The sequence below is a fragment of the Cellulomonas sp. 73-92 genome, from assembly GCF_001898175.1.
Lineage (GTDB): Bacteria > Actinomycetota > Actinomycetes > Actinomycetales > Cellulomonadaceae > Cellulomonas.
The window spans coordinates 1-227,531 of record NZ_MKTH01000004.1 but is presented as its reverse complement, the minus strand read 5'-3'; the positions used below and the strand labels follow the sequence as shown (position 1 = coordinate 227,531).

Here is a 227,531-nt window from a genome sequence, read left to right as displayed (position 1 = left end):
CTGGGCTGCGCGTCGATGAGCGCGTAGTGGATGTTCGGGTTCGCCTGCGCGGAGGTGACCGTGTCCGCCGTCAGGTTGAAGCCGACGGCGAAGATGAGGTTGCAGTTCTCGCTCGCCATGGCCTGCAGGTTCGGCGCGTAGTCGGTGGCCGCGTTCGACTGGGCCGACTTGAACTGGGCGCCGAGGTCCTTGGTCGCCTGCTGGACGCCCTCGAACGACAACTGGTTGAAGCTCTTGTCGTCGAAGCCGCCGGCGTCGGAGACGATGCACGCCTTGAAGTTGAGCGGGGTGGCGCTCGGCGTCGCCCCGCCGGTGGCGGCGGTGCCACCGGTGGTGCTGCCGGCCGTCGGGGTCGTGGTCGGTGCGGCGCCGCATGCGGTCAGCGCCAGCGCGGCGATCGCGGCGATCGCCGCTGTGCGCAGAATGTTCTTCACGGACTCTCCTGGTAGTCGTGCCCGGGCCGGGAGCCGGGTCCGCCCCACGGCGGCGCGACGTTGAGCCGCCGTGGGGGCGGGGGCCGATCGGCCACATCAATCGGATCGAAACCCTAGTGAGCGGGGCGGGCCGTGGCGATGACAGGACCGTGTCCGGGCATGATCCGTTACCGCATTGGAACATCGGGCCGCATCCCGGGACCGGAGGATGGACAGGACGTTCACCCGGGACGGTGACGGTCAGTGCCGCCCGGCCAGCAGCGCGGCTCGGGCCAGCACGAGCGAACCGACCTCGATCGCGCGCTCGTCGATCCGCAGGTCGCCCTGGTGGATGTCGTAGGTGCGGCCGCCCGGCGCCCGCGTGCCGAGCCGCGCCATCGCCCCCGGCACGCGCGTCAGGTACCAGGCGAAGTCCTCGCCGCCGAGCGACTGCTCGGTCAGCTCGACCGCGTCGGCCCCCAGCACGTCCCGGGCCGCGGCCTCGAGGATGCCCGTGCTCGCGCCCTCGTTGACCACCGGCGGCACGCCGTGCTGGCAGCGCACCTCGAGCTCGACGCCGTAGGGCTCCACGACCTCGCGCACGGCCTGCTCGAAGACGTCGGCGGCGGTCTCCCAGGCTCGCACGTCCAGGCAGCGCAGGGTCCCGGTGACGACGCCGGACGAGGGGATGGCGTTCGTCGCGCTCCCGGCGCGCACCGACCCCCACGTGAGGTTGACGCCCGAACGCGGGTCCAGCCGGCGGCCGAGGACCGCCGGCACCTGCGTGATCACCTCGCCGAGCGCGAACACGACGTCGGCCGTCAGGTGCGGGCGGGACGTGTGGCCGCCCGGCCCGCGCAGCGTGACGTAGACGGAGTCCGACGCCGAGGTGATGGGTCCGATGCGGGTGCCGACGTGGCCGACGTCGACCTTCGGGTCGCAGTGCAGCGCGAAGATCCGGTTCACCCCGTCCAGCGCGCCGGCCCCCATGACGTCCAGGGACCCGCCGGGCTGCACCTCCTCGGCGGGCTGGAAGATCAGCCGCACGCCGCTGCGCAGCTCGCCGGCCCGGGCCAGGTCCGCCAGCGCCAGCCCGGCGCCGAGCACGGCCGCCGTGTGCACGTCGTGGCCGCACGCGTGCGCGACGCCGCGCACGGTGGACACGCAGGGCTCGCCGCAGGTGTCCGCCAGCGGCAGGGCGTCGATGTCGGCACGCAGCGCCACCAGCCGCGCCTGCGTCGAGGTTGGGCCGATGTCGCACATCAGCCCGGTCCCTGGGAAGAGCGTCGGCGTGAGCCCGGCCGCCGCCAGCCGGTCGGCCACGACGGTCGTCGTGCGCTCCTCGGTGCGGCTGAGCTCGGGGTGGGCGTGCAGGTCGCGCCGCAGCGCCACCATGTCGTCCCGGCGGGCGGCGACCAGGGCGTGGAGCCGGGCGACGGCCGGGTCGTCGGGCACCGGCACCAGGCTCGTCACGGCCGCGACACGGCCGGCCGTGCACGGCACGCGGGGCAGCGCGGGGCGCGGGCCCTCGTCGTGCCCGTTCGGGACGTCGCTGGGGGGTACCGGCTCGGCTGCCACGTCCCCATTCTGGCCATTCCCGCGCGACAAGCCCGCCTGCGCGGGGCTGCCGCGGACGCCGAGGGCACAGCGAGCCCCTACAGCAGGTCCTCCCGGCCGGCGGCGCGCCAGGAGTCCACGGCGGCCTTGACCGACTGCGCGTGCGCGCGGGTGGTGACGAGCACGGCGTCCGGGGTGTCGACGACGACCGCCCCGGCCAGGCCGACGACGCTCACCGTGCGACCAGAGGTGACGACCAGCGCGTCGTCCGCGCCGATCCGCAGCACCTCCTCGTCGTGCCCCAGCGTGCGGGTGCCCGACGAGGCCAGCAGCGTGGCCAGCGACGCGAAGTCGCCGATGTCGTCCCAGCCGAACCCGCCCGGCACCACGGCGACGCCGCCGGCGGCCGCGACCGGCTCGGCGATGGCGTGGTCGATCGCGATCTTCGTCAGGCCGGGCCAGGAGGCCGCGAGCTCGTCGTCACGCGCCGGAGTGTCCCAGGCGGCCGCGATGCGGCGGACGCCCGCCGCCAGCGGCGGGATCTGGTCCGCCAGGTGGTCGAGGAGCACCCCGGCCTGGGACAGGAACATCCCGGCGTTCCAGCGGTACTCCCCCGTCGCCAGGTACTGCGCGGCGGTGGCCGCGTCGGGCTTCTCCGTGAACCCGACCACGTGCCGCGCGCTCGGGGCGTCGGCGACGCCCAGCGAGGCGCCGGCGTGCACGTACCCGAAGGCGGTCGACGGCTCGGTCGCCTCGATGCCGATCGTCGCCACGTAGCCGGCGCGGGCGGCCGCGACACCCTCGCGCACCGCGCGGGCGAACTCGTCGTGCCCCGTGATGACGTGGTCCGCGGCGAACGAGCCGAGCACCGCGTCGCCGCCGTGCCGGTGCTCGAGCACCGCCGCGGCCAGGCCGATCGCCGCCATGGAGTCGCGGGGCGACGGCTCGGGGAGCACGTCGTCGGCGCCCACCTCGGGCAGCTGGGCGCGCACCGCCTCCGCGTGGGTCGCGCCGGTGACGACGAGCACCCCGCCCGGCCCGGTCAGCGGCAGCAGCCGGTCGATCGTGGCCTGCAGCAGGGTGCGGCCGGAGCCGGTGAGGTCGAGCAGGAACTTGGGACGGCCGGCGCGGGACAGCGGCCACAGCCGGGTGCCGGCGCCGCCCGCCGGGACCACCGCGTGGAAGCCCTCGATCGGCGCAACGGGGATCAGGGGTCCTGGCATGGCCGACAGGGTACCGGTGGCGGCTCGGTGTCCCGGCCCCCCCCGCGCGACGCGCGGAGGCGGTGGGATATCTCGACATCGAGTCACTACAGTGACGTCAGACGTCGACGTCCACCCTCTCCATCGCCAGGAGGCCCCGACCGTGGCAGCTGCAGCCCCTGCATCCACGAGGCCGGCCGGAACGCTCTACCGCGGGCGCGAAGGCATGTGGTCCTGGGTCGCGCACCGGGTCACCGGTGTCGCGGTCTTCTTCTTCCTGCTGGTGCACGTGCTGGACACCGCGCTGGTGCGCGTGTCGCCGCAGGCCTACAACGAGGTGATCGGGACCTACAAGAACCCGATCATGGGCCTCGGCGAGGCCGGCCTCGTCGCGGCGATCGTGTTCCACGCGCTCAACGGCATCCGGATCGTCCTCGTCGACTTCTGGTCGAAGGGCCCCAAGTACCAGCGGCTCATGCTGTGGGTGGTCGTCGGGCTGTGGGTGGTGCTCATGGCGGGCTTCCTGCCGGTCCAGCTCGTGCACACGTTCAGGAGCCACTGATGACGACGATCGCCGAGCCCCGCTCGCGGGCCACGCGGAAGACCTCGCGGACCAACGCCGAGATGATCGGCTGGATCTTCATGCGGGCGTCGGGCGTGCTGCTCGTCGTCCTCATCTTCGGGCACCTCATCACCAACCTCATCACCAACGGCGGCGTGCACGCGATCGACTTCGGCTTTGTCGCCGGCAAGTGGGCGGCACCCCTCTGGCGGGTCTGGGACCTGCTGATGCTGTGGCTGGCGATGATCCACGGCACCAACGGCGTGCGCACGATCGTCAACGACTACGCGGAGAAGACGAGCACCCGGCTGGTGCTCAAGTCGATCCTCGTGCTGGCGGCCGTCGTGGTCGTCGTGCTCGGCACCCTGGTGATCTTCACCTTCGACCCGTGCCCGCCCGGGGCGCCGGCGGACCTGCTGCCCTCCTTCTGCAAGGCCTGACGAGGACTGACGAACGATGCAGACACATCAGTACGACGTGGTGATCGTCGGCGCCGGCGGCGCCGGCATGCGCGCGGCGCTCGAGGCCTCGACCCGGGCGCGCACCGCGGTCATCACCAAGCTCTACCCCACGCGGTCCCACACGGGCGCGGCGCAGGGCGGCATGTGCGCAGCGCTGGCGAACGTGGAGGAGGACAACTGGGAGTGGCACACCTTCGACACGGTCAAGGGCGGCGACTACCTCGTCGACCAGGACGCCGCGGAGATCATGGCCAAGGAGGCCATCGACGCCGTCCTCGACCTGGAGAAGATGGGCCTGCCGTTCAACCGCACGCCCGAGGGCAAGATCGACCAGCGCCGGTTCGGCGGGCACACGCGCAACCACGGTGACGCCCCCGTGCGCCGGGCCTGCTACGCGGCGGACCGCACCGGCCACATGATCCTGCAGACGCTGTACCAGAACTGCGTCAAGCAGGACGTCGAGTTCTACAACGAGTTCTACGTGCTCGACCTGCTCGTCGACCACGACCTCGCGGCCACGCACGTGCCCGACGGCGAGGAGGTCCACGCCTCCGGCGTCGTCGCCTACGACCTGGCCACCGGCGAGATCCACGTGTTCCAGGCCAAGGCGGTCATCCTCGCCACCGGGGGCGCGGGCAAGATCTTCAAGACCACCTCCAACGCCCACACCCTCACCGGGGACGGCATCGCCCTGGCCTACCGGCGCGGCATCCCGCTGGAGGACATGGAGTTCTTCCAGTTCCACCCGACGGGGCTCGCCGGCCTGGGGATCCTGCTCTCCGAGGCGGCGCGCGGCGAGGGCGGCATCCTGCGCAACTCCGAGGGCGAGCGCTTCATGGAGCGCTACGCCCCGACGATCAAGGACCTCGCGCCGCGCGACATCGTCGCCCGCTCGATGGCCAACGAGGTGCGTGAGGGGCGCGGCGCCGGCCCGCACAAGGACTACGTGCTGCTCGACCTCACCCACCTCGAGCCGGCGGTCATCGACGCCAAGCTGCCGGACATCACCGAGTTCGCCCGCACCTACCTCGGCGTCGAGCCGTACACCGAGCCGGTGCCGGTGTACCCGACGGCGCACTACATGATGGGCGGGGTGCCGACCAACGTCGAGGGCGAGGTGCTGCGCAACGCCACCGACGTCATCCGCGGCCTGTACGCCGCCGGCGAGTGCGCGTGCGTGTCCGTGCACGGCTCCAACCGCCTGGGCACCAACTCGCTGCTCGACATCAACGTGTTCGGCAAGCGCTCGGGGCGGGCGGCCGCCGCGTACGCCGCGACGGCGGACTTCGTCGAGCTGCCCGACGACCCCGCCGGGCCGGTCGTGGCCGAGCTCGAGGCCATCCGCACCCGCCCCGACGGCGAGCGCGTGGCCGACATCCGCGCCGAGCTGCAGCAGACCATGGACACGAACGCCCAGGTGTTCCGCACGCAGGAGTCGCTCGAGCAGGCGCTGGAGGACATCAAGGCGCTGCAGAAGCGCTACCGGGCCGTCGCCGTCCAGGACAGGTCGCGCAGCTTCAACACCGACCTGCTCGAGGCCGTCGAGCTCGGCTTCCTGCTCGACGTCGCCGAGACCGTCGTCGTCGGCGCGATCAACCGCAAGGAGTCGCGCGGCGGGCACTTCCGCGAGGACTTCCCGAAGCGGGACGACGCCGGTTACATGCGGCACACGCTGGCGTACCGGCGGCCGCTGCCGACCGACGGGCACCGGCTGTGGAGCAACGACTCGGACGGTGACCACGAGGGCGAGTTCGCGCACACGACGGTGTTCGACGGCTACCGGCTCGTGCTGGGCTCCAAGCCCGTCACGGTCACCCGCTACCAGCCGATGGAGCGCAAGTACTGATGACCGCCACCGCGCAAGCCCCCAGCCAGATCGGCGAGGTGCCGACCTTCGAGGTCCGCCTCAAGGTGCGCCGCTACCTGCCGCCGGAGCCCGCGCAGCCGCTGCCCTACGGCGCGCCGGCCCCGCAGGCCGAGGCGTACTGGGAGGAGTTCACGGTCCGGGTGCACGGCACCGACCGGGTGCTCGACGCCCTCCACAAGGTCAAGTGGGAGCAGGACGGCTCGCTGACGTTCCGCCGCTCGTGCGCGCACGGCGTCTGCGGCTCGGACGCGATGCGGATCAACGGCCGCAACCGCCTGGCCTGCAAGACGCTCCTCAAGGACCTCGACCCGACCAAGCCGATCACCATCGAGCCCATCAAGGGCCTGTCGGTGCTCAAGGACCTGGTCGTCGACATGGAGCCGTTCTTCGCGAGCTACCGCGAGATCATGCCGTTCCTCGTCACGTCCGGGAACGAGCCGACGCGGGAGCGCCTGCAGTCGCCCGAGCAGCGCGCCCGGTACGACGACACCACCAAGTGCATCCTCTGCGCCTGCTGCACCTCGAGCTGCCCGGTGTTCTGGAACGACGGCCAGTACTTCGGCCCCGCGGCGATCGTCAACGCGCACCGGTTCATCTTCGACAGCCGGGACAGCGGCGCCGCGCAGCGGCTGGAGATCCTCAACGACAAGGAAGGCGTGTGGCGCTGCCGCACCACCTTCAACTGCACGGAGGCCTGCCCGCGCGGCATCGAGGTGACGAAGGCGATCGCCGAGGTCAAGCGCGCCATGATCACGCGCGCCTACTGACGCGTCACCCGGACCCGTCGGCCCGCCGGTGCTCCACGGCCGGTTCGTCGGCGGCCGCCAGTCGGCGCGCCTGCTCGGCCGACGGCGGCGGGGGCGCCGGGAACAGCGGAGGGTTCGCGGTCCAGGCGGCGGCCGTCAGCACGATGCGCGCCATGAGGTTGACCCACGCCAGCAGGACGACGATGAGGGCGAACGGCACCAGCGCCGTGCTGCTGCGCAGGCTGCCGGACACCGCGGACGTGCCGAGCAGCCGCAGCACGCCCAGGCCGACCCCCGCGATCGCGGCGCCGCCGACCAGGTCCCGCCACGGCGGCCTCTGCCCCGCCAGCACGCGCACGACGAGGACGAACGTCGCCGCGTCGACGACGAACGCGATGAGCACCCCCAGCACACGGGTGGCCGGTCCGGCGGCACCCGGGTGGCCGACCCATCCCGCGAGGCGGTCGGTGATCGTCGTCAGCCCCAGGGTGAGCACGGCCGAGACGAGGACGGACACCGCGATGCCGGCGAACCCCGCCAGCTCGTGCAGCTTCCCCACGACGGCGTTGGGCCGGTCCTCCGCCCCGAGCATCGCCCGCACCGCCGTCCGCAGCGCCGAGACCGCCGACACGGCGCTGAGCAGGAGCGTGACGATCGCGACGACCCCGGCGACCGAGAGGCTCGTCGACAGCCGGATCTGGCTCGGGTCGATGAGTCCGCTGCCGTCGCCGCGCGCGTCGACCAGGCCCGGCAGCGTCCTGTCGATCGTCTGGACGACCGTCGCCCGCAGCGCCTCGTGGCGGCCGAGCACCGCGGCGAACACCGTCCAGCCCAGCGTCAGCGCCGCGAAGATGGAGAACAGCGTCGCGTAGGCGATGCCGCCCGTCAGCAGGCCGCCACCGGCCGAGCCGAACCGTGCCAGCGCCCGGGCGGGCCGGGTGGCCCGCCACCAGGCCGCCACCGTGTCGAGGCGTTCCCTCAGCGCACGCACCCTGACGAGCCTACGGGCGGCCGGCCCTCCCGGTCAGCGGGAAGCTGCGCACCGGGCGCCACATGCCGTCCTCGTCGTTGACGTAGCGGTCGATGGCGGTCACGACGAACGTGCCGTCGAAGTCGGCCAGCTGCTTCTCCACGGCGTCCAGGACGTCGTCGTCGACGTCCTGGGCCACGGTGACGTGCGGGTGGTACGGGAACCGCAGCGGCCCGTCCAGCGGTCCCCGCCGGATCGCGAGGTCGAGCTGCTCGCAGTCGGCGATCCCGCGCGCGAGGGCGACGAACACCACCGGTGACACGGGCCGGAACGTCCCCGTCCCCCGCAGGTGCACGACGAACGGCCCATGGGTCGCCGCCACGGCCTCGAGGTGGGCGTCGACCTCCGGCAGCGCGTCGCGCGCGACGACCGCCGGCCCGACGAGCGTCACGTGCGGCGCGATCGTCGCTGCCTCGGGGTCACCGCTGGCCAGCCGGGCGGCCGCGAGCACGCCCGCGTGGGGCACCGGGACGGTGACCACGACGCCGACGAGCACCTCGTCGGGCCCGGGCGCGGGCAGCGTCATCAGATGCGCCGGCCCGGCAGCAGGCCGGTGCGCTCGTAGACGCGGTCCAGGGTGACGCCCGCGATCTCGCGGGCCCGCTTGGCGCCGGCCGCCAGGATGTCGTCGAGCGTCCCCGGGTCCGCCAGGAGGTGGTGCACCCGCTCCTGGAACGGCTCGAGCGCGCCGACGACGACGTCGGCCAGGTCCTTCTTGAGGTCGCCGTAGCCGTGCCCGGCGTACCGCGCCTCGAGCGCCTCGATCGTCGTGCCCTCCAGCGCGGAGTAGATCGACAGCAGGTTGGAGACGCCGGCCTTCGTCTCGGGGTCGAACCGGACCTCGCGCCCGGTGTCCGTGACGGCCGACTTGATGCGCTTCGCGATCACCTTCGGGTCGTCGAGCAGCTCGATGAGGCCGTTGGGGCTCTCGGCCGACTTGCTCATCTTCGACGTCGGGTCCTGCAGGTCGAAGATCTTGGCGGTGTCCTTGACGATGTACGGCTCGGGCACGACGAAGGTGTCCGCCCCCAGCTGGCCGTTGACCCGCTGCGCGAGGTTGCGGCTCAGCTCCAGGTGCTGGCGCTGGTCCTCGCCCACCGGCACGAAGGTGGTGTCGTACAGCAGGATGTCCGCGGCCATGAGCACCGGGTACGTGAAGAGCCCGACGTTCTGCCCCTCGGCGCCGTACCGCGTCGACTTGTCCTTGAACTGCGTCATCCGGTTCGCCTCGCCGAAGCCGGTGTGGCAGGACAGGACCCAGCTCAGCTCGGCGTGCTCCGGCACGTGCGACTGCACGAAGAGGATGGACCGCTCGGGGTCGACGCCCGCGGCCAGGTACTGCGCGGCCGTGCGCCGGGTCCGCTCGCGGAGCACGGCGCGGTCGGGGTGGGCCGTCAGCGCGTGCAGGTCGACGACGCAGTAGATCGCCTCGTGCCCCTCCTGCAGCGCGACCCAGTGGATGAGCGCGCCGAGGTAGTTGCCCAGGTGCAGCGAGTCGGACGTCGGCTGCATCCCCGAGAACACGCGGGGCAGCCCAGCGTCACCGGTCATCGATCTTCCCTCTCCTCAGGTCGCCTCGTCGTCGTACGGCGTCGGGGCATCGGGCGTCGGCGTCGCTGCCCGGCTCGGCGCGGCGGGCCGGCCCGGCGGCACGTCCCCCGTCGTCGGTGCGGTCGTGTCGTCGAGCAGCGCCTCACGGACGATGCGCCGGGGATCGTACCGACGAGGGTCGAGCGCTTCCCAATCCAGGCCGGTGTCACCGACCTCGTCGTCCACCCGCCGGCGCGCGTCCTGGAGGTAGCCGCGCAGGCCGCGGGCCCACTTGCCGAGCTGCTCGGCGTAGCCGGGCAGGCGTTCGGGGCCGACGACGAGCGCGACGACGAGGAGCAGGATGATCAGCTCTCCGCCGTTGACTCCGAACACCCGGTCAGGCTAGCCCAGACGTCGCGGGGGCTCGTGACGGGTCGGGGCGCAGGGTCAGGGCGTCTCGAGGGCCCGCGCGACGACCGACCAGCCACGCCCGATCCGGGCCGACACCCCGTCGTCGTAGGGCGCCGCGGGCAGCGCCGCGACCAGGTTCTCGACGTCGGTGCCCGAGGTCGGTGCGACCACCTCGACGACCGTGTCGTCGGCCTGCCACGCGACGTGCCACGGCTCGGACGACAGCACGTAGACCAGGTGGCCGCCGACCTGCTGCGTCGGCCGGCCGGCGAGGGCGGCGACGTCCAGGCGTCCGGGCCGCTCGCTGACGACCGCGGACGACCTGGGTCCCGCGAGGTCGACCTCGACGCCCGTGGACCTGCTCCGCGTCGCCGTGACGCTCCAGCCCTCGGGCAGCGCCGGCACGGTCCAGCGCTTGGCCGCGGTGCTGGTGCTCGATGCCGCCACCGCCGTGGTGGCCTCCCCCAGCACGTCGAGCGCGAGCCCGGGGTGCGCGGACGGCACGACCGCCGGCCGGGCGCCGAGCGAGAACAGGCTCGCCGCGACCAGGCCGAGCCCGGCGACCGAGCCGATGACGATGCGCTGGGCCAGGTGCCCGTCGCCGCGGACGGCGCCTCGCAGCACCCCGGAGGACCGTCCCGGCAGGACGCCCGACGAGCGGCCCGGCAGCGGGGTGGTCGGCACGAACGGGTCGTGGTGCGCGGTGAGCGGCGAGGCACCCGAGGGCGCCAGCGACAGCAGCCGCGCCGTCAGGTCGGGAGCCGGCTCGAGTGGCTCTGCCGCGGCCGCGGCGGCCAGGGCGGTCCGGGCCGCCCGGGCGGCCGCCAGCTCCCCGGCGCACTGCGGGCACACCGCGACGTGCGCCAGGGCGCGCTCCGTCTCGTCGGGCGGCAGCTGGCCGTCCGCGAGCGCGCTGAGCCACGAGCCGAGGTGGGTCATGGGTGGGCCTCGTCGCGCAGCCCGGCGTGGGCCGGCTCGGGGCGGCGGTGCTCGAGGGACTCCCGGAGGCGGGCGCGTGCCCGGTGGATGCGCGAGCGCACGGTGCCGAGCTTGATGCCCAGGGTGACCGCGATCTCCTCGTAGGACAGGCCCTCGATGTCGCACAGCACCACCGCGGCCCGGTACTCGGGCGGGAGGGCGTCCAGCGCACGCTGCACGTCGGAGTCGAGGTTGCCGTGCTCGTACGCGCGCTCGGGCGACGACAGCGCGTCGGACGAGGGCCACGCCGCCGCCTCGTCGCCGGTGGCGTCCATGCGGATCCGCTTGCGGCGGCGGGCCTGGTCGAGGAAGAGGTTGGTGGTGATGCGGTGCAGCCAGCCCTCGAACGTGCCGGGGACGTAGGAGTCCAGGGAGCGGAACACCCGGACGAACGTCTCCTGCGTGAGGTCCTCCGCGTCGTGCCGGTTGCCGGTCAGCCGGTAGGCGAGGCGGTACACGCGGGCGGAGTGCTCGCGCACGATCTCCTCCCACGTCGGCGCCTGCCACTCGGCCGGCTGCGCGGTCATCGGTTCTCCTGTCGTCGGACGTGTCCGCACCAGTGTCCCAGCAGTGCCTGAACGAGCGCTGAGCGGCCGCGGTTCCCGTCCCGGCGGTACCCGCACGGATACCCTGGGCCCAGGCTCGATCCCGGGAGGGTGTCATCAGCATCGACAAGGCCCAGTCCTGGGCCTACTGCGAGGACTTCGGCACCGAGGACGGCGTGCTCCTGGGGGCCCGCGAGCGTGCCGCGCAGCTCGGCTGCACCCCCGTCACCCCGGGGGTCGGCGCGGTGCTGGCGGTGCTCGCCGCGACGGTGTCGGCGCGCGCCGTCGTCGAGGTCGGCACCGGCGCCGGCGTCAGCGGCCTCTACCTGCTGCGGGGCATGGCCCCCGACGCGGTGCTGACCACCATCGACGTCGAGGTCGAGCACCAGCGCGCGGCGCGGGAGGCCTTCGCCGACGAGGGCGTGCGGCCCACCCGCACCCGCCTCATCGCCGGCCGCGCGCTCGACGTGCTCCCGCGGCTCACCGACGGCGGCTACGACCTCGTGCTGGTCGACGCGGACCCCGAGAACTACCCCGCCTACCTCGACCAGGCGGTCCGCCTGCTGCGTCCGGGGGGCGTGCTGGCGATCGACGACGCCCTGTGGCAGGACCGCGTCGCCGACCCGGCCAAGCGCGACGAGCTGACGACGACGATCCGCGAGGTCGGCCGCGCCGTGCGCGACGACGACCGCCTGCTCCCGGCGCTGCTGCCGACGGGCGACGGCCTGCTGGTGGCCGTCCGCCGCTGACCGGGTCAGCGGAGGTCGGCCAGGTACTGGAGCAGGAGGCGCGCGCCGAAGCCGGTGGCACCCTCGGTGACCTCGTGCTTGTCGGCGGCCGCGCGGGCGGGGCCGGCGATGTCGAGGTGGGCCCAGCGGCGCTGCCCGACGAAGTGGCGCAGGAAGAGCGCCGCGAACACCGACCCGGCGCCGACCTTCGGCTCGTTGGCGGTCTGGCGCACGTCGGCGACGTCCGAGTCCGTGGTGGACGCGTAGTCCTCGACGAGCGGCATGGGCCACACGCGCTCCCCCGAGGCGTCGCCGGCCGCGGCCAGGGCCGCGACGAGCTCGTCGTCCGTGCCGTAGAGCGCGCCGATGCCCGTGCCCAGCCCGATGCGGGCGGCGCCCGTGAGCGTGGCGACGTCGATGAGCACGTCGGGGTCGAGCCTCGCGTCGGCGTACGCCAGCCCGTCGGCGAGGACCAGGCGGCCCTCGGCGTCGGTGTTCATCACCTCGACGGTGGTGCCGCCGTAGGTGGTGACGACGTCGCCCGGGCGGTACGACGAGCCCCCGAAGTGGTTCTCGGCGAGCGGCAGCACCGCCGTGACCCGGTGGATCGAGCGCGACTGCGCGGCGCCGATGACCGTCGCCAGCGCGACGGCCGAGCCGGCCATGTCGGTCTTCATCGTGACCATCGACTCGCGCGGCTTGATCTGCAGACCGCCGGTGTCGTACGTGATGCCCTTGCCGACGACGACGACGTGCTTGCCGCCCGGGCCGGGCGGCGTGTAGCGGAGCACCACGAGCCGGGGCGGCGACGCCGACCCGGCGCCGACCGCCATCACGGCGCCGAAGCCCTGCGCCGCCAGCTCCCTGGGCCCCAGCACGTCGACCGACAGCCCGGCGTCCGCGCCCAGCCGACGCGCTCGCTCGGCCATCCACTCGGGGGTCTTGACGTTCGACGGCGTGTTCGCCAGGTCGCGCACCAGCCACGTCGCGGTGGCGTCGATCTTGGCGGCGACGACGGCGGCACCCACCCTCTGCCCGTCACGGCCGAGCAGCACGAGGTCGGCGGACGCCTTGGGCTCGTCGGACGCCGCCAGGGACGGCATCCGGTACGCCGCGAGCAGGTAGCCCTCGACGAATGCCCGCGTCAGCGTCGCCACGGTCGAGGCGTCGGCGCGTGCGTCGTCGCCCAGCGTCGTGGCCACCGCGTGCAGCCCTCGCACCGCCCGGGCGAGCGCGGCGCCGGCTCGGCGCAGCGCGGCGGTGCCGCCGTCGCCGGTGCCGACGAGCACGATGCGCAGCGGCAGGTCGCCCCACGGCAGCCGGACGGCCGAGCCGGCCGGACGGGGCAGGTGCACGACGTGCGCCTCGCCGGCCGCGCCGGCCATCCCGGCCCGCTCAGCGAGCTCGGCGAGGTCGATGCCGTAGCGGGCGGCGACCTGGGCGGTGCCGACGCCGGGGACCAGTCCGTCGTCACCTGGGAGGGCGGGGGACACGGGCACCGCGACCGCCTGCACGGATCCGTCGGTCAGCAGGGGTGTGTCCGCGAGCGGGGCCCCGGAGAGCGTGACGGTGGGGGGCGTGCGATGCCGCAGCTGGGGTGCGGCCATGCCGACTAGCCGACTGCGGAGGTGAGGGCCTCACCGAGCTCTGTGGCCTCGGTGGCAGAGAGCTCGACGACCAGGCGGCCACCGCCCTCGAGCGGAACCCGCATGACGATGCCCCGACCCTCCTTGGTCACCTCGAGCGGTCCGTCGCCGGTCCTCGGCTTCATGGCGGCCATGCGGGGCCTCTCCTTCGCTGTCGCACCGGTGCCCGGGTGGGCGTCCGGGGTTCCGAGCAACAGTCTAGGTCACAGCGCCGTCACGGGTCCCGGCGCTCGGTCCCACCACCGGCGCCTCGACCCTCACGGGGGCCAGTCGCCCTGCGGGTTGAACAACCAGATCTGGCGCACCCAGAGCACCTGGAGCCCGAGCATGAGGAGCACGACGAACGCCAGCCACGCCGCCCTCCCGCGCCGCGTCCGGCCCACCGCTCCGGCCGTCGCCGCGCCGAGCGGGAAGGCCAGGAGGAGGAACCGGGCGAGGCTGCTCCCCGGCTCGACGACGCCCGCGATGTACACGACGTAGGCGGCTCCCCACGCGTGCAGCTCGCGGCCGAGCCGGAAGGCCGAGGGCGCGAGGACGACGGCCAGCGTGAAGGCGACGGCCGGGACGACGACGAGCGGCCAGCTGGCGTGGAACCAGAACTGCGGCACGTAGGTCCACCCGATGAAGGGCTGCACCGAGTGCAGGCCGCGCCACGACTCCTGCGTGCGCAGGTAGGCGCTCGGGTCGCCGGTCACCCAGCCGCAGATCGCCGGCCACAGGAAGCCCGACGCGACCGCCACGGCCGTCAGCAGGGCCAGGGCGCCGACCGTCCGGGGGCGCAGCTCGTCGCGCCCGCGCCGCGCGTCCCACCAGCGCACGCCGGCGTGCACGACGACCACCGCCGCCATCGGCAACGCCACGGCCCGGCTGAGCCCCAGCAGAACGATGACGAGGCCCGCCCACGCGTACCGCCGCCGGACGACGGCCAGCAGCGCGCCTGCCACCAGCAGCAGCGCCAACGACTCTGTGTAGGCGGTCTGCAGCACGGGCGACGTCGGGAAGGCGCAGACGAGGGCGACCGTCGCCAGGGGCAGGCCGGGCCAGCGCCCGACAGCGCGCGGCGCGCCCTCGGCGATGCCGCGGTGGATGAGGAGCATCGCGCCGCCCGCCAGGACGGTCGACAGCAGCGGCGCCGCGACCTCCCAGGGCAGGCGCGTGACGGTCATGACGCCGCGCGCCAGCGCGGGGTACAGCGGGAAGAACGCCCACGCGTTCTGCTGCACGTTGCCGTGCGCGTCGAGCGGGATCGTCGACGGGTAGCCGTACAGCGCGATCTTCTTGTACCAGGACCCGTCGAACATCAGCGAGACCCACGGGAAGTACGACGGGTGCGCCTGCGTCCAGACGTTGGCCTTCTGGTAGCCCGCCACCCAGAGGAAGACGACCGCGGCGAAGAGGCGGCTGGCGGCGTAGACCCCGAGCGTCTGCCCCCACCACGGCCACGTCCGGGGGTCGAGGCGTCGGGCTGCCGTCAGCGGGTGCCCGTCGGTCGCCACCTCGCTCACGCCAGTCCCCTCACCGCGACGGCCGGTGCCCGCTCGCCGCGCACGCTCGCCACCATCTCGAGGACGCGCCGGGTCGCCGCGACGTCGTGCGCGCGGAACACGCGGGCGCCCAGCCACGCGGCGACGGCGGTCGCGGCGAGCGTCCCCTCGAGGCGCTCGTCGACGGGCAGCCCGAGGGTCTCGCCGACGAAGTCCTTGCGCGACAGCGCCATGAGCACCGGATGCCCGAGGGCGACGAGCGCCTCCGTGCGCCGCAGCAGGTGCAGCGAGTGCCACGTGTTCTTGCCGAAGTCGTGGGTCGGGTCCAGCAGCACGGACGCGGGGTCGATGCCGAGCCCGACCGCCCGCGCGGCACCGGCCGTCAGGGTGGCGACCACGTCGTCGAGCACGCCGTCCAGGCCCTCGCCGTACTGCACCCGGAACGGGTCGGTCCGCGGGGCCGCGCCCCCGGTGTGCGACACGACGACGCCGAGCCCGCGCTGCGCGGCGACCGCGACGAGCCGCTCGTCGTGCCCCGCCCAGGTGTCGTTGACGAGGTCCGCGCCCTCGTCGGCCGCCGCGGCCGCCACCTCGGCGCGCCAGGTGTCGACGCTGACCAGGAGGTCCGGGTGCGCGGCACGCACGTGCGCCACGAGCGGCACGATCCGCGCGACCTCGTCGGCCACGCTCACCTCGGGCCCGCGGCCGGCGCGCACGCCGCCGAGGTCGACGATCGCCGCGCCCTCGTCGGCCGCCCGCGCCACCGCCTCGCGCGCGCCGTCCTCGTCGTACCTCGCCGCCGCGTAGAAGGAGTCCGGGGTGCGGTTGACCACCGCCATGACCACCGGCCCGGCCAGCTCGCGGCCGCGCAGGCGCAGCGGAGGCGCGCCCGCGGGGACGCCCGTCAGCACGCCCCTACCACCCTGCGTCGCCCTCGGCCGCACGCTCGGACGCCGCCTCCTCCTGGGCGCGCAGCTCGGCGGCGCGCTCGACGACGATGCGCACGGCCTCGTCGGGGTCGTCGGTCAGGTGGAGCAGGTCGACGTCCGTCGGCGAGATGAGCCCGCGCTCGGCCACCGTCGCCCGGATCCAGTCGATGAGACCGCCCCAGAACTCCGTGCCGACGAGCACGATCGGGAAGCCCTTGACCTTCTGCGTCTGCACCAGCGTGAGCGACTCGAACAGCTCGTCGAGCGTGCCGAACCCGCCGGGCAGCACGACGAAGCCCTCGGCGTACTTGACGAACATCGTCTTGCGGGCGAAGAAGTAGCGGAAGTGGATCCCGAGGTCCACCCACTTGTTGAGGCCCTGCTCGTGCGGCAGCTCGATGCCGAGCCCCACCGACAGGCCGTGCGCCTCGACGGCGCCCCGGTTGGCCGCCTCCATGATCCCCGGGCCGCCCCCGGTGATGACCGCGTAGCCGGCGGCGACCAGGCCTGCGGAGATCTGCCGCGCCAGCGCGTACTCCGGGTCGCCCTTGCGGATCCGGGCGGAGCCGAACACGCTCACCGCGGGCCCGACCTCGGCCAGCGCGCCGAAACCCTCGACGAACTCGCTCGTGATGCGCATGACGCGCCACGGGTCGTCGTGCAGCCAGGTCACCTTGTCGACGCGCTGCAGCAGGCGCTCGTCGGACGTCGTGGCCGGGACCTGCGCCCCGCGCAGCACCACGGGACCGCGGCGGTAGCCGTTGCCCTTGCGTCGCTTGGCCGCGCCCGGGTCCGGGCTCTCCTCGGTCATGCGGGTCAGCCTAGGGCCGGAACCTGGGCCGGTGGTCAGGCCGTGAGCCAGGCGCGCAGCGCGGCGTGGACCTGCTCGATCTGCGCCACCGGGCACCGCTCGTCGGCCGTGTGCGCGAGCAGGGGGTCGCCGGGGCCGAAGTTCACCGCCGGGATCCCCAGGGCGGCGAACCGGGCGACGTCCGTCCAGCCCAGCTTGGCCACCGGCGCCCGGCCGGTGGCCCCCAGCACGGCGTCGACGAAGCCGCGGGCGGCCGGGTGGTCCAGGCCGGGGCGGGCGCCCGCGGCCGCGTCGACGACCCGCACGTCGAAGCCGTCGAGGACGTCGCGCACGTGCGCCGCCGCCTCGTCGACCGAGCGCGACGGGGCGAACCGATAGTTCACGGTGACGACGCAGCGGTCCGGGATGACGTTGCCCGCGGTGCCGCCCGTGATGAGCACCGCGTTGAGGCCCTCGCGGTAGTCGAGGCCGTCGACGGTGACGGTGACGGGCCGGTAGGCCTCCAGCCGGCGCAGCACCTCGCCCGCCCTGTGGATCGCGTTGACCCCCGTCCACGCGCGGGCCGAGTGCGCCGCCACGCCCGGGACGACGACCTCGGCGCGCAGCGTGCCGTTGCAGCCGCCCTCGACGCCGCCGTCGGTGGGCTCCCCCAGCACCGCGAAGTCCGCGGCGAGCCAGTCGGGGTGCGCGGTCGCGACGCGGCCGAGGCCGTTGAGCTCGGCGGCGACCTCCTCGTGGTCGTAGAACACCCAGGTGACGTCGGTCGTGGGCTCGTCGAGCGCCGCCGCGAGGGACAGCATCAGCGCCACGCCGGCCTTCATGTCGACCGTGCCGCGGCCCCACACGACGCCGTCCTCGACGCGGCTCGGCACGTTGCCTGCGATCGGCACGGTGTCGAGGTGCCCGGCGACCACCACGCGGCGCGGCCGGCCGAGATCGGTGCGCGCGACCACGGTGTCGCCGTCGCGGTCCACCCGCAGGTGCGCGTGGGCGCGCAGCGCGCGCTCGACGAGGTCCGCGAGCGCGGCCTCGTCGCCGGACTCGGAGGGGACGTCGACGACGGCGCGCGTCAGCGACAGCAGGTCGGCGGACAGGTCGAGGGCCACGCCGTGACCCTACCGACGCCGCCCCCTCAGCCGCCGTGCGCGACGATCCACGCCAGGAGGTAGGCGCGGGAGTCGCCGTTGTCGATCGCGGAGTCCGGCAGCGCCACCGCCTGCTGCCAGGCCGCGGCGGCCTCGTCGTGCCCGGCCAGCGCGCGGTACGCCAGGAGGTAGTCCCCGAACGGCACGCCGTAGCCACCGGACGCCGCCTCGTCCACCGCCGCAGTGATGCGGGCCGGGTCGACGCCGGCCGCGAGCCACCCGGAGGCCGGGTTCATCGGGATCAGCTCGATGCCGAGCATCGCGCTCGGGGCCGGGCTGAACCAGGTGGCGTAGTCCCGCTTGCCGCCCCACACGATCGAGGTCACGTGGTGCGCGAAGCCGGGGAAGGCGGACAGGTCCGGTGCCGTCCAGTAGGCGCGACCGGCGGCGGCCTCCGTCGAGGCCAGCCAGGTGGCCTCGGTGACGAGGGCCGGTTGGCCGCTGGCCTGCGCCCACAGGCCGAGGCCATTCCAGGCGTTCACCGCCTCGGAAACCGACTCCTGGTTGTTGCCGTCGGCGAAGGGAGCCGTCCCGGAGGCCCACGAGTGGCCGGCCCACGGGTCGAAGACCCGCAGTTGCGGCAGCTGTGGGGTTGCGCTCGCCGCGGCGATGTCCTGGCCCAGCAGGTCCATCACCGGTCGCAGCGGGCCGACGAGCGCGTGGTCCCGCGCCGCCAGCAGGCCGGCGGCCGCGAGGAAGTAGCCGTAGTGGAAGTGGTGGTCGTTGAGCTGGTCGGACCCGAACGACGGCGTCCGCCCGACGACGGAGCGCGCGGCCTCGTCGTAGACGAAGCACTGGGCGGCCCGGCTCGCGCACCCCTGCGGCTCGGTCCAGGTGCGCAGCGCCTGCTCGGTGCGGGCACGCAGCGGCGCGACCACGTCGGACGCACCGAGCTGCTCGCCGAGCACGACGAGCGTCGCCGCCCGGTACAGCGCCTTGCCACCGAAGTAGGTGTCCGCCGGGAAGTCGGGCGTCGCCGCCACGTCGGCGCGCAGCTGCGTGACGATGGCCGTCCGGCGGGCGTCGTCGACGTGCGCCAGGTCGAGGGACCCGGCGGGCGGCACGGTCTGTGCGAAGGCGTCGAGCTGGGAGCCGGCGCACAGCTGCAGGTCGCCGAGCACGCTGTGGTACGTCCCGAGGCCGCACCCGGTCCGTGCCGGCTGCCTGCCGGCGCGCTGGTGCGGGGCCAGCACGTACGCGCTCGGGGTGCCGTGCGCCGTGCGGTACACCAGCGTCGTGCGGGCGACGTCCTTGTCCACCCCGTAGCGGACGTCGACACCCGTCACCGGGTCCCCCGCCGCCGCGGCGAGCGCGTCGGCCGCCGCCGGCGCGGCGCCGTCCGGCAGCGGGTACCACGTGGCGGTCTGGCCGGGCGCGAGCCGCACCCGGTCGCCCGCCAGCGCGCCCGCGGGCGCCACCAGGCCCCACGTGGTGCCGTCGATCGTCGCGGTCGCCGCGGGCGTGCCGCCCTGGAACCCGGCACCACCGGTGACGGTCACGGCCAGCGTCGTCGCGCGGTCGGCGGTGAACGAGACGAAGGGCGAGCCCTCCGCCAGCGCGACGTGTCCCACCGTCCCGCCCGAGCCGTCGAGCAGGGCGACGGTCACGGCGACCGGGTCCGCCGCCGTCACCTCCGCGGACGCGGCGCCCGCGTCCACCGTGACGGCAGGGACGTGCGGCGCCGCGATCACGGCAGGCTGGGCGGTCGGGTGCGGCAGCCCGACGTCGAACCCGGTCGCGGTGAGCGCGAACGACTGGGGCATCGGGAACACGGGCTGCGGCGTGGCGCCGAAGACGAGCCCCGAGTACCACCGGTTCGACGGCGGCGCCAGGCCGGGCGCCAGGCGGGCGGGGTGGACGGTGGCGATCGAGGCGTGCTGCACGCCGGCGACGAGCGCCGCCTCGTCCACGGTGGCCGCCGGCGCGTCCGGCGGACCGGGGACGGGGGTGGCGGTGCCCGTCCCCGTCCCGGTCGGGCCGGCCGACGGCGCACCCGTGCAGCCGGCCAGGAGAAGGAGGCCGGCAGCGGCGCCGACCCACGCGGCGCGGGCCCTCACCGGCCGATCCTCCCGATCAGCGCGGGCACCCGGTCGAGCAGGGCCCGCACCCGGTCGCCCGTCCTGGTGACCCACCCGTCGTTCCGGAGCTCGAGCTCAGCGGTCACGGGTGCGCCGGCCGCCACCAGGCCGCCCTTGGCGTCGAGCTGCGGGCTGGTCACGGTCGCGACCGCCTCCGCCTTGCCGTCCACGGTGGTGACGTGGACCTCGTCGGCGGTCCCGTCGAGCGTCGATCCGTCGGGCAGCTGCACCTGCACCGCGGCCTTCTCCGGCACCCGCGCGTACTGCTGCGGCGTCAGGGTGAAGTGCGCCTCGACGTAGAGCGTGTCGACGCGCTGGAGCACCGCCAGCTGGTCCCCCGGCTGCACGGTGGAACCGGGCTCGGCCTTGACCGCCGTCACGGTGCCGTCCGCGGTCGCCTGGACCACGAGGTGTCCCTGCGCGTCGACCTGGGTCGCCGCGGGCAGCCGCGCGCCGGTCGACCTCGCGAGCGACAGCGTCGCCGAGTCGACGACGAAGAGCGGCTCGCCCTGGTGCACCTGGGTCCCCACGTCGACGCGACGGTCCAGCACGAGGCCGCCGTAGGGCGCCCCGATGGTGAGGTCCTGACCGAGGACCTGCGCGGAGCTGCTCACCACGCGCCCGCGGGTCTCGTTGAGGTGATACGTCGCGACGGCGACGATCCCGAGGACCAGCAGCACGCCGAGGAGCAGCCGAAGCCGAGCGGTCCACCTCATCGCGCACCTCCGATCATCGCGGGGACCCCGGGCAGCACGTCCACCCGCTCCGGCGCGGCCGGGCGACGAGCGGCGCGACGGCCCCGGCGCCCCTCCCGCAGGGCCGTGACGACGAACCCGCCGAGGATGAGGGTGTTGGTGGCGTTCCACGCCAGCGCGAGGCTGGGGTAGCCGTTGCCGGCGTCCTTCCAGACCCCGACCACGGTCGTCGCCGCCAGGAGGACGAACATCAGCACCTGCGGCTGCACGAAGGCGAACGGCGACCGGTACCCGGCGCGGGACCCGGTGACGTGCCAGGCCTGGTCGCGGCGGGTCAGCGCGTTGACGAGCGCCCGGACGTAGATCGGGAACGAGACCGTGGCCAGGAGCAGCACCTCCCACCGGAACGACCCGAGCGTGTAGAACGCCAGGAGGATCTGCAGCAGGTAGAAGCCGGCGTAGTACGCGACCCAGGTGAGCGGCTTCACCGACAGGTTCATCGGCGTCAGGTCGAAGAAGATCTGCAGCGGCGGCACCAGCAGCAGGAGGAGCGGTGCGATGCCGGTCAGGTAGTGCGTCGCGGTCACGGTGTACTGCAGCCGCTGGTCCACCGTGAGGCGACGCGCGCGCGACCAGGGCCAGTGGGTCGCCATGATCTCGAACCCGCCCGTCGCCCAGCGCAGCTGCTGCTTCGAGTAGGCCTCGATGGTCTCGGGGGTGTCCCCGACCGCGAGCGGGGTGGGGATGTAGACCGACCGCCAGCCGCGCTCGTGGAGCAGCAGCGACGTCCACACGTCCTCCGACTTGGAGTCCGAGTACAGGCCACCGAGCTGGTCGATCGCGCTGCGCCGGAAGACGACGTTCGTGCCGACGCAGAACGCGGCGTTGAACCGGTTCCGGCCCGGCTGGACGAACTGGTAGAAGACCGACTGCATGTAGGCGGCGCCACGCGAGACGACCGTGTCGAGGTTGCCGTAGACCTGCGGGGTCTGCACGAACGCCACGTCGGCCTCGGCGAAGAACGGCACCGTCTCGTGGAGGAAGTCCGGCATCGGCACGAAGTCCGCGTCGAAGATGGCGAAGAGCTCGCCGCGCGCGAGCGTCAACGCGTGGTTGATGTTCCCCGCCTTCGCCCCGCCGTGGGAGGCGCGGCGCACGTACCGGGCCCCGACGTCGGCCGCCAGGACGCGGACCGCGTCGCTGTCCCCGTCGTCGAGCACCCACACCGTGTGGGCGCCCCGCATCGCCATCGCCGCGGTGACGGTGCGGCGGATCAGCGCCGGGTCCTCGCCGCAGGTGGTGACGAACACGTCGACCGAGACCGGCCGGTCGTGCAGGTACATCGCCCACCGCCACGGCTCGTCGGACGAGCGCTCGCGGAGGATGTCCGCCCAGTCGTAGAGCCGGTCCTGCGCGTGGTGGAACGCGAACCGCCGCGGGTTGGCGCCGCCGGACAGGATCGTCCACATGGCCAGCAGGCAGTGCGCCACGAGCACCGTCTCCGCGGAGATCACCATGAGGTAGGGCAGCCAGTCTCCGCGGTTGGCGGGGGCGAGCAGGAACTTCGCGTACAGCACCACGCCCGCCGTGGCCCCCAGCACCAGCAGGGTCAACGAGGGACTGCGGGCCGCCTGGTTCTCCGCGCTGCGCGCGGGCGTTGCGTCGTCGTGGTGGTGCCGCCCTCGCGTAGGGGCGGTCGTCTCGGCGATAGCCATCCGGACCTCCGGCGTCGGCTGTTCTCGTCCGCACGTGTGGCTCGTGCCACGCCGTGCCAGGGCGGCCTCGTCGACGCCGGTCGTCGGGGCCTCGCACCGGACCCCAGGTCTTCGACCGTACGGAGCCCTTCGCCGACCTGTCCACCCGACCCGGGTCGGCCGCGGACGGCGGTGAACCGGGCGCGACGCGCTCACCTGCCGGGACGCATGACGACGCCGGGCGCGGCGCCGTCTCGCATGGCGGACTACAGGCGCAGGCTGACCGTGCTCGCCGTGATCGGCGCCGGCAGCTCGGAGGGGCCGCCGGCGAGGTACTCGTCCACGGCGTGGGCCGCGGCGCGGCCCTCCGCGATGGCCCACACGATGAGCGACTGGCCGCGGCCGGCGTCGCCGGCCACGAACACGCCGGGCACGTCCGTCGCGAAGCCCTCGTCGCGCGCGATCGTCCCGCGCGGCGTCACGTCGACGCCGAGCTGCTCGAGCAGCGGGCCGCGCTCCGGCCCGGTGAAGCCCATCGCCAGCAGCACCAGCTGCGCCGGGATCTCCCGCTCGGTGCCCGGCACCGGCTCGAACCGGCCGTCGACGGGCGCCACGTCGACGAGGCGCAGCGCCCGGACGGCACCGTCCTCGTCGCCGAGCATCTGCGCCGTGGAGACGGCGTAGACGCGCTCGCCGCCCTCCTCGTGGGCGCTGGAGACCCGGAAGACCATGGGGTAGGTCGGCCATGGCTGGGCCGCGGGCCGCTCCGCGGGCGGCCGCGGCAGGATCTCCAGCTGCGTGACCGAGCGGGCGCCCTGGCGCAGCGCGGTGCCGAGGCAGTCGGCCCCGGTGTCGCCGCCGCCGATGACCACGACGTCCTTGCCGGTGGCCACGGGCTGGTCGGCGACGACCTCGCCCCGCGCGGCGCGGTTGGCCGGCGGGAGGTACTCCATCGCCTGCAGCACGCCGGACAGCTCGCGGCCCGGCACCGGCAGGTCCCGCGGGGTCGTCGAGCCGACCGCGAGGAGCACCGCGTCGTAGCGGCGGGCGATCTCCGCGGCGGACACGTCGCGGCCGATCTCGACACCCAGGTGGAACCGCGTGCCCTCCTCCTTCATCAGCGCCAGGCGCCGGTCGAGGACGGACTTCTCGAGCTTGAACTCGGGGATGCCGTAGCGCAGCAGGCCGCCGGCGGCGTCCGCGCGCTCGTAGACCGCCACGGTGTGCCCGGCGCGAGTCAGCTGCTGCGCGGCGGCGAGGCCGGCCGGGCCGGAGCCGATGATCGCCACGGTGTGCCCGGTGTACCAGCGCGGCACCTGCGGGGTGACCAGGCCGCGGGCGAAGGCCTCCTCGACGATCGAGACCTCGACGTTCTTGATGGTGACGGGCGGCTGGTTGATGCCGAGCACGCAGCCCGTCTCGCACGGCGCGGGGCACAGCCGGCCGGTGAGCTCGGGGAAGTTGTTCGTCTGGAACAGCCGGTCGGCGGCGTCGGCCCACTGCCCGCGCCAGACGAGGTCGTTCCACTCCGGCACGAGATTGCCCAGCGGGCAGGAGAAGTGGCAGAAGGGGACGCCGCAGTTCATGCACCGGCTCGACTGCTCGTGGAGCAGCTCGAGCGCCTGCGGGTCACCGGGGTGCGGCGCGTGGACCTCGCACCAGTCGTGCACGCGCTCGTCCACGGGCCGGTCCGCCGGCAGCGCGCGATGGCGGACGGTGAGGAATCCACGAGGGTCGGCCACGGCGCACAGCCTAAGCAGTGGACGCCTTCGTCTCGGATGACGGAAGTCCTGGTGAGACAGGCCGACGCCGTACGCTGGCCGCCATGACGGAACGCACGGCCTGGGGCCACGGCCTGGCCACGGTGACCGACGCCGGGACGGTGCTCGACACCTGGTACCCGAGCCCGGCGCTCGGGCCGCGGCCGGAGCAGGACGCGATCCCGCACGCGCTGGCCGCGGCGGCGGGGCACGACGAGGCACGCGGGGTGCGTGTCGAGCCGGTCGTCACGGAGATCGACCTCGACGAGCCCGCGCACAGCACGCCGGACGGCTACCTGCGCCTGCACCTGCTGTCGCACCGCCTGGCGCGCCCCAACACGATCAACCTGGAGAACATCTTCGGGGTGCTGCCCATCGTCGTGTGGACCTCCGCCGGCCCCTGCTCCCCCGACGACTTCGAGACGACGCGGGCGCGGCTGCGCGCCCGCGGGCCGGTGACGGTGCTCGGGGTCGACCGCTTCCCGCGCATGGTCGACTACGTGGTGCCCCCGAAGGTCCGCATCGCGGACGCCGACCGCGTGCGGCTGGGCGCCTACCTGTCCCCCGGCACCACGGTGATGCACGCGGGCTTCGTCAACTACAACGCCGGCACGCTGGGCGTCGCGATGATCGAGGGCCGGGTGTCGCAGGGCGTCGTCATCGGCGAGGGCTCCGACGTCGGCGGCGGCGCCTCGATCATGGGGACGCTGTCCGGCGGCGGCACCGTGCGGGTCTCGCTCGGCGAGCGCACGCTGCTCGGCGCCAACTCCGGCCTCGGCATCCCGCTGGGCGACGACTGCGTCGTCGAGGCGGGCCTCTACCTGACGGCGGGCACCAAGGTGACGCTGCGCGGCGTCGGCGGCGAGGACGGCCGCATCGTCGCGGCGCGCGAGCTCGCCGGCAGCGACGGCCTGCTGTTCCGCCGCAACTCCGTGACGGGTGCCGTCGAGGCGTCGGCACGCTCCGGCATCGGCGTGCGGCTCAACTCGGCGCTGCACGCCACCTGATCTCGGAGGGTCCATGGCCGCGGCACGCCGCCGGCCGCCCCGGCGCCGCACGAGGCGCGCGTGGGCGGTGGCGATCGCTCTCGTCGTCACCCTCGTCGTCGGCGGCGGCGGCGCGGTCTGGGCCGTCGTCGCCTGGCTGGACCGGACCACGACGCCGCCGATCGTCGCCGCCTGCGCCGCGACCTCCGACGCCGGCTCGTGGCGGCTGACGCCGCAGCAGGCCGACAACGCGGCGCTCATCGCGGCGATCGCGGTCCGTCGCGGGCTGCCGGCGCGGGCCGCGACGATCGCCCTGGCCACCGCCATCCAGGAGTCGAAGCTCGACAACCTGGACCACGGCGACCTGGACTCCCTCGGCCTGTTCCAGCAGCGGCCGTCGCAGGGCTGGGGCACCGCGCAGCAGGTGACGGACCCGGTGTACGCGACGAACACGTTCTACGACCGGCTCGTCAAGGTGCCGGGCTACACCACCATCCCGGTGACGCAGGCAGCCCAGGCGGTGCAGCGCTCGGGCTACCCGGACGCGTACGCCGACCACGAGGACGCCGCCCGGGCCTTCGCCTCCGCGCTGACCGGTTGGTCGCCCGCCACGCTCACCTGCCGGCTGCCCGCGTCGACGGCCGCCGGGTCCTCGGACGCCGTCCTGGCGCGCGTCGTCCGCGACCTGGGCACCCTTCCCTCGTCGTCCACCGCGCCCGACGAGGCCACCCGGACCAAGGCGACGGTCACGCTGGACACGAGCTCACTGACCCCCGACGACCCCGCCAGGGGCGGCTGGGCCGTCGCGCAGTGGGCGGTCGCGCTGGCCGACACCCTGCACGTCGACCGGGTCCAGGTCGCGGACCGCGTGTGGACCCGGGCCGCCACGGCCTGGACGACGAACGACCCGGCCCCCGTCGCGGCGGGCCGGGTCGTCGTGACGCTGGCCGGTCAGCGCTCCTCGGCCGGGACGTAGTCCCGCTCGGTCGCGCCCGTGTAGATCTGGCGCGGGCGGCCGATCTTCGTCTGCGGGTCGGACATCATCTCGCGCCACTGGGCGATCCAGCCGGGCATGCGGCCGAGCGCGAACAGCGGCGTGAACATCGACTCGTCGAAGCCCATCGCCTTGTAGATGATGCCCGTGTAGAAGTCGACGTTCGGGTACAGCTTGCGCGAGATGAAGTAGTCGTCGTGCAGCGCGATGTCCTCGAGGCCCAGCGCGATGTCGAGCAGCGGGTCGTCGGTCCCGAGCGCGTGCAGCACGTCGGTGGTCAGGCGCTTGACGATCGCCGCACGCGGGTCGTAGTTCTTGTAGACGCGGTGGCCGAAGCCCATGAGGCGGACGCCGGACTCCTTGTTCTTCACGCGGCGCATGAAGTCGGTGGCGTCGCCGCCGTTGTCGCGGATCTCGGCGAGCATCTTGAGCACGGCCTCGTTGGCCCCGCCGTGCGCGGGCCCGGACAGCGCGTTGATGCCGGCGGCGACCGAGGCGTAGATGTTGGCGTGGCTCGAGCCGACGATCCGCACGGTCGACGTCGAGCAGTTCTGCTCGTGGTCGGCGTGGAGGATGAGCAGCTTGTCGAGCGCCTGCACGGCGACCGGGTTCGGCGCCCAGTTCTGGTACGGCACGGCGAACGCCATCCGCAGGAAGTCCTCGACGTAGCCGCGCGCGTAGTCCGGGTACAGCAGCGGCTCGCCCTTGAGCGAGCGCATGACGTAGGACGTGATGGTCCGCGTCTTGGCGAGGATGAGCACCGTGGCGAGCTCGACGGCCTCGGGGTCGAACGGGTCGAGCGACTCCGGGTAGAACGTGGCCAGGGCGTTGACCGCGGACGCCAGCACCGCCATGGGGTGCGCCCCGCGGGGGAACGTCCCCATGAAGGTGCGGAAGTCCTCGTGCACCAGCGTGTGACGGTTGACGCGCTCGCTGAACGCGTCCAGCGTCTTGGCGTCCGGCAGCTCGCCGTTGATGAGCAGGTACGCCACCTCGAGGAACGTCGAGCGCTCGGCGAGCTGGTCGATCGGGTAGCCGCGGTAGCGCAGGATGCCGGCGTCGCCGTCGATGTAGGTGATGGCCGACTCGCACGACGCCGTGTTCATGAAGCCCGGGTCGACGGTGACCATGCCGGTGTCGCGCAGCAGCGAGGAGACGACGATCCCGTCGTTGCCCTCGGTGGCGTGGACGATCGGGAGGTCCCGCGCCTGGCCGTCGACGACCAGCTGGACCGGCGTCCGGGCCGTGAGGATGTCCGTCATGAGGGGGTCCTTCCTGCGCCACCCGGGGGCGGGACCGCATCGTTGCGTCGCACTGGTGTGCGCCAGGCCAAAGGTTTGGCGCGACTTTACCTGCACGGGGGGTGGCGCCACCACTCCCTTGGTCAAGGATTTATCTTGACGTCGAGGCAGTTGCGCCGGCACCCATCATGCACCCGTCAGCCGAGTGCATGCTTCAGCGACCCGTTCGTCGGACGCCGTGAGCGCCACGCGCACGTGGCCCGTTCCCGCACTCCCGTAGAACGCCCCCGGCGCCACGAGAATGCCCAGCCCCGCCAGGTCCTCGACCGTCGCGCGCGAGTCCTGGCCGCCCTCGGGCCGGACCCAGAGGTAGAGGCCGGCCCGCGACCCGTCGACGGCGTAGCCCGCCTCCTCGAACGCCGCCGCCAGCATCCGGCGCCGGCGCGCGTAGCGGGCCCGCTGCGCCGCGACGTGCTCGTCGTCGGCCAGCGCCGCCACCATCGCCGCCTGCACCGGCGCGGGCACCATGAAGCCGGCGTGCTTGCGCACCTCGAGCAGCCGGCCGACGAGCGCCGGGTCGCCCGCGACGAACGCGGCACGGTACCCCGCGAGGTTCGACTGCTTCGACAGCGAGTAGGCGACGAGCAGCCCGGCTCCGTCGCCACCGGTCACCCGCGGGTCGAGGAGGCTGGGCACACCCTGCGACACCCACGGCTCGTCCCACGCCAGCTCGGCGTAGCACTCGTCGGAGGCGACCACCACGGGGCACCCGTGCCGCGCCCGGGCCGCCCGTGCCGCCTCGACGACGGCGCCCAGCTCGTCGACCGACAGCACCGAGCCGTCGGGGTTGCCCGGGGAGTTGAGCCAGACGAGCCGGACGGCACCGTCCTCGTCGGCCGCCAGGCGCGCAGCGGGGTCCGCGCACGGCTCCGGCTCCGCACCCGCCAGTCGCGCCCCCACGTCGTACGTCGGGTAGGCGACCTCCGGGTGCAGCACCACGTCGCCCGCGCCGAGGCCCAGCAACGACGGCAGCAGCGCGACGAGCTCCTTGGAGCCGAGCGTCGGCAGCACGCCCGCCGGGTCCAGGTCCGGCACGTGGCGGCGCCGGGCGAACCACCGGACCACCGCGTGCCGCAGCTCGGGCGTGCCGGCCGTCTGCGGGTAGCCCGGCGAGTCGGCGGCGGCGACGAGGGCGTCGCGGACGACCTGTGGGGTCGGGTCCACCGGGGTCCCGACCGACAGGTCGACGATCCCGCCGGGGTGCGCGCGGGCGCGCGCCGTCACGTCGGCGAGGGTGTCCCAGGGGAAGTCAGGCAGGTGCCCGGTGAGCAGGCCCATGCCGGCCTACTGGCCGTTGCGCAGCGGCAGGGCGTCGACGATCGGGTGGTCGTGGTCGATCTGGCCCATCTTGGCGGCACCGCCGGGCGAGCCGATGGCGTCGAAGAACTCGACGTTGGCCTGGTAGTAGCTCGCCCACTGCGGCGGGACGTCGTCCTCGTAGAAGATCGCCTCGACCGGGCAGACCGGCTCGCACGCGCCGCAGTCGACGCACTCGTCGGGGTGGATGTATAGCGAGCGCCGACCCTCGTAGATACAGTCGACAGGGCATTCCTCGATGCACGCCTTGTCCTTGACGTCCACACACGGCTCGGCGATCACGTACGTCACGGCTGGTCCTTCCCCTCGGTCGCCCTAGTATCCCCCCTGTGCCCGCGCCCTCTACCCCGTCGTGGCGGTCGTGGTCGCCCGGCATCCGGGTCGTCGTGCGGCGCGCGCTGGACGACGTGCCGGCGGACGCGCCGCCGCCGCACTACACCGACGTCGTCGGTGACGTGCTGGCGGTCGACGACACCGGCGTGCTGCTGCGGACGCGACGCCGCGGCGACGTCCACGTGCCCGCCGAGGCGATCCGGCTGACGAAGGTGGTGCCCCCCGCGCGGCCGCGCCGGCCCGCGCCCTGAGCTAGGGGCCCGCCGTCGGCGCCGGCGCGCAGATCACCTGGTTCTGCGGCTTGTACGTCGTCTTCCAGGTGGTCGTCGTCTGCAGCTCGGAGCCGAGGAACACCTTGCGCGTCACCGAGACCGTGAAGCCGGGGTTGCCCTTGCCCGCGGGAACGCACGTCGGCGACGGGTCGTAGAGGGTGGTCGGCTGCTGGACGTTCGAGCGGGCGCTCGTCGTCGACTGGACCGTCCAGTACTTCGTGCCCCAGATCCGCACGTGCAGGTGGTCGTCCGCGCCGACCCACGACTGGACGAGCGCGCCGTAGGGGGTGTTGTTCTTCCACTTCATGTCGATGACACCGGTGAAGAGCGTCGCCTCGCGGCCCTCCGGGTAGCGCGAGAACCACTCCGAGTGCGGCGTGTGCTCGACGATGAGGAAACCGGCGAGGTAGGCGGCGTTGAACGTCGTCGTCGACACCTGGGACAGGCCGCCGCCCATGGCGTTGACGTGCTGGCCGTCGACGATGGCCCCCGCCGCGACGAAGCCGTGCGCCGCGTCGAGCGGGCCGAGCGCGTCCGTGAGGCTGAACGTGTCCCCCGGCCGCACCAGCACGCCGGTGATGTTGGCGGCGCCCTGCTTGATGTTGATGTCGCGGATGTGGTCGGCCGTCAGGGGCGTGTCGAACTCGCCGACGATCTCCTTGATGCCCAGCGCGTCGAGGACCGCCGTCGACTGCGCCGGGTCGGTCGCGACGAGCTGGAGCGTGGCGGTCCGGTCGGTCGCCTTCGACGCCGCGGCCGCGACCGCCGTCGCCACCTGTGACGGGTCGAGCGTCGTGCCCGGCTGACCCGGCACGATGACCGGGGCGTCGTTCTGGAACTCGAAGTGCGCGTCCGCGGCCGGTGTCAGCAGCCCCGGCATCTGGGCAACGAGGGCGTCCGCCAGCGCCTTGCCGTTCATCTGCAGCACCAGCGCGCCGTTCTGCGGGACGAACGAGGCGTTCGCCGCCAGCACCGGAGCCGGCAGCGTGGCGCTCCGGTCGCCGACCGTCACCGACACCGGACCGCCCGAGACGTGCTGCGCGACGTCCGCGAGCGCGCGGTCGGTCGTGTCCTGCGAGATGGCCGGGGCGACCGTCGCGACCGGCAGCTGCAGTGGCCGCGCGGCGACCAGCCACGTCGCGGCGATCTGCTGCACCGCCGCCTGCTCGTCGATCTTCCAGCCGTCCTGCGCGGGCGTGGCGTGCGGGGAGCCGTCGACGAAGACGATCGCGCCGTCGACCGCGTCCGCGCCCAGGGTGCTCGACAGCCCCCCGACGGCCGCCGCCAGCGCGGCGTGGTCGACGGTGGTGACGGGCGTGACGTCGCCGAGGCCGACGATCTGGCGCCACAGCCACCGCGGGTCGGCCAGCCGGACCCCGGTGAGGCCGTCGACGGTGCGCTGCGGGTCGAACGTCAGCCCGGCCGCGGCGGGGTCGATCTGGGCCTGCACGTCGTGGGCGGTGACGGTCAGCGGCTTGCCGGTCGCGTCGGCGAGCTGGGTGGTCAGGCGGTGCACCGCGTCCGACGAGGTCAGGCCGCCGATCTGCACGCCGGCCACCGTCGCGCCGTGGGGCACCTTGTCCCGCAGGGCGTAGCTCATGCCGACGTAGGCCCCGGCCAGCACGACGAGGATGCCGGCGGCGACCGCCACGCGCAGCGGCCAGCGCCGACGGGTCTCCCGCTCGGGGAACTCGTCGAGGACCGAGGGCCCGCGACCGGGCGTCTGAAGGGTCGGCACCGGACCGGCGCTGATCCGGGCGCCCTCGGCGGCGGGCGTCGACGTCGCAGGGAACACGCTGACCCGGGCCGGCACGGCCGGCTCCGCGACGGGCGGCTCCGCGGCGGCCGGGACCGCTGCCGCTGGCATGACCACGGTGGCGTCCGGGTCGGCGGACGCGTCGGCCTCCGGCGCCGCCGGCTCGACCTCCGGCTCCACCACCGGCGGCACGACGACGGTGGCGTCGGGTTCGGCCGCCCCGTCTTCCAGGTCCACCACCGGCGGCACGAGGGCGGTCGCGTCGGGCTCGGGCGACTCGTCCTGCGACTCCGACACCCGTGGCGCGAGCGTCGCCTGGTCCGGCTCGGGCGGCTCGGGCCCGGCCACCGGCGGCATGACCACGGTGGCGTCGGACTCGTCGGGCTCGTCGGCCTCGACGGCCTGCGCCTCGTCCGCCGTCTCACCTTCGTGCTCGCCATCGACGGCCGCACCATCCGCGACGAGGGCGTCGACGGGCGGCGCGCTCGCCGGTGTCTCGTCGGCCGCCGTCTCGTCGGGACCGGCATCGTCGTCGGACACCGGCTCCAGGCCCGCGGTGACGTCCGAGTCGGCCGGTGCGTCCTCCAGGACATCCGCGTCCCCCGGTCGTTCGTCCGCCGGCGGCGCGGCGGGCCCACCCTCGTCGACCACCGCGTCGTCGGGCGCCGGCCCGGGCTCGGCCGACGACAGGGGCTCGGGCGAGGGCAGCGGCTCGGGCGAGGGCAGCGGCTCGGGCTGCGGCAGCGGCTCGGGGGTCGGCACGGGGATCGGCTCGGGGAGGGGCTCAGGCGCCGGCAGCGGCTCCGGCGCCGGCATGGGCTCGGGGATCGTCCCGTCGGGGCGGGGGATCTGGTGGAGGCGGGCGATGTCGTCCCAGGTGGGCCAGCGCGTCTCGTCCTCAGCTGGGGTGGTCCGGGGGGTGCCCTCGGCCGGCTTCTCGCGGTCGGCCTGACGCGCCATGCGGATTCTCCCCTTCGTACGCTGCGCCGGGATTCTACGACCCGACGCCGACGCGCTCGGGGACTGCCGGGCGCGCGTCAGCCGATCGGCGGCCGGCTCACGGCACCGGCCGCAGGTGGCCGCGCACGTGGACGAGCGCGCCCGCGGCGGAGCCCGAGGCGTCGGCGCCGACCACGTCGCCGACGACGATGAGGTGGTCCCCCGACGGATGGATCGCGGCGGTGCGGCAGTCGAACCAGGCGGCGGCGCCGTCGACGCGCATCGCACCCGTGGTGTCGGAGACGGTGTGCGGGACGCGATCGAGCTGCCCGATCGTCGGGCGGCCGGGCGACGCCAGCCAGTCCGCGACCGGACCCTGGTCGGCGGCCAGGACCGAGAGTGTCCACAGGTCGACGTCCGCGAGCGCGTCCGACAGCCGGGCGTCGGCGTGGACGCAGAAGAGCAGCTGGGCCGGCGCGAGCGACACCGAGGCCACCGAGCTGACGGTCGTGGCGTGCAGGGAGCCCCGCCACCGCACCGCCACGACGCACACCGCGCCCGGCAGGCGGGCCGCGACCGCGCGGTAGTGGCCCGGCTCGACCGTCATCGTCCGGGTTCGCCGGGCCCGGGGGCACCCGGGTCCCACGACGGACCCGTGGGCGCGACCGGCTCGGTGGGCGGCTCGCCCGCCGACCCGGCCGGCACCCCGGGCCGCTCGCCGCGGGGACGGTCCCGGAACAGGCGGGCGGGCAGCATCCCCGTGGCCAGCGCCAGGACGATCGAGCCGATCACCCACACCCAGCCGACGGCCGCGTGCGCCGGGACGAGCACGTCACCACCCGGTCCGGTCTGCGAGAGCGCCTGCACCGCGAAGAACACGCCGCCCGCGTAGGTCACCCACGTGGGCCAGCCGTCCCAGGCCCGGGACGTCACGGACCCGGCCACCACCAGCGCGAGGCAGAGCACCACGCCCCACGGCTCGTGCCAGCGGTGCTGCACCGTGCCCACCACGCCGACGACGAGGCCCAGCACGAGGGTCGCCATGGCCTTGCCGAGCACGGCTGCGGTCAGGGGTCGCATGCCGTCAGGGTAGCCGCCGCGTCGGGGCGGAATCTGGGAGCCGGGGACCGCGAACCTGCACGTAGCCCTCGGCGGGCAGCAGCGGCTGGAGCACGCCGTCCGACAGGGCGTAGCAGCCGAGGAGCGCCGGCTCCCCCGGCACCGCCCGCACCGCCTGCACCTGCGTCGCGTGCGCGCGCAGCGCGGCCAGGACCCGGTCGCGGACCGGTGCGGCGTCGACGAGCACCTCGACGGCGTCGTCGTCCACCGCCACCGCGGGGAACGGGGGCTCGGGCGGGGTCAGCTCGTCGTACGCCGCCCCGAGCGCGGCGCGCACCGCATCGCCCCGCAGCGCGCGGTACCCCGCCGCCAGCGCCGTGCGGCCGGTGCGCCGCCACCAGACCGCCGGCTCCCAGCCGTCCCCGGCGGCCAGCTCGACCGCGCGCATGGTCACCTCGTGCGCGCGGACGTGGTCGGGGTGGCCGTAGCCCCCCTCGGGGTCGTACGTGACGACGAGCCGGGGACGACGAGCCCGCAGCAGGCCCGCCAGTCGGCCGGCCGCCTCGTCGAGCGGCACCGCGACGAACGCGCCGGCCGGCACGTCCGCACCGGCTCCCGCCCTCGCGGTCCCCAGCCACACCATCCCGGAGTCCTCGTACGTCCCGCCGCCGCCGAGCTCGTCGAGGTAGGCGTGGTCGCTCACGCCGAGGGCCGCCAGCGCGCCCGCCAGTTCGCCGGCCCGGTGCACCGCGAGCGCGGGCCCGTCGCCCTCCAGGTGCGCGAGCGCCGGCGGGATCACCTCCCCGCGTTCGCCACGCGTGGCGGTGACGACCGTGACCGGGAGCCCGGCGGCCGCCCAGGTCGCCAGCAGGGCACCCGTCGCCAAGGTCTCGTCGTCCGGGTGGGCGTGGACGGCGAGCAGGCCGCCGGTCGGGCCGCCCGGTTCGTCGGACGCCGCACCCGGCGGCGCGGCGGTGCTCACGCCCGCGTGGCCGCCCGCGCCCGGGCCCGCAGGCGCGCCCGCTGCTCCTGGTTGAGCTCCACCTTGCGCAGGCGCACCACCTCGGGCGTCACCTCGCAGCACTCGTCGTCGCCGGCGAACTCGAGCGACTCCTCGAGCGTCAGCCGACGCGGCGGCGTCAGCGTCTGGAACACGTCCGCCGTCGACGAGCGCATGTTCGTCATCTGCTTCTCGCGCGTGATGTTGACGTCCATGTCCTCGTTGCGCGGGTTCTCGCCGACGATCATGCCCTCGTAGACCTCCTCCGTCGGGCCGACGAAGAAGGTCCCGCGGTCGGACAGGGCGTTGAGCGCGTACGCCGTGACGGCGCCCGCGCGGTCCGCGACGAGCGAGCCGGTGGCGCGCGCCTCGATCGGCCCCGCCCACGGCTCGTAGCCGTCGGCGATCGACGACGCGATGCCGGTGCCGCGGGTGTCCGTCAGGAACCGCGTGCGGAAGCCGATGAGCCCCCGCGCCGGCACCTGGAACTCCATGCGCACCCAGCCGGTGCCGTGGTTCGCCATCGTCAGCATCCGGCCCTTGCGGGCCGCGAGCAGCTGCGTCACCGCGCCGAGGTACTCCTCCGGCACGTCGATGGTCATGCGCTCCACCGGCTCGTGGACGGCCCCGTCCACCTGGCGCGTGACGACCTGCGGCTTGCCGACGGTCAGCTCGAAGCCCTCCCGGCGCATCTGCTCGACGAGGATCGCCAGCGCCAGCTCGCCGCGGCCCTGCACCTCCCAGGCGTCCGGCCGGTCGGTGGGCAGCACGCGCAACGACACGTTGCCCACCAGCTCCCGGTCCAGCCGATCCTTCACCTGCCGGGCGGTGACCTTGTGGCCCTTGCCGCCGCGACCCGCCAGGGGCGACGTATTGATGCCGATGGTGACGGAGATCGCGGGGTCGTCGACCGTGATGAGCGGCAGCGGCCGCGGGTCGTCCGGGTCGGTGAGGGTCTCGCCGATGGTGATGTCCTCGATGCCGGCGACCGCGACGATGTCGCCCGGCCCGGCCTCGTCGGTCGGGACGCGCTCGAGCGCCCGGGTCTCCAGCAGCTCGGTGATCTTCACGGTCTGCGTGGTGCCGCCGTGGCGCACCCAGGCGACGGTCTGCCCCTTGCGCAGCGTGCCGTTGAAGATGCGCAGCAGCGCGAGGCGCCCGAGGAACGGCGACGCGTCGAGGTTGGTGACGTGCGCCTGCAGCGGGGCGTCCTCGTCGTACGTGGGGGCCGGGATCTTCTCGAGGATCGTCGCGAACAGCGGCTCGAGGTCCGGGCCGTCGGGCTGGCCGCCGTCCGCCGGCTGCGTCAGCGACGAGCGGCCCGACTTCGCGCTGGCGTAGACCACCGGCACGTCGAGCACGGCGTCGAGGTCCAGGTCCGGGTTGTCCTCGTGCAGGTCCGCCGCCAGGCCGAGCAGCAGGTCGGTGGTCTCGTGGACCACCTCCGTGATGCGGGCGTCCGGCCGGTCCACCTTGTTGACCACGAGGATCACGGGCAGCTCGGCCGCCAGCGCCTTGCGCAGCACGAACCGGGTCTGCGGCAGCGGCCCCTCGGAGGCGTCGACCAGCAGCACCACGCCGTCGACCATGGACAGCCCACGCTCGACCTCGCCGCCGAAGTCGGCGTGCCCCGGGGTGTCGACGACGTTGATGGTGATGCCGTCGGGCTGGCCGTGCGCCGCCGCGGACGGGCCCGTGTACCGCACCGCCGTGTTCTTGGCGAGGATCGTGATGCCCTTCTCACGCTCCAGCTCGCCGGAGTCGAGCGCGCGCCGCTCGACGTGCTCGTGCTCGCCGAACGCCCCGGTCTGCCAGAGCATCGCGTCGACCAGGGTCGTCTTGCCATGGTCGACGTGCGCGACGATCGCGACGTTGCGCAGGTCCGGGCGCACGGCAGACATACGGGGCTCACTTTTCGACGGGGGAATCGCGCCACGGCGTCGGGCGCGCCCCGATTCTACCGGTCGGCCGCGCTACCCCGCCTGGACGGCCCAGGACCACCAGGACGTCAGGTCCGCCGATCCCCACGGCACCGCGGGGACCTCGCCCACGTCGGGCAGCCCCGATCCGGCCGTGCGCGCCACCGTCGCCGTGAGGCTGGGCTGGCGCCCGAGGGGCAGCACGACGTGCGCGGCGCGCACGAGCGCGGCGACCCGCGCCAGCCCGTCGCCCACCGCCGCCGGGTCCGCCGTACCCGACAGCTGGTCCAGCACCGCGTCGAGCGCGGGGTCGGCGTGGCCGGTGACGTTCGTCGCGCCGCCGGAGCGCCACGCGTCCACGACGCCCGCCACCGGCAGCTCCGCCTGCGCCACCGGCACCAGCGCGGCGTCCCACGAGCCGGGGTCGGCCCACAGCGCGGTGGCCGGGTCGGCCGGCTCGGCGACGCTCACGTCGAACCCCGCCGGCCGGACCGCCGCCGCCAGGGCCGTCAGCATCGCCGCGCGCACCGGGTCCCCGGTCGAGACGAGCAGCCGCACGGCGATCCGGGCCGCGGGAGGGGGCGCCGGGGCGGCGTCGGGGGTCCCGGCGCCGGGCGAGGCGGGGCCGGCGGCCGGCGTGGCGCCCGACGAGGGTGCCGGGCTCGCCGTGCGCCCGGCACCGACGGTGGCGAGCACCACGTCCGACGGCGCCGCGCCCCCGGCCGACGCCAGGGCCGCCACCGGCACCGCGGCGAGGAACGCGGCGCGCCGGCGTCCGGCGGTGGCCTCGTCCCCGGCGCCCGCCGCGGAGAACGGCCCCCGCGCCTCGTCGAGCTGGAGCTGGAGCACGGCGCCGCCGCCGGTGGCCACGCGGACGCCCGGCACGCCGGCCAGGGCCGCGGTGACGTCCGGCGTCACGACCGGGGCGACGACGTCGACGTCGCCGCCGCGCAGCGCGTCGACCGCCGCCAGCGGGTCGAGGTCCCAGCGCACGATGACGCGGTCCCGCGCGGCCGGGCGCCCGCCGGCGTAGTCCACGCTGCGCACGAGCGTGACGCCGCTCGCGGGGTCCACCGACTCGATCCGGTACGGCCCGGTGGTCACGGCGCGGGCAGGGTCGGCAGCCAGCGCGCCGGCGTCGAAGCCCGTCCGCCACACGCGGGAGATCGGCACGAGCGCGGCGTGGTCGTTCCCGACGATGGCCGTCGCGACCGCCTGCGCCCACGCGTCGTCGGCCCATCGCGGTCCGGCCGACGGCGTCGCCGCCGCCGTGGCCGCCGGCGTCGGCGCGCCCACCAGAGCGAGCCGTCCGACGACGTGGGCGGGCAGGTTGACGCCCAGGTCCACCTGCCAGTCGGCCACCGGGCGGTCGTACACGAGCGTGAGGCCGTGCGCGTCGAGCGTCGGGGTGGTGCCCACCGCGACGACCGCGGCCGACGTGGCGCCGAAGCTCACCGTGGCAGGGGCGGCGGTGGGTGTCGTGGTGCCGGCGGCGGGTGGCGCCGCCTCGTCGAACCGTCCCGACCGGGCTGCCCAGTCCAGCAGCAGGTCGGCCGGGCTCACCGGCACGCCGTCCGACCAGCGCGCGCCGGAGGCCAGCGTGTACCGCACGGTGAGCGGCGAGTCGGACAGCTTCTCGACGGTGCCGAACGCGGCGTCGGGCACGGGCGAGCCGGCGTCGTCGAGCCCGACGAACTCGTCCTGCGCCAGCCCTCGCACCAGCGTGCTGCCGCCGGTGCGCCCCTCCGGCACGCCCGCGTTCAGCGAGGTGAACGGCGAGTCGATCGCCACGACGACGGTCCCGGCCCGGTCGGGGGCGACGGTGTCGGAGGTGCACGCCGCCACGGGTGCGACAAGGGCCGCCGTCATGACGACGGCGGCCCTGGCCAGCAGACGCGCTCGGGTCACGACGCCGTGCGGGCGTGCTCCTCCAGCAGCAAGGCCCGCAGCTCGCGACGCTCCCGCTGCTTCTCCGGGTTGGGCAGGGGCACCGCGGCGATGAGCCGCTGGGTGTAGGCCTCCTGCGGGCTGCGCAGGATGGCGTCGCGGGTGCCCTGCTCGACGATGTGGCCGCGCTCCATGACGGCGATGCGGTGCGCCAGCAGGTCGACGACCGCCAGGTCGTGCGTGACGAACAGGCAGGCGAACTTCAGCTCGGCCTGCAGCTGCTGCAGCAGGTCGAGCACGTGCGCCTGCACGGACACGTCGAGGGCGGACGTCGGCTCGTCGGCCACCAGCAGCTCCGGCGACAGCGAGAGCGCGCGGGCGATGCCGACGCGCTGCTTCTGGCCGCCGGACAGCTCGTGCGGGAACCGGTTGCGGTAGTTGCGAGGGAGCTCCACCTGGTCGAGGAGGTCCTCGATCTTCCGCTGCAGCTCGGCGCCCTTGGCGACCCCCGCGAGGAACATCGGCTCGCCGATGGACTCGCCGATCGGCAGTCGCGGGTTGAGCGACGAGGCCGGGTCCTGGAACACCATGCCGACCTTGCGGCGCAGCTGGCCCATGGCGTGCCGGTCGTGCTTGGACATGTCGACGCCGGCGACCGTCAGCCTGCCGCCGGCGATCGGCAGCAGGCCGACCGCGGCACGCCCGATGGTCGTCTTGCCCGAGCCGGACTCGCCGACCAGGCCGACCACCTCGCCGGGCCGCACGACGAGGTGCGCGCCCTCGACGGCGCGGAACGCCGGCATCCGGCCCTGCTTCGGGTACTCGATCGCCACGTCGACGAGCTCGAGGATCGGGGTCTCCTGGGAGGCCGCCATCGCCTCCTCGCGCTCCTTGCGTGCGCTCAGCTCGATGAGGCGCGCGTTCTCCTGCTCGCGGCGCTTGAGCTCCTCGGCCGTGACGTCGACGACGAGATTCTCGGCGCCGGTCGCCTGGACCAGGGCCGCCGTGATGTCGATCTCCGGCCCGCCGAGGTGCGGCACCGCGGCCAGCAGCTCCTGCGTGTAGGGGTGGCGCGGGTTGCCGAAGATGTCGTCCGACGTGCCCGTCTCGACGACGACGCCGCGGCGCATGACGGCGATCCGGTCCGCGAGGTCGGCCACCACGCCCATGTCGTGCGTGATGAGGATGACCGCCGAGTTCAGGTGGTCGCGCAGGTTGCGCATGAGGTCGAGGATCTCGGCCTGCACGGTGACGTCGAGGGCCGTCGTCGGCTCGTCGGCGATGAGCAGCGCCGGGTCGCAGGCCAGCGACTGGGCGATCATCGCGCGCTGGCGCTGACCGCCGGACAGCTGGTGCGGGTACGAGCGGAACGCCTTCGCCGGGTCCGGCAGCTCGACCATCTCGAGCAGCTCGATCGCGCGCTCCTTGGCCTGCTGGGGCGACAGCGCGGAGTGCAGCCGGAGCGTCTCGACGATCTGGAACCCGATCGTGTAGACGGGGTTCAGCGCCGTCATCGGCTCCTGGAAGATCATCGCGATGTCGTTGCCGCGGATGTGGCGCAGCCGGGACGCCGAGGCGCCGCGCAGCTCCTCGCCCTTGAGCCGCACGGACCCCTTGATCCGCGCGTTCTTCGGCAGCAGGTCCAGGATCGCCATCGAGGTGACGGACTTGCCGGAGCCGGACTCGCCGACGATCGCGAGCACCTCGCCCGCGGCGACGTCGAAGCTGAGCCCGACGGCGGCCGGCACCCACTTCTTGTTGACGGCGAAGTCCACGCTCAGGTCGCGGACCTGCAGCACCGGGGCGCCGAGGGGCGTCGTGGTCATCGAACAACTCCTGGGATCATGACGACGTGCCGACGAGCGACAACGACTGGACGTACCGCCCCCGCAGCTGGCTGCCCGCCTTCCTGGGGACCGTCGTGGTGGCGGCCGGGCTGGCGTTCGCGCAGTGGGTGGACGGCGGCGCGAGAGCCCTGGTGCAGGCGGCCCCCTTCGCGCTGGCCGGCGCCCTGGCGGGCTGGCTGGTCTTCGGCAAGCCGCGCGTGCTGGTGGGTGACGAGGGCGTCGACGTGGTGAACCCGCTCGCCGGGTACCACGTGCCGTGGGCCGCGCTCATCCAGGTGCGCACCCGCTTCGCGTGCACCTTCGTGACGCCGCACCGCACGGTGCAGGCCTTCGCGGCACCCGGCCCCGGCCGCTACGCGGCCGCGATGGCCAGCGTCGTCGACCTGCGGGCGAGCGGCCACGACCCGCGGATCGGCGCCGACGTCGGCGACCTGCCGTCCGCGGCGAGCGGCCAGGTCGCGCGCGTCGTCCGCCTCCGCTGGCAGGCGCTCGCCGAGTCCGGAGCGCTCGCGCTCGGCGAGGCCGACGAGACCCCCGTGACGCGCCGCGTCGACGTGCGCGCGCTCGTCGCGCTCGTCGTGCTGGTAGCCCTGGGCGTCGCGCTGCAGCTCGCGCTCTGAGGCCGTCCGGCCGGTCACCGGCCGCCCTCGTCGAACTCGATGGTCGTCGTCTGGCCGCCCGCGGCGGCCGGTGCGGCGACGATCTCGCTGAGCGGCAAGCCCGGCAGCGCGCTGGCCTGCGTCGCCTCGAGCAGCGGGTCGAAGTCCGGCTCCTTGACGCGCTTGAGCACCAGCTTCTTCTGCCGCGGGTCGAACGCGTCGCGCAGGCCGTCGCCGATGAAGTTGATGCAGAGGCAGATGATGACGATGAACAGCCCGGGCCACCAGAACAGCCACGGCCGCGTCTGGAACGCCGCCTGGTTCTCGCTGATCAGCCGGCCGAGCGAGGTGTCCGGCGGACGCACGCCCATGCCGAGGTACGAGAGCGCCGTCTCGAGCAGGATCGCCGAGCTCATGAGCAGCGTCGTGTTGACGGTGATGACGCCGATGGCGTTCGGGAGGATGTGCTTGAAGATGATTCGCCGGTTCGAGGCGCCGGCCAGGCGCGCGGCGTCGACGAACTCCCGCTCGCGCAGCGTCAGGAAGTCGCCGCGCACCAGTCGCGCCATGCCCGTCCAGGCGGTGAGACCGAGCAGCCCGCCGAGCACGAAGACGTTGGCGGTGGAGTTGAACGCGACGACGGCGCCGAGCAGCAGGATCGGGATGATGATGACGACGTCGGTGAAGCGCATGAGGACCGACTCGACCCAGCCCCGGAAGAACCCCGACAGCGACCCGACGATGACGCCGACGAGCCCGGAGATGAGGCCGACCATCACCGTGACCATGAGCGAGATCTGCGCGCCGCGCATCGTCATGGCGAAGTAGTCGCGGCCGATCGCGTCCTGCCCGAACGGATGGTCGCCGAGCGACGGCGGGAACAGCTTGAGCGTCGGGTGACCCCCGTTGAGGAGCGGGGTCACGCCCTTCCAGTCGTACTTCCACCAGCCGTGGAAGCCGACGCCGACGGAGCTGATCGCTAGCGTGATGACGAACGCCAGCACGATGAGCGAGACGATGGCGCCGGTGTGGCCGAAGAACCGCTTGCGCACGAGAGCGCTCTGCGACAGCCCCTTGACGTCCTCGGGGACCTCCCGGCTGTCCAGCGTGTCGGTGAGACGTTCGGAGCTCATGCGGTCACCCTCACACGCGGGTCGAGCGCCGAGTACGCGAGGTCGGCGATCAGGTTGAACACGACGGCGCTGATGGCGACGACGATGAACGTCCCCATGACGGGGTTGGGATCCTGGCGCTGCAGGCCTTGGATGAACAGCTGGCCCATGCCCTTGATCGAGAACACGTTCTCCGTGATGACGGCGCCGCCGAGCAGCTGGCCGATGTCGAACGCGACGACGGTCGCGAGCGGGATCAGCGCGTTGCGGAACGCGTGCCGGGTGACGACGACCCGCTCCGAGAGGCCCTTGGCCCGCGCGGTGCGCACGTAGTCCTGGCCCATCACCTCGAGCATCGACGCCCGCGAGTACCGCGTGTAGGACGCGAGCGAGATGAGCAGCAGCGCCGTCGTCGGCAGCACGAGGTGGCTGAACTTGTCGAGGCCGGTGATCCAGAAGTCGCCATCGAGGTTGGGGATCGACGCGCCGATCGTGCCGATCGGGCGGCCGTTGGCGACGGACACGTACTGCGGCCAGCTCTTCATGAACCGGTCCAGCAGCACGAGCCCGGCGACGAGGAAGCTCGTCAGTGCCGCCGCCTTCATCGACTGGGAGCGGTCGTAGCCGCCCATCAGCCAGCCGACCAGCAGGCCGGCGGCCACGGCCGCCAGCCCGAGGAGGACGAGGAGCCAGAACGAGGCGTGGTCGAGCACCGGGCGCAGCGCGTACATCGCGACGACACCGAGCGCCACCGTGATGAGCGACGAGTAGAGGGCCTTGCGGTGCTGGAGGCCCGCCAGCAGCACCGTGACACCGACGGCGATCGCCACGCCGAACACGATGACCAGGGGTGCGCCGAGACCCGGGTACTGGAACCACTTGGAGGCCTCGAGGTAGACCACCACGGCGGCTGCCGCCGCGGCCGCGATGACGAACGTCAGCCCACGGCGCCGCCACGTGCCGCCGATGATCAGCGCCCACACGATCCCGCTGAGGAGGGCGATGACGAGGATCGCGGTCGTGCTGACCTTCGGGTCGCCGAGGAAGTCGTTGAACTTGATGGCGCCGAACTCCTTGAGGAGCACCGCGACCCAGAAGCTCGGCAGCGAGAAGAAGAGGAAGGTGAAGAACGTCACCGTGTAGTCGAAGCCGGAGTACTGCCGCAGCGCGGTGACGATGCCGATCGCGACGCCGATGACGATGGCCAGCAGGATGGCCGCTGTCACGAGCTGGAGCGTCGACGGGATCGCGGACCCGAGGGCCGCGGTCACCGGCTGGCCGGAGATCGTCTTGCCCAGGTCGCACTTGCCGGGGACGACGCACTTGACCGCACCGGAGAGCCAGACGAAGTAGCGCGCCGGCGCCGGGACGTTGAGGTGCAGCAGCGCGATGCGCGCCGCCATGAGCTGTTCCTTGTTCGGCTTGTTCGACGTGCGGTACTCGGCGAGCGGGTCTCCGGAGACGGAGACCAGCATGTACACGAGGAACGACGCCCCGAGCAGGATGAGCAGCGACACCCCGAGGCGTCGCAGCAGGTAGGAGGCCATCAACTTCTCGCTCTCGCGCGAACGGCACGCCGTTGTGCGGCGCGACCGCGCGGGTGGCCGCGGCGGACCGCGGCCGTATGGACGGGGGACTCGCCGGTGCCGGGGCAGACGGCGAACTGGGAGACGACTCTAGCGTCTCGGTGGCTGGACCCGAACCAGAAGGACGGACGGACGGCGCCGGGAGGGTGAACCCTCCCGGCGCCGTCCTGGGTCACACGCTAGGAACGGTCAGCGAACGATCACTTGCTGATCGTCCACTCCCACGTGTTCCACCACACACCGGACTGCGTGGAGTTGTACTTGTCCATGCCGCCGACCTTGTCGGAGACGGCGTCGACGCCCGGCGACTGGAACAGCGGCAGGCCGTACGCGTCGGGGAACAGCAGCGAGTCGATCTGCGACTGCAGGTCGGTCTGCTTCGCGGAGTCGAGCTCGACGGTCAGCTGGTCGCAGAGCTGGTCGACCTTCGGGTTCGAGTAGCCGTTGTAGTTGCCGCCACCGTTGGTCTTGTACAGCTGCGGCGTGCCCGAGACACCGACACCCGGCTGGATCCAGCCGAAGATCGACGCGTCGTAGGTGCCGTCACCGAGGATCCCGCCCCACTTGTCCTTCGGCTGGCCGTCGTCGACGACGTTGAAGCCGGCCTGGGCCGCGGACTGCGCGATCAGCGTGTAGCTGTTCAGGCGGTTCGGGTTGTCCTTGTTGTACATGATCTTGACGGTCGGCTTGGTGACGCCGGCCTCCTGGAGCAGCTTCTGCGCGCCGGGGATGTCGACGGCGCTGTAGTCGGCCGAGCCGTTCTTGGCGACGGTCGGGGCGTACGCCGCCTGAGCCGGGACGAAGATCTGCGAGTTGAGGACCTTCGCGTTGGGGTTCTGCGGCGTGACGATCGCGTCGAGGATCTGCTGGCGCGGGATCGTCTTGAGGAACGCCTGACGCACCTTGAGCGCCTTGGTGGCGTCGCCGCCGTAGGTCGCCGGGTCGAACGGACCCTTGTTGTTGAACGTCAGGTCGACGTGGTCGAACGCCAGCTGGTCGCCGGTGATGACCTTGATGCCGCTGAGCGCCTTGAGGGCGGTCAGGGTGTCGGCCGACGACTGCGGCGACACGACGTCGACCTCGCCGTTCTTCAGGGCCTGGACCGCGGCGGTCGGGTCGGAGATGGTGCGCATGACGATCTGGTCGACGTGCGGCTTGAGGTCACCGGTGTACTTGGTGTTCGGCACCAGCGTGACGGACTGGTTCTCCTGGATGTCCTGCACGATGAACGGGCCGGACGACAGGAACAGCGACGGGTCGCTGGGGAGCGTCGTCGTGTCGAAGCCGGTGTTCCAGAAGTCCGCGACCTTCTTGAGGTCGGGGTCGGCCGCGGTCGCCTTGGGGGCGCTGTCCGCGAGCTTCTTGAACAGGTCGTCGAGGGCCTTGGTGTCGGCCAGGCCGGCGTGCGCCGCCACGACGTGCGCGGGCTCGTCGGCGGTGAGGGCGATCTCCCAGTCGGCGGCCGGCTTGGAGTAGGTCAGCGTCATCGACATGTTGTCGGAGCTGATCTCCGGGAACGAGGTGAGGGCCAGCGTGCTGGTGTCACCCGCGTAGTCGAAGTACGTGACGTCGTCCTTGGTCGACGGCTTGCCGTCGGCGCCCGGCGAGTTGTAGTGACCCGAGTCCACGGCCCAGGCGAGCAGCAGGTCGGAAGCGTCCACCTGGACGCCGTCGGACCACGTCACGCCCTTGTTCACCGTGTACTTCACCTTGAGCGGGTCCTGGCTCAGGACCTCGTAGGTGCCGAACGACGGGTCCTTGACGACCTTCAGGGTCGGGCCCTCGACGTAGTTGAACCACGCGCGGGTGGGGTACTCGACGACCTTGTTGTTGATGTCGGTGTTGCCGGCACTCGTCAGGGGGTTGAACGTCGTGAACGCGTTGGTCTCCGCGACGCGGATCGTCCCGCCGGTGGCCGTGCCCGCGGTCGCCCCGCCGGTCCCGGTCGCCGTGGGCGTGGTGGTCCCCGGCGCGTTCGAGCACGCCGCGAGGACGACCGCGCCGACCGCCACGAAGGCGGCCGCTGCGCTGATTCGCCTGATCTTCAAGGTTCCTCCAGGGAAGGGAGGTGGCGGGACCGGCCGACTCGCCCGAGGGTGAGCGGCAGGCACTGATCCGCCACAGGTTGTGCAAACCGTAGTCGTGTCCAGATAGGACGAATCGGGCAGCCCGGACACGGCCATCGAATCGTTACTAAGTCGATACCGGTGAGTACGGATTCCTCCGGCGCGGAGGCCTTGTGATGTGATTCCCGTAACGCGCCGGAAACACGCTGCTCAGGGCGTGACGGGGCTGCGCCGGCGGCGCAGCCAGACGCCGCTGACCAGCGCGAGCGCCAGCGCGAGGCCGTGCTGGTCGCGGCGTGCCAGCAGCGCCCCGGCGAGGGCCGCGAGGACGACGAGGAGACCGGCCTCGCGCCACGACGGATTCCGCAGCCCGACGAGCACGGCCACCACGAGAAGGATCATCGTCGCCATCGAGCTGCCCGCGCCGGGCTGCCCGAACGTCAGGACGGTGAGCAGGTTCGCCGCGATCCCGCCGAGGAGCACGACGAGCAGGCCGGTCCACGCCGTGAGCACCTCGCCGGCGAGCCCGACCGTCACCGCGAGCGCGACGAGGTTCACCGCCGCGCCGATCCACCCGCCGTCCTGCAGCACGATCGCCGTGGCGAGCCGCCACCACTGACCGGACCGGACCGCCGCCGACTCGCGCATGCCCTGGTCGAGGAGCGCCGGCCGCAGCAGCTGCGCGACCCAGCCCGCCGCCACGAGCGCGACGAGGCCGGCACCCCAGGCGGTGACACGGGGTGGCCGGCCGTCGGGCCGCCGCCGCACGAGCAGCAGCCAGCCGACGACGTACACCGCCGCGTAGAGGATCGCGCTGGTCACGGCCCCACCCCCGGCCCGGATCGTGCCACGGCGGGGACTCCTCAGGCCGTGCCGACAGGCCCGTCCCAGGACCAGTGCGGCATCGCCAGGTCGGGCGGCACGTCGTCGGCCGACCGCGGGTACGCGGACATGAGCGCCGTCGCCCACGTGAACCACGCCGTGAGCGTCGCCCGCAGCCGTGGCTCGTCGGGCAGCCCCGCGTCGTCCATCGCGGTGACGAAGACGGCCACCGCCCGCCGGTCGAGGTCCTCGTGCACGCCCTCGCCGGAGTGCATGTGCACCACGCCGCGGTGCGAGCCGAGCGCGGTGCGCGGCCCTCCGGGCCCGGTCCACAGGGGCGGGCCGCCGAGCTGCTCCGCCCAGTACGCCGCCAGCCGCTCGGAGTGCCGGGGGTGGATCGGGGCATGGGTGAACGGGTGCGCCAGCTCCGGGTCGGCCAGGCATCGCTCGTGCCACGCGCGCGCCAGGCGCAGCAGGGCCGGCAGCCCGCCGACCGCCGCGTAGAGGCTCCCGGACGACCCGGTGGCGGCTGGAGGGCGTGGTGCGTCCGTCATGGCCGCCAGCGTCACGCGCGGCGACCGGCGGTGCCACCCGGCGACCCGGCGCGGTGCGCGCCCCGGCGGACGACCATCACGCGGAGGCGACCGGTGCGGCCCAGTCCTCCTCGCTCGTCGCGCTCAGCCGGTCGAGGAACGTGATGACGATCTCCCGCTCGGCGGGGCTGAGCCCGGCGGCGACCCGGAACCGGCGGGCGTGCTCGCGCCCCACCGTCTCCTCCGCGGCGCGACGGGTCTCGGGCGTGACGACGACGGCGATGGCGCGCCGGTCCGAGGGGTGCGGGGTCCGATGGATGTGGCCGCCCGCCTCGAGCCGGTCCAGCAGCTTCGTCGTCGAGGCGCTGGAGATGCCGAGGTGCTCGGCGATGTCTCGCGCGGTGACGTGCCGGCCCTGGTCGGTGCGCACGATGGCGAAGCGGAGCGCCTTCATGTCCGTCTCCCCGAGCCGCATGTAGCGCCGCGACGCCGCGCTCGCGCGCTGCTCCGCGGTGCGCCATCGGAACAGCGCGTCCATGACCCGCACCACCTGGGCGACCTCGTCGTCGGCCAGCCCCTCGGTCGTCACCAGCCGGCCCCCGCGGTCGACGACGCGTGGGTCGTGGAAGCCCTGCGTGATCTCTGGTGCCTCCCGGTCCGCGCTCATGGCTGAACCGTACCGCCTCTCGCGTTATTTGCCTTGGCTGGCTACTATCCCGGCTAACTACTTTCTCAGGAGGTGACCATGGACCGCGTCGTGCTCGTCTCGCCGACCGGCGACCCGGTCGGCACGGCGCCCAAGTCGACCGTGCACGGGCCGCGGACCCCGCTGCACCTGGCCTTCTCCTGCCACGTGTCGGACGACCACGGGCGCGTTCTCGTCACCCGCCGCGCCCTGGGGAAGGCCACGTGGCCGGGCGTCTGGACGAACGCCTTCTGCGGGCATCCCACCCCCGGCGAGCAGCTCGGGGACGCGGTGCGGCGGCACGCGCGCCGCGAGCTCGGGGTCGAGCTCACGGACCTCGACCTGGTGCTCCCGCACTTCCGCTACCGGGCCGTCGACCCGTCCGGCGTCGTGGAGCACGAGGTGTGCCCCGTGTTCCGGGCCCGCCTCGTCGGAGAGCTGCGGCCGGCGCCCGACGAGGTGCTCGAGCACGCCTGGGTCGAGGCGACGGACCTCGCGCAGGCGGTGCGGCTGGCGCCGTGGGCGTTCAGCCCCTGGCTCGTGCTGCAGCTCGCGGAGCTCGCCGCGCCGGCGAGCGCGGGGGCGGGGCCCCGGTGAGCGCCGAGATCGCCACCGCCGAGTGGCACGGCCGGCCGACACCCTTGCGCCGCGCGGGCGGCCCCGAGCCGCGGCGGGAGAGGGCCGCCGCCCTGGTGCTGCCGAACGCGGCGGCCGCCCTCGCGGAGGTCGAGCGCCGGCTGGACCGGTTCTTCGCCGAGCAGGCCGAACGCGCCGCGGCCCGCCCCGGCCCCTACCCGCTGCTGTGGCACGCGCTCCAGGAGGCGACCCGGGGCGGCAAGCGGCTGCGCCCGCGGCTGCTGCTGGCCGGCTACCTGCACCTGGGCGGGTCGCGGCTCGAGCCGGCGCTCGAGCTGGCCGTCGCGGTCGAGCTGCTGCACACCGCCCTGCTGGTCCACGACGACGTCATCGACGGGGACCTCGAGCGCCGCGGCGCGCCCAACGTCGTCGGGCGGCTCGTCGCGGTCGGTGCCGACGGCGGGCTGCCGGAGGCCGGGGCGCGGCGCTGGGGCGAGCAGGCTGCGGTGCTGGCGGGCGACCTCATGCTCACGTCCGCGCTGCGCATCGCCGCCGGCCTCGACGTAGCCGCGCCCCGCCGGGCCCAGCTGGTCGACCTCGTGGACGAGAGCGTGTTCCGCGCGGCGGCCGGCGAGCTGGCCGACGTCGCCTACGGCGCGGGCCTGGCCACGCCGACCGCCGCGCAGGTGCGCGAGGCGATGGCCGACAAGACGGCGCACTACTCGCTCGAGCTGCCGCTGCGCGCCGCGGCGATCCTCGCCGGCCGGCCCGAGCTGGGCGATCGGCTCGGCGCCGTCGGCCGTTCGCTCGGGCTCGTCTTCCAGATGCGGGACGACCTCCTCGGGGTGTTCGGCCGGCCGGAGGAGACGGGCAAGAGCGCCTCGAACGACCTCCGGGAGGGCAAGCAGACGCTGCTCGTCGTGGCGGCGCGCGGGACCGAGGCGTGGCGGGCCGTGGAGCACCTCTTCGGCCGGGCCGACCTCGACGAGGAGGGGGCGCACCGGCTGCGCGCCGCGCTCGAGCGGTGCGGGGCCCGGGCGGCCGCGGAACGCCAGCTGCACCGCGAGCGGCACACGGCGCTCGCCCTCGTCGACCGTGCCGGCCTGCCGGCCGGCCTGGCGCGCATGCTGGCCGACGAGGTCGACCGCGCCGCGGAGCGCCGGTCATGACGCGCGCGACCGGGCTCGCCCTCTACGGCGGGACGGCACGGGCGTCGGCGACACCCGTGATCCGCCGCTACTCGACGTCGTTCCGGCTGGCGACCGCCCTCTTCCCACGCCGGTGCCGGGCCGCCGTGGCGGCCATCTACGCCCTGGTGCGCATCGCCGACGAGGTCGTCGACGGGACCGCCGCGGAGGCCGGCCTCGACCGGGACGCGCAACGCCGGGTGCTCGACGAGCTCGAGGCCGAGACCGAGCGGGCGGTGGCCACGGGGTTCTCCGCGAACCTCGTCGTGCACGCCTTCGCCGCGGTGGCCCGCACGTGCGCCGTCGAGCCCGCGCTGACGCGCGCGTTCTTCGCCTCCATGCGACGCGACCTGGACGCCGTGGACTTCGACCTGCCGGAGTACCAGCGGTACGTGCACGGGTCGGCGGAGGTCGTCGGGCTGATGTGCCTGCGCGTGTTCCTCGCCGGGCGCCCCGTCTCCCCCGCCACCGCCACGGCGCTCGACGAGGGCGCGGCCCGCCTGGGTGCCGCGTTCCAGAAGGTCAACTTCCTGCGCGACCTCGGCGACGACCGCCGCCGGCTCGGCCGCGCCTACCTGCCCGGCTCGGCCGACGGGCTGACGGACGCCGGCAAGGCGGCCGTGGTGGCCGACGTCCGCGCCGACCTGCGCGCCGCCCGGGCCGCGGTGCCGCTGCTGCCGGCGGACTGCCGGCACGCGGTGCTGGTCGCCACGGCGATCTTCGGCGAGCTGCTGCGCCGCATCGACCGGCTGCCCGCCGACCGGCTGAGCCACGTGCGGGTCTCCGTGCCGACGCCGGTCAAGGTGGCGCTCGCCGTGCGCTGGACCCTCGCGCCGGCGGTGGCCGCGTGACGCGGGCCCTGGCGACGGTCGTCGTCGGCGGCGGCGTGGCGGGGCTGGCCTCGGCGGCCCTCCTGGCGGCCGACGGGCACCAGGTGACCCTCCTGGAGGCGCTGCCCCGGCTCGGTGGGCGTGCCGGCTCCTGGGAGCAGGGCGGCTTCCGGTTCGACACCGGGCCGTCGTGGTACCTCATGCCCGAGGTGTTCGACCACTTCTACCGCCTGCTCGGCACGTCCGCCGACGAGCAGCTGGTGCTGCGCACCCTCGACCCCGGGTACCGGGCGTACTTCGAGGGCGACCCGGAGCCGTTCGACCTGCCCGTCGGCGGGCCCGCCGCCCGTGCGGCGCTGACGGCGCTGGACCCCGGCTCGGCCGACGGCCTGCGCCGGTACCTCGACTCGGCGACCGACGCGTACCGGCTGGCGATCGAGCACTTCCTCTACAGCTCTTTCGACTCCCTGCCCCCGTTCCTCGACCGGCGGCTGCTGGCCCGGCTCCCCCGCCTCGTCGGGCTGCTGCGCCGCTCGCTGGACGACGAGATCCGGGCCCACACCGCCGACCACCGGCTGCGCCGGCTGCTCGGCTACCCCGCCGTCTTCCTCGGCGGCTCGCCCATGCGCGTCCCGGCGCTGTACCACCTCATGAGCCACCTCGACGTCGACGACGCGGTGCGCTACCCCGACGGCGGGTTCGCCCGCGTGGTCCGGACGATCGCCGACCTGGCGACCGGTGCCGGCGCGCGGCTGGTGACGGGCGCGCCGGTGCACCGCATCCTCGTGGACGGCGGCGTCGCGCGGGGCGTGCTCTACCGCGACGAGCGCGGCGTGGAGCAGCGGGTGGACGCCGAGCTCGTGGTCGCCGCGGGCGACCTGCACCACACGCAGTCGCTGCTCGACCCGCAGCACCGCGACCTCGACGAGCGGTGGTGGCGACGCCGTGACCCCGGCCCGGGCGCCGTGCTGGCGATGCTCGGGGTGCGTGGCCGCGTGCCGCAGCTCGCGCACCACACGCTGCTGCTGGCCGATGACTGGGACGGCGGGTTCGACGCGCTGCGCCGCGGCCGCGGGCTGCCCGCGTCGCCGTCGCTGTACATCGGCAGGCCGAGCGCCACCGACCCGACCGTCGCGCCGGCCGGCGACGAGAACCTCTTCGTCCTGGTCCCGGTGCCGGCCGAGCCCGGGCTCGGGCACGGCGGCATCGACGGTGCGGGCGACCCGGCGGTCGAGGCCTTCGTCGACCGCACGATCGACCGGATCGCCGCGTGGACCGGCGCGGGCGACCTGGCCGAGCGGGTCGTCGTACGGCGGACGGTGGGCCCCGGGGACTTCGCCGACGACCTGCGGTCGTGGCACGGCAGCGCGCTCGGGCCGGCCCACACGCTGCGGCAGAGCGCGGTCCTCCGCGCGCCGAACGCCTCGCGCCACGTGCGCGGCCTGCTGTACGCGGGCGGCAGCACCATCCCGGGCATCGGGGTGCCGATGTGCCTCATCAGCGCCGAGCTCGTCGCCAAGCGCGTGCGCGGCGACCGCAGCGCGTCGCCGCTGCCCGAGCGCGTGCGGAGCCGGGTGTGAGGGCGGCCTACCTGGCCTCGCTGCTCCTGTCCGGGGGCGGCCTGACGCTCGTCGACCGGCGCTGGCGGCTGGTGTTCTGGCACGACGCGCGGCGGGCGGGGCTCGTCGTGGGCACCGGCGTGGCGGTGCTGCTCGCCGCCGACCTCGTGGGGATCGCGCTCGGGCTGTTCTTCCGGGCGCCGACGCGCATCATGACCGGCCTGCTGCTGGCGCCGGAGCTGCCGGTCGAGGAGCCCGTGTTCCTCGCGTTCCTGTGCTACCTGACGATGGTGCTGGTCCGCGGGTCCGAACGCGTGCTGGCGCGCAGGGGGACGCCATGAGGTACCCCCTGCTCGCGCTCGTCCTCGTGGGGCTGGCCGCCGCGGTGCGGGTGCTCGCGGGCGCGGTGGCCCGACGACGGGGCCGGCGCATCCCCGTGGCCCCGACGCTCGTCGCCGCGATAGCCCTCCTCGTGCTGACGGCCGCGTTCGACAACGTCATGCTGGCCGTGGGCGTCGACGACTACGCGCGCGCCCACGCGTCCGGGCTGGCGATCGGGCGCGCGCCGATCGAGGACTTCTCCTACCCGCTGGCCACCGCCCTGCTGCTGCCGGGCGTGTGGGAGCTGAGCCGCCGGAGGCACCATGCCGAGCACGACGCCGAGCACGACGCCGAGCGGGCCGGTCGCGGAGCGCGACGTGCCGCCTAGCGCCGCCCCCGCCCCCGCGCTGCCCGCCCGCGCCCTCGTCGGCCGGCTGCTGGCCGCGTCCCGGCCGCTGAGCTGGGTCAACACCGCCTACCCGTTCGCCGCCGCCTACCTGCTCGCCGGCGGCCGGGCCGGCGTGGCGCTCGTCGTCGGCGCCGTCTTCTTCCTCGTGCCCTACAACCTCGCGATGTACGGCATCAACGACGTGTTCGACTACGCGTCGGACGCGGCGAACCCGCGCAAGGGCGGGGTGGAGGGCGCGCTGCTCGACCCGGGCCTGCACCGCCGCGTGCTGGTGGCCGCGGTCGCGGCGTGCGTCCCCTTCGTCGCCGCCCTGGTGGCGCTCGGCGGGCCGTGGTCGTGGGCGGTGCTCGGCGTGACGCTGTTCGCCGTCGCCGCGTACTCGGTGCCGGGGCTGCGGTTCAAGGAGCGTCCCGTGCTCGACTCGCTCACCTCGAGCACGCACTTCACCGGGCCCGCCGTCTACGGGCTGGTGCTCGCGGGCGGGGAGTGGGGCCGGTCCGCGGTGCTCGCGCTCGTCGCGTTCTTCGCCTGGGGTGTCGCCGCGCAGGCGTTCGGCGCGGTCCAGGACGTGGTGCCGGACCGGCAGGCCGGCATCGCCTCCGTCGCCACCGCGCTCGGCGCCGCGCGCACCGTGCGGCTGTCGCTGGCCCTGTGGGCCGCCGCGGGACTGCTGCTGCTCGCCGAGCCGTTCCCCGGGCTGCTCGCCGCCCCGCTCGTCGTGCCCTACCTCGTGCTGGCCTGGCCGTACCGGTCGGTGACCGACGAGGCCTCGGCCGCCGCGCACGGCGGGTGGCGGCACTTCCTCGTCGTCAACTACGCCGTCGGCTTCCTCGTCACACTGATCCTCATCATGATCGGACGCTCATGACCCGCCTCACCCCCGTGACCAGCGACCCCGCCCCTGCGCTGCGCCGCCGCGCGCCGCGCGTGCTGCGCGCCCTGCTCCCGGCGTTCCTCGTGCTCGTCTGGTTCGCCGTGGCCGGCGTCGGCGGGCCGTACTTCGGCCGGATCGGCGAGGTCTCGTCGAACGACCCGACCGCCTACCTGCCGACGAGCGCGCAGGCGACACAGGTGCAGGCGCGGCTGCCGGAGTTCCTGGGCAAGGACACCATCCCGGCCGTGGTGCTCGTCACGGCCGGCTCGCCGCTCACCGCGGCGGAGCGGGCCCAGCTCGACCAGGTCCCCGCGGCGCTGGCCGGGATCGCGGGGGTGTCCGGGCGGCCGAGCCCGCCGATCGTGTCGCAGGACGGCACCGCGGCCCAGGTGTTCGTGCCGGTCGCGGCGTCGGCGTCCGTGGGCGACGTGGTGGCCGCGATGCGCGCCGCGCTGCCCGGGCTCGTGCCCGCGGGCACCGACGTCTACGTCACCGGGCCGGCCGGCTTCACCGCGGACCTGGTGACGGCCTTCGGGGGGATCGACGGGATCCTCCTGCTCGTCGCCGTGCTGGCCGTGCTCGTGATCCTCGTGGTGGTGTACCGGTCGCCCCTGCTACCCCTGGCCGTGCTGCTCACCAGCACGTTCGCCCTGACCGCCGCGCTCTTGACGGTGTGGTGGCTGGCCAAGGCCGGCGTCTTCCCGCTCAGCGGCCAGACGCAGGGCATCCTCTTCATCCTCGTCATCGGCGCCGCGACCGACTACTCGCTGCTCTACGTCTCGCGCTACCGCGAGGCGCTGCGGTCGCACGAGCACCGCTGGGACGCGACGCGCGCCGCGCTGCGCGGATCGATCGAGCCCATCCTCGCCTCCGGCGGCACCGTCATCGCCGCGCTGCTCATGCTGCTGCTGAGCGAGCTGCAGTCCAACCGCGCGCTCGGACCCATCGCGGCCGTGGGCATCGTGTTCGCGATGCTCGGCGCGCTGACCCTCCTGCCGTCCCTGCTCCTCCTGCTGGGCCGGGCGGCGTTCTGGCCGCGACGGCCCCGCTTCGCGCCCGACGAGGCCGGCGCGGACCCGGTCCCGACGAGCGGGCTGTGGGCCCGGGTCCCGCGCTTCGTCGTGCGGCGGGCGCGGCCCGTCTGGCTGGTGGGCGTCGTGGTGCTGCTCGCCGCGAGCGCCGGGCTGCTCCAGCTGCGCGCCAGCGGGGTACCGGCCAGCGACCTGGTGCTGGGCCACTCGCAGGCACGGACCGGTCAGGAGCAGCTCGCCGAGCACTTCCCCGGCGGGTCCGGCAGCCCGGTGCAGGTCGTCGTCCCGGTGGACCGCCTGCGGGCCGCCGCCGGGACGCTGCTCGCCGCGCCGGGCGTGACGTCCGTCGCCGTCGTCAGCGCGCAGTCCCCCAGCGGCCAGGCGCCGGTCACGGCCGACGGCGTGCAGCCGGTGATCCCTGGCACCCCGGCGCCCGCGCCGACGGTGGCGAACGGCGACGTGCTGCTCCAGGCGACCCTGGCCGACGCCGCGGACTCGGCGGCCGCGGAGACGACCGTGCGGCAGCTGCGCGCCGACCTGGGCGCCGGCGCCCTCGTGGGCGGCGTCACCGCCACCGCGGTCGACTCCGACCACGCCTCGGTGCACGACCGGAACCTCATCATCCCGCTCGTGCTGGTGGTGATCCTCGTCATCCTGGTGCTGCTGCTGCGGGCGCTCGTCGCCCCGCTCGTGCTGGTGGGCACCGTGGTGCTGTCGTTCGGCGCGACGCTCGGCGTCTCGGCGCTCGTCTTCAACCACGTGCTGCACCTGCCGGGGGCCGACCCCGCGGTGCCGCTGTTCGGGTTCGTGTTCCTCGTGGCGCTGGGGATCGACTACAACATCTTCCTCATGACGCGCGTCCGGGAGGAGGCGCTGCGCACCGGCGCGCGCACCGGCATGTCCCGCGGGCTGGGCATCACGGGCGGGGTCATCACCTCGGCGGGCGTGGTCCTCGCCGCGACGTTCGCGGCGCTGGCGGTGATCCCCATCCTGTTCCTGCTCCAGCTGGCGTTCATCGTGGCGTTCGGCGTGCTGCTCGACACGGTGCTGGTGCGCTCGCTGCTGGTGCCGGCGCTGGGGCAGGAGCTGGGCCGGCGGATGTGGTGGCCCTCGCGGAGGATCGCGGACTGAGCCCAGGGGCGGGCCGCCGCCCGGACCGCGACGACTTTTACCGACACGGTGTTGCTATAGTTCCCAACATGGTGTCGACAAAATACGCGGGGTGCTGACATGTTCCTCGCTGTCCGAGAGCTCGTCTTCGCCCGCGGGCGGTTCGCCCTCATGGGCTCGGTCGTGGTGCTCATCGCGATGCTCATGGTGCTGCTCAGCGGCCTGTCCGTGGGCCTGGCCAACGACGGGGTGTCCGGCCTGCAGCGGCTCCCGGTGACCTCGCTGGCGTTCCAGCAGCACGTCGCCAAGGACTCCGCCTTCTCGCGCTCCGTGGTGCCCACGGACGCCGTCGCCACCTGGGCGCACCAGGACGGCGTCGCCGCGGCCGCCCCGTTCGGGAACACGCTCGTCAACGCCCGCACCAACCGCGGGCTCGAGATCGACCTGGCGCTGTTCGGCGTCGAGGCGGGCTCGTTCGTCGACCCCGAGGTCGCCAGCGGCACCCGGCTCACCGGCGGCCCCGGCGAGGTGGTCGTCAGCGCGACCGCGGCGAAGGACGGCATCCACCTCGGCGACGTCGTGACGGTCGAGCCGCTCGGCACCAGCCTGCGGGTGGTCGGCATCCTGCCCACCCAGCAGACGTTCGGTCACGTCGAGGTGGGCTACGTGCCGCTGCGGACGTGGCAGGAGATCCATGCCGGCGTCCACCCGGGCGACCGGGCCCCGCAGCACGTCTACCAGGAGGTGACCGCCGTCGCGGTGGCGGCCCGCCCGGGCGCCGGCCCCGACCTGCCGGCGGCCGACCGCGCCGCCGGCACGACCTCGCTGACCAAGGCGCAGTCGTACGGCGCCTCACCCGGGTACACGGCCGAGACCTCGACCCTGATGATGATCGAGGCCTTCCTCTACGTCATCTCGGCCCTGGTGGTCGGCGCCTTCTTCACCGTGCTGACGATCCAGCGCAAGCGGGAGATCGCCGTGATGCGGGCGATGGGCGCCGGCACGCGTTACCTGCTGCGCGACAGCCTGCTCCAGTCCGCGGTGCTCCTGACGACGGCCACGGCGCTCAGCATCGGGCTCGGCCTGGCCGCGGGGGCGGGGATCTCCACCACCGCCATGCCCTTCGCCCTGGAGGCCGGGCCCGTGGCCGGCGCCGCCCTGCTGACGGTGGTGCTCGGCATGGTCGGCGCCGCCGTGGCCGTCGTCCGGATCGCCCGCGTCGACCCCCTCAACGCCCTCGGAGGCAACCGATGACCGCCGCACTCGCCCTCACGGGCGTCACCCTGCTGCACGGCGACGGCGACGACACCGTCACGGCCCTCGACGACGTGACGCTGCACGTCGCGGCCGGGCAGATGGTCGCCATCGTCGGCCCGTCGGGCGCGGGCAAGTCCAGCCTGCTGGCCGTCGCGGGTGCCCTCGTCGCCCCCACCCGGGGAGAGGTGCTGGTGGCCGGCGTGGACCTGGCCACCGCCTCCCGCCGCGAGCGCGGCCGCATCCGGCGCGAGCACCTCGGCTTCGTCTTCCAGAGCGGCAACCTCATCCCCGCGCTCACGGCGCTCGACCAGGTCCGCCTCCCGTTGACCTTCGGCGGCGTGGCCCGGCCGCGCGACCCGCGTGCGCTGCTCGACGAGGTCGGGATGGCACACAAGGCCGGCCGCCGGCCGCACCAGCTCTCCGGCGGGGAGAGGCAGCGGGTCGGCATCGCCCGGGCGCTGGTCACCCGCCCGCAGGTGCTCCTCGTCGACGAGCCGACCGCCGCCCTGGACCGGCACCGTGGCCCTGCTGGCCCGGGAGACGCACGACCACGGCGTGGCGACCGTCATGGTCACCCACGACCACGAGGTGCTCCACCACTGCGACCTGGTCTACGAGATGTCCGACGGGCGGCTCTCTGCGGCGGCATGACGAGCGGGCCCCCCGGCGACGGGCACCCCCGCCACGGCGATGCCACGATGACCGCCATGGCTGACTACCAGGTCGTCGTGGCGGCCGGCACGCTGCGCAGCGCCGCGGCCGGCGCGGTGCCGTGGCCCCACCGCTGGACCGCCGAGGGCGTCACGGTCGAGGCGGACTTCACCGGCGCGCACCTGCTCCACCTGGCCGCCGCCGGGTGCGTGCTCAACGACGTCTTCCGCGAGGCGCAGCGCCTCGGCACTCCCGTGCACGGCGTCCGGGTCACCGCCTCCGGCGGCTTCGACAGCGAGACCTGGCGCTCGACCGGCGTGACCTACGCCGTCGACGTGGACTCGCCTGCCAACCCTGACGACGTGGCCGCCCTGCTGCGCGCCGTCGACGCGGTGGCCGAGATCCCGAAGGCGCTGCGCGCCGGGGCGAGCGTCGAGCGCGCCGGGTAGCGGCTACGCGCCGCGGCCGTAGACGACGACGTGGCGGCCGTGCACCTCGGTCTCCTGCTCGAGGCGCATGCCGAGCTTCTCCGCGACCCGGCGCGACGGCGTGTTGGCCGGGTTGATGATCGCGACGACGTGGGTCTCACCGACCGGTCCCAACGCCAGGTCGACGCAGGCCCGCGCGGCGTCGGTGGCGTACCCGCGCCCCTGCAGCGCCGGGACGGTGTGGTACCCGACCTCGAGGACCTTCCCTCCCCCGACGGGCTGCCACGTCAGCCCGCAGTCGCCGACGAACCGCCCGTCGTCGGTCTCGACGATCCACAGGCCGTAGCCGTGCTCGGCGTAGTTGCGCTGGTTCCACCTGATCCAGCCGAGCGCCTCGTCGCGCGTCTTCGGCCGCGGGTAGAAGGTCATGACGGCCGGGTCGCCGAGCAGGCCGGCCATGAGGTCGAGGTCGCCGTCGGTCATCTCCCGGAACCGGAGGCGGCTCGTCGGTGCGGGGATCATCCCCACGAGCCTAGGCCAGCGGCCGATGGCAGCGTGGCGCTGCGCCGCCGGCCTAGAGATCGTTGCCGGCGTAGGACTGGTTGAAGCTCTTGTTGGCCAACGGGAAGTCCGGGACGATCGTGTCCGCCAGGGCGACCGGCAGCGCCGGCCAAGTGAAGAACGACGGGTCGACGATCGCGGCCCTGGTGAGGCGCCCGGCGTCGTCGAGCTCCACCCGGTGGCACGCCGTGCCCCGCCATGCCTCCACCAGCGCCAGCCCCGCCGCCACCGGGGCGCCGGTCGGCTCGGGTGGGCCGCCGGCCGCCGGCGCCGGCCCCGACGCGGCACGGCCAGTGCCGAGGTGCCCGCCCAGGCGGGCCACCAGGTCGGCGACGAGGGCCGCGGCGACCTGCACCTCCTCGGCGCGCACGCGGAACCGCGCCATGACGTCGCCGTCGTCGGCGGTGCAGACGTGGAACGTGGCTCCCAGGTCGACGAACGGGTGGTCGCGGCGGGCGTCGACGTCCAGCCCGGAGGCGCGCGCGACGTAGCCGAGCGCACCCATCTCCGCCGCCGCCTCGCGGCGGAGCACCGCCGTCCCCGTGAAGCGGTCGACCAGCACCGACGTGCCGAGGGCGATCCGCACCAGGTCGGCCACCTCGGCAGCGACGCCACGGATCAGGTCGAGATCGGGCAGCGCGCGCAGCCGGGCACCACCGACGACGATGCCGCCGCGCAGCAGGCGGTGGCCCGTCACGTCGGCGTTGGACCGCAGCAGCCGCTCGCGCAGCCGCAGCGCGTGGGTCTGCAGGATCCCGAGGCCGACGTCGTTGGCCATCGCGCCGAGGTCGGCGACGTGGCAGTGCAGCCGCTCCAGCTCGAGCAGGAGCGCGCGGACGAGCCGGTCCTCCTCGCCGACCGGCAGCCCGAGCGCGTCCTCCACGGCCATCGCGAAGGTCAGCGCATGGCCCACCGGGGTGTCGCCGCTGATGCGCTCGGTCAGCGGCAGCGCCTGCGCCGGGGTCCGGCCCTGCAGGTGACGCTCCAGCCCGCGGTGCACGAACCAGAGCCGGGCCTTCATCCGGACGATGGTCTCCCCGACCACCGAGAACCTGAAGTGCCCCGGCTCGATCATCCCGGCGTGCACTGGACCCACCGGGATCTCGTAGACGCCCTGCCCCTCGACCGGCACGAAGGCGAACCCGCTCTCGTCGGGCCCGAACGCCGGGTCGGCCGCGGCGTCGCGGCGCATCGGGTACCAGCCGGTGGGCCAGTGCGCGTGACGCATCAGGCGGCGGGGACGCACGTGGTCGCGTGGCTCGATGCCGAACCCGTCGCGGATCGCCCGCTCGAACCGACCGGCCGGGAACGAGACGGTCGACAGCGACGGGACCCAGGCCTCGTCCCGCGGCACCGCGACGGTCAGCTCGGTGCGGCGGTCGGTGCCCGGGTGCGCGAACGCGTACACGACGCGGAAGCCGGTGGGGCCGTCGTCGTGCCCCCCCACCAGGGCGAGCCGGTTCCCGTCGCCGAGCAGGCCGCCGACCTCCTCACCCAGGCCGTCGCGGGTGACGGTGCGGGACGACGAGCCCGGCGGCGCGGGCAGCGGCCCTCCCGGGCTCGTCGGACGCGCCGCGCTCATGCCAGCCCCAGGGCGGCGGCCGCCCGGACGAGCACGTCGCCGACGGGGACGGCGACGAACCCGATCACGGCGGTGACCGACAGCGCGAGCACCAACGGCGTCATGGGACCGCGGTCGGACCCGTGGCCGGCGGCGGGCGTCGGACCCGACGCGGCGCGCTCCTCGTCGTGCGCCGGCCCGAGCACCATCGACGCGGTCGCCCGCACCAGGCCGGCCACCACGACGAGCAGCAGGGCCACCGTCAGGCCCATCGCCCAGCCCAGGCCGGCCCGCCAGCCTGCGAGGACGATCGCGACCTCCGAGAAGAACAGCGCGAACGGCGGGAACCCCAGCAGGGCCGTCATGCCGACCACCAGCGGCACGGCCAGGTCAGGCCGGCGGGCGAGCAGCCCGCGCACGTCCGCGATGGTCGTCGTCCCCTCGGCCGCCAGCACCCGGCCGGCCACCACGAACAGGCTCGCCTTGGCCAACCCGTGCCCGATGAGGTGCAGCAGCACCGCGGCCAGGGCGATCGGGCCGCCCACCGCGGCGCCGACGGCCAGCACCCCCATGTGCTCGATGCTCGAGTAGGCGAGCATCCGCTTGTGATCCCGCTGCCGCAGGATGAGCGCGGCGGCCACGGCCAGCGACCCGAGCCCGGCGGCGAGCAGCAGCCCGCGGACCAGCCCCGGGCCGAGCACCACGTCGGCGATCGCCCGGACACGCAAGATCGCGTAGAACGCCACGGCGAGCAGCACGCCGGACATGAGGCCGGAGACGGGCGCCGGCGCCTGGCTGTGGGCGTCCGGCAGCCAGGAGTGCATCGGCGCCAGGCCCGCCTTGGTGGCGAAGCCGAGCACGGCCAGGCCGACGGCCACTCGGACCAGCCCGTGGTCCAGCGGCAGCTCGCCGCTGACCAGCCGGGTCCAGGACAGCGTCGCACCGCCCGCACTCCGGCTCGCGGCGTACAGCAGCACCGTGCCGAGCAGCGCGATCGCGATGCCGACCGACCCGAGCACCACGTACTTCCAGGCCGCCTCCAGGGCGCGCGGCCCACCGCGGTGGCCGACGAGGAAGGCCGTCGCGATGGTCGTCGCCTCGACGGCCACCCACAGCACGCCGAGGTTGTCGGTGGTGACGGCGATCGCCATGGCGCCGAGGAACAGCGCCACGAGGGCTGCGTAGCGGCGCTCGGCGCGGCTCGCGGCCCGCGGCTCGTCGGCGGCCCGCGGCTCGTCGGCGGCCCGGCGCGGCGCCAGGCCCGCCCAGGTCGCGGTGAGCCCGACCGCGCCGACGATCGCCAGCATCAGGGCGGAGAGCGGGTCGGCGCGCAGCAGGTCGCCGCCCAGGGTGGGGACCGGCCCGCGGTGCGCCAGCAGGGCGGTCCCGGTCGCCAGCAGCACGGCGCTGACCAGCACGCCGGACAGGCGGGTGAGCAGCGCGGACGCACGTGTCGCCGCGCCGGCACCGACGAGCAGGGCGGCAAGCGGGGGGACCAGGAGCAGCGCCGTCATCAGTCCCTCAGCTCCGTCATCGAGTCGAGCGTGGTGGAGCCGACCTGCGCGTGGATGCGGCGCGAGAGCACGGCGAGGATCAGGACCACGAGCAGCACGTCCGACGAGACGCCGAGCTCCACCGCGAACGGCACGCCGGCCGCGGTGAGGAAGGCCACCGTGGCGATGCCGTTGTCCAGCACGAGGAAGCCGATGAGCTGGGACATCGCTCGACGCCGGCCGACGAGCAGCAGGAACCCGATGAGCACCATGCAGACCCCGACCGGGACGGCGAACGCCGCCGGGCCGGACACGGCGGCGCCCGAGCCGGCGGCCACCGCCTCCGAGATCGGCCTGCTGACCAGGTACGCCACGGTGGCGAGCAGCGCCACCACCACGAGGCTCGCGGTGGGGTTGAGCCGCGCGCCGTCCTCGCGGGCGGCGTCACCGGCCTCGACCCCGGCGCGCAGCCGCCGCCCGACCACCCACGGCAGCAACCACGCCCGCAGCGCCAGCACCAGCGCGGCGACCACCAGCAGCTCGGCCCGCGCCGAGGCGGGGCCCGACAGCCCGATCGTCACCGCCAGCACGGCGAGCGACACCCCCTGCACGGTGAGCAGCCGGACCTGCGCCGACAGCTCGCGGCGCCACACCATGAGCACCGACGTCACGAGCAGGGCGCCCGCGGCGAGGGCGATCAGCTGCGTGGCCGCCGATCCGGGCGTGGACATGAGGTGGGCCTCTCCGACGACGGTCATGCGACGAGGTAGGACGCGGTGACGGCGAGGAAGGCCAGGACGAACGAGCCCGCGAGCAGCTCCGGCACCCGGAACAGCCGCAGCTTGGCCATCGCGACCTCGACGGTGGCCAGCAGCACGGCGAGCAGCGCGAGCTTGCCGGCGAGCGCGAGCGCGCCGAGCAGCACCGGCCCCGGCGCGGCGGAACCCGCGACCCCCCAGGGCAGCAGCAGGTTGCCGACGAGCCCGAGCAGCACCGACAGCCGCAGCCACGACGCCAGGTCGACCCACGCGAGGTCGCGCCCGGAGGTCTCCAGCACCATCGCCTCGTGGATCATCGTCAGCTCGAGGTGGGTGGACGGGTTGTCGATCGGCAGCCGCCCGGTCTCGGCGAGCACCACGATGGCCAGCGCCACCACCGCGAGCACGCCGGCCGGCGACGCGATGCTCGCGGGGTGGTCCCGGCGGGCGGCGACGATGAGCGGCAGCGCCGAGCTGCCCACCGGGATGGACAGCGCGTAGACGGCCACCAGCACGGTCGGCTCGACCAGGGCGGCGATGGTCATGTGCCGGCTGGACCCCATGCCGCCGAACGCGGAGCCGCCGTCGAGGCCGAGCAGCGCGATCGCCACCGTGCCGACGAGCAGCACGGAGACGACGACGAACAGGTCGCCCGGCACCAGGGCGAGCGGCAGCGCCGCCACCAGCGGCACCAGCGCGGCCAGCAGCAGGCTCGAGGTCAGCAGCACCACCGGCGCGACGACCGTCATCGGGCTGGTCCCGGCGGCCCGCAGGGGGGTCTTGCCGATCAGCTTGCGCAGGTCGCGCGCCGGCTGCAGCACGCCCGGCCCGACGCGGCCCTCGAGCCGCGCCCGCGTCTGGCGCGTCACGCCGATCACCAGCGGCGCGAGCACCACCGCGACGGTGACCTGAACCAGCGCGACGAGCAGCGGCGCGGCGCTCATGCGACCACCACCAGGAGCACCACGACGAGCGCGGTGAAGGAGAACGCCAGGTAGCGGTTGACCGAGCCGTTCTGCACGCGGCGGGCGCGGTCGGCCAGGGCGTCGGCGGCGGCGACGAGCGGGCGGTACAAGCGCACCTCCACCACGTCGTCGTGGTGCTGGGCGAACCGGACGCGCTCGGCCAGGTACGCGGACTCGCCGACGTGCGTCACGACGACGTCGCGCCGCGGCTGGAGCGCATCGTCGAAGATGCGCATCACGGGCTCGGCGTACGACGTCGCGTTGTACTGCATGCGCGGGCTGGTGCGTACGCCACCGCAGCCCCAGCCGAGCACGTCGGTGGTCGCGGGCCGGCGCCGCGCCACCACCAGCACCAGCGCGAGGGCCGGCAGCGCCACCACCGCGCCGAGGCCGACGAGCGCCGCCGGGCTGAGCACGGCGCCCACGCCGGTCAGCTCCACGCCCCCGAGCCCGGCGACCCGGACACCGTCCACCCCGATGGCCGAGGCAGCGGCGGCGGCGACCGGACCGGGCAGCACGCCGAGCGCCAGCACGCCCACGGCCCCGAGCACCATCGCGGCCCGCATGCTCGGCGGAGCCTCGGTCGCCGCCAGCGCCGTGACCGAGCGGGCCCGGGCCAGGAAGGCGATGCCGAACGCCTTGACGAAGGTCACCAGCGCGAGCCCGGCGGTCAGCGCGATGAGGCCCAGGGTGAGCGGCACGACGACGGCCACGACGCGGTCGGCCGGCCGCACGCCGTGGATGAGGGCCTGCAGCAGCGTCCACTCGGCGACGAACCCACCGGTCACCGGCAGCGCCGCAGCCCCCAGTGAACCGACGCCGAAGGTCGCCGCGGTCCAGGGCATGGCGTGCGCCAGGCCGCCCATCCGGTCCAGGTCACGCTCGCCGGTGGCCCGCAGCACCGCGCCGGCGCCGAGGAACAGGGTCGACTTGAAGGCCGCGTGGCTGACGAGCAGCAGCAGGGCCGCCACCAGGGCGGCGCCCGCGGCGCCGGGCACGTGGTGCGTGCGCAGCAGCATCGTCAGGCCGATCGCGGCGACGACGAGGCCGAGGTTCTCGGACGTCGAGTACGCCAGCAGCCGCTTGAGGTCCGTCGCGACGCCGGCGTGGAGGATCCCGTGCACGGCGGAGCCCGCACCGAGCGCGGTCAGCAGCACGGACCACCAGGTGGGGCCGCCCGGCAGCAGCCGGATGCCGACCAGGAGGATCCCGTAGGCGCCGAGGGAGACCATCGCGGCGCTCATGAGGGCCGACGCGTGGCTGGGCGCTTCGGGGTGGGCCCGCGGCAGCCAGACGTGCAGCGGCGCGACCCCCGCCTTGGCGGCGAAGCCGACGACGAGGAGCACGAAGGCGGCGGTGGCGCCCGGGCGCGCCGCGTCGGTGCCGGCCAGCCCGGCGAAGCTCGTCGTGCCGCCGGTGGCGGACAGCGCGGCGAACCCGGCGAGGAGCAGCACGAAGCTGAGGTGGGTCATGACGGCGTACCAGACCGCCGCCTGGCGCGCGGCGGGCCGGTGGGCCTGCTCGGCGAGCACCAGCACGGTGGACGCGGCCGCCATCAGCTCCCACGCCAGCAGGAACGCCACCACGTCGCCCGCCGCCGGCACCAGCTGCATGCCGAGCAGGAAGAGCGCGAGCGCCGCCCACTGGGTGCGCGACGCGGAGGCACCGTGCACGTAGCCGATCGCGTACACCGACGCGAGGAAGCCGACGGACCCCACCAGCAGCATGAGCAGGCCGCCGAGCCGGTCCGGCGCCAGCACCAGCTCCGCACCGGGCAGCGCGGTCGCCATGCGCAGCGTGACGGTCGCGCCGGACAGCGCGAGCGCGCCGCTGACGGCGCCGGCGGCGGACAGCGCCGCGCAGGCGACGCCTGCCAGCAGGTTGCGAGCGCGCCCGCGTGCGGACACCGCCACGAGCACGGCGAGCGTCGCCAGGGCCCCTTGCGCGAGGAGCCCTCCTGCCAGGGCGGTCATCGGCCGGTGACCCGCCGCAGTGCCACCACGATGTCCGCCGGTGCCGGCGGGCAGCCGGCCACCGAGAGGTCGACCGGGACCAGGTCGCCCACCGCGCCCACCACGCCGTAGGCGCCGCGGAACATCCCGCAGTCCCGGGCGCAGTCGCCGACCGCCATCACCACACGCGGCTGCGGGGTGGCGGCGACCGTCAGCCGCAGCGGCTCCGCCATGTTCCGCGTGACGACGCCCGTCACCAGCACCACGTCCGCGTGCCGCGGCGAGGCGACCAGGCGCGCGCCGTACCGCTCCGCGTCGTACACCGGGCCGAAGGCGGCCGCGAGCTCGATCTCGCAGCCGTTGCACGAGCCGGCGTCGACGTGCCGCACCTGGGCGCTGCCGTGCAGCTCTCGCCGCACGGCGGCGACGGCCGGGGACCCCTCGCCGGACGACCCGTCAACCCCCTCGTCGGGCCCGACGCCCGCCGGCGACGCCGCCGGTCGCGGGGGCGCCGGCTCCGCGATCCGGCCGGTGCGGCCGATGAGGCGGGCGAGGTCGGCGAGGCTCATGCGTCGTGCGTCGGGAGCGCCGGCGCGGGTTCCTCGGTGGCGTCCTCGAGCTCGGCCCGCAGGGTCTGCTGCCCCTGGAGGATGTCGACGAGCAGCATCCGGGCGACCCGCAGCAGCTCGACGACCGCCGGGACGCTCGCGGCGTACCGCACCTCGCCGCTCTCGCGGTGCTGGCTGACGAGCCCGGCCCGGCGCAGCACGGCCAGCTGCTGGGAGAGGTTGGACTGCTCGATGTCGATGCTGGCCAGCAGCTCGTGCACGGGGCGGTCCCGCTCGGCGAGCAGCTCCAGGATCCGGATCCGGGCGGGGTGCCCGAGGGTGCGGAAGAGCTCCGCCTTGACCTTGTACAGGTCGCTCACGGGTCACACCTCCTCGAAGAGAGCAGCCACTTACCATAACAAGAATTCTTCAATTGCCCGACGCCGTGCCCACACCTGACGCCCGCCCGCTCGCTGGCCCGGGAGAGGCGACTGGGCTCACACGGTGAACCGGAGCTCCGCCACGTCGCCGTCGGCTCGCTCCGGAGACGTCGACCCTTGACTTTGCGACACAAAGCCCGATAACTTTGCATCACAAAGTTTGAGGAGCTGTCATGGACGAGACCGGCAGCGGCCGCTCGAACGAGGCCTTCGACGACCGGAACGAGCTGGACCCGGGCGACGCGGCACTGCTCGTCGAGCAGACCGCCAGGCAGGCACAACGTGCGTTCGACCTCGTGTCACCGGTGGCCGCGGCCGTCGGAGCAGGGGTCTTCCTGGTCGGCTACGGCGCGGTGTGGTGGTCCATCAGGGGCGAGGCCACCTACACCGGGTCACCGGGGTGGGCGATCGGCGTGCTCTACGGAGCGATCGGCGTTGCGGCGATCGTCGGCGGCACCGTCGCTCGCCGGGCGACCGCCGGTGTCCGCGGCAGGTCCGCCCGGCGGCAGGTGGCGCAGGCGGTCGCCGTGGGGGCCGCGGGCATCGGCGCCTGGATGGTCCAAGGGGCACTGCTCCACCTCGGGGTCCCCGCCGAGATCGTGTACGGCGTGTACGGGCCGACGGTCCCGCTCATCGCCCTGGCCGCCGCGGGGGCGGGCGTCGCTGCGACGCGGGAACGCTGGCCCGAGCTGTGGCTCTCGGTGGCGATCATTGCTGTCGCGTCGCTGAGCACCTTCTTCGGCCCACAGGGCGCGTGGGGCCTCACCGGGCTGGGGGCGGCCGTCGCCCTGCTGATCTACGCATCGGCCATGTGGCGCCGGCGGGCAGCCAAGCGATGACCGGCGTCCCCGAGGAGCCGCTCGATCCGCTGATCCACGCGCCGGCGCGGCTGCGGATCATGGTGACGCTCGCGGCACTGAACGACGGCGACACCCTGTCGTTCAGCCGCCTGCAGAAGCTGCTCGACCTGACGCCCGGCAACCTCATCTCCCACCTCCGCCGACTCGAGGACGCGCACTACGTCTCGACCGAGAAGAGTGGCGCCGGGATCGCGTCGCTCACCTCGGTGGCGTTGACGCCCCGCGGACGCGCGGCCCTCGACGGATACACGGCAGCGCTGCGCGAGCTGCTCAGGGCGCTGTAGCGAGCGGCGGTGGTGATCTCCTCAGGCTCGCCGTTGCCTAGACGTTGAAGCGGAACTCCACCACGTCGCCGTCGGCCATGACGTAGTCCTTGCCCTCGATGCGGGCCTTGCCCGCGGCGCGCACGGCGGCAACCGTGCCGGCCTCGACGAGGTCGGCGTACGAGATGACCTCGGCCTTGATGAAGCCCTTCTGGAAGTCGGTGTGGATCACGCCGGCCGCCTGCGGGGCCGTCCAGCCCTGGTGGATGGTCCAGGCGCGGGACTCCTTGGGGCCGGCCGTCAGGTAGGTCTGCAGGCCGAGGGTGTGGAAGCCGACGCGCGCCAGCTGGTCCAGGCCGGACTCCTCCTGGCCGGTCTCGGCGAGCATCTCGCGGGCCTCGTCGGGCGCCAGCTCGACGAGCTCGGCCTCGAACTTGGCGTCGAGGAAGATCGCGTCCGCCGGCGCCACCGCGGCGCGCAGCGACGACTGCAGGGCCGCGTCCGCCAGCCCGGCGTCGTCGGTGTTGAACACATAGATGAACGGCTTCGTCGTGAGCAGGAAGAAGGGCGCGAGCGCCTCGAGGTCCACGCCCGAGCCGTGGAGCACGCGGCCCTCCGAGAGGACCGCCTGCGCGTCGACGGCGGCGGCGAGCTGCGCGGCGTCCGCCTTCTTGGCGCGGACCTCCTTCTCCAGCCGCGGGACGACCTTCTCCAGCGTCTGCAGGTCCGCGAGCGCCAGCTCGGTGTGGATCGTCTCGATGTCGTCCAGCGGGTCCACCCGGCCGGTGACGTGCACCACGTCCGGGTCCGCGAACACCCTGGTCACCACGCAGATCGCGTCGGCCTCGCGGATGTTGGCGAGGAACTTGTTGCCCAGGCCCTCGCCCTCGGAGGCACCCTTGACGATGCCGGCGATGTCGACGAACGACACCGTGGCCGGCACGATCCGCTCCGAGTCGAACAGTCGCGCCAGCACGTCCAGGCGCGCGTCGGGCAGCGGGACGACACCGACGTTGGGCTCGATCGTCGCGAACGGGTAGTTCGCCGCCAGCACCTGGGCCCGGGTCAGCGCGTTGAAGAGGGTGGACTTGCCGACGTTGGGGAGCCCGACGATGCCGATGGTGAGAGCCACGGCGGACGAGTCTACGGGCGGGCGGTCCGGCGCCCGTCGACTACCGTCGACCCGGTGACCGCCTTCCTGGACCACGTGCTGAGCGCCGCGCCGTGGGTGGTGTTCGTCGTCGTCGGGCTCGTCGTGCTCGCGGAGGACGCGATCTTCGTCGGGTTCATCCTGCCCGGGGAGACCGCCGCGATCCTCGGTGGCGTCGCGGCGCACCGCCCGCACATCCCGCTGTGGGGCGTCATCGTGGTGGTGATCCTCGCGGCGATCGCCGGGGACAGCATCGGGTACGAGGTGGGCCGCCAGGTCGGCCCACGCATCCTGGCGTCCAAGCGGCTCGACGGCCGGCGCGAGCGGCTCGACAAGGCCCAGGACCTGCTCGCGCGGCGCGGCGGCTGGGCGGTGCTGCTGGGCCGGTGGGTGGCGTTCTTCCGTGCCGTCATGCCCGCGTTGGCCGGGTCCGTGAAGATGCCGTACCGGAAGTTCCTGCTGTTCAACGCCATCGGCGGGGCGGTGTGGGGCGCCGTGGTCGTCACGCTCGGCTACCTCGCGGGCGCGTCGTACCAGGCGGTGGAGAAGATCATCGGGCGCGACGGCGCGCTCGTCGTCGCTGCTGTCGTCGTCGTCGCGTTCGTCGTCTGGCAGGTCCGGCGGCACCTCGCGGACCGCGACCGCGCGCCCGCGCCCGACGAGGCCGACTAGGTCATCGCGAGGAGCCGGCGCAGCAGGTCGGGGCCGGTGCGGTCCAGCAGCCGGCCGCCCAGCCACGCCCCGAGCGCGAGCACCCCGCCACCCAGCACCGGGCCGACGACGAGGGCGGCCCACCCTGCGGCCGGGTGCCCCGCGACAGCCAGGGACGTCAGCACCGTCACCGGTGAGGAGAAGGCGGCGACCAGCGCCCAGCCGCCGATCTGCGTGAGGAAGGCCGGCAGCGTGGCGCCCTGACGGATCGAGAACGGGCTGTCGCCCGGCTGCCGCACGGGGTAGACGACGAGCGCGGAGGCGACCGACGCCACCCCCAGCGCGCAGCCGGCCATCCCCAGGCCGCAGCCGACGAGGGCGGGCAGCAGGGTGAGCCGGTGGGACAGCATCGCGCTGACCACCGACAGCGTGAGCACGACGACGACCGTGACCGACGCCGCCGCGAGCGCGCGGCCCCACCGGTCCGCCAGGCCGCGCAGCGGGGACGCGACGTGGAGCCAGAAGGCCGTCCCGTCGTAGGCGACGTCGGCCGCGATCGCCCACCCCATGAGGAAGCCGGACAGCGGCGCGGCCACGACGACGAGGCGCCCGCCCGGGTCGGCGAGGGCGAACACGATCGGCAGCACGGGGACGAGGACGACGGCCAGCGCGTAGCGCGGGTCGCGCACCCAGTAGGTGAGGCAGCGGGCGTAGACGGCACCCAACGGGGTGGCCGGCACCCGGCCGAAGAGGCCGAGGCCGCGGTCGCGGCGCTTCGTCGTCTCCCGCACCGGCTCGACGAGCGCGCGCCGCAGCGAGCGGTCCCAGGCCAGCGCGGCGGCCGCGACCGTCGCCAGGGCGACGAGCAGGCGTCCCGCCGCCTGGCCCCACCGGCCCTCGGCGACGTCGGGCGCCAGGCTCCAGGCGGCCCCGAGCGGGGTCCACGCGACGACGCGCAGCAGCGGCGTGACGTCGGCGTCCTTGAGGGAGTACCCGGCCGGGACCAGCCGCGTCAGGATCGGCCCGGCGAGCACGAGCGGGACCAGCACGAGCGCCACACCGGCCTCGCGCACCCGGCGCCGGACGACCACGCGCGCCAGCGCGCCGGCGAGCGCCCGCGAGCCCAGCAGGCACGTGAGGACCGCGAGCAGCGCGCCGAGCAGCGCCGCCGGGATCGCGCGCGGCTCGTGCCACCACAGCACCGTGGAGCCGAGGGCGCCGAGCAGCGTCAGCACCCCCGGGACGCCGAGGAGCCCCGCCAGCGTCAGCCCGACGAGCAGCTGCGGCCGCGGGATCGGGAACGGCGCGAAGCGCGCCGGATCCATCGTCGCGTCGAGGCCGAACGCCACCAGCGGCACCACCCACCACAGCAGGACGAGCCCCGCGCCGGCCAGGACGCCGGTCATCTCGCGCAGCTCGAACGCCTGGGTGGAGACGTAGCCGAGCGCCGCCAGGCACCCGACGAGCACGCCCAGCCCGTACAGGGAGCCGACGACGAACCCGACGACCACCCACGCGTTCCGCCGGAGCCCGTTGGCGGTGAGGATCAGCTTCAGGCGGACGAGGTGCGCAACCACGCGAGCCCCTCCCCGCCGGTGCGACCGCCGACCAGCTCGACGAACCGGTCCTCCAGCGTCGCGCCGGCGCGGACCTCGTCGAGCGTGCCCGCCGCGAGCACGTGCCCCGCCGCGATGACGGCGACGTGGTCGCACATCCGCTGCACCAGGTCCATCACGTGGCTCGAGACGATCACCGTGCCGCCGCCGCGGACGTAGTCGGCGAGGATGTCGCGGATGTTGGCCGCGGAGATGGGGTCGACGGCCTCGAACGGCTCGTCGAGCACCAGCAGGCGGGGGGCGTGCACCAGCGCGCACGCCAGCGAGACCTTCTTCGCCATGCCGGCGGAGTAGTCGACGACGAGCGTGTCGCGGTCGGCGACGAGGTCGACGGCCGCCAGCAGGTCGTCCGCCCGACGGGTCGCGGTGGGCCGGTCGAGGCCGTGGAGCAGGCCGGCGTACGTGACGAGCTGGGCGCCGGTCAGCCGGTCGAAGAGCTTGACCCCGTCGGGCAGGACGCCGAGCAGAGCCTTCCCGCGGACCGGGTCGGCCCAGAGGTCGACCCCGCCGACCCACACCTGGCCCGCGTCGGGGCGCAGCAGGCCGGTGGCCATGAGCAACGTCGTCGTCTTGCCCGCGCCGTTGGGCCCGACGAGGCCGTAGAACGAGCCGGCCGGGACGTCGAGGTCGATCCCCGCGACGGCGGTCTTGGCACCGAAGCGGCGCCAGAGGCCGCGCAGGACGAGGGCGGGGGCGACGTCGGGCACGGCGTCAGCATAGGGATCGAGACCTCCCCGGCCCGGGCGGGTCACCCGAGTGGCGGCCCGCACCTGGTCAGCGCGGCCTCGCGTCACTGGCTCTGTCGGTGGTGGGTGGGACGGTTCCGTCATGGATGCGGTGTCGGTGCTGGTGGCGCTCGTCGTCGGGGCGGTGCTGGGGGCCGCCCTGGCGTGGGTCGTCGCGTCGGGCCGCGCCGCGGAGCGGGTTCGGCGCGCCGAGCTGGCGGCGGCTCGGGCCGGCGAGTTCGCCGCGCAGGAGCGGTCGGTGCGGGCGATGGTCGAACCGCTGACGCGCACGCTCGAGCAGGTGCGCGCCGAGGTCGGCGCCGCCGAGCGGGCCCGCGCCGCCGGGCAGGCGGCGATGGCGGAGCAGGTGCTCCAGATGCGCGCTGCGTCGGAGTCGCTGCGGGGTGAGACGGCCCAGCTGGTGACGGCGCTGCGCGCGCCGCAGGTCCGGGGCCGGTGGGGCGAGACGCAGCTGCGCCGCGTGGTCGAGGCGGCGGGCATGCTGCCGCACGTCGACTTCGTCGAGCAGTCGCAGGTGAGCACGGACGACGGCGGGCTGCGGCCGGATCTCGTGGTGCGGCTCGCGGGCGGCAAGCACGTCGTGGTCGACTCGAAGGTCGCGTTCCTCGGGTTCCTCGAGGCCGCGCAGGCGCCCGACGAGGCGACCCGCACGGCCCGGCTCGCCGACCACGCGCGGCACGTGCGGCGGCACGTCGACCAGCTCGCGGCGAAGCGGTACTGGGACCAGTTCGCGCCGGCGCCGGAGTTCGTCGTCATGTTCGTGCCGGCGGACGCGTTCTGGCAGGCGGCGCTCGACGCGGACCCCGCGCTGGCGGAGTACGCGTTCGAGCGGCAGGTCGTCGTCGCCACCCCCTCCACCCTGCTGGCGCTGCTGCGCACGGTCGCGTACGCCTGGAAGCAGGACGCCCTCGCGACGAACGCGCAGAACGTGCTGTCGCTCGGGAAGGAGCTGCACGGGCGGCTGTCGACGATGGGCGGTCACCTGACGCGGCTCGGCCGGGCGCTCGAGGGAGCCGCCTCCGCCTACAACCAGGCCGTCGGCTCGCTCGAGACGCGGGTGCTGGTCAGCGCGCGCCGGTTCGCCGACCTGGGCGTCGTCGAGGGCGACCTCGCCGCGCCGGCCCCGGTGGACCCGCGGCTGTCGATGGTCAGCGCGCCGGAGCTCGTCGCCTCGGCGACCGAGCAGCTCGTCGCGCTGGACGACGGCCGGCCGGGGGCTGCCGTGTCGGGCTGAGACTGCGTCACGGTCGGCTCACCGCGTCCGGTGCCGGATCGGGGCGGCGCCGGGCTCACGATGTGCCGGGCCGCGCCGGGCCAAGCTGAGGCCGCGCTGGTGCGCCTTCGCGGGCCGTCCCGGCGACCTCAGAGCGAGTTGTCGACCGCGGCCCGGCGAGCGGCGCTGCGGGCGCGGCCTGGGTCCGCACCGCCCGTGCGCAGGTCGGCGCGCAGCTCGCGAGGCAGGGAGAACATGAGGTCCTCCGTGGCGGTGCGCACTTCCTCGACCTCGCCGAAGCCGAAGGTGGCGAGCCGGTCGAGGACGTCGCGCACGAGGATCTCGGGCACGGACGCGCCCGACGTCACGCCGACCGTCGTCGCGCCGTCGAGCCAGGCGGGGTCGATCTGGCCGGCGGCGTCGATGCGGTGCGCCGCGCCGGCACCGGACTCCCGGGCCACCTCGACGAGACGCACCGAGTTCGACGAGTTCGCCGAGCCGACCACCACGACGACGTCGCACTCGGGCGCCATCTTCTTCACCGCCACCTGGCGGTTCTGGGTGGCGTAGCAGATGTCGTCGGACGGCGGGTCGGCGAGGTTCGGGAAGCGTTCCCGCAGCCGACGCACGGTCTCCATCGCCTCGTCGACCGACAGGGTGGTCTGCGAGATCCACACCACGCGGTCGGGGTCGCGAACCTGCACGCCGTCGACGTCGTCGGGCGAGTTGACCACCTGGATGTGCTCCGGCGCCTCGCCCGCCGTGCCCTCGACCTCCTCGTGCCCGGCATGGCCGATGAGGAGGATGTCGTAGTCGTCGGCCGCGAACCGTACGGCCTCCTTGTGCACCTTCGTGACCAGCGGGCACGTGGCGTCGATCGTCAGGAGCGAGCGGGCCGCGGCGGCGGCCCGGACGGCCGGTGACACACCGTGCGCCGAGAACACGACGCGGGCACCCTCCGGCACCTCGTCGGTGTCGTGGACGAAGACCGCCCCGCGGGCGGCGAGCGTCTCGACGACGTACTTGTTGTGGACGATCTCCTTGCGCACGTAGACGGGCGCGCCGTACTGCTCGAGGGCCTTCTCCACGGCGACGACGGCCCGGTCGACGCCCGCGCAGTACCCGCGCGGCGCCGCGAGCAGCACGCGCTTGGTCCCGACGGCGGTCGATCCAGTCACCCCACCACCCTACGTTCCGCCCCGCCCGCGCAGCGCCGGTGCTCGTCCGCCCCCCGCGGAACCGGTGCTCGTTCGCCCCCGAGGAACCGGCGCTCGTCCGCCCCGCCGCGGGACCCGTGCTCATCCGGTGCCCCCGCCGGGTGCTCGTCTGGAGCCACCCACGGGACCGGTGCCCGTCCAGCCGCCCCCCGGCGGGGTCGGCGGCCGTCCAACGCCGCCGCGGGACCGATGCCGAGCGCCCCGTTCGTTGTCGAGACCGTCCCTTCCGACGTCCGGACGGGACGGTCTCGGTGCCGAGCTGGGCGCTCGCGTGGAGCAGGCGACCCGGGTGCACGCGTGGAGCGGGCGGTACGGGCGCCGCGTGTGGCCGGCATTGGCGGGGTGTGCGGTGCGGGCGGGGTGGGCGGCGGTTTGGCCGGCGTGGCCAGCGTCCGCGCGTGGGCGGGGTGGCCGGCGCGGGAGGGGTGGGCGGCGCGGGAGGGGTGGCCGGTGCGGGCGGGGCGGCCCGTGTGGGCGAGGCGGCCGGTGCGGGCGGGGCGGATGGCGTGGGCGGGGCGGATGGCATGGGCGCGTGGGCGGGGTGGGGCAGGCTGTGCGGCATGGAGCACGACGAGACCGCGGAATTCGCGGCACCGGCGCAGCGATCGCTGCCGCTGCCGGTCAAGGCCGCCGAGACGAGCGCCGACCGGCCGTGGCCCGTGCGACACCTGGTGCCGAAGATCGCGGACTACGTCGGCCGGATGTCACCGGTGTGGGTCGAGGGCCAGGTGCTCAACCTCAAGCGGTGGAACAACCTGTACTTCCTCACGCTGCGCGACGTCGACCTCGACATGTCCCTCCGGGTGACCCTGCCGGCGCGCGACGTCGCGCCGATCGTCGACCGGCTGACCGACGGCTCGCGGATCGTCGTGCACGCCCGGCCGCGGTTCCTCGAACGCACGGGCGACCTCTCCTTCGCGGGCGACGCGGTGCGGCTCGTCGGGCTCGGCGAGCTCCTCGCGCAGATCGAGCGCCTCAAGGGCGTCCTTGCCGCCGAGGGCCTGTTCGACGAGGCCCGCAAGGTGCCGCTGCCGTTCCTGCCGGCGGTCGTCGGGCTGGTGTGCGCGCAGCAGGGCGACGCCGAGCACGACGTCGTCTCCAACGCGCGCGCCCGGTGGCCCGCCGTCCGGTTCGAGATCCGGCGCGTCACGGTGCAGGGCGCCCGCGCCGTCCCCGAGGTCACGGCCGCGATCCGGGACCTCGACACCGACCCCGCGGTCGAGGTCATCGTCGTCGCCCGCGGCGGTGGCAGCTTCGAGGACCTGCTGCCGTTCAGCAACGAGGCGCTCGTGCGGGCAGCCGCCGCCTGCCGCACCCCGCTCGTCAGCGCGATCGGCCACCACCTCGACCAGCCCCTGCTCGACCTGGTCGCCGACTGGCGCGCGTCGACGCCGACGGATGCAGCGAAGCGCGTCGTGCCCGACGTGACGGCCGAGCGCGCCGCACTGCTGCAGGCCCGTCACCGGGCGCGCACCGCGCTGCGGCACCGGCTCGCGCGCGAGCAGGCCGGGCTCGACGCGACCCGGAGCCGCCCGGTGCTCGCTCGGCCGGAGACGATGCTGGCGCCGCACCAGGCCCGGCTGGACGGCCTCGTCGGACGCGGGCGCCGCACGACGAACGGCCTGCTGGGCGACGCCCGCACGCAGGTGGCGGCCCTGGCGGCGCAGGTGCGGGCGCTCTCCCCCGCGGCGACCCTCGACCGCGGCTACGCCGTGGTGCAGCAGGCGGACGGTGCGGTGGTGCGTGACCCGGCGGAGGTGGAGGTGGACCAGGTGCTGGGCGTCCGGGTGGCGCGGGGCCGCTTCTTCGTGCGTGCGGGCGGCACGGAGGGCGCAACCGCCTGAGCGGCGGTCGGCCTCGGGCGGGGAGCGGCGTGCGGCGGTCACTGCCGTGCGCGGCGCGCTCGACCGTCGGGGGTCCGGAGGTCCGTCGTCCGGTGTCCGCGCGGGCTGGTTGACTAAGGCCCGTGCCCCCCCGCAAGCCACCCGCCGAGGACCCGAACGCCGACGTCGCCGCGCTCGGCTACGAGCAGGCGCGCGACGAGCTCGTCGCCGTCGTCGCGCGGCTCGAGGCCGGCGCCGCCACGCTCGAGGAGTCGCTCGCGCTGTGGGAGCGCGGCGAGGCGCTCGCGGCGCGCTGCCAGCAGTGGCTGGACGGCGCGCGGGCACGGCTGACGGCGGCGTCACCGACGGCTGACCCCGACGACGAGACATCCGGGCGGCGCCCGGCGGACGCGCCGACGGCCGGCGCAGGCGATGACGAGGTGGACGAGTGAGCGACCCGCGGGCACTGGTGATCGGCGAGGCGCTCGTCGACGTCGTCGAGCACGCCGACGGGCGGCGCGAGGAGCACCCCGGCGGGAGCCCCGCGAACGTCGCCCTCGGCCTGGCACGGCTCGGCCGCGCGGTCGACCTGCTGACGTGGCTGGCGCCCGACGACTACGGCACGCGCGTCACGTCGCACCTCGAGGAGTCCGGCGTGCACGTCATCACGGGCGACCGGTTCCCGGTCGCGACGCCCGTCGCGATGGCGCGGCTCGACGAGCGGGGGCAGGCCAGCTACGAGTTCGACCTCACGTGGGACCTGCCGGCCGCCTGGCCGGGCGACGACGTCCCGCCGCTCGTCGTGCACACGGGCTCGATCGCCACGACGCTGACGCCCGGCGGCCCCGCGGTGCTGCGCGAGGTCACCGCGCGCCGGGCCACCTCGACCGTCACGTACGACCCGAACGCGCGCCCGGCGCTCATGGGGACGCCGGAGCAGGCGCTGCCGGTGGTCGACGCGTTCGTCGCCGTGGCGGACGTCGTCAAGGCCAGCGAGGACGACCTGGTGTGGCTGCACCCCGCCGAGGAGCCGGACGACGTCGCGGCGCGCTGGGCGCAGTCCGGTCCCGCGGTCGTCGTGGTGACGCACGGCGAGCACGGCGCGTTCGCCGCCACCGCGGGCGGGGCGCGGCTGCAGGTCCCGGCGGTGCCGGTGACGGTCGCCGACACGGTCGGCGCCGGCGACTCGTTCATGTCGGGGCTCATCGACGGGCTGTGGGCCGAGGGCCTGCTCGGGGCCGAGAACCGCGAGGCGCTGCGGGCGATCGACGAGGACACGCTGCGCCGCGTGCTCGACCGGTGCATCCGGATCGCCGCGATCACCGTCTCGCGCGCCGGCGCCAACCCGCCACGGCGCGCGGAGCTCGACGCCGTGCTCTCGCCCGAGGGCTGAGGCACCGCGGACTGTCCGCCCACTGGCGCGCGCGAGCGATCCGTGCCGCCGGAGGTCATGGTTGGGGACATGAACCGTCCCACCACCCCCGCCGAGGCATGGGCCGAGCTCGCCGCCGGCAACGAGCGCTTCGTCTCCGGCCGGATGCTCCACCCGTCCCAGGGCGTCGAGCACCGCACCGAGCTGAGCACCGGGCAGGCGCCGTTCGCCGTCGTGTTCGGCTGCTCCGACAGCCGCGTCGCCGCGGAGATCATCTTCGACCGGGGCCTCGGCGACGCGTTCGTCGTCCGCACCGCGGGGCACGTCATCGACACGACCGTCCTGGGATCCATCGAGTACGGCGTCGAGATCCTCGACGCGCCGCTCGTCGTCGTCCTCGGCCACGACCACTGCGGCGCGGTGACGGCGGCGACGCGGGCGCTCGTCGACGGCGAGACTCCGCACGGGTTCGTCCGCACCGTGGTGGACCGCGTCATCCCCAGCATCGTCGCGCTGACCGCCTCCGGCCGGCCGGTGGCGTCGCTCGACGTCGAGGAGCTCGCCCACGAGCACCTGCGCGCGACGGCCCACATGCTGACGGACTACTCCGCGACCCTCGCCCGCCGCGTCGCCGAAGGCACCTGCGCGGTCGTCGCGGTCGGTTACACGCTGGCCGAGGGCACGGTCAGCGTCGCGGAGGTCATCGGGGACATCTCGCCGGCCGGCTGAGGGCGCGACCCCGGGGGCGGCCGGGGGCGGCGCGGCGCTGAGGCAGGATGAGCCCATGGCCGACGTCACCGCAGACTTCCGCATCGAGCACGACACGATGGGCGAGGTGCGGGTCCCCGCCGCCGCCCTCTACCGCGCGCAGACGCAGCGCGCCGTCGAGAACTTCCCGATCTCGGGCACGCGGCTCGAGCGCGCGCACATCGCCGCGCTCGCCCGGATCAAGAAGGCCGCGGCGCGCGCCAACGCCGAGCTCGGGGTGCTGGCGGGCGACGTCGCCGAGGCGATCGCCGCCGCCGCGGAGCAGGTCGCGGCCGGGGCGCACGACGACGACTTCCCCATCGACGTGTACCAGACCGGCTCCGGCACGAGCTCCAACATGAACGCCAACGAGGTGATCGCCACCTTGGCGACCCGCTCGCTCGGGCGCGACGTCCACCCCAACGACCATGTCAACGCCTCCCAGTCGAGCAACGACGTGTTCCCCACGTCCGTGCACGTCGCGGCGACCGGCGCCGTGGTGAACGACCTGGTCCCGGCGCTGCGGCACCTGGCGGCGACCCTCGAGGCCAAGGCCGAGGAGTTCGCGGGCGTGGTGAAGTCGGGCCGCACGCACCTCATGGACGCGACGCCCGTGACGCTCGGTCAGGAGTTCGGCGGCTACGCCGCCGCGATCCGCTACGGGGTCGAGCGGCTCGAGGCTGCGCTCCCCAGGGTGGCCGAGGTCCCGCTGGGCGGCACCGCCGTCGGCACCGGCATCAACACGCCGGCGGGCTTCCCGCAGCGCGTCATCGCGCTGCTGCGCGAGGACACCGGCCTGCCGCTGACCGAGGCGCGCAACCACTTCGAGGCGCAGGGCGCCCGCGACGGGCTCGTCGAGCTGTCCGGCGCGCTGCGGACGATCGCGGTCAGCCTGACGAAGATCTGCAACGACCTGCGCTGGATGGGCTCCGGCCCCAACACCGGCCTCGGCGAGATCGCGATCCCCGACCTGCAGCCCGGCTCGTCGATCATGCCGGGCAAGGTCAACCCCGTGATCCCGGAGGCCACGCTCATGGTCGCGGCTCGGGTCGTGGGCAACGACGCCACCGTCGCCTGGGCAGGCGCCTCCGGCGCCTTCGAGCTCAACGTGCAGATCCCCGTCATCGCCCAGGCGGTGCTCGAGTCGGTGCGGCTGCTGTCGAACGCGTCCCGGCTGCTGGCGGACAAGGCCGTCGCCGGCATCACCGCCAACGTCGAGCGGGCGCGCGCCCTTGCCGAGTCGTCGCCGTCGATCGTCACGCCACTCAACCGCGTGATCGGCTACGAGGCCGCCGCCAAGGTGGCCAAGCACGCGGTCAAGCACGGGATGACGGTGCGCCAGGCCGTGGTCGACCTCGGCTTCGTCGAGCGCGGCGAGGTGACCGAACAACAGCTCGACGCCGCGCTCGACGTGCTGGCGATGACGCGCCCGCCCCAGGCCTGACCCGCTCCGGCGGCGCCGGGCGTCACCCCTCGAACGCCGCCCCCGCCGGCACCGCCGCCGCGTCCCCGGCAGGCGCCGGCGCCTCGTGGTGGATCCGCACCGACCTCATCGCCAGGCACGCCAGCAGGCCGAGGAAGAAGACGATCGCCGCCAGCATCACCGACTGCGACACGGCCGCGGCGAAGCCGTCGTGGACCGCGCCCAGCGCCAGCGCCCGCACCTGCGTCGCGACGTTGTCGGGGATGCCCGGGGGCAGCGGGAACGCGTTCGCGTTGCCGGCCCCGCCCGAGAAGTCCGCGGCCGACAGGTGCGAGAACCCGTCGAGGAACGGCTGGCGGAACTGCTGCGGCAGCTGAGCGGCCGCCGTCTGCGCCGACGACATGATCGTGTGACTCAGGCGCGACGTCAGCAGCGCGACCATGGCGGCCGAGCCGATGACGGACCCCACCTGCCGGTTCGTGTTGAAGATCCCCGCCCCGGCGCCGGCCGTGCGGTGGTCCAGCGCGGACGCCGCGAGGTTGCCCAGCGGCGAGAACACCGTCCCGGTGCCGAACCCGAACAGCGCCATCGGCGCCAGCAGCCGCCACGGCGAGGCCTCGGCGTTCACCCACGCCGACAGCCAGAACACCGACACGGTGAACATGAGGAAGCCGAACGCGACGATCCACTTCGGCGGCACCCGGTCCGACAGCCGACCGGCGACCGGCGCGATGAGCCCGGAGATGACCGAGCCCGGCAGGCTGATGAGCGCGGCCCGGATCGGGGACATCCCGAGGATCGCCTGGAGGAAGATCGTCAACGGGAAGAAGATGCCCACCATCGCGAACCCGAGCGCCCCGCCCGCGGCGTTGGACAGCAGGAACGTCCGGTTCCGGAACAGCTTCATCGGCAGCAGGGCGTCGTCGCCCCGGCGCAGCTGGAGCCAGCCGAAGGCGGCGAGCACGACGACGCCGACCGCGATGACGCCCCACACGGTGATCGGGCCTCGGATGGTCCCCCAGTCGTAGGTGGAGCCCTCCTGGATGCCGAAGACGAGCAGGAACATGCCGGCGATCGACAGCACCATGCCGAGCACGTCGAACGTACGGGAGTGGGTCTCGAGCCGCGGCAGCCAGCGCAGCGAGAAGACCAGCGCGGCGATGCCCACCGGCACGTTGACGTAGAAGATCCACTCCCAGCCCGCCGTCTCGACGAGGATGCCGCCGAGCAGCGGGCCGGCGATCGTCGCGACGCCCGCCACCGAGCCCCACAGCCCGAGCGCCGCGCCGCGCGACCGCGGGGGGAACACGCGCGTGATCATCGCCATCGTCTGCGGCGTCATCATCGCGCCGCCGACCCCCTGCACCGCACGCGCCGCGATCAGCCAGCCGATGGTCGGTGCCAAGCCGCAGGCGGCCGAGGCGAGCGTGAAGACGACGAGCCCGGCCATGAACACCGGCCGGGGGCCGAACCGGTCCCCGAGCCGCCCGGTGACGAGCAGCAGCACCGCGAACGTCAGCAGGTACGCGCTGTTCACCCAGCCGACCGCCGTGATCCCCGCGTCGAACGTCTTCTGCAGCGTCGGGACCGCGATGTTCACGATCGTCATGTCGATCATGATCATGAAGAAGCCCAGGCAGAGGCCCGGCAGGATGCTCCACGGGCTGCGTCCGTGGAGGTCGACGAGCGCGCGCGGCGCCGTGCTGGAGGTGGCGGACATTCGAGGACCTTCCTCAGGGGCTGGCTGGGGCTAGGAAGCAGGGTGCGGCACGGCACTGACACTGGCCGTGCCGGCGAGCACCTGGTCCGACTCCCACGTGTCGGGGTCGGCCTCCAGGCGGCCGATGACGTCGTCGAGCCACGCGACCTCGGCCGCGAGCATGGCGGCCTCGTGGTCGACGTCGAGGACGAAGCGGAGCGGCAGGTTCCGCTCCTCGCGGAGCTTGGTGAGCGTCGCCGCGCTCCACGCCCGAGCCGCGGCCAGCCGGTCCCGTCGGGCGGCGAGGGCCGCGAGCGCCTGGGCGCGCGGCAGGTGCGGCGCCTCCGCGAGCCCGACGGCGAACGGGGGGTACACGGGGTGGTCGTCGGCCAGCAGGCTGGTGAGGCGCGGCAGGAGCGCGGCGGTGCCGGCCGCGGTGGCCCGGTACGTGGTGCGCTCGGGACGCTTCCCCTCCCGCTCGGTCCCGGCCGCCTCGGCGAGGCCGTCGGCCACCAGTCGGTCCACGGCGTGGTAGATGGCGCCGACGTTGATGCGGACGAGCCGGGTCTCGCAGCGCTGCTCGAGCGTGCGGAAGATCTCGTACGGGTGCATGGGCTCCTCGTGCAGCAGCGCGAGGGCCATGACGGCCACGACGGGCAGCTCGGCCACGGTGCTCCGTTCGATATATTCCGTTCGGAATAGTTCGGTCGGGACGATACGCCTGCGTCGTCCTCCCGACAAGCCCGCGCCCGACGACCCCCGCGCCCGACGACCCGGCGGGACGGACCCACGGCGGCGCGGTGCCGCCGCGTCACCGACCTCGTCGTACAACCGCCGAGCGGCGGCGGGCCTTCCGCGACGCGCGCCGGAAGGGTTCCCCGTGGCGGCGCACCGCGGCACGACGAAGGGGCGGCCCACCCCTCGGCGGACCGCCCCTTCGACCGGCGGGCTACGCCTCGATGCCCTCCAGCAGCTCCGTGACCAGGGCGGCGACGGGCGAGCGCTCGGACCGGGTCAGCGTGACGTGGGCGAAGAGCGGGTGGCCCTTGAGCGCCTCGATGACCGCCGCGACGCCGTCGTGCCGCCCGACCCGCAGGTTGTCGCGCTGCGCGACGTCGTGCGTCAGCACCACCCGCGAGGACTGCCCGATCCGCGACAGGACCGTCAGCAGCACGTTGCGCTCGAGCGACTGCGCCTCGTCGACGATGACGAACGCGTCGTGCAGCGACCGGCCGCGGATGTGGGTCAGCGGGAGCACCTCGAGCATGCCCCGGTCGAGCACCTCGTCGACCACCTCGCGGCTGACGACCGACGACAGGGTGTCGAAGACCGCCTCCGCCCAGGGGTTCATCTTCTCGGCCTCGCTGCCCGGCAGGTAGCCGAGCTCCTGGCCGCCGACCGCGTACAGCGGCCGGAACACCATGACCTTGCGGTGCTGGCGCCGCTCGAGCACCGCTTCGAGGCCGGCGCACAGCGCCAGCGCCGACTTGCCGGTGCCGGCCCGGCCGCCGAGGGACACGATGCCGATCTCCTCGTCGAGCAGCAGGTCGATGGCGATCCGCTGCTCGGCCGAGCGCCCGTGCAACCCGAACACGTCGAGGTCGCCGCGCACCAGCCGCACCTGCTTGTCCGGGGTCACGCGTCCCAGCCCGGAGCCCCGCGGGCTGTGCAGCACGAGCCCGGTGTGGCACGGCAGGTCGCGCGCCGCGTCGCCCGGCTGCAGCCCGACGGTGAGGTCGAGGTCCGCGAGCGCGACGAGCTCACCCTCGTACAGGCGGGACATCTGCTGCTCGGTGACGTCGAGGGCGTCCATCCCGGTCCAGCCGGAGTCGATCGCCAGCTCGTGCCGGTACTCCTCGGCCCGCAGGCCGACCGCGGAGGCCTTGACCCGCATCGGCAGGTCCTTCGACACCACCGTGACGTCGCAGCCCTCGGCGGCGAGGTTGGCCGCGACCGCGAGGATCCGGCTGTCGTTGTCGCCGAGCCGGAACCCGGCGGGCAGCACCGTGGGGTCGACATGGTTGAGCTCGACCCGCAGCGTCCCGCCCTGCTCGTTGACGGGGATGGGCGCGTCGAGCCGGCCGTACGTGACACGCAGGTCGTCCAGCGCGCGCAGCGCGGCGCGGGCGAAGTAGCCGAGCTCGGCGTGGTGGCGCTTGGCCTCCAGCTCGGTGATGACGACGACGGGCAGCACCACGTCGTGCTCGGCGAACCGGGCGATCGCCTTGGGATCGGAGAGGAGGACCGAGGTGTCCAGCACGTGGGTCCGCTTGGTGTCCTCGACCTCGACGGCGGACGTCGTCTCGCTCTGTGTCCTCACCACGGCAGGCTCCCCTCCGGCGCCGTCAGCGTCGGTCCGGGCACCTCGCGCCGACCACCCTGACGGTGGTCCTGCGGCGCTCGGCTGCGGGATACGGTCGGCCGGCCCTCAGGGGCCGGGCGGCCCCTCCCCTGCGGAGCGGATGCTCCATGGGCTGGCCTCCCGGGGGCGGCGGGCGCCACCCCTCTACCGCCGGACGGTAGCTCCGGCCGCGCCCGGGGCCGCGCCGACACGCGCGGCGTCACGCGCTGTTCACCGTCCTTCACCCGGCGCCCGACGAAGGGCACGCGCGCCCGGCGCGGGGTGGGCGCCTACAGCCCGAAGCGCCGCTCGCGCGCCGCGAACGCCCGCATCGCGCGCAGGAAGTCCACCTTCCGGAAGTCCGGCCAGTAGGCCTCGCAGAAGTAGAACTCGGACTCCGCGCTCTGCCACAGCAGGAACCCGCCGAGGCGCTGCTCCCCCGAGGTCCGGATGACGAGGTCGAGGTCCGGCTGCCCCTTGGTGTACAGGTGCGCGGCGATGTGCTCGACGTCGAAGTCGTCGACGAGGCCCTCGAGCGACGCCCCCCGGTCGGCCTGCTCCCTCAGGTAGGACCGCACCGCGTCGGCGATCTCGTGCCGCCCGCCGTAGCCCACGGCGACGTTGACGTGCAGGCCCCTGACGTCGGCGGTCGCCGCCTCGGCGGCCTTGAGCACCTTCGTCGTGCTCTCGGGCAGCATGTCCAGCGACCCCATCGGCTGCAGCCGCCACCGCCGCGTCGCCGCCAGCTTCGCCACGGCCTCCTCGATGATCTCGAGGAGCGGCACCAGCTCCGAGGCGTCCCGCGACAGGTTGTCGGTGGACAGCATCCACAGGGTGACGACCTCGACGCCGACCTCCTCGCACCAGCCGAGGACCTCGGAGATCTTGTCGGCGCCGCGCTGGTGCCCGGTCGTGGGGTCCAGGCCGATGGACCGGGCCCAGCGGCGGTTCCCGTCGAGGATGACGCCGACGTGCCGCGGCATCCGCTCACGAGGCAGGCTCGCCAGCAGCCGGCGCTCGTAGAGTCCGTAGAGCGGATGGGGCATCGGTGCACTCTCTCCTGGGATGGGCCGCACCCCACGGTATCCCGCTCCCCCGCTCCGCTGCGGGGTCCTGGGTCCGCGGCACGACGAACCGACACATCACCCTCACGCGCCACCCGTCGACACAGAACCTACGCTCGCGTAACCTACGAATCCGTAGGTTACGGCTGGTGAGAGGGCGATCGATGAGCTCCGGGCACGTCAACGAGAGGCCCGTCGCCGGTCCCGGGGACGTCGGGCGCGAGCTGGCCTCGCGCACGACGAAGGCTGCCGCCGAGCTCGTCGGCCAGGTCAAGCCGAAGCTGCGCGGCTGGATCCACGCCGGCATCGCGCCGTTCGTGCTCGCGGCGGCGATCGTCCTGGTGGCGCTCTCGCCCACGGTGTCGGCCCGCTGGGCGAACACGGTCTTCGGCTTCTCCGCCGTGCTGCTGTTCGGCACGAGCGCCGTCTACCACCGGGGCCACTGGTCGCCGCGGGTCTCCGGCGTGCTGCGCCGGATGGACCACACCAACATCTTCCTCATCATCGCCGGCACCTACACGCCGCTCGCCGTGCTGCTCCTGCCGTACGGCACGGCCCGCACGCTGCTCCTTGTCGTCTGGACCGGTGCGCTCGTCGGGCTGCTGATGCGGATCTTCTGGCTGGGCGCGCCCCGTTGGCTGTACGTGCCGATCTACGTGGCGCTCGGTTGGGTGGCGGTGTGGTTCATGCCGCAGTTCTGGCGCAGCGGCGGGCCGGGCATCGTCTGGCTCGTCATGGCCGGCGGCGTCGCCTACACGGTCGGTGCCGTGGTCTACGGCTTCAAGCGGCCGAACCCGAGCCCGCGCTGGTTCGGGTTCCACGAGATCTTCCACTCGCTCACCGTCGTCGGGTTCACCACCCACTACGTCGCGGTCTCGCTCGCCACCTACGCGCTGCGCTGACCCGCAGGAACGGGCACCACGCGGTACCGCCGGTTCGCCAGCGACGGGTTCGCGGCCCGCACCGCGGTGATCCGCGCCGGGTCCAGGTCGGCCGTCGCCAGCCCGGGTTCGCCGTCCAGCTCGAGCACGACGACGCCGTCGGGCCCGACGACGAGCGAGCGACCCGTGACGCCCGCCCCCGCCATGCCCACGGCCACCACGGCCGCGGTGTCCTCGATCGCGCGCGCCACGGCGAGGGCGCGCCACTGCATCGCCTTGAGCGGGCCGTCCACCCAGGCGGCAGGCACGACGAGCACCTGCGCGCCCGCGTCGACGAGCCGGCGCGCGGACTCCGGGAACCGCAGGTCGTAGCACGTCAGGACGCCGAACGTCAGCCCGGCCACGGCCATGACCAGCGGCGGCGCGTCGGCCGCGCCCGCCTCCAGCACGTCCGACTCGCGGGCGCCGAACGCGTCGTACAGGTGCACCTTGCGGTAGGCGCCGACGAGCTGCCCGTCGCCGTCGACGGCGACGACCGCGTTGACGGCCTTGCCTGGATCGGCGGCCGGCAGGGATGTCCCGGCGATCACCGCGACGCCCGTGGCGGCGGCACGCTCCCGCAACGCCCTGACGAACGGCCCCTCCAGGGGCTCCGCGAGCCGGGCGCCGACGCCGTGGCGGTCGTAGGCGGCGGCGTACTCGGGCAGCACGAGGAGGTCCGCCGAGCGGCGGGCGGCGGCGTCGACCGCCGACACCGCGGCGGCGCGGTTGGCCTCCCGGTCGGTGCCGACCTCGAGCTGAGCGACGGCGACCCGCACCGCAGGTCGTCCCGGCGGCGCGGGAGGCGCGGGTGCGGTCGACGGCCCGTCGGTCACGCGCGACGCCCGGGCTCCGCAGAGCCGCCGTCGTCGGGCCCCTGGTCGGCACGCTCGTCGTCGGCGGCGTCGGGCGCACCCGCCTCGGCGGCGGCCGCCAGCCGGGCCCTGCGGTTGACCTTGCGCAGCTCGCGCGTCATCAGCAGCGCCAGCCCGATGACCACGAGCGCAAGCACGAACGTGAAGACGAACCCGATGAACCCCGGGGAGCCGAGGCTGGGGTCCGCCTGCGGCAGCGGGGACGGCGACGGGCTCGGCGTCGCGGCGAGGAGGAGGGCGCCCATCACGCCCGCCGCCCCCGGATCCCCGCGAACAGGTCGTCCTCGGGCGTCGTGGTGGGCACCCGCGAGGCCGCGAGCTCGAACTCCTCCCACGGCCACACCTGCCGCTCGAGCTCCCGCGGCACGGCGAAGAACCAGCCGTCGGGGTCGATCTGCGTCGCGTGCGCACGCAGCGCGGCATCACGCCGGTCGAAGTAGTCGTCGCACCGCACCCGGGTCGTCACGGCCCGCTCCGGCACCTCCCGCGCCTCGCGCGAGTCGATCCAGTCGCTGAACGGCGACTCGCCACCCGCCGCGAGGATCGCGTCGTGGGCCGCGCGCATGCGAGCCAGCGAGAAGCCGTGGTCGTAGTACAGCTTCAGCGGGTGCCAGGGGGCACCGGCGTCGGGGTACCGGTCGGGGTGGCCAGCCGCCTCCCACGCCTCCATCGACACCGTGTGGCACATGACGTGGTCCGGGTGGGGGTAGCCGCCCGACGGGTCGTACGTCGTCATGACGTGCGGGCGGAACTCCCGCACGAGCGCGACGAGCGGTGCCGCCGCCTCCTCCAGGGGCGTCAGCGCGAAGCAGCCCTCCGGCAAGGGGGGCAGCGGGTCGCCCTCGGGCAGGCCGGAGTCGACGAAGCCGAGCCAGTGCTGCCGGACGCCGAGCGCCGCCGCGGCGGCGGCCATCTCGACCCGCCGCACCGCACGCATCCCCTCGATGCCCCCGGCCGGCGTGGGCCCGTAGTGCGGGTTGAGCACGTCGCCCCGCTCACCGCCGGTGCACGTGACGACGAGCACCTCGACGCCCTCCGCCGCGTACCGGGCCGCCGTCGCCGCACCCTTGCTCGACTCGTCGTCCGGATGCGCGTGCACGGCCATCAGCCGCAAGGTGTCGTCGGTCACGCTGTTGGTCACGCAGTGCTCCCGTGGCTCGTCGTGGTTCGTCGGGCGCCCTCCCGACGAGGAACAATCATCCTGCACCGACGCTACGACGAGGCCTAGGAGGACCGTGAGCACGCCCCCGGCCGGCCGCTACGGACCCGCCCCGACCGGCCGCACCGTCGCCTGGCGGCGTGCCGGGCTCGCCGTGCTCGTCCTCGCGGCGCTGGGCGTGCTGGCCTGGGTGGGCATCCACACGCTGCGCGACCCCGTGCAGTGGCGCGACGTCGGCTACCACGTCAACGGTGCCACCTCGATCGACGTGACGTTCGACGTCACCAAGTCGCCGTCGGCGAGCGCCACCTGCCACGTGCACGCGCTGTCGCAGACGTTCGCGGAGGTCGGCGTCCTGGACGTCCCGGTGGGCCCCGGCACGACGAGCACGCAACGCCTGACGGTGACCCTCCCGACCTCGGAGCGCGCGGTGACCGGCACGGTCGTCAGCTGCCGCGTCGGCTGAGCCCCGAGACGGCGTCAGGTCAGCCGGCGAACGGCTTGGCCCCGGTGATCTCCACGGTGAACTCGCGGCCGTTCGGGGCCGTGTAGGCCACCGTGTCCCCGATCGAGTGGCCGTTGATCGCGGCGCCGAGCGGCGACGTCGGCGAGTACACCTCGAGGTCCGTGCCGGCGGCGATCTCGCGCGCGCCCAGCAGGAACGTCATCTCGTCGCCCGCCAGCAGCACGGTCACCCGCATGCCGGGCTCGACCACGCCGTCGTCCTTCGGCGTGCCGATGTGGACGTTGCGCAGCTTCTCCTTGAGCTCGCGGATGCGGGCCTCGTTCTTCGCCTGCTCGTCACGGGCGGCGTGGTAGCCCCCGTTCTCGGAGAGGTCACCCTCGGCCCGAGCGGCGGCGATGCGCTCGACGATGTGCCGACGTCCGTCGCCCTCGAGGTAGGCAAGCTCTGCCTGCAGGCGGTCGTACGCCTCCTGCGTCAGCCACGTGGCCTGAGTCGATTCGGTCACGTCCATCCCTTCCTCGGTCGGAGTCCGGCAGGGCGCGCGCAGTCGTCGCACGCCCCGCGAGACCGCGCCGCCGGTGCCCACGAGGGGTCATCGTCCGGCGGCGCAAACGGCCAGTCTACCAAGCCGGCCCGCCGAGCCGTCCGGAACTGCCTCACGAAGCGAGCGCGACCGTCCCGGTGACGGCCACCACGGTGTCACCGCCGACCCACACGGCGCCGTCCTCGCGCGTCACACGCACCATGCCCCGCCGCCCCAGCGCGGTCCCCTGCCGGATGACGAAGTCGGGCCCGACGACTCCCGTCGACGGCAGCCAGATCCCCAGACCGCCCGCGAGCGAGCCCGTCACCGGGTCCTCCGGGATGCCGAGGTCGGGCACGAAGGCACGCACCTCGACGTCCGCCGGGCCGCCCGCGGCGTGGGGCCCGACGACGCCGACGGGCTGGTCGGCCATGGCCGCGTAGTCGGGCTCGAGCGCCAGCACCTCGTCGGCCGATCCGAGCAGCGCCGCCACCCAGCCCGGTCCGTTGTCCACCCACTCGACCGCGCGCACGGCGTCGGGGTGCACCCGCAGGCTGCGCACGACGAGCGCGCGGGTGGCCTCGTCGGCCGGTCCGGACCGGCGCAGGGGTGGCGCGGCGAACGCCGCTCCCTCGTCGCGCACCCGCACCGGCACGAGGCCGACGCCGCACTCCTGGGCGACGACGCCGGGCGTGCGCCCGACGCCACCGGCCTCGACCCACGCCCGCGCGGAGCCGAGCGTGGGGTGGCCGGCGAACGGCAGCTCGCCGGCCGGCGTGAAGATGCGCAGCCGGTAGTCGGCGCCGGGGTCGGCGGGGCGCAGCAGGAAGGTCGTCTCCGAGAGGTTCGTCCAGCGGGCGAACGCCGCCATGGTCTCGTCGCTCAGCGCGTCGGCGTCGTGCACCACGGCGAGCGGGTTGCCGGCGGTGAGGGTGTCGGTGAAGACGTCGACCTCGGTGTAGCGCATGGAGCCTCCCTAGTCCGCGAGCCGGTAGCCCGCCTCGCGCAGCCGGCGCACCACGTCGGTGCAGTGCTCCGGCCCCTTCGTCTCCACCTCGACCTCGATGGCGACCTCGTCGAACGCCAGGTCCTTGGAGGTGCGCAGGTGGACCACGTCGAGGACGTTCGCGCCGAAGGCCGCGATGTCCCGCAGCACGCCGGCCAGCGCGCCCGGCGAGTCCTGGATGGTGATGCGCAGGTGGAGGAAGCGTCCCGCCGCCGCCAGCCCGTGCCGGATGAGCCGCATGAGCACGAGCGGGTCGACGTTGCCGCCCGACAGGACCACGACGACCGGGCCGCGGCCGGCGAGCTCCTCGGGCGCCGCCATGAGCGCGGCGACGCCGGCGGAGCCGGACGCCTCGACGACGAGCTTCGCCCGCTCGGCCAGCAGCAGCATCGCGCGGGAGAGGTCCTCCTCCGCGACCGTCAGCACGGGTATGCGGTGCGTCGAGATGATCTCGAACGGCACCTTGCCCGGGACGCCGACGGCAATGCCGTCGGCCATCGTCCGCAGCTCGCGCGCCTTGACCGGGTGGCCCACGGCCAGCGACTCGGGGTACGCGGCGGCGTGGGACGCCTGGACGCCGATCACCTGCACGTCCGGCCGGTCCTCGAGAGACGCGACGATGCCGGCCGCCAGGCCGCCGCCGCCCACCGGCACCAGCACCGTGCGCACGTCCGGCACCTGCTCGGCGATCTCCAGGCCGGCGGTCCCCTGGCCCGCCACGATGTCGACGTGGTCGAACGGGTGGACGAGCACCGCCCCGGACTCCTGCGCGTACGCCTGGGCGGCGACGAGCGAGTCGTCGAGCGTGGCGCCGGAGGGGATCACCCGGGCGCCGTACGCCTTGGTCGCGGAGACCTTGGGCAGCGCCGCGTCCTCCGGCATGAAGACGACCGCCTCGATGCCGAGCATCTGTGCCGCCAGGGCCACGCCCTGGGCGTGGTTGCCGGCGCTGGCCGCGACGACGCCGTGCGCCTTCTGCTCGTCGGACATCCGCGAGAGCCGCGTGTAGGCGCCGCGGATCTTGAAGGAGCCGGTCCGCTGCAGGTTCTCGCACTTGAGCCAGACGTCGGTCCCGACGAGCTCGGACAGGACGCGGCTGCGCAGCACCGGGGTGCGCGTCACGACGCCGTCGAGCAGGGCGGCGGCCGCCTTGACGTCCGACGGGCCGATCATCGGGTCGCCGCCGCGAGCGCGCGGTCGAGGTCGCGGACCAGGTCGTCGGGGTCCTCGAGGCCGACCGACAGGCGGACGAGGTCGTCGGGCACCTCGAGGGCCGTGCCGGCCACCGAGCCGTGCGTCATCCGCGCGGGGTGCTCGACGAGCGACTCGACGCCGCCGAGGGACTCCGCGAGCGTGAAGATCTCCGTGGCGCCGCACAGGGCCACCGCCGTCTCGGCGCTGCCGACGCGGAACGAGACCATGCCGCCGAAGCCGCGCATCTGGCGCGCCGCCAGCTCGTGGCCCGGGTTGTCCGGCAGGCCCGGGTAGTGCACCGCGGTCACCGCAGGGTGCCCGGCGAGGAACTCGGCGACCCGCTGCGCGTTGGCGCAGTGGCGCTGCATGCGCACGTCGAGCGTCTTGAGGCCGCGCAGCGCGAGCCAGGCGTCGAACGGTCCCGCCACGGCCCCCGACGCGTTCTGGTGGAACGCCACGGCGTCCCGCACGCTCGTCGTGCCGGTCGGGCCCTCGAGGCCGGCCGGCAGCTGCGCGCCGTCCGCGACCACGACCGCGCCGCCGACGAGGTCGCTGTGGCCCCCGACGTACTTCGTCGTCGAGTGCACGACGACGTCGGCGCCGAGTGCGAGCGGGTTCTGCAGCGCCGGGCTGGCGAACGTGTTGTCGACCACGAGCAGGGCGCCGGCCGCGCGGGCGTGCGCCGCGACGGCGGCGATGTCGACCACCGACAGCAGCGGGTTGGACGGTGTCTCGACCCAGACGACCTTCGTCTGCCCCGGGCGGATCGCGTCCACCAGCTGGTGGGGGTCGGTGAGGTCGACGGCGGTGTGCTCGACGCCCCAGGGCCCGAGCACGCGCGCGACCAGGCGGTACGTGCCGCCGTAGACGTCGTTGCCGATCACCATGTGGTCGCCCGGCCGGAGGGCGGCGCGCAGGAGGGTGTCCTCGGCGGCCAGCCCCGAGGCGAAGGCGAAGGCGGCCGCACCCCCCTCGACGGCGGCGAGCGCCGCCTCGAGCGCGGCGCGCGTCGGGTTGCCGGAGCGGGAGTACTCCCACCCGCCCCGCAGCCTGCCGACGCCGTCCTGCTTGTAGGTGGACACCTGGTAGATGGGCGGGACCACCGCGCCGGTCGCTGCGTCAGGCTCCTGGCCCGCGTGGATCGCACGCGTCGCGAAGCCGAGGGATTCGTCGTCGGTCACGTCCGCCGAGCCTACGGGCTCGGCCCGTGGACGCCGGAACATGCGTCCGGGGGGCGGGGTTGATCCACGACATGGGATTCCTGTTCGGTTCCGGCCTGAAGTCGACGATGGTCGCGCGCGAGGACGCGCTGCCCGGCCGCTCGTCGTACCCCTACGAGGTGCCGACGACGCACACCGTGCTCGGCACGCCCCTGGCGGGGCCGTGGCCTGAGGGGACGCGCGTGCTCTACCTGGCCTCCGGGTGCTTCTGGGGCGCCGAGAAGGCGGCCTGGCAGCTGCCCGGCGTCGTGACCACCGCGGTCGGGTACATGGGCGGGTTCACGCCGCACCCGACGTACGACGAGGTGTGCACCGCCCGCACCGGCCACGCCGAGACGGTGCTGGTGGCGTACGACCCCACGGTCCTGTCCGACACCGACCTGCTGCGGCACTTCTGGGAGGAGCACGACCCCACCCAGGGCTATCGCCAGGGCAACGACGTCGGCACGCAGTACCGCTCCGCGGTGTACACGACGACCGACGCGCAGCTGGAGGCCGCGCGCGCCACCCGGGAGGCCTACGCGCCGCGCCTGGCCGCCGCGGGGCTCGGCGCCATCACCACCGAGATCAGGCCGGTGGCCGACGCGGGCGAGTTCTACTACGCCGAGGGGTACCACCAGCAGTACCTCGACAAGAACCCGCACGGGTACTGCCCGATCAACTCGACCGGGGTCGCCTGCCCGGTGCCGGCGTAGTCGCTCCGGCGGCCACGGCTACGGCCGCGGCCGCGGCCGCCAGGGCACGCTCGCGGGCTTCGGGACGCTGGCCGGCTTCGGCACCGACGCCGGCTTCGGCACGCTCGCAGGCTTCGGCACCGACTGCGGCTTCGGCACGCTCACCGGCTTGGGAACGCTCGCCGGCTTGGGCGCGCTGGCCGGCTTCGGCACGGACGCAGGCTTGGGGACGCTCGCCGGTTTCGGCGCGCTCGGCGGCTTCGACGCCGCGCGGCCGAACCACCCCCCACCGCTGGTCACACGTGCAACGTAGCCCCTGGCAGAGGCACCGCGAGAAGCCCTATCCTTCGAACGTGCGTTCGAGGGATGTGGCCGGCGTGGAGCGGGTGCCGCTGCACGAGAGCGCGCTCGAGGCGCCCGTCGAGGCCCGTGACGGGTCCAAGCGGATCGAGCCGCCCGAACCGGTGGCCATCAAGGTCTGGATCGTCACCGCGCGCGGCAAGGCGTTCCTGTCCGAGCAGGCACGTGCGGTCGCCTGGACCACCGGGCAGCACCCACAGGTGCAGGTCGAGTACCTCGACCGCGGCGGACGGATCGGGTTCGCGTGGGTGTGGGCCAGCGCGGTTCGTCGGGCGTGACCCGCGCGCTCAGGCGCCGTCGCTGACGAGCTGGCGCACGGCCTCGGCGGCGGCGACGTCGTACTGCGCCCGACGAAACAGCAGCGGGCCCATCTCGCGATAGCTCCACCCCGGCCGGTGCGGCTGGCGGAACTCGGACCAGGTCACGTGGTCGCCCGCCACCGTCACACGCGCGTCCAGCGGCCAGCACCCGGGTTCGCCGCACTCGCACGACAGGAGCTCCGTGCCGGCGCCCCGCGCCCAGTGGTGGGCGCCTTCTCCCCCGTGGAGGTACGCGTCGAGGGTGGCCGCGTGCGCGGTGTCCGGGACGAGCCCGGCGTAGTGTCCCGCAGGCTCGTACCCATGGTCGTGCTCGAACCGGGCCACGAGGTCGCGTAGCAGGACCCCGTCCACGACGGGCTCGACCCTCGTCGGCCAGTCCGGGTCGACGATGACCCGGAACTCCACCGCGTGATAGACCGCCCCCACTGCGCCCACCCCCGTCCCGGCGTGACGAGTTCATGCTGCCATCCGGCCGGTCGGCCGCGCCTGGGTCCGTCGTCCTCGTCAGCCGCCAAGCTTGGCGATCGCCGCGGCGACGCGGCGGGCCCGCGTCTCGGGCGCCTTGGCGCCCAGCACCGCCTCGACGTGCTGGCGCTGGTGGCTGTAGGAGAGGGCGTCGAACGCCGCCCTGGCCACCGGCGCCGCGGCGAGCGCGGTCGCGAGGTCGTCGGGCACCTCGACGGTGCGCGGCGCCTGGTCGAGCTCGACGTCCAGCTCGATCGCGTCGCCCGCGGCGATCCCCGCCGCTGCCCGCACCTCCGCGCCGGCGCCGAGCCAGAACTCGCCGCCCATGCGCGCGATGCTCGTCCGCCACACGTGGCCGTTGACCGTGGCGACGACCTTGGGCCGGTTCCCGCCCCCGAGCGCGACGACAACGTCGTCGGGGATGCGGACGCCGGTGGTGGTGCCGCCGGTGGCGACGAGCTCGGTGCTCAGGTGCATGTCGCCATCCTGCGTCCCCGGCGCGCCCCTGACCAGGCAGGTGTCGGTGGTGCGGACGACGATGGGCGGGTGCTGCTCGCCGAGGTCGCCGCGACGTCCACCGCCGTCGCCGCCACGCGCGCGCGGCTGGCCAAGCGGGCACTGCTCGTCGCGACGCTGCGCCGCGCCGCCGGCGAGGGGCCCGACGAGGTCGGGCTCGTCGCGCGCTACCTCGCCGGCGAGCTGCGGCAGCGCCGCACCGGGCTGGGGTGGCGGGGCCTGGCCAGCACGCCGCCGCCCGCCGACGAGCCGTCGTTGACCGTCACGGGCGTGGACCGAGCGTTCGAGGCGATGGCGGCGCTGTCAGGGCCGGGCTCGGCGGGTGCGCGCGACGCGGCGGCCGCGGCGCTGTTCGGTGCTGCGACCGCCGAGGAGCAGCGGTTCCTGCGGGGGCTCGTCGTCGGCGAGCTGCGGCAGGGCGCGCTGGACGCTCTCCTGCTCGACGCGGTCGCCGAGGCCGCGGGCGTCGACCCGGGGCTGGTGCGGCGGGCGGCGATGCTGGCCGGCGACAGCGCGCCGGTCGCGGTCGCAGCGCTGTCGTCCGACGAACCCACGGTCGCACTGTCGGCCATCGGCCTCACCGTCGGGCGGCCCGTGCGGCCGATGCTCGCGCAGTCGGCACCGGACGTGGCTGCGGCGTTCACCGCGGTCGGCGCGGGCCCGGCCACTCTGGCCGTCGTCGACGTCAAGCTCGACGGCATCCGCATCCAGGTGCACCGTGACGGCGACGACGTGCGGGTGTTCACGCGTTCGCTCGACGACATCACCGCGCGGGTCCCGGAGATCGTCGGCATCGCACGGTCGATGCCCGACGAGCGGTTCGTGCTCGACGGCGAGGCGCTGGCGCTCGACGCGACCGGGCGGGCACGCCCGTTCCAGGAGACGAGCTCACGTGCCGCGACCCGCGGCGCGGGGCCGACGGGCCAGGGCCTCGCGACGAGCGACGCCGAGCTGGCCGGGTCCGCCGTGCTGACCCCCTTCTTCTTCGACGTGCTGCACGCCGACGGGCGCGACCTGCTCGACGAGCCGCTGCTCGACCGGCTGGCCGTCCTGGACCGCATCGCCGTCGGCCACACGGTCGACCGCCTGGTGACGGCCGACGTCGCCATCGCCCAGGAGCGGTTCGCCACCTGGGTGGCCGCCGGCCAGGAGGGCGTGATCGTCAAGTCCCCGGCCGCGCCCTATGCCGCCGGCCGGCGTGGCGCGGGCTGGGTCAAGGTGAAGCCGCGGCACACGCTCGACCTCGTGGTGCTCGCGGTGGAGCGTGGCTCCGGCCGGCGCGTCGGCACCCTGTCGAACATCCACCTCGGCGCGCGCGACCCGGCCGGTGGGTTCGTCATGCTCGGCAAGACGTTCAAGGGCATGACCGACGAGATGCTCGTGTGGCAGACGAAGCGGTTCACGGAGCTCGCCGAGTCGGACAACGGCTGGGTGGTGACGGTCCGGCCGGTGCAGGTCGTCGAGATCGCCTTCGACGGCGTTCAGCGCTCCTCGCGCTACCCCGGCGGCGTGGCGCTGCGGTTCGCACGGGTGCTGCGCTACCGCGACGACAAGGGGCCCGACGAGGCCGACACGATCGACGCCGTGCGGGCCCTGGCTCCAGCCACGAAGGCGCCGTGAGGAGTGCCGGGCGAGCGAAATCGTGATCAGACCGCACCGAAACCGCGCCAACGCCAACGGCGCGTGACGCGATACTCCGGCCATGGGGCGTCGCAGGTCAGCGGCCGCATGGTGCGCCGGCGCAGCTCTCGTCATCGGCGCACTCGCCGGCTGCACCGCCTCGGGCACGTCACCGCCCCCGACGCAGCCGCCACCGGACGCGAATGTCGACTTCGCGAGCGCGGCACAAGGCGCGACACCAGTCGCGGTGCTGGTAACGCTTGGCGCAAAGGTCGTCATCACGCCGCCTTCCGGCGCGCACCTTGCTGCCGAGTGCTGGCAGGCAACGATCGCAGACCCAGCCGTTCTGACGTTCCCGCCCGCGAACAGCTCCGGACCGACCGGCGGCATCCCCATGCTCGCCGCAACCCAGGGGGGCAGGACGACCGCGGTGCTCACGTACAGCTGCTCCTCCACTCCGCAGCGGATCACTCTCGACGTGACCGTCACCGGCTACTCCTGACGACAGCAAGGCCGTCGGTGATCCGCTGCCCGGAGACTTCCAAGCGCATGACCGACGAGTTGCTCGCCGTAGGACGCGGCGCTGGCGCTGCGGTTCGCCCGGGCAGCGCTGCGACGAGATGCGTTGACACCGGTGGCTAATGGCATTAGCTTTCTAGCCATGAGCACCGTCCAGTACATCCAGCGGCCCGAGGGTCGCGTCGCTTACACCGTCGACGGACCGGCCGACGGCCGGCTCGTCGTCCTCGTGCCCGGCATGGGCGACCTGCGCTCGACGTGGCGCGAGCTCGTCGGGCCCCTGCTCGGCGCCGGGTACCGCGTCGCCGTCACCGACCTGCGCGGCCACGGCGACTCCGACACCACCTTCCGCACCCACGGCGACATCGCCACGGCGGGAGACGTGCTGGCCCTGGTCGACGAGCTGGGCGGCGTCCCCGCCGTGCTCGTCGGCAACTCCATGGGTGCGGCCTCGGTCGCCTACGCCGCCGCCGAGCGCCCCGATGCCGTCGAGGCACTCGTCCTCACCGGTCCGCTGCTGCGCAACCCCTCGTCGGGCGGCTCGGCGGCACGGCTCCTCTACCCCCTGCTCTTCGCGCGCCCGTGGGGCGCGGCGGTCTGGACGCGCTACTACCGCGGCACCCTCAACCGCGGCCGCACGGCTCCGTGGCTCGACGAGCACGTCGCCGCGATCCGCACCTCGATGGGCGACCCCGCTCGCCTGGCGCAGTTCCGCGCGTTGACCATGCAGCTGACGCACGCGCCGGTGACCCCCCGCCTGCCGGAGATCCACGTGCCGATGCTGGCCTTCCTCGGGCGCCAGGACCCGGACTTCCACGACCCGGCCGCCGAGGCGGCGTGGCTCGAGCATGAGGTGGGCGCCCGCGTCGAGCTGCTCGACGACGTGGCCCACTACCCGCAGCACCAGGCGCCCGACATCGTCGTGCCCGCGGTGCTCGAGTTCCTCGCCGCGCTCCCGACAAGGGGTGCCTGAGGTGCCGCGGGCCGGGCTGACGCCGCAGGTGGTCGTCGACCTCGCCCTCGCTGTGGTCGACGAGGGCGGGACCTCGGGGTGGGCCAACCTCGGGCTCTCGGCCGTGGCCCAGCGGGCCGGGGTCGCGGTGCCCAGCCTCTACAAGCACGTCGACGGCCTGCCGGCGCTCCGTTCGGCCGTCGCGGCGCGATGCGTCGACGACCTTGCGGCCGTGATGACCGCGGCCGTGACCGGGCCCGCGGCGGACCCCACCCTGGACCCCGTCGCAGCCGCCGGAAAGGGCCCCAACGCCACGCTCACCGGGGCCGCGGCAGTCCGCGCTCTGGCCATCGCCATCCGCGCCTACGCCCTCGCCCACCCGGGCCGGTACCGCGCCGTCCAGGGTGCCGAGACCGCCGCCCTCGGCCCGGCCTCGTCGGGGCCCGTGGACCTCGTGGCGCGTGCGGTCAGGGAGCTCGGCCTGCCGCCGGACCGGTGGGTCGACCAGGTCAGGACCGTGCGCGCGGCGGTGCACGGCTTCGTCGAGCTCGAGCTCGGCGGCGGCTTCGGCCTGCCGGAGGACGTCGAGGCGAGCTTCCGCTACCTCGTCGAGACCGTGGTCACGGGGCTGCGCTGAGCCCCGCGGGTCAGCTGACGCCGAGGATGTCGACGACGAAGACGAGCGTGTCGCCGCCCCGGATCCCGGCCGCCGGCACGCCGCGGTCGCCGTAGCCGAGGTGCGACGGGATCGACAGCAGCACCCGGGAGCCCACCGGCTGCCCGACGAGCCCGTCGTCCCAGCCGGCGATGACCATGCCGACACCGATCGGGAAGCTGATGGACTCGCCGCGGTCGTACGACGAGTCGAAGATCGACCCGCCCCAGATCTGGCCGAGGTAGTTGACCTCGATGTCCTGGCCGGCCTCGACGAGGTCGCCGGTGCCGCGCTCCAGCACCTGCACGACGAGGTCGGCCGGAGCCGACTCGGCCGGGAAGGTCAGGGTCGGCTTGTCGCCGAACGCGCCGGTGGCGGTGGGAAGGGCGTCAGTCATGGCGCCCATCCTCACATGCCCCTGGGCCGCCGGACGAGCGCGTGCTCCCCTCGCCGAACGCCGTCCTCGTGCGCCGAGCGCCCATGAAACGTCCCCGGCGCTCGGCGAACAACACCGGCACTCGGCGGGACCGAACCTGGCCCCCCCTGCGTCAGGACGGGAGCGCGTTCAGCCACGCGATCTGGCGACTCAGCTGGAAGGCCTGGCCGCCCTCGTGCATGTTGTACGGGTACACCGCAATCTCGGTCGGCGGCCGCTCGTCGGCCAGCGTGCCGTAGTGGTTGTAGGCGGCGAACACCGTCGAGGGCGGGCAGGTGGTGTCACGCAGGCCGACCGAGAAGAGCGCCGGCGCCGTCGCGCGGCGGGCGAACGACAGGCCGTCGTGGTAGGCCAGCGTCCGGAACACCGCGGCCTCCTGGTCCCGGTGGTTCTTCAGGTACTGGACGATCTCCTGGTAGGGGTACTCGTCGGTGAGGTCCAGCGCCCGGCGGTAGTGCGTGAGGAAGGGCACGTCGGGCATGGCCGCGACCAGGTCCCCGGCGAGCCCCGCCGCGGCGAGCGTCACGCCGCCGCCCTGGCTGCCGCCGGTGACGGCCACCCGAGCCGGATCGACCCCCGGCAGCGCGCGCACCGCGTCGACGGCCCGCACCGCGTCCGTGATCAGTCGGCGGTAGTAGTACGACGAAGGGTCGAGAATGCCGCGCGTCATGTACCCCGGGTAGGCGGCATCGCTGCCGACCGGGTCGGGCGTCGCACCGATCGACCACGTCGACCCCTGGCCGCGCGTGTCCATGACCAGGTGCGCGTACCCGGCGGAGGCCCAGGCCAGGCGCTCGATCGGCAGCCCGCGCCCACCGCCGTAGCCGATGTACTCGACGACTGCCGGCAGCGCCCGGTCCGACGAGCCCGCGGGCCGCACCAGCCACGCCTTGATCGGTTGGCCGGCGAAACCGGCGAACGTCACGTCGAGAACGTCGACCAGCGACAGCCCGGTCTCCACCGGCGTCACCTGCGGCGGGAAGTCGAAGCCGCGGGCCTCGTCCAGCGTCGCCTCCCAGAAGGCGTCGAAGTCGGCGGGCTCGTCGACCTCCGGCAGGTAGCGCTCGAGCTCGGGCAGCGGCAGGTCGAAGATGGCCACCGGAAGGGGCTCCCTCGTCGTCGATAGGAAGGGGACGACGAAACCCTAGAGCCGACGCCACCGTCCGCCGCCACCCAGGCCGGCACCGCCTTCAGGCACGCCCGGTACGGTCGCCGAACCGGCGGTTCAGCCGCGGCTGCTCGTGCGAGCGCACGGCAGCACCGGCGACGGTCCAGGCGACGAGCGCGTATCGCGGCATCCCCGGCGAGCCCTCCATGGCGCCGGAGCCGGTCACGCCTCGAGCGTAGGCACCCGTCCGACGCCGACCTGCTGCCGCCGAGGCCCGCTCAGAAGGGTGGGTTGTCGGGGATGGCGCGGGGGTGGGTGTCGAGCTTCTGGGTGTGTCCGTTCTGGCCGGGGGTGACGCGGTAGGCGAGGCCGGCGGGGGTGTGCCACTCGAACACGCCGGGGGTCACTTGTCGCAGGGTGAAGCCGCCGTCGGTCTTCAGTCGGTGGCATCGGCTGGACAGCGGACCGAGATTGCCGGCCGACGTGGTGCCGGGCACGGGCGAACCGTTGGCGGGGGTGCCGTGGTACTCGGTGGTGTGGTCGAGGTCGCAGCGGTGCCCGGGCACACTGCAGCCGGGTCCGGCGCAGACCTGGTCGCGGGCCAGGACGTGCTCGGCCAGGGCGGCGGGTGGCCGGTAGCGGGTGCGTCCGACGTCCAGCACGGTGCCGGTCAGCGGGTCGGTGACGAGGCGTCGCCAGGTCCCGCCGAGTGCCAGGGCACGGGCCTGCTCGGCGGGGATCGGTCCGAGCCCGGCCAGCTCAGCCGGCTGCTCGTCCAACCCCATCAACGTGGACAACGCGACCGTGACATCGATGCGGACCTTGGGGATCCGGATGCCCGGGGCGGCCCGCCCCGGCGGACGAGCCTGGCCGGCGACCGGCGCGGCTTCCGGCGCCAGGTCCGACTCCCACCCCTGGTCATCCGGCGCCCGGTCGACCCCGTCGGTCTCCTGGTCTGCCTCGTCCGGCCCCCGGTCGAGCGGATCGGGCTGCTGGTCGGCGGCATCAGCGATCTGGCCGCTGCCTGCATCGGCGGTCACGACGACCTTCTCGCCAGCGCCCTCGCCCGCCATCGCCAACTTCACACCGGCGAGCACGGCGGTGCCGGTGGCTAGGTCGGTCAGGGTGTCGGCGCGTAGCTGGTCCAGGGTGCGCGGATCCCCGGCGGCCCGCGCGGCGCGGGCGGTGGCCTCCAGGGTGCCGTCGATCCGCGCCGCATCGGTGGCGGGTAGGACGGCCCACAGGCCCGCCATCCCGTCCGGCAGGCGACGGGGGTGGCACACGTGCCGGGCCGCCAACGCCTTCGGCAGGCGTATCGCCGCATCCACCGGGTCGGCGGCCAGCAGGGCCCGGTCGATGTCGGCGGCCAGCTGCGTCGGGGTGCGCGTCGGCGCGTCTGGGAGCACCTGCTCCAGCACGGGCCAGGACAGCTGGTAGGCCCGGTCAGCCAACCGGTCGCTCAGCACCCGTAGCTTGGCAAGATCGAGCAGCCCGTCGCGGACCGCGTCGGCCACCGGCAGCAGCTGCGCGCCCAGCGCCCGCCCATCGCGGACCAGCCGGTTAGCGGCCGGACGCGACCAGCCCAACCGCATCGCCAGCTCATCACCAGCCACACACGTGCGCGACGGCACCGGCGGATGCCACAGCGGGTTCATCGACGCCCGCCGCGACAGCTCCCCAGCGGCCAACGCACCCAGCAGGTGATCGAACGCGGCCTGCCGCGCAGCTGCCGCCACCGTCTCCACCAACAGCTCATCACCGGCCGACGCCAGATCCACCCGCTCCAACACGCCCGCCAGTCCCGACCCCGGGGTCATCGCCGCCAGACACGACGCCGACAACCACGGCACCTCACCCGGTGACCCCTCGAGCTGCGGGTCGACCACGATGCCGGGCTCGGCACCGGCCGGGTCCCACGTCGACAGCGCCGGCCCGACCAGCCCGGGCGGGGTGATCTCCGCGGCGCACTCGGCGCCGGCCCGGTGGGACTCCGACGGCCACGACGCGAACCTCAGCAGCGCCTGAACCTCGGGGCTGATCTCGATACCCGGTTCGGCACCCGCGTCGGCGGGATCCCACCAGGCATCACCCAACGGATCGCACAGCCAGCACCACTCGTCTGCCCGGGGCTCGTCGGGCAGCACGGCGCCGCCGACCAGCCCAGCCGCCCCCGGCTCGTCGGACAGCGAACCATCGGCATCGACCAGCACCACCGCCCGCGGATCGCCGGACAGCAGCAGAGCGTCCGCGTCGACCTGTACGCGCTGGTCGCCGGAAGGCAGCGCACCGCCCCCGCCGACCTCAGCGCCCAGGTCGTCGGACAGCGCGACAGTGCGCTCTCCGGCGAGACCAACGCGTGCGAACATGTGTTCGATGATACGCCGAGCTGACAATGTTTGTCCAGGTCACAGCGCACATTCGTCGTACCGGGAGCGAGGTGTCAGCGGCCCGAGAAGAACCCCGTGCTGGCCGCCCACACCGTGCCGACGGTCGCCAGCACGCCGACGACGACCGCGAAGACCGCTCGGCCACGGCCGTGACCACCACGCTGCGCCTTGACCAACGCCCAGATGCCGAGGCCGAGGGCGACGGGTCCCAGCGGCCACAGGAACAAGGCCACGATCGCGACGTAGCCGGCGACGATCGACTGCCACGACCGGCCGACGGGCAGGATCCAGTGCAGCGCGTCGGACGGACCGTGCTGGTCGGCCGCGGGCACCGCCGGCCCGTACCCCACCGCACCGCCGTACGAGGAGGGGTACGAGGGGTACGACGAGGGGTGCGACGACGCATAGGCCGAAGGCGCCGCCGAGGCGGACTGCGACGGCTGCGACCCCGGGTTGGGCGGCGACGGCACCACCGGCGGCGCCACCGGCTGCGTGTGCTGCGTCCACGCCTCCCCGTCGAACCACCGGGCCACGCCCGGCGTCACCCCATCGCTGTACCAGCCCGGTTGCGGTGCCACGGCCCCGCAACGGCACCTCGACCCGAGCTCTTGATGGCGAGGCAGCGATCGGCACGATCGTCGGGGCGGTCACGGCCTCAGCGGGCGAGGAACGCCAGCAGGTCCAGCCGTGTGAGCACCCCGACCGGCCGGCCGTCGCCCACGACGAGCAGCGCGTCCGCCTTCTCCAGCGCCAGCCGCGCAGATTCGACCGACTCCCCCACGCCGACCAGCGGCAGCGGCGGCGACATGTGCTTGTCGACGCGGTCGGACAGCGCCGCCGCCCCGGAGAACACGGCGTCGAGCAGCGCCCGCTCGGACACCGAGCCCGCGACCTCGCCGATCTTCACCGGCGGCTCCGCGCCCACGACCGGCATCTGCGACACCCCGTACTCGCGGAAGATCTCGATGGCGTCCCGCACGGTCTCGTTCGGATGGGTGTGGACCAGGTCCGGCAGCACACCGGTCTTCGTCGTGAGCAGGTCGGCGACGGTCGCCCCGGAGCTGGCCGAGAGGAACCCGTACGAGCGCATCCACGCGTCGTTGAAGATCTTCGACAGGTACCCGCGCCCGGAGTCCGGCAGGATCACGACGATCACGGCCTCGGCCGCCTCCGCCGGCGGCAGCCGGTGGGCGAGCCGGAGCGCGGCGACCACCGCCATGCCCGACGACCCGCCGACGAGCAGCCCCTCCTCCCGCGCCAGCCGCCGCGTCATCGCGAAGGAGTCGGCGTCCGTCACCGCGATGACCTCGTCGGGCACCGTGGGGTCGTAGGCCGCCGGCCAGAAGTCCTCGCCCACGCCCTCGACGAGGTACGGCCGGCCGTCCCCGCCCGAGTAGACCGACCCCGCGGGGTCGGCTCCGACGACGCGCACCCGGCCGGCGGACACCTCGTGCAGGTAGCGCCCGGTGCCGGTGATGCTGCCGCCGGTCCCGATGCCGGCGACCAGGTGGGTCACGCGTCCGGACGTGTCCGCCCAGATCTCCGGGCCCGTCGACTCGTAGTGCGACGCCGGCCCGTTCGGGTTGGAGTACTGGTCCGGCTTCCACGCGCCCGGGATCTCGCGCAGCAGCCGGTCGGAGACCGAGTAGTACGAGTCGGGATGCTCCGGCGGCACGGCGGTCGGGGTGACGACGACCTCCGCGCCGTACGCCCGCAGCACGTCGCGCTTGTCCGGGCTCACCTTGTCCGGGCAGACGAAGACGCAGCGGTACCCCTTGCGCTGCGCGACGAGCGCCAGGCCGACGCCGGTGTTCCCGCTCGTCGGCTCGACGATCGTGCCGCCGGGGCGCAGCGCACCGCTCGCCTCGGCCGCCTCGACCATCCGCAGCGCGATGCGGTCCTTGATCGACCCACCCGGGTTGAGGTACTCCACCTTGGCCAGGACGGTCGCGGTCAGCCCCGCGGTGACGGCGGACAGCCGCACCAGAGGCGTGCCGCCGACGAGGTCGCTGACGTGCTCGACGTACTTCACCGCGTCAGCCTGCCATCCACCCCCGGCCGACGCCGGAAGGCCACGACATCCGGGCGCCGGTGACGGCCGACGCGACTGTTCAGCGCCGGCCGGACAAGATCGCGAAGATCCGCAGCATCTCCAGGTAGAGCCACACCAGGGTCACGACGAGGCCGAACGCGGCCGTCCACGCGTAGCGCCGCGGCGCACCCGCCAGGACGCCGCGCTTGATGGCGTCGAAGTCGACGATGAGGTTCGCCGCCGCCAGGCCGACGGCGAACACGCCGACGAGCAGGCCCCAGCCGCCCGACCGCAGCGGCCCGAAGGCGTCGCCGCTCGGGATCACGTAGGACAGGACGACGTTGACGAGCTGGAACACCAGGTACCCGACCATCGCGACGATGAGCCAGCGGACGAACTTCGCCGTCACCCGCACGCGGCCGGAGCTGAACAGCCAGAGCGCGGCGCCGAACGTCGCGAACGTCGCGAGCACCGCCTGGAGTACGATCGGCTGGGCGGTACCGGTTCCCGTGCCCGTCACGGGCAATGCGGTGAAGGCGAGGCTGATGCCGCCGAGGAAGACGCCCTGCGCCACGGTGTAGAGCGAGATGAGCACCGGGCTCGGCTGCCGCTTGAACGCGTTGACCAGGCCGAGCACCAGCCCGACGACCATGCCGACCACCCAGGTGCCGGGCGGCAGGAACCCCTGCTCGGTCCCGTACCAGGTCGCGGCGGCGACCACCGCCAGCAGGGCGAGCAGGCCGCCGGTGCGGACGATGACGTCGTCGTACGTCAGCCGGCCGGTGTCGCGCGCGGTGGCCGACGGCGACGCGTACATCTGCTCGAGCGTGACCGGGTCGACACCCGGCTGCGCCACCACGGCCCGCTGCGCGGGTCGCCGGCGCGGGTCGCCGAAGACCGGGTCGTTCTCGAACACTGGGTTGGCCACGATGACCTCCTGGGACGTCTGAGCCTCAGACGGTAGCAACGCCGGCAGGGTCCTCCTGGTTCCCTCCACCTCCTGAAACCCCGGCGCGGGACGCGGCGCTCCGCTAGCGTGCGACTCGTCGCACAGCCGAGTCCCAGGGGGAGACACCGATGTGGCGGGTGCTGCCGTTCTTCGTCGAGATCGGGCTCCTCGTGTACTGCCTCATCGACTGCCTGCAGTCCGACGAGGGCCGGATCCGGAACCTGTCCAAGACCGGCTGGATCATCCTCATCGTCCTGCTGCCCCTCGCCGGCGGCGTGGCCTGGCTCGTCGCCGGCCGGCCGGTGACGACGGGCCCGCGCCGGGTGCCGTGGCCGTCGACGCAGACCGCCGGCTTCCCGGAGTACGAGCGACCCCGCCCGCTCGGGCCCGACGACGACCCGACGTTCCTCGCGTCGCGGCAGCGGTCCGACGAGCGGCACGAGCAGATGCTGCGCGACTGGGAGCAGCAGCTCCGGGAACGCGAGCGGCGCCTCCGTGAGCAGGAAGGCAATGCGTCCGACGAGCGGGGCGACGCCGACCGCTGACCCGCTTCGCCACGCCGCCGCGCGGTGAGCTACCGTCGGCTGCAGGCACGCTGCGAGGAGGCGCCCATGCGCTACCTGCCGGTCCTGCTGTGGATCGCCCTGCTGGTGTACTGCCTCGTCGACGTGGCCCAGACCGACGGCCCCCGCGTGCGCGCGCTGCCCAAGCCGTTGTGGCTGCTGCTCGTCGTCCTCGTCCCGTTCCTGGGTCCCCTCGCGTGGCTGCTCGCCGGGCGGCCCCTCGCCCAGGGCCGGGTCCGCACGTCGTCGCGCGGCCGCCGTACCGGGACCCGTGCCCCCGACGACGACCCCGAGTTCCTCGCCGCGCTCGCGCGCTCCAACCGCCAGCGGGAGCGGGAGCGCCGGCAACGCGAGAAGAAGGACCGGCCGCCCGACGAGCCGGGGCCCTCAGCCTGAGCCGAACCCGTACTGGCTCGGGTGCGCCAGCACGTCGGCCGCGGACGGCGCCGCGGGGATCGTCGCGCCGGAGCGGTCGCTCACCTTGCGGTCGCCCAGCGGCAGGCTCAGCGTGACGTCGACCTGGTGGAGCACCGCCATCGCGGTGCACGAGCCCGCGGGGACGGTCCGCCGCAGGGCAACCTCCACCATCGCCGGGCTCTGCCCGAGGACCTGCGCCGACAGCGGCTTGTCGCAGGCGCCGCCCCAGTCGTAGAGCGTGAGCGTGCCGCCGTCGGCGGAGATCGAGTAGGCAGCCGGCACCACCCAGCTCGTCCTCGGGGACCGGGCGTGCCAGAAGGCCCACGCCCCGAGCGCCAGCGCGAGCGCGACGACGAGCGCCACCGGGATCGCCACCCGGCGGGCGGTACGGGCCTCCATCACGGTCGTCCTCCGAGGTCGTCGTCGCTGCCCAGCGTAGGGATGCGGCGACCCAGGTGGGCGTGACCCGCTCTGGCGGGCGCTCTCAGGGTCCCCACAGGAACCGCCGCGACCCTGGGCCGCCGGCGCCACATCGACCAGCGGGAGGCACGGATGGGCGACGGACGCGGCGGGAGCCGGGCGCCCTTGGCGGCGAAGGTCCCGGAGATCACCGCCCTGTTCTGGCTCGCCAAGGTGCTCACCACGGGGATGGGCGAGGCGGCGTCGGACTACCTGGCTGCACTGTCGATCCCGCTCGCCGCAGTCGTCGGGCTGTCCGGGTTCGTGGTCGCGATGTGGGTCCAGCTGCGCACGCGGCGCTACCAGGCATGGGCGTACTGGTTCGCCGTGGCGATGGTGGCGGTGTTCGGGACGATGGCCGCGGACGCGCTCCACGTGGTGCTGCACATCCCGTACACGGTGACGACGGCCGGGTACGCGGTGGCGCTCGTGGCGGTCCTCGTCGTGTGGCACCGCACGGAGGGCACGCTGTCCATCCACAGCATCACCACCCGCCGCCGCGAGCTCTTCTACTGGACGACCGTCCTGGTGACGTTCGCGCTGGGTACCGCTGCCGGCGACTTCGCGGCGTTCACGCTCCACCTGGGGTACCTGCCGTCCGGGCTGCTGTTCGGGGCCGTGATGCTCGTGCCGCTCGTCGGCTGGTGGCGCCTGCGGCTCGACCCGGTCGTGGCGTTCTGGTTCGCCTATGTGATGACGCGGCCGCTCGGCGCCTCGTTCGCCGACTGGTTCGGCAAGCCGGCGACGAAGGGCGCCGGCCTGGGTCTCGGCGACGACGTGGTGGCGCTGGCGTCCGCGGCCGTGATCGTCGCGCTCGTCGCCTACCTCGCCCGGACCCGGCACGGCGTGCAGCGGCCCCTGGTGGCCGCGCCGGCGTTCCAGGACGCCGCCGAGTCCTGAACGCCCTTCCGGCCGACAGCGCCCGGCGCGCTGCCGTGCGGTGCCCCCGGCGGGGCTCGAACCCGCACTCGATCGGTTTTAAGCCGACTGCCTCTGCCGGTTGGGCTACGGGGGCGCGGCCATCCTTGCACCCGGCGCGAGACCGCCAGCGGGGTGCCCGCGCGCACCGGTTACCGTGGGGCATGACCGACGCGCCCGCGCTGTCCCGCCGCCATGTCCGGCACGAGCTCGTGCAGCGGCACCTAACCGTTGCGTCCGTACGGTCCGTGACGCCGCGCATCGTGCGCGTCACCCTCACCGGCGAGCTCGACGGGTTCGCCGCCGACGGGCCGACGGATCACCTCAAGGTCTTCTTCCCGGACCCGCGCACCGGCCGCATCGCCACGCCCGGCTTCCACGCCGGCGGGCTCGGCCTGTCGGCGCCCGGTGCGGTGATCTCGCGCGACTACACGCCCGCCGACCACCGGCCCGGCGAGCTGGACCTGGACCTCGTCGTGCACGGCGACGGCGGGCCCGCCTCCGCCTGGGCGAGCCGCGCCGCGGTCGGCGATCCACTCATCGTCGCAGGGCCGAAGACCTCGAAGCTCGTGCCGGACGGCCTCACGTCACTCGTGCTCGTCGTCGACGAGACCGCGTTCCCCACCGCCGCGCGGTGGCTGCGGCTCACGCCGCCCGACGTCCCGGTGACGCTGCTCCTCGACGCGCCCGAGGAGGCCGCCCGCTACTTCGACGGCCTGCCCGGCTCGCGGCGCGCGACGATCCGCGCCGGCGTCGACCTCGAGGCGGCCCTGCGCGCCCTGCCGATCGACCCCGGCACCTTCGTCTTCCTCGCGGGCGAGGCGACGACCCTCGTCCCCCTGCGTCGCTACCTGCGCCGCGAGCTCGGTCTCGGGCCGGAGCAGGTGGTCGCGAGCGGCTACTGGAAGCGGGGCGTCGCGGGCCTGGACCACCACGCGCCGGTCGACCCCGACGACCCGGACTGAACCGCCTCCCGGTCAGCGGTAGGCGCGGGCGCCGCCGCGCGGGGCGGTGCCGGAGGCCGCCCTTCGTTCGTCGGGCGCCGCAGCCGGCGACGTCTCGGCCCGTGCAGCGCCGCCCGACGGGCCGACGGCCGGCACCGCGGCGGCGAGGAACTCGGCGCGGGGGTCCTGCAGCGAGCCGAGCGCGATGACCTCGCGCCGCAGCAGCAGGGACCACGTCCAGCCGGCCATGATGCGGATCTTGCGGTTCCACGTCGGCATCGCGAACACGTGGTACGTGCGGTGCAGCACCCAGGCCAGGAACCCGCGCACCTTGAACCGGCCGAACATCTGCGCGACGCCCTTGTACATGCCGAGCGAGGCCACCGCGCCGATGTTCTTGTGCCGGTAGGGCGTCGGCTCGGCGGAGCGCAGCACCCGCGCGAGGTTCTCCCCCAGGTGCCTGCCCTGGCGCAGCGCGTGCTGCGCGTTGGGCGGGCACGTCTGGCCGGGGTTGGCCAGGTCCGGGACGGCCGCGCAGTCGCCGGCGGCGAACGCGTCGGCCACCACGGTCCCGTCCGCCGTCGTCACCTGCAGGTTGGCGTTCGCGATGACGCGGCCGCGATCGTCGAGCGGCAGGTCCGAGTCCTTGAGGACCGGGTTGGCCTTGACGCCCGCGGTCCAGACGATGGTCTCCGAGTCCATCTCGGTGCCGTCCGACAGGACCACGTGCCCACCCACGCACGAGGTGAGGAACGTGCCCAGGTGGATGTCGATCTGCCGCGTCCGGAGCTGGTCGAGCGTGTAGCCGCCGAGCTCCGCGCTCACCTCGGGCAGGATCCGGGTGTTGCCCTCGACCAGCACGAACCGCAGCTCGTCGGCCTCGATCGCGTGGTACTTCTTCACGGTGTAGCGCGCGATGTCCTCGACCTCCGCGATGGCCTCGACCCCAGCGAAGCCGCCGCCGACGAAGACGAACGTCAGCATCCGGCGGCGGACCTCCGGGTCCCACGTGGACGCCGCGGCCTCGATGCGGCCGAGCACGTGGTTGCGGACGGCGATAGCCTCCTCGACCGTCTTGAAGCCGATGCCCTGCTCGATGAGGCCCGGGATCGGCAGGGTGCGGGCCACCGAGCCGAGGCCCACGACGAGGAAGTCGTAGCTCACCCAGTACGGCTCCCCCTCCTCGGGCCGGATCTGGACGCGCCGCTGCGCGTGCTCGATGCGGACGACCTTGCCCTGGAGCACGTCGACGCCCTTGAGGCTGCGCCGGTGCGGCGCGACGACGTTGCGGGGGTCGATCGACCCGGCGGCCGTCTCCGGGAGGAAGGGCGCATAGGTCATGTACGGGCGGGGGTCGACGACGACGATCGCCGCCTCCCGCTTCCCCAGCCGCTTCCGGAGCCGGCGGGCCGTGTAGAGCCCGACGGTGCCGCCGCCGAGGATGAGCACCCGCGGGGACTTGCGTGGCGGCCTGGTGTCTGCGGACATGCCTCCACGGTAAGCCGGACCTAAGTCCTACGGCCCGGCGGATCTAGTGATGTTCTTCACATTTTGCCGAGACCGGCCGCCGCGCTCCACGCGATGCCGTCGAGGATGTCGTGCTCGCTGGTGAGCACGGTGCCGAGCGTGCGCCCGCTCGCGGCGACCGCATCCCGCACCCGCGCCACGACCTCGTGCCAGACGAGGGCGCCCGCCCCGATGACGTCGACCCGGCCGGGGTGCATGAAGCCGAGCGCCGCGCGCTCCGCGTGCGTGCGGTGCAGCAGGTCGTCGCACGCCGCGAGCACCGCGTCGACGGGCAGCTCGGCGGCGTCGATGCGGGCGCGGTCGTACCGGTCCAGGCCGAGCACGTGCGCCGTGATCGTCGTGACGGTGCCGGCCAGCCCGATGAGCGTCGCCGTCTCGCCGACGGGGACCACCCGGACGGCGGCGTCGAGGGCCGCGTCGATGTCGGCGCGGGCGGCGGCGACCTCGTCGGGCGTCGGCGGGTCGCTGCGGAGGTGGCGCTCGGTCAGCCGCACCGAGCCCACGTCCATCGAGAGCGCAGCGCGGGGCTTGTCGTCGCCGAGCACCAGCTCCGTGGACCCACCGCCGAGGTCGACGACGAGGAACGGACCCCGGCGCCTCGCCCCGAGCACGCCGACCGCCCCCCGGAACGCCAGCGCCGCCTCCTCGTCGCCGCTGACCACCTCCGGGTCGACACCGAGCGCCGCCCGCACGCCGGCGACGAAGGCGTCGCGGTTGCGGGCGTCGCGCGTGGCCGAGGTGGCGACGAACCGCACGGCGTCGACGCCGAGGTCGTCGCACCGCGCCGCGTACTCCCTGGTCTGCGCGAGCGTGCGCTCCAGCGCGTCCGGCGCGAGCTCACCCGTGCGGTCGACGCCCTGACCGAGCCGCACGATGACGGCGTCCCGTTCCACGTCGACGAGGGTGTCGCCCTCGACGTCGGCCACCAGGAGCCGGATGGTGTTCGTCCCGCAGTCGATGGCAGCCACGCGTGTCACCGCGACATCGTGCCATCCGGGTCCGCCCAGCCCGGAATCGTGCCGAGGCCCGGGACGAGGGGCCGTTCCGGCTCGTCAGCAGCGGCAGCGGTCGGGTCGCCAGGTGTCGGCGACGAGCGCCAGCGCCTCGTCCCCGATCGGGTTGACGCCGGGGCCGGCCGCCAGCGCGTGCGCCGCGAGCGCGTGCAGGCACTTGACGCGGTCCGGCATGCCGCCGGCCGAGACGCCCTCGATCTCCGGCACGTGGCCGAGCGCCTCCCGGTCGGCGATGTAGGCCTCGTGCGCGCGCCGGTGCGCCGCGCGCAGCTCGTCGTCGACGGCCAGCCGGGCGGTCATCTGCTTCATGATCCCGGTCGCCTCGAGCTGGCTGATCGCGACCGCGGCGGGCGGGCAGGTGAGGTAGTAGCAGGTCGGGAAGGGGGTGCCGTCGTCGAGCCGCGGCGCGGTGACGACGACCGTCGGCCGGCCGCAGGCGCAGCGCGCCGCGACACGGACCGCCCCGCGGGGCACGCGGCCGAGCTGCTCGGTGAGCACGTCGAGGTCGGCCCGGTCGATCGTCACCCCGCCATTGTCCCCGCCCGGCGCGTCCCGCCCCCACCCCCGCGGTGAGGCCGGCAGGCCCCAGCTTCCGGGTCTCACCTCTCACTCCCACCCCTCAGGGCTCACTTTCCTGAAGCCTCGGTCGTGATTCACGACGTGGACTTCAGGAAAATGAAGCTGGAGGGGTGGGCCGGGAGGGGCGGCGTCAGGGGGTCGGCGCTGAGATCGGCGGGGCGGTCGACGTGCCGGCGGTGGGCTCGTCGGACGCCTGGTCGGCGCCCTGCACCGACTGCCACACCTTCCCGTACCAGGGCACGGCGGGGGTGGGCGCCGCGGCGGGCGTCGCCACGGGGTCGGGCGCCTCGCCGGGGACCGTCTGCGGGTCGACGACCCGCCACGCCGTCTCGCCCGGCATGACGAAGCTCAGCCGCTCGCGGGCCTGGGCGGTGATGTACGCGGGGTCGTTCCAGCGGGCGAGCTCCGCGGTGAGGTTGTCGTTCGTCGTCTGTGACGACGCGACGTTCGCACGCAGCGCGTCGACGGCCGCCTTCTCCGCGAGGTAGGAGTGCAGCGTCGGGTAGACGAGCACGAACGCCAGCAGCGCGACGACCCCCATGACCATCGCGCGCGCGCTGATGAGCTTCGGCGTCGTCGCGCGGACACGCTCCACGCGCGGACCGGACCGGCCGGGGCCCGACGAGCCCCGCTGGGGACCCGGTGGCGGCGCGGGACGGGTGGCACGCGGCTGGGCGCCCGTGCGCGGGGCGGGCCCACCCCGTGGTGCTCCCGGACGCGGCACGCTCGGGCGCCGGCCGAGGCCGGACGACGACGAGCGCGATGTGGGCATGCCGTCGATTCTGCCCGTGGGCTCGCCGATCCCCCGGGACCCGTGCTTCCCCGCGCGTTGCCGCTCCCCCACGCCGAGCGCCCAGCTCGTGCTCGAGACCGGGCGGTCCGACGCTCGGAAGGCACGGTCTCGGCGAGGAGGTGGGCGCTCGGGACCTTGCGTGGTTGAAGTACCTTGCGACACTCGGTACCTTGTCACGCATGGAACCGGACGACGAGGGGTCCGTCCTCACGCAGCTGCGCCGCGGCACGCTGGAGTACTGCGTGCTCGCCTACCTCGCGCAGGGCCCCTCGTACGGGCAGGACATCGCCCGAGCCCTCGGGTCGGACCCGGTGCTGTTCGGCTCGGAGGGCACCCTCTACCCGCTGCTCACGCGGCTCCGCCGCCGCCGCTGGGTGGAGACCACCTGGCAGCCGTCGCCCGCCGGGCCGCCCCGGCGGTACCACGCGCTGACCGACGAGGGACGCGCGGCCCTGCGTGCCTTCGCACAGACCTGGGAGCCGTTCCGCGCCGGCGTGGACCGGCTGATGAAGGGAGCACAGTGACCGAGTCCCCGCTCGTCGCCGCCTACCTGGCCGACCTCGACCGGGCGCTGGCCGGTGCCGACCCCGCGGACCGCCTGGAGATCGTCGACGCCGTGCGCGAGCACATCGAGGCGTCGCTGGCCGAGCTGGGCGCCTCCCCGACGCAGGCCGAGGTCGCCGGCGTGCTGCACCGCCTCGGCACGGCCGATGAGGTGGCGGCGGCGTGGGCGGCCGGCGCCGACCGGCCGGGCACGCCGCAGGGCGCGTGGTCCGGCGGCCCGCAGCTGCGGCCCAGCGCGCACGGCCTCGTGCCGATCCCGCCCGACGAGGCGAGCGCACGGCCGCAACCGGTCTGGCTGACCGTGCTGCTGGTCGTCGTGGGGGTCGTGGGCGCCGTCCCGCTGACGCTGCTGGCGCTCCCGTTCGTCGGCGCGGCCCTCGGCGCCCTCGTCTTCCTGCTGCCCGTGCTCGTCGTCGCGGGGACGATCGCGTCCGGCCTGCAGTGGCGACGGTCGACGACCCATCGGGGGGCATGGCTGACGGCGTTCGTCGTCGGGCTCGTGCTCGTCGTCGGAACGGCCACCGCCTCGGCCGGACTGCTGGCAGTCCGCTCGGGCCGCTCGGTGGAGCAGACCACGCAGGTCAACGACGCGCCGACGCCGATGCAGTCCCCGCTGCCCTGAGGCGCGCCGCCCCGACAGCGCGACGCCCGGGTCCGGAGGCCGAAGCCCCCGAGCCCGGGCGTCGTGACGTCAGGCGGTCAGGCCTGCTTGAAGCGCGGGAACGACGACGCACCGGCGTAGACGGCGGCGTCGTCCAGCTCCTCCTCGATGCGGAGCAGCTGGTTGTACTTGTTGATGCGCTCGCCGCGGGCCGGGGCGCCGGTCTTGATCTGACCGGCGTTCGAGGCCACCGACAGGTCGGCGATCGTCGTGTCCTCGGTCTCGCCGGAGCGGTGCGAGGTCATGGTGCGGAAGCCGTTGCGGTGGGCCAGCTCGATCGCGTCGAGCGTCTCCGTGACGGTGCCGATCTGGTTGAGCTTGACGAGCAGCGCGTTCGCGGACCGGAGCTGGATGCCCTTGGCCAGGCGCGTCGGGTTGGTGACGAACAGGTCGTCGCCGACGATCTGGACCTTGTCCCCGATGCGCGAGACCAGGGCGCCCCACGAGTCCCACTCGTCCTCGGACAGCGGGTCCTCGATCGACACGAGCGGGTAGCTCGCGATGAGCTGCTCGTAGTACTCGATCATCTCGGCGCCCGAGAGCGCCTTGCCCTCGAACGCGTACTTGCCGTCGCTGAAGAACTCGGTCGACGCGACGTCCAGCGCGAGCGCGACGTCCTTGCCCGGCACGTAGCCGGCCTTCTCGATGGCGACGACGATGAGGTCGAGCGCGTCGCGGTTCGACGGCAGGTTCGGCGCGAAGCCGCCCTCGTCGCCGAGGCCGGTGCCCAGGCCGCGGCCCTTGAGGACGCTCTTGAGCGAGTGGTAGACCTCGGCGCCGGCGCGCAGGGCCTCCTTGTAGGTCGGCAGACCGATCGGCGCGACCATGAACTCCTGGATGTCGACGTTGGAGTCGGCGTGCGACCCACCGTTGAGGATGTTCATCATCGGGACCGGCAGCACGTGGGCGTTCGGGCCGCCCAGGTAGCGGAACAGCGGCAGGTCGGCCGAGTCGGCCGCGGCCTTGGCCACCGCGATCGAGACGCCCAGGATCGCGTTGGCGCCGAGCTTGCCCTTGTTCGGGGTGCCGTCCAGGTCGATGAGCGCCTGGTCGACGATCCGCTGCTCGGTCGCCTCGTAGCCGATGAGCTCCGGCGCGATCTCGTCGATCACCGCGGAGACGGCGCCCTCGACGCCCTTGCCCATGTAGCGGCCCTTGTCGCCGTCACGACGCTCGACGGCCTCGAACGCACCGGTGGACGCCCCCGACGGGACGCCCGCACGGGCGATGGTGCCGTCGTCGAGCGCCACCTCGACCTCGACGGTGGGGTTGCCGCGCGAGTCGAGGATCTCGCGGGCTCCGACGGCCTCGATGCTGGCCATGGATGCTCCTTCTTCAAGGACTGGTGGGCTTGCGACCCCACCCTAGTGGCGGCACCCGGACGGCGGCAGAGGACCAGACATGGGACCTCTGTCACCCCTCCGGCCGGGTGACCTCCTCGAGGAGCTCGAGCACGTGCCGGTACTCCTGGCCGGTGGCGCGGGTCATGCCGAGCTCGCACGTGCGGTTGCACGACGCGTGGGCGTCGCCGCCGATCGCGGCCACGGACGCCGCCTCGCGGGCCGTCGCGGACGCCGTCAGCTCGGGGTGGAGCATCCCGCGGTCGCCGGCGAACGCGCAGCAGCCCCAGTCGTCCGGCACGCGGACCTCGTCGGCCACCGCCGCCGCGACGGTCGACAGCGCCGGGTTGAGACCCATCCGGGTCGACGAGCACGTGGGGTGCAGGACGAGGGACGCGACCCGCCGCTGCCCGGACGGGAGCCGGGGCAGCACGCGGTCGGCGACGAACTGGACGGCGTCGATGACGGTCAGCGGCGAGCCGAGGTCCTCCTCCAGCGCGTGCACGATCCCCTCGGTGCACGACGCGGCGTCGCAGATCACCGGCAACGCGCCGTCGCGGGTGGCCGCGCGCAGCGCGTCGAGCGTGCGCCGCCGCATCACCGCCAGGCCGTCGGCCAGGCCCTTCGACGACCAGGGCGTGCCGCAGCACAGCGAGTCGACACCCTCGGGCACGAGCAGCGTGACGCCGGCCCGCGCGCACAGGGCCTCGACCGCGGCCTGCACGCCGGCGCCGCCACCGGCGGGGCCGAACATCGCGTTGACACAGGCGGGCAGGTACACGGCCTCGGGGACCGCGGACGGCGCAGGCCGGGCACGGCGGACCCCACCGCCGGGCAGCTCGGCCGAGTGCAGCGGCACGTTGTCCGCCCCGAGCGCGCGACGGGCGACGACGTTGGCACCCGTGACGAGCGGCTCAGGGACGGCCCGGGCGACGTCCAGCAGGGCCGCGGCGACCCGCGTCGTGCCCGCCCAGTGGCGTGCGGCCTGCCCCCACACCGCGTTCGCGGTGCGCGCGGCACCCTCGCGCCGCAGCCGCTTGACGAGCAGCCCGGTGTTGATGGACACCGGGCACGCCGTCTGGCACATCCCGTCCACGGCGCAGGTCTGCACCACGGAGTAGCCGTGGTCGGCCTCGAGCCGGGCCGCGAGCGCCTCGTCGCCGGCCGCGCGCGCCCTGGCGATCTCCCGGCGCGCGACGATCCGCTGCCGCGGCGTCAGCGTGAGGTCGCGGCTCGGGCACACCGGCTCGCAGTAGCCGCACTCGACGCAACGGTCGACCTCCTCCTCGACGCGTGGGCTCGTCTTGATGTGCCGCAGGTGCGCGTCCGGGTCGTCGTCCAGCACGACCCCGGGGTTGAGCACGCCCACCGGGTCGCACAACGACTTGACCTGCCGCATCACGTCGTACAGCTCGTCGCCGTACTGCCGGCGGACGAACGGCGCCATCACCCGGCCCGTCCCGTGCTCCGCCTTGAGGGAGCCGTCCTCGCCGAGGACGAGGTCGACGAGCCCCTCGGTGAAGGCCCGGTACCGCGCCAGCGACGCCGCCGAGGCGAACTCGTCCGTGATCATGAAGTGGACGTTGCCGTCCTTCGCGTGGCCGAAGATCACGGAGTCCTGGTAGCCGTGGTGCTGGCACAGCTGCGTGATCCGGGTGCAGGTGCGGGCCAGGGCCGCGACGGGGACGACGACGTCCTCGAGCAGCGCGGTGGTCCCCGACGGCCGCGCCCCGGCCACCGCCGTGTAGAGGCCCTTGCGCAGGTGCCACAGGTCGGCCCGCTCGGCGCCGTCGGTCGTGAAGCGGGCGGGAGCGGCCCCGGCGAGGGACCGCAGCACGCGGTCGCCCTCCGCGCGCAGGTGGTCCAGCGCGTCGTCGTCCGCCGCCTGGTACTCGACGAGCAGCGCGGCCTGCCGGTCGACGCGCAGGTCCATCACCTGCTGCGGGGTGCCCGCCAGGCCCTGGCCGACGCGCAGCGAGATCGCGTCGAGCAGCTCGAGCGTCGCCGCGCCCGTCCCGACGAGCGCCGGCAGCGCGTCGTTGGCGGCCTCGAGGTCGTCGAAGACGACGAACGCGGTCGCGGCCCGCGGCAGCACCGGGACGGTGCGCAGCACGGCCTCGGCGACGAAGCCGAGCGTGCCCTCGGAGCCGACGAGCAGGTGGGCGAGGATGTCCACCGGCCGGTCGAAGTCGAGGAACGAGTTCAGCCCGTACCCCATCGTGTTCTTCATCGAGAACTGGTGGCGCACCGTGCGCACCGACGCCGCGTCACCGCGCACCCGGTCCCGCAGCCCGGCGATGCCGGCGTAGAGCTCCGGCCGCGTCAGCCGCAGCCGCTCGTCGGCGTCGGGCGCGCCCGTGTCGACGACGGTGCCGTCGGCGAGCACCACCGTGAGCGACTCGAGCGTCCGGTAGGCGTTGGCGCTGGTGCCGCACGTCATGCCCGACGAGTTGTTGGCGATCACCCCGCCGAGCGTGCACGCCACCTCGCTCGCCGGGTCCGGGCCGAGCTTGCGCCCGTGCGGCGCGAGGCGGGCGTTGACCTGGCGCACCGTGACGCCCGGCTGCACGCGCACGCGCGCCCCGTCGTCGAGCACCTCGACGTCGCGGAACCCGCGGCGCACGTCGAGCAGGATGCCGGTCCCCGAGCCCTGCCCCGACAGGCTGGTCCCGCCGGCGCGCAGCGTCACCGGCGCGCCGTGCCGGGTGCCGACCCCGAAGACGCGCGCCACCTCGGCGGCGTCCCGGGCGATGACCGACGCCTGCGGCTGCAGCAGGAAGTGGGACGCGTCGTGCGCGTGGGTGAGCAGGTCGATCGGCCTCGTGCGGACCTGCGCGGCGTCGGCGACCGACGCGCGCAGGTCCTCGAGAAGCAGCTGCGAGGGGGTCACGGAACCATCCAGCCGAGGACAGGGGTGGACTGCAGCACGATGATCACCGCGACGAACGCGGCCAGGCCGAGGCTCCAGCCGATCACCTTGCGCAGCAGGACGTGCTCGCCGTCCTTCATGCCCGCCGCTGCGGCGGCCACGGCGAGGTTCTGCACGGAGAGCATCTTGCCCATGACGCCGGCCGCGGAGTTGGCGGCCGCCATGAGCACGGGCTGCAGGCCGGCGGACTTCGCCGCCGTCACCTGGAGCAGCCCGAACAGCGAGTTCGACGACGTGTCGGAGCCGGTGAGGGCGACGCCGATCCAGCCGATCGCCGGCGAGAGCACGACGAAGAACGCACCCGTCGCGGCGAGGGCCGACCCGAGCGTCGTCGTCTGGCCCGAGAGGTTCATGACGAACGAGAGGCCGAGCACCGAGGCCACGGTGATGATCGTCCACCGCAGCTGCGTCAGCGTGCGCCCGAGCACGAGAGCCCCCTGCTTCGGCGAGATCCGGTAGATCGCCATCGTCACCAGGCCGGACAGGAACAGCAGCGTGCCCGTCGCCTTGAGGTGGTCGAGGTGGAACACCTGGTTGGGGGCGGCCTTGCCGCCGGGGGCGAGCACGTGCAGCCCGGGCCAGCCGAACCCGACGGTCCCGTGGACGGCCAGCCAGCCCTTGACCGCCGGGAGCTGCGCGATGGTGAAGATCACGATGATCGCCAGGTAGGGCGCGGTGGCCTTGAGGACCTGCCCCGGGGAGCGGCGGGTGGCGGTCGGCAGGGCCTCGTCCTCGAGCACGAGCGTCGCCACCGGCGCGGCGCCCGGTCCCGCCGGCATCCCGCCGCGGGGCGTCGGGACCGCGGGCCGGGTCGCCAGGCCGCCCTCGTCGTGCCGCACGGCGGGCTGCCACACCCGCAGCATGAGGAGCACGGCGGCCACCGTAAGGACGGAGGCGACGACGTCGGTGACCTCGAAGGCCAGGAAGTTCGAGACGACGAACTGCGACAGGCCGAACACACCGCCGGCGACGAGCGCGACCGGCCAGGTCTCGCGCACGCCGCGCCGGCCGTCGACCAGGAAGACGAGCACGAGCGGGACGATGAGCGCGACGAACGGGGTCTGGCGGCCCGTCATCGAGGCGAGGTCGTGGACCGGCAGGCCGGTGACGCCGGCGAGCGCCGTGATGGGGGCGGCCATCGCGCCGAACGCGACGGGCGCGGTGTTCGCCACGAGGCTGACCACCGCTGCGCGAACCGGCTTCATCCCCGCGGCGATGAGCATGGCGGCGGAGATCGCCACCGGGGCGCCGAAGCCGGCGAGCGACTCCAGCAGGGCCCCGAAGCAGAACGCGATGAGGATCGCCAGCACGCGTGGGTCGTCGCTGATGGAGCGGATGATCCGGCCGAGGGCGTCGAACCAGCCGGTGGCGACGGTCAGGTTGTAGACCCACAACGCGCTGACGAGGATCCAGAGGATCGGGAAGAGGCCGTAGAAGACGCCCTCCCCGGTGGCGCTGAGCGCCTGGCCGACGGGCATCCCCCAGACGGCGATCGCGAGGACCACCGCGCTGCCGAGCGACACGAGGGCGGCGTAGGCCGCCTTGACCCGGAACACGCCGAGCATGACGAAGAGCGCGGCCAGCGGCAGGGCCGCCAGCAGGGCCGACAGCAGGAGCGAGTGGGCGAACGGTGCGAGGACTTGCTGGAACATCGGCTTCTCCCCATTGAGAAGTACCTGGTGGGACGGGACGGGTGGGACAAACGTCCTCCGGAATCGTCTTACAAGTGTTCTTGTCAGTCAAGTACACCGGTCAGGTTGTCGGCGATAATGGCCTGACATGCGTGAAGAAGGGGGCTCGCACCGATGGCCCGTGTGGAGGGCGTGACGTCGATCGTCGACGCGATCGCCATGGACCTGCGCCGACAGCTGTTCCGCGGCGAGCTCTCGACCGACGAGCCCCTGACGGAGGCGAGCGTCTCGGAGCAGTACGAGGTGGCGCGGCCGACGGCGAAGGCCGCCATCGAGAAGCTCGTGTCCGAGGGGCTGCTCGTCCGCGGCGTGCACCGCTCCGCCCGCGTGCCGGTGCTGGACGCGGCGGACGCGCGCGACATCTACGGCACCCGCGCCGACGTCGAGTCGATCGTGCTGCGCCGGCTCGCGGCGAGGCGGACCGTGCCCGACGAGGCCCGCCGGGCCAACGCCGAGATCGCCGCCCTCGGCGAGGCGTCCGCGCTCGACGTCGTCGACCCCGACATGCGGTTCCACACGAGCCTGGTCGACGCGATGGCCTCCCCGCGCCTCAGCCGCGCCTACTCGTCGCTGGCCAGCGAGGTGCGCCTCTGCATGGCCCAGGTCCAGGGCAACTCGCTGCTCTCGACCGCGCTGATCCACGCGGAGCACGAGCGCCTGCTGGCACTCGTCGAGGGCGGGGACGCCGACGGCGCCGTCTCGCTCCTGGAGCGCCACCTCGCGCGCGCCCGGGAGCGGCTCGTCGGCGTGCTGGGCGGCACGCCCGGCCCGGAGGCCGCCTGGAGCGACGACGTGTCACAGCTCGGCGGCGCCTGACCGCACCGACACGACGACGCCCGGGTGGCCGCTGGGACCACCCGGGCGTCGTTCGTCGTGCGGCTACAGCGCGGCGAGGATCTCCTCGACCTTCACCTTGGCGTCGCCGAACAGCATCGCGCTGTTCTCGCGGTAGAACAGCGGGTTCGGCACGCCGGCGTAGCCGGTGGCCATCGACCGCTTGAAGACGACCACCTGGTCGGCCTTCCACACCTCGAGGACGGGCATGCCCGCGATCGGCGAGCCCGGGTCCTCCATGGCGGCAGGGTTGACCGTGTCGTTGGCCCCGATGACGAGGACGACGTCGGTGCCGGCGAAGTCCTCGTTGATCTCGTCCATCTCCAGGACGATGTCGTACGGCACCTTCGCCTCGGCGAGCAGCACGTTCATGTGGCCCGGCAGGCGGCCGGCCACGGGGTGGACGGCGAACCGCACCTGGACGCCCTGCGCGCGCAGCCGGCTGGTGAGCTCGGCGACCGGGTACTGCGCCTTGGCGACGGCCATGCCGTAGCCGGGGGCGATGACGACGGAGCGCGCGGCCTTGAGCATCTCGGCCGTGTCCGCGACGGACACCTCGCGGTACTCCCCGCCGACCTCCTTGGCCACCTTGCCGCCCTCGTTGCCGAAGCCGCCCAGGATGACGGAGATGAACTTGCGGTTCATCGCCTTGCACATGAGGTAGGAGAGGATCGCACCGGAGGAGCCGACGAGCGAGCCGGTGACGATGAGCAGGTTGTTGCCGAGCATGAAGCCCGCCGCGGCCGCCGCCCACCCGGAGTACGAGTTGAGCATCGACACGACGACCGGCATGTCGCCGCCGCCGATGGCCGCCACCAGGTGCAGGCCGAGCAGCAGCGCGATGACCGTCATGATCGCCAGCGGCCAGATCGACTGGCTCGGGATGAACCACACCATGAGGCCGGCCGAGACGACGAGCGCGCCCGCGTTGAGCAGGTTGCGGCCCGGCAGCGTCAACGGGTTCGACTTGATGCGCGCCGACAGCTTGAGGTACGCGACGATCGAGCCCGTGAAGGTCACGGCGCCGATGAGCACACCGAGGTAGACCTCGACGAGGTGGGCGCCGCCGGCGTCCTTCTCGGTGAGGTACGAGTTGTAGCCGATGATGACGGCGGCCGCCCCGACGAAGCTGTGCAGCATCGCGATGAGCTCGGGCATCTGCGTCATCTCGACCGTGCGGGCCCGCCAGGTGCCGACCGCGGCGCCGAAGACGAGGACGAGGACGATGAGCAGCGCCGTGACCCACACGGGCCGCGCGGACTCGTCGAGCGCGAGCACGACCGTCGCGAGGATCGCGACGCCCATGCCGACCATCCCGAGGACGTTGCCGCGCCGGGCGGTCTCCTGCTTCGAGAGGCCCGCGAGCGACAGGATGAACAGCACGCCCGCGACGAGGTAGGCAGCCTGGGCCACCGTGGTGAGGGTGATGGTCACCGGGTCACGCATCCTTCCGGAACATGCCGAGCATCCGGTACGTGACCAGGAAGCCTCCGAAGACGTTGATCGACGCGATCGCGGCGGAGACCACCGCGAGGATCGTCACCAGCAGGTGGTCGTTGCCGATCTGGAGCAGGGAGCCGACGAGGATGATCCCGGAGATCGCGTTCGTCTGGCTCATGAGCGGCGTGTGCAGCGAGTGGCTGACGTTCGAGATGACGTAGTACCCGACGAACACGGCGAGCACGAACACCGTGAACGTCACGAGCGTCTCGATGTGGGTGAACGGCAGCAGCACGGCGAGGATGACGCCGGCGACCACCATCAGCTGGTTGTTGCGCCTCGCCTTCGCGGCCTTGGCCGCGGCCTCGTCGGCCGCCTTCTGCTCCGGGCTCCGGGTGTCCGACGACACCGCGGCGGCTGCCGCCGGTGCGGCCGACACCGAGATCGGCGGTGGTGGCCAGAGGACCTCGCCCGCCCGCGCGACAGTCATGCCGCGCTGCACGGGGTCGTCCAGGTCGAGGACGAGGTTCCCGTCCTTCGCCGGCGTCACCAGCTTGAGGAAGTTGACGACGTTCGTGCCGAACAGCTGCGAGCTCTGCTGCGGCAGCCGGCTGGTGAGGTCGGTGTAGCCGACGATCGTCACGCCGTTGTCGGTGACGACTGTCGAGCCCGGCACCGTCAGCTCGCAGTTGCCGCCGCCGGTGGCCGCCAGGTCGACGATCACCGAGCCCGGCTTCATGTTCGCGACCATCTCGGCGGTGATCGTCCGCACGGCCTTGCCGCGGACCAGCGCCGTCGTGATGACGATGTCGGCCTTGCTCGACTCCTCGGCGTAGAGGGCGAGCGTCGCCTTCTCCTGCGCCTCGGAGAGCGCGGCGGCGTAGCCCGTCGACGACTTCTCCTGCATCGCGTCGGCGGACGCCGTGACGAACTTGGCGCCCATCGACTCGACCTGCTCGCCCGCCTCGGGCCGCACGTCGAAGCCGCGCACCTGCGCGCCCAGCGAGGCGGCGGCGCCGATCGCGGCGAGCCCGGCGACGCCGGCGCCGATGACGAACACGGTGGCCGGCGGGGTCTTGCCGGCGGCGGTCACCTGCCCGGTGAACATGCCGCCGTACGCCTCCGCCGCCTCGATGACCGCCCGGTAGCCCGCGACGTTGGACATGCTCGAGAGGACGTCGAGCGCCTGGGCGCGGGAGATGCGCGGGACGGCGTCGAGCGCGAGGGCCGTGACGCCCTTGGCCGCGAGCGACGAGACCAGGTCGGCACGCGAGTGCGGCGCGAGCTGCGCGACGAGGTACGAGCCCTCGCGCAGGCGGGCGACGTCCTCGTCGGCCGGGGGGTTGACGGCGGTGACGACGTCCGCTCCCCAGGCCGCGGCGGCGTCACCGATGGTCGCGCCCTCGGCGACGAAGGCGGCGTCGCTGAAGCTGGCGCCGGCGCCGGCTCCGGACTCGACGACGACGTCGTACCCGAGCTTGCGCAGCTGTGCGACGGTCTTCGGTGTCGCGGCGACCAGCCGCTCCCCCGGACGCGTCTCCTTGGGAACACCGATGAGCATCAGCGACTCCTCGTCTGGGTGCGCCGCTCGACGCACCGGGCTGGTACGGCAGACGGACCGGAGCGGCGATGCCCCGGGCCGGGAGGCCACGGACCAGCGTCGTGGTCCGCAAGCCATGGGATGACGGACTTAGGGCCCAGTCTGTCGGACGTTCGGCCCAGGGGCGCAACGCCCCGCGGGCCGCCCGGCTTCCCGTCGTCCGGGACTTTAGTGAGAGATTTCACTTGCTCCGCTCAGCCCTCGAGGCTGCGCAGGACCTGCTCCAGCCGCGCCGTCGCGCGGCGCAGCTCGCCCTCGGCGTCCACGCCCTCGTCGTGCGCCTCGAGCGCGAGGGCGAGGAGGCGGTCGCCGAACCCCGCGCCACCGGTCGCCGCGGCCAGCGCCGCCGGCACGTCCAGGCCGGCCCGCCCGGCGCGGGCCGCGACCTTCTGCGCGCGGGCGAGCGCCGGCAGCGCCCCTGGGACCCCGTCGAGCGCGGAGTCGCGGTGCTTCTCAGCCTTCTTGATGGCGTCCCACTGGGCGTGCAGCCGCTCGGCCGGGGTGTCGGCGCCGGCGAACACGTGGGGGTGGCGGTGAACCAGCTTGGCGACCAGGTCGCGCGCGACGTCGTCCACGTCGAACGGGTCGGCCGCGTCCTCGGCGGCGATCCGCGCGTGGAACACGACCTGGAGCAGCACGTCGCCCAGCTCCTCGCGCAGCCCGGCGCGGTCGCCCTCGTCGACGGCCTCCGCGAGCTCGTGGACCTCCTCGAGGAGGTACGGGACCAGCGAGGCGTGCGTCTGCTCCGCGTCCCACGGGCAGCCGCCCGGCGAGCGCAGCCGGTCCATCACCGCGACGAGCGCGCGGAAGGGGTCGACGGGCTCGTCGGGCGTCGTCACACCGAGGTCACTTCTGCGCGACGACCCAGCTCGGGGCCGCCGCAGCGCCCAGCTGTCCCTGGTCCCACGTGCCGAAGCGCGGGTTGACCGTCACCGCGAGCTTGCCGAGGCGCGTGGTGTAGTCCTGCGCGAGCGTGGCGTCCGTCGTGTCAGCGGCGAGCTTGGCGTTGGCCGCCTGGTGCAGGCCGACCTCCAGGGTCGCGGGCGAGTAGCTGGCCGGCGGAGTCAGCTTGGCGCTCGTGAAGAACGCGTCGAGCGTCGACCTCGCGTCGGCGTCCGAGACCCCCTGGCCGTGGTCGGCCGCGAGCTGCACCAGCATCGGCTCCTCGATGAGGATGTTGAGCACCTGCGTCGCGCTGACGTCCCCGAGCGCCGGCTTGAGGTCGTCGACCACGCTGACGACGTCGGACGTGCGGATGGTGCGACCGTCGACGACCGCCGCGGCGCCCGGCCGGGAGGAGCAGCCGGCCAGCAGGCCGGCCAGCGTCAGCGTCACCGCGGCCGCCCCGACGATCCTGCGGCGAGCCGTCGCGTGCTGGGTCACTCTCGTCCTCCTTGCCGGTGGGGTTCGCGGCACATCGTAGGCCGCGTGCCTCAGTGGACGGCGACCCGGGCCGCCGCCGCGACGTCGCCCGCCAGCACCGCGTCCACCAGCTGGCGGGCCCATGCCAGCAGGGGCGCGCCGGACAGCGGGGTGCCGCCGACGCGGGCCGTCGTCGGGAACGGGACGAGGACCGTGCGGACCGCCGGCTTGAGCACCGCGCCCGGGTAGAGGCGCTTGAGGCGCAGCTGCGCCGACTCCGGCAGCTGCACCGGCGCGAAGCGCACGAACTTGCCCTGCGCGGTCACGTCGGTGAGGCCGACCGCGCGGGCACGCTGCCGGAAGGAGGCCACGTCGAACAGGGCGTCCACCGCGGGCGGCACCAGGCCGTAGCGGTCGACGAGCTCGGCGCGGACGCGCTCCAGCCCGGCCTCGTCGACCGCCGCCGCGATCTTGCGGTACGCCTCCAGGCGCAGCCGCTCGGTGGCGATGTACGTGATCGGGATGTGCGCGTCCACCGGCAGCTCGACCGTGACGTCCGGCGTCTCCTCGGTGGTCTCGCCGCGGAACTCCGCGACGGCCTCTCCCACCATCCGCACGTAGAGGTCGAAGCCGACGCCCTCGATGTGCCCCGACTGCTCGCCGCCGAGCAGGTTGCCGGCGCCGCGGATCTCCAGGTCCTTGAGCGCCACCTGCATGCCGGCACCCAGGTCGGTGTGCGCGGCGATGGTCGCGAGCCGGTCGTGGGCCGTCTCGGTCAGCGGGACCTCGGGCGGGTAGAGGAAGTACGAGTACGCGCGCTCGCGGCCCCGGCCGACGCGCCCGCGCAGCTGGTGCAGCTGCGACAGCCCCAGCAGGTCGGCCCGCTCGAGGATCAGCGTGTTGGCGTTGGAGATGTCGAGGCCGGTCTCGACGATCGTCGTGCAGACCAGCACGTCGAACCGCTTCTCCCAGAAGTCGACGATGACGCGCTCGAGCTGGTGCTCGTGCATCTTGCCGTGCGCCACGGCGATGCGGGCCTCCGGCACCAGCTCCTGGATTCGCTGCGCGGCCCGCTCGATCGACTCCACCCGGTTGTGGATGTAGAACACCTGACCCTCACGGAGCAGCTCGCGGCGCACCGCGGCGGTGATCTGCTGCTCGTCGTAGGCACCGACGAACGTCAGCACCGGGTGCCGCTCCTCCGGCGGCGTCGCCAGGGTCGACATCTCGCGGATGCCGGTCACCGCCATCTCGAGCGTGCGCGGGATCGGTGTGGCGGACATCGCGAGCACGTCGACGTTCGTGCGCAGCGCCTTGAGCGTCTCCTTGTGCTCGACGCCGAACCGCTGCTCCTCGTCGACGATGACGAGCCCTAGGTCCTTGAACCGCACCTCGCCCGTGATGAGGCGGTGCGTGCCGATCACCACGTCGACCGTGCCGTCGGCCAGCCCCTCGACCACCTTCTTCGCCTCGGCGTCGGTCTGGAACCGGGACAGCGCCTTCACCGTGACCGGGTAGGGCGCGTACCGCTCCGCGAACGTCTCGAGGTGCTGCTGCACCAGCAGCGTGGTGGGGACCAGCACGGCGACCTGCTTGCCGTCCTGCACCGCCTTGAACGCCGCGCGCACGGCGATCTCGGTCTTGCCGTAGCCGACGTCGCCGCAGATCAGCCGGTCCATGGGGATCGGCTCCTCCATGTCCGCCTTGACCTCGTCGATCGTCGCGAGCTGGTCGGGCGTCTCGACGTAGGCGAACGCGTCCTCCAGCTCACGCTGCCAGGGGGTGTCGGGACCGAACGCGTAGCCCGCCGTCGCCATCCGGGCGCTGTAGAGGCGGATGAGCTCGCCGGCGATCTCGCGGACCGCCTTGCGCGCCCGCCCCTTCGTCTTCGCCCAGTCGCCGCCGCCCATCCGGTTGAGGGTGGGCGCCTCGCCGCCGACGTACTTCGTCACCTGGTCGAGCTGGTCCGTGGGGACGTAGAGGCGGTCGCCCGGCTGGCCCCGCTTCGCCGACGCGTACTCGATGACGAGGTACTCGCGGGTGGCGGCCGTCGCGCCGGAGCCGACCGTGCGGCTGGCGAGCTCGACGAACCGGCCGACGCCGTGCTGCTCGTGGACCACGAAGTCGCCCGTGCGCAGCTGCAACGGGTCGACGACGTTGCGCCGCCGGCTCGGCATCCGGCGCATGTCACGCGTCGACGTGCCGGCGCGGCCCGTGAGGTCGGACTCGGAGAACACGGCCAGCCGCAGCTCGTCGGACGCGAACCCGGGGCCGGCCGGCGCCGGCACGACGAGGACGACACCCGCCTCCGGCTCGTCGTGGATCCCGGGCTCCAGCCGCGCGGGGACGTCGGCGGCGCGCAGCTGCTCCACCATGCGCTGGGCCGGGCCGTGGCCCTCGGTGGTGAGCACCATGCGCCAGCCGTCGCGCTGGTGGGCCTTGAGGTCGGCCACGGCCTGGGCGAGGTCGCCGTGGTAGTGGACCACCTCGCGGGCGCGCACGACGAGCGAGGCGGCGCCCGCGTCGACCGCGACCGGCTCGTCCTCGTCGTCGCCCCCGAACCCGAAGGGTGACAGGGTCCACCAGCCCAGCGACCGGACGGAGGCCAGCGCACGGACCTCGGCGAAGCTGGCGAAGCTCGCCGCCGACAGGTCCAGCGGCACCGCGCCGCCCGCCGCCGCGCCCGTCCAGGCGGCCTGGAGGAACTCGGCCGACGTCGCGACGAGGTCGTGCGCGCGCCGGCGCACCCGCTCGGGGTCGGCGACGACGAGCAGCGCCTCGTCGGCCACCAGGTCGAGCACCGGGACCATGCGCTCGACCAGCGCGGGGGCGAGCGACTCCATCCCCTCGACGGCGATCCCCTGGGCGAGCCGCTCCAGCATGTCGCGCGCGCCGGGGAGCCGGTCCGCCAGGTGCTTGGCGCGGTCCCGGACCGCGGGCGTCAGCAGGATCTCGCGGCAGGGCGGCGCCCAGACCCCGCGGTCGGCGACCTCGAGGCTGCGCTGGTCCGCGACGGAGAACCAGCGGACCTCCTCGACCTCGTCGCCCCACAGCTCCACGCGCAGCGGGTGGTCCTCCGTGGGCGGGAACACGTCGAGGATGCCGCCGCGGACGGCGAACTCGCCGCGCCGCTCCACCATGTCGGTCCGGGTGTACGCGGCGTCGACCAGCGCCTGCTCCACCTGCTCGAGGTCGACGCGGTCGCCGACGTGCAGGCTCACCGGCTCCAGCTCGCCGAGGCCGGCGACCACCGGCTGGAGCAGCGCCCGGACGGGGACGACGAGCACCCGGATCCACCCGGCGGGACCGGGCTCGTCGGCCGGGTGGGCCAGCCGCCGGAACACCGCCAGCCGCCGGGCGACGGTGTCGGCCCGCGGGCTGAGGCGCTCGTGCGGCAGGGTCTCCCAGGACGGCAGCACGGCGACGTCGTCGTCCGCCAGGTAGCAGCGCAGCGCCGCGGCCAGCTCGTCGGCGTCGCGGCCGGTGGCGGTGACGACGACGAGCGGGCGCGCGTCCTTCGTCGTCCGCCCGCCGCCGTCGCCCGCGCGGGCGCCCGCCATCGCGGCGAGCAGGGGCGCGCGGACCCCGGCGGGCGCGACGACGTCGAGCTCGCCGCGGGCGCGCACGTGCGCGAGGGCCCCGGCGATCGCCGGGTCGTCGACGAGGGTGGGCAGCAGGCCGGTGAGGTTCATGGGTCCTCGGGGGTGGAGCGGGCAGCACGAAGATCCCGGAATCCGTGGGACCCGGGGTGTGCCGCCAGTCTACGAGCGGGCGCCGACACCGGCGGGGCGGGCATCCTCGCGCGGGACGCTGCGCCGGGGCGCGTCGAGCAGCGGCCGGCACGCCAGCACCCACGCGACGGCGACGAGCGTCGGGCCCGCGGTCTCCGCCGCGGTGTGCCACGCCGCGACCACCACGCCGACGCCCGTCGCGAGGACGGCGGCGGCCGCGACCACGGCCGCCCGCCGCCGCCACCGCGTGGTCGTCGCGAGCACCACGGCGAACCCGGTCGCGACGACCAGCGCCATGTGCCCGCTGAGCACGGGCGCGCCGATGCCCACCAGGCCGTGCTTGACCGCCTCGACCAGGCCGTTCGCCCCGACGAGCACGCCCGCCGCCACGACCGCCTCACGCCACCTGCGCCGCCGCGCCAACCAGACGAGCGCCCCGGCGGCGACCAGGAGCAGGAACGGGATGGTGATCCGGCCCAGGCCGCCGCGCAGCAGCCGCACCCAGAGGTCGTGGTGCGGCGCGAACGACGCGACGCGGCCCAGCGCGACGGCTCGCCGGTCGGTGCCGGCCGCCGCGCTGGCGACGAGCAGAGCGGCGCCGGCCGCGCAGGCGGCCGCCGCACCCAGCCAGGGGAGCGTCCCCCTCCACCCCGTGGCGCGCAACGTTCACCCCGCGATCGCATGCCGGCCGATGTCCGATTCGTCCATGATGAACGGTGTGTCCCGATCGTGGCACCGGGACTCCATCACGGGGGCGGTGGCATGCGCGACGTGGCGGTGCTGGGCTCGACGGAGGCGACGGTCGGCCATGGTGCGCTCCTGGCGCTCCTCGGCCTCGACGCCGATCCCGGCTCGGCCGCCGTCATCGCTGACGGCGTCACCACCACCCGGGGCCGGCTCGCCGCGCTCTCGGAGGAGCTGGCGGCCGAGATCGCGGAGCGGGTGCAGCCCGGTCACCGTGTCGGCCTCGTCGACGGCGGCGCCGTCCGGGACGTCGCGCTCGTCCTCGGCGCCCTGCGTGCGGGACGCCCGGTCGCCATGCTGCCGGTCCACGGGCCCGACGACCCGGCGCTCGACGAGCTGGCGGGCGAGGCGCGCTGCGACCTCGTCGCGCTCGGCGGCAACCTGCGCGCCACCGGCGCCGGGCCGGCGGATCCCGACGACCCGTACGACGCGCGCGTCGGGACGTCCCTCGGCGGGTCCGCCGAGGCCGTGCTCCTCTACACCTCCGGCACCACGAGCCGACCTCGCGGCGTGAGGCTCTCGGCGGCGAACGTGGCCTCCAACCTCACGGCGATGCTGCGGAGCACCGAGCCGTGGACACCCGCCGACCGGCTCGGCCAGGTGCTGTCGCTCACGCACTCCTTCGGCCTGTCCATGGTCCTGCTGGCGCTGGCGCGCCGGGTCCCCGTGGTGCTGACGCCGTGCGGCCCACCCACCCGCACGCTCATGGCGACGCTCGACGAGCACGAGGTGACGCTGCTGGCGTGCGTGCCCTACTTCCTCCGGCTGAGCCGACGGCGGGGGCTCGTGCTCGGGCGCGACGGCGCCCGCCGGCTCCGGATCCTCTACCTCGCCGGCGGAGGCATCCACGACGACGAGCTCGACGAGGTGCTCCCGGGCTACCCCGGCGCCACGTACCTCATGTACGGCTTCACCGAGGGCACGGCCCGGGTCGCGGTGCGACGGCGCGGCGACGGGGCCCCGGCCGACTCGGTCGGGCTGCCCCTGCCCGGCACGCACGTGGACGTCGTCGACGAGCTCGGGGCGCCGCTGCCGCTGGGAGAGGTCGGCCGGATCCGGGTGTCGTCGCCGGGGCTGATGATCGGCTACCTCGGGCAGCCGCCCCGCGACCCGGCCGCGCCGCACACCACGACCGACCTCGGCCGGCTCGGCCCGGCCGGCGACCTCTTCGTCACCGGGCGCGAGGCGGAGATGCACAACTTCCGCGGCAACCGCGTCTCGCTCGTCGCCGTCGAGGCGCGGGTCGCCGAGGTGCCCGGCGTCCTCGAGGCACGGGTCCAGCCGGACACCGCCGAGGAGGACTCCGCGTGCGTGCTTCGCCTCGTGCTGGCGCCCGGCGCCGACGCCGGCCCGGCACGCCGGCTCGCCCTGGCCGCCGTGGAGCCCCGCGGGCTCGTCCGCGACGTGCAGGTCGTCGACCACCTCGAGACCACCCGCTCGGGCAAGGCGGTCCGGCGCCCGGCGTGGCCCGCCGCCACGTCGTGAGTCAGAGCGTCGCGCCGGTCGCCGGCGTGCGGTCGCCGCGGCCGGCCGCCACGTCGACCAGGCGCTGCACGAACAGGGCCGCCGCCCGCTGCGACAGCTCCGTGCCGGGGTGCGAGTCGCGCTCCCCGACGGCCCACGCGGCCGGCAGGTAGAGGTCGTCGGGTGCCGCGATCGCGCGGTAGTCCCAGAGGAACACGTTGTCGCCCGGCTGGTCCCACTCCTCCCGGACCCAGGAGGCGAACTGCCGCGCCAGCTCCGCCGTGGCAGGGTCGGTGTCGGTCGCCACCTTCGGCGGCAGCGTCCAGACGACGAACCTCGTCCCGGGGAACCGGTGCATGGCGTCGCGCAGCGCGAGGTACTGGAGCCGGTAGTTCGCCGGGGTGCGGACCGGGGACGTGACGTCCGGGCGGCCGTCGTCGGGCACCATGTCACCGGCGAGGAAGCAGTCCTTCCAGACGATGACGTCGTAGGCGCCGACCAGGTCCTCGAGGGTGGCCTGCCCCTGCACCCGGCGGTCCCCCGAGTGGTTCACCCAGGCGTTCCAGTAGTCGTAGGGGTTGTTGTCCCACGGGTAGGGCCGGTGCGGGAATGCCCGCTCCACCACCTGCAGGTCGGTGCCCTCGGCCGCGTTTCGCCGCTCGACGAGCCGGGGCACCCCGCCGTCCCACACGGCCAGCCCCGTGCTGTGGTGCAGGTACAGCACCGTGGTCGCCGCCGGGTCCAGGCCGTCCGGCACCATCGCCGGCTGCCGGTCCGCGAGGCGGTGGTACGCACGGGCCGCGAACGGCCGCCCGAAGGTCAGCACGGCGACGAGGCCGAGCACCACGACCACGGCACCCGCCACGAGCACCCCGCGCGGCCTCACCGGTGCTCCCCCGGGATCGTCGTCATGAGGTAGTCCGCGTACCGGGCACGCCGCGCGTACAGGCCGTAGAACCGGGCGACGTCCTCCGCCGCCATCCCGACGAGCCCCGCGGCCACGGCGGCCGGCACGCCGTCGTGGTAGGCCAGCCACAACGCGTCCCCCGTCTCCACCGACGTGCCGTAGAAGTAGTCCTCCTGGCTCTGCGGCGCGCTGAAGGTGTCCGTCGTCGGCGGCCGACGGCGGACCTCCTCGGGCACGCCGAGGTGCTCCGCGAGGTCGTACACCTGGGACTTGAGCAGGAACCGCAGCGGGAACACGTCCCCGCAGCCGTCGCCGTGCTTGACGAAGAAGCCCTGGTCGATCTCCAGCCGGTTGGACGTGCCGACGACGAGCAGGTTGCGCTCGTCGGCCAGCCGGTACGTCGCCAGCATCCGCACGCGCTGCTTCTGGTTGGTCGCCGCCATGATCGTGAGGAAGTCGCGCCCGCCCAGGCGGTGCCTCGTGGTCACCCCGGCCCGGACGACGGTCAGCACGAACGACTGCAGCCGCTCGGCCTCGCCCGTGGCCGGCACGAACTCCACCGAGAACGCGTCGCCGGCGTCCGGGTCGAAGCCCGGCGCGAGCCGCCGGACCACCGCGAGCCGGTCCGCGTAGCAGCCCAGCGCCTCGAGCGCCCCCGAGATGTCCCGGACCACGAAGCCGGCGCCGAACGCCCGAGCCGTCAGGGCGCCCAGCTCGGCGGAGACCGGCTCGGACTCCCGGTCGGGCAGCGCGATCGCCGTGGTGCGCGCCGGCCCGAGCGCCCGGGCGGCGAGCCCGAGGCACACGGCCGAGTCGATGCCGCCGCTCACCGCGACCACGGCACCGAGGCGGCCGAACCGGCGCGCCGCGTCCCGGATGCCCTCGACGAGCCCCGCGGCCGTGGCCGCCACGTCGGTGAGATGGACGTCGAGCGTGGTCATACGGCCTCCAGGTGGGTGTCGACGCCGCAGGCGTCCGCGAGGACCTGGGTGGAGAGCACCCAGAGGAGGGCGAGGTCGTCGTAGTAGCTGGTCCGGCCTCGGCGCAGCTTCGCGACCAGCCAGGCGACCCGGCTCGCGTCGAACAGGCCGTGCCGGGTCAGGGCGGCCGGCGACACGAACGCGTCCAGCAGCGCGTCACCGGCCCGGGACCGGAACACCTCGCCCTCCGGCGCGGTGTAGGGCTGCTTGACGCGGCCGCGGATCTCGTCGGGCACCACGCCGGCGGTGGCGACCTTGAGCACCACCTTCTCCTCGAGGCCCGCGAGCTTGGCCCGCAGCGGCAGCGTCAGCGCGAAGTCGGCGACGTCCTCGTCGAGGAACGGGTACCGGGCCTCGATGCTGTGCGCCATGTAGGGCCGGTCGCACTGCGACGCGAGCAGGGCGCTGGGCAGGAAGTACGTCACCTCGAGGTACTGCGCCTGCTCGACGACGTCCCAGGCCCGGTATCGCGCGGGCAGCCGCTCCCGCACACCCGCCAGCACGTCCTCAGGCTGGATGGCGGACCGCCAGTCCGGCGCCAGGTACTGCAGCAGCCGGGCGGAGGAGCGCCACCGGTTCTGGTGCGAGAACACGGGGTCGGACCGCTCGTCGAGCCCCTGCTCGTAGAAGGCCCGCTCGACGGCGCGGCCCATGCCGCGCTGCTGCGCCAGCGCCTCCTCGAGCAGCCGCGGCCACCGGGGGTCGGCGGGGTCGCGGCTCCAGGCGTCGCGGATCCAGGCGACCTTGAACAGGTCGTACCCGCAGAACAGCTCGTCGGCGCCCTCGCCCGAGAGCACCGCCCGCGTGCCGTTCGCCTCGATGCGCGCCGCCAGGCCGATCGACGCCGCCGGCGCCGTGCGCACCAGGGGCATCCCGGCATGCTCGACGGCGTGCACCAGCGCGGCGGCGACGGTCTCGTCGTCCGCCACCACGGCGTGGTGCCTCGTGCCGAACGCCCGCACGGCGGCGCGCTGGAACGGCGACTCGTCCAGCGCCGCGCTCGCGAACTCGATCGAGTAGGAGTCCACCGGGTCGTCGCCGACCTCGCGGCGCAGCAGCCCGGTGACGGCGCTGGAGTCGAGGCCGCCGGACAGCAGCACTGCCGGGACGCCGTACGCCGGCACGCGCCGGGCGACCGCCCCGGACAGCAGGTCGACCAGGCGCGCCGCCTGGTCGTCGAGCGTGCCCGCGTCACGCTCGGCGGCGAAGTCGAACGACCAGTAGGAACGCTCGTCGGCCAGCGCGCCACGGGCCAGGACGAACCCGCCCGGCGGCACGGAGCGGACGCCCGCGTAGACGGAGCGCCCGGGGTGCAGCCCCCAGAGCACCCCCGTGTCCACGACGTCGCGCACCACCAGCGGCGTGTCGAGCCCGGCCGCCCGCAGCGCGGCTACCTCGGAGGCGAACGCGACGCCGTCGTCGCCTGCCGCCCAGTGCAGGGGGACGATGCCGAACCTGTCGCGGGCCAGCAGCAGCGTCCGCTCGAGGCCGTCCCAGAACGCGACCGCGAACTGGCCCCGCAGCCGCGGCAGCGCGTCGACGCCCCAGCGGACCAGCGCGTGCAGCAGCACCTCGGTGTCGCCGGTCGTGCGGAACGCCACGCCGGCTCGCTCGAGCTCGGCGCGCAGCTCCCGGTAGTTGTAGATCTCGCCGTTGAAGGCCAGCGCGTACCGGTCGGAGGGATCGGCCATCGGCTGCCGGGAGGTGGGCCGGTCCACCAGGGCGAGCCGGGCGGTGCCCAGGCACCCGGCCCCGGCCTGGACCACGCGCTGCTCGTCGGGCCCTCGATGGGCGAGCGCGGCGAGCATCGCCTCGACGCGGGGGCGGTCCGTCGGCCGCGGCGCCGAGGCCGTCAGGCCGGCGATCCCGCACATGAGGTCACCGTCAGCGGTGCTCCGCGATGAAGGAGACGACGGCGTCCACCGAGGCGAAGGTCGAGCGGACCTCCTCCGTCTCGTGCAGCGGACGCCCGATCTCCTCCTCGATGAACACCGCGACCTCGGCGATGCCGAGCGAGTCGAGCACCTGGTCGACGAGGGGCGCGCCGTCGACCAGCTCGTCGTCCGTCAGCGGGACGAGCTGGCCGACGATGAGGCCACGCAGGTCGGCCCGTACCTCGTCGAGCGACTTCATGCCGGTTCCTCCGAGCTCTCGTGCAGGCGCAGGACGCGGGGCGGCGCGGCGATGACGCTCGAGTCGGGCGGAACGTCGCGGGCCAGGACCACGCGCGGGCCGACGGTGCTGCGGTCGCCGACGTGCACCGCCCCGAGCAGGACGCAGCCGGCGCCGAGGCGGACGTGGGCACCGACGCGGGGCGCCTCGTAGTACGCCCCGGGCTTGCCCTCCTCCCAGCGGACCCCGATGACGACGCCCTGGTAGACGAGGCAGTCGTCGCCGACCTGCGTCCGCGGCACCATGGCGACGCCGTGCTGGTGGAAGAACCGCACCCGGCGGCCCAGCGTGACGGTGTGATCGATCTCGAAGCCGAGGACGTTGCGCGCGCAGACGAAGGCCACGCGGTACGCGAGGCCGCCGAGGGCCCGCATCGCCGCCGACCGCTGCGGCGCGTGGACCCACTGGCCGAAGCGGTAGATGGTGATCATCTGCGTCACGGGGGCCGCGGGGCTCCGGCCGTTCACCGACCAGTCCTCGCGGAGGATCGCGCGGAGCCCGGCGAACGTGGACATGTCCCAGCCGGTCGGCGGAGTGATGCCCGTCGCCGCCCGCTCGCCCACGTCGCTGAGCACGCCGTCCCCCCTTGGACGAATGGTGCACATGGGTCATCCGACGAGCGGGAGCATAGTGACGCCGCCAGGCCGCGGCAGGCCGGGACGGGGCGAAATGCGGTGATGGGCCGGGTGGATTCGGAACCGTCGGTCTAGCCTGCGGCTGGAGCATCGAGGGGGGTCGTCGTGCGGCACGTCGTGGTGGTGGGGGCGGGGATCGTCGGGCTGGCGACCGCCGCACGTCTCGTGCGCCAGGGCGAGCGTGTCACCGTGCTGGAGAAAGAGGCCGGCCCGGCCCGGCACCAGACGGGACGCAACTCGGGCGTCATCCACTCCGGCCTCTACTACGCGCCCGGGAGCCTCAAGGCGCGGATGGCGGCCGCCGGTCAGCGCAGCATGACGGTCTTCGCCCGCGAGCGCGGTGTCGACGTCCAGATCACGGGCAAGCTCGTCGTCGCGACGACCGCGGAGCAGGTGCCGCAGCTGCACCGGCTCGCCGACCGCGCGGCGGCCAACGGGGTGTCGGCGACGCTCGTCGGACCGCAGGCGGCCCGCGACCACGAGCCGCATGCCCGCTGCGTCGAGGCGCTCTGGGTCGAGACCACCGGGATCGTCGACTACCCGGGGGTGTGCCGCGCCCTCGCCGCCGACGTCGAGGCGGGCGGCGGTGAGGTGCGGTACGGCACGGCGGTGACGGCCGGTCACGAGGGGCCTGGGTCCGTCCGGGTCGTCACCTCCGGGGAGGAGATCGCAGCCGACCTCGTCGTCGCGTGCGCCGGCCTGCACGCCGACCGTGTCGCGCGAGCCTTCGGCGTCACGCCGTCGGCGCGGATCGTCCCGTTCCGCGGCGAGTACTTCGAGCTGTCCCCTGCGGCGTCCGCACTGGTCAACGGGCTGATCTACCCCGTGCCGGACCCACGGTTCCCCTTCCTGGGCGTGCACCTGACGAAGGCGCTGCACGGCGGTGTGCACGCGGGACCGAACGCTGTCTTCGCGACGGCCCGGGAGGGCTACCGGTGGCGCGACGTCTCGGTGCGCGACCTCGCCGACTCCCTGTCGTGGCCCGGGCTGTGGCGGCTCGCGGCGCGCAACGCCGGGCCCGGCCTGCGCGAGATGGTGCGGTCGCTCTCGCGGCGGGCGTTCGCCGCCAGCCTCGCCGAGCTGGTGCCCGGGATCGGGCCCGACGACCTGGTCCCGGCCCCCTCGGGCGTGCGCGCCCAGGCGCTGGAGCGCAGCGGCACCCTCGCCGACGACTTCCTCGTCCAGCGGACGGCGCGGCAGGTGCACGTGCTCAACGCGCCGTCGCCGGCAGCCACTGCCGCGTTGGAGATCGCCGAGCACATCGTCGGGCTGCTGGCCACGGCCTGAGCGTGCGGGAACCACCCGCTGCGGACGGGTGAAACCACGGTCCCGCCGGTCTCGGCGGCCGAAGACGTGGGTAGCGTAGGCGGGGCCGGCCTGTCCCATTTGTGCCGTCTTGTCCCGCGCCGACACCTCCCGCCCGCCCCGCTCCGAAGGTGCCCATGACCCGCCGCACACCGTCGCTCCGCATCGTGGCGATCACGTGCGGCGCCGTGGTGGCGCTCGGGGTCGCCGCCGTCGTCGGGATCACCGCCTGGGCGAACGGCACGACGCCGGCCACGGCCGGCCACCCGGCCGGCACGACGAGCGGCGCGGCGATGTCCGGGCTCCCGAACGTCACGCGCGGAGCGGCCGGCGGCGCGTCCACCGGCTCCGCCGGGAGCGGGTCCACCCCATCACCGGGCGCGGTCTCCGCGCCGGGCGCCGCCGCCACGTCGGCCCCGACGAAAGCGAGCGAGCTGTCGCCGGGGACGCCGCAGACCCTGGCGACGCAGCCCCCGCCGAGCCCACGACCGACCACCCCGTCGCTGACCGGGCCGCTGCCGGCCACCGCGTCCGCGCAGGGCGAGCGGCTCGTCGCCGGCTTCCCGTCGCAGGTGATCCCCGTTCTCGCCGGCATCCAGGTGGTGGCGAGCTCCGTCTCGGGCCAGGGCGACCGGCTGCAGGTCGGCCTCGAGGCGAGCAGCACCGCCGATCCGGCGACCGTCACCTCGCGGTACGTGCAGTCCTTCCGCGACGCCGGCTTCGCCGTCGCCCCGTCGCCGGCGATCTCCGGCAGCACCGCCACCCAGTTCGTGCGCGGCGTCGACGGGGCGGTGCTGACCGTCACCGGACGCGTGGGCGGGGGCACCGAGCTGACGATCGCCGCGACCCTGACCACCACGGGCTGACCGGATGGCCCTCGAGACCCACGACCTGCCCGCCGCGGCCAGGGGCGCCCGGCCGACCGGCGGCACCCGCCCGCGCACCGCGGCCAAGGTCTCGTCCGTCGTCGTGACCCTGGGCGTCGTCAGCCTGCTGACCGACGTCTCGTCCGAGGCGGTGTCCGCGGTGCTGCCGCTGTACATCACCGCCGCCCTCGGCATGACGACCCTGGCGTTCGGCTTCGTCAACGGCCTCATGCAGGGGGCCACCGCGATCGTGCGCGTGCTCGGCGGGTGGGCCGCCGACCGCGGCGACCACCCGAAGTGGGTCGCCACCGTCGGCTATGGGCTGTCGATGGTCACGCGCGTGATCCTCTTCCTGGTGTCCGGCTTCGCGGGCATCGCGACGGCCGTGACGCTGGATCGCGTCGGCAAGGGCATCCGCACGGCACCGCGCGACGCGATGATCACCGCATCGTCGGACCCCCGGACCATCGGCCGCTCGTTCGGCGTGCACCGCACGCTCGACACGATCGGTGCCGCCGTCGGCCCGCTCCTCGCCTTCGTGGTGCTGTGGTGGCTGCCGCAGGGCTACTCGACCGTGTTCGTCGTCTCCTTCGGCTTCGCCGTCGTCGGCTTCGCCGTGCTGGTGCTCCTCGTCCCCGACGTGCGCCCGCGCAACCTCGGGTGGCTGCTCAAGCACCGCACGCGCGTCGAGCGGGGGCTCCCCAAGTGCAAGGGCTGCACGTGCGACCTGCCGGGCGGGCTGGAGGCGGCGGGCCGGCCGTTCCGGTGGAGCATGGTCGCGGCCCCGGAGCTGCGGCGGGTGATGATCGCCGCCGCCGTGCTCTCGCTCCTGACGGTCGGCGACGGCTTCGTCTACCTCTCGCTGCAGGCGCGCGACGGCTTCGCGACGCAGTGGTTCCCCCTGCTGTACGTCGGCACCAACGTCGCATACATGGCGCTGGCCACGCCGGTGGGACGCCTCGCCGACCGGGTGGGCCGGGGACGCGTCTTCGTCGTCGGCCACCTCGGGCTCGTCGGCGCCTACGCCGTGGCCGGACTGCTCGGCGGCACGGCCTCTACGTTCGTCTCGCTCGCGCTGCTGGGCGTGTTCTACGCGGCCACTGACGGCGTCCTCGCGGCCCTGACGGGGCGCGTCGCCGCCCCGAACGTCCGGGCCACCGCGATCGGCACCGCGCAGACGGTGCAGGCGGTGGCGCAGATGGTGGCGTCCGCCGGGTTCGGCGCGCTGTGGTTCGCGGTGGGCCGCCGGCCTGCCATCCTCGCCGTGGCCGCCGTCCTGGCGGTCGCCGTCGGCGTCTGCTGGCTGATCGTCCGCCCGCTCGACGCCTCGAGCCGTGTCCAGGACAGGGTGGCAGCGTGAACCGGATCCCTCGGCGGGTCGTCGTCCTGGTCGCGGTCGTCGTCGTGGTCGTCCTCGGCGTCGGCGCCTACGCGGTGCAGGCCGTGCGCCGCCACCAGCAGGCCCTGGCCGCCGCACCCACCGTGGCGTCGACCGCGCTCGCGGGGGTGCTCGCCGGGCCGCACATCGTGTTCCGCAGCACGCTGCCCGGACCGCAGTACGGCCTGGTCGCCGCCGTGCCGATCGCTGACCCCGCCGGCGCCCGGGCCTTCACGCCCCTCGCGTGCGACCGCGTCGACGTCGCCGGCAGCTTCGCCTCGTGCCTGCGCACGGTGCCCGGCGTGGCGACGACGTTCGAGACGGACATCTACGACGTCTCCACGTGGCAGCGCACGCAGACGTGGCCGCTGCCCGGCATCCCCAGCCGCACCCGGCTGTCCGACGACGGGACGCTGGTCGGGACCACGGCGTTCGTCACCGGCGACTCCTACGCCACGATCGGCTTCTCGACGCGGACCGAGATCCACACCACGGCGGACGGCAGCAGCCGCGGCAACCTCGAGAACTGGCGCCTGACGGTGGACGGGCAGCCCTTCACGGCCTCCGACCGCAACCTCTGGGGCGTCACCTTCGTCGACGACGACACGATCTTCGCCACGGCGGCGTCGCACGCCGCCGGCAAGACCTGGCTCATGACGGGCTCGATCTCGGGCCAGTCCCTGACATCCGTCGCGGACAACGCCGAGTGCCCCTCGGTGTCCCCCGACAGGTCGAAGGTCGCCTACAAGAAGGTCGTCGAGACGGTCAACGGGCAACCGGTGTGGGCCGTGGCGGTCCGCGACATCGCCGCCGGCACCGAGACCCTCATCCCCGCGACCAAGGGGCTCGACGACCAGGTCGAGTGGCTCGACGGCTCGACGCTGCTGTACGGGCTGCCGCGCGCCGGCCAGGCCGGGACCACCGACGTGTACTCCGTCGGCATCACGGCGGACGCGCAGCCGGTTCTCTTCATCCCCGGGGCGTGGTCCCCTTCAGTGGTGCGGTGATGGGCGACGCCCGCGGCACGCCGCGCTGCCTCGTCTACGCGCCGTACTCCTTCAGCGGTCGGGGGCCGGCGGAGAGCTGCGCCCAGATCGCCGCCGGCATGCCGGCGGGGGGTGTCGTGCCCGAGATCCACCTCGGCCGGTGCCGCTCCCCGCTGCCGCCCGGTGTGCGGGCCCGCACACCCTTGCCGGTGGTCGGGCAGAGGGTGCCGTGGCGCTACGCCGAGCGGCCGGCGCTGCGACTGCTCGAGGGTCAGTTCCGGCGCGCCCTCGATCGGGCCGACCCCGCCACCACCGTCGCCTGGTTCTGGCCCGGGAGCCCCCTCGACGCCGTCGCGTACGCCCGGCGCCGCGGCATCGTCACCGTGCGGGAGATGATCAACTCCGCCCTGGCCACCTCCGGTCCGATCCTCGACGCGGCCTACGCTCGCGCCGGCCTGCCGCCGACCCACGGCGTCACCGGCAGGGCGATCGCCGACGAGACGGCGGAGCTTCACCTCTACGACTACGTCTTCGCCTCCAACCCCGAGGTGGAACGGTCCCTGGCGGCGGTGGGCATCCCGACGGAGCGGATCCTCCCGACCACCTTCGGCTGGGCACCGTCCCGGTTCGGCGGTGACGAGGCGATCCCCCGCACGTCCTTCCGGGCGGTGTTCGTGGGTCGCATCGGCATCCGCAAGGGAGTGCCCGACCTGCTCCGCGCCTGGGAGTCGGCGGGTGTCGACGGGGAACTGCTGCTGGTGGGCACGGTCGACCCCGAGATCGCGGACCTGGTGGCCGAGCACGTGGCCACCGGCCGGGTACGGCTGCACGGCTACGCCGCCAACCCGGCGGCCGTCTACCGCGGCTCCGACGTCTTCGTCTTCCCCACGCTGGAGGAGGGCGGTCCCCAGGTGACGTACGAGGCCGCCGGCTGCGGGCTCCCCGTGGTGACGACACCGATGGGAGCTGCCCGGCTCGTCGAGCACGGACGGACCGGGCTCGTCGTCCCGCCCGCCGATCCGCGCGCCCTCGCCGGTGCGATCCGGGCGCTCGCCGATGACGCCGCCGCGCGCCGCGCCTACGGCAACGCGGCCCGTGTGGCTGCCGACGCGTTCGCCTACGAGCTCGTCGGGGCACGCCGCGGGACGCAGCTCCAGCGGATCCTTCGGAGCCGGGCCGGCGTTTGACCGACTAACAGCCGCGGCGCGTCATGTCTCGTCGGACCGCGCGGGCCGCGCCGAGCCATGCGCAGCTGCCGTCGGAACCAGCCGCACGGACTCGGGCGACGACGTCCCTGCCCGCGAGGCCCGAACGCGGCGCCTCTCGAGTTCGACCGCGGCGGTCACGGCCGCCGCGACCGCCAGCACCCAGATCATGGCGAGAGCGCGGCTCCGGCTGCCCGGGAAGTAGAAGACGTTCGGCGGGTTGGGAACCACGGTCGCCGTGATGCGGTCGACCTGGGCGACGCCCTGCTGTATGTCGGCGAGCTCGCTGTCGATGCGCGCCAGCAGTTCCGTTTGGCGCTCCCGAACGTCCGCCTCTGTCGGACCACTCACCTGCACGTCGAGGACCTGGCGTGCGTAGTACCGGGTCCACTGACCGCCGTAATCGGGCACGCGGACGGCCCAGCCGTCGTACACGCCCTCGCCGAGGATCGTTGCCGCCGGGTCGGAGAGCTTGTTCCAGGTGAGGTTGCCGTTGATGTGCTTGGCGACCAGGCTGGCCGTGACCACGAGATCGGTCGACTGGGTCGTGAGTGCGTTCGGGTTCGTCGTGCTCGACGGGGCAAGGAAGGTCACTTCTGCGCGGGACCAGTAGACGCCCGGCTTCTCCTTGACTCCGTAGCTCGCGCCGAGCGCGAGGAGCGCCACCGGGAGCACGACGTACCAGCGCCGCACCAGCGCCTGCAGCACGTCCCAGATGCCCATCGCGACCTCCCGCACCGATCGTCCCATCCGGATAGCGCCCGATCCCCGTCCAGACGGGTGGAAAGGGTGACGAAACGGGCGAATTCCGGTGGTCTCGGGCAACTGGTGTTGAACGGGCGGATAGCCTGCTGCTGCGTCGCCGATCGGCGTCGGGGACCGAAGGGCCTCAGCGCCTCCGGATCTGGCAGGGAGCCATGGACTTCACGGCCGTCATCGCGTCGCTCCTGCGGCGTTGGTACCTCGCGCTCGGCGGGCTGCTCGTGACCGCCGGTCTCGTCGCTGCAGCGCTGTATCTCGTGCCCCCGACGTACAGCGCAACCGCCAGCGTCGTGCTGTTGCCGTCACAACAGTCCCTGCAGGCCGGCGCCAACCCGCTCCTTCAGCTCGGGGGCCTCGACCAGCCGACGTCGCTCGCCGTGGCGTACCTCGGCGGAAGCGACCTTCACCGACGCTTCGGCGAGATGTACCCAGGTGCGACGTACACCGCCACCGTGGACACGCTCGGTCGCGGACCCCTCGTCGATTTCACCGTCGACGCCCCGACAGCCGACGGGGCGCTTACGGCCTTGCAGGGCGCGCTCGCGATGCTGCCTCAGGCGCTGAACACTCTCCAGGACGGTGTGGACGCGCCAGCCGCGTCACGCGTTCGCTCGGCGCCGCTGAGCGTGGACACGCATGCCACCAAGGTGAAGGGCACGACGATGCGCGTCGCGATTCTCGCCGCAGGCGTCGGATTGGCCCTGACTCTCATCGGAGCGGTTGCGTTCGACAGCTTGATAGCGCGCCGATCAGCCCGCCGGTCGAAGGGCACAGACGAGCCGCAGGGGGATGGTGAGGTTCGCGACACTCTCCCGATCACCCTCAGGCCAGCGCCTCGTCAAGCCGGCGAGGCCGCCCCAGGCTTCCCGCCCGACTGGGCCGGGCGGCCCGCCGCCCCTCACCGGTAGGCCAGCCTCGTGTCGGCGCCGCACTCGGATGTCGCACGTCAGGTGGGGGTCGTCGCCCTGCTCACGGTCTACGTCATCTTGCTGCTCGGCATCCCCACCCGGCTCGTCTTCGCCCCTCTCGGGAGCGCGGGGGCGCCATCGTTGGTCTTTGGGCTGTTCTGCGCGTTCGCATGGTTCCTCGCCCAGCTCTGGCGCACGACGAATGAACCAGGCGCGCGCCGACCCATACGGTTCGCGTTGGCGTGCTTCCTCGTCTGCGTAGGCATCAGCTTCACCCTGGCGATGACCAGGCCCATCGAACCGGACGAAATCAGCCAGGCGGACGTTGCGCTCATCACCTGCCTGTCGATGGCTGGCGTGCTCCTGGTGGCCCATGACGGCCTGGTACACCTGCGCGACATCGACACGATCCTCCGGCGCTTCAGCATGGCGGGCGGCCTCATGGCCACGTTGGGGCTGGCCCAGTACGTCACGAAGCAGCTGATCGTCGACCGCCTCTCCATCCCAGGACTGCGGGCGAACGGCGTTGCGGACGTTGCGTTCCGCAACGGCCTGGTCCGCATCTCCGGCACCGCCACCAGCCCGATCGAGCTCGGCGCGCTGCTGACCATGCTCTTCCCCATCGCGCTCCACTGCGCGCTGCACCAGCGAGACATCGGCCGGTTCCGCCGGTGGTTTCCCGTCCTGACGGTCTTCGCAGCTCTTGCGCTCTCGGGCTCGCGTTCGGCGTACGTCGCCATCGCGATCGTCTTCGTCGTGCTGATGATCGGGTGGCCGAACAGGCTCCGCTGGACCGCAGGTCCCCTCGCGATCGTCGGCGCGATCCTCATGGGCCTGCTGCTGCCGCCGCTGTACCGGTCCGTTCGCAGCATGTTCGTCACGGCGCAGGACGACCCGAGCATCGCCTCCCGCACCGACAGCTACGCGCTGGCGAGTCAGTTCTTCGCGCGCTGGCCTGTGTTCGGTCGCGGGCTCGGCACCTTCCTGCCCAAGTACCGCATCTTCGACAACGAGTACCTCGGACTGCTGGTCAGCGTCGGGATCGTCGGTACCGCCGCATTCGCCGGGATCCTCGTGACGGCGATCGTGCTGCTGTTCCGGCGCCGGCGCTTCTGGGCTGACGAGCGGTCGCGAGACCGAGCGCTCGCCCTGGCTGCGAGCATCGCCGCGGGCTCGGCGTCCATCGCGTTCTTTGACGGCTTCGGGTTCCCGATGACGATGGGGACGCTGTTCCTCCTGCTGGGGATCGCGGGGGCCTACGTCAACCAGCGAGGTCGCAGCCCGGTTCCCGAGGAATCCTGGGGCCGTGTCGCTGCAGCCCTGCCCGCGCGGACCGTTGAGACGAGCGTCGGCCCGACAGTCCCTGCGCAGCGCAGCCCGTCGCTGGCGAACGACACCCTCAGCCCCGGGGCCCCCGCGACCTGACGAACGCCTCGAGCGCTCCCGGGGTGCCGAGGTCGACGTAGGGCCGGCCCCACGCGTCGCTCGCCGCCGGCGGCGCGGGCTCGGGCACCGGGGACCGCCGTGCGAAGAGCCCGTCGTACACGCCGACGTAGCGAGCACGCTGCGGACGCCAGTCGAGCTCGTCCTCCACACGCCTCCGCGCCGCGAGCGAGAGGGCCACCCGTCGCTCAGGGTCGTCCAGGAGGGCCTCCACCGCGTCCGCGAGCGCGCCGACGTCCCCCGAGCGCACGAACACCCCCGTGTCCCCCGCCGAGTACTGCGACTCCACCAGGTCGAACGAGACGGCCGGCACGGCGTAGGCCATGTACTCCATCGTCTTGTTCATGGTCGACACGTCGTTCAGGGGCGTCTTGCGATCCGGACCCAGGCCGAGGCTCGCCGCGGACAGCTGCTCGCCGATCTCGCGCGGCCCCACGCGGCCGGTGAAGGTCGCGACCTCGTCCAGACCCATCGCGGTGCACCGCGCCCGCAGCACCTCGAGGGTGTCGCCGAACCCCATGAGGACGGCCCGCACATCGGTCCGACCGCGGCGGTGCACCAGCTCGTCCATCACCTCGAGGACGACGTGCACGTCGTCCTGCGGCCCCATGATCCCGAGGTAGGCCAGGACGTGGCGCTCCGCCGGCGGGACGACGATCGGGCGCATCCGGCTCGTGTCCGGGCCGCTGCGCACCACCTCCGTGTGTGCCCGCGGCACGCCGCCGCGCTCGAGCGCTACCCGCCGGTACGACTCGTTGGTCGAGATGACCCGGTCCGCCGTCCGGAACGTCCGGCGCTCGAGCCACAGCAGCCCGCGGTACTGCAGCCGGGCCGCTGCCGACCGCGGCTCGCCGAACCGCGAACGGAACAGCTCCGGGTTGAGGTCGTGGTGGTCGAAGACGAACCGCACGCCCGCCACCCGCCAGAGCAGCGCGAGCAGCCAGTAGGTGTCGGGTGGGTTGCACGCCTGGATGACGTCGAAGCCGCGCTCGCGGCGCACGACGAGCGAGAGCGCAGCCGTCCGGAGCCACGAGTAGACGAACTCGACCACGAAGCCCAGCACTCCGCGCGCCTCGGGCGCCGGCCGGTACCGGTAGATCGCGACCCCGTCGAGCAGCTCGCGCGACGAGTCCTCCGGTCCGCGCGGGCAGATGACGGAGACCCGGTACCCGGCCGCCGTCAGCGCCTGGCACTCCAGCCAGACCCTCCGGTCGAGGGGCACCGGAAGGTTCTGCACGATGATGAGGACCCGCGGCGGGCGCGCCATCCTCAGCCCTTGGCCGCGACCGACTGCTGGACGTACTGCGCCAGCGAGCCGACGGTCTCGAAGACCTCGCCGGTGATGTCCTCGTCGTCGATGGCGATCCCGAACCGAGCCTCGAGCTGCGTGACGAGCTCGAGGACGGCGAGCGAGTCGAGCTCGGGCATCGCGCCGAAGAGCGGCGTCGCGGCGGTGAGCGTCGCCGCACGGTCCTCGATGCCCAAGGTGCGGACGATGACGGCCGTGACGTCGGCGAGGATCGCCGGATCCAGAGCCATGAGGTGCCTCCCGTGTCAGACGAGGGCTTCCGCGGGCTGCGGATGCCCGAGGAACGCCGTGGGGCTGGCCGTCAGGCCGTAGGCCCCGGCCTGGAACAGCACGAGGAGATCGCCGACGTCCGCGCGGGGCAGGTCGACGTCGTCGCCGAGGAGGTCGAGCGGCGTGCACAGGCAGCCGACGACCGTCGCCCGCTCGTCGGCCGGGGCACCCATCCGCGAGCCCACGGCGATCGGGTAGTTCCGCCGGATCACCTGGCCGAAGTTGCCGGACGCCGCGAGCTGGTGGTGCATGCCGCCGTCGACGACGAGGTAGGTGCGACCCCGCGACACCTTCCGGTCGACGACCCGCGTGACGTACACACCGGCCTCCCCGACGAGGTAGCGGCCGAGCTCGACGACGACCTCGGCGCCGGGAAGCTCGGGGTCGAGGCGTTCGGCGACAAGCCCGGCGAGGTGCCCACCCACGGCCTCCACGTCGAGCGGGGAGTCCTTCTCGAAGTAGGGGATGCCGAAGCCGCCCCCGAGGTTGACGTAGCGCACGGGCGTCGGCGTGTGGCGGGCGAGGGACAGCACGAGGTCGACGGTGCGGGTCTCGGCCTCGCGCAGGATGTCGGCGCTGAGGTTCTGCGACCCCGCGAAGACGTGGAAACCCTCGACCTCGACCCCCGCCGCGGCCAGCCACCCGAGCAGCTCGGGCACCGCCTCCGCGTCGACGCCGAACTGCTGCGGCCCGCCGCCCATCCGCATCCCGGACCCCTTGACCTGGAAGTCCGGGTTGACGCGCACGGCCACCCGCGGCCCGATGCCGATCCTCTCTCCGGCCGCCACGAGGCGCCGCGCCTCACCCGCCGACTCGACCTCGACGAGCACGCCGGCGGCGACGGCGCGGGTCAGCTCGTCGTCCGTCTTGCCCGGGCCGGCGAAGCTGATCCGCGCGGCTGGCATCGGGGTGTCCAGCGCCGTCTGCATCTCGCCGGAGGACGCGACGTCGAGCGCGTCGACGAGGCCGGCCAGGTGCTGCACCACCGCCGGCATCGGGTTGGCCTTGACGGCGTACTTCAGGGCGATCCGCCCGCCGAGCGCCGCGCGCACGCGGTCGACGCGGCGCGTGATCGCGTCGCGGTCGTAGGCGAAGAACGGCGTCGAGCCGACCCGCGCGGCAAGGCGGTCCAGGGGCACCCCGCCGACGACGAGCTGCCCGCCGGCGACCGGGAACGCGGGCACCGCGCCGGCGCCGCTCACGTGGCCAGCTCCGCCCGCAGCGACGCCCGGTCGAACTTGCCGTTCGGCGACCGCGGGATCTCGTCGCGGGTGACCACCGTGGCCGGCAGCATGTAGACGGGCACCTGGTGCTTCATCGCGCCGAGCAGCGCCTCGACGTCCAGGCCGTCGCCCGACGTGGGGCTGGCCACGAGCAGGATCCGCTGACCCAGCCGGGCGTCCGGCACGCCGAGGGCCACCGCGTCGCGCACCATGCCGGTGGCGTAGGCCGCCTCCTCGATCTCCGCCGGGCTGACCCGGTAGCCCGAGGTCTTGATCATCTCGTCGTGGCGGCCGACGAAGTAGAGGAAGCCCTCCTCGTCCGCGACCACCGTGTCCCCGGACCACACCGCCATCTCAGGCACGCGCCACGCGTCGTAGGGACCGGGCACGGGGCGGAAGCGCTCCGCGGTCCGCTCCGGGTCGCCCCAGTAGCCCTGCGCCACCAGCGCGCCCCGGTGCACGAGCTCGCCCTCCTCGCCCGGCGCGCAGCGGGTGCCGTCCGGCCGGAGCACGAGGATCTCCGCGTTGGGGATCGCCTTGCCGATGGAGTCCGGCCGCCGGTCGACCTCCGCGGGGTCGAGGTACGTGGAGCGGAAGGCCTCGGTCAGCCCGTACATCAGGTAGGGCAGCGCCGTGGGGAACAGCCCGCGCAGCTTGTCGAGCAGCGCCTTCGGCATCCGGCCGCCGGTGTTCGCGAAGTAGCGCAGGCGCGCGGTCGCCTCGGGAGGCCACGCCACGTCGGCGATCTGGATCCACAGCGGCGGCACGCACGTCAGTCCGGTGACGCCGTGCTGGGCGCACATCCGCGGCACGTCACGCGGCAGCAGGTAGTTCATGAGCACGACGTGCGCGCCGACGGCGAAGGCCGTGGTCATCTGGCTCAGGCCGGCATCGAAGCTCAGCGGCAGCACGGCCAGGAAGACGTCGTCGCGCGTGTTGTGCAGGTACTCGCTGACGCTCTCCGCGCCCACCAGCAGGTTGCGGTGCGACAGCACGACGCCCTTCGGCTTGCCGGTGCTGCCCGAGGTGTAGAGCACGGCGGCGATGTCGGCGTCGATGCCCTGCGACACCCGGGGACCGTCGGTGACCGGGGCAGGCCAGCCGTGGACCTGCCACGCGCCGGTGGCGGGGGCGGAGGGCGACTCCTCGACGAGCAGGACGTGCCGCAGGTCGGGGCACGCGGCGAGCTCCTCGCGCAGGATCTCCAGCCGATCCGCCGAGGTCACCAGGACGTTGACGCCGCAGTCACGCAGGATGTAGGCCACCTGCTGCGGCCGCAGCAGCGGGTTGACGGGGACGAAGGCGCCCCCGGCCGCGGAGGTGCCGACGATGGCCGCGACCGTCTCGATCCGCTTCTCGAGGAAGACCGCCACCCGGTCCTCGCGCGCCAGGCCCATGCCGCCCAGGGCTCCCGCCACGCCGCGCACCTGCGCCCACAGCTCGGCGTACGTCAGGGTCGTCGACTTGTAGGTGACGGCCGGCCGGTCGCCGTCGGACGTCGCGCGCTCTGCCACCAGCGCGTGCAGGTTCCGCCTCACTCCCGCAGGCTAGCGGGCGATTCGGCGCATATCGGGCGCGTGGGACAAAGTCACCCGACGTTTCACCACCACGCGCGCGACGCGCTCCGGCCTGCCGTCCGCCGCTCCGCTCACCAGGGCACGCAGGTCAGCTCGCTGTAGAGGTCGTCGACCTCGTCGGGTGCGACGGTCGAGGACCGCACCATCTTGGGACGCCCGGTCATCGGCACGGCCGCTCGGGGCAGCGCCCCGACCGTGCGCCGCTCGACGAGCGTGAACGGGATCCCGTGGCGCACGAGCAGGTGGCCGTACACGTGCCGGCCGACCTCGCCGAACAGCCGGCGGTCGCCGACGTGGAGCACGGCCGCGAACACGGGCAGGTTCTTGCGGGTCACGCGCCGCCACACGACGTGGCAGGCCCGGCCGTCCCGCACGACAACGAGGTGGCGGCTGGCCGCGGCGTCCGCATGGTCGCGGTAGATCCGCAGGTCGTCGCCCTGGAGCAGCCGTTCGATCTCGGCCCGTTCGGTGACGAGCCGCACGCCCCGGCGGGGCAGCGGGGGCGTGTTGACGACCAGCGCGCCGGAGGTGTCGAGGTGCACGAAGCCGAGGCGCTCGTCCAGCGCGACGACGTTGCCGCTCGGCGAGAGGTCGGTGAACGTGTAACCCGGCCGGGCCAGCATCGCGCGCACCAGCCGCAGCCCCTGCGCGCGATGCTCGTCGAGCACGCACCAGGCGGCCAGGTTGCAGAACCGCTCGGTGCGGCCGTCGATCCGCCGTTCGGAGTAGAACGCCGCGTAGACGCCGAGGAGGCTGTCGCCGTCCCACAGCGCGACGCCGTGGCCCTCGTCCGGCGGCGACCACGACGGGCGCAGCGCGTCGGCCCACTCCGCAGCCGAGAGCCGGGTGTTGAGGTGCAGGTGGAGGAAGCGCCCGACCGCCGGAAGGTCCCCCGCCGCGATCGGGCGGACGGTCGCGCCGGTCGCCATGCCCGGGAGTATCGCGCACCGAGCCCCGGATGTCCCGGTTTGTCCCGCCGTCTCGGGAATCGAGATGAGCCGTCCATATCGCGAGACGCCAAGTGAGGGCAGACTTACTTTCGCGCTGACCTGGGGGGTTCACCGGTTATGTCGCCTTCATTCGATCGAGTGAAATCCCCGCATGGTGCGGGTGAATTCTGGCGGGCGCCACCCCCATGCCACGATGACTCCGACCAAGCCGGCATTGCTCAAGTTCGGGCAGGAAACGGACGAAGTACGTGGGCGAACCACGCGGACACACCGCAGGTGTCGCTGACACGCACCCCGCGAGGAGAAGCACGATGGACCGATACCCCTACGACGGCTGGACGGCCGTCGCCCCGGCAGCAGGGCGGCGGCGACGACTCGGCCGGAGCGGACGCTGGGCGGTCATCGGTGCCGTCATGGCTGTTGGACTCGTCGGGATCACCAGCGCGCAGGCGCTGTCGACACCGGCCAGCCTGCCATCGGGCACGCAGACCCTGTGGGGCACGACGCGTCCCCTCTCGGCGAACGTCGACCAGGACACCAACTCCGTGGAGCTCGGCCAGCGGTTCACGCCCACCGTCTCCGGCACCGTGCTCGGCGTGAAGTTCTGGAAGACCGGCACCAACACCGGCACGCACGTCGGCAACCTCTGGACGAAGAGCGGCGGCCGGCTCGCGAGCATCACGTTCACCGGTGAGACGCAGAGCGGCTGGCAGATCGCGACCTTCTCGAAGCCGGTCGCCGTCAGCGCCGGCACGACGTACGTCGTCTCGTACCTCGCGCCGAAGGGCCACTACGCCAGCACGGAGTACTTCACCGGGACCGACTCCGCTCCGCAGCTGACGATCCCCGCGACGAACTCGGGCGTGTACTCGTACGGGTCTACCAGCTCGTTCCCCAGCCAGACCTGGCGCGGCAGCGAGTACTGGGTCGACGTCGTCTTCCAGCCGAGCAGCGCGGCGAACGCCGGCGCTCCGGCGCCGACCGCGACGGCGACGCCCAGCCAGACGGCCACGACACCGTCGAGCCCGCCCACGACCACGACAGCCCCGACGCCGACGCCGACGACCACGCCGACCCAGTCGACGTCGCCGAGCCCGACGCCCAAGCCCACGACGACGAGCCCGACGCCCAAGCCGACGACCACGACGCCGCCCACCTCGCCGCCGCCGAGCACGGGCTTCCCGGGCGCGACGACCACGGGTGTCCCGGCGGGCGTCGCCCTCACCCCCTACACGGGCCCGGCCACCATCACCACCCCCGGCACCGTGATCGACTCCAAGCTCATCACCACGCCGCTCGTCATCGCCGCAGGCGCCAACAACGTGACGATCCGCAACAGCGTCATCCGCGCGCAGGGCTTCTTCCTCGTCCTGAACGACCAGGGCGCGACGAACCTGCAGATCGTGGACTCCGAGCTCGACGGGCAGAACAACACGTCGGGTGACGCGGCCGTCGGCGGGTACAACTACACGCTGACCCGGGTGAACGTGCACGGCACCATGGACGGCCTCAAGCTCGGTGACAACGTCACGGTCCAGGACTCCTACGTCCACGACCTCGTGATGACGGCGGGCTCGCACAACGACGGCATGCAGTCGCTCGGGTCGGACAACGTGCGGATCACCCACAACACGATCGTCATCGGGAAGGGCTCGACGTCGGCGATCATGCTCTCGACGGGCTCCGCCGACTCGATGAAGAACATCGTCATCGACGGCAACCTGCTCGGCGGCGGCGCGTACACCGTGTACGGCGGTTACGCCGCCGGTGTCGACACGCTCTCGAAGGTGGGCGGGATCGTGATCTCCAACAACCGCTTCACGACGAGCGTCTACCCGAACGGCGGCGTGTACGGGCCGCTGACGTCGGTCGACCCGCCGGCGGTCACCGTCACGGGCAACGTCTGGAACGACGGCCCGAACGCCGGGCAGCCGGTCTCCTAGGCACCCTCCGGGACATGCCCGGGGCCGCGGGGTGATCCCGTAGGCTCCGGGCATGTCGCGCTTCGGGACGCGGGTCGCCGCCCGGCCGGGCTCGGATCGATGACGAGCGTCGTGATCGCGGCCTACAACGAGGCCGCCGTCATCGGCGCCAACCTCGACCGCCTGCTCGCGGGTGCCGCACCGGGCGAGCTCGAGGTCGTCGTCGTCGCGAACGGGTGCTCCGACGAGACGGCGAGCGTGGCCCGCGCCCGCCCCGTCACGGTCCTCGACCTGCCGGAGGCCGGCAAGGCCGGCGCGCTCAACGCGGGCGACGCCGCCGCCACCGGGTACCCGCGCATCTACCTCGATGCCGACGTCGGTGCGACCGTCGACACGGTGCGGGCGCTCGTCGGGGCGCTCGGCGAGGCCTCGGGGCCGCTCGTCGCCGTGCCCGACCGGCGCCTCGTGGTGTCCGGACGGCCCCCCGCGGTGCGCTGCTACTACGCGATCCAGTCGCGCCTGCCCGCCGCCCGCACCGGCCTGTACGGTCGCGGCATGATCGCGCTGACCGAGCCGGCGCGCGCGCGTTTCGAGCGGTTCCCGGACGTGCTGGCCGACGACCTCTTCCTCGACTCGCTCTTCGCGGCCGACGAGCGGGTGCTCGTCGCCTCGGTGCACACCACCGTCGAGACACCCCGCCGGACTCGCGACCTCGTCGGACGCCTGGCTCGGGTGCGACGCGGGAACGCCGCGCTCCGCGCCTCCGGTCGCGTGGGGGTCCGCTCGTCGAACCGCACCAGCTGGCTGCGTGACGTGGTGCTGCCCCGCCCCTGGCTCGCTCCGGCGGGACTCGTCTACGCGGTCATCACGCTGGTCGCGGAGAGGCGCGCCCGGCGTTCCGACGGCTCCTGGGGCACGGACACCACGACACGGGCGCCGCGGGGGGGACGATGAGCGAGCTGCGGAACGTCTGTTTCCACGGCATCGGCACGCCCGCACGCTCGGTCGACGCGGCCGAGGCGCGCTACTGGGTGACGCGCGACGAGTTCCTGCGGATCCTCGACGACGTCGCAGGCTGGCCGTCGGTCGCGCTCTCGTTCGACGACGGCAACGCGTCGGACGAGCGCATCGGCCTCCCGGCGCTCGTCGAGCGGGGCCTGGCGGCGACGTTCTTCGTGCTCGCCGGCCGGCTCGACACCGCCGGCAGCCTGGGGCGCGACGACGTGCGTGCCCTCGCCGACACCGGGATGACGGTCGGCAGCCACGGGATGAACCACGTCTCGTGGCGCGCGCTCGACCCCGCGGCACGAACGCGCGAGCTCGTCACCGCCCGGGCCCAGATCGCCGAGGCCTCCGGGCGCCTCGTCGACCAGGCGGCGTTCCCCCGAGGGCAGTACGACCGCACCGCGCTCGCTGCGCTCCGTGGCCTCGGCTACCACCGTGCGTTCACGTCGGACGCCCGGCCGGCCCGGCCCGGCGCCTGGCTGCAGCCGCGGTACAGCGTGACGCGCGACGACACGGTCGACTCGCTGCGCGGACGGGTCCTCACCCCGGCGCCGCTGCCCCGGCGGCTCGTCCTCGAGGCGAAGGGACTGGCCAAGCGCCTGCGGTGACGGCTACGCGATGCTGTGCGGACCCTTCGGGTGACGCAGGTAGGAGCGGCTGAGGAGCCCCCGCAGGGCGGCGCGGCTGGTCGGCTTGCCCAGCACCGCCCGGCTCGCCTCGCGCACGACGAGCACGCCCCAGAACGCGGCGGACTCCGCGCGCCCGTGCCGTCGCGCGTAGAGGCGGTAGCGGTTGGCGACGAGGAGCTTCCACAGCCGCGGGTTGCCGGCCGACCCACCCTCGAGATGCGTGGCGGTGGCGCTCGGCACGTACCAGGTCGCGTGCCCGGCGTCCCGGGCACGGAGCGCGAAGTCCGTCTCCTCCGAGTAGAGGAAATAGGTCTCGTCCCACGGCCCGGCCGCGCCCCAGCAGTCGGCGGAGACCATCTGCGTCGAACCCTCGGCCCAGTCAGTCGGGCTCTCCCGCTCATAGTCGGCCACATCGGTGACGACCTCGCCGAGGTCGCGGATCCGGCCGGCACGCTCGGCACCGAGCACGGCGTCGGCCAGCGCCCGCCGGAGCGTCGGCTCCCGTCGCCGGGAGGCGATGAGCTCGCCCTTCGCGTCGAGGAGGCGCGGCACGACGATCCCGGCACCCGTCCGTCGGAGGGCCGCGAGGAGCTCGCGGCCGCATCCCGGCGCCAGGCGCACGTCGGGGTTGAGGATCAGGTAGGCGTCGACGTCGCCGAGGTGGGCGACGCCGAGGTTGATCCCGGCGGCGTAGCCGCCGTTGCGCGGCGACCGCACCACCTCGGCGTCCGGTGCCGCCGCACGGACGACGTCGAGGGTCCCGTCGCTCGACCCGTTGTCGACGACGACGACGCTCCAGTCGACGCCGGCCAGACCGGTCGGCAGGGAGGCGAGGACGCCGGCGACGACGGCCGCGCTGTCGAAGGTGACGATGACGACGCCGACGCGTCCCGGCGCGCCGGTCGCACGTCCGATCCGCGGCTGGGCCGACAGGTGTCCAGCGGCGACGAGGCGGCGCGGATGGCGCAGGGACACCAACAGCCTCCTGGACTCGGGCGGCGTCGAAATCGTCGCACGAGGCCGATTCGCACGGGCTCCAGCGGCTGGGTGACGACGCGGGTGAACCTCATCTGGATCGCGGCATATGATCCGTTTCGTCCCTTATGGTCGAGGCGAGGGGGTTCCATCCCTCGCCGGGAGGGGCTGCCATGGCGGACGCGCGACGTGAGCCGGTGTCGATCGTGTGCGTCTTCAACGACCCCGCGGTGCGCTCGTCGTGCCTGGACCGCTCGATCGCCGCGGGGCTCTCTGACGCCCCGGACACCGAGTACATCCCCGTCGACAACACTCGCGGCCAATTCCGCTCAGCCGGCGCCGCCCTCAACGCCGGCGCCGCCGAGTCACGCCGTCGAGTGGTCGCGTTCGTCCACCAGGACGTCTACCTGCACGACCTCGTTGCGCTCGAGCGTGCGGCCGCCGCGCTCCTGGACGACCCGCGGATCGGACTCGTCGGCGCGGTCGGCATCACCGACACGGGAGCCGTCCTCGGGCGGGTGCGGGACCGAGTCGTGATGATCGGGCAGCCGACCTCCGAGTCGCAGGACGTCGACAGCGTCGATGAAGTGCTCTTCCTCGTCGATCGTGACCGAGTCGTGGCCGACCCTCTGAGCGAGCACCCGGACCTTGCCTGGCACGCCTACGCCGTCGAGTACGGGGCCAGGATGCGGTCCGCCGGTCTCCGTGTCGTGGCGCACGATCTCGCGCTCACGCACAACAGCCTGACGGTCAATCTCGCCCGTCTCGACGAGGCCCACCGCCACGTCGCCGCGATCTACCCAGCGTTGCTGCCGATGCGCACCACCTGCGGCGTCGTTCGGCCACGAGGCCAGGATGGTCCGATACGCACCGCGCTGCGCCGCCGCAGGGGCGTCGCGACCTGGTGGCGCGAGTCGCTGCGGGCCCGACGATTGGCCCGCGCCGCCGGCCGGTCGACCCACGACATGATCCTGGGCGACATCCGACTGGCGATCGACGAGGCGCTCGAAACCATCGACGCCGCGTCGCTGCACGTCGTCAACCTCGGCAACTCCGCTCTCGAAGGCGGCAGATGGTCGGTCGACGGTCTGCCGCGACTCGGCCGGACGGTCTCGGCCGAAGTCGGGCGAAGCGTGGATTACGGCTGGTTCTCGGCGGTCGCCGGGCGGGCCGTCCTCGTCACCGGCATCGACGAGGGTGCGGTCGGCGGCCTCGCACCGCTGCTGGCCGACACGCCGCACCTCCTGGGGCTCGCCGAAGACACCGGCGCATGGCTCCTGGTCCACCCCGCGGCGGCTCGAGTTCGTGCGCAGTGGCGCACCCGGCGCAGCGCACCGTTCGGTCGTCGCCCGGCGACCGCGACCACGACGACGCCGACTGCGCGGCCCGCGCCCGTCGCCGGCTAGCCGATCGTGACCGACGCCGTGAGCTCCGTGGTCCGCAGGTCGCCTGCGACACTCGTCGCGCGCCTTCGGGCGGGTGCCTTCGGCCTCGCGGTCGGTCTCGCGGACCTGACGTCCCCCGGAATCCGGTACGGCTATGTCCACCCCCTGGCTGGCCGGGTCCTGCGGCGGCCACTCGCGACGTTGGGTCCGGTGCCGGGCGTGCGGTTCGAGTTGGCGAGCGCCGCGACCGGCCGTGCTGCCGACGTCCGCTGCGGCCTCTTCGCCGACCAGCTCGACAGCGGCGGCATCGGACGGGTGCTGGAGATGCTCGCCGTCGGCTTCGGGGCCGCGGGGATCGCTCCCGTCGTCGTCTGTCCCGCGGACGGCGACCGAGTGCAGCGACTCCGGGATGCCGGCGTCGAGGTGCTCGTCATGCCTGCGGGGCAGCCGATCGGCGCCGCACTACGGAACGCGGGGCTCGACGCAGTCCAGGTGCACAGTGCGCCTCGCCACCTCGTGGCAGCGGCGCTCGCCCTGGGCGTGCCCGTCGTTCCGGTGCTCCACAACACCGAGATCCACTACGACGAGGCTATGTGGCGCGAGACCGCGGCCCTGTTCGACCGCGCCGCCGCGGTCGTTGCGGTGAGCGACGTGGTCCGTCAGTTCCATGCCCAGCGCCTCCCCCGCAGGCTCGCAGACAAGATCGTTGTCGTGGCCAACGGCTCGATGCCAGTCCGGCCGATGGCCGACGGCACCCGAGACCGCGCACGCCTGGCCCTCGCCGAGACGCTCGGTGTCGACCTCGAGGGTGAGGTCGTCGTCGTCTGCCTGGCACGGTATGACTCACAGAAGAACATCGCCGCGACGGTCGCGGCCTTCCTCTCGGCCGCGGCGCACGACGAGCGGATGCGCCTCGTCGTCGCCGGCGAGCCGTCCGACTGGCTCGAGTACCGTCGCGCGGATGCGATCCGCCGGCTACACCCCCACGGCGACCGGGTCCATCTGTTGGGGATCTGCGACGCTGCCAGCGTCCTCGTGGCCTCCGACGCCTTCGTGCTGGACTCCTTCTTCGAGGGGTGGCCCCTCGCGGCGACCGAGGCCGTCGCGGCCGGGCTGCCGGTGGTCCTGAGCGACACCGGGGGCGCGGCAGAGCTTGTGGACCGCGCGGTGCGTGGGTCGGCGCTGATCCCGAACCCCACTGGACCTGCCGACCGCGTCACGGACAGGGTCGTGCGCGCGGCGCGTCGGCGCGCCACGCACCAGCCGAACGCGGGCGTCCTTGCCGCCGCCCTGTCCGCTGCGGTCGACACCGCCCGTCGCCTTGGACCGGCGAGACCACCGTTGGACGGTGGCTTCGATGGGATGGTCGCGGGGCACGCGGGAGTCGTCCGCGCCGCGATCGAGCACCGGCGGGACGCCGGCGCCGTCGCGCGCCCGAGTGGGGATGCGGCTCGATGACGTCCCCCGCCGACGCACCGATCGCCGAGCAGGCAGCGACAGGTGAGCAGCTCGGCCGCGCCGCCGCCTCCGGTGCGCTCTGGCTGACGGCGCAGAAGTGGCTGGTACGGCTCTCGGGCCTGGCCACCATCGCCATCCTCGCGCGGCTCGTCTCGCCCACGGAGTTCGGCGTCGTCGCGGTCGCCTCCTCGGTTCTGCCTTTCGTCTACCTGCTGTCGGACCTCGGGCTGTCCACCTATCTCGTACAGGCGACGGACCCGGACCAGCGCGTGCTCAGCACTGGCTACTGGCTTTCGCTCACCGCTGCGGCGATCCTCGGGGGCGCGCTCTTCGCCGGTGCGCCGCTCCTCGCCAACCTGCTGGGCGCTCCCGCGGCCGCGAGCGTCATGCGCGTCATGCTGATCTCAGTGCCGCTAGTGGTCCTCGCCTCAGTGCCGACGGCGCTGCTCCGGCGCCGGATGCGCTTCCGCCTCCTGGCGCTACAGGGGGCCGCCGGTGCCGTCCTCGCCCAGCTCGCCGCGGTCCTGGTCGCGCTCGAGAACGGCGGGGTCTGGGCGCTCGTCGTCCAGGCGCTGACGTCGGTAGCCATCACGTCGGGAAGCGCCTGGATCGCCGCGCGCTGGCGGCCGTCAGCGACGTTCTCGCGGATGGACTTCGTCACCATGGCCCGCTTTGGGTACAAGGTCGTCGCAGTAGAGCTGGTTGCGATCCTGCGCGGCTGGGCCGAGACAGCGATCGTGGCGGTTTCGCTGGGAACCTCCGCTCTGGGGTACCTCTCGATCGCGCAGCGCCTGGTCCAGGTCGCACAGGACCTCGGCGGATCGGCCGTCGCACCGGTGTCGCTCGTTGTCCTGGCGAAGGTCCGGGACACCCCCGAGCGGCTGCGCCAGGCCTACCAGCGCGCCCTCCGGCTCGTGTACGGCACGGTGTCGCCGGTCCTGATCTTCGTGGCGGTGGCCGCGCCCGTGGTGATCCCGTTCCTCTTCGGCCCGCAGTGGTCGCAGAGTGTCCCCGTCGCACGAGGACTGGCCGTGGCAGGCATCCTCACTCTGGGCGCCTTCCTCGACCAGGGGCTCTTCTACGCCCTCGGGCGGGCCGGACGGTGGCTCGTTTACTCGTCGGTGACAGACGTCGTGACAGTCGGCGCGACGGCACTGGCCGTATCCCGCGGCCTGACTGCGGTCGCGTGGGCCTTCGTTGCTGTCGCCTTCGTCGCGACCGTGGCACGGTGGCGGCTCGTCTCGCGTGACATCGGCACGACGGAGCGCGACCTCGCCCGGTTGTTCGTCACCCAGATCGCGTGCGCCCTCGGGTCCGGCGCCGCTGGGATGGCAGTCCTCGCGGTCGTGGCTGGGCCGAGCATCGTCCAGCTCCTGGTCGTGGGGGTCGTCATCGTCGCGGTGCACCTCGTGCTGCTGCGGGTCGTCGTCCCGGGGATCTATCGCGACGCGATCGACCACGCACCGGTGCCGGCGCGCGTGAGGACCGTGCTGCTGCGATGGTCGCGGGTGTCGGCCTGATAGGTCCCAGGAGGCGGCGCTCAGGCACGCCTGAGTACCCGGGCGACCTTCGCGGGCACGCGCCTGGCCTCGGTTGGCAGGTCGGCCCACCACGACCCGGCCGTGTACGCAGCGATCGCCTCCTCGTAGAACGTGGCCAGGCGTGCGGCCATCGCCTCCAGGCCAAAGTGCCTCTCCGCGAAGATGCGCCCGAACCTCCCGAGCTCCACGCGCAGAGCAGGGTCGTCGATGAGTCGCGTCAGCTGACGCGCCAGCAGCTCGTCGGGCCGCGACACCTTCTCGTCGCTCCAGTAGCTGTTCCGGGCGAGCTGCTGCGCCGTCTCGGGCTCGAAGATCTCGCTCCACCCGTTGTCTCCCTGCGCGACGAGCGGCTTTCCGTGCGCGAGCGCGCGCGCTGCGGAACCCCCCATGCCGAGCACGATGTCGGCACCAGCGTAGGCGGCTCGCGGGTCGGACATTGGGCCGACGAACTGCACCGCTTCCCTACCTACCTCGGCGTTGACGCTCTGCCCCAGGAGGCGAAGCCGTGGCGCCGCCGCCCCTGTGCCGACGACCTTGAGGACGATGCCTCGGTCGGCGAGCAGCCGAACCGCCCCGATCGCGGACTCGATCGCGACGGCCTTGAGGTTCTCCTCGAGCCTGGACACGATGACCACCGTCAGTTCGCGGTTCGCAACGGGGACCTCGGACGGGCGGTCGCGGGTCATGTCCACCGGAGGCCGGATGAGGATGGTCGGGCCCGGCCGGTCGACGCACTCATCCAGCAGGTACTCGGTGCCGACGACAAGGGGCACGTGTCGGTGCACCGACTCGCTGAGCACCATCTCGTACATCGTCAGCACCCAGGGCCGGCTGGCGAACCGGCTCGGCCCCCAGAAGACCGAACGGGCAGCGCCCCACGTGCCGTAGGCATGCACGAGATCGACGTCGAGGCGATCGGCCCAGCGCGACAGCAGCCGCGCGTGGGCAAGGACTGTCTCCGGCTCTTCGTACGGATCGATGTCGACCCCCCGATCGCGTGCCACGTCGAGCACGCTCGGCCCGGGCAGCGTCGGCCGCGGACCGATGAGGCAGGAGTCGAACCCTAGCGGGGCGAGCGCCGCAGCGAAGTCGACCGCGTTGATCTGCGTCCCCCCGAGTTCGAGGCTGTTGAGGTGGACGAGGACGCGCCGCCGGCGCAGCGTCACCGCACCGCCTGGGCCAGCACCTCGACGACACGCTCCTGCTGCCCGGCCGTAAGGTGCGGGTACAGCGGCAGAGACAGAATGCGCTCGGCTGCCGCCTCTGCCACGGGGAAGGAGCCGGTGCCGAACCCGAGCGACTCGTATGCGCCGGTCAGGTGGATCGGCGTCGGGTAGTGGATGCCGGCCCCGATCCCGGCGGCGTTGAGCGTCGCCAGCACGCGGTCCCGCTCGTCGACCTGCACAACGTAGAGATGCCAGACGTCCTCGTTGCCCTCGGCGGAGACCGGGGCCCGGACACCGTCGACGCCGTCCAGGAGCTCGGCGTACCGGGCGGCGGCCGCCCGACGCGCCGCGTTCCACGCGTCGAGCCGCTTGAGCTTCGCAGAAAGCACCACAGCCTGCACGGCGTCCAGCCGCGAGTTGACCCCGACCACCTCGTGGTCGTACTTGTGCGCCGAGCCGTGGGCGGCCAGGACCCGGACCTGGCGAGCGACGTCGGCATCCGACGACAGCACCGCCCCCGCGTCACCGGCCGCACCGAGGTTCTTGCCGGGGTAGAAGCTCGTGCCGGCGGCGAGGCCGAACGATCCGGCGGCACGGCCATTGTGTCGGGCCCCCTGGGACTGCGCGGCGTCCTCGATCATCGGAACGCCCGCATCGGCCGCGATCTTGCCGATCTCGTCAACCGGCGCCACCTGCCCAAAGAGGTGCACCGGCACGATTGCCTGCGTACGGGGCCCCACTGCCGCCCGCACCGCGGCAGGATCCATCAGCAGGTGCTCCGGGTCGACGTCGACCGGTACTGGCACCGCACCGATGCGTGACACGGCCTCCGCCGTAGCGATGAACGTGTTGGCGGGAACGACCACCTCCCCGCCACGGGTCACCCCGGCGGCGCGGTAGGCGAGCTCGAGAGCGTCGGTGCCGTTGGCGACCCCGACGACGTGCCCCACCTCGACGTACGAGGCATACGCCGCCTCGAACCGTGCGACAGCCGGCCCGCCGATGAACGCGGTGGTCGCGAACACCTCGTCCAGACCCGCTCGCACCTCGTCGGCGATCTCGGCCTGCTGGGCGGCAAGGTCCACCAGCGGGATGTTCATGACAGAGATGCCTTCCGCTCGTCGTACGCCGGCAGCGCGCGCGCCGGCACCCCGGCCCACGTCTCGCCGGCGGGGAGGTCCTGCAGCAGCACGGCGCCCATGCCGAGGGTCGCGCGGGGACCGACGACCGTGTGCTCACGGACGGAGCTGCTCATCCCCAGGTACGCGGCACGGCCGACGACGACGCCCCCGCCCAGCGCCACGCCCGCGCACACCGTCGCGTAGTCCTGCAGCACGTCGTCGTGCGTCAGCGTGACGTTCGGCATGACGACGACGTGCTCGCCCAGCGTGACGGAGGTGGTCATCACCACCCCGGCCAGGACGATCGACCCCGCCCCCACCTCGCAGCCGACCGGCACGTCGACCGAGGGGTGGACCACCGTGGCGTACCGCGCCGGCGACACCTCGAGGGCGTCGAGGCGCGCGACGATGGCCTCCCGCGCGGCGCCCCGGCCGGCGCAGACGAGGACGTCGCACCACGGGTGCGCGCGCACCTCCTCGATCGTGCCGAGCACCGGCACCCCGTCGATCGTCGTGCCCTGCAGGGCGGCCGAGTCGTCGAGGAAGCCCGCCACGTCGAACCCGCCGCGCGTGCGGAGAACCGCGAGCACCTCGCGGGCGAGGCCGCTCGCGGCGACGAGCAGCACCTGGTCGGCCACGTCAGGCCCCCACCAGCACGTCGATGACGCGTGCCTGCTCCGACTCCGACATCTGGTGGAACACCGGCAGGATCAGCGTGCCGTCGGTCAGCCGCTCGGTGACGGGCAGCGGCACGTGACGCACGCCGGCGTACGCCGGCTGCCGGTGGGCCGCCATGATGCCCCGGCGGGCGGAGATGTCGGCGGCCGCGAGGCATGCCAGCAGGCCGTCGCGGTCCAGCGGGTATGCGGACGTGACCTCGACCCAGAACGACTGGAAGTTGCACGTGCCCCACGCCGGGTCCGCGACCGCGCGCAGCCCCGGGATCTCCCCGATGTGCTTGGCGTACGTTGCGGCGATCTCCCGGCGGCGCGCGACGACCTCCGGCAGCCGGCCGAGCTGCACGAGGCCGACGGCCGCCTGCAGGTCGGTCATCCGGTAGTTGTAGCCGACCTCGGGGTACTCCTCGGCCGGTGCCAGCACGCTGGCGTGCCGGTCCGCGGCCGAGACGCTCATCGCGTGCTCCCGGAGCCGCCGGGCGCGCTGGGCCCACGCCGCGTGCGGCGTCGTCAGCATGCCGCCCTCGCCGGTGGTGACGATCTTGCGCGGGTGGAAGGACCACGTCACCACGTCGGCCCCGGCACCCACCGGCCGGCCGCGGTAGGTCGAGCCGGCGCCGCACGCCGCGTCCTCGATGACGACGATCCCGCGCGGGTCCGTCACCGCGCGGATGGCGTCGAGGTCGACGGGCACACCACCCTGGTCGACGACGACGACCGCCCGCGTCCGGTCGGTGAGCACCGCCTCGACGGTCTCGGCGGTGAGGTTGCCCGTGACGGGATCGACGTCCGCGAACACCGGCCGCGCGCCGACGTACGTCGGGGCGTTCGTCGTCGCGATGAACGAGAACGAGGGCACGACGACCTCGTCGCCCGCGCGGACGCCCGCGACGACCATCGCCAGGTGCAGCGCCGTGGTGCACGACGAGGTCGCGACCCCGTGACCCGCCTGCATCGCCTCGGCGAACGCCACCTCGAACGCCGCGACCCGCGGCCCCTGCGCGACCCAGCCGGAAGCGATCACCTCGGACACCGCGGCGACCTCCTCGGGGCCGAACCACGGCTGCATGACGTTGATGCGGCTCATGCCCGCCCCGCCCCGCTCAGCGCCCGTCCCGCCGCGATCTCGGCACGCAGCGGCCGCCACCACTCGACGAGCCGGCGCAACCCCTCGTCGAGGCCGACGGTCGCCTCGAAACCGAGATCCATCCGTGCCGCGGTGGTGTCCGCCAGGCGACGGGTGACGCCGTTGACGGCCCGCTCCGGCCCGTGCTCCACGTCAAGGTCGGAGTCCATCGCCCGCAGCAGCGCCTGGGCGAGGCCGAGCAGGCTCGTCTCCGTGCCGCTGGCGATGTTGTAGACGCCGTCGACGACGTCGCTGCTCGCCGCGAGAAGGTTCGCCCGGGCGATGTCCTCCGTGAACACGAAGTCCATGGTCTGGAGCCCGTCGCCGAAGATGAGCGGTGGCAGCCCGTCCGCGATGCGCTCCATCCAGCGGACCAGCACCTCGGTGTACAGCCCGTGCACGTCCATCCGCGGGCCGTAGACGTTGAAGTAGCGCAGCAGCACGTAGTCCAGTCCGTACATCGCGCGGAACGCCCGGGCCATGCCCTCGTTGAAGCTCTTCGCGGCCCCGTAGAAGGTGTCGTTGTTGTGGTGGTGGTGGCGCTCGTTCGTCGGGAAGTCCTCGGCGAGGCCGTAGACCGACGCGCTGGACGCGGCGACCAGCTTGCCCACCTTGTGCTCCGCCGCCGCCTCGAGCACCGTGAAGGTCCCGTCCACCAGCACCTCGAGCGCGAGCCGCGGCTCCTCGGCGCACTGGGTGATGCGGATCGCCGCCTGGTGGAAGACGAGGTCCTGGCCGCGGACGAGGTCGTGGACGAGGTCACGGTCCCGCAGGTCGCCGACGACGAGCTCGACGTTCCCGCTCGCCAGGGCGCCGGCCAGGTTCTCGCGGCGGCCGCGGACGAGGTTGTCGAGCACGACGACCTTGCCGGCACCCGCCGCCAGCAGCTGGTCGACGATCGTCGAGCCGATCGTGCCGGCCCCACCCGTGACGAGGGCGTTCGCTCCTTGCAGCGTGCTCATGCGACCGGCTCCAGCGTCGTCGTCGGGGCCCCGGTGGACACCGGGGTGAGGCGGCCGCCGTCCGCCAGGCTCAGCGAGGTGGCCTCCAGCACGTCGAGGACGCGCAGGCCGGCGTGCCCGTCGGTGCGCGCCGGCCGATGCTCGCGGATCGCGGCGGCGAGCTCGCCGACCATGACACCGAGGGCCTCGCGCTCGGGCAGTGCCGGAGCCCAGGCGTCGCCGAGGCGGTAGGAGACGTTGACCCGCGCCTTGTCCGCGTCGGGTCGGCCGAGGTCGACGCCCCGGTCGTAGACGGTGAGGCGCTGCTGCGGCTGAAGGTCGTCCCACACGAGCGTCCGCTTGGTGCCGCCCACGACGACCTGGCGGATCTTCGTCGGGCTGAGCCAGTTGACGTGCACGTGCGCGATCGCCCCGCCCGGCAGCGGCAGCGTCAGGTAGCCGACGCACGACTGGCCGACGCCGAGCGGGTCCGCCCCCTGGGCCGCGACGGCGGTCGGCACCAGCCCGCCCGGGAGGATGAAGTCGAGGATCGACAGGTCGTGCGGCGCGAGGTCCCAGAACACGTCGACGTCCGGCTGGACCAGGCCGAGGTTGATCCGCACCGAGTCGACGAACAGCACCTCGCCGAGGTCGCCGGAGGCCACGAGCTCCCGGATCTTCATGACCGGGGCCGTGTAGCAGAAGGTGTGGTCGACCATGAGGACCCGGTCGACCTCGGCCGCGAGGCTCACCATGCGGCGAGCCGCCGCCCCGCCGTCGGCGATCGGCTTCTCGACCACGACGTGCTTGCCCGCGCGCAGCGCGGCGGTGGCCAGCGCGGCATGGGTGCGGGCCGGGGTGGCGATCGCGACCGCGTCGACGTCGTCACGCGCCAGCAGCTCGTCGACGGACGTCATCACCTCGACCGTCGACCGCGGGCCGACGACCTTGCGTGCCCGGGCCTCGTCGAGGTCGCACACCGCGACCAGGTCCCAGTCGGGGCTGCCGCGGAAGTTGCGTGCGAGGTTCGGCCCCCAGTACCCCGCGCCGATCACGGCGGCGCGCAGCTGCTCGGTCATGTCTCCTCGTTCCGGTCGGTATGGCCTCCAGTCTGGTGTCCGAATTGGCACCTTTGCCACGGTTCGGTGCCATTTCACCCCGCGGGCACGGGTGAACACTCCGGGGACACGTGTGGCCGCCGTCGACGGGCGACGAGCGGCCACACGTGTGTCGCGATGCTCAGCCGGCGGGGACGAAGACCAGGTCGACGCCGTACCACGCGGACGACGTGCCGGCGGGGAACGCGCTGCCGTCGCCGTACACGTACGCCCCTCCGTTGGCGACGGTCGACAGCGGTCCGACCGTGCGGACGTTCGTCAACCCGCCGACCGTCACGGCGTAGAGCCCGCCGACGGACTCGTACGCCGCCGTGTAGACGGCGCCCGGCGTGAGGTTGACGGGAGTCGGCAATGTCACGGTCTGCCAGCCCGACGCCGTCTCGCCCGACGAAGGGGCGCTCGCCAGCAGCACTCCGCCCGCGCTCCACAGCTTGACGGTGTGCGCCCCGGTGTTCGCCGAGCCCTTGTAGAACTTGATCGCGGTGACGGTCCCGGCGACGCTGCTGGTGAAACGCGTGCCGACCTGCACGTTCGCCGTGTCGTTCCACGACGCGTAGACCGGGACGTCCGTGCTGGACCACAGCGAGACCGGGCTCGCGGTGCCGGTCGCCGTGGTGAAGCTCCAGGTGCCCCCGGCGGGCACCGCGCCCGAGACGGTCACCGTCGCCGTGTAGACGGTGCCCGGGGCGAGCGCGGCGGACGGCGTGAACGTCACCGTGCCCGTCGCGGCCACGTAGGCCACGGACCCCGCGACCGCACCGGCCGGGCCGGTGAGCGCCAGGGCAGGCGTGGCGCTGGGCGTCGTGGAGAGCGTCGCCGAGACCGTCGAACCCGTGGACACCCCGGTCGCTCCGCCCGTCGGGACGGTGCTGGTCACCGTCAGCGGCGCTGGCGGCGCGGGGGTGAACACGAGGTCGACGAAGTAGTTCGACTGCTGCCACGTGCTCGTCGGGAACCCGCCGCCGTACCGGTACCGCCCGTTGCCGGCGGCGGGTGCGGTGAGCGGCCCCGCGACGACGTCCGCCGTGAACGCGTTCTGCGTCACCGCGTAGTGGCCCTGCGGGGCGAAGTACGACACCACGTACGTGGTGCCCGCAGTCACCGTGTACGGCGTCGCGAGCGTCGCGGTCTGCCATCCGCTGGCCGTCTCACCGCTGAAGGTGACCGTCGCCAGTGCGGTGCCCGTGGCGCTCCAGAGGGTGCCGGTGTGGGTGCCGCCGTTCCCCGTCCCCTTGAAGAAGCGGATCGCCGAGACGGAGCCGTTCTGGCTGGGCGTGAAGGACACGCCGAGCTCGACGCCCGAGCTGTCGTTCGCCGCGGTGGTGGCCGGCACGACCTCACTGAACAACGTGCACGGGCACCCCGAGCTCGCCGCGGTCGTGAAGGACCACGTCACCGGACCGGCGGTCGCGCCCGTCGTCGACACGAGCCCCGCGGCGGTCGCCGTGTAGGCGGTGCTCGGCGCCAGCGCCGCGGACGGTGTGAACGTCAAGGTCAGGCCGTCGGACGAGAGCTTGGTCGTGCCGGCCACAGCCGTCGTCCCGGCCGTCAGGCCGAGCGTCGCCCCGGCCGCGAGCGGTGCGCTCATCGTCAGCGACACGGGCGAACCCACGGCCGCCCCGGGCTCGCCGGGCGCCGGGCTCTGAGCGACCACCGTGAGGGGCGCCGGGTCGGGCGTGAACACGACGTCGACCAGGTAGCTCGTCGACGAGGTCGAGCCCGGGTAGGCGTCCGCGTACGAGTACATACCGCTGTCGCTGGCGGTCCGCAGCGGCGCGCGCTGGAGGCCCACTCCCGAGAACGCGCCGGTCGTCGCCGAGTACGCGCCGACCGTGGTCCGGTAGGAGGCGACGTACTCGGTGTCGGCCGCGATGCGCACCGGCGTCGCGAACATCACCGTCTGCCAGCCCTGCGTGCTCTCCGCGCTGAACGTCGCGGTGGCCAGCGGGGTCGCGGAACCGGCTGCCCACAGGGTCCCGACGTGGGTCCCCGTGTTGTGCGGTCCCTTGTAGAACCGGACGCCGTTGACGACGCCGCTGGTGCTGCTGGCGAACCGGACGCCCAGCGTCACCGCGCTGTAGTCCGCCGCCTCGAGGGTGGCGGGCGTCGCGGAGTCGTTGTAGAAGGACACCGGCGACCCACCCGCGACCTGGTCCGGCGCCGCCGTGGTGAAGGTCCAGGACGCCCCGCCGGTCACCCCGCCGGTGTTGGACGTCGCGGCGGCCGTGACGGTGTAGGTCGTCGACGGCGTCAGGGCTGACGTGGGTGTGAATGTCGCGATGCGTGATGTCGAGTCGTAGCTCGTCGTGCCGACGACTGCGGTCGACCCCGCCGCCAAGGTCAGCGAGACGGACGGCGCCGTGACGGTCTTGGAGAACGTCACCTGGATCGGCGTGCCGAGCGGCACGCTCGTCGAACCCGGCAACGGGCTCTGCGAACCGATGGTCAGCGGACTCGTGTCGGCTGTCTGGAACAGCACGTCGACGTAGTACTGGCTGGCGTTGAAGGTCTGGTTGGGGAAGGAGCCGGGAGTGCCGTACACGCCGCTGTAGGACGACCCGAAGCCACCTGTGGTCGCGAGCGGCGGTGCGCTACGCCCGGCATACGCGAACGCCTCCGATTGGTTGGCGTAATGCCCCACGGGTGCGGTGTAAGACACCACGTACGTCGTCCCGGCGGACACGGCGACAGGTGTCGAGAACGACGCCTGCTGCCAGCCGCTCGCGGTCTCGTTGCTGAACGTCACGGTCGCCAGGCGCTGCCCTGCGCTCGTCCAGAGCGAGCCGACGTGCGTGCCCGTGTTGGCCGTGCTCTTGTAGAAGCGGACGCCCGAGACGAAACCGGCCGTCGACGCGCTGAACTGCAGTCCCAGCTCGACCGCCGAGGGGTCGCCGCTGTCGGCAGTGACGGGCGTCGTCGTGCCGTACAGGGAGCACGGGCACGACGCGTTCAGGGACAGCGACGCGGGCATGCCGATGTTGGCGCTGTCGTCGATCGCACGCACCTGGACACTCGTTGCTCCGACACCCGCCTGCAGGTAGGAGTACGACCAGCTGGTCGTACCAACTGCGGGGTGCCATGTGGCGCCGCCATCGGTTGACGCCTCGACGCCCGCGACCACGCCGCCGACGTCGCTCGCCGTCCCGGACACTGTGACGGACGAGCCGTTGGTCTCCGGAGTGCCGGCGGTCGGCGTCGTGATGGTGACCGTCGGCGCCGTGACGTCGGTCGACGCCGCGGCCGGCACCATGCCGGACATCAGCGTGAACGGCTGCGCGCCCATGTCGGCCAGCAGATTGATGGTCGCCTGCTGCATGCGCGGGTCCGCGGGCGCACCAGATCCGTCGTGAGTCTGATCGAGGCCCCACGCCCACTGGATGCTTCCCGCCGAGAAGACGAGCGCTCCGCTCGAGGCCTTGTAGAGGGTTACGTGATGCGTCGTCGTGCCGGGCGCGGTCACGTTGCCGAAGTCCTGCAGGTACTGCGGGACGGCGCCGATCGTCGTCGAAAGGTCCACGAGGCCCGGCGGACGGGCACCGTTGTCAAGGTCCTCGTCCGACTCGTACCCGACCGTGTGCGGCGCCAGCGCCTGCGTGGTTCCGGCCGGCATCGACGTGAGCGACGTGTTGCGCCAGAGCCGCGTCAGACCCTGCGCGGCCGTCACCGTGACGGGCAGGTCCGAGTTGTTCGACATGTACAGCGTGCCGCTCAACCCGTTCTCGGGTAGACCCGCCCCCTGCGCCGTCGAGGCGAATCTCGGATCTCGCCACGTGCCCGTCCACGTCGGGGATGGGTCGATCTTTGCGTTGGACCACGTCTCCTTGTAGGAGACGAGGGTCCGATTGGCGGTCGGCGTCCCAGCGATCGACGGCTCGTACCGCGTGTGCCAGTAGATCTCGTTCCCACTGAAGAACGCCAGATTCACGCCCGCGTCACGGGCCGCCTGGACGTTCGCGCGCTGGCCGGTCGACCAGTACTCGTCGTGCCCGACGGACATGAAGGTCTTGTGGTTCAGGAGAAGGCTGCCGTATCGGTCCGAGTCCAGGCCAGCGATGTAGGTGACGTCGTACCCGTTGCGCTCGAGAAAGCGCACCATCGCAAACTCGGAGCTGAAGTAGAAGTCGCGGCCCCCTTGCCAACCCCGCGTGGCGAACGGCCGGTTGTAGCTGATCTTGTACGCGCGGCCGGGGCCGCCGCCCTGATAGAAGTCGGAGCCGCCGTAAGTGTTGTACGCCTCCCACGTCGGGTCAGACGTCTGATAGACGATGTCCGAGTGCGACGAGTCGTTGCGCACGATGAAGGTGATCTGGCTCCACCAGTTGTGGACCGTGTCGCCGAGAAGCGCGACGTAGACGCCCGAGACCGCATCGGTGGGCACGTTCCACGTGGCGGACACAGCCCAGTTGCCGCAGTCGGTCAGCTCGGTCGTCTCGTCCCAGACGCACTGCGGCTGTGTCTGCGGCAGCGCGACTGAGGGGGTGACCGAGGCGATGTGCCTCGCGCCGAGCCCCTGGTACCAGCCGGTCCGGTAGATGTCGATCGTGTACTTCGACGACGTGGTGTCGATCTTGAAGCCGATGCTGCTACCCGCATTGACCGAGATGTCGGTGGCGTATCCCTGGAGCTCCGAGTCGCCGGCTCCCTGGATGTCCCACACGGACGGGTCGGTGCCCGGTTTGGAGTTCTCGCAGACGATGGGGTTGCTGCCGACGCCGCAGGGATCGGCCGCGCTGGCCGGCGCGGCGATGGCGGTGAGCCCTACGCTCGCGAGGGCGACGGCGACCAGGACGGCGACCCGACCGTGGGCTGCCCGAGTAGACATGTCGGCTCCGCTCGAACGTCGTTCCGCACGCCGCCGCTCAGCGGCGACGACACGGACTCGGACACCAATCCGGGTCATACCGGACAATACGGTCCAAAGCGCGACGACGGGTACATCTCGGTCGAAGATCACCCGTCGCGTCGTGCGCTCCCGCCACCACCGCACGGGATCATCGGCGTAAGTCCATCCACCGAACCCGGAGCCGACCGTGCCCGACACCCCGCCGGCCGCCCTGCCGCCGGCCACGATCGCCGCTACCGCCGACGTCGACCCCCGGGCGACGATCGGCGCGGGCACCAAGGTCTGGCACCTCGCCCAGGTGCGCGAGGACGCCGCGGTGGGCGCCCAGTGCATCGTCGGCCGCGGCGCCTACATCGGCCCCGGAGTCCTCGTCGGCGCTCGCTGCAAGATCCAGAACTACGCGCTGCTCTACGAGCCCGCCGTCCTCGAGGACGGCGTCTTCGTCGGGCCGGCCGCGGTGTTCACCAACGACTACTACCCGCGCGCCGTCAACCCCGACGGGACGCTGAAGGCTGCGGACGACTGGCACGCCGTCGGCGTGACCGTCCGGGCCGGCGCCTCGATCGGTGCCCGGAGCGTGTGCGTCGCCCCCGTGACGATCGGCCGCTGGGCGCTGGTGGCTGCGGGGTCCGTCGTCACCAAGGACGTGCCCGACTTCGCCCTGGTCGCGGGGGTGCCCGCGCGGCGGGTCCGCTGGGTCGGGCGCGCCGGCGAGCCGCTGTTCGCCGACGGCGACGGCCGCTGGCGCTGCCCGACGAGCGGCGAGCGCTACGCCGAGGCCGACGGCGTGCTGACCCCCCTGGACTTCGCCCTCTGAGTCAGTACGCCCCTGCGGACCCGAGCACGGCGCGCCCTGTCTTCCAGAGGATGAGCAGGTCCATCGCGACCGACCAGTTGTCCACGTAGCGCAGGTCGAGGCGCACGGACTCGTCCCACGACAGGTCGGACCGGCCGGACACCTGCCACAGCCCGGTGAGCCCCGGCCGCACGTGCAGACGCCGGAACACCTGGTCCTGGTAGCCATCCACCTCGCTCGGCAGCGGCGGGCGCGGGCCGACGAGCGACATGTCGCCGCGCACGACGTTCCACAGCTGGGGCAGCTCGTCGACAGAGAACCGCCGCAGCACCTTGCCGACCGGGGTGATCCGCGGGTCGTCGCGCATCTTGAAGAGCAGGCCGTTGCCCTGGTTCTGCGACAGGAGTGCGGCCTTGCGCTCCTCCGCGTCCCGGTACATCGACCGCAGCTTGATCATGGTGAACGGGCGCCCGTCGATGCCGATGCGCGCCTGCCGGAAGAACACCGGCCCGCGGCTGGTCACGCGCACCGCCAGCGCGGCCGCGAGGATCACCGGGGTGGCGGCGAGCATCAGCGCACCACCGACGAGCCGGTCGAGCAGGCTCTTGGCGAGCAGGCGGCGACGCGGCGGGACGGTCTGCACCTCGAGGAGCGACAGCCCGACCGTCGGGCGCACCGACACGCGCGGCCCCAGCACCTCGACCAGCCCGGGAGCGACGACGAGGTCCGCGCCGGCCCGTCCGAGCGCCCACGAGAGCCGCCGCAGCGCATCGCCGGCCAGCTCGCTTCCCGCCACGACGACCGCCTCGACGCGGTAGTCGTAGGCGACCTGGACGACGTCCGCCAAGGCACCGAGCAGTGGCACCCCGTCCTGCGGGGGCCGGTCGTTCACCGAGGGCAGGCAGATGCCGACCACCCGGTAGCCGTAGTGCGACGAGGAGCGCAGCCCTTCGATGGTGCGGTGCACCGAGTCGGCGTCCCCGACGACGAGCGTGCGGGTCATCGCGAGCCCGTTCCGGCGGGCGCCGTGGAGCCCGCGTCGCTGCAGCTGCCGGCAGAGGAGCCCGACGACGGTCAGCACAGTGGCCACGACGGCCAGCATCAGCCGCGGGAGCGGGTGCGCGGTGAACGCGGTGGCGAGCCCGGGCACGACGACCGCCGCGACCCCCGCCCGCAGCACGGCCTGGAGCTCGCGGGGGCCGTCGCCGACGGACTTCCCGTCGTAGCCGTGGCCGACGCCGACCGCCACGAGGAACGTGGCACCGGCGATGAGGGCCGGGATGGCCTGGGTCGTCGTCGGCAGCCAGCCCAGCGCGTACGCACCGGCCAGCGTCGCAGCGACGAGCGCCAGGTCGGCGGAAGCCGCGCGGTAGACGTAGCCGGTGGCCGCGCCCCGCCACGAGTCGGCCTCGTCACCCTCGAGCGGCACCCGCTCGCCGGCGACGAAGGGTTCGGTGGAGGCCCACGAGCGACGCACGGCGGCAGAGGGACGCCGGCGCTCGACGAGCGCGGCGAGCTCGGCCGTGATCGCGCCGGGTTCTCCTACGACGGTCATGTCAGCCCCCTCCCCGGTGTCCGGTTTGGAGCCTATTCGACCTGGTTGGTACCCGTTAAGCCCTAGATGTCCGATTCATGACACTTTCACCCGCCGTTGGGCTTGGTGTGGAAGAGCAGCTGGGCCCTCTCGAGCCCTTCGACGACGACCGCCTCGGCCGCGTCCGCGGCGCGGTCCACCAGCCACTCGAGGTCCTTGCGCTCCGTCGCGGAGAAGTCGCGGAGCACGAAGTCGGCGGCGTCCATCCGCCCGGGCGGGCGTCCGACGCCCACCCGCACCCGCACGTAGTCCTTGGTGCCGAGCGCGCGGGAGACGTCGCGCAGTCCGTTGTGGCCGCCCTCCCCGCCCCCGACCTTGAGGCGGACGTCCGCGAAGGGGATGTCGAGCTCGTCGTGCACCACGACGACGCGCTCGGCAGGCACGTCGTAGTACCTCGCCAGCTGGCCGACCGGCCCGCCCGAGACGTTCATGTACGTCGTCGGGCGGGCCAGCACCACGCGCGGGCCCGGTGCCCCTCCGGGCAGCGTGCCGAGCCGGGCCTCGGCCGTCGCGGCCTGCGGCCGTCGACCGAGGACACCGCCGGTACGTCCGAGCGTCACGCCGAGACGGCGCGCCAGCTCGTCGAGCACCATCGCGCCGACGTTGTGCCGGTTGCCGGCGTACTCCGGGCCGGGGTTGCCGAGGCCGACGAGGAGCCAACGGTCCTCGGCCACGCTCGTCCTCCCTGCCCGGTGCGGGTCAGTCCTGCTCGGCGGCGGCGGCCGGGGCCGGGGCGGCCTCGGTCTCGGCCTCGGTCTCGGCCTCGGCCCGCGGCACGGTGATCGTCAGGACGACGTGCTCGGGGTCGGTGAGGAGGGAAGAGCCCTGCGGGAGGGCGATGTCGCCGGCGTGCAGGATCGCGCCCTCCTCCAGGCCCTCGATCGACACCTCGACGCGGTCGGGGAGGTGGGTCGCCTCGGCCTCGAGCGAGAGGTGCTGCGTCTCGACGACGTGGATGGTGCCGGGGGCCGACTCGCCGACGACGTGCACGGGGATCTCGACCGTCACCTTCTCGCCGCGGCGGACGATGAGGAGGTCCAGGTGCTCGATGACGTTGTGCACCGGCTCGACCTGCACGTCCTTGGCGAGCGCCAGCGTCAGCGTGCCGTCGATCTCGATCTCGAACAGCGCGTTGGAGTGCTTGACGGCCATCATCACCTGGTGGCCCGGCAGCGCGACGTGCACCGGGTCGGTGCCGTGCCCGTAGAGGACGGCGGGGATGAGGTTGGCGCGGCGCAGGCGGCGCGCGGCGCCCTTGCCGAACTCGGTGCGGCTGGTGGCGACGAGCTTGGTCTCGGCCATGGTGGTCCTCCGGAGCGTTGACTGTCGCCGCACCCGGGGCGCGGCGCATGACGAACTGGTACGACGAATCGAGACGGCCTCGACGCGGGGCGCGGGACGGGCGACGCGGAGGCATCGGCCCAGTCGATCACGGATGTGGCTCGAGGCCGATGCCGGTCCTCGCAGACCGGCAAGCCGACCGTCCGACATCCCTCGCCGAGGCAGCCCGAGAATCCTACCGGCTCCCGCCCCACCCCCCAACCCACGCCCCCTCCCCTCGTGCCGACCGCTTCGGTGCTTCTGCTCCGATTCGGTGCATCGATGCACCGTCGTGGCGCGAATGCACCGAAGTGGCGGCTCAGCGGAGAAGCGGCGGGCGCAGGATCGTCGGGACGTCGGGTGGGAGCAGCCGGAGCACACGCGCCGAGAGGCCCGCGCGACGCGGGATGTCCTCCTTCGTGACACGCACGAGGCGACAACCGGCGTCCACGAGAGCGTCCTGCCGCCGCTTCTCGGCGACCAGGTCCTCCGCCGTCCGGTACTTCGTCCGGCCGTCGTACTCGAGGAACACACGCCACTCCTCCCACCCGAGGTCGGTCCAGAACGTGCCCAGCCTGGTCGTGACGGGGATCTGGGTGCGCGGCAGCGGCAGGCCGTCACGCAGCACGACGAAGCGGGCGGCGCTCTCGCCGGGCGACTCTGCCCCGGCGTCGGCCAGCTCGATCACGCCGCGCGCTCGCGCCACACCGTTGCGTCCGGCGATGCGTGCGAGCAGCTCGAGCGCCGAGGACCGGTCCGCGCCGGCACGCAGCGCGGCGTCCGCGACGACGAGCCCGGCGAGCGGTGGCAGCGAGCGCGCACAGTCGACCATCGTCTGCGCGAGGCTCGTGACGGGCAGGGACCCGACGACCGTCAGCTGGCCAGGGTCCACGGGTCCCGTGTGACGCGCGACCAGCCTGTCCCGGCCAGTGCCCGGACGGCCGAGCTGCCGCACGTGGGTGGCGTCGGGCACACGCCACAACGGCAGGCCCCAGACGAGGGCCGCCGACTCGTGGCTGAACCAGTGCGGCCTCGTCAGCCTGTCGTCGACCGCCGCGATCACGGCCAGCGCGCGTTCCTCCCGCGAGCGGCGTGGGCTCGTCGGGCCGTACCCGCCTCGGGTCAACCGCTCCCATGACGCGCGCCGGACGCGAGCAGCGGTCGCGTTGTGGTCGTGCTCGCGCGCCAGGTAGACGCGCGGCGGCGAGACGACGGGGGTCGGGACCGATGAGCCGGGGCGCAAGGACACCGCGCCACGGTGCTCGGATCAGCCCTTCGATGGCCCTGCTACCGCACGGCAGGCGGCCTTCGACCACGGACCCCCGGCTGTGGTCGGCTCGACCGCCCCCGGCTGTGGTCGGCTCGATCTCCCCGCCACTTCGGTGTTTTCGCGCCGACTCGGTGGATCGATGCACCGAAGTGGCACCGAACCACCGAGGCGGCGGGGGTGGGGGTGGCGAGCGTGAGCACGTCGTGGCGAGGCGGCGGGTGAGTCCGCCGTGGCGAGGCGGCGGGTGAGTCCGCCGTGGCGAGGCGGCGGGGGTGAGCCCCGCCACCGAGCCGGGTCAGGCCTGGCCGTCGAAGAGGGACGTCACCGAGCCGTCGTCGAAGATCTCGCGGATCGCCCGCGCGATGAGCGGAGCGATCGACAGCACGGTCAGCTTGTCGAACCGGCGCTCGTCGGGGATCGGCAGGGTGTCGGTCACGACGATCTCGCGCGCACCGCCGTGCTCCAGCCGCTCGACCGCGGGCTCCGACAGCACGCCGTGCGTCGCCGCCACCAGCACGTCCTTGGCGCCGGCCTCGAGCACCACGCGCACGGCCTCGGAGATGGTGCCGGCGGTGTCGATGAGGTCGTCGACGAGCACGCACGAGCGGCCCTCGACGTCGCCGACCACCCGGTTGGCCACCGCGCGGTTAGGCCGGCGGATGTCGCGGGTCTTGTGGACGAACGCCAGGGGCGCTCCCCCGAGCTTGGCGGCCCACTGCTCGGCGACGCGGATGCGCCCGGCGTCCGGCGACACCACGGTGACGTTGGAGACGTCGACACGGGTCCGCACGTACTCGACGAGGATCGGCATCGCCCACAGGTGGTCGACGGGCCCGTCGAAGAAGCCCTGGATCTGCGCCGCGTGCAGGTCCACGCTCATGATCCGGTCGGCCCCGGCGGTCTTGAACAGGTCGGCCATCAGCCGGGCGGAGATCGGCTCGCGGCCGCGGTGCTTCTTGTCCTGGCGGGCGTAGCCGTAGAACGGCGCCACCACGGTGATGGTCTTCGCCGAGGCCCGCTTCAGCGCGTCGACCATGAGCAGCTGCTCCATGATCCACGTGTTCACCGGCGTGCAGTGCGACTGCAGGACGAAGGCGTCCGCCCCGCGCACCGACTCCCCGAACCGCGTGTAGATCTCCCCGTTGGCGAACTCGTAGGCGGTGGTCGGCACCAGCTCGACGCCGAGGTGCTCGGCCACCTGGGAGGCCAGCTCCGGGTGGGCCCGGCCCGACACGAGAACGAGGCGCTTCTCCCCGTCGCTGCTGATCAGGCCGGTGGTCATCGGGTGGTGTCCTTCTCGTCGGTCGCGGTCTCGTCGGTGTCGGGGAGATCGTCGCCGGGGGGTGCGCCCGCGACCGGGCCTCTGGCGCGGGCCGCCGCCTCCGCGGCCGCCGATCCCGGCCGGGTCCGGTCGACCCACCCCAGGAGGGTCCGCTGGTCGTTCGCGCTGATGGCCAGGGCACCCGGCGGCACGTCGAACCGCACCACCGTCCCGGCCCCGGTGAAGGCGCCGTCGCCGATCGTCACGGGCGCGACGAACATCGTGTCCGCGCCGATCCGCACGTGCGAGCCGATCGTCGTGCGGTGCTTGTCCACCCCGTCGTAGTTGGCCGTGACGGACGCGGCGCCGACGTTCGTGTGGTCGCCGATCTCCGCGTCGCCGATGTACGACAGGTGCGGCACCTTCGAGCCGGTGCCGATGCTGGTGTTCTTCGTCTCGACGAACGCGCCGATCTTGCCGTCGGTGCCGAGCATGGTGCCGGGGCGCAGGTACGAGTACGGCCCGACGGTCGCGTGCGGGCCGATCACCGACAGCGAGCCGTGCGAGCGCACGACGACCGCGCCCGGGCCCACCTCGACGTCCGTCAGCGTGGTGTCGGGGCCGACCGTCGCGCCCTCCGAGACCACGGTGGCGCCGTGCAGCTGCGTGCCGGGCAGCAGCGTCACGTCCTGGCCGAGCTCGACGTCGACGTCCACCCACGTGGTGGCCGGGTCGACGATGGTCACGCCCGCGCGCATCCACTCCTCGAGGATCCGGCGGTTCAGCTCGGCGCGGATGGCCGCCAGCTGCACCCGGTCGTTCACGCCCTCGACGGTCGCCGGGTCGTCGGTCAGCAGCGCGTGCACCCGGCGCCCGTCGCGGTGCGCCAGGGCGACGACGTCGGTGAGGTAGACCTCGCCGGCGGCGTTGTCCCGGCCGAGCCGGCCCAGCGCGGAGCGCAGCACGTCGGCGTCGAACACGTAGGTCGAGGTGTTGATCTCGCGGATGGCCCGCTGCTCGTCGTCCGCGTCCTTCTCCTCGACGATCGCGACGACGCCACCGTCCGCGCCGCGCAGCACGCGGCCGTAGCCGGTGGGGTCGGGCACCTCGGTCGAGAGCAGGGTGACCGCGTTGTCGTCGGCCGCGTGCGCGGCGAGCATCTGCTCGAGCGTCCCGGCGTCCAGCAGCGGGACGTCGCCGGCCATGACCACGACGGCGCCGGAGAGCGGGCTGCGCGCCTCGAGCGCCGCGAGCGCCACCTGGACCGCGCGGCCGGTGCCCGGCACGTCGTCCTGGTCGGCGACGATGGCCTCCGGGTCCACCTGGCGCAGGTGGTCGACGACGAGGTCGCGCCCGTGGCGAACGACGACGGTGACCCGCTCGGGGTCCAGGGCGCGGGCCGTCGCCAGCGCGTGGGCGAGCATCGACCGCCCCGCGAGGGTGTGCAGCACCTTGGGTGTGGCCGACCGCATGCGGGTGCCCTCCCCTGCGGCCAGCACGACGACCGCGGCAGGGCGGGGGATGGTCACGTTCGCCAGGGCTCCTCGCGGTGTGCGCCCGGGAACAACCGGGCCGGAACGTCGCGACGAGCCTACCTCCCCCGGGGTGCCGATCCCGTCCCGACGAGGGCTCCCAGGTGCGCGACGTAGGGTCGAGGGTGTGGCGACGTTCTCCGCAGTGAACCGGCAGCACATCCTCCAGGCGATCGCCGAGTACGACGAGCGGGGCGGCGAGAACTTCCTCGGCGTCTACGGGTTCGGTCCGTCGCTCGAGTACTGGCTCGTGCACGAGGGACGGCAGTACGACTCCAAGGCGATCCTCGGCGTCGCCCACAAGTACGCCACCGGCCGCATCGCGCCTGAGGAGGAGTTCAGCCGCGGGGTCGCCGGCGCTGCCGCCGTGCTGCGGAAGAACGGCTTCGAGGTGACGGGGCCGGACGCCCCGGAGAGCGCTGCGCCCGTTCGTCGTACCCCTTCCGCGCGCACGACGAGCCCACGCTCGTCCTCGCCGCGCACGAGCACCCGCCGCGTCGCCCCGGAGGACCGGCCGGTGGCGATCTGCCCGACCTGCTTCACGGTGCTGCCCGCCACGGGCGTCTGCGACACCTGCGGGTAGCCGCCCGGGCGCGCGTCGAGGGGCGCGCCCACGCGGGACGCACCCCTCGACGGATGGACGACTAGGAGCGCCGAGGCGCGTGCGTCGTCAGGAGGACCTTCCGCAGTTCCTGGTACTGCGGCTTGGGGTGGTAGCTCGGGTCGAACAGGAGCCCTGCCCCCTCACCGTGGAACACGCCGGGGATCCAGGAGTGGCCGTCGTCCACGCCCCAGGCCGTGAACGAGAGACACTGCCGCACCGCGAGGCAGGCCTGCAGCAACTGTGTCCAGTAGGACTGCTGCGTGGCCTGCAGGGCGGGTGTCAGCGGGATGTCCGTGTAGGCCCCGGGGTTGGCCGGGTCGGGCTGGACGAACGTGCGGACGTCGACCTCGGTGAGCGCGACCTTCAGCCCCAGCGCGGCGAAGCGCGTGAGGTTGTTCTGCAGGTCGGGGAACCCGTACTGCGTGTCCAGGTGACCCTGGAACCCGACGCCGTCGATCGGCACCCCCTGCGCCTGGAGCTGCTGGACGAACGCGTAGACCGCGTTGCTCTTCGCCCCGGTGAACTCGAGGTTGTAGTCGTTGTAGAAGAGCAGCGCGCGCGGGTCCGCCTCGTGCGCCCAGCGGAAGGCGTCGGCGATGTAGTCAGTCCCGTTCATGCCGAGCGCCTGGTAGGCCTGGTAGAAGATGTCCTGGCGCGGGGTGCCGTCGTCGGCGAAGGCCTCGTTGACCACGTCCCACTGCCAGATCTGGCCCTTGAAGTGCGTCACCTCGTCGGTGACGTGCTTGTGCAGCAGGTCGCGCACCTGCTGCGGCGTGAACGACGTCGTCACGCCGTCGGTCGACAGCCAGCTCGGCAGCTGGTTGTGCCACACCAGGGTGTGGCCGCGGACGAGCTGGTGCGCCGCCCGCGCCCCGGCGACGAGACGGTCGGCGGGCGCCCAGTCGTACGTGCCCTGCGTGGGCTCCACGAGCTGCCACTTCATGACGTTCTCCGGCGACACCGTGCTGAACTGCTGGTTGACGATCGCGGTGTACGTCGCGTCCGACCCGTACAGGTCCATGTTGACGGCCGCCCCCACCCTCAGGCCGGAGCGCTGCGCGAGGATGCGCAGGCTGGGCTGGGTGTCGTGGATGGTGGTGCCGGAACCGACCGGCGGATGGCCGCCGGTGGTGGCGAACGCCGCCGCGGGCGTCGCGGTCAGTGCCGCCGTCGCCAGGGCGACGACCAGCAAGGGATGACGGATGCGCATTGCAGGCTCCTTCGCAGCAAAGCGGCACGCCCCGCGGTGGCGCAACCGGACTCCGATAACGTTTTGCATCCGGATTCTGTCGAGGCTAGGTCGCCCTCCGGGACCCGGCAAGCGCAGCGCCGGGCCGCCTCAGCCGTCCGACGACCCGTCGTCCGCGGCGTCGGGCGCCCCCGCGTCGACCGTGTGCTGCGGCACGCCGGCCGAGCAGAGCGCCACGACCTTCGTCTCCAGGCCCGGCTGCCTCAGCTCCACCTCGACCCGCTGGGGTCCGGCGCTGCCGACCTCGACGGTCCAGCCGTCGGCAGGCGTCGCGTAGAGCAGCGAGATCGCACCGCCGGTGCAGGACGCCGCGACCGTGCCACCGGCCACGGACCACGTGCGCGCGGCCGTCGCCGGCGGGCTGGACGGGATCGGTCCCGTCGTCGGCCGGCTGACCGGGTCGCTCGGGGCGGGGGCCGGGCTCGCGGTCGGCGACGTGGTCGGGGCCGGCGGGGTGGTGGCGCCGGCCGTCGGGGTCGGCACGGCCGCGCGCGCGGCGGCCAGCGCGCGCTCCACCTCGCCCGCCGACATCACGCCGGGACGCGAGGTCTGCGTGTCGAGCACGGCGACGGCGCGGTCGGCGACGAGCCCCGTGACGACGACGGCCAGGACCCACGCGCCGAGCACGAGTGCGCCCCGCCGTCGGGAGCCGGCCGGTGAGCCCGGTCTCGGAACAGCGGCGCGGCCGGTGTGACGCACGCACCCATCGTGGCCCACCGAGGCCAAGGCGACGTTAAGGCCACCACAAGATCGCCCCGGGTTCCCCCGGGCAGCGCGTCGACCGGCGATCGATGGCGCTAGGTTCCGGGATGTGGCGGACGTGCTCATCATCGAGGACGACGCGACGATCCGGACCGCGCTGGTGCGGGCCCTGTCGGCGCGCTCGCACTCCACGATGACCGCTGCCACCGCGCTCGAGGGGTTGCAGAGCCTGGTCGACCACCGTCCGGACGTGGTGCTGCTCGACCTCGGGCTGCCCGACCTGGACGGCGCCGCGCTCCTCGCGATGATCCGGGCGGTCTCCGACGTCCCCGTGATCGTCGTGAGCGCGCGCGACGACGGTGCGGGGATCGTGGCCGTGCTCGACGCCGGCGCCGACGACTACCTGGTGAAGCCCTTCGCCACGGACCAGCTGGACGCGCGGATCCGGGCGGTGCTGCGCCGGACCGACCCGGGCCGGCCGACGGGCCCGGTGGCGGCGGGCGGCCTCGTCATCGACGCGCGGGCTCGCACCGCCACCCTGGACGGCGCCACGCTCGACCTGAGCCCGAAGGAGTTCGACCTCCTGCTCTTCCTCGCCGAGCGCCCCGGCGAGGTGGTGAGCAAGCGGGAGCTGCTGGCCAAGGTGTGGAACCTGCCGTACGGCGGAGCAGACAAGACGGTCGACGTCCACCTCCACTGGCTGCGTCGCAAGCTCGGCGAGACGGCCGAGCAACCGGTGTACCTGCACCGTGTCCGCGGTGTGGGGGTCAAGCTGCTGCCGCCGCCGTGAGAGGCCTGCTGGTCCGGTACGGGCTGGCGATGACCTCGGTCATGCTGGTCGCGTTCCTCGTCCCGCTCGGGCTCCTGGCCCGCTCGCTCGCCGCGGAGCGGGCCCTGGCCGCCGCGCAGCAGGATGCGCAGCAGGTGGCGATGTTCGCGGGGGTCGTCGCCGACGACCCGGCCCGGTTGCAGGCCACGCTGCTGGCGGTGAACGCCGGCGCGCGGCGCACCAGCGTCTTCCTGCCCGACGGCACCGTCGAGGGCGCGCCCGCGCCGAGGGGCCCCGCGGTGGAGCTGGCATCCCTGGGACGCGCGTTGACGGCCAGGACCGACGGCGGCGTCGAGGTGCTCCAGCCGGTGGGGGGCGCGGCCGGGGTGGCCGTGGTGCGCACCTTCGTCCCCGACTCCCAGCTCCAGGCGGGTGTCCTGCGTGCCTGGAGCGTGCTGGCCCTCGTCGGCGCCGTGCTCCTGGGCGGCGCCGTGCTCGCCGGCGACCGGATCGCCGCCCGGCTCTCCCGATCCGTGCGTGACCTGGCCGACGTCGCGGAACGGCTCGGCTCGGGCGACCTCGCGGCCCGGGCGGAACCGTCCGGACCGGCCGAGGTCGCGTCCGTCGGCGCCGTGCTCAACGGGCTCGGCGACCGGGTGGCAGGGCTGCTGGCCGACGAGCGTGAGCTGGTCGCAGACCTCTCCCACCGGCTCCGCACACCCATCACCGCGCTCCGCCTCGACGTCGACATGCTGGCGGACCCGGACGAGCGCGACCGGATGGCCGCCCATGTCGACGGGCTCGTCGGCGCCGTCGACACGGTGATCCACGCCGCTCGTTCCCACGCCCCGCGCACGCCGGAGGTCTGCGACGCCGCCGCGGTGGTGCGGGCCCGGGCGACGTTCTGGGAGGTGCTGACGACCCACGAGGGCCGCCCGCTGCGGGTCGACGTTCCCCCCACCGCGGCCCGGGTCGCGGTGGGAGCCGGCGAGCTGGGCGCCGCGCTCGACGTCCTCGTCGACAACGTGCTGCGTCACACACCGGCCGGGACCGCGCTCGAGCTAACGGTCCGACCCGGGCCGGGAATGGTCGTCGTGGCGGTGGCGGACGCCGGGCCGGGGCTCGCCGACGGCGCGCTGACGGAACGCGGGCGGTCCGGCGCCGGCTCGACCGGCCTGGGGCTGGACGTGGCGCGGCGGACGGCGGAACGCGCCGGCGGACGGCTCGAGGTGGGTCCCGGCCTGGCGGGCAGGGGCACGCGCTTCGCCCTCGTGCTGCCGGCGGCGTTAACCGAGGCTTAGCCCCGGATTGCCCCGGCCCTCATCCGGCGCGCGTCACGGTGGTGGTCGACCGGGCCACCGCGGCCCGACGAGGGAGGACCACCATGCGATGGGCAACCCGGACCGTTCTCGCCGGCACGGCCGGCGTGGCGCTCGCCGGCGGCGGCGCGCTGACCGTCGCCTCCGCCGCGAGCGGCACGCCTCCGGCATCCAGCGCGGTCGTCGTGACGTCGAACGACGAGTCGCAGCAGGCCGAGCTCGCCCGGGAGGCCGCCGAGCTTCGCGCGCAGGTCGCCGGGCTCGAGGCCGCGGTCTCCCGGGCGGCCACGCCCTCCCCGGTGCCGACGGCGCCGCAGCCTGCTCCGTCCGCCGACGCCACGGAGCCGGCGGTCGCCGTGGGGACCCATGACGACGTCGCGCCGACACCGCCCGAGTCCGACCACGCCGAACGGGAGTCCTCCGGGCACGACGACAGCGCGTCCGATGACTGACCGTGGTCGCCAGACCCGGCGGCTGGCCGCGCTCAGCCTGGTCCCGCTGAGCGTCGGCGGCTTCGGCGGCGGGCTCTCCTGGGCGGCGTCGCACCAGGCGGCCGCCACGCCCCCGGCTCCGGTGCCCACCGCCGCGACGACGACCGACCCGCAGCTCACCCAGGCGCTCGCCGAGATCGCCGACGCGAGGGACCGCATCGCGGCCCTCCAGGCCACGCTCGACCAGCGAGCCGCGGCGGCGGGTGCCGCCACCTCGGCACCGGCGGCGCCTCGGCCGGTCGCGGCTCCACCCGCCAAGGCGCCCGCGGCGGCACCGGCGCGGCCCGCCCCGGCACCGCCCCCGCCGGTGCACACGACGACCAAGGCGTCCGGATGACGACCGTGACGGGCGCCGACGAGCTGACCGTGACGTTCCGTTCGATGGCCAGCGACATCCGCGTGAGCGTCGTCGCGCCCACGCCGCGGGCGACGGCGGCCGTCGACGCCGCCTGTGCGGCCATCCGCGCGGTCGCGGCGCACGTGACCCGCTTCGATCCCGCGTCGGCACTCTCCCGCGCCAACGCGCGGCCGTCGGCATGGCACGTGGTGCCCGCCGAGCTCGCCGAGGCGATCGAGGAGGCGGAACGCGCGCACCGCACCACCGACGGCCTCTTCGACCCGCGGGTGCTCGACCGCCTCCTCGCCTGGGGGTACGACCGCACGTTCGAGGAGGTCGTCCGGACGATCGCGGACGCCGCCCCGGCCGGCGCACCGGCAGCGGGACCGGCACTGGCTCCCCGCCCTCCGTGGCGCCCGACCGTCCTGCCCGGTGACGATCGGCGGCTGGTGCAGCTCGACGGGTCGCCGATCGATCTCGGCGGCATCGGCAAGGGGCTGGCGGTGCGGCGCGCCGCGGCCGTGCTGCGCGGCGCCGGGAGCGCGGTGCTGGTCGACGCCGGCGGCGACGAGTGGCTGGGTGGCGCGGGTCCGGACGGCGACGGCTGGCACGTCGGCGTGGAGGACCCGCACGGGGGCGACGACCCGCTGCTGGTGCTGTCGGTGACCGACAGCGGCTGCGCGACCTCGTCGATCCGGCGCCGCCGCTGGGTGGCCGGCGACGGCACGCCGGTGCACCACCTGGTGGACCCACGGACCGGCCGTCCGGGCGGCCCGGGGCTGTCCGCCGTCACGGTGCTCCACCGCGATCCGGCCTGGGCCGAGGTGTGGAGCAAGACGCTGTTCCTCGCCGGCGCCGTCGAGGTCGAGGCGCAGGCCCGGGTCCGGGGGCTCGCCGCCGCCTGGGTGACGGAGGCCGGCGCCGTGCGGGTGTCCCCCGCGATGGAGCCGCACGTCCGATGGCGGGCGGCATGAGGCCGGCCGCCGGCCGCCCCGCACTGGCGCGCGTGGGCGCCGTGGTGCTGGCGGGCGCCACGGCGGTGAGCCTGGCCGCCACGGCCTGGCTCGTGGCCGACGCGATGGGCCGGAAGACGACGCACTGGCTGCTCGGCCGCGCCGCCGGCCTGACGTCCTACGTGCTGCTGCTCGCCCTGGTGACCACCGGCATCCTGCTCGCGCACCCCTGGGCGCGGCACCTGCGGCTGCCGACGGCACGCACCCGTCTCGCCCTCCACACCGGGCTCGCCACGTACACCCTGGCGTTCACCGTGCTGCACGTCGTGGTGCTGGCCACCGACCCGTGGGCCAAGGTCGGCTGGGTCGGCGCCCTGCTGCCCATGGCGGCGGTGTACCGGCCGGTCGCGGTGAGCCTCGGGGTCATCGCGGTCTGGGCCGGGATCGTCACGGGGCTGACCGCGCGATTCGCGGGCCGGCTCGTCGGCCGGCTGTGGTGGCCGCTCCACAAGGTGGCGGGGGCGTCGCTGGTGCTCGTGTGGGCCCACAGCGTGCTGGCGGGCAGCGACGTCGTCGCGCTGCGCGCGTTCTACCTGGGCACCGGGTGCGCGGTCGTCGCGCTGGCGATCACGCGGTACGCCGCGCGCACGCCCGCCGACGAGGTGGCGCAGCTGACCCGCGACACGCAGGGAACGGCCGAGGCCTGGCCCACCCGCTCGGCCGCCCGCGGAGCGACGCGATGACAGGGATCGCCACCTTCCCCCGGCTGCCCGGACGCAGGGTGGGTGCGTCCGGCGGCCTGACCGACCGCCTGCTGCTGTCCGACGTCCACCTGCGCCGCTCGGGGCCGGCCGACCCGGTGCGGCACGTCGCCGCCGAGAGCCTCGTGGAGCACCTGGCCCGGCTCGGCCCGCGACCGCTCGGCGGGCCGGGACTCGTCGACCTGGTGCAGGGCAGCGGCCTCCTCGGCCACGGCGGTGCGCACGTGCCGGCGGCGGTGAAATGGCGGGCGCTGGCAGCCGGGGACGGGCCGCTGACCCTCGTCGCGAACGCCGCCGAGAGCGAGCCCGTCGCCGGCAAGGACGGCACGCTGCTCCGGCAGCGCCCGCACCTGGTGCTCGACGGGCTGGCCCTGGCCGCCGAGGCGCTGGGCGCGCAACGCGCCGTCGTCTGGCTCCACGGGGACGACGACGGCGGGCGCCGTGCCGTCCGGACAGCGTTGGAGGAGCGGCGGCGGACCGGCGCGCGCGAGCCGGTCAAGATCGTCAGCGGACCCGTGCACTACCTCGCCGGGGAGTCGAGCGCGGTGGCCCGCGGCGTCCTCGGAGGGCCGGCGCTGCCGTCGACCCGCCGCCCGGCGCGGGGCCCGCACCGCCCCCGCACCCTCGTGCACAACGTCGAGACGCTCGCCCGGCTCGCGCTGCTGGCCAGGGACCGCCCTCCGACGAGCACCCGGCTGCTGTCGGTGCTCGGCGCGGACCGCGTCGTCGTCGAGGTGGAGGCGGCCACCACGTTCGCCCGGCTGCTGGCCGAGCTGGGCTGGGACTCTCGGCCGCAGGCCGTCCTGCTCGGTGGCTACGGCGGCCTGTGGGCGCCCTGGGACCGACTGGCGGACCTGCCGCTCGCCGAGTCCGCCCTGCGCTCGGAGGGCCTGACCCTCGGCGCCGGGGTGGTGATCCCTCTCGCGGAGGGCGCCTGCGGCCTGCGCGTCACGGCCGACCTGGTGCGCTACCTCGCGTCGATGAGCGCCCGCCAGTGCGGTCCGTGCGCCTTCGGGCTGCCCGCGCTGGCCGACTCCGCCCGGGCGCTCGCCGAGGGGCGAGGCCACGACGACCTCGTGCAGCGGCTGCTGGACGACGCGGGACTCGTCGAGGGTCGCGGCGCGTGCCACCATCCCGACGGTGCGACCCGGCTTGTCGCCTCGGCGCTGGCCACCTTCGAGGCGGATGTCGCGGCGCACGTCGCGGGGCGAGCCTGTCCGGCCCGCGCCGACCACCCGCTCCCGGGGGTGGACGGCGCCGGCACGGTTCCCGTGGCGGTCCGCCGATGAGCCGCGCGCCGGCGGGCCGGCTCCGGCTGCGCGTGGACCCGGTCGCCTGCGAGGGCATCGGGCTGTGCGCGCACGTCGCGGACCGGGTGGTCGCGCTCGATCGCTGGGGCTATCCGATCGTCGACGGCGACCTGGACGCGGGCGCCGCGGTGCGGGCCGCGCGCCGGGCGGTGAGGGCGTGCCCGCGCCGGGCCCTGTGGCTCGAGCCGGCCGACCAGCGCCGCTGACCGTGCTCGGGGCCCCGCCCACGCGGTGCGACGGCATGGCAGGGTTGACGCCATGCCCGCCGGCGCCCTCGGCCTGATCCCGCTCCTGCTGGTCGTGGCTGCCGACGTCTGGGTCTACGTCGACGCGAAGGCACGCCAGGGGACGCGCCGCGAGGTCAGTGTGACGGTGGGATCCATGGAGATCGCGACGCCGCAGGCCTGGCTGCTGTGGTGCGCGGTGCTCTTCCTCGTCTCCTTCCCGGTCTACCGGTGGCGCGCCGGGCGACCGCGTAGCGGGGGCGCCCCCCCGGTCGTCGCGCCGCAGCAGCTCCCCCACCGCGGAGCGTCCCCGTGGGTAGCATGGGACGCGCCGGGGTCGGTGACGCCGATCGAGCTCAAGGAGGAGCCGATGGCACGCGTGGTGATCCTCGGGGCAGGGATCGCGGGGCACACCGCGGCGCTGCACCTGAGGCGGATGCTCGCTCGTGAGCACGAGGTCGTCGTGGTCTCGCCGAGCGCCCAGTGGAACTGGATCCCGTCCAACATCTGGGTGGGCGTCGGCAGGATGAGCGCCGACAAGGTGGTGTTCCCCCTCGCTCCGGTCTACCGCCGGCTGGGCATCGACTTCCACCAGGCGCTGGCCACGACGATCTTCCCCGAGGGCACCGCCGACGACCCCCGGCCGCAGGTCGAGGCGTCCTCGACGCGCTCGGAGACGCGGGGCGCGATCGAGCGGATCGGCTACGACTACCTCATCAACGCCACCGGCCCGAAGCTCAACTTCGCCGCGACGCCGGGGCTCGGCCCGGAGGCCAACTCGCTGTCCGTGTGCACCGCGTCGCACGCCGCCGCGACCTCGGCGGTGTTTGCGGACCTCATCGCCGCGATGAAGCGCGGCGAGCACAAGACGATCGTCATCGGCACCGGGCACGGGATGTGCACGTGCGAGGGCGCCGCCTTCGAGTACACGTTCAACGTGGAGCACGAGCTGCGCGCGCACGGCGTGCGGGACAAGGCCGAGCTCGTCTACCTGTCCAACGAGTACGACCTGGGCGACTTCGGCGTGGGCGGCATGAGCTTCACGCAGATGGGCTACACCATGTCGTCGAAGACGTGGACGGAGTCGCTCTTCCGCGAGCGCGGCGTCAAGGCGATCCTGCGCGCCCACGTGCAGCGGGTGGAGCCCGGGATGCTGACCTACGAGCAGCTGGACGGCTCGGAGCACTCGCTCGCGTTCGACTTCGCGATGCTGCTGCCGCCGTTCCGCGGCGCCGACCTCAAGGCCTACGACCGCGCCGGCGCGGACGTCACCGACCGGCTGTTCGCCCCGAGCGGCCTGACCAAGGTGGACGCCGACTACACGCCGAAGCCCTACGACCAGTGGTCGGCCGACGACTGGCCGACGACCTACCGCAACCCCAGCTACCCGAACGTCTTCGCCCCGGGCATCGCGTTCGCCCCGCCCCACCAGATCTCGGCGCCGCACACGAGCCCGAACGGGACGGTCATCACCCCGGCGCCGCCACGCACCGGGATGCCCTCCGGGATCATGGCCAAGGCGGTGGCGCTCACCATCAAGGACCTCATCGAGCGCGGCGAGCAGGCGCAGCCGCACAAGGCGTCGATGGCGGCCATGGGTGCGGCGTGCGTGGCGTCCGCCGGCACGGGGTTGACCCGCGGGTCGGCCGCCTCGATGACGATGTTCCCGGTCGTCCCGGACTGGCGGCGGTACCCGGCCACCGGCCGCGACGTGCGCGGCACGTCGGGCGAGCTGGGCCTGGCGGGGCACTGGATCAAGGCGATGCTGCACTACCTGTTCCTCTACAAGGCCAAGGCTCGGCCCCTGTGGTTCCTCATCCCGGAGTGACCCCCGTGCCCGCGCCGGCCGACGACCGAAGGAGCTGGTGATGAGTGACGCAGTGACCGGTGAGGCGATCGCGTCGGCACCGCTGCCGACGCCGAGAACCCTCGCCCGGCGCCGGAACGTGGCGTTCCAGCTGCTCCGGTTCGCCGCCCTCAACCTCAAGATGATGCGCGTCATCCTCCGCGGGCACGGCTGACCGCGGCGCCCTGGTCGCGAGCCCGACGACCGGACGGGCTCGACGTGCGTCGGGCGGCCGGAGCGGGTCACCGCCTCGGCCGCCCGACGGTCGTCCCTACACCTCCTCGACGGCCGGCCCGGGCTCAGCCGCGATGCCGCGCTCGATGACGCGCGAGTGCAGGACGTCCCCCACGAACAGGTCGTAGAGGATCACGCCGATCACCCCGCCGATCAGCGGCCCGACGATCGGGATCCAGAAGTAGGCGGAGAACTTCCCGTCGACGGTGCCCGGCATCGCCACCTGCCCCCAGCCGGCGATCCAGGCGAAGAGGCGCGGACCGAGGTCACGCGCGGGGTTGATGGCGTACCCGGCGTTCGCGCCGTACGACATGCCGATCGCCGCGACCGCCAGCCCGATGAGCAGCGGACCGAGGTTGGCCTTGACCGCGGTGTTGCGCAGGTCGATGAGGGCCACGACGAAGAGCACCAGGAAGCCGGTGCCGACGATCTGGTCGACGAGCGGACCGACCCAGCCGCCGTTGAAGTACGGCGCCGGGAAGGTGGCGAAGATCGAGTACGTCGCCAGCCCGCCGGCCGCGTTCCGGGCGGTCCCGGCCGCCTTGTTGAACGCGTCGATCGCGTTGTGGTAGACGAGGTAGACGAGCGCCGCGCCGGTGAAGGCACCGACCAGCTGGGCGAACCAGTACGGGAGCACCTTGCTCCACGCGAACTTGCGGCGCACCGCGAAGGCCAACGTCACGGCCGGGTTGAGGTGGGCGCCGCTGACCCCGCCCGCGACGTACACGGCCAGCGCCACGGCCAGGGCCCATCCCCAGGTGATGAGCAGCCAGTCGCCGGCCGCCGCGAAGATGACGTTCGGGCCGGACGTGCGCCCCGAACCGGGCAGGCCGGCCACGGCCATCGCCACGACGCCGTCGCCGAAGGCGATGAGAACAAAGGTTCCCAGGAACTCAGCGAGCACCTCGCCCCACGTGCCGCCCAGTCGCTTGAGCGGACTTCCGTGACGCAACGCATTCCTGAGCGGTGTGATGTCGCTCACGGCGCAACTCCTTCGATGTCAAGGAATCAATGCGCGGGCGTGAGCCGGTTGTCGCCCTGACCGAGAACTGTCGTGATCACCGGATGCGACGCACCGACATCGTGTCCACGGTGGTGGCGCGACACAGGTCAGCGGCCCTGGCCGCCATCCGGGGCCGCCATCCGGCAGAGGCCGGCTTCGGGAGCGGATCGCAGCAGAGTCGTGCGTCGACGCCACGATCTTTCTCTCCGCGTCGGATCTGCGTTCGCCAGGCCCAGGTCCCGAACCCGTCAATCCCGAACCGACGATTTCGACGGTACGCCGCGCCCACCGCCGATGCCACGCGGGAACGTGTGAGATGTCAGACGCGCACGGCGACCGCCAGATTCACCGCCCCGCGACGGCCCGGAAGGCCGCGCCGCGCAACGGGCGGTGCGCCAACGGGGCCAGCAGGCACACGTCGAGCGCGCCGACGAGGACGAAGACGACGCCGAGCGCGGCCAGCGCCCACCAGCCGCCGCCGAGCAGGGCGCCGAGGACGATCAGCACGACGCCGGCGACGGCACGCGTCCACCGGCCGGCGGGGGAGCCGAGGAAGAGCAGCACGGACACGAGGACCTCCACAGGTCTCTAGTGGGTCACGACGGCCAGATGGGTCGTCCTGGAGGCGGCGTCGACGCCGCCCAGGTTGGTGACGTCGGTGAAGCCCAGCGACGCCATCTGGGCCTTCGCCGCACCGGCACGGCTGCCGGTCCGGCAGTACACGAGGTAGTGGCCGTCCTTGGGGAGCTGGCCCACCCGGGTCGCGAAGCCGGCGTCCTCGACGTCGATGTTGACGGCACCCTGGAGGTGGCCGGCGGCGTACTCGGCGCCGGTGCGGACGTCGATGACGACCGAGCCGGCAGGCACCGCGGCGTCGCCGTGCGATGAGCAGGCGCCCAGCCCGACGACCGCGGCCAGCGCGACGACCGCCGCGACGAGGGTCCTGACAAGCGTGCCCACCGATGTCTCCCCACGAACGACGAATACCCTGATGGGTATCGTAGCGATACCCCGGTGGGTATGCCAAGAGCGTGGTCGGCCGGGCTGGGGCCGGGCGAGCGGGGACGGGCGTCGGAGCGGCTCCGCCCCCAGGATTCGAAACACCCAGATGCAGCTCGCCGACCTGCACCAGAACTGGTCTTTGGCCAGGTCAACGGCCACATCCGCGTGAAGGGAGAGGAACGTCGCGGAACCCAAATCGGCCCTCTTGTGACACTCCTTGTGACACTGCCACCATCGCTGGGTGGCCAGATCGAGGTCGGGATTCGGGGCTGTAGCCCAGCTGCCGTCCGGGCGTTGGCGCGCCAGGTACACGATCCCCGACGCAGTCCCGCGACAGTGGGTGAACGCGGGGACGACGTTCGACACGAAGAAGGACGCGGAACTGTGGCTCGCCCGGCAGCGCACCGAGCTCGCCGACGGCATCCTGCGCCCCAAAGCGCTCGCCTCCGATGTGACCTTCCGGGACTACGCGGCACGGTGGATCGAGGAGCGACGCAACAGCCGCGGAGAGCCGCTGCGGCCCGCGACGCGCGCGCTGTATGAGAGGTACCTCGACCTGCACGTCATGCCGATCCTTGGCGATCGCCGAGTGGCGGGTCTGATGAAGGACGACATGCGCGCCTGGTATCGGCAGCTCTCCCCCAGTCGCCCCACCAACCGTGCGCGGGTGTACGCCCTGGTGCGGGCCATCCTGCGTACCGCCGTCGAAGACGACGACCTCCTTACCGCCAACCCCCTCGTGATTCGCGGAGCCGGGCAGTCGCCGAGCTCTCGAGACAAGACAGTGGCATCGGCAGAACAGGTCGACGAGCTCGCCGGGCTGGTCCCGGACCGCCTCGGCCTCGCGATCAAGCTCGGCGCCTGGTGCTCGCTACGAATCGGGGAGGTCCTCGAACTTCGCCGAGCGGACGTCACACCGCACGCCATCGCGGTGAGCCGTGCGGTGACATTCGTGCGGGGCGAACCGATCGTCGGCGCCCCCAAGACACGGGCCGGCACACGCACGGTCCACGTCCCACCGCACCTGGCCGGAGAGATCCGCGCCCACCTTCTAGCGCATACGAACGAAGGGCCTGACGGGTTGCTGTTCCCGCTCTACCCCGGTCAGGACCGGCACATGCATCGCCGCACGCTCGGCGGGTATGTCAGCGGGGCTGTGGCGAAGTCGAGCCTCCCCCGAGGCTTCAGCTTCCACACGCTGCGGCACTCCGGTCTGACCTGGGCTGGACAGGCTGGCGCGACCGTCGCCGAGCTGCAGAACCGCGCGGGCCATACGACGCCGACAATCGTGGCGCGCTACCAACACGCAACCGACGAGCGCGACGCCGCCATCGCAGCGGCGATGTCGGCCAAGGCCGCACCGCCCGCTCGGCCCACAGCCACAGCGTGACCCGGTCCTGTCGGAAGGGGTGCGCCAGGTCCGGCTCGGGCTACGCCGTCTCATCGGGGCCGCACCCCGACGCCAAGCACGGCCGCTGCAGACCGACGACATCCGCAGGATCGTCACCGCCATCGACCGCACCACCCCCAAGGGCGCCCGCGACGCCGCGATCATCCTGCTCGGCTTCGCCTCCGCATTACGCCGCTCTGAGCTGGCAGCCCTCACTGTGAGCGATATCGAGCACCAACCCGGCGGTGTTGTCGTGACCGTGAGCAGGTCGAAGACCGACCAGGAGGGCGAAGGGCAGCGCGTGGCCGTGGTGAACGGCCAGCATGCGGTCACCGACCCCGTTGCAGCACTGAACGAATGGCTCGACCGCCGCGGCCGGGCACCAGGCCCGCTGTTCACCAGCCTGCAACGAGGAACCGTCAGCCTCCACCCGATCTCCGGGCAGGCGATCGCGATCGCCCTGCGCAACCGCGCCCGCGCAGCAGGGTTCGACGCCGCGCGGATCACCCCCCACTCCCTCCGCGCCGGCCACACCACCTCCGCAGCCGTCGCCGGCGTCTCCCTGGACCGCATCGCCGCCCAGACTCGTCACAAACGGCTCTCGACTCTCATCGAGCGCTACATCCGTCCCGCTCAAGCTCTGGAGTACACCTCCAGTCGCGACCTCGGGCTATGACAGGTGACGCATCTGACCATCCGCAGGCTGCCGGGATCCAGCACAATGGTCGGAGCGCCCGAGCGGGCGACCGGACGAGGCACGCCGTACCCGGCCAGCGACAAGACGGTGTCGTGAGGAGTCTCGTCATGTACGACGTCGTCCAGGTCACCGGGTCGCTGCTCATCCTGGCTGCCTTCGTTGCGGCGTTGGGTGGGCGCCTGCAGCAGTCGTCCTACACCTACCTTGCGGTCAACTTCGCGGGTTCAGCCGCGCTGACCGTCACGGCTGTTCTGAGCCGGGAGTGGGGTTTCATCCTGCTCGAGGGTGTGTGGGCCGCGGTCTCGTTCTGGTCGATGGTCCGGAAGTCGCTCGGGCGCCCGGTCGCCGTCTCCCACGGCAGCTGAGCCGGCCAGCGACCCCATCCGATATTGAGGTGCACTATCAAGTGCACTATGTTGCACAGATGGATCAGAGTACCGCTTCGCTCGCCTCCGCCATCGGTGGCCGGGTCCGTCACGAGCGGCAGGCTCGTCGCCTGACCCTCGACCAGCTGTCCGACCTGGCCGGCGTGAGCCGCCGGATGCTTGTCAACGTCGAGCAGGGTGCAGCCAACCCCAGCGTGGGGACGCTGCTGCGGCTCAGCGACGCCCTCGGCGTCGGGCTCCCGGCACTGGTCGAACCCCCGGAGGCGGCACCTCTGAAGGTGACCCGGAGCGGGGAGGGCGCCGCGCTGTGGACCGGCGACGCAGGCGGCCGTGGAGTGCTGGTGGCCGGCACCCAGCCTCCCGACGTCCTTGAGCTGTGGGACTGGACACTTGGGGTCGGGGACGCCCACGCGAGCGAGGCGCACGTGGCCGGGACCCACGAGCTCCTGCAAGTTCACCACGGCAGCGTCACCGTGACGGTCGGCGACCAGAAAGCCACCCTCAACGCCGGAGACGCCATCGGGTTCGCCGGGGACGTCGACCACGGATACGCCAACGCCGGCACGGAACCGGCTCGGTTCTCCCTGACCGTCTTCGAGCCGGGTGTCGGCACCTCCCCCAAGTCCAACAAGACCAGCAAGGCGGCTGCGAACGATGCCTGACCTCAGTTCCTTCCTCAACGGCGCCTGTGTCGACAGCGCGGTCTTCGGGCTGCGCCCGGACTACCGCGTCCTGCTCCTGGCTGTCGACGGCATCACACCAGGAGCCAGCGACCAGCACAGCGAGGCACTGCTCGCCGCCGCGGAGGCGGCGGTGCGCGAGCTCGACGGCCATGCGGTCGAGGAGCTTCCCCCCATCGCCTCCTGGCGGGATGCTTATCGGGCGTTCGGCGCCAAGCCGCAACGCACCCGCAACAGTCTCGAAGCGCTCACCAGGCGTGCCGGCTCCGAGGCAGGTCTGCCGCGGGTCAACCGGCTCACCGACCTCTACAACGCCGTCTCGGTCCTCCACCAGATCCCGCTCGGCGGTGAAGACCTGAACCGCTACGACGGGCCGCCGCGGCTCGTGCGGGCCACGGGCGAGGAGCCGTTCGACACCGTTGCCGACGGAGCCGATGTCGTCGAGCACCCCGAACCCGGCGAGGTCGTGTGGTGCGACGAGATCGGCGTGACCTGCCGCCGCTGGAACTGGCGCCAGGGACGACGCACGCAACTTGCAGACGACACCACGACCGCCCTGTTCATCCTCGACGCCCTCGACCCACTGACCGACGAGGCCCTCAACGCGGTCGCCGACGACCTACTCGCCCACCTCGCCCGGCTCGGCCCGGACGTCCGCTCAGCCCGCCGGACCATCCGAGCCTGACGCGCAGACCACCCCAGACCCGTACGACCCGAAATCAGGAGAACTCCCATGATGTGCTGCCAGTTCATCTTCAAGCCCGGCACCTACGACGACGACTTCCACCACCTCGACGCCCAGATCGACGAGTACGCCCGCGGCCTGCCCGGCTTCCAGCGCGTCGAGAAGTACCTGTCGCCCGACGGTAATGTGATCAACGCCATCTACAACTTCGCCGACAAGAAGGACGTCGCCAAGCTCGCCCGGTTCCCCACCCACCGCGAAGCCAAGGGCCAGGTCGCACGCTGGTACGACGGGTACCGCATCGTCATCAGCCAGGTCACCGCCACCTACGGCGACGACCGCCTCCCCGCCGACGAGGCCGAGGCGAGCTGAGCATGAGCATCCGCCAGAGCACCCGACCGGCCGGTGGAACTAGCCGGCCCGACAAGCACGACCCGGGCACCGTCGCTGAGGACACTTGGTTCGTCCACGGCGGCAACCAGGCCGACGACACCACCGGAGCCATCCGCACCCCCATCGTGATGGCCAACAGCTACCAGCTGCCCGAAGACCCCACCACACTCGACGACCCCGACTACGGCGGCCTGGTCTACACCCGCGAGCACGGCGCCAACCAGCTCGGCCTGGAACGCAAGCTGGCCGCCCTCGACCACGGCGAGGCCGCCGCAGTCTTCGGCACCGGCATGGCAGCCCTGCACGCCGCGTTCTTCACCCTGCTCAACCCCGGCGACCACGCCATCGTCTCCAACGTGACCTACATGCGGGTATGGGGACTGTTCGACTCCCTGCTCCCGGCCAAGCTCGGCATCGAGGTCGCCTTCGTCGACATCACCGATCTCGCCGCCGTCCAAGCAGCCGTCCGACCCAACACTCGGCTCGTTCACACCGAGGTCATCGCCAACCCCGACGTCCGCGTCGCCGACATCGCGGCGCTGGCCGACATCGCCCACGCCGCCGGCGCACGGCTCACCGTCGACTCCACCTTCACGCCACCGCCGATGTTCCGGCCGCTCGACCACGCTGCCGACCTGACGCTGCACTCGCTGACCAAGTACTTCAACGGCCACGGAGACGCCATGGGGGGTGTCGTCATCGGTGCCGCCGACCTCGTCGAGGACATCCGCGCTGGTGCCCTGTGGCACGTGGGCGGCGCCATCTCTCCGTTCAACGCCTGGTTGATCATGCGCGGCGCGATCACCCTGCCGCTGCGCCTGGAACGTCACTGCGACAACGCCCAAGCCATCGCCGAGTTCCTCGCCGTCGACCCTCGCGTCGCCCACGTCGCCTACCCCGGCCTGGCCAACGATCCCCACCACGAACGCGCCACCGCCCAGCTGGCCGGCGGCGCAGGCGGGGTCGTCTCGTTCGCCATCGCCGGCAGCCACGAGGACCGCGTGAAGTTCGTCAACGACTTACGTGTCATCACCTCCGCGGTCTCCCTCGGCCACGACGAAACCCTCATCGTCTACGAGAACTACCCCGAAGCCCGGGCCGCCGCGTTCGACACTCCGTTCCGCGACCACGGCCTCATCCGCCTCGCTGTCGGCCTCGAAGAAGCAGACGATCTCATCGCCGACCTCGACGCAGCCCTGACCACCGCCTACGGCCCCGCCCGCTGACCCGCGCCACGACCCGGAAGGAACGCCATGTTCGTCCAGCCCTGGGACGCCGCCATCGACACCGACGAGTGGCGCAACTGGCTCGCCACCTCCGGCCACTTCGGAGTCCTGGCCGTCAACAACCTCGATCCGGCACAGGCGCCGCTGGTCATCCCGACTCACTTCACCGCTGTCAGCGCCGACGAGATCCTCCTCCACCTCGCGCGGCCCAACCCGGTCTGGCCCCATCTGGAAGCCGCGGCGCAGGTACGGATCAGCGTCATGGGCGACTACGCCTACGTCCCCGGCTACTGGCGCGCCGCTGACGACGTCCCTCCTGAGGACGGAGTCCCGACCAGCTACTACGCGGCCGTCCAGTTCGTCTGCACCCCGACCATCGTCGACGACCCCCACGCCAAGGCCGGCCTCACCCAGCAGCTCGACGGGTTCCAGCCCGAAGGTCGCCACGCCGAGGTTGACCCCGACCAACCGCCGTATGGGCGCATGCTGCCCGGCATCCGCGGCATCCGCTTGGAGGTCCTCCACGTCGACGCCAAGTTCAAGTACGACGACCACAAGCCCGTGCAGCTGCGAGAGAAAGCCATCGACAACCTCCTCGCCCGCGGCCGTGGCCTCGACGCAAGCGCCGCCGCCCAACAACAACGACGGCTGAGGGCCGTCGGAGACTGGAAGGCGAACCGCACAACCGAAAACCCCAACGAGCAGCCGGGCGGCTCGGACCGGGCGGACATGTGACTCCGATGAGCGTCCCGAGGCCGGGGAAGGTCGCGACCGACGATCCGCGTATCTCTATTCCGTGATGCATCTGGTCGCCCAGCCGGATTCGACGAGTGTCCATCTTGGGTCCAGATTGAGCCGCCGTGGATCCGCACCTAACGGGTACCCTGAGACTGGAAGGAGCCCGGTTTCCCGCTCAAAACAAGGGAACTCCGTAGCAACCGTCTTGACTCCGTAGCTGTCGCAGGCGCCCCGATCTCGTCCAGAGGTCGCAGGTTCAAATCCTGCCCCCGCTACTCAGTAGCGAAGGCCCGGACCAGATGGTCCGGGCCTTCGTCGTAGACGCAAGTAACCACACGCGCCACCCTCGGGAGGCCTCAAGTACCAGGCCACTCGGCGGTCTGAGTACGGCAGCGCGAGGAGCACGCATCACGAACAGCAATCGCCCGTCGGACTGCGGACCTCGTTCCTTCACCGTCCCGCGAGCGGTCCGGCCACGTAGTACTGCTGCGGAACCAGGTAGATGATCACGCGCGGGGCCACGATTCCCGGAACGGCAACGGGGGCATGACGCGCCACATCGCGCCGAACGCAACCCCACCGACGTAACTCCGGCCTCGGCTGCCAGTCCCCGATCGACTTCGAGGACCTTCACACCGCCGCTACCGCGGTGGCCTGATCAACCAACCGCACCTGTCCGGGAAACCGGGTCAGGCCCCCTGGACGACGGGGCGAGCGTGACGGATGGCGCGCGTCGGTTCGGGGTGGCCCGTCAGACGGTGCATGCCTGGCTGCGCGCGTATGGCGACGGTGGGCTGGCCGCGTTGGTTGACCGTTCGAGCCGGCCGCGGACGCGCCCGCACCGGGATCGTGGCGATGCGGACGCAGCACCCGGGGTGGGGCTCGTGCACGATCTTGTACTGGCCGGGCCGGGCGGGCGTCGATCCGTTGCCGGGCCGGACCTCGGTGAACCGTGCCCTGGTACGCGTCCAGGTTCCCGGCCTTCTGTTCGCCACGCCGATGCCCAGTACTTCGAAGGTCAGGGAAGCGTCGCGAACGCGAGCAGGTCGTCCTCGCTGCGCAGGGATTCGTCGGGCTCGGTCCAGGTGAGTTCCGCGTGGTGGGTGGCGAGGTTGGCGGTGAGCGACGCGGTCTGGTCTCCGGCCGTCCAAGTCATCACGAGCCGGGAGTCGTTCCCTCCGATGGTCGGCTCCCCTGCGAAGGCTGGGTGGGTGTTGCGGAACCGGATCAGTCCGACCAGGGCCGCGACGACGGGCCGGTCCAGCTCGGCCTGGATCTCCGCGACCGTGTAACGGTGGCGGTTGATGTCCCTACCCACACCCGTACGTGCGAGCAGGTCCATGTCATTGACCCCCGCGAGCAGCCCGACGTAGTAGATCTGCGGGATGCCGGCAGTAAAGAGCTGCACCGCGCGGGCGAGTAGGTACGCCGCGTCGTTGCGCCCCAACGCGTCGTAGTACGTGCAGTTCACCTGGTAGACGTCCAAGTTCGTCGCCGCCTCGCCGGTCGCCTGCCGCGACTGTCCGCCGGAGTGCTCGTGGATGCCCTCGACAAGGTCGTGCAACTGCTCCGGGGTCAGCAGCCCCGGACGACCCTGGCCCATCTGGTCAGGACCGACGTCGATCACCCCGATGCCATCGTGGGTATCCAGGACCGTGACCGCGTTCGTCGGACGTACCTGGAGCCAGCGTCGCAAAGGTGCGGCGTCGCCGGTGTACAACCCGTGCAGCAGCAGCGGTGGCAACGCGAAGTCGTACACCCGGTCCACCACGGAGCCGATCGTGATCTGGCGCTCGAAGTGCGAATGGATCTCCACGAGGACCTCGACCCCGCGCCCCCGCGCCTGAGTCGTCAGTTCGTCGATGAATGCGGACGTCTCCGGGGTCATGAAGGAGGACGTATCGGTGGTCTTGATCGCGTACCCCACCGCGTCCAGACGCACCATCGAGGCGCCACCGTCGGCGAGCGTGGACAGCACCCGGTCGAGGTAGGCGCGTCCCGCAGGGGAACCGAGGTTCAGGTCGATCTGCTGGCTCGTGAACGTGGTCCACACCAGCCGACGCCGGCCGCCGAGCGTCATTACCGTGAACGGCAGACCCGGACGCGGACGGTAGATCCCTACGAGTTCCGCCTCGTCAGCACCTTGGGGGTAGACGTCGGCCATCGTGAGGAACATCGCGGCGTGAGGCGAGGCGTCACCACGAGCGAGTACGTCACGGAACTCTGCCGAGTCTGCCGAGACGTGGTTCACGATCAGGTCGACCATCAGCGTGTAATCGCGACCTATCGCCCTCAAGTCGTCCCACGTCCCTAGCCGCGGATCGACCTCGGTATGGTCCACCGGGTCGAAACCGGCATCCGCACCATCGAATGGCGTGAAGAACGGCAGGACGTGCACCCCGGTGAACACCCCCGCCAGAGGCCCATCCAGAACGCCCCGCAATGCCTGCAACGTGCCTCCGAACCTGTCCGCGTACGCGATCAGCTGAACGTTCTCGCGGCGTCCTTGGTTAGCCATTGTTTACTCCTTTCATATCGCACGACCGGTTGCACTCAGCGCAACAGCCATCTGACGTTCTTTCGTGCCGGTCGTGACACGTCAGACAACCTCTTTGAACGGCGCTGCGATGCCCGCTGCGCCGGTCACGGACTAGAATTTGTGACGACCGATTGCTATGCTCAGCCCAAGATCAACCAAAGGACTCCGACAGATGTCCGTAACGGTCAAAGACGTCGCGCGCGCCGCGGGCGTCTCCACGGCGACGGTCTCTCGCGCGCTGCGGGGGTTTCCGTCGGTCGACCCGGCGATCCGGGCGCACGTGCTGGCCATTGCGCAGGGATTGGACTACGTCGGGTCTCCTGCGGCAGCTGCCCTTTCGACGGGTCGAACCAACAGCATCGCGATAATCACGCCGTACATCGCTCGATGGTCGTTCGCACGCATGCTGAGTGGCGTGGACCGCATCCTGCGCACCACGAACATGGACCTGCTTCTCTACCGGCTGGGCGACCCGAGCGATCCGCACCCGGTGCCTGCCCATCGCCGGTTGCGCCACCGAGTCGACGGGATCCTCGTCATGTCGATCGCGGCCGGGAGCCCGGACCTCGAGGAGATTCTCCGTCTGAACATGCCGGTCACCCTCGTGGGATCGACTCGTGAGGGCGTCGCGAGTGTCTCGATCGACGACCGTGCCGGTGCTCGTGCGGCAACGCGCCATCTGCTCGACCAGGGGCACACGAAGATCGGTCTGATCTACGGTCGAGAGCGCACGAACCCGTTGGCCCTTGAGCACCAGCGCTACCTCGGCTTCGCTGACGCGCTCCGCGAAGCAGGCGTGGCGGAAAGCCCCAAGCGCGAGGCGTCCGGCATGTTCACCCTCGAGGGCGGGGCCGCCGCGATGCGCAAACTGCTGGAGCTCCCCGAGCCGCCGACCGCAGTGTTCGCCATGTCGGACGAGATGGCTTTCGGTGCCTTGCGTGCGATGCGCATGGCAGGTGTGCGACCCGGTCACGACATCGCGCTGATCGGCTTCGACGGCCACGAGCTCGCCGACGGTCTCGATCTCTCGACCATCGCGCAGCCGCTAGAGGAGCTCGGGGCCCTCGCCGTGCAGAACATCCTCGACGACATCGCACAGCCCGGTCGGCCGCGTCTGACGACCGTGCTCCCGACCGAGCTCGTCGTTCGCGGGTCCACCTCACCCGTCCGCCACGCCTAGCGGCCACTCGGCACAACGCGGGTGCGCTGGTCGACCCCGGCAGACCCGTAAGGCCAATCGCCCACCACCGGTGCTGAGACCGCATTGAGCTCGGAGACGTGCTCGTGACCGAGCGTCAACGTCGCGGCGTCAAGATTGGCCTTGAGCTGCTCCATCGTGCGAGCACCGACCAGCACGGACGTGACGGCCGGCTGCTGCGCGACCCAGGCGAGCGCCACCTGGCCCATACGCACACCGAGCGCACGCGCGACTCGTTCCACGGCTCCTAGCACGTCCCAGGTCTGAGCTCGAGCCGACCGCCCGGCATACGCCTCGATGCCGCGGCTCTCGTCCTCGCCGAGGCGGGTCGCACCGGTGGGGTGCAGATCCCTGACGTACTTGCCGGTCAACCACCCACCGCCCAGAGGTGACCACGCCAGAAGTCCGAGCCCAGCGTCGATGCTCGCTGGGACGATCTCCAGCTCCACCTCACGCACCAGGAGGCTGTAGCTCTCTTGCACGACGACAGGCCTGGCAAGCCTGTTCGTCTCGGTGAGCCCCATCGCCTTTTGGACCTGCCAGCCGAGGTAGTTGGACAGTCCCGGGTAGAGCACCTTTCCCTGGCGGACCGCGTCGTCGAGGAACTCCAGCGTCTCCTCCAGCGGCGTAAGCGGATCCCACGCGTGCGGCATGTACACCTCGACGCTGTCCCGACCGAGCCGAGCCAGCGACGCATCGAGAGCGCGCCGCAGGTGTCGCCTGGACGTGCCCTCCGAGCCGCCGACCTGCCTCACGGGGAACCGACCCTTGGTCACCAGCACCACGGAGTCGGCGACGTCGCCCGGACGGCTCCTGAGCCACTCGCCCACGATCCGTTCCGCCTCGCCGCCGCCATAGACGTCGGCGCAGTCGATCAACGTGCCGCCACGCTCGACGAAGAGGTCGAGCTGCTCGAACGCCGTCTCTGCCGAGGTCTCGGCTCCGAACGTCATCGTGCCAAGTCCGTAGGTCGACACGATGCACCCTGTGGTGCCCAGTTGGCGGTAGTCCATGTTCGTTCTCTTTCGGTCGTTGCCAGACAGGGTCAGAAAGCCCGAGGCCGGTAGGTCCTGATCAGGGCGTCGAAGAGCGCGTCGACGCGCTGGTCGACCACGCGCCGTGACGGATCCGCGTCGTGCCAAGCGACGATCTCGCGGGCGCCCTGGCTGAACGGCACGCGTGCCACGTAGTCCGGGACCACGCTGCGGATCTTCGAGTTGTCGAAGAGCATCGAATGCGACTTGTCGCCGAGCATCGCCGCGCCAAGCTCGGGGTCCCCTGCGGCGATCGCGTCCGAGGTCACGTGAACCAGGCGCGGCAGCACGCCGGCAGCATGGGCCATTTCCTCGTAGATCTGGTTCCAGGTGAGGGCTTCGTCCGACGTGAGGTGAAAGGCCTCACCCAGAGCCGACGACTTTCCCAGCAGTCCGACGAACCCGGCGGCGAAATCGTGGGCGTGGGTGATGGTCCACAACGATGTCCCGTCCCCAGGCACCACGACCTCCAGGCCCCGGCGCATGCGATCGACCACCGTCCAGCCGCCGTCGAAGGGCACCATCGTGCGGTCGTAGGTGTGAGACGGCCGCACGATGGTCATCGGAAAGCCACGCTCCCGGTACGCGTGCACGAGCACGTCTTCACTGGCGATCTTCCGGCGCGAGTACTCCCAGAAGGGATTGCGTAACGGGGTGGACTCGGTCACAGGAACGCGACTCGGGGGGGTCTGGTACGCGGAGGCGGAAGAGATGAACACGTACTGCGACGTCCGGCCGGTGAATAGATCGACGTCTTGCCGCACATGGTCCGGCGTAAACGCCACGAAGTTGACGACCACGTCGAACTCGGCGTCACGGAGCACCTCTTGTACGGCCTCCACGTCCCGGACATCGGCGCGGAGCACGCGTGCTCCTGCGGGAACCGGTCGTGCCGAAGACGTTCCGCGGTTCATCAGGTGCACGTCGTGTCCCTCGCTCAGCGCGCGTGTGGCGCATGCCGAGCTGATGATTCCGGTACCACCGATGAACAACACTCGCAATGACATCGTCGCACTCCCTGGCTGACAAGCGTTCTGGGCTCTGGTGGACCTGGCGCAGGCCTATCCCTTGAGCCCGCCCGCTGTGAGACCACTGACGATCTTGCGCTGGAATGCGAGAACGACAATGACGAGCGGGACGGTCACGATCACCCCGGCAGCCATCTGCGTCCCGAACGGCTGGTCGTACTGCGACACGCCTGTGAACTGCGCGATGGCGACCGTCACCGGTTGGGATGCCGGGGTCTGCGACATGGAGTTGGCGATCATGAACTCGTTCCACGCCGCGATGAACACGAGGATCGCGGTCGTGAATACACCGGGCATCGCGAGCGGGAGGAGAACACGTCGAAACGCTTGGATGGGCGTGCAGCCATCTATTCTCGCGGCCTCCTCCAGTTCCCACGGCAGTTCCCGGAAGAAACTGGTGAGGATCCAGATACCGAGCGGCAACGCGAAGCTGATGTCCGGGATAACCATCGCTCGATAGGTGTCGATCCAGCCGTAGTTCGCGAACAGCTGGAACAACGGCGTCAGGATGGCCACGCCGGGAAACATCGACGTCGCGAGGAAACCCGCGAGGATCGCGTTCTTGGCGCGAAACGTCAGTCGCGCCAGCGCGTACGACGCCGTGATGCCGAGGACCAAGGCGATCACGGTTACCGAGCCCGCGATCACCCCACTGTTCCTCAGCGCAAGGGCGAACGTGTTCTGCCCGCCGAAGACCGCTTCGTAGTTGACGAGCGAGGGGTGCCAGGGGATCAACTGGTTGTCGAGGATGTCTCGCGGACCTTTGAGGCTCGACACGATCATCCAGTAGAACGGGAGGATGCAGAACACGACGATCAGAGCGATGGCCACGTAGAACCAAGCGCCAGCGAGGCTACGGCGGCGTGCCGCCCGAGCCGGTGTCGCGTCGGTCGTCAGCGGTCGACGCGTGCGGTTCATAGTCGTAGTGCTCACTTCTCGCTCCTCTCGACGAGATTGACGCCGAGCAGCCTCACGAAGGCGAAGGCAGTGACGAAGATAAAGACAAACGTCAACGTGGACAGAGCGCCGCCGTAACCGGGCTTGAGCTGACTCAACGTCGCACGAACGACCAGGATCGACAGCGTCGTCGTCCCATTCGAGCCATTGGTCAAGATCGCGGGTAAGTCGTACATTCGCAGCGCGTCGAGAAGGCGGAACAGGACAGCGACCAGCAGCGCGGGCCTGACGAGCGGAAGCGTGATCAGCCGGAAGCGTTGCCACGCGCCCGCCCCGTCGATCCTGGCCGCCTCGTAGACCTCCTCCGGGATGACCTGCAGGCCGGCGAGGATCAGCAGGGCGATGAACGGCGAGGTCTTCCACGTGTCGGCGATGATGATCGCCGTCCGGCTCGGCCACTCGGACCCGGTCCAGACGATATGCGAGCCCGTGACCGCATTGATGATCCCGGCGGGGTCGAAACTCCACTTCCACAGCACGGCGGTGACCGCAGTGGGGATGGCCCAGGGGACGAGGACGCTCGCCCGCATGAGCCCGCGGCCTCGGAAGGCCCTCGTCATCACCAGCGCCATGCCGAACCCGATGAGGGTCTCCAGGGTGACCGTCACCGCGGTGAAGAAGTACGTCGTCCCGGCAGAAGCCCAGAACTCCTTGCTGTGGTAGCCGCTCAGTGCGCTGACGTAGTTGCTCAATCCGACAAACGGAGGTGTTCCGCCGATCGAGTCTCCGAAGAGAGAGCGAACAATGGCCTCGCCGATTGGATACCCGATGACGACGATCAGCACCATCATCGACGGGACCACGAGCCAGAAGGCGAGTCGTGCCTCGTGCGGCCTGGTAGCACGCGACGCGCGTCGAATGCGCTTACCTCGAAGCGTTCGCGGGGTACCGGTGTGGGTGGACACGACTCGCCTTCCTGCTCATGGGTTGGTCGACCAAAGCCGCGCTGCTACTGGATGGCCTGCTTGAGGTCTGCGGCCATCTGCGTGATCGCCGCATCGACCGAGACGTTGCCCTTGAGCGCCGCGTAGGCGTTCTTCTGGATGGCGAGGCTGACGGCGTTGTAGTTCGGAGTCACCGGCCTGGGGTTCGCGGTGAGGAGCTGCTGCCCGAGCGTCGGCAGGTACGGCGACGTCGCGATCAACGTTGAGTCGGTATACAGGCTCTTGAGGACGGAGGCCTGGTTCATCACGGAAACGAGGACCTTCTGCGCCTCGGGAGACTGCATCCAGGCGACCCAGTTCTTCGCCGTGGTCTTGTGCTTAGAGTACGCCGACACTCCCAGGTCGATCCCACCGAGAGAGGAGATCCCGGGTCCGTTCTGCCCGGGGAGGAGCGTCATACCGAACTTGCCCTTGATTGCTGAGCCGTCGGCGCTGCCCGCCGTGTACACGTACGGCCAGTTTCGAAGGAAGAGAAGCTTGCCGCTGGTGAAGGCATCAGCGCCCTGCGACTCCTGGTAGGTGATCGCTGCCGGCGGGATGCTTCCGTTCTTGAACATGTCGACCAGCTGCTGAAGCCCGGCGCGCGCCTGGGGCGAATCGACGGTCACAGACTTTCCGTCCGCGCTGAGGAATGAACCTCCGAAGTCGTTGATCGCCTCAGCGGCGTTGACCGTCAGACCTTCGTACTGGTTGAACTGACCGGCATAGCAGTCCATGTTGTGCGCCTTGGCGATCGAACAGTCCGCCTCGAGCTCCGCCCAAGTCGTCGGGGGCTTCGGTACCAGATCGGACCGGTAGTAGAGCAGGCCGGCATTTGTCATGAAGGGTGCCCCGTACATCTTGCCGTCGTACGTCGCCGATGCCTTCGCCGCAGGGAGGACGTCGCTCCCACCCACCTGCGCGGGGTCCAGCGGTTCGAGCCACCCGTGTGCCGCGAACTCTGCGGTCCAGACGACGTCGTCCCAGAGGACGTCGTACTTCGAGCTCTTTGCCTGGAGATCCTGGACGAACGAGTTCCGCTGGTCGTCCGGGGACGCGGAGAGCTCGATGAACGTCACCTTCTGATCCGGGTGAAGGTCATTCCACTTGGCGATGAGCTGCGGCATCGCGCCTGTCAGGTCTTTGCCGGACGCGAACGTAATCGGACCGACGCCCGAGTCGCCGCTCGCTCCGGCGCTTGAGCCGCTCTTCGCAGAGGAGCAGCCCGACAGCGCCAGTACAGCGATGCCGATGGTGGCAATCCCGATCTGCAGGTCTCGTCGACCTCTCATCGCAAACCTCCTCGTTCGCATGGCCGCACGTCAACGTGGCCAGGTAGGGCCGTCCGCTCTGCCCGCTTGGGGAGCGAGAGCAGTGAGTAACCGATTACTCGGCGTTTCGCCAGGAGACTAGCCGGGCGCTGGACGGAGGTCAAGTAAGCGGTTACTCATCAGGGCCCGGCCAGGTCGCGTTTCGGTAACGAACACCGGCCGGCACTGCCTGGTGGCGCTCGCGAAGTCGAGCGCCGAGCCAAGGTCCAGCGTCAGGTCACGCCCGTGACGGCGTCGACGTGCTGGTCGTCGGGCCGCCCCGACGCGGCGCGCTGGCAGCCGGCGCCTCCGTCGGCCAAGATCCCACGGCGCTACCGACCTAGTTCCGTGGCGCGTCGCGCCGCCTGCTAAGCGGACAGGTCGGCAGGATGGCAGGCCAGCTGTCCGTCGATGTCGCGGAACGGCGGCGTGCCGCAGCGGTCCCAGATGCACCTCCAACGGGTGATGCGCAACTCTCGGAGCCGCTGAAGGGTCTGCTGCACGAGTTGGTAACAGCGCGTCTAGGGCGGCATGTAGGGCAGGGGGGGGCTTACTCAGCGCAGCCGCGCAGCCCCCGGTGTGGACAAGCCCTCCAGCAGTACCGGCCAGGGCCCGCCGACTGACGCCTGTCCTTCTCTAGTCCTACCGGGCGACGCGGGCGCTGCCACCCCCGGCCAGCCTGAGCACCTCGGCCTTGCTGGCCCTCGTGGTGTCACCGGACGTCGTCATCGCGATCGCACCGTGCGCGGCCCCTTACTCCAGAGCGGTGGCCAGCGGCTGCCCGTCGACTAGGCCGCGGACCAGGCCGTACGCGGGCGAGTCGCCGCCGCCGACCCGGTCGAGGATCTCCATCCCCGGGCGGTGCGTGGCGCGAGCGAAGCCCTCGTCACGGGACCAGGCGATGGCGCCCCAGTCGTTGACGGTGGCGGAGCGGACCGTACGCAGCGTGGTGGCGATCACTGCGAAGTTCGGGTACTCGGCGCCGACCTGGTCGATCATCGCGGCGAAAGCGTCGACGTCCAGGCTGGACAGGTTCTCGTCGACACCCGCGACCTCGAAGCCGATGGCCGCGGCGAAGTCCTCCTCGCTGCCGATCATCACGTCCACGCGCCGGGCGATCTGCCGGTTTCGCGCCGGAAGGCTCGGGCGGCCTCGCCGCCGCCCACGCTCATCGCCTCCGGCATCACCGCCGCACGTCCACGCCCAGGACGTGACGACCTGCCCTCGGCGCTCCGCGAGCAACGACACCAAGCGCGCCGATCACCTGTCCGTGCTCTGTGGTTCGATCGAGCCGTGATGACGACGCCGGGTGTGCAACTGCCCATGCAGGAGCCGCTGACCTGCGATGATGCACGAAGAGTCAGAGACCGGGCGCACGCAGCCGTGGTCCCCCCGCTACAAGTGAAGTTGCAGGTCAGCATTGCGGAGACTTCGTTTCGCCGGGGTTGCCGAAGATGGTGGTGGGGTTCCGTTGGCGCCCTGGCCGGATCACACTTCGAGGGTGCGTCCCGGTCGGACGTCGTCACCTCTGTGGTGCCTGCGAGCCTGTAGGTCAGCATGACGGTGGAGGGCTCCACGGGAACCGTGGACTGTTGCCTCGAGCACGCGCGTCAGACTTCGTTGAACTCCTGCCCTCCCCGGGGCGCACGCCCTTGGGTGACTCATGGGGAGGTGGACCGGGATGGACGTGGTGCACCGGCGATGCGCCGGGATCGATATCTCCAAACGGGACGCGAAGGTCGCGATCCGGGCAGCCGGTGGCGGCCGGGCAGGGACCAGGACGACGGTCACGACGTGGTCGTCGATGTCCGCTCAGGTGCTGGCGTTGCGCGATCATCTGCTGGCCGAGCAGGTCACGTGCGTGGTCATGGAGGCCACCTCGGACTACTGGAAGCCGTTCTACTACGTGCTGGAGGACGGCCCGTGGGAGCTGCTGCTGGTCAATGCTCGGCACGCGCACAACATGCCCGGCCGCAAGACCGACGTCTCGGACGCGGCGTGGCTGGCCCAGCTCGGCGCCCATGGTCTGGTCCGGGGCTCGTTCGTGCCGCCCGAGCCGATCCGGGCATTGCGGGACCTGACCCGGACCCGCACCTCGCTGGTCCGCCAACGCGCCCAGCAGGTCCAGCGGCTGGAGAAGCTGCTCGAGGACTCCGGGATCAAGCTGTCCGCGGTGGCCTGCGACATCGTCGGGGTCTCCGGGCGGGCCATGCTCGAGGCGCTGGTCGCCGGCGAACGCGACCCGCAGATCCTGGCCGCGATGGCCAAGCGGCGACTGAAGAACAAGACCGAGGACCTCGTGCAAGCCCTGGCCGGCCGCTTCAGCGAGCACCACGCGTTCCTGGTCCGCACCCACCTGGACCTGCTGGACCACCTCAGCGAAGCGATCGACCAGATCAGCAGCCACATCGAGGAGGCGATGGCCCCCTTTCGTGCCGCCCGGGACCTGATCGTCACGATCCCGGGCGTCTCGGTCCTTCTCGCCGACGTCATCATCGCCGAGACCGGCGCCGACATGACCCGCTTCCCCAGCCCCGGCCACCTGGCGTCCTGGGCCGGGACCTGCCCGGGGGCCAACGAGTCCGCCGGCAAGGTCAAGTCCACCCGCACCCGGCCCGGCAACCCCTACCTCAAAGGCGCCCTCGGCGTGGCGGCGATGGCCGCCGCCCGCTCGAAGGACACCTACCTGGCCGCCAAGCACCGGCGCGTGCGCACCCGCCGCGGACCCCAACGCGCGACCGTCGCCCTCGAGCACGCGATCCTCCTGGCGCTGTGGCACATGCTCACCAACCACACGCCCTACCGCGACCCCGGCGGCGACTACTACCTGCACCGCAACCCCGAGCGCGCCAAAGACCGCGCCCTGAACCAGCTACGCGCCCTGGGCTACGACGTCACCCTCACGACCCAGGGACTCACAAACCCGCGGGCAACCTGAATCTTCGCGTCAGAGGCCCTTTCGCTCAGACGAGCTAGAGGGCCTCTCGGCTTGATGTGGGCGGATTGTGGGCGGCGGCTTCGGCCGGACCCCGCCGAACTGCGCTGAACACCCACGCTCGGATCGGTCGAGCGATGGGAGCCTGACCCGCTTCTCCGGACACCTGGTCTGAGGTGATGATCGCCTCGGAGAGGAGTCCTGGATGCCTGCCGCCAAGCCGCCGGAGTTCCGGCGTCGAGCCGTGGACCTGGTCCGCTCGGGTCAGCAGCCCGTCGCGAGGATCGCGTCCGATCTGGGGATCAGTGAGTCGTGCCTGCGCCGCTGGATGGCCCAGGACGACGTCGACGCCGGCCGCCGCGAGGGGATCAGCACCGACGAGCGCCGGGAGCTGGTGGAGCTGCGCCGGCGTATGTCCGGGCAACCGGGTCAGGCTCCCAAGCGTGCCGACTACCGCCGGTGGGAACGGTCGGCGGCGATGGACCTGTGGCAGATGGACGTCGTGGGTGGGGTGCGGCTGGTCGACGGCACGCAGGGCCAAGATCGTCTCGGGCATCGATGACTACTCCCTGTTCGTGGTCAGCGCCCAGGTCGTGGCCCGGGCGACCGCGGGGCCGGTGTGTGCGGCGTTGGACCTCGCGATCGACCGGTTCGGTGCCCCGCGTCAGATCCTGACCGACAACGGCAAGGTGTTCACCGCCCGGTTCGGACCCGGTCCCGGCCCGGTCCGGTCCGGTTCGATCGGATCTGCGCAGGTCACGACATCGGGCACCTGCTGACCGCACCCAGGTCACCGACCACGACGGGGAAGATCGAACGGTTCCACCGCACCCTGGCCGACGGCTGGGCCTACGCCCGGTTCTACGACTCAGAAGCCGAGCAACGCGCCGCCCTGCCCGGATGGCTGCACTTCTACAATCACCACCGCGCCCACTCCGCCCTCAGAGGCCAGCCGCCGATCACCCGACTGACCAACCTCCCTGGACATCACACCTAGACCAGCGGCCGTTCGGGGTACCCGCAGCCGCACGACGCGCGATGCGACAGGCGGGCCGCGAGCCGCACGGTCGTCGGGGCCGCGTCCGGCTCGGCCAACCTCCGCAGTAGGAGTCGCATCGCTTCTCGACCCGCCTCGCGTGCCGGCTGCTCGGCGCTGGTCGGCGGGCTACGCAGCAGGTCGGGCGTCGGCAGGCTGTCGAAGGACACGAACGCCAGCTCTTCCGGGATCCGCACACCAAGGCCGGCCGCGGCACGCAACGTGCCGACGGTCATCGGCGAGCTTGCGCCCACGATCGCCGTCGGTCGGTCGGGTCGCTGCAGCAGCTCCCGGACCAGCGCCTCAGTCTCCTCCTCGTCCCCTACCCCGGTGAGGACCAACGACGGGTCGACGGGCAAGCCCGCGTCGGCGTACGCACGCTCGTACCCGCTGTAGCGCTCGCGCAACGTTGGCACGTCGAGGTTGCCCGCGGTGATGGCGATGCGGCGGTGGCCGAGCTGCAGGAGATGGGTGACCAGGGTGTGGACCGCGGCCTCGCTCTCCACGCCCACTTGGTCGAGCGGCAGGTTGGAGAGCCGGTCGAGGAGGACGAGCGGCACACCCTGGGCCTTCGGCCATTCGATCGCGGCATCGGTCGAGCGAGCGGCCCGGGCGAGGATGAGGCCGTCGACGCGACGGGACTGCAACGCCTCGATCGCTCGCAGCTCCTGCTGAGGGTCCTCGGACGAGTTGGCCAGCAGCAGCACCAGGCCGGCCTTCCGTGCGGCCTCCTCGACGCCGCGGACCATGTCGGCGAACGCCGGCTGCCCGCTGTCGGAGATGACCAGCCCGATCGACTCTGTCCGATCACGGCGCAGCGACCGCGCAGCCGCGTGCTGCGTGTAGCCGGTGGCCTCGATCGCCTTCAGCACACGGCTTCGGATCGGCTCGCGGACCGTCTTCGTGCCGTTGACCACGTGCGACACGGTCGACGTCGACACGTCAGCAAGGCGCGCCACGTCGATGATGGTGGGCCTGAGCCCAGCGGCACCGCTGCCGTTGCCGTTGCGCTGCTGGGCCGCGCCTCGGCCACGTGTGGGCTCCGTCATGGCCTAGCCCTTCACCGCCCCGAATGTCATACCGGCGACGACGTAGCGTTGGAAGATGCCGTAGAGCGCCAGCTGCGGGAGCAGCACGAGTGTCGCGGACGCCATCATCGCGCCGTAGTCGACCGTCCAGAAGCCCTGGAACTGCGACACGCCGAGCGAGATGGTCGTCATCGCCGGGTTGTTGATCAACGTGACGGCGAACGGGAACTCGTTCCACACGTAGATGATGTTGAGGATCAGCAGCGTCGCGATGACGGGACGCATCAGCGGGAACACCACGCGCCACGACAGCGTGAACAAGCCGGCGCCGTCGATGATCGCGGCCTCTTCGATCTCGCCTGGGAAGTCGGCGAGGAAGCCGGTGAAGAGCAGCATGTTGAACGGAAGCTGCGTCGCGATGTAGGGCAGGATCAGCGCGGCGTACGTGCCGTACAGACCCAGCTCGATGTTCAGCTTGTACACCGGGAACAGCAGGATGTAGACGGGGATCGCCAGCCCGGCGAGGAAGTAGAAACGCAGGGACTTCTGCAGCCCGGGGCGGCGGAACACCATGCGGGTCAGTGCGTAGGCGGCCGTGAACGAGATGACGACGCCGACGGACACCGACACCACCGCGAGGATCAGGGTGTTCTTGTACATCGTCATCAAGTTCAGCGTCGACATCGCCGTGCTGTAGTTCGCCCAGCTCAGGTGCGAGAAGTTCAGCGGGTCGCGGAGGATGTTGTCGTTGCTCTGGAACGACAGGAGCACCACCCACGCCATCGGCAGGATCAGGACGAAGGTGACCAGGTAGGCGACGATCGCCGCGATCCCGAGCCGACGTCGACGAGGACGTCGCTGCGACGGCGGAGCGTCCGGCCGCACGAGGCGTGGGGCAGTCGTGCTGAGCGTGCTCATGAGGCCCTCCTGCGGCGCATGAACGCCATCTGTGCCACGGTGACGACGACGCCGAGCAGGCTGATGACGACCGCCAGCGCCATGCCGTAGCCGTACTTCTGGTTGGAGAACGTCATCCAGTACGTGTAGCTGACGAGCGTCTCCGACAGATGGACGGGACCGCCGCCGGTCAGCTGGAAGACGAGCTCGAAGATCTTGAAGACACCGGTGACGACGAGCACCGTGGTGATGCCGAACGTCTCCTGCAGCATCGGGACGGTCACGTACCGCAGTCGCTGCCAACCGGTCGCTCCGTCGAGCGAGGCCGCTTCCATCACGTCGTGGGGCAGCATGCGGATTCCCGCGTAGAAGATCGTCATGATGAACCCGACGGTCTGCCAGGTGTAGACCACCCCGATGGACCAGGGACTCAACGTGGTCCCCCCGATCCACACCGGTGGGTGCTGGACGCCGAGGGTGTGCAGCAGCGAGTTCACCAGGCCGATGTGCGGGTCGAGGATGAAGACCCAGATGAGGCCGATGAGAATCGGCGCGATCACGTTCGGGGCGAAGACCATGGCCCGCAGGGCGCCGGCACCCTTGACGCGTCCGCTCAGCAGGTGCGCGAGGAAGAACGCGCCCGGCAGAAGGATGACGAGCGAGACGAGAAGGATGATCCCCGTGTTACGCAGCGACCCCCAGAACAAGGTGTCGCGCACCATCTGCACGTAGTTCTTCCCACCGACCAGCTTCGTGGAGCCGAACGCCTGCGCATTGGTGAAGCTCTGGTACAGCGAGTACCCGATCGGGTACGCGAAGTACAGGCTGTAGACGGCGAACGCGGGAGCGATCATGAGCGCAAGGGCTCGCCGAGTGCTGAGCCACTTCACGTCGGCTCCTCCTGTCCTGTGTGCCCGCTCGGGGCAGGCCGCTGGGCGCGCGCCTGCCCCGAGCGGCGGTTGCTCAGTGGATCGTCTTCTGCACCACGTCGAGGGCCTGGGACGGGGAGTACACGCCCTGGATCACGCCGTAGATGCTGTCGTACATGGCGCTCGAGGTCTCCGCCGACACCACCAGGTCCGGCTGTGCGGCCGGGCTGTGCCAGCCGTCCTGCTGCAGCACCGCCAGGACCGAGGCGAAGACGGGCTGAGCGCTGGCGTCGACCTTCGGCTTGTAGTTCGTGACCGGCGTCTGCGCGTTGTCCACGAGGATCTGCTGGCCGGAGTCGCCGTAGTAGAACGCCATGAACTTCTTGACCGCGTCGAGCTTGGCGGTCGACTTCTTCACCTCAGCGCTGACCACCAGCGGCGCCGACGGCGCGTTCATGTACAGGTTCTGGTCACCGACACCGTCGGAGAACGTCGGACCGGCCCAGAACTTGGTGTTGGCCGCGACCGAGCTCTTCTGGATGTCGCCGGCGGCCCAGACGCCGGAGTCGAGCATCGCGGCGTTGCCGCTGGTGTACTCCTCGACCGCCTGCACGTAGGTCTGGGTGGACACGTTCTTGGAGAACGCGCCGGCCTTCGCCAACTGCTCGATGTGCTGGTAGAGCCGCAGGAAGTCGGCGTTGTTGTAGCTGCTCTTGCCCGAGAGGATGTCCTGGTACTTGTCCTCGTACCCGAACCTGTCGAGCATCGTCAGGAACGCCCACACGCTGTAGGCCGACTTGCTCGCACCCTGCGCGATGGTCGTGACCCCGTTCTTGGACAGCACCTGGGCGACGTTCAGCAGGTCGTCGAAGGTCTTCGGCTCGCTGAGCCCGTACTTCTGCAGGATCGCGGTGTTCACGTACAGGCCCGTCACGAGCGACTGGTAGGGCACGCCGTACTGGGTGCCGTTGCTGGTGTAGCCCGACAGCATCGCCTTCGGGAACTTGTCGGTGAGGGCACCGCTCTGGAGGACCGGACCGAGGTCGAGCAGCTTGCCCTGCTGGGCCATCTGCGAGGCCAGGGAGTTGTAGACCCAGAAGATGTCCGGGAGCGTGCCTGACTGGGCCGCGACCTGCATCGCCTTCTCGTGCTCGTCGACCGTCTGCCCCTCGAGCTTCACCGTGATGTCGGGGTTGGCCTTCTGGAAGGCCTGGACGATCGCGTACGTGGCCGGGTCCTGCTGCTGGACGTTGGGGTTCTGCATCGACAGCGTAATCTGAACCTTGCCGCCGGCCGAGGAGCTGCCGGCACCAGCCGAGCCCGAGCTGCAGGCCGCCAGGCCGAGTGCCGTCAGCGCCGCCAGCGCCACTGCGGCTCCGCGCGGGTGTGCATAGCCCCACCGTCGTCGCTGGTTGTTCATCGTCTGCTCCACTCCTGTCGCACGTCGCTGTACTGGGCCGTCGGTCGATCGGCGACCGAAGGGTCGGGCCGGGCATCCGCACCACGGCCGTGGTCCCCAGGGCTTGCTGTTGGCAGTGCTCGGTGGTTCCACGCCGACCAGGTCACGGTGCTCGACGATGAGCGAGATCGACGCGAAACGTTTGCCTGGTGACCGTAGAGCCGTTCCCGACGCATCGTCAAGTGGCTGGGTCCCCCGGTCTGGTCGCCGCTGCCGAGCTGGTGCTCACGCCACCTGCACAGACACCCGGACTCCCGCGCTGTCGCGTCGGCGGACCAGCGTGAACCCCAGCTCTCGCAGGGGCGCTTGACGCGCGCCGTGCCGGGCACCATGCTGCACCCGACCGACAAACGTTTCGATGCCTGGTGGCCTCGATCACTCGAGGCCCCGTCGCGAGTCGGCGCCTGCCTGACGCAACGAGGCGACGCCGCGGTGTGCCGGACACTGCTGCCCGAGGCACCGAGGATGGGAGAACGACGATGGACCGTGAATCCGGGCCCGCGAAGGGCATCCTGGGAGACCTCACCCGAACCCGGGACGTGCGAACGGCGCGCTCCTCGAGCTGGGACCAGACCGGTCGCAACCGGGACAACTGGCTGATCCGCCCTGGCGAGGAGCGCGTCCTGGCCGACCTCGAGGGGCCGGGGGCGATCACCCACATCTGGATGACGCAGTCGTGCCGGCTCCAACCGGGGCCAGGCCAGATCCCCCCGGACGTCGTCGGCGTGCCGATGCTCGAGATCCACAACGCGCTCGGGGTCAGCTGGGAGGTCGTCGACCCGGACTACTACCGGAAGGTCGTCCTGAAGATCTACTGGGACGACCAGGAGACTCCGAGCGTGATCGCCCCTCTCGGGGACTTCTTCGGGCTGATGAACTCCCTCTCGGGGTCCTACGAGTCGCTGCCGCTGTCCGTGTCGGCGAAGGAGGCCGAGCTGCACACGTTCGGTGGCTCCGCGGCGTTCAACAGCTATTTCCAGATGCCGTTCAACAAGCGGGCGCGAGTCGTCGTGGAGAACCAGAACGACGTGCCCTACCTGCAGTACTTCTACATCGACTACGAGCTGTACCCGCAGCCGCTGGCCGAGGACGTGGCCTACTTCCACGCGCACTACCGGCAGGCGCGTCCGTGCAACGGCTGGGGACCGGACCTGCAGTCCAACGCGATCGAGGTCAACATCCCGGACCTGGACGGGAAGGACAACTACGTCGCGCTCGAGGTCGAGGGCCACGGCCACTACGTCGGCTGCACCCTGGCCGTGCGCCACTTCCAGGGCTCCTGGTGGGGCGAGGGCGACGACATGATCTTCATCGACGACGACACCTGGCCGCCCAGCCTGCACGGCACCGGTATGGAGGACTACTTCGGGCATGCGTGGGGCATGCAGCACAACGCGTACCTGATGAACGGCACGATCGTCCACGAGGAGGACGTGCCCGGCTTCCACCACAGCTACCGGTTCCACATGGTCGACCCGATCCGCTTCACCACGCGCATCAAGGTGTCGTTCGAGCACGGCCACGCCAACCACCTGTCCGACGACTGGGCCTCGGTCGCGTACTGGTACCAGACGCTGCCCACCGCACCGCTGACGATCCCGCCTGTCGAGGATCGCCTGCCGCTGCGTCCGCGCGACGCCGTCGTCACGTCACCCCTGCCGCCGCTCAGCCCGGCGCAGCAGGCGGCCCGAGAGGCGACGGCTGCCCGGATGGAGAAGTTCGTGGCCGAACGCGACCGGGTCCGTGCCGAGCGCGTCCCCGAGATCGACGCCTGGGAAGCAGGCAACGCCGCACAAGCGCGGGACATCCGCGCACGCTTCGACCAGCAGCGCTGAGAGGGACGGACACCGATGAGCAACGACCTGACGCGTCCCCTCCTGCACTTCACGGCAAGGGAGGGGTGGATCAACGACCCGCTCGGGCTGACGTACCACGAGGGCCAGTACCACCTGTTCTTCCAGTTCGTGCCCGGGCAGACCGAGTGGGGCCCGAACCAGCGGTGGGGGCACGCCACCAGTCCCGACGGGCTGCACTGGACGGAGGGGCCTGTCGCCCTCGAGCCGGGTGACGGTGACGACGGCGTGTGGTCCGGCAGCATCGTGCGGCCGGACGGCGAACCGGCCGCGCTGTTCTACACGACAGTCCAGCTGGACGACGTCCAGATCGGCAAGGCCCGCATCGCGCGCCCGGCCGACGCGACGTGGAACACCTGGACCAAGGGTGCCGTCGTCGCGGAGCTGCCCCCGGGCGTGGACGTCGTCGCGTTCCGCGACCCCTACGTGTTCCACGACGGCACCACGTGGCGCATGCTCATGGGCGCCGGTCTGCCTGACGGCACCGCAACCGCTCTGACCTTCGCCTCCGAGGATCTCCAGGAGTGGCGTTACGACGGGTTCCTGGCGGAACGGCATCGCGACGAGACGACGCCGGTCTGGATGGGCGCCGTCTGGGAGTGCCCCCAGCTGTTCCGCCTCGGCGACAAGTGGGTCCTGACCGTGTCGGTGTGGGAGCCGTTCGTCCCCTACTACGAGGGCTACGCGATCGGCACCTACGAGGACGGCCGGTTCACGGCCGAGTCGTGGGGTCGTCTCTCGTACGGGCCGTCCTACTACGCCGGCTCCGCGTTCGAGGACAGGGACGGGGAACGCGGGCTGATCTACTGGCTGCGGGACGTCGACGGCCCTGCCGGGACGTGGGCCAGTGCACACTCGCTGCCGCACCACCTGGCCCTGGCCGGCGATCGTGTCGTCGCATCGCCTCACCCGAGCCTCACCAAGGCCCGGACAGCCGGAAGCACGGACGTCCGCGACTCCTCGGTGGACGCCGGCAGCACGGTCGACGTCACGATGACGCTCGACGGTCCGGGTTCACGGGCCACGCTCACCATCGGCGACGACGCGGTGCGTGTCGTCGCGGCGGCTGCCGAGGTGACCGTGTCCACGTCGGCGGGGACGTTCACCATGCCGATCGACGGAGTGGACGTCCGCGTCGTGCTGGACGGCCCGGTCGTCGAGGTGTTCACCGCCGGTGGAGTGCTCGCCGCCCCGGTCGCCGTTGATCGGGACAACCACGTGACGGTCGAGGGCGGCGCCAGCGCCGACGTGTGGACCCTGTCCTGATCTGCGAATCGTTGGACAGGCGCGCGCTTTGTGGCCGCGCCTGTCCAACGATCTCGCCAGTTCTCCGCGGTCATCGAGAACCGTGTGACTAACTGAGCCCGGCGTCCTTCAGGCGTCGGGCTGAGCCATCGCACCGCGCGGTCCGCGCCCTTCCCCGGGGTCGCCCCTCGCCTCTCACGCCCGCAGCCGGCGGGTAGGCCGCTAGGCCGCACCCGGCCCCCGGCGCGCCTCCCTATCCGCCGGGGGCCAGGTGTGCCCTCGCGCGTGACCGCGTCGCAGAAGGCTCCTGGGATCGACGAGCTCCAACCTGAACTCCTCGAGTCGTCAGTGACCTCGAGGTCCGTCCGACACTGCCAGACATCCCGACGGACGACGCGCTCCGCCCCTCGCCTCAGACGCGCATCGTGGCCGCTGTTCCGCACTCCAGCGCGCCGTGTCCGAACCGTGACGTGACGCGGGTTGACGCCCGGAGACGGACCCCTCTACTTTGTGCGTGAACGTTTTTGCAAAACGTTTGCGCACCTCGACGGTCGCGGTGCGTCCCGACAGGACGAAGGAGTCCCCTCGATGAGGTCGTGGGAAGTTGGATCGCGCCGCCTGGTGCGACGTTCAGTGGTGGCGGGTCTGGCAGCAGCCACCCTCGTCACGGTCGCGGCCTGCGGTGCGGGCGGCACCACCAGCAAGAGCACCTCGTCCGGAACCGCAGCTGCCGGCGGTGCCGGCACGCTGACCGTCCTCGTTGAGGGCGGCGGTCACGGCGAGCTGCAGCCGGTCGCCGACAAGTTCACGCAGGAGACCGGAACCAAGATCACGTTCGTCGAGCTGCCGTACGACGGCCTGTACGACCGGCTCAACAGCGAGCTGTCCTCGGGCAACGTGTCGTTCGACGTCGCGGCGCTCGACGCAGTCTGGCTCACGGCGTTCAAGGACGGTCTGACGCCCATCGACGACCTGTTCACCGACAAGGTGAAGGGCGACATGTTCCCGTCGCTGTTGAAGGAGGCCCAGTCCAACGGGCACTTCATCGGCATGCCGGCGTGGACCAACGCCGAGCTGCTGTTCTATCGCACCGATCTGTTCAACGACGAGTCGAAGAAGGCCGCCTTCAAGGCCAAGTACGGGTACGACCTGGTCGTCCCGACCACCTGGCAGCAGTACCTCGACGTCGCCAAGTTCTTCACCCAGGACAGCGCCGCAGCCAACGGTGGCACGCCCAAGTTGTACGGCACGGACGTCAAGGGCAAGGTCGAGACCGAGTGGCTCGCCACGGTGCTGCAGGCCGGTGACAAGAACGTCGTGCTGGACGACAGCGGCAAGGTGATCATCAACGACGCCGCGCACAAGAAGGCTCTCGACTACTACACGCAGCTGGCGACCAAGGACAAGGTCGCACCGGCCGGCGCCTCCCAGATCGACTGGGCCGCGGCGCAGAACCTGTTCAACCAGGGCGGTCTGGCCATGACCCGCTTCTGGGCGCACGCCTACACCCAGATCCCGAAGGACTCCCCCGTCTACGGCAAGGTCGGCGTCGCCCCCATGCCGGCGGGTGACGGCGGCATCGGCGCCATCCCCGGCGCCTGGTACCTGTCCGTCCCGAAGGCCACGAAGAACTCGGCCGAGGCCAAGAAGTTCATCGAGTTCGCGTACGAGAACAACGCACTGGGGCTGAACACCACTTTGGGCCTCGCGGCGACGAAGTCGGCCCTGCAGAGCGCGGCGGCGCAGGCGGGCCACGAGAACCTCAACCCGCTGATCACGACCCTCGGCGCCAACGGGACTCAGCCGCGGCCTGCCAACGCCAAGTGGCAGCAGATCGTGGACACCGTCCTCGTCCCGATGATCCAGAAGGCCGTTGACGGCAACGGCACCGACAACCAGAAGCTGCTCGACGACGCCAAGAAGCAGATCGAAGGCATCGTCGGCTGAGCGGCCCGGGTGTGGCCGGCGCGCCCTGCAGCGCCGGCCACACCCGCCCCACCACCCGTCCCATCCCCGTAGCGCGGCAACGCCGCCGGCAGAAGGTTCCCTGTGCGTCTCACCGACCGACGCTTCGCCGCACTCCTGATGGTGCCGGCGGCGCTCTTCCTCGCAGCCTTCGTGGCCTGGCCCATCGTGCGGCTGGTCATGAACAGCTTCTACGACATCTCGCCGATCGCCGGAGGTCCGCGCACCTTCGTCGGGCTGGGCAACTACACGACCGCCCTGGCCAGCTCCGGGTTCCGCAGCTCGGCTGTACGGACCCTGGCCTACACCGTTCTCGTCGTGTCTGCGGAGTTCGTGCTCGGGCTGGCCACGGCGCTCCTATTCAGCGCGATCGGCCGTCGGTCGGCGGTGTTCCGGACGATCTTCATGTACCCGCTGATGATCGCGCCGGTCGTGGCAGGTCTGCTGTGGCGGTTCCTGCTGATCGACAACTCCGGCATCGTCAACACCCTGCTGGCCCGCGTCGGCATCCTGCATTCCGCCAGCGACATCGGGTGGCTCTCGAACTCGCGGATCGTGCTGTTCTCCGTGGCGATCCCCGACATCTGGCTCACCACGGCGTTCATGGCCCTCGTCCTGTTCGCCGGTCTGCAGAACATCCCGGGCGACGTCATCGAGGCCGCACGCCTCGACGGCGCCAAGGGGTGGACTCTGCTGCGGCGCATCATCGTGCCGCTGCTCCGACCGGTGATCGCGGTGACCCTCATCGTCCGCGGCATCGACGCGGCCAAGGCGTTCGACATCATCCTGATCCAGACCGGCGGTGGACCTGAGAACGCGTCACAGACCCTGAGCCTGCTGATCTACCGGACCATGGTCCGGTTCGGCGAGCCCGGTCTGGCCAGCGCCATGGCGACCATGTACCTGCTGGTCATGCTGGCCGTCGCGGTCGCAGCGGTCGTGACCATCTGGCGGCCGGGGGCCGACGCATGAACGGCCTCGAGATCCGCCGACCCGCCACCCGGACCCTGCTGTGGGCACTTCTCGTCACAGTGGTCGTGCTCTACGCCTTCCCCTTCCTCTACCTGCTCCTGACGTCGTTCAAGCCCCCGCTCGAGACGCTTGCTGTCCCGCCGACGGTCCTGCCGTCGCGCTGGACCACCGCCAACTACGCGGCGGTGTGGGCGTCCCACGGGGTGCCGGCGTCCTTCATCAACAGCATCTCCACCGCCACCATCAGCACCCTGCTCTCGCTGGTGCTGGCAGTACCCGCCGCCTACGCGATCACCAGGTTCCGCACCAGGGCCGGCCGCTTCTTCGTGATGCTGGCGCTCGTCACCCGGATGGTTCCACCGGTGGCGGTCGGCATCCCGCTGAGCTCGACGATCAGCAGCCTGCACCTTCTCGACACGCCGACAGGACTGGCGATCGCCCACACGACGATCTCCCTGCCGCTGTCGATCTGGCTGATGTCCAGCTTCTTCGAGGCCGTTCCGGACGAGCTGGACGAGGCGGCCAAGGTCGACGGCTGCTCACGGCTCGGAGCGTTGTGGCGCGTGGTGATCCCCGTGGTGTCCGGCGGGATGGCCGTGACCGCGATCTTCGCCTTCCTCGCCTCGTGGAACGAGTTCCTCTTCGCGCTGCTCCTGACCAGCGTCCGCGCACAGACCACACCGCTGGCGATCGCGAACTTCCAGACCCAGTTCGGCCTCGACTGGGGGTCGATGACGGCGCTGGCAGCCCTCTACTCCATCCCCGTGATCCTCCTGACGCTCCTGCTCCAGCGGCACATCGTCGCCGGCCTCACGCTCGGGGCCGTGAAGGGATGACCGCGACGCCGGCACGACTTCGACCCTCGAGCACTTCCCGTCCGACGGCGGTGGTGGCACGACCCGAGCAAGCAGGGCACCAGGAGGAACAGCGCATGGCCAGCAACAACCGCTACGACGTCACGTCGTGGCCGGTGGGCGACCCTCACGAGGACCTCGGCGAGGTGATCAACAGCATCCTCGCCGACATCAAGCACAGGCAGACCGCCACGGATCTGAACGACGGCGGCAAGCCCGGCGCCGTCATCTACCTCCCGCCGGGCGACTACCACCTCCGCACGCAGGTGCACATCGACATCAGCTACCTGCGGATCGAAGGCTCCGGGCACGGCTTCACCTCGTCCAGCATCCGCTTCAACGTCCCCGAGAACGAGTGGTCCCAGCTGCACGAGCTGTGGCCCGGCGGGAGCCGCGTGCTGGTCGACCTGCCTCCGAACAGCGGTGCCGACCAGTCGGTCGCCGCCGCGTTCCGGGTGGAACGTGACGGCAGCCCTCGGATCAGCTCCGTCGAGTTCTCCAACTTCTGCATCGACGGCCTGCACTTCGAGCCGGACGGTTCCGACCTGCACCCGGAGAACACCTACCGGAACGGGAAGACCGGCATCCTGATCGCGAGCGCCAACGACTCGGTCCGCATCACGGGGATGGGGCTGGTGTACCTGGAGCACGGCGTGACGGTGTGGCATGCCGATGCTCTGTCCATCCACGACAACTTCATCGCCGAGTGCGGCAGCTGCATCGAGCTGCGCGGCTGGGGCCAGGCCTCGAAGATCACCGACAACCTCATCGGGGCGGGCTTTCGGGGGCGCTCGATCTTCGCGGAGCACCATGGTGGGCTGCTCATCGCCGCGAACAACGTATTCCCCCGCGGGGCCAGCAGCGTCGAGCTCGCAGGGGTGACGCGGTCGAGCATCACCAGCAACCGGCTGCACTCCTTCTACCCCGGGATGGTGACCCTCACCGCGGCCTCCTCGGAGAACCTGGTGGCCTCCAACCACTTCCTCCGCGACAACGAACCGTGGGCGCCGTTCCTCGGGATCGACAACGGGCTGGATGACACCACCGGCCTGCTGCGGATCGAGGGCAGCGGCAACTCCGTGATCGGCAACCACTTCTCCGAGATCGTCGACGCCACGAGGATCAGCCCCGCCAGCGCGACGCCCGTCATCATGCGTGTCGCCTCGGGGAGCGGTAACTACCTGGCCAACAACCACGTGGTTGCCAGCGACGTCCGGGCCGGCACGGGCGACTCCGCGTACGCGGCACAGGTCGACGCTCTCCTGACCGCGGCGTCATCGAGACAGCTGCCGGTGACCACTGTTCTGGTCGACGGCGCATCGTTCGGCAACACGGTCCTCGACTCGGGTGACGAGACACAGGTGGATCTCGACCGGGCGACCAACGCGTTCAGACCGACACCGACCCTTGGCGGCTTGGTCAGATGAGCACCCGAGGAGTGAGCCCCTTTGGCGAACGTTTTGCAACCGTGCCGATGTGCCGGGCCGTGCCGTCGGACCGCGCTGCTGTCAGCCGCGCCGTGAGCCATTCGCAGCCGGTTCGACCCGCATAACCTACGTGTGCTGCGTGCCCCACGTGCGCAGCGCCAGCCGTGAGGAGTATCAGCGAAGTGGCTCGACGAGTCGGCATCAAGGACGTTGCCCAAGAGGCGGGCGTCTCCCTCACGACGGTCTCGCATGCCCTGAACGACTCGCTGAACGGCCGGGTCAACGCCGAGACCCGCGAGCGGATCAAGGAGGTCGCCCGGCGGCTGAACTACCACCCGAACCGGTTGGCCCGCGGGCTGCGTACCAACAGCTCGGGGATGATCGGACTGCTGACCGAGGAGATCGCCACCACTCCGCACGCCGGCCGGATCATCCTCGGCGCGCAGGAAGCCGCCAGCCGGCACAACCTGACGCTGGCGATCATCAACGCCGCCCTGCAGGCCGATGCCGACGAACGCCGGAACGACGTGGTCGCCCTCCTCGACCGCCACGTCGACGGCATCATCTACGCGACCGTCTACCACGACACGGTGACCCCGCCGCAGGAGCTGCTGTCGGTGCCGGCGGTGCTCATCGGTGCGACCGACCGGACCGGGAAGCTGCCGTCTGTGGTGCCGGACGAGCGACAGGGCGCCGCGGACGCGGTGCGTGACCTGCTGGCCGTCGGCCACAGACGCATTGCCTTCCTCAACGGTTGCGAGGACGTCCCCGCGACCCGCGGGCGACTACTTGGCTACCACGACGCCATGGCGGAAGCCGGTGTCCCGGTTGACCCCAGGTTGCAGGCCGAAGTGGAGTCAGAGGCACGCGGTGGGTACGCCGGAACGATGCGTCTGCTCGAGCAGGGTGGGGACCCGACCGCGATTTTCGCCTACAACGACCGGATGGCGATGGGCGTGTACCGCGCTCTCGCGGAGCGGCGCCGGCGGATCCCTCAGGACGTGTCCGTCATCGGCTTCGACGACCAAGCACCGATCCCCGAAAGCCTGTTCCCAGGGCTGACCACCGTGGCGCTTCCGCACTACGAGATGGGTGCCTGGGCCGTCGAGACCCTCGCCACGCTGCTCGGGGACGAGGCAGCCACCGCAGACTCCGTGCTGATGCCCTGCCGCACGGTCCAGCGCGAGTCGATCGCCAAGCCGCACAAGACGCGGGCGCGGACTGGCACCGCCGCGTCCTGAAGGCTGCCAGCGCGCACCCGTCCGCTACTCCCCTGTGTTTCTCGGGTTCTCCTTTAGTAGAGGTGACTGCATGCCGAACGGCGTCGATGTCAACGTGCTAGGCGAATGTGTCGCGGACACCATTCGATACAGCGCCCAGCACGAAGTGACCTACCCCGGCGGGAGCGCTGCGAACGTCGCGGTCGGGTTGGCCCGACTTGGCCGACGCGTCGACTTCGCCACCTGCCTGGGGGACGACGAGCACGGACAGCTGATGCGTGCGCACCTCGCACGCGAGCACGTGCGCGTAATCAACGTCGCGGCGGAGGGCACTCCGACGCCCTCGGCGGTCGCGGTGCTCGACGAGAGTGGTGCGGCCGCCTACGAGTTCTCGGTCACGTGGGCAGCAGGACCGAATCTGCCGGCACCGCGAGGCTCGCATCTGCACCTCGGCTCGTTCCCCGTCTTCTTGTCTTCGGCCCCTGCTGAGCTGGACGCTCTGCTGCTGTCCGTTCGGGACCACAGCTCGGTCAGCCTGGATCCGAACGTCCGCCCCGAGCTGATGGGTGACCCGCACCGCTCACGCGAGCGGCTGGAGAGCGTCCTTAGGTTCGTCGACGTGGTCAAGGCCAGCGACGAGGACATCGCCTGGCTGTACGACGGGGCCGACGCCGAGTCGGTCGCGCGAGGCTGGCTGGAGGCCGGTCCAGGCCTGGCTGTCGTCACGATGGGCGCCAACGGGTGCTTCGCGGTGAGCCAGCACGGCACGTGCCGTGTGCCGCCGGTTCGCGTGGACGTGGTCGACACGGTGGGCGCCGGCGACACGCTGATGGCGGCTCTCATCGACGGCTTGATGGATGCCCGCACTCTCGGGCCACGGTCCAGCCACCGTCTTGCGGGACTGGACGCGGACGAGCTGCGGAAGGTCCTCGCTCGCGCTGGTCGCGCCGCGGCGATCAACGTCTCGAGGGCAGGAGCCAACCCACCGTCCAAGGAAGAGCTCGACGGCTGACGCCCGCTGCCGTGCGCGACCGTCTGCGGGCGTCAGCCGTACGGGACTAGCGGCGCCGACTGACTTCCCGCACCTCGACGCGAGACAGCGGCGAGGTGGCCAACAGCCGTTCGCAGAAGGTGATGGTCCCGTCGGCCGCGAACACTTCGACGACGGATCCGTCGACGATGATCGTGACGTCGATCTCCTCACTCGCGGCAAGGGGAGCAGTCGCCGCCACGGCCGTTGCCGCCGGAGGCATCGCTCCGCAACCGCTCCGGTCGAGGCTCAGCGTTCCCGCGTCACCATCGACCGTCAGAACGACAGTCTGCTGATCACGGTCGTCGAGAAGCCTGACGGACGCTGACGTGCCGTGCCCGCACGGCAGCCTCAGGTGCGTCACGGCCGGGCCGCCGCCCTCTTGTCCGCCCAGGACCGGCTGTTGCCTCAGTCGGCGAACTCCGTCCGTGCCGGTGACGACGTCGAGCTGGCGGACGAGGGACATGGCTCCACGCCACGGCGCGGAGGGCAGGTCGCGGGCGTACTGCCATGAGTCCGCCCATGCGATCGTCAACGCCCGGCCGTCCGGAACTCCTCCCCACGCGACGGCGGCGTAGTAGTCGTGGCCGTAGTCGAGCCAACGAGGCGACGCGTCGCCGTCGGGGACGAACGTGTATCCGTCGAAGTCCCCCAGGACGTACTGGCTCGCGGATCCACCGGTGGGGCCACCGGGGTTGACCGACAGCATCAGTACCCACGCCCGGTCGCCGTCCGCAGTCGGGACCGTGAGCAGAGCCGGGCACTCCCACAGCGCCGCGGTAGTCCAGGCCGGCCCCACTGTCGACGAGAACGCCCACGAGCGCAGATCACGCGAGGTGTAGAGGGACAGCCGGTGGTCGACGGACTCGGCGACGACCATCACCCAGTGGTCCTCGTGCCAGAAGACGTAGGGGTCACGAAAGTCCGTCGCGCCGACGTCGAGCACGGGGTTGCCCTCGTAGCGCCGCCAGGTGAGCCCGTCGTCGTTGCTGATGGCGAGGGATTGGGCCTGCACGCCAGCACGCGGAGACGGAGAGCGGTAGGCGCTCGTGTAGACGGCCACCATGGCACCGGCGCCGAAGCCGGCGGTGTCATTGGTGTCGACGACTGCGCTGCCGGAGAACACCATCTCGTCCGGAAGAGCCGGGATGGCGGTGCCGAGGTCGGTCCAGTGCACGAGGTCCGTGGAGGTCGCGTGACCCCACGACATCTCGCCCCACTCGGGACCGAACGGGTTGGACTGGAAGAACAGGTGGTAGGTGCCGTCGTGGAAGACGAGCCCGTTGGGGTCGTTGAGCCAGCGGTCGGCGGTGGTGAAGTGCCAGGACGGTCGCAGAACGGTGCTCACATCAACCCTTCACACCGGAGGACGCGATCGACCCGATGAACGCCTTCTGGAAGGCGAGGAACAGTGCCAGCACGGGAAGGGTGATCATCGACGCGTACGCCATGACCTGGCCCCACGAGACGTTCAGCTGGAAGAAGTACTGGATGCCGAGCATCACGGGCCGCAGCTCCTCGGACTGCACCACCATCAGCGGCCACAGGTAGGAGTTCCAAGCCGGCAGGAAGGTCAGGATCGCAACTGTGGCGATCGCAGGCCCGGACAGCGGCATGACGACGTTGCGGTAGATCCGGAACCACCCGGCCCCGTCCATCCGGGCCGCCTCGTCCAGCTCCTTCGGGATCGACGTGAAGTACTGGTAGAAGAGGTAGACCGAGAACGCGTTGGCCACGAACGGGATGATCTGCACCTGGTAGGTGTCCAGCCAGCCGGTCGTCAGCTGCAGGTGGAAGCCGTTCATCGTCAGCCACGGCAGCTTGTTCACCCACCACACCAGAGGCAGGGCAAGAGTCTCGAACGGCAGGATCAACGTCGCGATGATCCCGGTGAGCACGAGCTGCTTGCCCCGCCACTGCAGCCGCGCAAGGGCGAAGGCGGCCAGGGAGTTGACGAGCAGACCCAGCATGACCGTGACCACGGAGATGCCGATCGAGTTCATCAGGAACCGGGCGAACGGCACTCTGGCGAACACGGCGCTGTAGTTGGCGAACGAGACATGGCCCAGCGGCACGAACGCCCGCCACGAGCGCAGGTCGGCGAAGATCTGCAGGTCGGGCTTGAGTGAGGACACGAAGAGGAACAGCAGCGGGCCGGCGAAGAGCAGGGCGAGCAGGATTCGTCCTGTCTGGACGAGCCAGCCGGTGCGCCGGCGGTGCGCGGAACGGCCCGCGCGAGGCGGGTTCTCGACGACGGTGCTCATGGTCAGTCCTTCTCGCGAGTGAGGAACCGCTGCACGCCCGACACGATCAGGACGAGCACGAAGAAGACGAGGGAGATCGCGGAGGCGTAGCCGGTGGCCAGCTGCTGGTACCCGGTGCGCACCGCCATGTAGACGACGGTCGTCGTCGAGTCCAACGGGCCGCCCTGCGTCATCACGCTGATCTGCGTGAACAGCGACAGCGCTGCGATGGTGATGGTGATGAGGATGAACGTGCGGGTGGCGAGCAGGCTCGGCCAGGTGATGTACCGAAACCGCTTCCAGCCGACCGCACCGTCCAGATCCCCGGCTTCGTAGAGCTCAGCAGGGATGGTCTGAAGGCCGGACAGCCAGATGATCATGTGGAAGCCGACGGCCTGCCAGATCGACATCACGATGATGGCCGGCATGGCGGTGCGCGGGTCGTTGAGCCAGTCGATCGGTGCATAGCTGGGGTGCACGGCGCTGATCAGCGCGTTGAGCAGACCGTCCTTCTGGTACAGGAACCGCCACAGCAGCGAGACCACGACCATCGAGGTCACCACCGGCACGAAGTAGACGGTCCGGAAGAAGTTCGTCCCTCGCACCTTCGCGTTGACGAGCAGCGCCAGCACGAGTGCCAGACCGGCTTGGATCGGTACCACCACGATGGCGAAGTAGAAGGTGTTGCGGAGCGAGGCCCAGAAGACCGGGTCGGAGAACAGGTTGGCGAAGTTGTGCAGCCCGACGAACGTCGCCGGTCGTGGCGAGATCAGGCGGGCGTTGGTGAACGCGAGCACGAAGGCGAGGATCACCGGCACGACGATGAACAGGATGAGCAGCGCTACAGCAGGCCCGGCCATCCACAGGGCGGTCAGTCCTTCGTGGCGTCGTGCCGCGTGCCTTGCTGCCGGGACGTCCCGCGGCGCGCGGACGGCTCGTGCCCGAGCTGGGGAGATGACGGTCATGACAGACCTCCGGATGGGTCGCGCGGGCCGGCCGTCGCGAGGATCGTCTTGGGGTCACCGCCGGAGAGGATGTCCTGCGTGGCCTTCTGGTACACCGAGGTGATGAACGGGTAGGCCGGCGTCACCGGGCGGACCACCGCGTACTTCTGGGCGAACGTGCGGAAGATCTCCGATGCACCGCCCGTGGCGTACTCCGGCATCGTGGCCGCCGCCGCGTCCGTGGCCGGGATGGTGCCCGTCGCCTTGGCCAATGCCGCGACGTACTTCGTCTGGTGGCTGAACTTCAGGTATGCCTGGGCACCCGCCGTGTTGTCGCACTGGGCGGTGATCGCCCACTGCCAGGAACCGCCGCCGACCTTCGGCCCCTGGCCCAGGTCCACCGGCGGGATGACCAGGGCGTCGTCACCGAACGCCTTCGTCACGGTCGCGTCGGCCCAGCTGCCGGAGTACAGGATCGCCGACTTGCCGTTCGCGAAGTCGGCGGTCGGGTCCGCGCCGGACTTGGCGGACATGTAGCCGTCCTTGACCAGGCCCTGCATCCAGCTGGCCCAGTCGATCGCCTGGGCACCGTTGAGCACGCCGTCAGCCTTCTTGTAGCTGCTCCGGTCGATCAGGTCGCCACCCGCGGACTGCAGGAAGGGCGAGTAGGCGTAGGTGATCCACTCCCCCGTGCCGCCGGTGCCCAGGTCGAGCGCGTAGGGGTACTTCCCGGTCGCCTTCAGCTTGGCCAGCACGTCCGCGAACTCGCTCTTGGTCCACGGCTGGGCGACCGTGGGCACCCGCGCCCCGACCGACTGCAGGATCGACTTGCGGGTGTAGAAGGCCAGGGCCACGTCGTAGTGGCCGAACGAGTAGACCTTGTCGTTCACCTTGCCCACCGTGCTGGCGAGCTGGCCGCTCCACTCGCTGTCAGGAAGGCCCAGCGGCTTGATGTAGCCCGCCCACGCCCAGTTGGGCACGTTGGGCGAGTCGATGTCCACGATGCACGGCAGCTTCTTCGCCGAGGCCGCCGCGACGACAGCGTCGTTGTACGACGCCTGCGGGAACGACTGGAGCTTGACCGTGTACTGCGACTGGCT

General features: G+C 72.8%; 215 protein-coding genes, 1 tRNA gene, 2 pseudogenes and 1 riboswitch (1 of these 219 running past the window's edge). Of the genes and pseudogenes, 91 read left to right on the top strand and 127 right to left on the bottom strand.

From position 1 onward, the window contains the following. The 3 genes from BGO37_RS02160 to BGO37_RS02150 form a co-directional block, all read right to left on the bottom strand. Positions 1 to 434, bottom strand: the start of a protein-coding gene (locus BGO37_RS02160) for a BMP family ABC transporter substrate-binding protein (RefSeq protein ID WP_291751778.1). It extends 691 nt beyond the left edge of the window; 434 of the gene's 1,125 nt are visible here — the first part of the coding sequence; it begins with the start codon at positions 432 to 434; its stop codon lies off the left edge, out of view. A 240-nt stretch (positions 435 to 674) separates the two neighbouring features. Continuing rightward, positions 675 to 1,808 (bottom strand): amidohydrolase, encoded by a 1,134-nt coding sequence (locus BGO37_RS02155; RefSeq protein WP_291751998.1) that lies wholly within the window; start codon positions 1,806 to 1,808, stop codon positions 675 to 677. Positions 1,809 to 2,068: 260 nt separating this feature from the next. Further along, complete coding sequence (locus BGO37_RS02150; protein WP_291751776.1) at positions 2,069 to 3,193, bottom strand: mannose-1-phosphate guanylyltransferase; 1,125 nt, start codon at positions 3,191 to 3,193, stop codon at positions 2,069 to 2,071. Between the two features lie 142 nt (positions 3,194 to 3,335). Between BGO37_RS02150 and sdhC the strand changes: the two genes are divergently transcribed. From sdhC to BGO37_RS02130, 4 genes are read left to right on the top strand one after another with little or no spacing between them, the layout of a single operon-like run. After that, positions 3,336 to 3,734: a succinate dehydrogenase, cytochrome b556 subunit gene (gene sdhC, locus BGO37_RS02145; protein ID WP_291751774.1), complete on the top strand. Its 399-nt coding sequence runs from the start codon at positions 3,336 to 3,338 to the stop codon at positions 3,732 to 3,734. After that, entirely contained in the window at positions 3,734 to 4,174 is a 441-nt protein-coding gene (locus BGO37_RS02140) for a succinate dehydrogenase hydrophobic membrane anchor subunit (protein WP_291751772.1), read from the top strand. Before sdhC ends, BGO37_RS02140 begins: the two co-directional genes overlap by 1 nt. 16 nt (positions 4,175 to 4,190) lie before the next feature. Next, positions 4,191 to 6,041 (top strand): succinate dehydrogenase flavoprotein subunit, encoded by a 1,851-nt coding sequence (sdhA, locus tag BGO37_RS02135; protein ID WP_291751768.1) that lies wholly within the window; start codon positions 4,191 to 4,193, stop codon positions 6,039 to 6,041. Continuing rightward, positions 6,041 to 6,829 carry a succinate dehydrogenase iron-sulfur subunit gene (locus tag BGO37_RS02130; RefSeq protein ID WP_291751767.1) on the top strand — a complete coding sequence of 263 codons (789 nt, stop codon included), beginning with the start codon at positions 6,041 to 6,043 and terminating at the stop codon, positions 6,827 to 6,829. The genes sdhA and BGO37_RS02130 overlap by 1 nt, the downstream gene beginning before the upstream one ends. 4 nt (positions 6,830 to 6,833) lie before the next feature. Here BGO37_RS02130 and BGO37_RS02125 read toward each other — a convergent pair whose 3' ends face one another. Genes BGO37_RS02125 through sigE form a run of 6 tightly spaced genes read right to left on the bottom strand, consistent with a single transcriptional unit; the run spans position 6,834 to position 11,284 of the window. Next, a complete protein-coding gene (locus tag BGO37_RS02125; RefSeq protein WP_291751766.1) occupies positions 6,834 to 7,799 on the bottom strand; it encodes a YihY/virulence factor BrkB family protein in 966 nt (321 codons plus the stop codon). Between the two features lie 10 nt (positions 7,800 to 7,809). Beyond that, entirely contained in the window at positions 7,810 to 8,364 is a 555-nt protein-coding gene (locus tag BGO37_RS02120; RefSeq protein ID WP_291751765.1) for a 2'-5' RNA ligase family protein, read from the bottom strand. Next, positions 8,364 to 9,389 (bottom strand): tryptophan--tRNA ligase, encoded by a 1,026-nt coding sequence (gene trpS / locus BGO37_RS02115; protein WP_291751763.1) that lies wholly within the window; start codon positions 9,387 to 9,389, stop codon positions 8,364 to 8,366. The genes BGO37_RS02120 and trpS overlap by 1 nt, the downstream gene beginning before the upstream one ends. Positions 9,390 to 9,404: 15 nt before the next feature. Next, a complete protein-coding gene (locus BGO37_RS02110) occupies positions 9,405 to 9,761 on the bottom strand; it encodes a twin-arginine translocase TatA/TatE family subunit (protein ID WP_291751762.1) in 357 nt (118 codons plus the stop codon). Positions 9,762 to 9,815: 54 nt separating this feature from the next. Next, on the bottom strand, positions 9,816 to 10,718 hold the full coding sequence (locus BGO37_RS02105; RefSeq protein WP_291751761.1) for a zf-HC2 domain-containing protein: 903 nt from the start codon (positions 10,716 to 10,718) through the stop codon (positions 9,816 to 9,818). After that, complete coding sequence (gene sigE / locus BGO37_RS02100) at positions 10,715 to 11,284, bottom strand: RNA polymerase sigma factor SigE (RefSeq protein WP_291751760.1); 570 nt, start codon at positions 11,282 to 11,284, stop codon at positions 10,715 to 10,717. The genes BGO37_RS02105 and sigE overlap by 4 nt, the downstream gene beginning before the upstream one ends. Before the next feature lie 134 nt (positions 11,285 to 11,418). Between sigE and BGO37_RS02095 the strand changes: the two genes are divergently transcribed. Next, positions 11,419 to 12,051 (top strand): O-methyltransferase, encoded by a 633-nt coding sequence (locus BGO37_RS02095; RefSeq protein WP_291751997.1) that lies wholly within the window; start codon positions 11,419 to 11,421, stop codon positions 12,049 to 12,051. Positions 12,052 to 12,056: 5 nt separating this feature from the next. Here the strand turns inward: BGO37_RS02095 and BGO37_RS02090 are convergent, their stop codons facing one another. From BGO37_RS02090 to BGO37_RS02045, 10 genes are all read right to left on the bottom strand, one after another. Continuing rightward, on the bottom strand, positions 12,057 to 13,637 hold the full coding sequence (locus BGO37_RS02090) for a M17 family metallopeptidase (protein ID WP_291751759.1): 1,581 nt from the start codon (positions 13,635 to 13,637) through the stop codon (positions 12,057 to 12,059). 5 nt (positions 13,638 to 13,642) lie between these two features. Continuing rightward, on the bottom strand, positions 13,643 to 13,810 hold the full coding sequence (locus BGO37_RS02085; RefSeq protein ID WP_291751756.1) for a DUF3117 domain-containing protein: 168 nt from the start codon (positions 13,808 to 13,810) through the stop codon (positions 13,643 to 13,645). Between the two features lie 123 nt (positions 13,811 to 13,933). Then, positions 13,934 to 15,181, bottom strand: a complete 1,248-nt coding sequence (locus BGO37_RS02080; RefSeq protein ID WP_291751754.1) for a hypothetical protein — start codon at positions 15,179 to 15,181, stop codon at positions 13,934 to 13,936. Beyond that, positions 15,178 to 16,071: a dihydropteroate synthase gene (folP, locus tag BGO37_RS02075; protein WP_291751752.1), complete on the bottom strand. Its 894-nt coding sequence runs from the start codon at positions 16,069 to 16,071 to the stop codon at positions 15,178 to 15,180. The genes BGO37_RS02080 and folP overlap by 4 nt, the downstream gene beginning before the upstream one ends. A gap of 4 nt (positions 16,072 to 16,075) precedes the next feature. Then, positions 16,076 to 16,900, bottom strand: coding sequence for a TIGR00730 family Rossman fold protein (locus tag BGO37_RS02070; RefSeq protein ID WP_291751751.1), 825 nt, complete (start codon positions 16,898 to 16,900; stop codon positions 16,076 to 16,078). A 35-nt stretch (positions 16,901 to 16,935) separates the two neighbouring features. Beyond that, positions 16,936 to 18,006 (bottom strand): succinyl-diaminopimelate desuccinylase, encoded by a 1,071-nt coding sequence (gene dapE, locus BGO37_RS02065; protein ID WP_291751748.1) that lies wholly within the window; start codon positions 18,004 to 18,006, stop codon positions 16,936 to 16,938. A gap of 26 nt (positions 18,007 to 18,032) precedes the next feature. After that, positions 18,033 to 20,102, bottom strand: a complete 2,070-nt coding sequence (locus BGO37_RS02060; RefSeq protein WP_291751746.1) for a glycosyl hydrolase — start codon at positions 20,100 to 20,102, stop codon at positions 18,033 to 18,035. Continuing rightward, on the bottom strand, positions 20,099 to 20,839 hold the full coding sequence (locus BGO37_RS02055; RefSeq protein WP_291751744.1) for an HlyD family efflux transporter periplasmic adaptor subunit: 741 nt from the start codon (positions 20,837 to 20,839) through the stop codon (positions 20,099 to 20,101). Before BGO37_RS02055 ends, BGO37_RS02060 begins: the two co-directional genes overlap by 4 nt. Then, positions 20,836 to 22,533: a cellulose synthase catalytic subunit gene (locus tag BGO37_RS02050; protein ID WP_291751741.1), complete on the bottom strand. Its 1,698-nt coding sequence runs from the start codon at positions 22,531 to 22,533 to the stop codon at positions 20,836 to 20,838. Before BGO37_RS02050 ends, BGO37_RS02055 begins: the two co-directional genes overlap by 4 nt. A 245-nt stretch (positions 22,534 to 22,778) precedes the next feature. Next, positions 22,779 to 24,254, bottom strand: a complete 1,476-nt coding sequence (locus tag BGO37_RS02045; RefSeq protein WP_291751739.1) for a glutamate synthase subunit beta — start codon at positions 24,252 to 24,254, stop codon at positions 22,779 to 22,781. 83 nt (positions 24,255 to 24,337) lie between these two features. On the opposite strand from BGO37_RS02045, the gene dapD reads away from it, so the two are divergent. Continuing rightward, on the top strand, positions 24,338 to 25,279 hold the full coding sequence (gene dapD / locus BGO37_RS02040; protein ID WP_291751737.1) for a 2,3,4,5-tetrahydropyridine-2,6-dicarboxylate N-succinyltransferase: 942 nt from the start codon (positions 24,338 to 24,340) through the stop codon (positions 25,277 to 25,279). Between the two features lie 13 nt (positions 25,280 to 25,292). Continuing rightward, positions 25,293 to 26,234 (top strand): hypothetical protein, encoded by a 942-nt coding sequence (locus BGO37_RS02035; RefSeq protein WP_291751736.1) that lies wholly within the window; start codon positions 25,293 to 25,295, stop codon positions 26,232 to 26,234. Here the strand turns inward: BGO37_RS02035 and BGO37_RS02030 are convergent. The 3 genes from BGO37_RS02030 to fdxA form a co-directional block, all read right to left on the bottom strand. Beyond that, complete coding sequence (locus BGO37_RS02030; RefSeq protein WP_291751734.1) at positions 26,210 to 27,514, bottom strand: citrate synthase; 1,305 nt, start codon at positions 27,512 to 27,514, stop codon at positions 26,210 to 26,212. The genes BGO37_RS02035 and BGO37_RS02030 overlap by 25 nt on opposite strands. Before the next feature lie 165 nt (positions 27,515 to 27,679). Further along, complete coding sequence (dapC, locus tag BGO37_RS02025; protein WP_291751732.1) at positions 27,680 to 28,831, bottom strand: succinyldiaminopimelate transaminase; 1,152 nt, start codon at positions 28,829 to 28,831, stop codon at positions 27,680 to 27,682. 6 nt (positions 28,832 to 28,837) lie between these two features. Beyond that, positions 28,838 to 29,161 carry a ferredoxin gene (fdxA, locus tag BGO37_RS02020; protein WP_291751730.1) on the bottom strand — a complete coding sequence of 108 codons (324 nt, stop codon included), beginning with the start codon at positions 29,159 to 29,161 and terminating at the stop codon, positions 28,838 to 28,840. Positions 29,162 to 29,199: 38 nt separating this feature from the next. Between fdxA and BGO37_RS02015 the strand changes: the two genes are divergently transcribed. After that, complete coding sequence (locus tag BGO37_RS02015) at positions 29,200 to 29,454, top strand: hypothetical protein (protein WP_291751728.1); 255 nt, start codon at positions 29,200 to 29,202, stop codon at positions 29,452 to 29,454. A gap of 1 nt (position 29,455) precedes the next feature. Here BGO37_RS02015 and BGO37_RS02010 read toward each other — a convergent pair whose 3' ends face one another. The 7 genes from BGO37_RS02010 to BGO37_RS01980 form a co-directional block, all read right to left on the bottom strand. Beyond that, positions 29,456 to 32,191, bottom strand: coding sequence for a VanW family protein (locus BGO37_RS02010; protein ID WP_291751727.1), 2,736 nt, complete (start codon positions 32,189 to 32,191; stop codon positions 29,456 to 29,458). A 97-nt stretch (positions 32,192 to 32,288) separates the two neighbouring features. Continuing rightward, entirely contained in the window at positions 32,289 to 32,777 is a 489-nt protein-coding gene (locus BGO37_RS02005; RefSeq protein ID WP_291751726.1) for a flavin reductase family protein, read from the bottom strand. Further along, on the bottom strand, positions 32,774 to 33,250 hold the full coding sequence (locus BGO37_RS02000; RefSeq protein WP_291751724.1) for a hypothetical protein: 477 nt from the start codon (positions 33,248 to 33,250) through the stop codon (positions 32,774 to 32,776). The genes BGO37_RS02005 and BGO37_RS02000 overlap by 4 nt, the downstream gene beginning before the upstream one ends. A 4-nt stretch (positions 33,251 to 33,254) precedes the next feature. Beyond that, on the bottom strand, positions 33,255 to 34,211 hold the full coding sequence (gene mshB / locus BGO37_RS01995; RefSeq protein WP_291751723.1) for an N-acetyl-1-D-myo-inositol-2-amino-2-deoxy-alpha-D-glucopyranoside deacetylase: 957 nt from the start codon (positions 34,209 to 34,211) through the stop codon (positions 33,255 to 33,257). Then, the gene (typA, locus tag BGO37_RS01990; protein WP_291751722.1) at positions 34,208 to 36,130 is read right to left on the bottom strand and encodes a translational GTPase TypA; all 1,923 of its coding nucleotides are present in this window, start codon (positions 36,128 to 36,130) and stop codon (positions 34,208 to 34,210) included. Before typA ends, mshB begins: the two co-directional genes overlap by 4 nt. Before the next feature lie 72 nt (positions 36,131 to 36,202). Next, positions 36,203 to 38,056 carry an ABC transporter substrate-binding protein gene (locus tag BGO37_RS01985; RefSeq protein WP_291751719.1) on the bottom strand — a complete coding sequence of 618 codons (1,854 nt, stop codon included), beginning with the start codon at positions 38,054 to 38,056 and terminating at the stop codon, positions 36,203 to 36,205. Next, positions 38,053 to 39,861 carry an ABC transporter ATP-binding protein gene (locus BGO37_RS01980; protein WP_291751718.1) on the bottom strand — a complete coding sequence of 603 codons (1,809 nt, stop codon included), beginning with the start codon at positions 39,859 to 39,861 and terminating at the stop codon, positions 38,053 to 38,055. Before BGO37_RS01980 ends, BGO37_RS01985 begins: the two co-directional genes overlap by 4 nt. A gap of 26 nt (positions 39,862 to 39,887) precedes the next feature. On the opposite strand from BGO37_RS01980, the gene BGO37_RS01975 reads away from it, so the two are divergent. After that, on the top strand, positions 39,888 to 40,502 hold the full coding sequence (locus tag BGO37_RS01975; protein WP_291751715.1) for a PH domain-containing protein: 615 nt from the start codon (positions 39,888 to 39,890) through the stop codon (positions 40,500 to 40,502). A 14-nt stretch (positions 40,503 to 40,516) separates the two neighbouring features. On the opposite strand, the gene BGO37_RS01970 is transcribed toward BGO37_RS01975, so the two are convergent. The 6 genes from BGO37_RS01970 to BGO37_RS01945 form a co-directional block, all read right to left on the bottom strand. Beyond that, a complete protein-coding gene (locus BGO37_RS01970) occupies positions 40,517 to 41,614 on the bottom strand; it encodes an ABC transporter permease (RefSeq protein WP_291751712.1) in 1,098 nt (365 codons plus the stop codon). Then, positions 41,611 to 43,140, bottom strand: a complete 1,530-nt coding sequence (locus tag BGO37_RS01965) for an ABC transporter permease (protein WP_291751710.1) — start codon at positions 43,138 to 43,140, stop codon at positions 41,611 to 41,613. The genes BGO37_RS01970 and BGO37_RS01965 overlap by 4 nt, the downstream gene beginning before the upstream one ends. Positions 43,141 to 43,379: 239 nt before the next feature. Beyond that, positions 43,380 to 45,227: an ABC transporter family substrate-binding protein gene (locus BGO37_RS01960; RefSeq protein WP_291751707.1), complete on the bottom strand. Its 1,848-nt coding sequence runs from the start codon at positions 45,225 to 45,227 to the stop codon at positions 43,380 to 43,382. Between the two features lie 228 nt (positions 45,228 to 45,455). Further along, positions 45,456 to 46,067, bottom strand: a complete 612-nt coding sequence (locus BGO37_RS01955) for a hypothetical protein (protein ID WP_291751704.1) — start codon at positions 46,065 to 46,067, stop codon at positions 45,456 to 45,458. 41 nt (positions 46,068 to 46,108) lie between these two features. Further along, positions 46,109 to 46,621 carry a group II truncated hemoglobin gene (locus BGO37_RS01950; RefSeq protein ID WP_291751702.1) on the bottom strand — a complete coding sequence of 171 codons (513 nt, stop codon included), beginning with the start codon at positions 46,619 to 46,621 and terminating at the stop codon, positions 46,109 to 46,111. A gap of 76 nt (positions 46,622 to 46,697) precedes the next feature. Then, on the bottom strand, positions 46,698 to 47,267 hold the full coding sequence (locus tag BGO37_RS01945; protein ID WP_291751700.1) for a MarR family transcriptional regulator: 570 nt from the start codon (positions 47,265 to 47,267) through the stop codon (positions 46,698 to 46,700). A 78-nt stretch (positions 47,268 to 47,345) separates the two neighbouring features. Between BGO37_RS01945 and idi the strand changes: the two genes are divergently transcribed. The 10 genes from idi (at position 47,346) to BGO37_RS17805 (ending at position 57,539) form a co-directional block, all read left to right on the top strand. Further along, positions 47,346 to 47,882, top strand: coding sequence for an isopentenyl-diphosphate Delta-isomerase (idi, locus tag BGO37_RS01940; protein ID WP_291751699.1), 537 nt, complete (start codon positions 47,346 to 47,348; stop codon positions 47,880 to 47,882). Next, on the top strand, positions 47,879 to 49,030 hold the full coding sequence (locus BGO37_RS01935) for a polyprenyl synthetase family protein (protein ID WP_291751697.1): 1,152 nt from the start codon (positions 47,879 to 47,881) through the stop codon (positions 49,028 to 49,030). The genes idi and BGO37_RS01935 overlap by 4 nt, the downstream gene beginning before the upstream one ends. Further along, entirely contained in the window at positions 49,027 to 49,899 is an 873-nt protein-coding gene (locus tag BGO37_RS01930) for a squalene/phytoene synthase family protein (protein ID WP_291751694.1), read from the top strand. Before BGO37_RS01935 ends, BGO37_RS01930 begins: the two co-directional genes overlap by 4 nt. Further along, the gene (gene crtI / locus BGO37_RS01925; RefSeq protein WP_291751692.1) at positions 49,896 to 51,458 is read left to right on the top strand and encodes a phytoene desaturase family protein; all 1,563 of its coding nucleotides are present in this window, start codon (positions 49,896 to 49,898) and stop codon (positions 51,456 to 51,458) included. Before BGO37_RS01930 ends, crtI begins: the two co-directional genes overlap by 4 nt. Continuing rightward, positions 51,455 to 51,778 (top strand): lycopene cyclase domain-containing protein, encoded by a 324-nt coding sequence (locus tag BGO37_RS01920; RefSeq protein WP_291751690.1) that lies wholly within the window; start codon positions 51,455 to 51,457, stop codon positions 51,776 to 51,778. The genes crtI and BGO37_RS01920 overlap by 4 nt, the downstream gene beginning before the upstream one ends. Next, complete coding sequence (locus BGO37_RS01915; protein WP_291751688.1) at positions 51,775 to 52,146, top strand: lycopene cyclase domain-containing protein; 372 nt, start codon at positions 51,775 to 51,777, stop codon at positions 52,144 to 52,146. The genes BGO37_RS01920 and BGO37_RS01915 overlap by 4 nt, the downstream gene beginning before the upstream one ends. Continuing rightward, positions 52,082 to 53,035: a prenyltransferase gene (locus BGO37_RS01910; RefSeq protein ID WP_291751686.1), complete on the top strand. Its 954-nt coding sequence runs from the start codon at positions 52,082 to 52,084 to the stop codon at positions 53,033 to 53,035. Before BGO37_RS01915 ends, BGO37_RS01910 begins: the two co-directional genes overlap by 65 nt. After that, a complete protein-coding gene (locus tag BGO37_RS01905; RefSeq protein ID WP_291751685.1) occupies positions 53,032 to 55,203 on the top strand; it encodes an efflux RND transporter permease subunit in 2,172 nt (723 codons plus the stop codon). The genes BGO37_RS01910 and BGO37_RS01905 overlap by 4 nt, the downstream gene beginning before the upstream one ends. Positions 55,204 to 55,302: 99 nt before the next feature. Next, positions 55,303 to 56,436 carry an ABC transporter permease gene (locus BGO37_RS01900; protein ID WP_291751684.1) on the top strand — a complete coding sequence of 378 codons (1,134 nt, stop codon included), beginning with the start codon at positions 55,303 to 55,305 and terminating at the stop codon, positions 56,434 to 56,436. Continuing rightward, positions 56,433 to 57,539, top strand: coding sequence for an ABC transporter ATP-binding protein (locus tag BGO37_RS17805; RefSeq protein WP_367188080.1), 1,107 nt, complete (start codon positions 56,433 to 56,435; stop codon positions 57,537 to 57,539). Before BGO37_RS01900 ends, BGO37_RS17805 begins: the two co-directional genes overlap by 4 nt. Before the next feature lie 3 nt (positions 57,540 to 57,542). Here BGO37_RS17805 and BGO37_RS01885 read toward each other — a convergent pair whose 3' ends face one another. The 8 genes from BGO37_RS01885 to BGO37_RS01850 are packed head-to-tail and all read right to left on the bottom strand — an operon-like array spanning position 57,543 to position 65,736. Then, positions 57,543 to 58,040, bottom strand: coding sequence for a GNAT family N-acetyltransferase (locus BGO37_RS01885; RefSeq protein ID WP_291751679.1), 498 nt, complete (start codon positions 58,038 to 58,040; stop codon positions 57,543 to 57,545). A 52-nt stretch (positions 58,041 to 58,092) separates the two neighbouring features. Next, positions 58,093 to 59,661 (bottom strand): NADH-quinone oxidoreductase subunit C, encoded by a 1,569-nt coding sequence (locus tag BGO37_RS01880; protein WP_291751678.1) that lies wholly within the window; start codon positions 59,659 to 59,661, stop codon positions 58,093 to 58,095. Next, positions 59,658 to 61,154, bottom strand: a complete 1,497-nt coding sequence (locus BGO37_RS01875) for a proton-conducting transporter membrane subunit (protein WP_291751676.1) — start codon at positions 61,152 to 61,154, stop codon at positions 59,658 to 59,660. Before BGO37_RS01875 ends, BGO37_RS01880 begins: the two co-directional genes overlap by 4 nt. Beyond that, entirely contained in the window at positions 61,154 to 61,891 is a 738-nt protein-coding gene (locus BGO37_RS01870; RefSeq protein WP_291751675.1) for a hypothetical protein, read from the bottom strand. Before BGO37_RS01870 ends, BGO37_RS01875 begins: the two co-directional genes overlap by 1 nt. Further along, a complete protein-coding gene (locus BGO37_RS01865) occupies positions 61,888 to 62,835 on the bottom strand; it encodes an NADH-quinone oxidoreductase subunit H (protein ID WP_291751673.1) in 948 nt (315 codons plus the stop codon). Before BGO37_RS01865 ends, BGO37_RS01870 begins: the two co-directional genes overlap by 4 nt. Then, positions 62,832 to 64,829, bottom strand: a complete 1,998-nt coding sequence (locus BGO37_RS01860; protein ID WP_291751672.1) for a proton-conducting transporter membrane subunit — start codon at positions 64,827 to 64,829, stop codon at positions 62,832 to 62,834. The genes BGO37_RS01865 and BGO37_RS01860 overlap by 4 nt, the downstream gene beginning before the upstream one ends. Next, positions 64,826 to 65,377 carry an oxidoreductase gene (locus tag BGO37_RS01855; protein ID WP_291751671.1) on the bottom strand — a complete coding sequence of 184 codons (552 nt, stop codon included), beginning with the start codon at positions 65,375 to 65,377 and terminating at the stop codon, positions 64,826 to 64,828. Before BGO37_RS01855 ends, BGO37_RS01860 begins: the two co-directional genes overlap by 4 nt. Beyond that, entirely contained in the window at positions 65,374 to 65,736 is a 363-nt protein-coding gene (locus tag BGO37_RS01850) for a helix-turn-helix transcriptional regulator (protein ID WP_291751669.1), read from the bottom strand. Before BGO37_RS01850 ends, BGO37_RS01855 begins: the two co-directional genes overlap by 4 nt. Before the next feature lie 233 nt (positions 65,737 to 65,969). Here BGO37_RS01850 and BGO37_RS01845 point away from each other — a divergent pair, with 233 nt between their 5' ends. Both BGO37_RS01845 and BGO37_RS01840 read left to right on the top strand, forming a co-directional pair. After that, positions 65,970 to 66,635 (top strand): hypothetical protein, encoded by a 666-nt coding sequence (locus BGO37_RS01845; RefSeq protein WP_291751667.1) that lies wholly within the window; start codon positions 65,970 to 65,972, stop codon positions 66,633 to 66,635. Next, on the top strand, positions 66,632 to 66,940 hold the full coding sequence (locus BGO37_RS01840; RefSeq protein WP_291751665.1) for a transcriptional regulator: 309 nt from the start codon (positions 66,632 to 66,634) through the stop codon (positions 66,938 to 66,940). The genes BGO37_RS01845 and BGO37_RS01840 overlap by 4 nt, the downstream gene beginning before the upstream one ends. 37 nt (positions 66,941 to 66,977) lie before the next feature. Here the strand turns inward: BGO37_RS01840 and ychF are convergent, their stop codons facing one another. Further along, complete coding sequence (gene ychF / locus BGO37_RS01835) at positions 66,978 to 68,051, bottom strand: redox-regulated ATPase YchF (RefSeq protein ID WP_291751663.1); 1,074 nt, start codon at positions 68,049 to 68,051, stop codon at positions 66,978 to 66,980. 54 nt (positions 68,052 to 68,105) lie between these two features. On the opposite strand from ychF, the gene BGO37_RS01830 reads away from it, so the two are divergent. Beyond that, positions 68,106 to 68,741 (top strand): DedA family protein, encoded by a 636-nt coding sequence (locus tag BGO37_RS01830; RefSeq protein ID WP_291751662.1) that lies wholly within the window; start codon positions 68,106 to 68,108, stop codon positions 68,739 to 68,741. Here BGO37_RS01830 and BGO37_RS01825 read toward each other — a convergent pair. Together BGO37_RS01825 and BGO37_RS01820 are read right to left on the bottom strand one after the other, a co-directional pair. Continuing rightward, the gene (locus BGO37_RS01825; RefSeq protein ID WP_291751660.1) at positions 68,738 to 70,297 is read right to left on the bottom strand and encodes a hypothetical protein; all 1,560 of its coding nucleotides are present in this window, start codon (positions 70,295 to 70,297) and stop codon (positions 68,738 to 68,740) included. The two genes, BGO37_RS01830 and BGO37_RS01825, sit on opposite strands and share 4 nt — an antisense overlap. Then, entirely contained in the window at positions 70,273 to 71,043 is a 771-nt protein-coding gene (locus tag BGO37_RS01820) for an ABC transporter ATP-binding protein (protein ID WP_367188079.1), read from the bottom strand. Before BGO37_RS01820 ends, BGO37_RS01825 begins: the two co-directional genes overlap by 25 nt. A 121-nt stretch (positions 71,044 to 71,164) precedes the next feature. Here BGO37_RS01820 and BGO37_RS01815 point away from each other — a divergent pair, with 121 nt between their 5' ends. Then, positions 71,165 to 72,316: a DNA recombination protein RmuC gene (locus BGO37_RS01815; protein ID WP_291751655.1), complete on the top strand. Its 1,152-nt coding sequence runs from the start codon at positions 71,165 to 71,167 to the stop codon at positions 72,314 to 72,316. 128 nt (positions 72,317 to 72,444) lie between these two features. Here the strand turns inward: BGO37_RS01815 and BGO37_RS01810 are convergent, their stop codons facing one another. Further along, entirely contained in the window at positions 72,445 to 73,473 is a 1,029-nt protein-coding gene (locus BGO37_RS01810) for a 4-hydroxy-3-methylbut-2-enyl diphosphate reductase (RefSeq protein ID WP_291751653.1), read from the bottom strand. A 599-nt stretch (positions 73,474 to 74,072) separates the two neighbouring features. Between BGO37_RS01810 and xseA the strand changes: the two genes are divergently transcribed. From xseA to BGO37_RS01785, 5 genes are all read left to right on the top strand, one after another. Beyond that, positions 74,073 to 75,356 carry an exodeoxyribonuclease VII large subunit gene (gene xseA, locus BGO37_RS01805; protein WP_291751650.1) on the top strand — a complete coding sequence of 428 codons (1,284 nt, stop codon included), beginning with the start codon at positions 74,073 to 74,075 and terminating at the stop codon, positions 75,354 to 75,356. 122 nt (positions 75,357 to 75,478) lie between these two features. Continuing rightward, positions 75,479 to 75,787: an exodeoxyribonuclease VII small subunit gene (locus BGO37_RS01800; RefSeq protein WP_291751647.1), complete on the top strand. Its 309-nt coding sequence runs from the start codon at positions 75,479 to 75,481 to the stop codon at positions 75,785 to 75,787. Next, complete coding sequence (locus BGO37_RS01795; RefSeq protein WP_291751645.1) at positions 75,784 to 76,728, top strand: carbohydrate kinase; 945 nt, start codon at positions 75,784 to 75,786, stop codon at positions 76,726 to 76,728. Before BGO37_RS01800 ends, BGO37_RS01795 begins: the two co-directional genes overlap by 4 nt. A gap of 69 nt (positions 76,729 to 76,797) precedes the next feature. Continuing rightward, positions 76,798 to 77,436, top strand: coding sequence for a carbonic anhydrase (locus BGO37_RS01790; RefSeq protein ID WP_291751643.1), 639 nt, complete (start codon positions 76,798 to 76,800; stop codon positions 77,434 to 77,436). A gap of 55 nt (positions 77,437 to 77,491) precedes the next feature. Continuing rightward, entirely contained in the window at positions 77,492 to 78,898 is a 1,407-nt protein-coding gene (locus tag BGO37_RS01785; protein WP_291751640.1) for a class II fumarate hydratase, read from the top strand. Positions 78,899 to 78,920: 22 nt separating this feature from the next. Here BGO37_RS01785 and BGO37_RS01780 read toward each other — a convergent pair whose 3' ends face one another. From BGO37_RS01780 to BGO37_RS01765, 4 genes are all read right to left on the bottom strand, one after another. Continuing rightward, positions 78,921 to 80,597 carry a DHA2 family efflux MFS transporter permease subunit gene (locus BGO37_RS01780; RefSeq protein ID WP_291751637.1) on the bottom strand — a complete coding sequence of 559 codons (1,677 nt, stop codon included), beginning with the start codon at positions 80,595 to 80,597 and terminating at the stop codon, positions 78,921 to 78,923. 30 nt (positions 80,598 to 80,627) lie between these two features. Continuing rightward, complete coding sequence (locus BGO37_RS01775) at positions 80,628 to 81,245, bottom strand: PadR family transcriptional regulator (RefSeq protein WP_291751635.1); 618 nt, start codon at positions 81,243 to 81,245, stop codon at positions 80,628 to 80,630. Positions 81,246 to 81,525: 280 nt separating this feature from the next. Continuing rightward, complete coding sequence (locus BGO37_RS01770) at positions 81,526 to 82,896, bottom strand: PhoH family protein (protein WP_291751634.1); 1,371 nt, start codon at positions 82,894 to 82,896, stop codon at positions 81,526 to 81,528. Positions 82,897 to 83,207: 311 nt separating this feature from the next. After that, positions 83,208 to 83,963: an isoprenyl transferase gene (locus BGO37_RS01765; protein WP_291751632.1), complete on the bottom strand. Its 756-nt coding sequence runs from the start codon at positions 83,961 to 83,963 to the stop codon at positions 83,208 to 83,210. A 182-nt stretch (positions 83,964 to 84,145) separates the two neighbouring features. Between BGO37_RS01765 and BGO37_RS01760 the strand changes: the two genes are divergently transcribed. Beyond that, positions 84,146 to 84,883, top strand: a complete 738-nt coding sequence (locus tag BGO37_RS01760) for a hemolysin III family protein (RefSeq protein WP_291751631.1) — start codon at positions 84,146 to 84,148, stop codon at positions 84,881 to 84,883. On the opposite strand, the gene BGO37_RS01755 is transcribed toward BGO37_RS01760, so the two are convergent. Genes BGO37_RS01755 through mca form a run of 3 tightly spaced genes read right to left on the bottom strand, consistent with a single transcriptional unit; the run spans position 84,868 to position 86,905 of the window. Next, positions 84,868 to 85,680 carry a carbon-nitrogen hydrolase family protein gene (locus tag BGO37_RS01755; RefSeq protein ID WP_291751628.1) on the bottom strand — a complete coding sequence of 271 codons (813 nt, stop codon included), beginning with the start codon at positions 85,678 to 85,680 and terminating at the stop codon, positions 84,868 to 84,870. The two genes, BGO37_RS01760 and BGO37_RS01755, sit on opposite strands and share 16 nt — an antisense overlap. A 53-nt stretch (positions 85,681 to 85,733) precedes the next feature. Continuing rightward, positions 85,734 to 86,021, bottom strand: a complete 288-nt coding sequence (locus BGO37_RS01750; RefSeq protein WP_291751625.1) for a hypothetical protein — start codon at positions 86,019 to 86,021, stop codon at positions 85,734 to 85,736. Beyond that, a complete protein-coding gene (gene mca / locus BGO37_RS01745; protein WP_291751996.1) occupies positions 86,021 to 86,905 on the bottom strand; it encodes a mycothiol conjugate amidase Mca in 885 nt (294 codons plus the stop codon). The genes BGO37_RS01750 and mca overlap by 1 nt, the downstream gene beginning before the upstream one ends. A gap of 106 nt (positions 86,906 to 87,011) precedes the next feature. Here mca and BGO37_RS01740 point away from each other — a divergent pair, with 106 nt between their 5' ends. After that, on the top strand, positions 87,012 to 87,401 hold the full coding sequence (locus tag BGO37_RS01740; protein ID WP_291751623.1) for a DUF4307 domain-containing protein: 390 nt from the start codon (positions 87,012 to 87,014) through the stop codon (positions 87,399 to 87,401). A 19-nt stretch (positions 87,402 to 87,420) separates the two neighbouring features. On the opposite strand, the gene greA is transcribed toward BGO37_RS01740, so the two are convergent. From greA to BGO37_RS01720, 4 genes are all read right to left on the bottom strand, one after another. Continuing rightward, the gene (gene greA, locus BGO37_RS01735; RefSeq protein ID WP_291751621.1) at positions 87,421 to 87,912 is read right to left on the bottom strand and encodes a transcription elongation factor GreA; all 492 of its coding nucleotides are present in this window, start codon (positions 87,910 to 87,912) and stop codon (positions 87,421 to 87,423) included. A gap of 145 nt (positions 87,913 to 88,057) precedes the next feature. Next, on the bottom strand, positions 88,058 to 88,891 hold the full coding sequence (locus BGO37_RS01730) for a PhzF family phenazine biosynthesis protein (RefSeq protein WP_291751618.1): 834 nt from the start codon (positions 88,889 to 88,891) through the stop codon (positions 88,058 to 88,060). Positions 88,892 to 88,900: 9 nt separating this feature from the next. Further along, positions 88,901 to 90,103, bottom strand: coding sequence for a threonine ammonia-lyase (gene ilvA / locus BGO37_RS01725; protein ID WP_291751615.1), 1,203 nt, complete (start codon positions 90,101 to 90,103; stop codon positions 88,901 to 88,903). Continuing rightward, positions 90,100 to 91,305: a cystathionine gamma-synthase gene (locus BGO37_RS01720; protein ID WP_291751612.1), complete on the bottom strand. Its 1,206-nt coding sequence runs from the start codon at positions 91,303 to 91,305 to the stop codon at positions 90,100 to 90,102. Before BGO37_RS01720 ends, ilvA begins: the two co-directional genes overlap by 4 nt. Before the next feature lie 71 nt (positions 91,306 to 91,376). Here BGO37_RS01720 and msrA point away from each other — a divergent pair, with 71 nt between their 5' ends. Both msrA and BGO37_RS01710 read left to right on the top strand, forming a co-directional pair. Beyond that, a complete protein-coding gene (gene msrA / locus BGO37_RS01715) occupies positions 91,377 to 92,039 on the top strand; it encodes a peptide-methionine (S)-S-oxide reductase MsrA (protein ID WP_291751610.1) in 663 nt (220 codons plus the stop codon). A gap of 332 nt (positions 92,040 to 92,371) precedes the next feature. Continuing rightward, positions 92,372 to 92,656, top strand: a complete 285-nt coding sequence (locus BGO37_RS01710; RefSeq protein ID WP_291751608.1) for a hypothetical protein — start codon at positions 92,372 to 92,374, stop codon at positions 92,654 to 92,656. 9 nt (positions 92,657 to 92,665) lie between these two features. On the opposite strand, the gene BGO37_RS01705 is transcribed toward BGO37_RS01710, so the two are convergent. Then, complete coding sequence (locus tag BGO37_RS01705) at positions 92,666 to 93,124, bottom strand: hypothetical protein (protein WP_291751607.1); 459 nt, start codon at positions 93,122 to 93,124, stop codon at positions 92,666 to 92,668. A 78-nt stretch (positions 93,125 to 93,202) separates the two neighbouring features. Beyond that, positions 93,203 to 93,640: a YdeI/OmpD-associated family protein gene (locus BGO37_RS01700; RefSeq protein ID WP_291751605.1), complete on the bottom strand. Its 438-nt coding sequence runs from the start codon at positions 93,638 to 93,640 to the stop codon at positions 93,203 to 93,205. 69 nt (positions 93,641 to 93,709) lie between these two features. Between BGO37_RS01700 and BGO37_RS01695 the strand changes: the two genes are divergently transcribed. The 4 genes from BGO37_RS01695 (at position 93,710) to BGO37_RS01680 (ending at position 97,407) form a co-directional block, all read left to right on the top strand. Then, a complete protein-coding gene (locus tag BGO37_RS01695; RefSeq protein ID WP_291751603.1) occupies positions 93,710 to 95,299 on the top strand; it encodes an ATP-dependent DNA ligase in 1,590 nt (529 codons plus the stop codon). Positions 95,300 to 95,381: 82 nt separating this feature from the next. Further along, the gene (locus BGO37_RS01690) at positions 95,382 to 95,801 is read left to right on the top strand and encodes a hypothetical protein (RefSeq protein ID WP_291751601.1); all 420 of its coding nucleotides are present in this window, start codon (positions 95,382 to 95,384) and stop codon (positions 95,799 to 95,801) included. Positions 95,802 to 95,960: 159 nt separating this feature from the next. Further along, positions 95,961 to 96,791 (top strand): alpha/beta hydrolase, encoded by an 831-nt coding sequence (locus tag BGO37_RS01685; RefSeq protein ID WP_291751598.1) that lies wholly within the window; start codon positions 95,961 to 95,963, stop codon positions 96,789 to 96,791. Next, the gene (locus tag BGO37_RS01680; RefSeq protein WP_367188078.1) at positions 96,784 to 97,407 is read left to right on the top strand and encodes a WHG domain-containing protein; all 624 of its coding nucleotides are present in this window, start codon (positions 96,784 to 96,786) and stop codon (positions 97,405 to 97,407) included. Before BGO37_RS01685 ends, BGO37_RS01680 begins: the two co-directional genes overlap by 8 nt. Before the next feature lie 10 nt (positions 97,408 to 97,417). On the opposite strand, the gene BGO37_RS01675 is transcribed toward BGO37_RS01680, so the two are convergent. From BGO37_RS01675 to BGO37_RS01645, 7 genes are all read right to left on the bottom strand, one after another. Beyond that, positions 97,418 to 97,822, bottom strand: coding sequence for an FKBP-type peptidyl-prolyl cis-trans isomerase (locus BGO37_RS01675; RefSeq protein ID WP_291751595.1), 405 nt, complete (start codon positions 97,820 to 97,822; stop codon positions 97,418 to 97,420). A 151-nt stretch (positions 97,823 to 97,973) separates the two neighbouring features. Continuing rightward, a complete protein-coding gene (locus BGO37_RS01670) occupies positions 97,974 to 98,960 on the bottom strand; it encodes an acetylxylan esterase (protein ID WP_291751593.1) in 987 nt (328 codons plus the stop codon). 91 nt (positions 98,961 to 99,051) lie between these two features. Next, entirely contained in the window at positions 99,052 to 99,195 is a 144-nt protein-coding gene (locus tag BGO37_RS01665) for a hypothetical protein (protein WP_291751590.1), read from the bottom strand. 52 nt (positions 99,196 to 99,247) lie between these two features. Then, positions 99,248 to 101,335 carry an HNH endonuclease signature motif containing protein gene (locus BGO37_RS01660; RefSeq protein ID WP_291751588.1) on the bottom strand — a complete coding sequence of 696 codons (2,088 nt, stop codon included), beginning with the start codon at positions 101,333 to 101,335 and terminating at the stop codon, positions 99,248 to 99,250. A 74-nt stretch (positions 101,336 to 101,409) separates the two neighbouring features. Then, a complete protein-coding gene (locus BGO37_RS01655; RefSeq protein WP_291751586.1) occupies positions 101,410 to 101,934 on the bottom strand; it encodes a DUF2510 domain-containing protein in 525 nt (174 codons plus the stop codon). A gap of 77 nt (positions 101,935 to 102,011) precedes the next feature. Then, positions 102,012 to 103,388 (bottom strand): cystathionine beta-synthase, encoded by a 1,377-nt coding sequence (locus BGO37_RS01650; RefSeq protein WP_291751555.1) that lies wholly within the window; start codon positions 103,386 to 103,388, stop codon positions 102,012 to 102,014. A gap of 79 nt (positions 103,389 to 103,467) precedes the next feature. Then, positions 103,468 to 104,316, bottom strand: a complete 849-nt coding sequence (locus BGO37_RS01645) for a Bax inhibitor-1/YccA family protein (protein WP_291751552.1) — start codon at positions 104,314 to 104,316, stop codon at positions 103,468 to 103,470. 149 nt (positions 104,317 to 104,465) lie between these two features. On the opposite strand from BGO37_RS01645, the gene BGO37_RS01640 reads away from it, so the two are divergent. After that, positions 104,466 to 104,882, top strand: a complete 417-nt coding sequence (locus BGO37_RS01640) for a PLD nuclease N-terminal domain-containing protein (protein ID WP_291751549.1) — start codon at positions 104,466 to 104,468, stop codon at positions 104,880 to 104,882. Between the two features lie 66 nt (positions 104,883 to 104,948). Next, entirely contained in the window at positions 104,949 to 105,296 is a 348-nt protein-coding gene (locus BGO37_RS01635) for a PLDc N-terminal domain-containing protein (RefSeq protein WP_291751547.1), read from the top strand. Here the strand turns inward: BGO37_RS01635 and BGO37_RS01630 are convergent. Then, a complete protein-coding gene (locus BGO37_RS01630) occupies positions 105,288 to 105,716 on the bottom strand; it encodes a hypothetical protein (protein WP_291751545.1) in 429 nt (142 codons plus the stop codon). The genes BGO37_RS01635 and BGO37_RS01630 overlap by 9 nt on opposite strands. 153 nt (positions 105,717 to 105,869) lie before the next feature. Here BGO37_RS01630 and BGO37_RS01625 point away from each other — a divergent pair, with 153 nt between their 5' ends. Next, the gene (locus BGO37_RS01625; RefSeq protein ID WP_291751542.1) at positions 105,870 to 106,676 is read left to right on the top strand and encodes a hypothetical protein; all 807 of its coding nucleotides are present in this window, start codon (positions 105,870 to 105,872) and stop codon (positions 106,674 to 106,676) included. Between the two features lie 41 nt (positions 106,677 to 106,717). Here BGO37_RS01625 and BGO37_RS01620 read toward each other — a convergent pair. Beyond that, positions 106,718 to 106,791, bottom strand: a tRNA-Leu gene (locus tag BGO37_RS01620). A 67-nt stretch (positions 106,792 to 106,858) separates the two neighbouring features. On the opposite strand from BGO37_RS01620, the gene BGO37_RS01615 reads away from it, so the two are divergent. Then, complete coding sequence (locus BGO37_RS01615) at positions 106,859 to 107,659, top strand: siderophore-interacting protein (RefSeq protein WP_291751539.1); 801 nt, start codon at positions 106,859 to 106,861, stop codon at positions 107,657 to 107,659. A gap of 12 nt (positions 107,660 to 107,671) precedes the next feature. Here the strand turns inward: BGO37_RS01615 and BGO37_RS01610 are convergent, their stop codons facing one another. From BGO37_RS01610 to BGO37_RS01595, 4 genes are all read right to left on the bottom strand, one after another. Further along, a complete protein-coding gene (locus tag BGO37_RS01610) occupies positions 107,672 to 109,126 on the bottom strand; it encodes an NAD(P)/FAD-dependent oxidoreductase (RefSeq protein WP_291751536.1) in 1,455 nt (484 codons plus the stop codon). Positions 109,127 to 109,182: 56 nt separating this feature from the next. Further along, positions 109,183 to 110,142 carry a Ppx/GppA phosphatase family protein gene (locus tag BGO37_RS01605; protein WP_291751533.1) on the bottom strand — a complete coding sequence of 320 codons (960 nt, stop codon included), beginning with the start codon at positions 110,140 to 110,142 and terminating at the stop codon, positions 109,183 to 109,185. 75 nt (positions 110,143 to 110,217) lie between these two features. Further along, positions 110,218 to 110,703 (bottom strand): DUF501 domain-containing protein, encoded by a 486-nt coding sequence (locus BGO37_RS01600; protein ID WP_291751530.1) that lies wholly within the window; start codon positions 110,701 to 110,703, stop codon positions 110,218 to 110,220. Between the two features lie 184 nt (positions 110,704 to 110,887). Then, entirely contained in the window at positions 110,888 to 111,352 is a 465-nt protein-coding gene (locus BGO37_RS01595) for a septum formation initiator family protein (protein ID WP_291751528.1), read from the bottom strand. Between the two features lie 377 nt (positions 111,353 to 111,729). Between BGO37_RS01595 and BGO37_RS01590 the strand changes: the two genes are divergently transcribed. After that, complete coding sequence (locus BGO37_RS01590) at positions 111,730 to 112,074, top strand: PadR family transcriptional regulator (protein WP_291751526.1); 345 nt, start codon at positions 111,730 to 111,732, stop codon at positions 112,072 to 112,074. Beyond that, complete coding sequence (locus tag BGO37_RS01585) at positions 112,071 to 112,736, top strand: hypothetical protein (RefSeq protein ID WP_291751524.1); 666 nt, start codon at positions 112,071 to 112,073, stop codon at positions 112,734 to 112,736. The genes BGO37_RS01590 and BGO37_RS01585 overlap by 4 nt, the downstream gene beginning before the upstream one ends. A gap of 77 nt (positions 112,737 to 112,813) precedes the next feature. Here BGO37_RS01585 and eno read toward each other — a convergent pair whose 3' ends face one another. The 3 genes from eno to BGO37_RS01570 all read right to left on the bottom strand — a co-directional run bounded on the left by eno (position 112,814) and on the right by BGO37_RS01570 (position 118,696). Continuing rightward, positions 112,814 to 114,097: a phosphopyruvate hydratase gene (gene eno / locus BGO37_RS01580; protein WP_291751521.1), complete on the bottom strand. Its 1,284-nt coding sequence runs from the start codon at positions 114,095 to 114,097 to the stop codon at positions 112,814 to 112,816. A gap of 91 nt (positions 114,098 to 114,188) precedes the next feature. After that, positions 114,189 to 117,005, bottom strand: a complete 2,817-nt coding sequence (locus tag BGO37_RS01575; RefSeq protein ID WP_291751518.1) for an FAD-binding and (Fe-S)-binding domain-containing protein — start codon at positions 117,003 to 117,005, stop codon at positions 114,189 to 114,191. Beyond that, on the bottom strand, positions 117,002 to 118,696 hold the full coding sequence (locus BGO37_RS01570) for an L-lactate permease (protein ID WP_291751515.1): 1,695 nt from the start codon (positions 118,694 to 118,696) through the stop codon (positions 117,002 to 117,004). The genes BGO37_RS01575 and BGO37_RS01570 overlap by 4 nt, the downstream gene beginning before the upstream one ends. Before the next feature lie 153 nt (positions 118,697 to 118,849). On the opposite strand from BGO37_RS01570, the gene BGO37_RS01565 reads away from it, so the two are divergent. Further along, positions 118,850 to 119,551, top strand: coding sequence for a GntR family transcriptional regulator (locus BGO37_RS01565; RefSeq protein ID WP_291751512.1), 702 nt, complete (start codon positions 118,850 to 118,852; stop codon positions 119,549 to 119,551). Positions 119,552 to 119,614: 63 nt separating this feature from the next. On the opposite strand, the gene pntB is transcribed toward BGO37_RS01565, so the two are convergent. The 6 genes from pntB to BGO37_RS01535 all read right to left on the bottom strand — a co-directional run bounded on the left by pntB (position 119,615) and on the right by BGO37_RS01535 (position 128,365). Further along, complete coding sequence (gene pntB / locus BGO37_RS01560) at positions 119,615 to 120,997, bottom strand: Re/Si-specific NAD(P)(+) transhydrogenase subunit beta (protein WP_291751991.1); 1,383 nt, start codon at positions 120,995 to 120,997, stop codon at positions 119,615 to 119,617. Between the two features lie 10 nt (positions 120,998 to 121,007). Continuing rightward, the gene (locus BGO37_RS01555; RefSeq protein WP_291751509.1) at positions 121,008 to 122,570 is read right to left on the bottom strand and encodes a Re/Si-specific NAD(P)(+) transhydrogenase subunit alpha; all 1,563 of its coding nucleotides are present in this window, start codon (positions 122,568 to 122,570) and stop codon (positions 121,008 to 121,010) included. A 233-nt stretch (positions 122,571 to 122,803) separates the two neighbouring features. Next, positions 122,804 to 123,448 carry a MazG family protein gene (locus BGO37_RS01550; RefSeq protein WP_291751507.1) on the bottom strand — a complete coding sequence of 215 codons (645 nt, stop codon included), beginning with the start codon at positions 123,446 to 123,448 and terminating at the stop codon, positions 122,804 to 122,806. Between the two features lie 7 nt (positions 123,449 to 123,455). Continuing rightward, positions 123,456 to 123,992: a hypothetical protein gene (locus BGO37_RS01545; protein ID WP_291751505.1), complete on the bottom strand. Its 537-nt coding sequence runs from the start codon at positions 123,990 to 123,992 to the stop codon at positions 123,456 to 123,458. A gap of 50 nt (positions 123,993 to 124,042) precedes the next feature. Next, positions 124,043 to 127,663 (bottom strand): transcription-repair coupling factor, encoded by a 3,621-nt coding sequence (mfd, locus tag BGO37_RS01540; RefSeq protein ID WP_291751502.1) that lies wholly within the window; start codon positions 127,661 to 127,663, stop codon positions 124,043 to 124,045. Positions 127,664 to 127,732: 69 nt separating this feature from the next. Then, a complete protein-coding gene (locus BGO37_RS01535; RefSeq protein WP_291751500.1) occupies positions 127,733 to 128,365 on the bottom strand; it encodes a hypothetical protein in 633 nt (210 codons plus the stop codon). Positions 128,366 to 128,464: 99 nt separating this feature from the next. Here BGO37_RS01535 and BGO37_RS01530 point away from each other — a divergent pair, with 99 nt between their 5' ends. After that, positions 128,465 to 129,931, top strand: coding sequence for a class I adenylate-forming enzyme family protein (locus BGO37_RS01530; protein ID WP_291751497.1), 1,467 nt, complete (start codon positions 128,465 to 128,467; stop codon positions 129,929 to 129,931). Position 129,932: 1 nt separating this feature from the next. On the opposite strand, the gene BGO37_RS01525 is transcribed toward BGO37_RS01530, so the two are convergent. From BGO37_RS01525 to BGO37_RS01505, 5 genes are read right to left on the bottom strand one after another with little or no spacing between them, the layout of a single operon-like run. After that, positions 129,933 to 130,796, bottom strand: a complete 864-nt coding sequence (locus tag BGO37_RS01525) for a hypothetical protein (RefSeq protein WP_291751494.1) — start codon at positions 130,794 to 130,796, stop codon at positions 129,933 to 129,935. Then, positions 130,793 to 131,758, bottom strand: a complete 966-nt coding sequence (gene nadE / locus BGO37_RS01520; protein WP_291751493.1) for an NAD(+) synthase — start codon at positions 131,756 to 131,758, stop codon at positions 130,793 to 130,795. Before nadE ends, BGO37_RS01525 begins: the two co-directional genes overlap by 4 nt. Next, entirely contained in the window at positions 131,755 to 133,671 is a 1,917-nt protein-coding gene (gene asnB / locus BGO37_RS01515) for an asparagine synthase (glutamine-hydrolyzing) (protein ID WP_291751492.1), read from the bottom strand. The genes nadE and asnB overlap by 4 nt, the downstream gene beginning before the upstream one ends. Positions 133,672 to 133,681: 10 nt before the next feature. Further along, entirely contained in the window at positions 133,682 to 133,930 is a 249-nt protein-coding gene (locus BGO37_RS01510; RefSeq protein ID WP_291751491.1) for a hypothetical protein, read from the bottom strand. After that, complete coding sequence (locus BGO37_RS01505) at positions 133,927 to 134,544, bottom strand: hypothetical protein (RefSeq protein WP_291751489.1); 618 nt, start codon at positions 134,542 to 134,544, stop codon at positions 133,927 to 133,929. The genes BGO37_RS01510 and BGO37_RS01505 overlap by 4 nt, the downstream gene beginning before the upstream one ends. Before the next feature lie 165 nt (positions 134,545 to 134,709). Here BGO37_RS01505 and lhgO point away from each other — a divergent pair, with 165 nt between their 5' ends. The 5 genes from lhgO to BGO37_RS01480 all read left to right on the top strand — a co-directional run bounded on the left by lhgO (position 134,710) and on the right by BGO37_RS01480 (position 140,326). Beyond that, positions 134,710 to 135,891, top strand: a complete 1,182-nt coding sequence (gene lhgO, locus BGO37_RS01500; RefSeq protein WP_291751487.1) for an L-2-hydroxyglutarate oxidase — start codon at positions 134,710 to 134,712, stop codon at positions 135,889 to 135,891. Positions 135,892 to 136,046: 155 nt separating this feature from the next. Next, a complete protein-coding gene (locus BGO37_RS01495) occupies positions 136,047 to 136,775 on the top strand; it encodes a hypothetical protein (protein ID WP_291751485.1) in 729 nt (242 codons plus the stop codon). A gap of 4 nt (positions 136,776 to 136,779) precedes the next feature. Continuing rightward, a complete protein-coding gene (locus BGO37_RS01490; protein WP_291751483.1) occupies positions 136,780 to 138,135 on the top strand; it encodes an MFS transporter in 1,356 nt (451 codons plus the stop codon). Beyond that, entirely contained in the window at positions 138,132 to 139,160 is a 1,029-nt protein-coding gene (locus BGO37_RS01485) for a hypothetical protein (RefSeq protein WP_291751481.1), read from the top strand. The genes BGO37_RS01490 and BGO37_RS01485 overlap by 4 nt, the downstream gene beginning before the upstream one ends. Further along, positions 139,160 to 140,326, top strand: coding sequence for a glycosyltransferase (locus tag BGO37_RS01480; protein WP_291751478.1), 1,167 nt, complete (start codon positions 139,160 to 139,162; stop codon positions 140,324 to 140,326). Before BGO37_RS01485 ends, BGO37_RS01480 begins: the two co-directional genes overlap by 1 nt. A 21-nt stretch (positions 140,327 to 140,347) precedes the next feature. Here the strand turns inward: BGO37_RS01480 and BGO37_RS01475 are convergent, their stop codons facing one another. Continuing rightward, a complete protein-coding gene (locus BGO37_RS01475; RefSeq protein WP_291751475.1) occupies positions 140,348 to 141,067 on the bottom strand; it encodes a hypothetical protein in 720 nt (239 codons plus the stop codon). 194 nt (positions 141,068 to 141,261) lie between these two features. On the opposite strand from BGO37_RS01475, the gene BGO37_RS01470 reads away from it, so the two are divergent. Continuing rightward, positions 141,262 to 142,014, top strand: a complete 753-nt coding sequence (locus BGO37_RS01470) for a hypothetical protein (protein WP_291751472.1) — start codon at positions 141,262 to 141,264, stop codon at positions 142,012 to 142,014. A 9-nt stretch (positions 142,015 to 142,023) separates the two neighbouring features. Continuing rightward, positions 142,024 to 143,439 carry an O-antigen ligase family protein gene (locus tag BGO37_RS01465; RefSeq protein WP_291751470.1) on the top strand — a complete coding sequence of 472 codons (1,416 nt, stop codon included), beginning with the start codon at positions 142,024 to 142,026 and terminating at the stop codon, positions 143,437 to 143,439. Here the strand turns inward: BGO37_RS01465 and BGO37_RS01460 are convergent. The 5 genes from BGO37_RS01460 to BGO37_RS01440 form a co-directional block, all read right to left on the bottom strand. Further along, a complete protein-coding gene (locus BGO37_RS01460; protein WP_291751467.1) occupies positions 143,414 to 144,724 on the bottom strand; it encodes a glycosyltransferase family 4 protein in 1,311 nt (436 codons plus the stop codon). The two genes, BGO37_RS01465 and BGO37_RS01460, sit on opposite strands and share 26 nt — an antisense overlap. Before the next feature lie 2 nt (positions 144,725 to 144,726). Continuing rightward, positions 144,727 to 144,996: an acyl carrier protein gene (locus BGO37_RS01455; protein WP_291751464.1), complete on the bottom strand. Its 270-nt coding sequence runs from the start codon at positions 144,994 to 144,996 to the stop codon at positions 144,727 to 144,729. A gap of 15 nt (positions 144,997 to 145,011) precedes the next feature. Next, complete coding sequence (locus BGO37_RS01450) at positions 145,012 to 146,238, bottom strand: pyridoxal-dependent decarboxylase, exosortase A system-associated (RefSeq protein WP_291751462.1); 1,227 nt, start codon at positions 146,236 to 146,238, stop codon at positions 145,012 to 145,014. Then, complete coding sequence (locus BGO37_RS01445; RefSeq protein ID WP_291751461.1) at positions 146,235 to 147,797, bottom strand: acyl-CoA ligase (AMP-forming), exosortase A system-associated; 1,563 nt, start codon at positions 147,795 to 147,797, stop codon at positions 146,235 to 146,237. The genes BGO37_RS01450 and BGO37_RS01445 overlap by 4 nt, the downstream gene beginning before the upstream one ends. 110 nt (positions 147,798 to 147,907) lie before the next feature. After that, a complete protein-coding gene (locus BGO37_RS01440; RefSeq protein ID WP_291751460.1) occupies positions 147,908 to 148,765 on the bottom strand; it encodes a hypothetical protein in 858 nt (285 codons plus the stop codon). 332 nt (positions 148,766 to 149,097) lie between these two features. Here BGO37_RS01440 and BGO37_RS01435 point away from each other — a divergent pair, with 332 nt between their 5' ends. From BGO37_RS01435 to BGO37_RS01425, 3 genes are all read left to right on the top strand, one after another. Further along, positions 149,098 to 150,729 carry a DUF4082 domain-containing protein gene (locus BGO37_RS01435; protein ID WP_291751458.1) on the top strand — a complete coding sequence of 544 codons (1,632 nt, stop codon included), beginning with the start codon at positions 149,098 to 149,100 and terminating at the stop codon, positions 150,727 to 150,729. Between the two features lie 99 nt (positions 150,730 to 150,828). Continuing rightward, entirely contained in the window at positions 150,829 to 151,662 is an 834-nt protein-coding gene (locus BGO37_RS01430; protein ID WP_291751456.1) for a glycosyltransferase, read from the top strand. Further along, the gene (locus tag BGO37_RS01425; protein ID WP_291751454.1) at positions 151,659 to 152,321 is read left to right on the top strand and encodes a polysaccharide deacetylase family protein; all 663 of its coding nucleotides are present in this window, start codon (positions 151,659 to 151,661) and stop codon (positions 152,319 to 152,321) included. Before BGO37_RS01430 ends, BGO37_RS01425 begins: the two co-directional genes overlap by 4 nt. 3 nt (positions 152,322 to 152,324) lie before the next feature. Here the strand turns inward: BGO37_RS01425 and BGO37_RS01420 are convergent, their stop codons facing one another. Beyond that, positions 152,325 to 153,317 (bottom strand): glycosyltransferase family 2 protein, encoded by a 993-nt coding sequence (locus BGO37_RS01420; protein WP_291751452.1) that lies wholly within the window; start codon positions 153,315 to 153,317, stop codon positions 152,325 to 152,327. 128 nt (positions 153,318 to 153,445) lie between these two features. Here BGO37_RS01420 and BGO37_RS17800 point away from each other — a divergent pair. The 4 genes and pseudogenes from BGO37_RS17800 to BGO37_RS01400 all read left to right on the top strand — a co-directional run. After that, positions 153,446 to 153,973 (top strand): annotated as a pseudogene (locus BGO37_RS17800) (glycosyltransferase); the annotation flags it as partial. A gap of 54 nt (positions 153,974 to 154,027) precedes the next feature. Beyond that, a complete protein-coding gene (locus BGO37_RS01410) occupies positions 154,028 to 154,723 on the top strand; it encodes a hypothetical protein (protein WP_291751447.1) in 696 nt (231 codons plus the stop codon). A 198-nt stretch (positions 154,724 to 154,921) separates the two neighbouring features. Beyond that, a complete protein-coding gene (locus BGO37_RS01405; protein WP_291751445.1) occupies positions 154,922 to 156,160 on the top strand; it encodes a glycosyltransferase in 1,239 nt (412 codons plus the stop codon). After that, complete coding sequence (locus tag BGO37_RS01400; RefSeq protein WP_291751443.1) at positions 156,157 to 157,680, top strand: oligosaccharide flippase family protein; 1,524 nt, start codon at positions 156,157 to 156,159, stop codon at positions 157,678 to 157,680. The genes BGO37_RS01405 and BGO37_RS01400 overlap by 4 nt, the downstream gene beginning before the upstream one ends. 20 nt (positions 157,681 to 157,700) lie before the next feature. Here BGO37_RS01400 and BGO37_RS01395 read toward each other — a convergent pair whose 3' ends face one another. From BGO37_RS01395 to BGO37_RS01365, 7 genes are all read right to left on the bottom strand, one after another. Further along, positions 157,701 to 158,867 carry a glycosyltransferase family 4 protein gene (locus BGO37_RS01395; RefSeq protein ID WP_291751442.1) on the bottom strand — a complete coding sequence of 389 codons (1,167 nt, stop codon included), beginning with the start codon at positions 158,865 to 158,867 and terminating at the stop codon, positions 157,701 to 157,703. Next, positions 158,864 to 159,967, bottom strand: coding sequence for a DegT/DnrJ/EryC1/StrS aminotransferase family protein (locus BGO37_RS01390; protein ID WP_291751441.1), 1,104 nt, complete (start codon positions 159,965 to 159,967; stop codon positions 158,864 to 158,866). The genes BGO37_RS01395 and BGO37_RS01390 overlap by 4 nt, the downstream gene beginning before the upstream one ends. Continuing rightward, complete coding sequence (locus BGO37_RS01385) at positions 159,964 to 160,626, bottom strand: NeuD/PglB/VioB family sugar acetyltransferase (RefSeq protein ID WP_291751439.1); 663 nt, start codon at positions 160,624 to 160,626, stop codon at positions 159,964 to 159,966. Before BGO37_RS01385 ends, BGO37_RS01390 begins: the two co-directional genes overlap by 4 nt. A 1-nt stretch (position 160,627) precedes the next feature. Continuing rightward, positions 160,628 to 161,752: a DegT/DnrJ/EryC1/StrS aminotransferase family protein gene (locus BGO37_RS01380; protein WP_291751438.1), complete on the bottom strand. Its 1,125-nt coding sequence runs from the start codon at positions 161,750 to 161,752 to the stop codon at positions 160,628 to 160,630. Further along, positions 161,749 to 162,753, bottom strand: a complete 1,005-nt coding sequence (locus tag BGO37_RS01375) for an NAD-dependent epimerase/dehydratase family protein (RefSeq protein ID WP_291751436.1) — start codon at positions 162,751 to 162,753, stop codon at positions 161,749 to 161,751. The genes BGO37_RS01380 and BGO37_RS01375 overlap by 4 nt, the downstream gene beginning before the upstream one ends. Continuing rightward, positions 162,750 to 163,811 carry a Gfo/Idh/MocA family oxidoreductase gene (locus tag BGO37_RS01370; protein WP_291751435.1) on the bottom strand — a complete coding sequence of 354 codons (1,062 nt, stop codon included), beginning with the start codon at positions 163,809 to 163,811 and terminating at the stop codon, positions 162,750 to 162,752. The genes BGO37_RS01375 and BGO37_RS01370 overlap by 4 nt, the downstream gene beginning before the upstream one ends. A gap of 160 nt (positions 163,812 to 163,971) precedes the next feature. Beyond that, positions 163,972 to 168,672, bottom strand: coding sequence for a DUF4082 domain-containing protein (locus BGO37_RS01365; RefSeq protein WP_291751433.1), 4,701 nt, complete (start codon positions 168,670 to 168,672; stop codon positions 163,972 to 163,974). Between the two features lie 208 nt (positions 168,673 to 168,880). Here BGO37_RS01365 and BGO37_RS01360 point away from each other — a divergent pair, with 208 nt between their 5' ends. Then, positions 168,881 to 169,510, top strand: coding sequence for an acyltransferase (locus BGO37_RS01360; protein ID WP_291751431.1), 630 nt, complete (start codon positions 168,881 to 168,883; stop codon positions 169,508 to 169,510). 1 nt (position 169,511) lies between these two features. Here BGO37_RS01360 and BGO37_RS01355 read toward each other — a convergent pair whose 3' ends face one another. The 6 genes from BGO37_RS01355 to glmU form a co-directional block, all read right to left on the bottom strand. Further along, positions 169,512 to 171,044 carry a sugar transferase gene (locus BGO37_RS01355; RefSeq protein WP_291751430.1) on the bottom strand — a complete coding sequence of 511 codons (1,533 nt, stop codon included), beginning with the start codon at positions 171,042 to 171,044 and terminating at the stop codon, positions 169,512 to 169,514. Positions 171,045 to 171,130: 86 nt separating this feature from the next. Beyond that, the gene (gene pth / locus BGO37_RS01350; RefSeq protein WP_291751427.1) at positions 171,131 to 171,757 is read right to left on the bottom strand and encodes an aminoacyl-tRNA hydrolase; all 627 of its coding nucleotides are present in this window, start codon (positions 171,755 to 171,757) and stop codon (positions 171,131 to 171,133) included. 25 nt (positions 171,758 to 171,782) lie between these two features. Next, a complete protein-coding gene (locus tag BGO37_RS01345) occupies positions 171,783 to 172,385 on the bottom strand; it encodes a 50S ribosomal protein L25/general stress protein Ctc (protein ID WP_291751425.1) in 603 nt (200 codons plus the stop codon). Between the two features lie 337 nt (positions 172,386 to 172,722). Continuing rightward, complete coding sequence (locus BGO37_RS01340) at positions 172,723 to 173,652, bottom strand: hypothetical protein (RefSeq protein WP_291751423.1); 930 nt, start codon at positions 173,650 to 173,652, stop codon at positions 172,723 to 172,725. Between the two features lie 316 nt (positions 173,653 to 173,968). Then, positions 173,969 to 174,955 carry a ribose-phosphate diphosphokinase gene (locus tag BGO37_RS01335; protein WP_291751420.1) on the bottom strand — a complete coding sequence of 329 codons (987 nt, stop codon included), beginning with the start codon at positions 174,953 to 174,955 and terminating at the stop codon, positions 173,969 to 173,971. After that, entirely contained in the window at positions 174,952 to 176,463 is a 1,512-nt protein-coding gene (gene glmU, locus BGO37_RS01330) for a bifunctional UDP-N-acetylglucosamine diphosphorylase/glucosamine-1-phosphate N-acetyltransferase GlmU (RefSeq protein ID WP_291751417.1), read from the bottom strand. The genes BGO37_RS01335 and glmU overlap by 4 nt, the downstream gene beginning before the upstream one ends. 130 nt (positions 176,464 to 176,593) lie before the next feature. Between glmU and BGO37_RS01325 the strand changes: the two genes are divergently transcribed. After that, positions 176,594 to 177,049, top strand: a complete 456-nt coding sequence (locus BGO37_RS01325; protein ID WP_291751415.1) for a hypothetical protein — start codon at positions 176,594 to 176,596, stop codon at positions 177,047 to 177,049. Between the two features lie 61 nt (positions 177,050 to 177,110). Here the strand turns inward: BGO37_RS01325 and BGO37_RS01320 are convergent, their stop codons facing one another. Together BGO37_RS01320 and BGO37_RS01315 are read right to left on the bottom strand one after the other, a co-directional pair. After that, on the bottom strand, positions 177,111 to 178,280 hold the full coding sequence (locus BGO37_RS01320) for an endo-1,4-beta-xylanase (RefSeq protein ID WP_291751413.1): 1,170 nt from the start codon (positions 178,278 to 178,280) through the stop codon (positions 177,111 to 177,113). A gap of 129 nt (positions 178,281 to 178,409) precedes the next feature. Then, positions 178,410 to 178,946: a hypothetical protein gene (locus BGO37_RS01315; protein WP_291751409.1), complete on the bottom strand. Its 537-nt coding sequence runs from the start codon at positions 178,944 to 178,946 to the stop codon at positions 178,410 to 178,412. A 184-nt stretch (positions 178,947 to 179,130) separates the two neighbouring features. Between BGO37_RS01315 and BGO37_RS01310 the strand changes: the two genes are divergently transcribed. The 10 genes from BGO37_RS01310 (at position 179,131) to BGO37_RS01265 (ending at position 187,206) form a co-directional block, all read left to right on the top strand. After that, positions 179,131 to 179,811: a response regulator transcription factor gene (locus BGO37_RS01310; RefSeq protein ID WP_291751406.1), complete on the top strand. Its 681-nt coding sequence runs from the start codon at positions 179,131 to 179,133 to the stop codon at positions 179,809 to 179,811. Further along, a complete protein-coding gene (locus tag BGO37_RS01305) occupies positions 179,808 to 181,091 on the top strand; it encodes a HAMP domain-containing sensor histidine kinase (protein WP_291751404.1) in 1,284 nt (427 codons plus the stop codon). The genes BGO37_RS01310 and BGO37_RS01305 overlap by 4 nt, the downstream gene beginning before the upstream one ends. 83 nt (positions 181,092 to 181,174) lie before the next feature. Next, the gene (locus tag BGO37_RS01300) at positions 181,175 to 181,561 is read left to right on the top strand and encodes a hypothetical protein (RefSeq protein WP_291751401.1); all 387 of its coding nucleotides are present in this window, start codon (positions 181,175 to 181,177) and stop codon (positions 181,559 to 181,561) included. Next, positions 181,554 to 181,937 (top strand): hypothetical protein, encoded by a 384-nt coding sequence (locus tag BGO37_RS01295; protein ID WP_291751399.1) that lies wholly within the window; start codon positions 181,554 to 181,556, stop codon positions 181,935 to 181,937. Before BGO37_RS01300 ends, BGO37_RS01295 begins: the two co-directional genes overlap by 8 nt. Further along, the gene (locus BGO37_RS01290) at positions 181,934 to 182,911 is read left to right on the top strand and encodes an FAD:protein FMN transferase (RefSeq protein WP_291751397.1); all 978 of its coding nucleotides are present in this window, start codon (positions 181,934 to 181,936) and stop codon (positions 182,909 to 182,911) included. Before BGO37_RS01295 ends, BGO37_RS01290 begins: the two co-directional genes overlap by 4 nt. Continuing rightward, a complete protein-coding gene (locus BGO37_RS01285) occupies positions 182,908 to 183,633 on the top strand; it encodes a hypothetical protein (RefSeq protein ID WP_291751396.1) in 726 nt (241 codons plus the stop codon). The genes BGO37_RS01290 and BGO37_RS01285 overlap by 4 nt, the downstream gene beginning before the upstream one ends. Further along, positions 183,630 to 184,940: an NADH-ubiquinone oxidoreductase-F iron-sulfur binding region domain-containing protein gene (locus BGO37_RS01280; RefSeq protein WP_291751394.1), complete on the top strand. Its 1,311-nt coding sequence runs from the start codon at positions 183,630 to 183,632 to the stop codon at positions 184,938 to 184,940. The genes BGO37_RS01285 and BGO37_RS01280 overlap by 4 nt, the downstream gene beginning before the upstream one ends. Further along, positions 184,937 to 185,167 (top strand): ferredoxin, encoded by a 231-nt coding sequence (locus tag BGO37_RS01275; protein WP_291751392.1) that lies wholly within the window; start codon positions 184,937 to 184,939, stop codon positions 185,165 to 185,167. Before BGO37_RS01280 ends, BGO37_RS01275 begins: the two co-directional genes overlap by 4 nt. 52 nt (positions 185,168 to 185,219) lie before the next feature. Next, positions 185,220 to 187,013 (top strand): FAD/NAD(P)-binding oxidoreductase, encoded by a 1,794-nt coding sequence (locus tag BGO37_RS01270; RefSeq protein ID WP_291751390.1) that lies wholly within the window; start codon positions 185,220 to 185,222, stop codon positions 187,011 to 187,013. Positions 187,014 to 187,053: 40 nt separating this feature from the next. Next, complete coding sequence (locus BGO37_RS01265; protein ID WP_291751387.1) at positions 187,054 to 187,206, top strand: hypothetical protein; 153 nt, start codon at positions 187,054 to 187,056, stop codon at positions 187,204 to 187,206. A 96-nt stretch (positions 187,207 to 187,302) separates the two neighbouring features. On the opposite strand, the gene BGO37_RS01260 is transcribed toward BGO37_RS01265, so the two are convergent. The 3 genes from BGO37_RS01260 to BGO37_RS01250 all read right to left on the bottom strand — a co-directional run bounded on the left by BGO37_RS01260 (position 187,303) and on the right by BGO37_RS01250 (position 189,228). Further along, positions 187,303 to 188,247, bottom strand: a complete 945-nt coding sequence (locus BGO37_RS01260) for an MIP/aquaporin family protein (protein WP_291751385.1) — start codon at positions 188,245 to 188,247, stop codon at positions 187,303 to 187,305. Positions 188,248 to 188,613: 366 nt separating this feature from the next. Next, positions 188,614 to 188,838: a YgaP-like transmembrane domain gene (locus tag BGO37_RS01255; protein WP_291751384.1), complete on the bottom strand. Its 225-nt coding sequence runs from the start codon at positions 188,836 to 188,838 to the stop codon at positions 188,614 to 188,616. 18 nt (positions 188,839 to 188,856) lie between these two features. After that, positions 188,857 to 189,228: a rhodanese-like domain-containing protein gene (locus BGO37_RS01250; RefSeq protein WP_291751382.1), complete on the bottom strand. Its 372-nt coding sequence runs from the start codon at positions 189,226 to 189,228 to the stop codon at positions 188,857 to 188,859. Between the two features lie 382 nt (positions 189,229 to 189,610). On the opposite strand from BGO37_RS01250, the gene BGO37_RS01245 reads away from it, so the two are divergent. The 9 genes and pseudogenes from BGO37_RS01245 to BGO37_RS17795 all read left to right on the top strand — a co-directional run. Then, a complete protein-coding gene (locus BGO37_RS01245) occupies positions 189,611 to 190,660 on the top strand; it encodes a tyrosine-type recombinase/integrase (RefSeq protein WP_291751378.1) in 1,050 nt (349 codons plus the stop codon). A 19-nt stretch (positions 190,661 to 190,679) separates the two neighbouring features. Further along, the gene (locus BGO37_RS01240; protein WP_291751376.1) at positions 190,680 to 191,336 is read left to right on the top strand and encodes a tyrosine-type recombinase/integrase; all 657 of its coding nucleotides are present in this window, start codon (positions 190,680 to 190,682) and stop codon (positions 191,334 to 191,336) included. Between the two features lie 51 nt (positions 191,337 to 191,387). Next, a riboswitch (guanidine-III (ykkC-III) riboswitch) is annotated at positions 191,388 to 191,451 on the top strand. Positions 191,452 to 191,464: 13 nt separating this feature from the next. Further along, the gene (locus BGO37_RS01235; protein ID WP_291751374.1) at positions 191,465 to 191,722 is read left to right on the top strand and encodes a hypothetical protein; all 258 of its coding nucleotides are present in this window, start codon (positions 191,465 to 191,467) and stop codon (positions 191,720 to 191,722) included. 59 nt (positions 191,723 to 191,781) lie between these two features. Next, positions 191,782 to 192,405, top strand: coding sequence for a helix-turn-helix domain-containing protein (locus BGO37_RS01230; protein ID WP_291751371.1), 624 nt, complete (start codon positions 191,782 to 191,784; stop codon positions 192,403 to 192,405). Further along, positions 192,398 to 193,108 (top strand): B3/4 domain-containing protein, encoded by a 711-nt coding sequence (locus BGO37_RS01225; RefSeq protein WP_291751369.1) that lies wholly within the window; start codon positions 192,398 to 192,400, stop codon positions 193,106 to 193,108. Before BGO37_RS01230 ends, BGO37_RS01225 begins: the two co-directional genes overlap by 8 nt. A gap of 48 nt (positions 193,109 to 193,156) precedes the next feature. After that, positions 193,157 to 193,480: a hypothetical protein gene (locus BGO37_RS01220; protein ID WP_291751367.1), complete on the top strand. Its 324-nt coding sequence runs from the start codon at positions 193,157 to 193,159 to the stop codon at positions 193,478 to 193,480. Positions 193,481 to 193,482: 2 nt separating this feature from the next. Beyond that, positions 193,483 to 194,727 (top strand): aminotransferase class I/II-fold pyridoxal phosphate-dependent enzyme, encoded by a 1,245-nt coding sequence (locus tag BGO37_RS01215; RefSeq protein ID WP_291751365.1) that lies wholly within the window; start codon positions 193,483 to 193,485, stop codon positions 194,725 to 194,727. 27 nt (positions 194,728 to 194,754) lie between these two features. Further along, positions 194,755 to 195,462, top strand: a complete 708-nt coding sequence (locus BGO37_RS01210; RefSeq protein WP_291751362.1) for an FMN-binding negative transcriptional regulator — start codon at positions 194,755 to 194,757, stop codon at positions 195,460 to 195,462. 701 nt (positions 195,463 to 196,163) lie between these two features. Then, positions 196,164 to 196,298, top strand: a pseudogene (locus BGO37_RS17795) (helix-turn-helix domain-containing protein); the annotation flags it as partial. 185 nt (positions 196,299 to 196,483) lie between these two features. Here BGO37_RS17795 and gtfA read toward each other — a convergent pair. Then, a complete protein-coding gene (gene gtfA, locus BGO37_RS01205) occupies positions 196,484 to 197,983 on the bottom strand; it encodes a sucrose phosphorylase (protein ID WP_291751359.1) in 1,500 nt (499 codons plus the stop codon). A 193-nt stretch (positions 197,984 to 198,176) separates the two neighbouring features. On the opposite strand from gtfA, the gene BGO37_RS01200 reads away from it, so the two are divergent. Then, the gene (locus BGO37_RS01200; RefSeq protein WP_291751356.1) at positions 198,177 to 199,184 is read left to right on the top strand and encodes a LacI family DNA-binding transcriptional regulator; all 1,008 of its coding nucleotides are present in this window, start codon (positions 198,177 to 198,179) and stop codon (positions 199,182 to 199,184) included. On the opposite strand, the gene BGO37_RS01195 is transcribed toward BGO37_RS01200, so the two are convergent. From BGO37_RS01195 to BGO37_RS01170, 6 genes are all read right to left on the bottom strand, one after another. Then, positions 199,181 to 200,215 carry an aldo/keto reductase gene (locus BGO37_RS01195; protein ID WP_291751353.1) on the bottom strand — a complete coding sequence of 345 codons (1,035 nt, stop codon included), beginning with the start codon at positions 200,213 to 200,215 and terminating at the stop codon, positions 199,181 to 199,183. The two genes, BGO37_RS01200 and BGO37_RS01195, sit on opposite strands and share 4 nt — an antisense overlap. A 32-nt stretch (positions 200,216 to 200,247) precedes the next feature. Next, positions 200,248 to 201,243 (bottom strand): NAD-dependent epimerase/dehydratase family protein, encoded by a 996-nt coding sequence (locus BGO37_RS01190; protein WP_291751350.1) that lies wholly within the window; start codon positions 201,241 to 201,243, stop codon positions 200,248 to 200,250. Positions 201,244 to 201,297: 54 nt separating this feature from the next. Beyond that, the gene (locus BGO37_RS01185) at positions 201,298 to 202,197 is read right to left on the bottom strand and encodes a carbohydrate ABC transporter permease (protein ID WP_291751348.1); all 900 of its coding nucleotides are present in this window, start codon (positions 202,195 to 202,197) and stop codon (positions 201,298 to 201,300) included. After that, entirely contained in the window at positions 202,194 to 203,012 is an 819-nt protein-coding gene (locus tag BGO37_RS01180; protein ID WP_291751346.1) for a carbohydrate ABC transporter permease, read from the bottom strand. Before BGO37_RS01180 ends, BGO37_RS01185 begins: the two co-directional genes overlap by 4 nt. 158 nt (positions 203,013 to 203,170) lie before the next feature. Continuing rightward, positions 203,171 to 204,436 (bottom strand): ABC transporter substrate-binding protein, encoded by a 1,266-nt coding sequence (locus tag BGO37_RS01175; protein ID WP_291751344.1) that lies wholly within the window; start codon positions 204,434 to 204,436, stop codon positions 203,171 to 203,173. A 771-nt stretch (positions 204,437 to 205,207) separates the two neighbouring features. Beyond that, on the bottom strand, positions 205,208 to 205,561 hold the full coding sequence (locus tag BGO37_RS01170; RefSeq protein WP_291751342.1) for a hypothetical protein: 354 nt from the start codon (positions 205,559 to 205,561) through the stop codon (positions 205,208 to 205,210). A gap of 574 nt (positions 205,562 to 206,135) precedes the next feature. Here BGO37_RS01170 and BGO37_RS01165 point away from each other — a divergent pair. The 3 genes from BGO37_RS01165 to BGO37_RS01155 all read left to right on the top strand — a co-directional run bounded on the left by BGO37_RS01165 (position 206,136) and on the right by BGO37_RS01155 (position 208,386). Next, positions 206,136 to 207,392 (top strand): IS110 family transposase, encoded by a 1,257-nt coding sequence (locus tag BGO37_RS01165; protein ID WP_291751340.1) that lies wholly within the window; start codon positions 206,136 to 206,138, stop codon positions 207,390 to 207,392. A 202-nt stretch (positions 207,393 to 207,594) separates the two neighbouring features. Further along, a complete protein-coding gene (locus BGO37_RS01160; RefSeq protein WP_291751338.1) occupies positions 207,595 to 207,951 on the top strand; it encodes a transposase in 357 nt (118 codons plus the stop codon). A 57-nt stretch (positions 207,952 to 208,008) separates the two neighbouring features. Then, positions 208,009 to 208,386 carry an integrase core domain-containing protein gene (locus tag BGO37_RS01155; RefSeq protein WP_291751337.1) on the top strand — a complete coding sequence of 126 codons (378 nt, stop codon included), beginning with the start codon at positions 208,009 to 208,011 and terminating at the stop codon, positions 208,384 to 208,386. On the opposite strand, the gene BGO37_RS01150 is transcribed toward BGO37_RS01155, so the two are convergent. The 4 genes from BGO37_RS01150 to BGO37_RS01135 all read right to left on the bottom strand — a co-directional run bounded on the left by BGO37_RS01150 (position 208,383) and on the right by BGO37_RS01135 (position 212,639). After that, positions 208,383 to 209,474, bottom strand: a complete 1,092-nt coding sequence (locus BGO37_RS01150; protein ID WP_291751336.1) for a LacI family DNA-binding transcriptional regulator — start codon at positions 209,472 to 209,474, stop codon at positions 208,383 to 208,385. The two genes, BGO37_RS01155 and BGO37_RS01150, sit on opposite strands and share 4 nt — an antisense overlap. 3 nt (positions 209,475 to 209,477) lie before the next feature. Continuing rightward, complete coding sequence (locus BGO37_RS01145; protein ID WP_291751334.1) at positions 209,478 to 210,371, bottom strand: carbohydrate ABC transporter permease; 894 nt, start codon at positions 210,369 to 210,371, stop codon at positions 209,478 to 209,480. Then, a complete protein-coding gene (locus BGO37_RS01140; RefSeq protein WP_291751333.1) occupies positions 210,368 to 211,240 on the bottom strand; it encodes a carbohydrate ABC transporter permease in 873 nt (290 codons plus the stop codon). The genes BGO37_RS01145 and BGO37_RS01140 overlap by 4 nt, the downstream gene beginning before the upstream one ends. A gap of 73 nt (positions 211,241 to 211,313) precedes the next feature. Beyond that, positions 211,314 to 212,639 carry an ABC transporter substrate-binding protein gene (locus BGO37_RS01135; RefSeq protein ID WP_291751330.1) on the bottom strand — a complete coding sequence of 442 codons (1,326 nt, stop codon included), beginning with the start codon at positions 212,637 to 212,639 and terminating at the stop codon, positions 211,314 to 211,316. A gap of 518 nt (positions 212,640 to 213,157) precedes the next feature. Here BGO37_RS01135 and BGO37_RS01130 point away from each other — a divergent pair. From BGO37_RS01130 to BGO37_RS01095, 8 genes are all read left to right on the top strand, one after another. Further along, positions 213,158 to 214,513, top strand: coding sequence for a glycoside hydrolase family 172 protein (locus BGO37_RS01130; RefSeq protein WP_291751328.1), 1,356 nt, complete (start codon positions 213,158 to 213,160; stop codon positions 214,511 to 214,513). Positions 214,514 to 214,528: 15 nt separating this feature from the next. Further along, entirely contained in the window at positions 214,529 to 215,797 is a 1,269-nt protein-coding gene (locus BGO37_RS01125; protein WP_291751326.1) for a glycoside hydrolase family 32 protein, read from the top strand. 600 nt (positions 215,798 to 216,397) lie between these two features. Then, the gene (locus BGO37_RS01120; protein ID WP_291751325.1) at positions 216,398 to 217,723 is read left to right on the top strand and encodes a sugar ABC transporter substrate-binding protein; all 1,326 of its coding nucleotides are present in this window, start codon (positions 216,398 to 216,400) and stop codon (positions 217,721 to 217,723) included. 102 nt (positions 217,724 to 217,825) lie between these two features. Next, positions 217,826 to 218,713, top strand: a complete 888-nt coding sequence (locus BGO37_RS01115) for a carbohydrate ABC transporter permease (protein WP_291751324.1) — start codon at positions 217,826 to 217,828, stop codon at positions 218,711 to 218,713. Next, positions 218,710 to 219,549 (top strand): carbohydrate ABC transporter permease, encoded by an 840-nt coding sequence (locus BGO37_RS01110; RefSeq protein ID WP_291751322.1) that lies wholly within the window; start codon positions 218,710 to 218,712, stop codon positions 219,547 to 219,549. Before BGO37_RS01115 ends, BGO37_RS01110 begins: the two co-directional genes overlap by 4 nt. 95 nt (positions 219,550 to 219,644) lie before the next feature. Continuing rightward, positions 219,645 to 220,994: a NosD domain-containing protein gene (locus tag BGO37_RS01105; RefSeq protein WP_291751319.1), complete on the top strand. Its 1,350-nt coding sequence runs from the start codon at positions 219,645 to 219,647 to the stop codon at positions 220,992 to 220,994. 164 nt (positions 220,995 to 221,158) lie between these two features. Further along, positions 221,159 to 222,235 carry a LacI family DNA-binding transcriptional regulator gene (locus tag BGO37_RS01100; protein WP_291751317.1) on the top strand — a complete coding sequence of 359 codons (1,077 nt, stop codon included), beginning with the start codon at positions 221,159 to 221,161 and terminating at the stop codon, positions 222,233 to 222,235. A gap of 70 nt (positions 222,236 to 222,305) precedes the next feature. Next, positions 222,306 to 223,226, top strand: coding sequence for a carbohydrate kinase family protein (locus BGO37_RS01095; RefSeq protein WP_291751315.1), 921 nt, complete (start codon positions 222,306 to 222,308; stop codon positions 223,224 to 223,226). Positions 223,227 to 223,272: 46 nt separating this feature from the next. Here BGO37_RS01095 and BGO37_RS01090 read toward each other — a convergent pair whose 3' ends face one another. The 4 genes from BGO37_RS01090 to BGO37_RS01075 all read right to left on the bottom strand — a co-directional run. After that, a complete protein-coding gene (locus BGO37_RS01090) occupies positions 223,273 to 224,592 on the bottom strand; it encodes a glycoside hydrolase family 32 protein (RefSeq protein WP_291751313.1) in 1,320 nt (439 codons plus the stop codon). 1 nt (position 224,593) lies between these two features. After that, the gene (locus BGO37_RS01085; protein ID WP_291751310.1) at positions 224,594 to 225,508 is read right to left on the bottom strand and encodes a carbohydrate ABC transporter permease; all 915 of its coding nucleotides are present in this window, start codon (positions 225,506 to 225,508) and stop codon (positions 224,594 to 224,596) included. Positions 225,509 to 225,510: 2 nt separating this feature from the next. Continuing rightward, positions 225,511 to 226,347: a carbohydrate ABC transporter permease gene (locus BGO37_RS01080; protein WP_291751308.1), complete on the bottom strand. Its 837-nt coding sequence runs from the start codon at positions 226,345 to 226,347 to the stop codon at positions 225,511 to 225,513. A gap of 101 nt (positions 226,348 to 226,448) precedes the next feature. Next, positions 226,449 to 227,531, bottom strand: a 1,083-nt coding sequence (locus BGO37_RS01075; RefSeq protein ID WP_291751306.1) for an extracellular solute-binding protein, incomplete at its 5' end; no start/stop codon positions are given.

Bases quoted from the DNA above. Each gene is read 5' to 3' on its own strand.
- BGO37_RS02155 (WP_291751998.1), bottom strand. From the start codon at position 1,808: ATGGTGGCGCTGCGGCGCGACCTGCACGCCCACCCCGAGCTCAGCCGC.
- BGO37_RS02150 (WP_291751776.1), bottom strand. From the start codon at position 3,193: ATGCCAGGACCCCTGATCCCCGTTGCGCCGATCGAGGGCTTCCACGCG.
- BGO37_RS02140 (WP_291751772.1), top strand. From the start codon at position 3,734: ATGACGACGATCGCCGAGCCCCGCTCGCGGGCCACGCGGAAGACCTCG.
- sdhA (WP_291751768.1), top strand. From the start codon at position 4,191: ATGCAGACACATCAGTACGACGTGGTGATCGTCGGCGCCGGCGGCGCC.
- BGO37_RS02130 (WP_291751767.1), top strand. From the start codon at position 6,041: ATGACCGCCACCGCGCAAGCCCCCAGCCAGATCGGCGAGGTGCCGACC.
- BGO37_RS02120 (WP_291751765.1), bottom strand. From the start codon at position 8,364: ATGACGCTGCCCGCGCCCGGGCCCGACGAGGTGCTCGTCGGCGTCGTG.
- trpS (WP_291751763.1), bottom strand. From the start codon at position 9,389: ATGACCGGTGACGCTGGGCTGCCCCGCGTGTTCTCGGGGATGCAGCCG.
- BGO37_RS02105 (WP_291751761.1), bottom strand. From the start codon at position 10,718: ATGACCCACCTCGGCTCGTGGCTCAGCGCGCTCGCGGACGGCCAGCTG.
- sigE (WP_291751760.1), bottom strand. From the start codon at position 11,284: ATGACCGCGCAGCCGGCCGAGTGGCAGGCGCCGACGTGGGAGGAGATC.
- BGO37_RS02090 (WP_291751759.1), bottom strand. From the start codon at position 13,637: ATGGCCGCACCCCAGCTGCGGCATCGCACGCCCCCCACCGTCACGCTC.
- BGO37_RS02085 (WP_291751756.1), bottom strand. From the start codon at position 13,810: ATGGCCGCCATGAAGCCGAGGACCGGCGACGGACCGCTCGAGGTGACC.
- BGO37_RS02070 (WP_291751751.1), bottom strand. From the start codon at position 16,900: ATGACCGAGGAGAGCCCGGACCCGGGCGCGGCCAAGCGACGCAAGGGC.
- BGO37_RS02055 (WP_291751744.1), bottom strand. From the start codon at position 20,839: ATGAGGTGGACCGCTCGGCTTCGGCTGCTCCTCGGCGTGCTGCTGGTC.
- BGO37_RS02050 (WP_291751741.1), bottom strand. From the start codon at position 22,533: ATGGCTATCGCCGAGACGACCGCCCCTACGCGAGGGCGGCACCACCAC.
- dapD (WP_291751737.1), top strand. From the start codon at position 24,338: ATGACGGAACGCACGGCCTGGGGCCACGGCCTGGCCACGGTGACCGAC.
- BGO37_RS02035 (WP_291751736.1), top strand. From the start codon at position 25,293: ATGGCCGCGGCACGCCGCCGGCCGCCCCGGCGCCGCACGAGGCGCGCG.
- BGO37_RS02030 (WP_291751734.1), bottom strand. From the start codon at position 27,514: ATGACGGACATCCTCACGGCCCGGACGCCGGTCCAGCTGGTCGTCGAC.
- dapC (WP_291751732.1), bottom strand. From the start codon at position 28,831: ATGGGCCTGCTCACCGGGCACCTGCCTGACTTCCCCTGGGACACCCTC.
- BGO37_RS02010 (WP_291751727.1), bottom strand. From the start codon at position 32,191: ATGGCGCGTCAGGCCGACCGCGAGAAGCCGGCCGAGGGCACCCCCCGG.
- BGO37_RS02005 (WP_291751726.1), bottom strand. From the start codon at position 32,777: ATGACGGTCGAGCCGGGCCACTACCGCGCGGTCGCGGCCCGCCTGCCG.
- BGO37_RS02000 (WP_291751724.1), bottom strand. From the start codon at position 33,250: ATGCGACCCCTGACCGCAGCCGTGCTCGGCAAGGCCATGGCGACCCTC.
- typA (WP_291751722.1), bottom strand. From the start codon at position 36,130: ATGTCTGCCGTGCGCCCGGACCTGCGCAACGTCGCGATCGTCGCGCAC.
- BGO37_RS01980 (WP_291751718.1), bottom strand. From the start codon at position 39,861: ATGACCACGACGCCCCTCGGCGCCCCGGTGCTGCAGGTCCGCGACCTG.
- BGO37_RS01970 (WP_291751712.1), bottom strand. From the start codon at position 41,614: ATGAGCTCCGAACGTCTCACCGACACGCTGGACAGCCGGGAGGTCCCC.
- BGO37_RS01965 (WP_291751710.1), bottom strand. From the start codon at position 43,140: ATGGCCTCCTACCTGCTGCGACGCCTCGGGGTGTCGCTGCTCATCCTG.
- BGO37_RS01950 (WP_291751702.1), bottom strand. From the start codon at position 46,621: ATGACGGACGCACCACGCCCTCCAGCCGCCACCGGGTCGTCCGGGAGC.
- BGO37_RS01945 (WP_291751700.1), bottom strand. From the start codon at position 47,267: ATGAGCGCGGACCGGGAGGCACCAGAGATCACGCAGGGCTTCCACGAC.
- idi (WP_291751699.1), top strand. From the start codon at position 47,346: ATGGACCGCGTCGTGCTCGTCTCGCCGACCGGCGACCCGGTCGGCACG.
- BGO37_RS01930 (WP_291751694.1), top strand. From the start codon at position 49,027: ATGACGCGCGCGACCGGGCTCGCCCTCTACGGCGGGACGGCACGGGCG.
- BGO37_RS01915 (WP_291751688.1), top strand. From the start codon at position 51,775: ATGAGGTACCCCCTGCTCGCGCTCGTCCTCGTGGGGCTGGCCGCCGCG.
- BGO37_RS01910 (WP_291751686.1), top strand. From the start codon at position 52,082: ATGCCGAGCACGACGCCGAGCACGACGCCGAGCGGGCCGGTCGCGGAG.
- BGO37_RS01905 (WP_291751685.1), top strand. From the start codon at position 53,032: ATGACCCGCCTCACCCCCGTGACCAGCGACCCCGCCCCTGCGCTGCGC.
- BGO37_RS01900 (WP_291751684.1), top strand. From the start codon at position 55,303: ATGTTCCTCGCTGTCCGAGAGCTCGTCTTCGCCCGCGGGCGGTTCGCC.
- BGO37_RS17805 (WP_367188080.1), top strand. From the start codon at position 56,433: ATGACCGCCGCACTCGCCCTCACGGGCGTCACCCTGCTGCACGGCGAC.
- BGO37_RS01885 (WP_291751679.1), bottom strand. From the start codon at position 58,040: ATGATCCCCGCACCGACGAGCCGCCTCCGGTTCCGGGAGATGACCGAC.
- BGO37_RS01880 (WP_291751678.1), bottom strand. From the start codon at position 59,661: ATGAGCGCGGCGCGTCCGACGAGCCCGGGAGGGCCGCTGCCCGCGCCG.
- BGO37_RS01875 (WP_291751676.1), bottom strand. From the start codon at position 61,154: ATGACGGCGCTGCTCCTGGTCCCCCCGCTTGCCGCCCTGCTCGTCGGT.
- BGO37_RS01870 (WP_291751675.1), bottom strand. From the start codon at position 61,891: ATGACCGTCGTCGGAGAGGCCCACCTCATGTCCACGCCCGGATCGGCG.
- BGO37_RS01865 (WP_291751673.1), bottom strand. From the start codon at position 62,835: ATGAGCGCCGCGCCGCTGCTCGTCGCGCTGGTTCAGGTCACCGTCGCG.
- BGO37_RS01860 (WP_291751672.1), bottom strand. From the start codon at position 64,829: ATGACCGCCCTGGCAGGAGGGCTCCTCGCGCAAGGGGCCCTGGCGACG.
- BGO37_RS01855 (WP_291751671.1), bottom strand. From the start codon at position 65,377: ATGAGCCTCGCCGACCTCGCCCGCCTCATCGGCCGCACCGGCCGGATC.
- BGO37_RS01845 (WP_291751667.1), top strand. From the start codon at position 65,970: ATGGACGAGACCGGCAGCGGCCGCTCGAACGAGGCCTTCGACGACCGG.
- BGO37_RS01840 (WP_291751665.1), top strand. From the start codon at position 66,632: ATGACCGGCGTCCCCGAGGAGCCGCTCGATCCGCTGATCCACGCGCCG.
- BGO37_RS01815 (WP_291751655.1), top strand. From the start codon at position 71,165: ATGGATGCGGTGTCGGTGCTGGTGGCGCTCGTCGTCGGGGCGGTGCTG.
- xseA (WP_291751650.1), top strand. From the start codon at position 74,073: ATGGAGCACGACGAGACCGCGGAATTCGCGGCACCGGCGCAGCGATCG.
- BGO37_RS01790 (WP_291751643.1), top strand. From the start codon at position 76,798: ATGAACCGTCCCACCACCCCCGCCGAGGCATGGGCCGAGCTCGCCGCC.
- BGO37_RS01785 (WP_291751640.1), top strand. From the start codon at position 77,492: ATGGCCGACGTCACCGCAGACTTCCGCATCGAGCACGACACGATGGGC.
- BGO37_RS01780 (WP_291751637.1), bottom strand. From the start codon at position 80,597: ATGTCCGCCACCTCCAGCACGGCGCCGCGCGCGCTCGTCGACCTCCAC.
- BGO37_RS01765 (WP_291751632.1), bottom strand. From the start codon at position 83,963: ATGCCCCATCCGCTCTACGGACTCTACGAGCGCCGGCTGCTGGCGAGC.
- BGO37_RS01760 (WP_291751631.1), top strand. From the start codon at position 84,146: ATGAGCTCCGGGCACGTCAACGAGAGGCCCGTCGCCGGTCCCGGGGAC.
- BGO37_RS01750 (WP_291751625.1), bottom strand. From the start codon at position 86,021: ATGGGCGCCCTCCTCCTCGCCGCGACGCCGAGCCCGTCGCCGTCCCCG.
- greA (WP_291751621.1), bottom strand. From the start codon at position 87,912: ATGGACGTGACCGAATCGACTCAGGCCACGTGGCTGACGCAGGAGGCG.
- BGO37_RS01730 (WP_291751618.1), bottom strand. From the start codon at position 88,891: ATGCGCTACACCGAGGTCGACGTCTTCACCGACACCCTCACCGCCGGC.
- ilvA (WP_291751615.1), bottom strand. From the start codon at position 90,103: ATGATCGGCCCGTCGGACGTCAAGGCGGCCGCCGCCCTGCTCGACGGC.
- msrA (WP_291751610.1), top strand. From the start codon at position 91,377: ATGGGATTCCTGTTCGGTTCCGGCCTGAAGTCGACGATGGTCGCGCGC.
- BGO37_RS01700 (WP_291751605.1), bottom strand. From the start codon at position 93,640: ATGCACCTGAGCACCGAGCTCGTCGCCACCGGCGGCACCACCACCGGC.
- BGO37_RS01690 (WP_291751601.1), top strand. From the start codon at position 95,382: ATGGGGCGTCGCAGGTCAGCGGCCGCATGGTGCGCCGGCGCAGCTCTC.
- BGO37_RS01685 (WP_291751598.1), top strand. From the start codon at position 95,961: ATGAGCACCGTCCAGTACATCCAGCGGCCCGAGGGTCGCGTCGCTTAC.
- BGO37_RS01675 (WP_291751595.1), bottom strand. From the start codon at position 97,822: ATGACTGACGCCCTTCCCACCGCCACCGGCGCGTTCGGCGACAAGCCG.
- BGO37_RS01660 (WP_291751588.1), bottom strand. From the start codon at position 101,335: ATGTTCGCACGCGTTGGTCTCGCCGGAGAGCGCACTGTCGCGCTGTCC.
- BGO37_RS01640 (WP_291751549.1), top strand. From the start codon at position 104,466: ATGTGGCGGGTGCTGCCGTTCTTCGTCGAGATCGGGCTCCTCGTGTAC.
- BGO37_RS01635 (WP_291751547.1), top strand. From the start codon at position 104,949: ATGCGCTACCTGCCGGTCCTGCTGTGGATCGCCCTGCTGGTGTACTGC.
- BGO37_RS01630 (WP_291751545.1), bottom strand. From the start codon at position 105,716: ATGGAGGCCCGTACCGCCCGCCGGGTGGCGATCCCGGTGGCGCTCGTC.
- BGO37_RS01625 (WP_291751542.1), top strand. From the start codon at position 105,870: ATGGGCGACGGACGCGGCGGGAGCCGGGCGCCCTTGGCGGCGAAGGTC.
- BGO37_RS01615 (WP_291751539.1), top strand. From the start codon at position 106,859: ATGACCGACGCGCCCGCGCTGTCCCGCCGCCATGTCCGGCACGAGCTC.
- BGO37_RS01610 (WP_291751536.1), bottom strand. From the start codon at position 109,126: ATGTCCGCAGACACCAGGCCGCCACGCAAGTCCCCGCGGGTGCTCATC.
- BGO37_RS01590 (WP_291751526.1), top strand. From the start codon at position 111,730: ATGGAACCGGACGACGAGGGGTCCGTCCTCACGCAGCTGCGCCGCGGC.
- eno (WP_291751521.1), bottom strand. From the start codon at position 114,097: ATGGCCAGCATCGAGGCCGTCGGAGCCCGCGAGATCCTCGACTCGCGC.
- BGO37_RS01570 (WP_291751515.1), bottom strand. From the start codon at position 118,696: ATGTTCCAGCAAGTCCTCGCACCGTTCGCCCACTCGCTCCTGCTGTCG.
- BGO37_RS01565 (WP_291751512.1), top strand. From the start codon at position 118,850: ATGGCCCGTGTGGAGGGCGTGACGTCGATCGTCGACGCGATCGCCATG.
- BGO37_RS01555 (WP_291751509.1), bottom strand. From the start codon at position 122,570: ATGCTCATCGGTGTTCCCAAGGAGACGCGTCCGGGGGAGCGGCTGGTC.
- mfd (WP_291751502.1), bottom strand. From the start codon at position 127,663: ATGAACCTCACCGGCCTGCTGCCCACCCTCGTCGACGACCCGGCGATC.
- BGO37_RS01530 (WP_291751497.1), top strand. From the start codon at position 128,465: ATGCGCGACGTGGCGGTGCTGGGCTCGACGGAGGCGACGGTCGGCCAT.
- nadE (WP_291751493.1), bottom strand. From the start codon at position 131,758: ATGACCACGCTCGACGTCCATCTCACCGACGTGGCGGCCACGGCCGCG.
- asnB (WP_291751492.1), bottom strand. From the start codon at position 133,671: ATGTGCGGGATCGCCGGCCTGACGGCCTCGGCGCCGCGGCCGACGGAC.
- BGO37_RS01510 (WP_291751491.1), bottom strand. From the start codon at position 133,930: ATGAAGTCGCTCGACGAGGTACGGGCCGACCTGCGTGGCCTCATCGTC.
- BGO37_RS01495 (WP_291751485.1), top strand. From the start codon at position 136,047: ATGACCCGCCGCACACCGTCGCTCCGCATCGTGGCGATCACGTGCGGC.
- BGO37_RS01490 (WP_291751483.1), top strand. From the start codon at position 136,780: ATGGCCCTCGAGACCCACGACCTGCCCGCCGCGGCCAGGGGCGCCCGG.
- BGO37_RS01480 (WP_291751478.1), top strand. From the start codon at position 139,160: ATGGGCGACGCCCGCGGCACGCCGCGCTGCCTCGTCTACGCGCCGTAC.
- BGO37_RS01475 (WP_291751475.1), bottom strand. From the start codon at position 141,067: ATGGGCATCTGGGACGTGCTGCAGGCGCTGGTGCGGCGCTGGTACGTC.
- BGO37_RS01470 (WP_291751472.1), top strand. From the start codon at position 141,262: ATGGACTTCACGGCCGTCATCGCGTCGCTCCTGCGGCGTTGGTACCTC.
- BGO37_RS01460 (WP_291751467.1), bottom strand. From the start codon at position 144,724: ATGGCGCGCCCGCCGCGGGTCCTCATCATCGTGCAGAACCTTCCGGTG.
- BGO37_RS01455 (WP_291751464.1), bottom strand. From the start codon at position 144,996: ATGGCTCTGGATCCGGCGATCCTCGCCGACGTCACGGCCGTCATCGTC.
- BGO37_RS01440 (WP_291751460.1), bottom strand. From the start codon at position 148,765: ATGGCGACCGGCGCGACCGTCCGCCCGATCGCGGCGGGGGACCTTCCG.
- BGO37_RS01435 (WP_291751458.1), top strand. From the start codon at position 149,098: ATGGACCGATACCCCTACGACGGCTGGACGGCCGTCGCCCCGGCAGCA.
- BGO37_RS01430 (WP_291751456.1), top strand. From the start codon at position 150,829: ATGACGAGCGTCGTGATCGCGGCCTACAACGAGGCCGCCGTCATCGGC.
- BGO37_RS01425 (WP_291751454.1), top strand. From the start codon at position 151,659: ATGAGCGAGCTGCGGAACGTCTGTTTCCACGGCATCGGCACGCCCGCA.
- BGO37_RS01400 (WP_291751443.1), top strand. From the start codon at position 156,157: ATGACGTCCCCCGCCGACGCACCGATCGCCGAGCAGGCAGCGACAGGT.
- BGO37_RS01390 (WP_291751441.1), bottom strand. From the start codon at position 159,967: ATGAACATCCCGCTGGTGGACCTTGCCGCCCAGCAGGCCGAGATCGCC.
- BGO37_RS01380 (WP_291751438.1), bottom strand. From the start codon at position 161,752: ATGAGCCGCATCAACGTCATGCAGCCGTGGTTCGGCCCCGAGGAGGTC.
- BGO37_RS01375 (WP_291751436.1), bottom strand. From the start codon at position 162,753: ATGAGCACGCTGCAAGGAGCGAACGCCCTCGTCACGGGTGGGGCCGGC.
- BGO37_RS01370 (WP_291751435.1), bottom strand. From the start codon at position 163,811: ATGACCGAGCAGCTGCGCGCCGCCGTGATCGGCGCGGGGTACTGGGGG.
- BGO37_RS01365 (WP_291751433.1), bottom strand. From the start codon at position 168,672: ATGTCTACTCGGGCAGCCCACGGTCGGGTCGCCGTCCTGGTCGCCGTC.
- BGO37_RS01355 (WP_291751430.1), bottom strand. From the start codon at position 171,044: ATGACCGTCGTAGGAGAACCCGGCGCGATCACGGCCGAGCTCGCCGCG.
- BGO37_RS01345 (WP_291751425.1), bottom strand. From the start codon at position 172,385: ATGGCCGAGACCAAGCTCGTCGCCACCAGCCGCACCGAGTTCGGCAAG.
- BGO37_RS01335 (WP_291751420.1), bottom strand. From the start codon at position 174,955: ATGACCACCGGCCTGATCAGCAGCGACGGGGAGAAGCGCCTCGTTCTC.
- BGO37_RS01320 (WP_291751413.1), bottom strand. From the start codon at position 178,280: ATGCGCATCCGTCATCCCTTGCTGGTCGTCGCCCTGGCGACGGCGGCA.
- BGO37_RS01300 (WP_291751401.1), top strand. From the start codon at position 181,175: ATGCGATGGGCAACCCGGACCGTTCTCGCCGGCACGGCCGGCGTGGCG.
- BGO37_RS01295 (WP_291751399.1), top strand. From the start codon at position 181,554: ATGACTGACCGTGGTCGCCAGACCCGGCGGCTGGCCGCGCTCAGCCTG.
- BGO37_RS01290 (WP_291751397.1), top strand. From the start codon at position 181,934: ATGACGACCGTGACGGGCGCCGACGAGCTGACCGTGACGTTCCGTTCG.
- BGO37_RS01285 (WP_291751396.1), top strand. From the start codon at position 182,908: ATGAGGCCGGCCGCCGGCCGCCCCGCACTGGCGCGCGTGGGCGCCGTG.
- BGO37_RS01280 (WP_291751394.1), top strand. From the start codon at position 183,630: ATGACAGGGATCGCCACCTTCCCCCGGCTGCCCGGACGCAGGGTGGGT.
- BGO37_RS01275 (WP_291751392.1), top strand. From the start codon at position 184,937: ATGAGCCGCGCGCCGGCGGGCCGGCTCCGGCTGCGCGTGGACCCGGTC.
- BGO37_RS01270 (WP_291751390.1), top strand. From the start codon at position 185,220: ATGCCCGCCGGCGCCCTCGGCCTGATCCCGCTCCTGCTGGTCGTGGCT.
- BGO37_RS01265 (WP_291751387.1), top strand. From the start codon at position 187,054: ATGAGTGACGCAGTGACCGGTGAGGCGATCGCGTCGGCACCGCTGCCG.
- BGO37_RS01235 (WP_291751374.1), top strand. From the start codon at position 191,465: ATGTACGACGTCGTCCAGGTCACCGGGTCGCTGCTCATCCTGGCTGCC.
- BGO37_RS01230 (WP_291751371.1), top strand. From the start codon at position 191,782: ATGGATCAGAGTACCGCTTCGCTCGCCTCCGCCATCGGTGGCCGGGTC.
- BGO37_RS01225 (WP_291751369.1), top strand. From the start codon at position 192,398: ATGCCTGACCTCAGTTCCTTCCTCAACGGCGCCTGTGTCGACAGCGCG.
- BGO37_RS01220 (WP_291751367.1), top strand. From the start codon at position 193,157: ATGATGTGCTGCCAGTTCATCTTCAAGCCCGGCACCTACGACGACGAC.
- BGO37_RS01215 (WP_291751365.1), top strand. From the start codon at position 193,483: ATGAGCATCCGCCAGAGCACCCGACCGGCCGGTGGAACTAGCCGGCCC.
- BGO37_RS01210 (WP_291751362.1), top strand. From the start codon at position 194,755: ATGTTCGTCCAGCCCTGGGACGCCGCCATCGACACCGACGAGTGGCGC.
- gtfA (WP_291751359.1), bottom strand. From the start codon at position 197,983: ATGGCTAACCAAGGACGCCGCGAGAACGTTCAGCTGATCGCGTACGCG.
- BGO37_RS01200 (WP_291751356.1), top strand. From the start codon at position 198,177: ATGTCCGTAACGGTCAAAGACGTCGCGCGCGCCGCGGGCGTCTCCACG.
- BGO37_RS01195 (WP_291751353.1), bottom strand. From the start codon at position 200,215: ATGGACTACCGCCAACTGGGCACCACAGGGTGCATCGTGTCGACCTAC.
- BGO37_RS01190 (WP_291751350.1), bottom strand. From the start codon at position 201,243: ATGTCATTGCGAGTGTTGTTCATCGGTGGTACCGGAATCATCAGCTCG.
- BGO37_RS01180 (WP_291751346.1), bottom strand. From the start codon at position 203,012: ATGATGGTGCTGATCGTCGTCATCGGGTATCCAATCGGCGAGGCCATT.
- BGO37_RS01175 (WP_291751344.1), bottom strand. From the start codon at position 204,436: ATGAGAGGTCGACGAGACCTGCAGATCGGGATTGCCACCATCGGCATC.
- BGO37_RS01165 (WP_291751340.1), top strand. From the start codon at position 206,136: ATGGACGTGGTGCACCGGCGATGCGCCGGGATCGATATCTCCAAACGG.
- BGO37_RS01160 (WP_291751338.1), top strand. From the start codon at position 207,595: ATGCCTGCCGCCAAGCCGCCGGAGTTCCGGCGTCGAGCCGTGGACCTG.
- BGO37_RS01150 (WP_291751336.1), bottom strand. From the start codon at position 209,474: ATGACGGAGCCCACACGTGGCCGAGGCGCGGCCCAGCAGCGCAACGGC.
- BGO37_RS01145 (WP_291751334.1), bottom strand. From the start codon at position 210,371: ATGAGCACGCTCAGCACGACTGCCCCACGCCTCGTGCGGCCGGACGCT.
- BGO37_RS01135 (WP_291751330.1), bottom strand. From the start codon at position 212,639: ATGAACAACCAGCGACGACGGTGGGGCTATGCACACCCGCGCGGAGCC.
- BGO37_RS01130 (WP_291751328.1), top strand. From the start codon at position 213,158: ATGGACCGTGAATCCGGGCCCGCGAAGGGCATCCTGGGAGACCTCACC.
- BGO37_RS01125 (WP_291751326.1), top strand. From the start codon at position 214,529: ATGAGCAACGACCTGACGCGTCCCCTCCTGCACTTCACGGCAAGGGAG.
- BGO37_RS01110 (WP_291751322.1), top strand. From the start codon at position 218,710: ATGAACGGCCTCGAGATCCGCCGACCCGCCACCCGGACCCTGCTGTGG.
- BGO37_RS01105 (WP_291751319.1), top strand. From the start codon at position 219,645: ATGGCCAGCAACAACCGCTACGACGTCACGTCGTGGCCGGTGGGCGAC.
- BGO37_RS01095 (WP_291751315.1), top strand. From the start codon at position 222,306: ATGCCGAACGGCGTCGATGTCAACGTGCTAGGCGAATGTGTCGCGGAC.
- BGO37_RS01085 (WP_291751310.1), bottom strand. From the start codon at position 225,508: ATGAGCACCGTCGTCGAGAACCCGCCTCGCGCGGGCCGTTCCGCGCAC.
- BGO37_RS01080 (WP_291751308.1), bottom strand. From the start codon at position 226,347: ATGGCCGGGCCTGCTGTAGCGCTGCTCATCCTGTTCATCGTCGTGCCG.